219 protein-coding genes, 1 tRNA gene and 1 pseudogene (2 of these 221 running past the window's edge) are annotated in these 230,686 nt (G+C 62.4%); 92 read left to right on the top strand and 129 right to left on the bottom strand.

The genetic code is table 11. The features are described 5' to 3' along the window. On the bottom strand, nt 1-51 hold the 5' portion of the coding sequence (miaA, locus tag AC3WQS_RS09930; RefSeq protein WP_492712460.1) for a tRNA (adenosine(37)-N6)-dimethylallyltransferase MiaA. Its footprint begins 885 nt before the window's first position; the window shows 51 of its 936 coding nt (coding positions 1-51); its start codon is at nt 49-51; the stop codon falls past the left edge of the window. Next, nucleotides 39-800: a class III extradiol dioxygenase subunit B-like domain-containing protein gene (locus AC3WQS_RS09925; protein WP_492712461.1), complete on the bottom strand. Its 762-nt coding sequence runs from the start codon at nt 798-800 to the stop codon at nt 39-41. Before AC3WQS_RS09925 ends, miaA begins: the two co-directional genes overlap by 13 nt. Before the next feature lie 139 nt (nt 801-939). Here AC3WQS_RS09925 and AC3WQS_RS09920 point away from each other — a divergent pair, with 139 nt between their 5' ends. After that, a complete protein-coding gene (locus AC3WQS_RS09920; RefSeq protein ID WP_492712462.1) occupies nt 940-2,325 on the top strand; it encodes a DUF349 domain-containing protein in 1,386 nt (461 codons plus the stop codon). A gap of 92 nt (nt 2,326-2,417) precedes the next feature. Here the strand turns inward: AC3WQS_RS09920 and AC3WQS_RS09915 are convergent, their stop codons facing one another. Together AC3WQS_RS09915 and miaB are read right to left on the bottom strand one after the other, a co-directional pair. Then, entirely contained in the window at nt 2,418-3,008 is a 591-nt protein-coding gene (locus AC3WQS_RS09915) for an Rv2732c family membrane protein (protein ID WP_243617211.1), read from the bottom strand. Further along, nucleotides 3,005-4,552: a tRNA (N6-isopentenyl adenosine(37)-C2)-methylthiotransferase MiaB gene (gene miaB / locus AC3WQS_RS09910; RefSeq protein ID WP_020907524.1), complete on the bottom strand. Its 1,548-nt coding sequence runs from the start codon at nt 4,550-4,552 to the stop codon at nt 3,005-3,007. The genes AC3WQS_RS09915 and miaB overlap by 4 nt, the downstream gene beginning before the upstream one ends. Nucleotides 4,553-4,783: 231 nt before the next feature. Here miaB and gluA point away from each other — a divergent pair, with 231 nt between their 5' ends. From gluA to AC3WQS_RS09890, 4 genes are all read left to right on the top strand, one after another. Then, the gene (gluA, locus tag AC3WQS_RS09905) at nt 4,784-5,512 is read left to right on the top strand and encodes a glutamate ABC transporter ATP-binding protein GluA (RefSeq protein ID WP_007735175.1); all 729 of its coding nucleotides are present in this window, start codon (nt 4,784-4,786) and stop codon (nt 5,510-5,512) included. Nucleotides 5,513-5,638: 126 nt separating this feature from the next. Continuing rightward, on the top strand, nt 5,639-6,475 hold the full coding sequence (locus tag AC3WQS_RS09900) for a glutamate ABC transporter substrate-binding protein (protein ID WP_020907523.1): 837 nt from the start codon (nt 5,639-5,641) through the stop codon (nt 6,473-6,475). 99 nt (nt 6,476-6,574) lie between these two features. Then, the gene (locus tag AC3WQS_RS09895; protein ID WP_019748198.1) at nt 6,575-7,255 is read left to right on the top strand and encodes an amino acid ABC transporter permease; all 681 of its coding nucleotides are present in this window, start codon (nt 6,575-6,577) and stop codon (nt 7,253-7,255) included. Next, nucleotides 7,252-8,148 carry an amino acid ABC transporter permease gene (locus AC3WQS_RS09890; protein WP_007735172.1) on the top strand — a complete coding sequence of 299 codons (897 nt, stop codon included), beginning with the start codon at nt 7,252-7,254 and terminating at the stop codon, nt 8,146-8,148. Before AC3WQS_RS09895 ends, AC3WQS_RS09890 begins: the two co-directional genes overlap by 4 nt. Nucleotides 8,149-8,263: 115 nt before the next feature. On the opposite strand, the gene recX is transcribed toward AC3WQS_RS09890, so the two are convergent. The 8 genes from recX to AC3WQS_RS09850 form a co-directional block, all read right to left on the bottom strand. Continuing rightward, nucleotides 8,264-8,842 (bottom strand): recombination regulator RecX, encoded by a 579-nt coding sequence (recX, locus tag AC3WQS_RS09885; RefSeq protein ID WP_020907522.1) that lies wholly within the window; start codon nt 8,840-8,842, stop codon nt 8,264-8,266. An 8-nt stretch (nt 8,843-8,850) separates the two neighbouring features. Continuing rightward, nucleotides 8,851-9,888: a recombinase RecA gene (recA, locus tag AC3WQS_RS09880; protein ID WP_007735170.1), complete on the bottom strand. Its 1,038-nt coding sequence runs from the start codon at nt 9,886-9,888 to the stop codon at nt 8,851-8,853. A 305-nt stretch (nt 9,889-10,193) separates the two neighbouring features. Continuing rightward, complete coding sequence (locus AC3WQS_RS09875; protein ID WP_003942185.1) at nt 10,194-10,388, bottom strand: DUF3046 domain-containing protein; 195 nt, start codon at nt 10,386-10,388, stop codon at nt 10,194-10,196. Nucleotides 10,389-10,440: 52 nt separating this feature from the next. Then, on the bottom strand, nt 10,441-11,604 hold the full coding sequence (locus AC3WQS_RS09870; protein WP_141487358.1) for a glycosyltransferase: 1,164 nt from the start codon (nt 11,602-11,604) through the stop codon (nt 10,441-10,443). Between the two features lie 12 nt (nt 11,605-11,616). Next, on the bottom strand, nt 11,617-13,182 hold the full coding sequence (locus AC3WQS_RS09865; protein WP_492712463.1) for a glycerol-3-phosphate dehydrogenase/oxidase: 1,566 nt from the start codon (nt 13,180-13,182) through the stop codon (nt 11,617-11,619). 2 nt (nt 13,183-13,184) lie between these two features. After that, the gene (locus AC3WQS_RS09860) at nt 13,185-13,823 is read right to left on the bottom strand and encodes a TetR/AcrR family transcriptional regulator (protein ID WP_069146049.1); all 639 of its coding nucleotides are present in this window, start codon (nt 13,821-13,823) and stop codon (nt 13,185-13,187) included. 73 nt (nt 13,824-13,896) lie between these two features. Continuing rightward, nucleotides 13,897-14,610: a PIG-L deacetylase family protein gene (locus AC3WQS_RS09855; RefSeq protein WP_019748191.1), complete on the bottom strand. Its 714-nt coding sequence runs from the start codon at nt 14,608-14,610 to the stop codon at nt 13,897-13,899. 17 nt (nt 14,611-14,627) lie between these two features. Beyond that, the gene (locus tag AC3WQS_RS09850) at nt 14,628-14,804 is read right to left on the bottom strand and encodes a hypothetical protein (RefSeq protein ID WP_003942133.1); all 177 of its coding nucleotides are present in this window, start codon (nt 14,802-14,804) and stop codon (nt 14,628-14,630) included. 236 nt (nt 14,805-15,040) lie between these two features. On the opposite strand from AC3WQS_RS09850, the gene AC3WQS_RS09845 reads away from it, so the two are divergent. The 3 genes from AC3WQS_RS09845 to AC3WQS_RS09835 are packed head-to-tail and all read left to right on the top strand — an operon-like array spanning nt 15,041 to nt 16,926. Further along, on the top strand, nt 15,041-15,637 hold the full coding sequence (locus tag AC3WQS_RS09845) for a biotin transporter BioY (protein WP_492712464.1): 597 nt from the start codon (nt 15,041-15,043) through the stop codon (nt 15,635-15,637). Nucleotides 15,638-15,643: 6 nt separating this feature from the next. Beyond that, the gene (locus AC3WQS_RS09840) at nt 15,644-16,324 is read left to right on the top strand and encodes an energy-coupling factor ABC transporter ATP-binding protein (RefSeq protein ID WP_021333596.1); all 681 of its coding nucleotides are present in this window, start codon (nt 15,644-15,646) and stop codon (nt 16,322-16,324) included. Then, nucleotides 16,321-16,926, top strand: a complete 606-nt coding sequence (locus AC3WQS_RS09835; protein WP_020969466.1) for an energy-coupling factor transporter transmembrane component T family protein — start codon at nt 16,321-16,323, stop codon at nt 16,924-16,926. Before AC3WQS_RS09840 ends, AC3WQS_RS09835 begins: the two co-directional genes overlap by 4 nt. Before the next feature lie 39 nt (nt 16,927-16,965). On the opposite strand, the gene pspM is transcribed toward AC3WQS_RS09835, so the two are convergent. The 5 genes from pspM to pgsA form a co-directional block, all read right to left on the bottom strand. After that, complete coding sequence (pspM, locus tag AC3WQS_RS09830) at nt 16,966-17,811, bottom strand: phage shock envelope stress response protein PspM (protein ID WP_020907518.1); 846 nt, start codon at nt 17,809-17,811, stop codon at nt 16,966-16,968. A gap of 31 nt (nt 17,812-17,842) precedes the next feature. Then, complete coding sequence (gene pspA, locus AC3WQS_RS09825; RefSeq protein WP_003942098.1) at nt 17,843-18,655, bottom strand: phage shock protein PspA; 813 nt, start codon at nt 18,653-18,655, stop codon at nt 17,843-17,845. A gap of 156 nt (nt 18,656-18,811) precedes the next feature. Next, complete coding sequence (locus AC3WQS_RS09820; RefSeq protein ID WP_003942191.1) at nt 18,812-19,192, bottom strand: helix-turn-helix domain-containing protein; 381 nt, start codon at nt 19,190-19,192, stop codon at nt 18,812-18,814. Nucleotides 19,193-19,282: 90 nt separating this feature from the next. Then, entirely contained in the window at nt 19,283-19,780 is a 498-nt protein-coding gene (locus AC3WQS_RS09815; RefSeq protein ID WP_019748185.1) for a CinA family protein, read from the bottom strand. Further along, nucleotides 19,777-20,418: a CDP-diacylglycerol--glycerol-3-phosphate 3-phosphatidyltransferase gene (pgsA, locus tag AC3WQS_RS09810; protein WP_019748184.1), complete on the bottom strand. Its 642-nt coding sequence runs from the start codon at nt 20,416-20,418 to the stop codon at nt 19,777-19,779. Before pgsA ends, AC3WQS_RS09815 begins: the two co-directional genes overlap by 4 nt. 120 nt (nt 20,419-20,538) lie before the next feature. On the opposite strand from pgsA, the gene AC3WQS_RS09805 reads away from it, so the two are divergent. Both AC3WQS_RS09805 and AC3WQS_RS09800 read left to right on the top strand, forming a co-directional pair. Then, a complete protein-coding gene (locus AC3WQS_RS09805; RefSeq protein ID WP_019748183.1) occupies nt 20,539-21,063 on the top strand; it encodes an amino-acid N-acetyltransferase in 525 nt (174 codons plus the stop codon). 59 nt (nt 21,064-21,122) lie between these two features. Next, nucleotides 21,123-21,407, top strand: coding sequence for a YciI family protein (locus AC3WQS_RS09800; RefSeq protein ID WP_019748182.1), 285 nt, complete (start codon nt 21,123-21,125; stop codon nt 21,405-21,407). A 10-nt stretch (nt 21,408-21,417) separates the two neighbouring features. Here AC3WQS_RS09800 and AC3WQS_RS09795 read toward each other — a convergent pair whose 3' ends face one another. The 6 genes from AC3WQS_RS09795 to thyX all read right to left on the bottom strand — a co-directional run bounded on the left by AC3WQS_RS09795 (nt 21,418) and on the right by thyX (nt 29,734). Beyond that, nucleotides 21,418-22,398, bottom strand: coding sequence for a TerC family protein (locus AC3WQS_RS09795; RefSeq protein ID WP_069146046.1), 981 nt, complete (start codon nt 22,396-22,398; stop codon nt 21,418-21,420). A gap of 45 nt (nt 22,399-22,443) precedes the next feature. After that, on the bottom strand, nt 22,444-25,215 hold the full coding sequence (locus AC3WQS_RS09790; RefSeq protein ID WP_019748180.1) for a DNA translocase FtsK: 2,772 nt from the start codon (nt 25,213-25,215) through the stop codon (nt 22,444-22,446). Nucleotides 25,216-25,339: 124 nt separating this feature from the next. Beyond that, on the bottom strand, nt 25,340-25,963 hold the full coding sequence (locus AC3WQS_RS09785) for a TIGR03085 family metal-binding protein (RefSeq protein WP_003942175.1): 624 nt from the start codon (nt 25,961-25,963) through the stop codon (nt 25,340-25,342). A gap of 59 nt (nt 25,964-26,022) precedes the next feature. Continuing rightward, a complete protein-coding gene (locus AC3WQS_RS09780) occupies nt 26,023-28,032 on the bottom strand; it encodes a ribonuclease J (RefSeq protein ID WP_397510916.1) in 2,010 nt (669 codons plus the stop codon). Continuing rightward, nucleotides 28,033-28,938, bottom strand: a complete 906-nt coding sequence (gene dapA / locus AC3WQS_RS09775; protein WP_003942142.1) for a 4-hydroxy-tetrahydrodipicolinate synthase — start codon at nt 28,936-28,938, stop codon at nt 28,033-28,035. Nucleotides 28,939-28,981: 43 nt separating this feature from the next. Next, a complete protein-coding gene (gene thyX, locus AC3WQS_RS09770) occupies nt 28,982-29,734 on the bottom strand; it encodes an FAD-dependent thymidylate synthase (protein ID WP_492712465.1) in 753 nt (250 codons plus the stop codon). A 154-nt stretch (nt 29,735-29,888) separates the two neighbouring features. Between thyX and AC3WQS_RS09765 the strand changes: the two genes are divergently transcribed. Beyond that, a complete protein-coding gene (locus AC3WQS_RS09765) occupies nt 29,889-30,371 on the top strand; it encodes a toxin-antitoxin system HicB family antitoxin (RefSeq protein WP_492712466.1) in 483 nt (160 codons plus the stop codon). 59 nt (nt 30,372-30,430) lie between these two features. Here AC3WQS_RS09765 and AC3WQS_RS09760 read toward each other — a convergent pair whose 3' ends face one another. Beyond that, nucleotides 30,431-33,442, bottom strand: coding sequence for an NACHT domain-containing protein (locus tag AC3WQS_RS09760; protein WP_492712467.1), 3,012 nt, complete (start codon nt 33,440-33,442; stop codon nt 30,431-30,433). A gap of 489 nt (nt 33,443-33,931) precedes the next feature. On the opposite strand from AC3WQS_RS09760, the gene AC3WQS_RS09755 reads away from it, so the two are divergent. The 23 genes from AC3WQS_RS09755 (at nt 33,932) to AC3WQS_RS09645 (ending at nt 56,188) form a co-directional block, all read left to right on the top strand. Further along, complete coding sequence (locus AC3WQS_RS09755) at nt 33,932-34,366, top strand: SRPBCC family protein (protein WP_019748176.1); 435 nt, start codon at nt 33,932-33,934, stop codon at nt 34,364-34,366. A 180-nt stretch (nt 34,367-34,546) separates the two neighbouring features. Then, nucleotides 34,547-34,939: an Rv3143 family two-component system response regulator gene (locus tag AC3WQS_RS09750; RefSeq protein ID WP_044480360.1), complete on the top strand. Its 393-nt coding sequence runs from the start codon at nt 34,547-34,549 to the stop codon at nt 34,937-34,939. 245 nt (nt 34,940-35,184) lie between these two features. Then, complete coding sequence (locus AC3WQS_RS09745) at nt 35,185-35,544, top strand: NADH-quinone oxidoreductase subunit A (RefSeq protein WP_003942165.1); 360 nt, start codon at nt 35,185-35,187, stop codon at nt 35,542-35,544. 80 nt (nt 35,545-35,624) lie between these two features. Continuing rightward, on the top strand, nt 35,625-36,179 hold the full coding sequence (locus AC3WQS_RS09740; RefSeq protein WP_003942234.1) for a NuoB/complex I 20 kDa subunit family protein: 555 nt from the start codon (nt 35,625-35,627) through the stop codon (nt 36,177-36,179). Further along, a complete protein-coding gene (locus tag AC3WQS_RS09735; protein ID WP_019748174.1) occupies nt 36,176-36,838 on the top strand; it encodes an NADH-quinone oxidoreductase subunit C in 663 nt (220 codons plus the stop codon). Before AC3WQS_RS09740 ends, AC3WQS_RS09735 begins: the two co-directional genes overlap by 4 nt. Beyond that, a complete protein-coding gene (gene nuoD, locus AC3WQS_RS09730) occupies nt 36,838-38,169 on the top strand; it encodes an NADH dehydrogenase (quinone) subunit D (RefSeq protein ID WP_019748173.1) in 1,332 nt (443 codons plus the stop codon). The genes AC3WQS_RS09735 and nuoD overlap by 1 nt, the downstream gene beginning before the upstream one ends. Then, nucleotides 38,166-38,990, top strand: a complete 825-nt coding sequence (gene nuoE / locus AC3WQS_RS09725) for an NADH-quinone oxidoreductase subunit NuoE (protein WP_020969458.1) — start codon at nt 38,166-38,168, stop codon at nt 38,988-38,990. The genes nuoD and nuoE overlap by 4 nt, the downstream gene beginning before the upstream one ends. 1 nt (nt 38,991) lies before the next feature. Next, nucleotides 38,992-40,311 (top strand): NADH-quinone oxidoreductase subunit NuoF, encoded by a 1,320-nt coding sequence (gene nuoF / locus AC3WQS_RS09720; protein WP_019748171.1) that lies wholly within the window; start codon nt 38,992-38,994, stop codon nt 40,309-40,311. After that, nucleotides 40,308-42,725, top strand: a complete 2,418-nt coding sequence (locus AC3WQS_RS09715) for an NADH-quinone oxidoreductase subunit G (RefSeq protein ID WP_492712468.1) — start codon at nt 40,308-40,310, stop codon at nt 42,723-42,725. Before nuoF ends, AC3WQS_RS09715 begins: the two co-directional genes overlap by 4 nt. After that, complete coding sequence (gene nuoH / locus AC3WQS_RS09710; RefSeq protein ID WP_021333590.1) at nt 42,722-44,077, top strand: NADH-quinone oxidoreductase subunit NuoH; 1,356 nt, start codon at nt 42,722-42,724, stop codon at nt 44,075-44,077. The genes AC3WQS_RS09715 and nuoH overlap by 4 nt, the downstream gene beginning before the upstream one ends. Further along, complete coding sequence (gene nuoI / locus AC3WQS_RS09705; RefSeq protein ID WP_021333589.1) at nt 44,070-44,642, top strand: NADH-quinone oxidoreductase subunit NuoI; 573 nt, start codon at nt 44,070-44,072, stop codon at nt 44,640-44,642. The genes nuoH and nuoI overlap by 8 nt, the downstream gene beginning before the upstream one ends. After that, nucleotides 44,639-45,436, top strand: a complete 798-nt coding sequence (locus tag AC3WQS_RS09700; RefSeq protein ID WP_020907504.1) for an NADH-quinone oxidoreductase subunit J — start codon at nt 44,639-44,641, stop codon at nt 45,434-45,436. The genes nuoI and AC3WQS_RS09700 overlap by 4 nt, the downstream gene beginning before the upstream one ends. Then, entirely contained in the window at nt 45,433-45,732 is a 300-nt protein-coding gene (gene nuoK / locus AC3WQS_RS09695; protein WP_003942238.1) for an NADH-quinone oxidoreductase subunit NuoK, read from the top strand. Before AC3WQS_RS09700 ends, nuoK begins: the two co-directional genes overlap by 4 nt. Before the next feature lies 1 nt (nt 45,733). After that, nucleotides 45,734-47,626, top strand: a complete 1,893-nt coding sequence (gene nuoL, locus AC3WQS_RS09690; protein ID WP_492712469.1) for an NADH-quinone oxidoreductase subunit L — start codon at nt 45,734-45,736, stop codon at nt 47,624-47,626. Further along, nucleotides 47,620-49,224, top strand: coding sequence for an NADH-quinone oxidoreductase subunit M (locus tag AC3WQS_RS09685; RefSeq protein ID WP_084326611.1), 1,605 nt, complete (start codon nt 47,620-47,622; stop codon nt 49,222-49,224). Before nuoL ends, AC3WQS_RS09685 begins: the two co-directional genes overlap by 7 nt. Beyond that, complete coding sequence (gene nuoN, locus AC3WQS_RS09680; protein ID WP_492712470.1) at nt 49,221-50,816, top strand: NADH-quinone oxidoreductase subunit NuoN; 1,596 nt, start codon at nt 49,221-49,223, stop codon at nt 50,814-50,816. The genes AC3WQS_RS09685 and nuoN overlap by 4 nt, the downstream gene beginning before the upstream one ends. Before the next feature lie 4 nt (nt 50,817-50,820). Continuing rightward, entirely contained in the window at nt 50,821-51,504 is a 684-nt protein-coding gene (locus AC3WQS_RS09675; RefSeq protein WP_492712471.1) for a lysoplasmalogenase family protein, read from the top strand. Nucleotides 51,505-51,534: 30 nt separating this feature from the next. After that, entirely contained in the window at nt 51,535-52,119 is a 585-nt protein-coding gene (locus AC3WQS_RS09670) for an RNA polymerase sigma factor (RefSeq protein WP_070385273.1), read from the top strand. Then, on the top strand, nt 52,116-52,835 hold the full coding sequence (locus AC3WQS_RS09665) for a hypothetical protein (protein WP_492712472.1): 720 nt from the start codon (nt 52,116-52,118) through the stop codon (nt 52,833-52,835). Before AC3WQS_RS09670 ends, AC3WQS_RS09665 begins: the two co-directional genes overlap by 4 nt. A gap of 20 nt (nt 52,836-52,855) precedes the next feature. Next, nucleotides 52,856-53,482, top strand: a complete 627-nt coding sequence (locus AC3WQS_RS09660; RefSeq protein ID WP_279163919.1) for a class I SAM-dependent methyltransferase — start codon at nt 52,856-52,858, stop codon at nt 53,480-53,482. A 103-nt stretch (nt 53,483-53,585) separates the two neighbouring features. Beyond that, nucleotides 53,586-53,656: transfer RNA gene (locus tag AC3WQS_RS09655), tRNA-Cys, on the top strand. 121 nt (nt 53,657-53,777) lie between these two features. Further along, nucleotides 53,778-54,569, top strand: a complete 792-nt coding sequence (locus tag AC3WQS_RS09650; protein ID WP_019748159.1) for an ABC transporter ATP-binding protein — start codon at nt 53,778-53,780, stop codon at nt 54,567-54,569. Then, entirely contained in the window at nt 54,566-56,188 is a 1,623-nt protein-coding gene (locus tag AC3WQS_RS09645) for an ABC transporter permease (protein ID WP_492712473.1), read from the top strand. Before AC3WQS_RS09650 ends, AC3WQS_RS09645 begins: the two co-directional genes overlap by 4 nt. A gap of 109 nt (nt 56,189-56,297) precedes the next feature. Here the strand turns inward: AC3WQS_RS09645 and AC3WQS_RS09640 are convergent, their stop codons facing one another. Then, nucleotides 56,298-56,687, bottom strand: coding sequence for a hypothetical protein (locus AC3WQS_RS09640; protein ID WP_446695986.1), 390 nt, complete (start codon nt 56,685-56,687; stop codon nt 56,298-56,300). A 522-nt stretch (nt 56,688-57,209) separates the two neighbouring features. On the opposite strand from AC3WQS_RS09640, the gene AC3WQS_RS09635 reads away from it, so the two are divergent. Further along, nucleotides 57,210-58,658 (top strand): MFS transporter, encoded by a 1,449-nt coding sequence (locus AC3WQS_RS09635; protein ID WP_153211281.1) that lies wholly within the window; start codon nt 57,210-57,212, stop codon nt 58,656-58,658. Here the strand turns inward: AC3WQS_RS09635 and AC3WQS_RS09630 are convergent. The 9 genes from AC3WQS_RS09630 to AC3WQS_RS09590 form a co-directional block, all read right to left on the bottom strand. After that, the gene (locus AC3WQS_RS09630) at nt 58,607-59,452 is read right to left on the bottom strand and encodes a siderophore-interacting protein (RefSeq protein WP_462375467.1); all 846 of its coding nucleotides are present in this window, start codon (nt 59,450-59,452) and stop codon (nt 58,607-58,609) included. The genes AC3WQS_RS09635 and AC3WQS_RS09630 overlap by 52 nt on opposite strands. Further along, complete coding sequence (gene entS / locus AC3WQS_RS09625; protein WP_007735127.1) at nt 59,449-60,750, bottom strand: enterobactin transporter EntS; 1,302 nt, start codon at nt 60,748-60,750, stop codon at nt 59,449-59,451. Before entS ends, AC3WQS_RS09630 begins: the two co-directional genes overlap by 4 nt. Further along, the gene (locus AC3WQS_RS09620) at nt 60,747-61,760 is read right to left on the bottom strand and encodes a Fe2+-enterobactin ABC transporter substrate-binding protein (protein ID WP_029538034.1); all 1,014 of its coding nucleotides are present in this window, start codon (nt 61,758-61,760) and stop codon (nt 60,747-60,749) included. The genes entS and AC3WQS_RS09620 overlap by 4 nt, the downstream gene beginning before the upstream one ends. A 40-nt stretch (nt 61,761-61,800) precedes the next feature. Beyond that, on the bottom strand, nt 61,801-74,262 hold the full coding sequence (locus AC3WQS_RS09615; RefSeq protein WP_492712474.1) for an amino acid adenylation domain-containing protein: 12,462 nt from the start codon (nt 74,260-74,262) through the stop codon (nt 61,801-61,803). 207 nt (nt 74,263-74,469) lie between these two features. After that, nucleotides 74,470-74,922: a flavodoxin family protein gene (locus AC3WQS_RS09610; protein WP_019748153.1), complete on the bottom strand. Its 453-nt coding sequence runs from the start codon at nt 74,920-74,922 to the stop codon at nt 74,470-74,472. Between the two features lie 47 nt (nt 74,923-74,969). Then, nucleotides 74,970-75,617 (bottom strand): isochorismatase family protein, encoded by a 648-nt coding sequence (locus AC3WQS_RS09605; RefSeq protein ID WP_046378453.1) that lies wholly within the window; start codon nt 75,615-75,617, stop codon nt 74,970-74,972. 36 nt (nt 75,618-75,653) lie between these two features. Next, nucleotides 75,654-77,318, bottom strand: coding sequence for a (2,3-dihydroxybenzoyl)adenylate synthase (locus tag AC3WQS_RS09600; protein ID WP_492712475.1), 1,665 nt, complete (start codon nt 77,316-77,318; stop codon nt 75,654-75,656). 41 nt (nt 77,319-77,359) lie between these two features. Beyond that, a complete protein-coding gene (locus tag AC3WQS_RS09595) occupies nt 77,360-78,160 on the bottom strand; it encodes a 2,3-dihydro-2,3-dihydroxybenzoate dehydrogenase (RefSeq protein ID WP_492712476.1) in 801 nt (266 codons plus the stop codon). Next, nucleotides 78,148-78,378 (bottom strand): phosphopantetheine-binding protein, encoded by a 231-nt coding sequence (locus AC3WQS_RS09590; protein WP_003942230.1) that lies wholly within the window; start codon nt 78,376-78,378, stop codon nt 78,148-78,150. Before AC3WQS_RS09590 ends, AC3WQS_RS09595 begins: the two co-directional genes overlap by 13 nt. 201 nt (nt 78,379-78,579) lie before the next feature. On the opposite strand from AC3WQS_RS09590, the gene AC3WQS_RS09585 reads away from it, so the two are divergent. After that, a complete protein-coding gene (locus tag AC3WQS_RS09585; protein WP_080945662.1) occupies nt 78,580-79,737 on the top strand; it encodes an isochorismate synthase in 1,158 nt (385 codons plus the stop codon). Nucleotides 79,738-79,744: 7 nt separating this feature from the next. On the opposite strand, the gene AC3WQS_RS09580 is transcribed toward AC3WQS_RS09585, so the two are convergent. Next, on the bottom strand, nt 79,745-80,143 hold the full coding sequence (locus AC3WQS_RS09580; RefSeq protein ID WP_020907486.1) for a DUF1801 domain-containing protein: 399 nt from the start codon (nt 80,141-80,143) through the stop codon (nt 79,745-79,747). A 202-nt stretch (nt 80,144-80,345) separates the two neighbouring features. On the opposite strand from AC3WQS_RS09580, the gene AC3WQS_RS09575 reads away from it, so the two are divergent. Continuing rightward, complete coding sequence (locus AC3WQS_RS09575) at nt 80,346-81,293, top strand: hypothetical protein (RefSeq protein WP_492712508.1); 948 nt, start codon at nt 80,346-80,348, stop codon at nt 81,291-81,293. 47 nt (nt 81,294-81,340) lie between these two features. Further along, entirely contained in the window at nt 81,341-81,997 is a 657-nt protein-coding gene (locus AC3WQS_RS09570) for a thioredoxin-like domain-containing protein (RefSeq protein ID WP_019748146.1), read from the top strand. A 35-nt stretch (nt 81,998-82,032) separates the two neighbouring features. On the opposite strand, the gene AC3WQS_RS09565 is transcribed toward AC3WQS_RS09570, so the two are convergent. Beyond that, nucleotides 82,033-82,497 (bottom strand): hypothetical protein, encoded by a 465-nt coding sequence (locus tag AC3WQS_RS09565; RefSeq protein WP_020907483.1) that lies wholly within the window; start codon nt 82,495-82,497, stop codon nt 82,033-82,035. After that, nucleotides 82,494-83,258, bottom strand: a complete 765-nt coding sequence (dapB, locus tag AC3WQS_RS09560; RefSeq protein ID WP_019748144.1) for a 4-hydroxy-tetrahydrodipicolinate reductase — start codon at nt 83,256-83,258, stop codon at nt 82,494-82,496. The genes AC3WQS_RS09565 and dapB overlap by 4 nt, the downstream gene beginning before the upstream one ends. Before the next feature lie 102 nt (nt 83,259-83,360). On the opposite strand from dapB, the gene AC3WQS_RS09555 reads away from it, so the two are divergent. Further along, complete coding sequence (locus tag AC3WQS_RS09555; RefSeq protein WP_084326598.1) at nt 83,361-85,400, top strand: ATP-binding cassette domain-containing protein; 2,040 nt, start codon at nt 83,361-83,363, stop codon at nt 85,398-85,400. Further along, nucleotides 85,397-86,131 carry an energy-coupling factor transporter transmembrane component T family protein gene (locus AC3WQS_RS09550; RefSeq protein ID WP_046378447.1) on the top strand — a complete coding sequence of 245 codons (735 nt, stop codon included), beginning with the start codon at nt 85,397-85,399 and terminating at the stop codon, nt 86,129-86,131. Before AC3WQS_RS09555 ends, AC3WQS_RS09550 begins: the two co-directional genes overlap by 4 nt. On the opposite strand, the gene AC3WQS_RS09545 is transcribed toward AC3WQS_RS09550, so the two are convergent. Beyond that, a complete protein-coding gene (locus AC3WQS_RS09545; RefSeq protein WP_195791204.1) occupies nt 86,097-86,753 on the bottom strand; it encodes a TetR/AcrR family transcriptional regulator in 657 nt (218 codons plus the stop codon). The two genes, AC3WQS_RS09550 and AC3WQS_RS09545, sit on opposite strands and share 35 nt — an antisense overlap. A gap of 226 nt (nt 86,754-86,979) precedes the next feature. Between AC3WQS_RS09545 and AC3WQS_RS09540 the strand changes: the two genes are divergently transcribed. Both AC3WQS_RS09540 and AC3WQS_RS09535 read left to right on the top strand, forming a co-directional pair. After that, complete coding sequence (locus AC3WQS_RS09540) at nt 86,980-87,924, top strand: metal-dependent hydrolase (protein WP_029255210.1); 945 nt, start codon at nt 86,980-86,982, stop codon at nt 87,922-87,924. Further along, nucleotides 87,924-89,084 (top strand): DUF7802 domain-containing protein, encoded by a 1,161-nt coding sequence (locus tag AC3WQS_RS09535; RefSeq protein WP_021333568.1) that lies wholly within the window; start codon nt 87,924-87,926, stop codon nt 89,082-89,084. Before AC3WQS_RS09540 ends, AC3WQS_RS09535 begins: the two co-directional genes overlap by 1 nt. Nucleotides 89,085-89,146: 62 nt before the next feature. On the opposite strand, the gene lplAB is transcribed toward AC3WQS_RS09535, so the two are convergent. After that, on the bottom strand, nt 89,147-90,196 hold the full coding sequence (gene lplAB, locus AC3WQS_RS09530) for a lipoate-protein ligase LplAB (RefSeq protein ID WP_019748138.1): 1,050 nt from the start codon (nt 90,194-90,196) through the stop codon (nt 89,147-89,149). A gap of 245 nt (nt 90,197-90,441) precedes the next feature. On the opposite strand from lplAB, the gene AC3WQS_RS09525 reads away from it, so the two are divergent. Then, nucleotides 90,442-90,615 carry a hypothetical protein gene (locus tag AC3WQS_RS09525; RefSeq protein WP_155404261.1) on the top strand — a complete coding sequence of 58 codons (174 nt, stop codon included), beginning with the start codon at nt 90,442-90,444 and terminating at the stop codon, nt 90,613-90,615. Nucleotides 90,616-90,634: 19 nt separating this feature from the next. Here the strand turns inward: AC3WQS_RS09525 and AC3WQS_RS09520 are convergent, their stop codons facing one another. After that, the gene (locus AC3WQS_RS09520) at nt 90,635-91,465 is read right to left on the bottom strand and encodes a MerR family transcriptional regulator (RefSeq protein ID WP_070385307.1); all 831 of its coding nucleotides are present in this window, start codon (nt 91,463-91,465) and stop codon (nt 90,635-90,637) included. Between the two features lie 52 nt (nt 91,466-91,517). Further along, a complete protein-coding gene (locus AC3WQS_RS09515; protein WP_195791202.1) occupies nt 91,518-92,024 on the bottom strand; it encodes a VOC family protein in 507 nt (168 codons plus the stop codon). A 169-nt stretch (nt 92,025-92,193) separates the two neighbouring features. On the opposite strand from AC3WQS_RS09515, the gene AC3WQS_RS09510 reads away from it, so the two are divergent. Continuing rightward, nucleotides 92,194-92,682: a nitroreductase family deazaflavin-dependent oxidoreductase gene (locus AC3WQS_RS09510; RefSeq protein WP_492712477.1), complete on the top strand. Its 489-nt coding sequence runs from the start codon at nt 92,194-92,196 to the stop codon at nt 92,680-92,682. Nucleotides 92,683-92,725: 43 nt separating this feature from the next. On the opposite strand, the gene AC3WQS_RS09505 is transcribed toward AC3WQS_RS09510, so the two are convergent. Continuing rightward, complete coding sequence (locus AC3WQS_RS09505; protein ID WP_492712478.1) at nt 92,726-93,907, bottom strand: GDSL-type esterase/lipase family protein; 1,182 nt, start codon at nt 93,905-93,907, stop codon at nt 92,726-92,728. A gap of 106 nt (nt 93,908-94,013) precedes the next feature. Between AC3WQS_RS09505 and AC3WQS_RS09500 the strand changes: the two genes are divergently transcribed. Then, nucleotides 94,014-94,589, top strand: a complete 576-nt coding sequence (locus AC3WQS_RS09500; protein WP_446695991.1) for a TetR/AcrR family transcriptional regulator — start codon at nt 94,014-94,016, stop codon at nt 94,587-94,589. Nucleotides 94,590-94,763: 174 nt separating this feature from the next. Here AC3WQS_RS09500 and AC3WQS_RS09495 read toward each other — a convergent pair whose 3' ends face one another. The 4 genes from AC3WQS_RS09495 to AC3WQS_RS09480 form a co-directional block, all read right to left on the bottom strand. Continuing rightward, the gene (locus AC3WQS_RS09495) at nt 94,764-95,672 is read right to left on the bottom strand and encodes a tyrosine-protein phosphatase (protein WP_046378440.1); all 909 of its coding nucleotides are present in this window, start codon (nt 95,670-95,672) and stop codon (nt 94,764-94,766) included. Nucleotides 95,673-95,994: 322 nt separating this feature from the next. Continuing rightward, on the bottom strand, nt 95,995-97,584 hold the full coding sequence (locus tag AC3WQS_RS09490; RefSeq protein ID WP_046378439.1) for an amidohydrolase: 1,590 nt from the start codon (nt 97,582-97,584) through the stop codon (nt 95,995-95,997). After that, nucleotides 97,584-99,077, bottom strand: a complete 1,494-nt coding sequence (locus AC3WQS_RS09485) for a sodium:solute symporter family protein (RefSeq protein ID WP_021333546.1) — start codon at nt 99,075-99,077, stop codon at nt 97,584-97,586. The genes AC3WQS_RS09490 and AC3WQS_RS09485 overlap by 1 nt, the downstream gene beginning before the upstream one ends. Then, a complete protein-coding gene (locus tag AC3WQS_RS09480; RefSeq protein ID WP_019748101.1) occupies nt 99,074-99,331 on the bottom strand; it encodes a DUF3311 domain-containing protein in 258 nt (85 codons plus the stop codon). Before AC3WQS_RS09480 ends, AC3WQS_RS09485 begins: the two co-directional genes overlap by 4 nt. Before the next feature lie 196 nt (nt 99,332-99,527). On the opposite strand from AC3WQS_RS09480, the gene AC3WQS_RS09475 reads away from it, so the two are divergent. Further along, on the top strand, nt 99,528-100,694 hold the full coding sequence (locus AC3WQS_RS09475) for a PucR family transcriptional regulator (RefSeq protein ID WP_046379890.1): 1,167 nt from the start codon (nt 99,528-99,530) through the stop codon (nt 100,692-100,694). Between the two features lie 51 nt (nt 100,695-100,745). Here the strand turns inward: AC3WQS_RS09475 and AC3WQS_RS09470 are convergent, their stop codons facing one another. Further along, the gene (locus AC3WQS_RS09470) at nt 100,746-101,666 is read right to left on the bottom strand and encodes an alpha/beta hydrolase (protein ID WP_046379889.1); all 921 of its coding nucleotides are present in this window, start codon (nt 101,664-101,666) and stop codon (nt 100,746-100,748) included. Nucleotides 101,667-101,840: 174 nt separating this feature from the next. Here AC3WQS_RS09470 and AC3WQS_RS09465 point away from each other — a divergent pair, with 174 nt between their 5' ends. Then, on the top strand, nt 101,841-103,304 hold the full coding sequence (locus AC3WQS_RS09465; RefSeq protein WP_416315242.1) for a glycoside hydrolase family 5 protein: 1,464 nt from the start codon (nt 101,841-101,843) through the stop codon (nt 103,302-103,304). A gap of 51 nt (nt 103,305-103,355) precedes the next feature. Here the strand turns inward: AC3WQS_RS09465 and AC3WQS_RS09460 are convergent, their stop codons facing one another. Next, on the bottom strand, nt 103,356-104,018 hold the full coding sequence (locus AC3WQS_RS09460; protein WP_046378437.1) for a GAP family protein: 663 nt from the start codon (nt 104,016-104,018) through the stop codon (nt 103,356-103,358). Between the two features lie 132 nt (nt 104,019-104,150). Next, nucleotides 104,151-105,743, bottom strand: a complete 1,593-nt coding sequence (locus tag AC3WQS_RS09455) for a D-alanyl-D-alanine carboxypeptidase/D-alanyl-D-alanine-endopeptidase (RefSeq protein ID WP_492712479.1) — start codon at nt 105,741-105,743, stop codon at nt 104,151-104,153. Between the two features lie 86 nt (nt 105,744-105,829). Here AC3WQS_RS09455 and AC3WQS_RS09450 point away from each other — a divergent pair, with 86 nt between their 5' ends. After that, nucleotides 105,830-107,155 (top strand): serine hydrolase domain-containing protein, encoded by a 1,326-nt coding sequence (locus AC3WQS_RS09450; protein WP_046378435.1) that lies wholly within the window; start codon nt 105,830-105,832, stop codon nt 107,153-107,155. 42 nt (nt 107,156-107,197) lie between these two features. Beyond that, on the top strand, nt 107,198-107,836 hold the full coding sequence (locus tag AC3WQS_RS09445; protein ID WP_020969422.1) for a PadR family transcriptional regulator: 639 nt from the start codon (nt 107,198-107,200) through the stop codon (nt 107,834-107,836). Between the two features lie 240 nt (nt 107,837-108,076). On the opposite strand, the pseudogene AC3WQS_RS09440 reads toward AC3WQS_RS09445, so the two are convergent. Further along, nucleotides 108,077-108,436, bottom strand: a pseudogene (locus AC3WQS_RS09440) (VOC family protein); the annotation flags it as partial. A gap of 60 nt (nt 108,437-108,496) precedes the next feature. Between AC3WQS_RS09440 and AC3WQS_RS09435 the strand changes: the two are divergent. Next, nucleotides 108,497-108,904: a hypothetical protein gene (locus tag AC3WQS_RS09435; RefSeq protein WP_029255198.1), complete on the top strand. Its 408-nt coding sequence runs from the start codon at nt 108,497-108,499 to the stop codon at nt 108,902-108,904. Between the two features lie 46 nt (nt 108,905-108,950). Here AC3WQS_RS09435 and AC3WQS_RS09430 read toward each other — a convergent pair whose 3' ends face one another. From AC3WQS_RS09430 to AC3WQS_RS09325, 22 genes are all read right to left on the bottom strand, one after another. Continuing rightward, the gene (locus tag AC3WQS_RS09430; RefSeq protein WP_020969421.1) at nt 108,951-109,694 is read right to left on the bottom strand and encodes a DUF6390 family protein; all 744 of its coding nucleotides are present in this window, start codon (nt 109,692-109,694) and stop codon (nt 108,951-108,953) included. Next, on the bottom strand, nt 109,694-110,764 hold the full coding sequence (hypE, locus tag AC3WQS_RS09425) for a hydrogenase expression/formation protein HypE (protein ID WP_046378433.1): 1,071 nt from the start codon (nt 110,762-110,764) through the stop codon (nt 109,694-109,696). The genes AC3WQS_RS09430 and hypE overlap by 1 nt, the downstream gene beginning before the upstream one ends. Next, nucleotides 110,754-111,866 carry a hydrogenase formation protein HypD gene (hypD, locus tag AC3WQS_RS09420; RefSeq protein WP_020969419.1) on the bottom strand — a complete coding sequence of 371 codons (1,113 nt, stop codon included), beginning with the start codon at nt 111,864-111,866 and terminating at the stop codon, nt 110,754-110,756. The genes hypE and hypD overlap by 11 nt, the downstream gene beginning before the upstream one ends. Continuing rightward, on the bottom strand, nt 111,863-112,162 hold the full coding sequence (locus tag AC3WQS_RS09415) for a HypC/HybG/HupF family hydrogenase formation chaperone (protein ID WP_020907459.1): 300 nt from the start codon (nt 112,160-112,162) through the stop codon (nt 111,863-111,865). Before AC3WQS_RS09415 ends, hypD begins: the two co-directional genes overlap by 4 nt. Before the next feature lie 16 nt (nt 112,163-112,178). Continuing rightward, nucleotides 112,179-114,467 (bottom strand): carbamoyltransferase HypF, encoded by a 2,289-nt coding sequence (hypF, locus tag AC3WQS_RS09410; RefSeq protein ID WP_080910488.1) that lies wholly within the window; start codon nt 114,465-114,467, stop codon nt 112,179-112,181. Then, complete coding sequence (locus tag AC3WQS_RS09405; protein ID WP_019748086.1) at nt 114,464-114,748, bottom strand: HypC/HybG/HupF family hydrogenase formation chaperone; 285 nt, start codon at nt 114,746-114,748, stop codon at nt 114,464-114,466. Before AC3WQS_RS09405 ends, hypF begins: the two co-directional genes overlap by 4 nt. A gap of 3 nt (nt 114,749-114,751) precedes the next feature. Continuing rightward, a complete protein-coding gene (locus tag AC3WQS_RS09400) occupies nt 114,752-115,246 on the bottom strand; it encodes a hydrogenase maturation protease (RefSeq protein ID WP_069146018.1) in 495 nt (164 codons plus the stop codon). Nucleotides 115,247-115,252: 6 nt separating this feature from the next. Further along, the gene (locus AC3WQS_RS09395; protein ID WP_003942178.1) at nt 115,253-115,372 is read right to left on the bottom strand and encodes a DUF6893 family small protein; all 120 of its coding nucleotides are present in this window, start codon (nt 115,370-115,372) and stop codon (nt 115,253-115,255) included. A gap of 64 nt (nt 115,373-115,436) precedes the next feature. Further along, nucleotides 115,437-116,801, bottom strand: coding sequence for a hypothetical protein (locus tag AC3WQS_RS09390; protein ID WP_492712480.1), 1,365 nt, complete (start codon nt 116,799-116,801; stop codon nt 115,437-115,439). Beyond that, entirely contained in the window at nt 116,798-117,436 is a 639-nt protein-coding gene (locus tag AC3WQS_RS09385) for a DUF6084 family protein (RefSeq protein WP_021333535.1), read from the bottom strand. The genes AC3WQS_RS09390 and AC3WQS_RS09385 overlap by 4 nt, the downstream gene beginning before the upstream one ends. After that, nucleotides 117,433-118,053 (bottom strand): DUF5947 family protein, encoded by a 621-nt coding sequence (locus AC3WQS_RS09380; RefSeq protein ID WP_020907452.1) that lies wholly within the window; start codon nt 118,051-118,053, stop codon nt 117,433-117,435. The genes AC3WQS_RS09385 and AC3WQS_RS09380 overlap by 4 nt, the downstream gene beginning before the upstream one ends. A 19-nt stretch (nt 118,054-118,072) precedes the next feature. Continuing rightward, on the bottom strand, nt 118,073-118,975 hold the full coding sequence (locus tag AC3WQS_RS09375; protein ID WP_046378429.1) for a NifU family protein: 903 nt from the start codon (nt 118,973-118,975) through the stop codon (nt 118,073-118,075). Nucleotides 118,976-118,978: 3 nt separating this feature from the next. Next, nucleotides 118,979-120,772: a nickel-dependent hydrogenase large subunit gene (locus AC3WQS_RS09370; RefSeq protein ID WP_020907450.1), complete on the bottom strand. Its 1,794-nt coding sequence runs from the start codon at nt 120,770-120,772 to the stop codon at nt 118,979-118,981. Nucleotides 120,773-120,826: 54 nt separating this feature from the next. Beyond that, nucleotides 120,827-121,942: an NADH-quinone oxidoreductase subunit B family protein gene (locus AC3WQS_RS09365; RefSeq protein ID WP_020969412.1), complete on the bottom strand. Its 1,116-nt coding sequence runs from the start codon at nt 121,940-121,942 to the stop codon at nt 120,827-120,829. A gap of 163 nt (nt 121,943-122,105) precedes the next feature. Further along, nucleotides 122,106-122,921, bottom strand: a complete 816-nt coding sequence (gene hypB, locus AC3WQS_RS09360) for a hydrogenase nickel incorporation protein HypB (protein ID WP_069146016.1) — start codon at nt 122,919-122,921, stop codon at nt 122,106-122,108. Between the two features lie 2 nt (nt 122,922-122,923). After that, on the bottom strand, nt 122,924-123,253 hold the full coding sequence (locus tag AC3WQS_RS09355) for a hydrogenase maturation nickel metallochaperone HypA/HybF (protein ID WP_020907448.1): 330 nt from the start codon (nt 123,251-123,253) through the stop codon (nt 122,924-122,926). Between the two features lie 154 nt (nt 123,254-123,407). Continuing rightward, nucleotides 123,408-125,039 (bottom strand): cutinase family protein, encoded by a 1,632-nt coding sequence (locus AC3WQS_RS09350; RefSeq protein ID WP_492712481.1) that lies wholly within the window; start codon nt 125,037-125,039, stop codon nt 123,408-123,410. Between the two features lie 111 nt (nt 125,040-125,150). Then, nucleotides 125,151-126,257 (bottom strand): alcohol dehydrogenase catalytic domain-containing protein, encoded by a 1,107-nt coding sequence (locus AC3WQS_RS09345; protein WP_175470332.1) that lies wholly within the window; start codon nt 126,255-126,257, stop codon nt 125,151-125,153. 28 nt (nt 126,258-126,285) lie between these two features. Further along, nucleotides 126,286-127,644, bottom strand: a complete 1,359-nt coding sequence (locus tag AC3WQS_RS09340) for a M16 family metallopeptidase (protein WP_084326564.1) — start codon at nt 127,642-127,644, stop codon at nt 126,286-126,288. 126 nt (nt 127,645-127,770) lie between these two features. Beyond that, complete coding sequence (locus AC3WQS_RS09335) at nt 127,771-130,041, bottom strand: polyribonucleotide nucleotidyltransferase (protein WP_020907444.1); 2,271 nt, start codon at nt 130,039-130,041, stop codon at nt 127,771-127,773. A gap of 438 nt (nt 130,042-130,479) precedes the next feature. Continuing rightward, entirely contained in the window at nt 130,480-130,749 is a 270-nt protein-coding gene (rpsO, locus tag AC3WQS_RS09330) for a 30S ribosomal protein S15 (protein WP_003942254.1), read from the bottom strand. A 180-nt stretch (nt 130,750-130,929) separates the two neighbouring features. Then, nucleotides 130,930-131,910 carry a bifunctional riboflavin kinase/FAD synthetase gene (locus tag AC3WQS_RS09325; protein WP_019748071.1) on the bottom strand — a complete coding sequence of 327 codons (981 nt, stop codon included), beginning with the start codon at nt 131,908-131,910 and terminating at the stop codon, nt 130,930-130,932. A gap of 117 nt (nt 131,911-132,027) precedes the next feature. Here AC3WQS_RS09325 and AC3WQS_RS09320 point away from each other — a divergent pair, with 117 nt between their 5' ends. Further along, nucleotides 132,028-132,774 carry a metal-dependent transcriptional regulator gene (locus tag AC3WQS_RS09320; protein WP_019748070.1) on the top strand — a complete coding sequence of 249 codons (747 nt, stop codon included), beginning with the start codon at nt 132,028-132,030 and terminating at the stop codon, nt 132,772-132,774. Nucleotides 132,775-132,784: 10 nt separating this feature from the next. On the opposite strand, the gene AC3WQS_RS09315 is transcribed toward AC3WQS_RS09320, so the two are convergent. The 7 genes from AC3WQS_RS09315 to rbfA are packed head-to-tail and all read right to left on the bottom strand — an operon-like array spanning nt 132,785 to nt 138,682. Further along, nucleotides 132,785-133,261: a GNAT family N-acetyltransferase gene (locus AC3WQS_RS09315; RefSeq protein ID WP_070797173.1), complete on the bottom strand. Its 477-nt coding sequence runs from the start codon at nt 133,259-133,261 to the stop codon at nt 132,785-132,787. After that, nucleotides 133,258-134,178: a tRNA pseudouridine(55) synthase TruB gene (gene truB / locus AC3WQS_RS09310; protein WP_070797172.1), complete on the bottom strand. Its 921-nt coding sequence runs from the start codon at nt 134,176-134,178 to the stop codon at nt 133,258-133,260. Before truB ends, AC3WQS_RS09315 begins: the two co-directional genes overlap by 4 nt. Before the next feature lie 24 nt (nt 134,179-134,202). Continuing rightward, nucleotides 134,203-134,862: a 4'-phosphopantetheinyl transferase family protein gene (locus AC3WQS_RS09305; RefSeq protein ID WP_003942126.1), complete on the bottom strand. Its 660-nt coding sequence runs from the start codon at nt 134,860-134,862 to the stop codon at nt 134,203-134,205. A 13-nt stretch (nt 134,863-134,875) separates the two neighbouring features. Continuing rightward, nucleotides 134,876-135,799, bottom strand: coding sequence for a metallophosphoesterase family protein (locus AC3WQS_RS09300; protein ID WP_003942180.1), 924 nt, complete (start codon nt 135,797-135,799; stop codon nt 134,876-134,878). Continuing rightward, nucleotides 135,784-137,187, bottom strand: a complete 1,404-nt coding sequence (locus AC3WQS_RS09295; protein WP_241896121.1) for an MATE family efflux transporter — start codon at nt 137,185-137,187, stop codon at nt 135,784-135,786. Before AC3WQS_RS09295 ends, AC3WQS_RS09300 begins: the two co-directional genes overlap by 16 nt. 10 nt (nt 137,188-137,197) lie before the next feature. Beyond that, complete coding sequence (locus AC3WQS_RS09290; protein ID WP_080910482.1) at nt 137,198-138,190, bottom strand: DHH family phosphoesterase; 993 nt, start codon at nt 138,188-138,190, stop codon at nt 137,198-137,200. A 12-nt stretch (nt 138,191-138,202) separates the two neighbouring features. After that, nucleotides 138,203-138,682, bottom strand: a complete 480-nt coding sequence (gene rbfA, locus AC3WQS_RS09285; RefSeq protein WP_003942248.1) for a 30S ribosome-binding factor RbfA — start codon at nt 138,680-138,682, stop codon at nt 138,203-138,205. 829 nt (nt 138,683-139,511) lie between these two features. Between rbfA and AC3WQS_RS09280 the strand changes: the two genes are divergently transcribed. Further along, on the top strand, nt 139,512-139,820 hold the full coding sequence (locus AC3WQS_RS09280; protein WP_492712482.1) for a DUF8817 family protein: 309 nt from the start codon (nt 139,512-139,514) through the stop codon (nt 139,818-139,820). 3 nt (nt 139,821-139,823) lie between these two features. Here the strand turns inward: AC3WQS_RS09280 and AC3WQS_RS09275 are convergent, their stop codons facing one another. The 5 genes from AC3WQS_RS09275 to rimP form a co-directional block, all read right to left on the bottom strand. Then, complete coding sequence (locus AC3WQS_RS09275; RefSeq protein ID WP_003942205.1) at nt 139,824-140,114, bottom strand: DUF503 domain-containing protein; 291 nt, start codon at nt 140,112-140,114, stop codon at nt 139,824-139,826. A gap of 113 nt (nt 140,115-140,227) precedes the next feature. Then, complete coding sequence (gene infB / locus AC3WQS_RS09270) at nt 140,228-143,173, bottom strand: translation initiation factor IF-2 (protein ID WP_047890226.1); 2,946 nt, start codon at nt 143,171-143,173, stop codon at nt 140,228-140,230. Nucleotides 143,174-143,281: 108 nt separating this feature from the next. After that, nucleotides 143,282-143,632: a YlxR family protein gene (locus AC3WQS_RS09265; protein ID WP_019748063.1), complete on the bottom strand. Its 351-nt coding sequence runs from the start codon at nt 143,630-143,632 to the stop codon at nt 143,282-143,284. 44 nt (nt 143,633-143,676) lie between these two features. Next, nucleotides 143,677-144,708, bottom strand: a complete 1,032-nt coding sequence (gene nusA / locus AC3WQS_RS09260; RefSeq protein WP_003942738.1) for a transcription termination factor NusA — start codon at nt 144,706-144,708, stop codon at nt 143,677-143,679. After that, nucleotides 144,705-145,325 (bottom strand): ribosome maturation factor RimP, encoded by a 621-nt coding sequence (gene rimP, locus AC3WQS_RS09255; protein ID WP_182261064.1) that lies wholly within the window; start codon nt 145,323-145,325, stop codon nt 144,705-144,707. The genes nusA and rimP overlap by 4 nt, the downstream gene beginning before the upstream one ends. Before the next feature lie 271 nt (nt 145,326-145,596). On the opposite strand from rimP, the gene AC3WQS_RS09250 reads away from it, so the two are divergent. Both AC3WQS_RS09250 and AC3WQS_RS09245 read left to right on the top strand, forming a co-directional pair. Beyond that, complete coding sequence (locus AC3WQS_RS09250; RefSeq protein ID WP_492712509.1) at nt 145,597-146,046, top strand: hypothetical protein; 450 nt, start codon at nt 145,597-145,599, stop codon at nt 146,044-146,046. Continuing rightward, entirely contained in the window at nt 146,043-146,498 is a 456-nt protein-coding gene (locus AC3WQS_RS09245) for a ferritin-like domain-containing protein (RefSeq protein ID WP_080945658.1), read from the top strand. Before AC3WQS_RS09250 ends, AC3WQS_RS09245 begins: the two co-directional genes overlap by 4 nt. Nucleotides 146,499-146,552: 54 nt before the next feature. Here the strand turns inward: AC3WQS_RS09245 and AC3WQS_RS09240 are convergent, their stop codons facing one another. Beyond that, nucleotides 146,553-147,977, bottom strand: a complete 1,425-nt coding sequence (locus AC3WQS_RS09240; protein WP_492712483.1) for an MFS transporter — start codon at nt 147,975-147,977, stop codon at nt 146,553-146,555. A gap of 84 nt (nt 147,978-148,061) precedes the next feature. Here AC3WQS_RS09240 and AC3WQS_RS09235 point away from each other — a divergent pair, with 84 nt between their 5' ends. The 3 genes from AC3WQS_RS09235 to AC3WQS_RS09225 all read left to right on the top strand — a co-directional run bounded on the left by AC3WQS_RS09235 (nt 148,062) and on the right by AC3WQS_RS09225 (nt 150,124). Then, nucleotides 148,062-148,697: a TetR/AcrR family transcriptional regulator gene (locus tag AC3WQS_RS09235; protein ID WP_020969397.1), complete on the top strand. Its 636-nt coding sequence runs from the start codon at nt 148,062-148,064 to the stop codon at nt 148,695-148,697. A 93-nt stretch (nt 148,698-148,790) separates the two neighbouring features. After that, entirely contained in the window at nt 148,791-149,288 is a 498-nt protein-coding gene (locus AC3WQS_RS09230) for a nuclear transport factor 2 family protein (protein ID WP_029255178.1), read from the top strand. After that, nucleotides 149,285-150,124 carry an SDR family NAD(P)-dependent oxidoreductase gene (locus AC3WQS_RS09225; RefSeq protein ID WP_029255177.1) on the top strand — a complete coding sequence of 280 codons (840 nt, stop codon included), beginning with the start codon at nt 149,285-149,287 and terminating at the stop codon, nt 150,122-150,124. Before AC3WQS_RS09230 ends, AC3WQS_RS09225 begins: the two co-directional genes overlap by 4 nt. Here the strand turns inward: AC3WQS_RS09225 and AC3WQS_RS09220 are convergent. Further along, the gene (locus AC3WQS_RS09220; RefSeq protein WP_070386731.1) at nt 150,086-151,042 is read right to left on the bottom strand and encodes a DMT family transporter; all 957 of its coding nucleotides are present in this window, start codon (nt 151,040-151,042) and stop codon (nt 150,086-150,088) included. The genes AC3WQS_RS09225 and AC3WQS_RS09220 overlap by 39 nt on opposite strands. A gap of 91 nt (nt 151,043-151,133) precedes the next feature. Continuing rightward, nucleotides 151,134-152,429 carry an MFS transporter gene (locus AC3WQS_RS09215; protein WP_492712484.1) on the bottom strand — a complete coding sequence of 432 codons (1,296 nt, stop codon included), beginning with the start codon at nt 152,427-152,429 and terminating at the stop codon, nt 151,134-151,136. Nucleotides 152,430-152,588: 159 nt separating this feature from the next. Between AC3WQS_RS09215 and AC3WQS_RS09210 the strand changes: the two genes are divergently transcribed. Further along, the gene (locus tag AC3WQS_RS09210) at nt 152,589-153,014 is read left to right on the top strand and encodes a pyridoxamine 5'-phosphate oxidase family protein (RefSeq protein WP_020907428.1); all 426 of its coding nucleotides are present in this window, start codon (nt 152,589-152,591) and stop codon (nt 153,012-153,014) included. Nucleotides 153,015-153,091: 77 nt separating this feature from the next. Here the strand turns inward: AC3WQS_RS09210 and AC3WQS_RS09205 are convergent, their stop codons facing one another. From AC3WQS_RS09205 to AC3WQS_RS09185, 5 genes are all read right to left on the bottom strand, one after another. Beyond that, nucleotides 153,092-153,871, bottom strand: coding sequence for a nuclear transport factor 2 family protein (locus AC3WQS_RS09205; protein ID WP_492712485.1), 780 nt, complete (start codon nt 153,869-153,871; stop codon nt 153,092-153,094). After that, nucleotides 153,868-155,598, bottom strand: a complete 1,731-nt coding sequence (locus AC3WQS_RS09200) for an acyl-CoA dehydrogenase family protein (RefSeq protein ID WP_020907426.1) — start codon at nt 155,596-155,598, stop codon at nt 153,868-153,870. Before AC3WQS_RS09200 ends, AC3WQS_RS09205 begins: the two co-directional genes overlap by 4 nt. Nucleotides 155,599-155,656: 58 nt before the next feature. Then, nucleotides 155,657-156,316 carry a rhomboid-like protein gene (locus AC3WQS_RS09195; protein ID WP_020969393.1) on the bottom strand — a complete coding sequence of 220 codons (660 nt, stop codon included), beginning with the start codon at nt 156,314-156,316 and terminating at the stop codon, nt 155,657-155,659. Nucleotides 156,317-156,338: 22 nt separating this feature from the next. Then, entirely contained in the window at nt 156,339-157,010 is a 672-nt protein-coding gene (locus AC3WQS_RS09190; RefSeq protein WP_020969392.1) for an O-methyltransferase, read from the bottom strand. Nucleotides 157,011-157,089: 79 nt separating this feature from the next. Beyond that, on the bottom strand, nt 157,090-158,835 hold the full coding sequence (locus tag AC3WQS_RS09185) for a proline--tRNA ligase (protein WP_020969391.1): 1,746 nt from the start codon (nt 158,833-158,835) through the stop codon (nt 157,090-157,092). A gap of 55 nt (nt 158,836-158,890) precedes the next feature. Here AC3WQS_RS09185 and yaaA point away from each other — a divergent pair, with 55 nt between their 5' ends. Then, nucleotides 158,891-159,634, top strand: a complete 744-nt coding sequence (gene yaaA, locus AC3WQS_RS09180; RefSeq protein ID WP_007735009.1) for a peroxide stress protein YaaA — start codon at nt 158,891-158,893, stop codon at nt 159,632-159,634. A gap of 12 nt (nt 159,635-159,646) precedes the next feature. Here the strand turns inward: yaaA and AC3WQS_RS09175 are convergent, their stop codons facing one another. From AC3WQS_RS09175 to mqo, 10 genes are all read right to left on the bottom strand, one after another. Next, nucleotides 159,647-161,155, bottom strand: coding sequence for a protein adenylyltransferase SelO (locus AC3WQS_RS09175; protein ID WP_044479597.1), 1,509 nt, complete (start codon nt 161,153-161,155; stop codon nt 159,647-159,649). Nucleotides 161,156-161,190: 35 nt separating this feature from the next. Beyond that, nucleotides 161,191-161,619: a CBS domain-containing protein gene (locus AC3WQS_RS09170; RefSeq protein WP_007735005.1), complete on the bottom strand. Its 429-nt coding sequence runs from the start codon at nt 161,617-161,619 to the stop codon at nt 161,191-161,193. Between the two features lie 80 nt (nt 161,620-161,699). Next, on the bottom strand, nt 161,700-163,196 hold the full coding sequence (locus AC3WQS_RS09165; RefSeq protein WP_020969389.1) for an MFS transporter: 1,497 nt from the start codon (nt 163,194-163,196) through the stop codon (nt 161,700-161,702). An 11-nt stretch (nt 163,197-163,207) separates the two neighbouring features. Further along, nucleotides 163,208-164,434: a uroporphyrinogen-III C-methyltransferase gene (gene cobA / locus AC3WQS_RS09160; protein ID WP_007735001.1), complete on the bottom strand. Its 1,227-nt coding sequence runs from the start codon at nt 164,432-164,434 to the stop codon at nt 163,208-163,210. Beyond that, nucleotides 164,431-164,844, bottom strand: a complete 414-nt coding sequence (locus AC3WQS_RS09155) for a cobalamin biosynthesis protein (protein ID WP_020969388.1) — start codon at nt 164,842-164,844, stop codon at nt 164,431-164,433. Before AC3WQS_RS09155 ends, cobA begins: the two co-directional genes overlap by 4 nt. Next, the gene (locus tag AC3WQS_RS09150) at nt 164,828-166,204 is read right to left on the bottom strand and encodes a cobyrinic acid a,c-diamide synthase CobB (RefSeq protein WP_020969387.1); all 1,377 of its coding nucleotides are present in this window, start codon (nt 166,202-166,204) and stop codon (nt 164,828-164,830) included. The genes AC3WQS_RS09155 and AC3WQS_RS09150 overlap by 17 nt, the downstream gene beginning before the upstream one ends. Next, nucleotides 166,198-166,812 carry a cob(I)yrinic acid a,c-diamide adenosyltransferase gene (gene cobO / locus AC3WQS_RS09145; protein WP_019748043.1) on the bottom strand — a complete coding sequence of 205 codons (615 nt, stop codon included), beginning with the start codon at nt 166,810-166,812 and terminating at the stop codon, nt 166,198-166,200. Before cobO ends, AC3WQS_RS09150 begins: the two co-directional genes overlap by 7 nt. 21 nt (nt 166,813-166,833) lie before the next feature. Beyond that, nucleotides 166,834-168,798: a magnesium chelatase subunit D family protein gene (locus tag AC3WQS_RS09140; protein WP_492712486.1), complete on the bottom strand. Its 1,965-nt coding sequence runs from the start codon at nt 168,796-168,798 to the stop codon at nt 166,834-166,836. 224 nt (nt 168,799-169,022) lie between these two features. Beyond that, nucleotides 169,023-169,499, bottom strand: a complete 477-nt coding sequence (locus AC3WQS_RS09135) for a GNAT family N-acetyltransferase (protein WP_003942808.1) — start codon at nt 169,497-169,499, stop codon at nt 169,023-169,025. A gap of 11 nt (nt 169,500-169,510) precedes the next feature. Further along, complete coding sequence (gene mqo / locus AC3WQS_RS09130; protein ID WP_492712487.1) at nt 169,511-171,049, bottom strand: malate dehydrogenase (quinone); 1,539 nt, start codon at nt 171,047-171,049, stop codon at nt 169,511-169,513. A gap of 146 nt (nt 171,050-171,195) precedes the next feature. Between mqo and AC3WQS_RS09125 the strand changes: the two genes are divergently transcribed. Both AC3WQS_RS09125 and mtr read left to right on the top strand, forming a co-directional pair. Then, nucleotides 171,196-172,245, top strand: a complete 1,050-nt coding sequence (locus AC3WQS_RS09125) for an alpha/beta hydrolase (RefSeq protein ID WP_020907416.1) — start codon at nt 171,196-171,198, stop codon at nt 172,243-172,245. Next, a complete protein-coding gene (gene mtr / locus AC3WQS_RS09120; RefSeq protein WP_492712488.1) occupies nt 172,242-173,618 on the top strand; it encodes a mycothione reductase in 1,377 nt (458 codons plus the stop codon). The genes AC3WQS_RS09125 and mtr overlap by 4 nt, the downstream gene beginning before the upstream one ends. Before the next feature lie 77 nt (nt 173,619-173,695). On the opposite strand, the gene AC3WQS_RS09115 is transcribed toward mtr, so the two are convergent. Together AC3WQS_RS09115 and AC3WQS_RS09110 are read right to left on the bottom strand one after the other, a co-directional pair. Next, entirely contained in the window at nt 173,696-174,241 is a 546-nt protein-coding gene (locus tag AC3WQS_RS09115; RefSeq protein ID WP_003942671.1) for an alpha/beta fold hydrolase, read from the bottom strand. A gap of 249 nt (nt 174,242-174,490) precedes the next feature. Then, complete coding sequence (locus AC3WQS_RS09110) at nt 174,491-175,195, bottom strand: TetR/AcrR family transcriptional regulator (protein ID WP_223257887.1); 705 nt, start codon at nt 175,193-175,195, stop codon at nt 174,491-174,493. 27 nt (nt 175,196-175,222) lie between these two features. Between AC3WQS_RS09110 and AC3WQS_RS09105 the strand changes: the two genes are divergently transcribed. Both AC3WQS_RS09105 and AC3WQS_RS09100 read left to right on the top strand, forming a co-directional pair. Next, nucleotides 175,223-176,368 (top strand): Rv3169 family protein, encoded by a 1,146-nt coding sequence (locus AC3WQS_RS09105; protein WP_020969382.1) that lies wholly within the window; start codon nt 175,223-175,225, stop codon nt 176,366-176,368. Continuing rightward, nucleotides 176,361-177,392 (top strand): phosphotransferase family protein, encoded by a 1,032-nt coding sequence (locus tag AC3WQS_RS09100; RefSeq protein ID WP_492712489.1) that lies wholly within the window; start codon nt 176,361-176,363, stop codon nt 177,390-177,392. Before AC3WQS_RS09105 ends, AC3WQS_RS09100 begins: the two co-directional genes overlap by 8 nt. Before the next feature lie 34 nt (nt 177,393-177,426). On the opposite strand, the gene AC3WQS_RS09095 is transcribed toward AC3WQS_RS09100, so the two are convergent. The 3 genes from AC3WQS_RS09095 to AC3WQS_RS09085 are packed head-to-tail and all read right to left on the bottom strand — an operon-like array spanning nt 177,427 to nt 179,357. Further along, nucleotides 177,427-178,233 (bottom strand): enoyl-CoA hydratase/isomerase family protein, encoded by an 807-nt coding sequence (locus AC3WQS_RS09095; protein ID WP_492712490.1) that lies wholly within the window; start codon nt 178,231-178,233, stop codon nt 177,427-177,429. Beyond that, nucleotides 178,230-178,847: a TetR/AcrR family transcriptional regulator gene (locus tag AC3WQS_RS09090; RefSeq protein WP_492712491.1), complete on the bottom strand. Its 618-nt coding sequence runs from the start codon at nt 178,845-178,847 to the stop codon at nt 178,230-178,232. The genes AC3WQS_RS09095 and AC3WQS_RS09090 overlap by 4 nt, the downstream gene beginning before the upstream one ends. 48 nt (nt 178,848-178,895) lie before the next feature. Continuing rightward, nucleotides 178,896-179,357: a PPOX class F420-dependent oxidoreductase gene (locus AC3WQS_RS09085; RefSeq protein WP_492712492.1), complete on the bottom strand. Its 462-nt coding sequence runs from the start codon at nt 179,355-179,357 to the stop codon at nt 178,896-178,898. A 121-nt stretch (nt 179,358-179,478) separates the two neighbouring features. Here AC3WQS_RS09085 and AC3WQS_RS09080 point away from each other — a divergent pair, with 121 nt between their 5' ends. Next, nucleotides 179,479-180,387, top strand: a complete 909-nt coding sequence (locus tag AC3WQS_RS09080) for a PhzF family phenazine biosynthesis protein (protein ID WP_492712493.1) — start codon at nt 179,479-179,481, stop codon at nt 180,385-180,387. 88 nt (nt 180,388-180,475) lie between these two features. Then, nucleotides 180,476-180,901 carry a DUF6069 family protein gene (locus AC3WQS_RS09075; RefSeq protein WP_029255162.1) on the top strand — a complete coding sequence of 142 codons (426 nt, stop codon included), beginning with the start codon at nt 180,476-180,478 and terminating at the stop codon, nt 180,899-180,901. On the opposite strand, the gene AC3WQS_RS09070 is transcribed toward AC3WQS_RS09075, so the two are convergent. The 5 genes from AC3WQS_RS09070 to AC3WQS_RS09050 all read right to left on the bottom strand — a co-directional run bounded on the left by AC3WQS_RS09070 (nt 180,898) and on the right by AC3WQS_RS09050 (nt 185,588). Further along, on the bottom strand, nt 180,898-181,731 hold the full coding sequence (locus AC3WQS_RS09070) for a GAF and ANTAR domain-containing protein (RefSeq protein WP_019748033.1): 834 nt from the start codon (nt 181,729-181,731) through the stop codon (nt 180,898-180,900). The genes AC3WQS_RS09075 and AC3WQS_RS09070 overlap by 4 nt on opposite strands. Nucleotides 181,732-181,807: 76 nt before the next feature. Then, nucleotides 181,808-182,377, bottom strand: coding sequence for an RNA polymerase sigma factor (locus AC3WQS_RS09065; protein WP_020969378.1), 570 nt, complete (start codon nt 182,375-182,377; stop codon nt 181,808-181,810). An 84-nt stretch (nt 182,378-182,461) separates the two neighbouring features. Further along, the gene (locus tag AC3WQS_RS09060) at nt 182,462-183,973 is read right to left on the bottom strand and encodes a cobyric acid synthase (protein ID WP_060939577.1); all 1,512 of its coding nucleotides are present in this window, start codon (nt 183,971-183,973) and stop codon (nt 182,462-182,464) included. Nucleotides 183,974-183,981: 8 nt separating this feature from the next. Then, nucleotides 183,982-184,839: a type I methionyl aminopeptidase gene (gene map / locus AC3WQS_RS09055; RefSeq protein WP_492712494.1), complete on the bottom strand. Its 858-nt coding sequence runs from the start codon at nt 184,837-184,839 to the stop codon at nt 183,982-183,984. A 29-nt stretch (nt 184,840-184,868) separates the two neighbouring features. After that, nucleotides 184,869-185,588 (bottom strand): transglutaminase domain-containing protein, encoded by a 720-nt coding sequence (locus AC3WQS_RS09050; protein ID WP_046378409.1) that lies wholly within the window; start codon nt 185,586-185,588, stop codon nt 184,869-184,871. 53 nt (nt 185,589-185,641) lie between these two features. Between AC3WQS_RS09050 and AC3WQS_RS09045 the strand changes: the two genes are divergently transcribed. The 4 genes from AC3WQS_RS09045 to AC3WQS_RS09030 all read left to right on the top strand — a co-directional run bounded on the left by AC3WQS_RS09045 (nt 185,642) and on the right by AC3WQS_RS09030 (nt 188,407). Continuing rightward, nucleotides 185,642-185,992, top strand: coding sequence for a DMT family transporter (locus AC3WQS_RS09045; RefSeq protein WP_019748028.1), 351 nt, complete (start codon nt 185,642-185,644; stop codon nt 185,990-185,992). Then, nucleotides 185,989-186,315 carry a DMT family transporter gene (locus AC3WQS_RS09040; protein ID WP_019748027.1) on the top strand — a complete coding sequence of 109 codons (327 nt, stop codon included), beginning with the start codon at nt 185,989-185,991 and terminating at the stop codon, nt 186,313-186,315. The genes AC3WQS_RS09045 and AC3WQS_RS09040 overlap by 4 nt, the downstream gene beginning before the upstream one ends. Nucleotides 186,316-186,369: 54 nt before the next feature. Beyond that, the gene (locus AC3WQS_RS09035) at nt 186,370-187,188 is read left to right on the top strand and encodes a helix-turn-helix transcriptional regulator (protein WP_492712495.1); all 819 of its coding nucleotides are present in this window, start codon (nt 186,370-186,372) and stop codon (nt 187,186-187,188) included. A gap of 142 nt (nt 187,189-187,330) precedes the next feature. Continuing rightward, the gene (locus AC3WQS_RS09030) at nt 187,331-188,407 is read left to right on the top strand and encodes an ABC transporter substrate-binding protein (RefSeq protein ID WP_223257885.1); all 1,077 of its coding nucleotides are present in this window, start codon (nt 187,331-187,333) and stop codon (nt 188,405-188,407) included. Nucleotides 188,408-188,424: 17 nt separating this feature from the next. On the opposite strand, the gene AC3WQS_RS09025 is transcribed toward AC3WQS_RS09030, so the two are convergent. Then, a complete protein-coding gene (locus AC3WQS_RS09025) occupies nt 188,425-189,018 on the bottom strand; it encodes a GNAT family N-acetyltransferase (RefSeq protein ID WP_492712496.1) in 594 nt (197 codons plus the stop codon). Between the two features lie 163 nt (nt 189,019-189,181). On the opposite strand from AC3WQS_RS09025, the gene AC3WQS_RS09020 reads away from it, so the two are divergent. Further along, entirely contained in the window at nt 189,182-189,580 is a 399-nt protein-coding gene (locus AC3WQS_RS09020; protein ID WP_019748023.1) for a DUF7144 family membrane protein, read from the top strand. 78 nt (nt 189,581-189,658) lie between these two features. Next, nucleotides 189,659-191,104 carry a hypothetical protein gene (locus AC3WQS_RS09015; RefSeq protein WP_492712510.1) on the top strand — a complete coding sequence of 482 codons (1,446 nt, stop codon included), beginning with the start codon at nt 189,659-189,661 and terminating at the stop codon, nt 191,102-191,104. Here AC3WQS_RS09015 and AC3WQS_RS09010 read toward each other — a convergent pair. Together AC3WQS_RS09010 and AC3WQS_RS09005 are read right to left on the bottom strand one after the other, a co-directional pair. After that, nucleotides 191,082-191,459 carry an SHOCT domain-containing protein gene (locus AC3WQS_RS09010; RefSeq protein WP_020969370.1) on the bottom strand — a complete coding sequence of 126 codons (378 nt, stop codon included), beginning with the start codon at nt 191,457-191,459 and terminating at the stop codon, nt 191,082-191,084. The two genes, AC3WQS_RS09015 and AC3WQS_RS09010, sit on opposite strands and share 23 nt — an antisense overlap. 131 nt (nt 191,460-191,590) lie before the next feature. Continuing rightward, a complete protein-coding gene (locus tag AC3WQS_RS09005) occupies nt 191,591-191,842 on the bottom strand; it encodes a three-helix bundle dimerization domain-containing protein (protein ID WP_019748020.1) in 252 nt (83 codons plus the stop codon). A gap of 219 nt (nt 191,843-192,061) precedes the next feature. On the opposite strand from AC3WQS_RS09005, the gene ppk2 reads away from it, so the two are divergent. The 4 genes from ppk2 to AC3WQS_RS08985 are packed head-to-tail and all read left to right on the top strand — an operon-like array spanning nt 192,062 to nt 198,323. Next, nucleotides 192,062-192,829, top strand: coding sequence for a polyphosphate kinase 2 (gene ppk2 / locus AC3WQS_RS09000; RefSeq protein WP_153212522.1), 768 nt, complete (start codon nt 192,062-192,064; stop codon nt 192,827-192,829). 27 nt (nt 192,830-192,856) lie between these two features. Continuing rightward, a complete protein-coding gene (locus AC3WQS_RS08995; protein ID WP_097387477.1) occupies nt 192,857-195,619 on the top strand; it encodes a cation-translocating P-type ATPase in 2,763 nt (920 codons plus the stop codon). Beyond that, nucleotides 195,616-197,310: a SulP family inorganic anion transporter gene (locus tag AC3WQS_RS08990; protein ID WP_021343951.1), complete on the top strand. Its 1,695-nt coding sequence runs from the start codon at nt 195,616-195,618 to the stop codon at nt 197,308-197,310. The genes AC3WQS_RS08995 and AC3WQS_RS08990 overlap by 4 nt, the downstream gene beginning before the upstream one ends. A gap of 47 nt (nt 197,311-197,357) precedes the next feature. Beyond that, nucleotides 197,358-198,323, top strand: a complete 966-nt coding sequence (locus tag AC3WQS_RS08985) for an endonuclease/exonuclease/phosphatase family protein (RefSeq protein WP_492712497.1) — start codon at nt 197,358-197,360, stop codon at nt 198,321-198,323. A 36-nt stretch (nt 198,324-198,359) separates the two neighbouring features. On the opposite strand, the gene AC3WQS_RS08980 is transcribed toward AC3WQS_RS08985, so the two are convergent. Beyond that, nucleotides 198,360-199,358, bottom strand: coding sequence for an Lrp/AsnC ligand binding domain-containing protein (locus AC3WQS_RS08980; protein ID WP_492712498.1), 999 nt, complete (start codon nt 199,356-199,358; stop codon nt 198,360-198,362). Nucleotides 199,359-199,494: 136 nt separating this feature from the next. Between AC3WQS_RS08980 and AC3WQS_RS08975 the strand changes: the two genes are divergently transcribed. The 7 genes from AC3WQS_RS08975 (at nt 199,495) to AC3WQS_RS08945 (ending at nt 207,939) form a co-directional block, all read left to right on the top strand. After that, a complete protein-coding gene (locus AC3WQS_RS08975; protein ID WP_113683094.1) occupies nt 199,495-200,838 on the top strand; it encodes a DUF3100 domain-containing protein in 1,344 nt (447 codons plus the stop codon). 84 nt (nt 200,839-200,922) lie between these two features. After that, entirely contained in the window at nt 200,923-202,137 is a 1,215-nt protein-coding gene (locus tag AC3WQS_RS08970) for an amidohydrolase (RefSeq protein ID WP_020907392.1), read from the top strand. Beyond that, nucleotides 202,134-203,492, top strand: coding sequence for an L-serine ammonia-lyase (locus AC3WQS_RS08965; RefSeq protein ID WP_492712499.1), 1,359 nt, complete (start codon nt 202,134-202,136; stop codon nt 203,490-203,492). Before AC3WQS_RS08970 ends, AC3WQS_RS08965 begins: the two co-directional genes overlap by 4 nt. 125 nt (nt 203,493-203,617) lie before the next feature. After that, nucleotides 203,618-204,532, top strand: coding sequence for a hypothetical protein (locus AC3WQS_RS08960; RefSeq protein ID WP_492712500.1), 915 nt, complete (start codon nt 203,618-203,620; stop codon nt 204,530-204,532). Between the two features lie 126 nt (nt 204,533-204,658). Continuing rightward, nucleotides 204,659-205,819: a serine hydrolase domain-containing protein gene (locus AC3WQS_RS08955; RefSeq protein ID WP_492712501.1), complete on the top strand. Its 1,161-nt coding sequence runs from the start codon at nt 204,659-204,661 to the stop codon at nt 205,817-205,819. Between the two features lie 296 nt (nt 205,820-206,115). Beyond that, nucleotides 206,116-206,802, top strand: a complete 687-nt coding sequence (locus tag AC3WQS_RS08950; protein ID WP_020969360.1) for a TetR/AcrR family transcriptional regulator C-terminal domain-containing protein — start codon at nt 206,116-206,118, stop codon at nt 206,800-206,802. 9 nt (nt 206,803-206,811) lie between these two features. Continuing rightward, nucleotides 206,812-207,939, top strand: coding sequence for an FAD-dependent oxidoreductase (locus AC3WQS_RS08945; RefSeq protein WP_492712502.1), 1,128 nt, complete (start codon nt 206,812-206,814; stop codon nt 207,937-207,939). Between the two features lie 23 nt (nt 207,940-207,962). Here AC3WQS_RS08945 and AC3WQS_RS08940 read toward each other — a convergent pair whose 3' ends face one another. Then, nucleotides 207,963-208,805: an SDR family NAD(P)-dependent oxidoreductase gene (locus AC3WQS_RS08940; RefSeq protein ID WP_020969358.1), complete on the bottom strand. Its 843-nt coding sequence runs from the start codon at nt 208,803-208,805 to the stop codon at nt 207,963-207,965. A 102-nt stretch (nt 208,806-208,907) separates the two neighbouring features. Next, nucleotides 208,908-209,651, bottom strand: a complete 744-nt coding sequence (locus tag AC3WQS_RS08935) for a GntR family transcriptional regulator (protein WP_182261083.1) — start codon at nt 209,649-209,651, stop codon at nt 208,908-208,910. A 96-nt stretch (nt 209,652-209,747) separates the two neighbouring features. Here AC3WQS_RS08935 and AC3WQS_RS08930 point away from each other — a divergent pair, with 96 nt between their 5' ends. Genes AC3WQS_RS08930 through AC3WQS_RS08905 form a run of 6 tightly spaced genes read left to right on the top strand, consistent with a single transcriptional unit; the run spans nt 209,748 to nt 215,490 of the window. Next, complete coding sequence (locus AC3WQS_RS08930; RefSeq protein ID WP_070796234.1) at nt 209,748-210,875, top strand: TIGR03364 family FAD-dependent oxidoreductase; 1,128 nt, start codon at nt 209,748-209,750, stop codon at nt 210,873-210,875. 25 nt (nt 210,876-210,900) lie between these two features. Beyond that, nucleotides 210,901-211,578, top strand: a complete 678-nt coding sequence (locus AC3WQS_RS08925) for a phosphonatase-like hydrolase (protein ID WP_492712503.1) — start codon at nt 210,901-210,903, stop codon at nt 211,576-211,578. Nucleotides 211,579-211,603: 25 nt separating this feature from the next. Next, nucleotides 211,604-212,653, top strand: a complete 1,050-nt coding sequence (locus AC3WQS_RS08920) for a 2-aminoethylphosphonate ABC transporter substrate-binding protein (RefSeq protein ID WP_020969356.1) — start codon at nt 211,604-211,606, stop codon at nt 212,651-212,653. Between the two features lie 2 nt (nt 212,654-212,655). Next, a complete protein-coding gene (locus tag AC3WQS_RS08915) occupies nt 212,656-213,831 on the top strand; it encodes an ABC transporter ATP-binding protein (protein WP_492712504.1) in 1,176 nt (391 codons plus the stop codon). Further along, complete coding sequence (locus tag AC3WQS_RS08910) at nt 213,828-214,730, top strand: 2-aminoethylphosphonate ABC transporter permease subunit (protein ID WP_020907381.1); 903 nt, start codon at nt 213,828-213,830, stop codon at nt 214,728-214,730. Before AC3WQS_RS08915 ends, AC3WQS_RS08910 begins: the two co-directional genes overlap by 4 nt. Continuing rightward, entirely contained in the window at nt 214,705-215,490 is a 786-nt protein-coding gene (locus AC3WQS_RS08905; protein WP_029255145.1) for an ABC transporter permease, read from the top strand. The genes AC3WQS_RS08910 and AC3WQS_RS08905 overlap by 26 nt, the downstream gene beginning before the upstream one ends. 57 nt (nt 215,491-215,547) lie before the next feature. Here AC3WQS_RS08905 and AC3WQS_RS08900 read toward each other — a convergent pair whose 3' ends face one another. Then, on the bottom strand, nt 215,548-217,170 hold the full coding sequence (locus tag AC3WQS_RS08900) for an AMP-binding protein (RefSeq protein WP_492712505.1): 1,623 nt from the start codon (nt 217,168-217,170) through the stop codon (nt 215,548-215,550). Between the two features lie 178 nt (nt 217,171-217,348). Here AC3WQS_RS08900 and AC3WQS_RS08895 point away from each other — a divergent pair, with 178 nt between their 5' ends. After that, the gene (locus tag AC3WQS_RS08895) at nt 217,349-218,158 is read left to right on the top strand and encodes a LuxR C-terminal-related transcriptional regulator (RefSeq protein WP_060939588.1); all 810 of its coding nucleotides are present in this window, start codon (nt 217,349-217,351) and stop codon (nt 218,156-218,158) included. A gap of 4 nt (nt 218,159-218,162) precedes the next feature. On the opposite strand, the gene AC3WQS_RS08890 is transcribed toward AC3WQS_RS08895, so the two are convergent. The 5 genes from AC3WQS_RS08890 to dxr all read right to left on the bottom strand — a co-directional run bounded on the left by AC3WQS_RS08890 (nt 218,163) and on the right by dxr (nt 224,616). Beyond that, nucleotides 218,163-219,977 (bottom strand): penicillin-binding transpeptidase domain-containing protein, encoded by a 1,815-nt coding sequence (locus tag AC3WQS_RS08890; RefSeq protein ID WP_492712506.1) that lies wholly within the window; start codon nt 219,975-219,977, stop codon nt 218,163-218,165. 69 nt (nt 219,978-220,046) lie between these two features. Next, a complete protein-coding gene (locus tag AC3WQS_RS08885) occupies nt 220,047-220,883 on the bottom strand; it encodes a GNAT family N-acetyltransferase (RefSeq protein ID WP_029255142.1) in 837 nt (278 codons plus the stop codon). 111 nt (nt 220,884-220,994) lie between these two features. Further along, nucleotides 220,995-222,152 carry a flavodoxin-dependent (E)-4-hydroxy-3-methylbut-2-enyl-diphosphate synthase gene (ispG, locus tag AC3WQS_RS08880; protein ID WP_007734888.1) on the bottom strand — a complete coding sequence of 386 codons (1,158 nt, stop codon included), beginning with the start codon at nt 222,150-222,152 and terminating at the stop codon, nt 220,995-220,997. An 87-nt stretch (nt 222,153-222,239) separates the two neighbouring features. Continuing rightward, nucleotides 222,240-223,451, bottom strand: a complete 1,212-nt coding sequence (locus AC3WQS_RS08875) for a M50 family metallopeptidase (protein ID WP_141487410.1) — start codon at nt 223,449-223,451, stop codon at nt 222,240-222,242. Between the two features lie 7 nt (nt 223,452-223,458). After that, the gene (dxr, locus tag AC3WQS_RS08870) at nt 223,459-224,616 is read right to left on the bottom strand and encodes a 1-deoxy-D-xylulose-5-phosphate reductoisomerase (protein WP_492712507.1); all 1,158 of its coding nucleotides are present in this window, start codon (nt 224,614-224,616) and stop codon (nt 223,459-223,461) included. 120 nt (nt 224,617-224,736) lie between these two features. Here dxr and AC3WQS_RS08865 point away from each other — a divergent pair, with 120 nt between their 5' ends. Then, a complete protein-coding gene (locus tag AC3WQS_RS08865) occupies nt 224,737-225,006 on the top strand; it encodes a DUF2631 domain-containing protein (RefSeq protein ID WP_019747993.1) in 270 nt (89 codons plus the stop codon). An 80-nt stretch (nt 225,007-225,086) separates the two neighbouring features. Here AC3WQS_RS08865 and rlmN read toward each other — a convergent pair whose 3' ends face one another. After that, on the bottom strand, nt 225,087-226,196 hold the full coding sequence (gene rlmN, locus AC3WQS_RS08860) for a dual-specificity RNA methyltransferase RlmN (protein WP_019747992.1): 1,110 nt from the start codon (nt 226,194-226,196) through the stop codon (nt 225,087-225,089). A 102-nt stretch (nt 226,197-226,298) separates the two neighbouring features. Between rlmN and AC3WQS_RS08855 the strand changes: the two genes are divergently transcribed. Next, nucleotides 226,299-226,709 (top strand): LapA family protein, encoded by a 411-nt coding sequence (locus tag AC3WQS_RS08855; protein WP_019747991.1) that lies wholly within the window; start codon nt 226,299-226,301, stop codon nt 226,707-226,709. A 95-nt stretch (nt 226,710-226,804) separates the two neighbouring features. Then, a complete protein-coding gene (locus tag AC3WQS_RS08850; protein WP_030244636.1) occupies nt 226,805-227,647 on the top strand; it encodes an HpcH/HpaI aldolase/citrate lyase family protein in 843 nt (280 codons plus the stop codon). A 79-nt stretch (nt 227,648-227,726) separates the two neighbouring features. On the opposite strand, the gene AC3WQS_RS08845 is transcribed toward AC3WQS_RS08850, so the two are convergent. The 4 genes in view from AC3WQS_RS08845 to pyrH are tightly spaced (at most 48 nt apart) and all read right to left on the bottom strand, a layout consistent with a single transcriptional unit that may run on beyond the window. Then, nucleotides 227,727-228,455, bottom strand: a complete 729-nt coding sequence (locus AC3WQS_RS08845; RefSeq protein WP_019747989.1) for a class I SAM-dependent methyltransferase — start codon at nt 228,453-228,455, stop codon at nt 227,727-227,729. A 6-nt stretch (nt 228,456-228,461) separates the two neighbouring features. Next, nucleotides 228,462-229,358, bottom strand: coding sequence for a phosphatidate cytidylyltransferase (locus AC3WQS_RS08840; protein ID WP_003942673.1), 897 nt, complete (start codon nt 229,356-229,358; stop codon nt 228,462-228,464). Between the two features lie 48 nt (nt 229,359-229,406). After that, complete coding sequence (gene frr, locus AC3WQS_RS08835; protein WP_003942777.1) at nt 229,407-229,964, bottom strand: ribosome recycling factor; 558 nt, start codon at nt 229,962-229,964, stop codon at nt 229,407-229,409. Between the two features lie 43 nt (nt 229,965-230,007). Then, nucleotides 230,008-230,686, bottom strand: partial view of a UMP kinase gene (pyrH, locus tag AC3WQS_RS08830; RefSeq protein WP_019747988.1) — the 3' portion only. 50 nt of this gene lie beyond the right edge of the window; the window shows 679 of its 729 coding nt (coding positions 51-729); its start codon lies off the right edge, out of view; its stop codon occupies nt 230,008-230,010.

Here is a 230,686-nt window from a genome sequence, read left to right as displayed (position 1 = left end):
ACCGACAACTGCGATCGGGCGAAGTTCTTCAGGGACGTTCACCGCCGCCACGTCCCGACGTGGTAAGCGACGCCGAACGGCGCATCGCTGTAGTCGACCACCGAACGTGTCGTGGTTGACCGAGACGAGCCCATGAAGACACCGGCCAGGACCTGCCACGCCGCGCGCCCCTGGGCTCCGACACTCCGGCAGAGCTGCGGATCGAGAGCAAGAAGCGCCTCCGGGTCACCGGCGGACAGGGCATCGTCGATGGCCGATTGCACGCCCGCGGCGCGCTCGTCGAAGCTTCCGGGCGCCTTTGCCGTCAGCGTGGACGCACCGTCAGCCACGATCAGAAGCCCTTGCGGTCGGTTGTCGCTGTCGAGTTGCTTGCGCAGCTGCTGCCCGAATTCACGACATTCATTCGCCGACGCCTCTGCACTGACGACGTGCATGTCGACAGTGATCTCCACGTCCGCTCGGGCACGCAGCCAGCCGGCAACAAGGGCGCACAGTTCGAGAGATGGCACGGGTTGGCCTGCCGCATCCGCGTCCAGAGACGTCCGGACATCGGCGCCGAATCCCGCGAAAGTACCGATCTGCCCACGTCCGACGCCCGATCGCCAGAGTTCGCCTGCTGCATTCTCGGGTTCTGCATTCTCGGGGCCGACACCGACGCCCACCCAGTGAACCGCCTCGTGAGAGAGCCGGCGGACGGCGGCCGTCGCCGCGCCGCGCACCTGAGCGGACTCGGCCGAATCACCGGACAATTCCGGCACGAGTAACGGCGCCGAGGGGACGAGAACAGCGGAAGTCAACACAGTTGCCACGCTAGTCGACCCCGAGGTGGCGACCTCACACCCTCTTACCTGATTCAATAGTCGGAGAACGTGAGTACCGGGTTCAATGGAACCAGGAATGCGATCAGGCAGCCGTGACGCGCGGCAGAGACGAGGACCGATGACCGAGAACAGTGAACCCACCACCGGCGCCGACAGCAGTTCGGCCAGCCCGAGCCCGGCAGCACCCAAACCCGGTGCTCCCAAACCTGGTGGACCACGCTCCGGTGCGCCCCGCCCCGGAGCACCTCGCCCCGGCCCGGCAGCCTCGCATGCCGTCACCGCCGCGCCGGCCAGCGACCCGAGCAAGTTCGGCCGCGTCGAGGAAGACGGAACCGCCTGGGTGAAGACCGCTGACGGTGAACGCCAGATCGGTTCGTGGCAGGCCGGCGACGCCACCGAGGGCCTCGCCCATTTCGGTCGTCGCTACGACGACCTCGCGACCGAGGTCTCACTACTCGAGGCTCGACTGACGTCGGGCGCCGGAGACGCCAAGAAGACCAAGGCTGCCGCCATCGCTCTATCCGAATCCCTCTCCACCGCTGCCGTGATCGGTGACCTCGACGCTTTGGCCCGCCGACTCGACGTGATCGTTGCCGGGTCCGACGAGGCCGCAGCACACGCGAAGGAAGAGAAGGAACAGTCTCGCGCCGCGAGCACCGCCCGCAAGGAGGCCCTCGCAGTCGAGGCCGAACAGATCGGTTCGGAGTCGACCCAGTGGAAGACCGCGGGTGATCGACTGCGCGAGATTCTCGACGAGTGGAAGACCATTCGCGGAATCGACCGCAAAGTCGACGACGCACTGTGGAAGCGGTACTCCAAGGCTCGCGAGTCCTTCAACCGACGGCGTGGAGCGCATTTCGCCGAACTCGATCGTGATCGTGCGAGCGCACGTTCGACGAAGGAAGAACTGGTCGAGCGCGCCGAGAAGCTGTCGACCTCCACTGAATGGGGACAGACCGCTGGAGAATTCCGCGATCTGCTCAGCGAGTGGAAGGCTGCCGGCCGCGCACCGCGCGAGGCCGACGACAACCTGTGGAAGCGCTTCAAGGGCGCTCAGGACGTGTTCTTCGCCGCACGCAACGCTGCTGCATCCGAGCGCGACGCCGAATTCGAGCAGAACGCAGTCGCGAAGGAAGAGCTGCTCGCTGCGAACGCGAACATCGACCCGGCGCACGGACTCGAGAATGCTCGTGCAGCGCTGCGCGACCTGCAGGAGAAGTGGGACGCGATCGGCAAGGTGCCGCGCGACCGGATGCAGGAACTCGAAGCGAAGCTCCGGGCCATCGAAACCAAGGTGCGCGACGCCGTCGACGCCGAGTGGCGTCGTACCGATCCGGAAGCACTTGCCCGGGTCGCGCAGTTCAAGGAGCGGGTGAGCCAGTTCGAGGAGCAGGCCGCCAAGGCTCAGGCTGCCGGCAAGACGAAGGACGCCGAGAAGGCTCTCGCTCAGGCAAAGCAGTGGCGTGAGTGGGCCGAAGCAGCCGAGAGCGCTGTCAGCGAGTAGCAGACGACAAACGAGTACGACTACAACGCCGGCTGACTCCGAAAGGAGTCAGCCGGCGTTGTAGTGCGCTATTGGCTAAGAGAACTTCCGTGTCAGCCGACGTTCCATTCCTGATGCTTCTCGGCTTCAGCCGCAGCGATCCGGCGTTGCTCCTCGGCGGCGAGCTGAATGTTGGTTCGCGTCCAGACCACCTTGAGCCAATGGAACGTCAAGAACACGACGGCAAACCATCCGACGACCAGCCCGATCGACGGTCCTGCCACGTTGAATCCGGCGGGAATGGTCTGACGTGACCAGACGGCCATCATTCCCAGCGCACTCGCCACGGCACTACCGGCCAGCGCGACCCACGCCAGACTCCAGCGCCGCGTCACGAGCGCGAGCATCGAGAATCCGATGCCGAAGATGACAACGAACCACACGAACAAGCGTGAGAACAGTGCAATCCGTTCACTTTCGGCGTCCTGGTTGTACGCGAGCACATCCCAACCGTTCGCCACTCCCGCATGGGGCAGTGCAAGGGTGCCGACCAGCACAAGCACCGCAACCGCGACAACCATGGCGCGCGCACCCGGATCGATTTCTCCCGCGACCTTGCGTTCCGCGTCGTCGAGGTCCTTGCGGTAGCCCTCGAAGGCGTCGTCGCCCGGCTGAGGTGTCTTGTTCTCGTGTTGCGAGGTCATGCGTTGCATCCCATCTGGACGGGTTGTGGGGCTGGGGCACCGATCTTCGGTAGTCCGAGACCTACGCCGATGGGCGGGGTCTTGGGTGTGATGCCCTTTTCGAACGAATCACCGGCGCGGGTCCGACGGTGTGTGAGCACTCCGTCATCTGCCACGAGGTGATGGGGGGCTCCGTGGGTGACGACGACCGTCACCACGTCGCCGGGTCGGATTGTGCCGTCGAGGTTTCCCTCGGGTCGGAAATGCACCAGGCGGCCGTCTCGCGCGCGACCGCTGAGACGGTGAGTCGCTGCGTTCTTGCGGCCCTCACCCGCAGCCACCAGCAGTTCTACCTCGGTGCCGACGAGTTTGCGATTTTCCTCGATGTTCACTTCTTCCTGAACCGCGAGCAATCGCATGTAGCGTTCCTGGACAACCTCTTTGGGGAGTTGATCGGCCATCTCCGCCGCCGGCGTGCCCGGGCGCTTGGAGTACTGGAAGGTGTAGGCGTTGGAGAATCGCGCCTTACGCACGACGTCCAGCGTCTCCTGGAAATCCTCTTCCGTCTCCCCCGGGAACCCGACGATGATGTCCGTGGTGATGGCGGCGTGCGGCATTGCGGCGCGCACCTTCTCGATGATCCCGAGGTACTTCGACTTGCGGTACGAGCGCTTCATCGCCTTGAGAACCTTGTCCGAACCGGACTGCAACGGCATGTGCAGCTGCGGGCAGACGTTGGGAGTGGTTGCCATCGCTTCGATGACGTCATCGGTGAACTCTGCCGGGTGCGGCGATGTGAACCTGACCCGTTCGAGGCCGTCGATGTGTCCACACGCCTTCAAGAGGGAGGCGAAGGCTCCGCGATCGCGCGGTTGCTCCGGATCGGCGAACGACACGCCGTAGGCGTTGACGTTCTGTCCGAGCAGGGTCACTTCCGAGACACCCTCGTCGACGAGTGCCTGCACCTCGGCCAGAATGTCGCCGGGACGTCGATCCACTTCCTTGCCACGCAAGGCCGGAACGATGCAGAACGTGCACGTGTTGTTGCAGCCGACCGAGATGGAAACCCAACCTGCATAAGCAGATTCGCGCTTGGCTGGCAGTGTCGACGGAAACGCCTCGAGTGCGTCGAGGATTTCGACCTCGGCGCGCTGATTGTGGCGCGCGCGGTCGAGCAGCGCGGGCAGCGAGCCGATGTTGTGAGTGCCGAAGACGACATCGACGAACGGCGCCTTCTTGACGACGGTGTCACGATCCTTCTGCGCCAGGCACCCACCGACCGCGATCTGCATGTCGGGGTTCGCCTCCTTGTTGGGGGCGAGTTGGCTGAGGTTGCCGTACAACTTGTTGTCCGCGTTCTCGCGGACCGCACACGTATTGAAGACGACAAGATCAGGATCGGTTCCGGTCTCCGCCTTCGAATACCCGGCGTCCTCGAGCAGACCGGACAGTCGCTCGGAATCGTGGACGTTCATCTGACAGCCGTACGTCCGCACCTCGTAGGTGCGAACAGGCGTAGCAGTTGCCTCCGGAACTGCAGTCGGCTCCGGAAGTGCAGGGGACATTTCGTCGATCAGTGACACGCTTCAGCCTAGCTCACGTCCACTACGACGTGTAATAACGCCCTGATAAACAGCCGAAACGCGACATAAACGTCGTCACAGTAAAATTTCCATTACATATGGCAAGAACCATGGCGAAATCACGGGCGTCGACGCAAACTACGCCTAAGGTTCTCGTTTATGACCCAAGCCGACGATGCGACGACGCCGACCACCTCCGGCGATTCCACATCCATGATTTCGATGACCTCGGTGAACAAACACTTCGGGGAACTTCACGTCCTGCAAGAGGTCAATCTCGAGGTACCCAAGGGCCAAGTGGTGATCGTCCTCGGTCCGTCGGGCTCCGGTAAATCGACTCTGTGCCGCACCATCAATCGCCTCGAACCCATCGACTCCGGCACCATCGCCGTCGACGGCAAGACGCTCCCTGAAGAGGGCAAAGCACTTGCCGCGCTTCGTGCCGACGTCGGGATGGTCTTTCAGTCTTTCAACCTGTTCGCGCACAAGACGATCCTCGAGAACGTCATGCTCGCACCGATGAAGGTCCGCAAGGCAAAAAAGGACGAAGCCAAGAAGACCGCGCAGGCGTTGCTCGAACGTGTCGGTATCGCCAATCAGGCCGACAAGTACCCGGCGCAGCTTTCCGGCGGTCAGCAACAGCGTGTCGCCATTGCTCGCGCTCTTGCGATGCAGCCGAAAGTGATGTTGTTCGACGAGCCCACCTCCGCTCTCGACCCCGAGATGGTCAACGAAGTCCTCGACGTCATGACCTCCCTCGCGAAGGAAGGCATGACCATGCTCGTGGTCACGCACGAGATGGGCTTCGCGCGCAAAGCCGGCGATCGTGTGCTGTTCATGGCTGACGGCCAGGTCGTCGAAGACACCACGCCCGAAGAGTTCTTCACCCATCCCAAGTCGGATCGGGCCAAGGACTTCCTCGGCAAGATCCTCACGCACTGATTACAGTCTCCCCTCCGACAGTCCTGTCCTCGTCCACAAGACAACTTGCTCGACTGCACCGTTCACCTCGGCTGCACCGTTCATCTCGACTGCACTGTTCGTGTGTCGACAACTGAGAGGATCTTCATGAAGATCAATCGTTCCGTCCGTTTCGGAATCGGAATCATGGCCATCGCGTTCGCTGCCACGGCCTGTGGCGGCGGCGAGGAGAACAAGTCGATCACCGAGAGCGCTTCCGACGGCACTCTCACCGTCGGCATCAAGTTCGATCAGCCCGGCCTCGGTCAGCGCAACCCTGACGGCACCTTCTCCGGCTTCGACGTCGAGGTAGCCCGTTACATCGCAAACGAACTGGGCGTAAAGCCCGAAGGCATCACCTTCAAGGAATCTCCGTCAGCCCAGCGCGAGACCCTGATCCAGAACGGCGAGGTCGACTACATCGTCGCGACATACTCGATCACCGACACGCGCAAGGAAAAGGTCAGCTTCGGCGGCCCGTACTTCATCGCAGGCCAGTCGCTGCTCGTTCGCTCCGACAACACCGACATCACCGGCCCTGATTCCCTGACCGGCGGCAAGAAGCTCTGCTCGGTGTCGGGTTCGACTCCGGCGCAGAACATCCAGGACAACTACGCAAAGGACGTCCAGCTCCAGCCGCTCGACACCTACTCCGCGTGTGTCGAGGCTCTGCGCAACGGCGCTGTCGACGCTGTCACCACCGACGACATCATCCTCGCCGGCTACGCTGCCCAGTACCCGGGCGAGCTGAAGGTCGTCGGAGAACCGTTCACGACCGAAAAGTACGGTGTCGGCCTGGCCAAGGACGATTCCGAGGGTCGCGGCAAGATCAACGATGCCATCGAGAAGATGATCTCCACCGGCGCGTGGGAAGAAGCCTTCAACAACACCGTTGGTGCTTCGGGCTACCCGATCCCGGCCCCGCCCACCGTTGATCGTTACTGACCTGCTTTTTTCACCGTCAATCTCGCTGCGGCTCCCCACTTCGGGAGCCGCAGCGCGTGACGCCACCAACGGAGATCCCGTGATCTGGGGAGACGGCAAGTGAACCTTCTGAGCAAGTACGGCGACCAGATTCTGGAAGCCTTCTGGACCACGATCCAGCTGACGTTCTTCTCCGCGATCGGCGCCGTCATCATCGGTGTCCTGATCGCGGCCATGCGCGTGTCACCGGTTCCGGTCGCCCGATTCCTGGGTACCGCGTACGTGACCGTGTTCCGCAACACCCCCCTGACACTGATTCTGCTGTTCTGTCTGTTCGGTCTGTCGCAGACGCTCGGAGTCAATCTCGCCAAGTCGGACTCACCGACGTTCTTGACAGACAACAACTTCCGACTCGCAGTACTCGGCCTCAGTGTCTATACCGCCGCGTTCGTGTGTGAGTCACTTCGATCGGGAATCAATACCGTTCCGGTCGGCCAGGCCGAAGCGGGCCGATCACTCGGTCTGTCGTTTGCACAAAATCTTCGGCTGATCGTCCTGCCTCAGGCATTTCGCGCGGTCACAGCACCGCTGGGTAGCGTGCTGATCGCACTGACCAAGAACTCGACCATCGCCGCGGTGATCGGCGTATCCGAAGCGTCAGCGCTGATGAAGAAGATGATCGAAAACGAAGCGGCGATCTTCGTCGTCGGTGGAATCTTCGCTGTCGGTTTCGTGATCCTGACACTTCCCATGGGCTTGATCTTCGGCAAGCTGAGCAAGCGATTCGAGGTTTCACGATGAGCAACCGCGCAACAGTCCTCTACGACGCGCCAGGCCCCAGAGCGCGAAATCTCTACCGATTCGCATCCCTTGTCGTCGCTGCACTCATGGTCGCAATCGGTTACGTCATCTACCGCGCACTCGACGAAAAGGGCCAGCTGACAGCAGCGAAGTGGGATCCGTTCCTCGAATCCACGTCGTGGACAACGTATCTGATACCCGGCATCCGGGGAACGCTGATCGCGGCTGCGATGTCCATCGTCTTCGCGCTCATCCTCGGTTCTGCCCTGGGTATCGGCCGACTCTCCGAGCACAACATCATTCGGAAGATTTGCGGCGTCATCGTCGAATTGTTCCGAGCAGTACCGGTTCTGATTCTGATGATCTTCTCGTATCAGGTGTTCGCCGAATACGAGGTCTTCAAGTCCAAGTACCTCGCACTCGCGGCAGTCGTCGTGGGTCTGACTCTGTACAACGGGTCAGTGATCGCCGAGATCGTCCGTGCCGGAATCAACTCACTCCCACGAGGGCAAAGTGAGGCCGCCAAGGCACTGGGCATGCGCAAGACGCAGATCATGGTGACGATCCTGCTCCCCCAGGCGGTTACCGCCATGCTCCCGGCACTGATTTCACAGATGGTCGTGGCGTTGAAGGACTCCGCCCTCGGTTACCTGATCGGGTATGTCGAGCTGGTGCGTCAGGCCCAACAACTCGGCACCTTCTACGGAAACTTCCTGCCGGCGCTCATCGTGGTCGCCGCGATTATGATCGCTCTCAACTCGGCTCTGACCTTCCTGGCAACCAAGGTGGAGAAGCGCCTGCGTTCCGGAAAGCGAAAGGGTAAGGGCCCCATCGCGGCTCCGTCCGCCGACCCAGCCGTTTCGGTTCCGGGCATGGACCTGACCAAGCCGTGAATCAGATGGAGCCGTGAGTCGAATCCAGCCGCGTTAGCGCGAATACACAACAGGGCGGGGGTACCACCGAATTTCGGTGGTACCCCCGCCCTGTTGCTCTGAATGCTGCACTTCGCTACGAGTCGGTGACCGCCGCCATCTCGGCTTTGACCACCTCGTACGACATCCCAGCTGAATATCCCTTGCGTGCCAGCATCGAGACCAGTCGACGCGTGACCTTGTCACGATCATCGACGGGCTTGTTCTTCAGCTTCCGCCGAACCAGCTCCGCTGCTCGCTCGCGCTCATCTTCCGGATCGATCTGCGACAACGCTTCGGAAGCGACGTCCTGGTCGATTCCTTTGAGCCGCAACTCGACTGCAAGTGCACGCTTTCCCTTGCCCGAGTACGTATGCCGCGAATGAACCCATTGGTTCGCGAAGTCCGCGTCGTCGATCAACCCGATTTCCTGGAGTCGATCGAGGACCTTGGTAATGATCTCGGGTTCGAAGCCGCGTCCGCTCAGCTTGGTTTCCAGTTCGGAGCGGCTGCGCGCCCGGTCGGTCAGGAGGCGCAGGCAAGCATCTTTGGCCTGCGCCTCTGTCCCGCCTTCTGCGCGTTGCGACGGCTTCTCGGATCGTTGACGGGATCGACGCCGAGGAGCGCCGTACTCTTCACGAGCATTCTCGCCGTTGTCACCGTCGTCGAAGCTCATGACTGAACTCAGAAGTCGGCGGGAGCTTCGTCGGTTGCAGTGACGTCAGCACCGATACCGAGCTTTTCCTTGATCTTCTTCTCGATCTCGTCACGGATATCGGTGTTCTCCAGCAAGAACTTACGAGCATTTTCCTTGCCCTGACCCAACTGGTCACCTTCGTAGGTGTACCAGGAGCCGGACTTGCGGATGAACCCGTGCTCGACACCCATATCGATGAGCGAGCCTTCCTTGCTGATGCCCTGGCCGTAGAGAATATCGAACTCGGCCTGCTTGAACGGCGGCGCGACCTTGTTCTTGACGACCTTGACTCGGGTGCGGTTACCGACTGCGTCGGTACCGTCCTTGAGAGTTTCGATACGACGGATGTCGAGGCGGACCGAAGCGTAGAACTTCAGTGCCTTACCACCGGTGGTGGTTTCGGGAGAACCGAACATCACGCCGATCTTCTCGCGAAGCTGGTTGATGAAGATGACGGTGGTGCCCGAGTTGTTCATGGCACCGGTGATCTTGCGCAGTGCCTGGCTCATCAGTCGAGCCTGCAAACCGACGTGGCTGTCACCCATCTCGCCTTCGATCTCGGCGCGAGGAACAAGAGCGGCCACGGAGTCAATCACGACGATGTCGAGGGCGCCCGAACGGATCAACATGTCGGTGATTTCGAGGGCCTGCTCACCCGTATCGGGCTGCGAGACCAGGAGTGCATCGGTGTCGACGCCCAGCTTGGCTGCATAGTCGGGATCGAGTGCGTGCTCCGCGTCGATGAACGCCGCGATGCCGCCGTTGGCCTGAGCATTGGCAACTGCGTGCAGTGCCACGGTGGTCTTACCCGAAGATTCCGGGCCGTAGATCTCGATGACGCGGCCACGCGGCAGTCCGCCGATACCCAGCGCGACGTCGAGCGCGATGGAACCGGTGGGAATGACGGCGATGGGCTGACGAACACCCTCGCCCAGGCGCATCACCGAACCCTTGCCGAAGTTCTTGTCGATCTGCGCCAACGCGAGGTCGAGTGCCTTGTCCCGATCAGGTGCCTGTGGTGCCATCGTGATCCCCATCCTTGTTTCAGTCTTCAGTGCCTGCCTGAGCAGACTCCGTCTCTTCAGCGCCTGCCTGAGCCGACCCTGTTGGTGTGTTGCGATCAGAGTAGATCCGGCCACCGACAGACTTTTCGATCTTGCTTTCGCGCTTGTCGATCACTGTGCTTGTCGATCACTGTGCTTGTCGATAACCGTGCTTGTCGATAACCGAAAGTTCGCAGTTACGAAAGGAGCGTCACCACCGAACAGCTTCAGCATAGACGAACACGTGTTCGAACAGAAGATGGGAGACGTTCGACACGCCGAAAAAATCAGCGGCGGGCGGGCGGTACGTCGAACTCCACACAGAGCGCACGCCACACTTCGCGAGGCTCCCAACCTGCTTCGACGGCCTCCGCAGCAGTCATTCCGTCGAGACTCTGGAGTACATGGTCGATCAGCATCGAGTCGCCTCGTACCTGCCCGAACTCTTCGCGCACCATTTCATGAAATTCGGTCAACCGCACAGCCGCCACCGTAGTCCACAGAACGGTGCACCTGCATTCAGGCGCAACATGCTCACGCCGTCACACCGCCGTTGACCACCTGTCGGCACACCGCCACCGGATCGGTGACCTGCGACGCAGTCGCAGCAGCGGACATCGCAGCTTCCGCGAATCGTTTGTCGGAGAGCACCTGCAGTACGGCATCGCGAATCGAGCGGGCATCTGCGGGCCGCACGATCACCGACGTCCCTGCCCGCGCAGCGCGATTGGCCAACTCCCACTGGTCCCCACCCCCGGGAACGACGACCGTCGGCACGCCGGCCAGCAAGGCCTTCGCCAACATGCCGTGCCCGCCGCCGCACACCAACACCGACGCGTCACGCAGCATCGCGTCCTGGCGTCCGAGACCTGCACGAACCCAATCGGGATGCTCGCCTTCGGCTCCGTCGAGCATCGACGCGATCAGCCGCACACCGGCGCCGCCGAGTCCTTCGACCGTGCCCTCGAACATTCCCACTGCGCCGGTGTGCGCCGTGGACGGCGCCACCATGACCAGCGGTTCGTCACCTGGCGGTGGGTCCAGAATCACCTCGGTCGGCTCCCACAGAAGCGGGCCGACGACGTGTGCATGCTCCGGCCAGTCGGGGCGCGGCACTTCCAGTGCTGGAAGTGTTGCGATGAGGCGAGCATGCGGGCCTGGATCCAGGGCGGGTAGCCCGATGCCGACACGGGCCTGGGAGCGCTGGGCCAACCCTTGCTTGATCGAACGTCCTGTTGCGGCGCGCATCAGGGTGTCGCGAAGTCGACCACGAATTCCGATGCCGGGCGCGAGCCCACTGCCGATCGGCGGTAACCCCCGCGACGGTGAGTACAGCGGGTGAGGCGAAAGTTCCACCCAGGGGACGCCGAGCCGTTCGGCGGCCAATCCGCCTCCGGCAGTGAGGATGTCGGAGACGACGAGATCCGGGGAGACGGATTTCAGGTCGGGAAGCAGTTCGGTGGAAATATAGGCGGCGCGCGAATGAATCCGAGCGCCTGCATCAAGATCGTCGTCTCCCGGCCGCGGGGCCAAGCCCTTGAGAGGCTCGGCTTCCACGCCGGCCGCTCGCGCTGCCTCGACCCACCGGGTCCCCGTGTACAGAATCGGGTCGTCGCCGGCCTGGATCAACGCCAGCGACAACGCTATTGCGGGAAAAGCATGACCCGGGTCCGGCCCGGCAACAACGGCTACACGCACCGGATCAGAGTGTCACACCGAGTGAAAGGCCTGTTCCGCCGCACCCAGTGCGCGTTCGCGATCCGAAGCCACCAATCCGATTCTCGTCCTGCGATCAAGGACGTCGTCGACGTCGAGTGCGCCTTCATGCGATACCGCGAAATCGAACTCGGCGCCGCAGATCTCCAAGTCCGCAACCGATCGGAGTCGATCGCTGCTCGCCGCGGCCACGACCTCGGCCTCTGTGCCGTATCGCGCCACCAACGACGCCGGTGCCTTGATCTTTTTCAATTCCACCGGTGATGCAGCGCCTACCAGCGGCAACGCGCGTGTCCGACACGCCCCGGCGCTCAGCGATCCGACCTCGACCGCGGCGTCGACGGCGTCTTCGGCCATCTTGCGGTACGTCGTGAGTTTTCCGCCCACCACCGTGACCAAGCCCGAGTCCGAACGGACTACAGCGTGATTGCGCGAGAGGTCGGCCGTCGAGCCTTCACCGGTGTCCAGCAGCGGACGCAGACCCGCGAAGGTCCCCAAGACGTCCTCACGGGTCAGCGGAACTTCCAACGCCGTGTTCACGGTGTCGAGCAGGAAGTCGATCTCGTCCTCGGACGCCGTCGGTACGTCGGGCACCGGTCCCGGCGCTGCTTCGTCGGTCAACCCGAGGTAGATCCGGCCGAGCTGCGCGGGCAGCGCGAAGACGAAACGGTTGGTCTCGCCGGGAATCGGCACGGTCAGTGCTGCCGTGGGGTTCCCCAATCGCGCTGCATCGAGCACCAGGTGCGTCCCGCGGCTGGGGCGCAGGGTGATGCTGGAGTCGACCTGATCAGCCCAGACACCGGTCGCATTGACCACGACGCGGGCACGCATCAAGAACTCGGACCCGGTCAACTCGTCGCGCAAGGTGGCCGACGTTCCGGATACGTCGTATGCACCGACGCGGGTCAGGATTCGCGCGCCGTGGGACGCTGCGGTTCGGGCGATGCCGACGACGAGGCGGGCGTCGTCGATGAGCTGCCCGTCGAACGCGGTCAAGGCGCCGCGTAAGTTCTTTTGCTTGACCGCGGGAGCCAATTCGCGCGCTCGCGCAGCGCTGACCGTCCGTGATCTGGGTAAAACCGAAGCTGGGGTTCGCGCCGACATGCGCAGAGCGTCACCGGCCAGGAAACCGGTACGCACCAGGGCCTTCCCGAAGAACGACGTTTCGGGCAACAGCGGTACGAGTTGAGGCATGGCGCGAACGAGGTGCGGCGCGGTGCGCGTCATGAGAATGCCGCGCTCGACCGCACTTTCACGCGCTATACCGACATTGCCGGAAGCCAGGTACCGAAGGCCGCCGTGTGCCAGTTTCGAACTCCAGCGGCTGGTGCCGAACGCGAGGTCGTGCTTTTCGACCAGCGCAACACTGAGCCCACGAGTCACGGCGTCGAGAGCGACACCGACACCGGTGATTCCGCCGCCGATGACCAGGACGTCAACCGAATCGCCGTTCGCCAACTGCTCGAGCTCACGAGTACGCCTCTGTGCATTGAGAGCTGAATCGCCGCCTGCTGAATCACTGCCTGCTGAATCACTGCCTGCTGAATCTCGAGGGTCCACAGCTATTCTCCCGAATTCTTTGCAGGTGCCAGATACGCAGCGACCGCATGTCTGAGTTGCTCGACCGACGCGTCGGCGGAAAGTTCCGGCGCGAGAGTCGGTGCGGAGATGACGACGGACTGAGCCATCAGTAGAACCATCGCCGCAATCTCGTTGACGCTTCCCTCGCGAATCGAACCGTCTTGTTGACCGGCAGCTACGACGGAAGTGATCAGTTCGAGAATCGACTTCTGGCTCGCGCCGAGTCGGTCCACGATGTAGGTGGTGAGCAACTCTTGATCAGCGTGCCGAATCTTCACGAAGAGCGGATGGTCGCGAATCTGGCCGACGACGTCCCCGATCGCTTCCACGAGCAATGTGGCCGCAGACCCGGTGAAGGTCACCTCGGGCAGCACCGATCGAATCTCCCGGGTGAGCAGATCCGCGACGACGGCTCGCGTGTCCGGCCATCGCCGGTAGACGGTCGGCCGGCTCACGCCGGCGCGACGCGAGATCTCCGCAAGTGTGGTTCGCTGCATTCCGAAATCGAGGACACACGACCTTGCTGCGTCGAGAATCACGTCGTCGATCTCGCGGCTGGGGATGCGCTGACCGTCTGCCTTGCGAGGGACAATTGGGCCATCTGCGTTACGGATTACCATCGTGTGTAACACAATACCGGACAAGTCACCGGTAATCCCGTCGGGACTTGCGAGTTCTCTCGCTCAGAGATCATCAGAAATAGTACAACTCGAAACCAACTGCGCGCTCGGCGTCGAATCCAGGCTTCGGTCCGCTGACCATGTCGATCTGTGCGCGCGCCTGTTCCCGGATCGGCGTGGAACTCAACGCCGCCAGATATCGCGCATGTTCTGCGAGCGAATCCACGGCGCGATCGACCGTCGACGTCACGTCGACGCAGTGGGTAGGAGTCATCGTGTTGACCGCAACCCACCGCACACCGGACCACGGCGCCAGTCCCTGAGCCGTCAATGACGGAAAGATCCATTCGTTCGCCGCATCAGCGGTCGCGTCCAGGACGCTGATCCCGAGCGCTCGGTGATCCGCGCTGTTGAGGTAGCCGGGACCCCAGGTATGGGAGAAGTTCATCGTCACCACCAATTCCGGGCGGTGACGACGAATTGCTGCGGCGAGAGTCGAGCGCAACTCCAAGCCTTCCACGAGACGACCGTCGGGCAGGCCGAGGAACTCCACCTCACTGACACCGACGATCGCGGCCGAGCGACGCTCTTCTTCCTCGCGGACCGGGCCGGACTCCTCGGGCGACAGACCGGCAATTCCGGCCTCGCCGCGCGTGGCCAGGACATATCGCACGTCTTTGCCGCGATCGGTCCACTGCGCCACTGCTGCGGCTGCGCCGTATTCGATGTCATCGGGATGCGCCACGATGACAATCGCGCGCTGCCAGTCCTCGGGGAAGTTTTCCATAGGGCAGATCTTGCCCGTCAGAACCGCGAAGCGGGCGAATTGTCGTCACTTCCCGACATCGCCTTCACCAGGAAATAGATTCCGAAGCCGACGGCGCCGACCACCAGAACCCAGAAAAGGCCCTTGATCAGGGCACCGACCACCGCGAGTGCGACCCACACCAGTACGACGGCCAAAACGATCTTCCAAAACATGCTTACCTCCAACGTGCCGTTGAATATCAGTCGAATCGGACAGGTGCTGCGTCGTCCGTAGAACCAGCCTGACAGGTCTGGCGTGACAAAGCAGCAGCTCAGCGGCAAGTTCAGGTAAAGATCAGGGTTCACCCCGAGACCGGCCCTCACGCAGGTCAGGTGTCCAACCCATCGGAGCTTGCTCCTGGCGTAAACTCGCGAAGTTCGATCCCGTATGCCGAAGGAGCACGTCCGCAGTGTCTACGACCCGTTTCCCCGCTCGCGATCTCGCGCATGTAGCCGTCTTCGCCGCACTCATCATCGCGCTGGGCCTACCCGGGTCGATCAACATCGGCATTTCCGGCGTGCCGATCACACTTCAGTCCATGGGCGTCATGATGGCCGGCGCTCTACTCGGACCGCGCAAGGGTGTTCTCGCCGTCCTGACGGTCATTGCCCTGGGATTGGTCGGTCTACCGGTCCTTGCCGGCGGTCGCACCGCACTCGTGTCTCTCTCGAGCCCGACAGCCGGATTCCTCATCGGTTGGATCCCGACGGCGTTTGTCATCGGATGGCTGACTGCCAAGATGCTGCCCAAGTACCGGATCATCGCGGGCATCGGCATCAACCTTCTCGGCGGCGTGGTCATTCTCTACGCGTTCGGCATCGTCGGAATGATGGTCCGCGGACACATGAGCTTCGTTGCCGCATGGTCGGCCAACGCCGCCTTCATTCCTCTCGACGCCGCAAAAGCGGTCGTCACCGCGTTGGTCGCGTCCCAGGTTCATCGGGCATACCCAGCACTGCTGCGCGACTCGATGATCTCGTCGAACAAGACCGTGGTGGCGAATTAATCTCCGATGAGTGAGATCGTCTTCGAGAACGTCGGACACAGCTTCGGTGAACGAACGGTCCTGCAGCAGATAAATCTGCGACTGAGCGAGCAGCGAATCGGAATCGTGGGTGCGAACGGAAGCGGCAAGTCGACCCTCGCTCGCATGATCAACGGACTGGTCGTTCCAACGGAAGGACACGTCCACGTCAACGGCTTGGACACGGCGAAGAAGGGCCGCGACGTACGCAAGCAGGTCGGATTCGTCTTCACCGATCCCAACCACCAGATCGTGATGCCGACGGTTGCCGAGGACATCGAATTCTCGCTCCGCCGTAGCGGATTGGGCAAAGCCGAGCGTGCCGCAAAGGTGGCCTCGGTGCTCGAACGCTACGGCCTCGCCGGGCACGCCGACCATCCCACCCACCAGCTTTCGGGCGGGCAGAAACAGCTCCTCGCGCTCGCGGCCATCATGGTGACGGAACCGAACGTACTGGTCGCCGACGAACCCACTACGCTCCTCGACCTTCGCAACTCTCGGCTGATCAGCTCGGTATTCGCGTCACTCGATCAGCAACTGATCGTCGTGACCCACCAACTCGATCTCCTCGAATCCTTCGAACGGGTGTTGGTCGTCGACCAAGGCCGCGTCGTCGCTGACGGCTCCCCCGCCGACTCCATCGACCACTACCGGTCGTTGGTCTCGTGACCACTCTCGGCGTCTACCGTCCGGGCTGCTCACTCCTGCACCGGATGCCGACGGGGATCAAGCTCTTCGCCTTGGTCGTGGCCATCCTCGCCGTCTCGATCTTCGTGCGTGAGCCGTGGCAACTGGCAGCTCCCACGATCGTCGTTGTGGCCCTGTACGCGATTGCGCGCATTCCTCCGATGACTGCGATCCGGCAGCTGCGTCCGGCGCTGTGGATGTTGCTCTTCATCGGGGCGTTCCAGCTGATAGTCGCGGGATGGCAGCGAGCGGCCGTCGTTTGCGGGGTTCTGATCATTTCGATCGCCTTCGCGGCGATCATGGGTCTGACCACACGGATCTCCGAGATGCTCGACGCGATCACCAGATTTCTGACACCCTTGCGACGCTTCGGCGTCAATCCCGAACGGATTGCTTTGCTCCTCGCAATGACGATCCGGTGTATCCCGCTGATGTTCGAGGTCATCACACAGGTGTCCGAGGCACGCAAGGCGCGAGGGCTCGGATTCTCGCTGCGATCCTTCGCAGTGCCGGTCATCGTCGGCACCCTGATGACCGCGGACGCAATGGGTGAAGCATTGGCGGCCCGCGGCGCCGACGACTGAGATGTCGAACAGTCTGCATCGATCAGGCGCGAGAGCCGATCAGTTGTACTTGCGGGTGATGTCGTCCACCTCGCCGATGGCGTCGGCAAGCGCCGAGAGTCGCTCGGCGGCCGCGTGCAGCGCCGAGAGTTCTCGGTTGAACCCCACCAGCGCCGACGGGCTGTGAGGCGCTGTCAGAGCAGCTGCAGAGGTCACCAGATCCTCGTACTGATCCAGCCCCGACTGCAACTCACGGACTGCGCCGTCGATGGTGGGATCAAGAGGTTCGGTTACCTTCGGCGTCGCGGCCACGGCGCGTTCCATCGCGACGACATCCGAAGACACCGCGAACATCGCTCTCAGTGCCGAATCGGCGGTAACAGTGATTTCGTCCAACTCACCGGGGTCGATGGTGTCGGCGCGTCTGAGCACACTCAAGATCTCGAACAGCGAAGTCTCGGCGCCGATGAGGCGCGACATCGGGATGAACGCGCGAGACGACGACGGTGGCAACCGCCGGCGAATCGGCGCTGACGGCGGTGGGCCGGAACTCATCGAACGGTAGCGGCCGACCGCGATCACGGCGGGAACGGCGAACAGTGCCGCTCCCCCGCCTGCCACGACCACCGACCACTCGGGAGCCGACGCGACGGCGAGGCCGGCCGTGCCGACCACGGATCCGCCGGACATGAAACCCCAACGCTGAGCGCGTCGGCGCGCACGGGCACGCTTGCGCTCGAACTTGGCCCGCGGGTCCTGCCACCGCCGAGCGGCATCCGCCGCCGAAAGCCCGACCTCGCGCAATGTATCCGCGGTGCGTCCCAAGGCTCCGAAAGCGCCGGATACGGAAACGGGAACGGCCGACCGGGGCTCACGCCCAGATCGACCGTCTCGTGAAGAAAACATCAGAGCATCACTGCCGACATCGAGGATTCAGCTACTGCCCGGTCTGACCGGCAGCCGGGGGCTGCTTCTCGACGGACGGAGTCGCGGGAGTGGCTGCTGCGCCGCCGGACGGCAGCGCCTCGCCCTTCATGGATGCACGAATCTGCTCGAGGCGACTGTGCCCCGCCATCTGGACCGAGGCCTGCTGGACCTCCATCATGCGGCCCTGAACGGAGTTCTGGGCGAGCTCGGCAGAGCCGAGTGCGTCAGCGTAGCGACGTTCGATCTTGTCGCGCACAGCATCGAGGCTGGGTGTGTTGCCCGGAGCCGACAGCGTGCTGTCCATGGAACGAAGGGACTCGCTCACGCGCTCCTGCATCTTGGCCTGCTCGAGCTGGCTGAGCAGCTTGGTGCGCTCGGCAACCTTTGCCTGCAGAGTCATCGCGTTCTGCTCGACGGCCTTCTTGGCCTGAGCGGCTGCCTGCAAGGACTGGTCGTGCAGTGCCTTCAGATCCTCGACGCCCTGCTCGGCCGTCACCAACTGGGCCGCAAAAGCTTCTGCAGCGTTGGTGTACTGAATCGCCTTGTCGTTGTCGCCGGCAGCAGCGGCCTGATCGGCGAGGTTGACTGCCTGGCGCGCGTTGGCGTTGAGCTTTTCGACCTCGTCGAGTTGACGGCTGAGCTTCATCTCGAGTTGACGCTGATTACCGATCACCGACGCAGCCTGCTGGGACAACGCCTGATGCTGGCGCTGTGCGTCCTCGATCGCCTGCTGAATCTGAACCTTTGGATCTGCCTTCTCATCGATCTTCGAATTGAAGAGCGCCATCAGGTACTTCCAGCCCTTGACGAAAGGATTAGCCATTGGTTTGATCCTGCCTCCATCTGATGCGCCGCGCCGAACGCGACCCGGAGCGCGACCGTCGCGCACCGAAACAAGGGCTGCGCCCTATCTGCTCTGACCCCACCTGCTGGAAACCGGCGGTTACGTACAAAATCTATCGGTTACGGCCGGTAGTGGCTACGCCGCCGCCAACCTTCGAGCGTTCGGTGCCGGAATCACGACGCGGGTATCGCGTGCGATAGTCGGCGAACCGGAAGCCGAGACAGAGCCGGAAGCCGACACGGCAGGTTCGGCAACCTGCCGACCAGCTACCGGAGCGCTCTTCTTCGTGGCCAGGGTCTCGCTCACGTCGACCAGCACGTCGGACAGTGGGACTGCGAGCGCATCACAGATCGCCGCCAACAATTCGCTCGATGCTTCCTTACGTCCACGTTCCACTTCGGACAGATAGCCCAAGCTCACACGCGCGCTGTTCGACACCTCACGTAGCGTGCGGCTCTGCGAAACGCGCGTACGCCGGAGACTGTCACCGATTGCCTCACGCAATAGCAGCGCCATCTCGCTCCTCCTTCATCCGTGACCTCATCGTGCATGGTCGTACGTCTTCACAATCGTCAACGTCCGAACACATCCGATTGGTTCCCGAGCCTATCGTGCCGCACGCTCTACGACACGATCACGCAACCGCGACACGGCAGTCGCGACCGCGGTTGTCCGAATCTCCCACCGTTCGCCGCCGAGCGCGAGCGGTTCGCATTCGGTTCCGTCAGGGCCGGCGATACCGAGAAACACTGTTCCGACCGGGTGTCCGTCCTGCTCACTCGGACCGGCGACTCCGGTCAGACCGATACCCCAGTCCGCACCGCACTTCGTCCGGGCACCGAGCGCCAATGCCACCGCCGTGCTCTCGGACACGGGGCCGTCCGTTGCCAGGCGGCCTGGATCCACACCAGCCAGTGTTGCTTTCAGGTCGGTCGCGTACACGACCAGACCCCCACGCAGCACCGCGCTCGACCCCGGCACCGACGCGACTGCAGCCGTGAACAACCCTGCTGTCAGAGATTCGGCGGCGGCGACAGTCTGCTTCGCGGCGCCGAGGGCCTCGACAAGTTCGACCACTCCGAGTCCGAGCAGCGGGTCGGTCATGACTCGACTGCGCGAACTCCGGCGCGAAGCCTGATCGCCTGCACGATGTATTCGATTCCCGTCGCCACCGTCAGCACGACGGCAGCAGCCATCAGCAGCCCGCTGACGATGTCCCAACTGCTCGGCAGCGGGCAGAGGTAGAACCCGATCGCAACGGCCTGCACGAGGGTCTTGAGCTTGCCGCCCTTGCCCGCCGGGATGACCGCGTGCCGCAGAACCGCGAACCGCAGCAGCGTGATTCCGAGTTCCCTGGCGATGATCACTCCGGTCACCCACCACGACAGGTCACCGAGAACCGAGAGCCCGATCAGTGCGGCTCCGATCAGCGCCTTGTCCGCGATCGGGTCCATGAGTTTCCCGAAATCGGTGACCAGACCGTACTTCCGAGCCAATTGGCCGTCGATCCGATCCGTGATCGCGGCGACGATGAACACGCCCATCGCCCCGAGACGCCACCACGTCGAGTGTCCGCCGTCGACGAACAGAACAACGAGAAACACCGGAACGAGAACCATTCGGATCATCGTGAGAATGTTCGCGATGTTCAGCAACGGAACCGGGTTGTCCGCGACAGGTGTGCCGTCGGACGGGCCGACGGCGGCGCGATGGGCGTCGGTCTGATCGCGCGGGGTACTCATCGGATCACCGCACAGGCGGTGAGCCGAACCCGGGATACAGCCGAGCGGCGCGGGAATTGCGTGGGGCGGACAGGCACGCGACTTAGAATATCGGTAGGGCCATTGACTAATGTGCACCACATGACTTCGACCGCGCCGACCTATACCGAGAGCCAGTTGATCGTGCGTCGCGCGCGAACGTCGGACATCCCCGAAATCAAGCGTCTGATCGACATCTACGCCGGCAAGATCCTGCTCGAGAAGAATCTCGTGACGCTGTACGAGGCAGTCCAGGAGTTCTGGGTCGCCGAGCGGGGCGACCAGGTAATCGCTTGCGGCGCACTGCATGTGCTGTGGGCGGACCTGGGTGAGATCCGCACCGTCGCAGTCGATCCGACTGCGAAAGGGCAGGGCGCAGGTTTCCACGTCGTCGACAAACTCATCGAGGTCGCCAAGGAATTGGAGTTGGAACGGTTGTTCGTTTTGACGTTCGAGACCGAGTTCTTCCACCGTCACGGATTCGCGGAGATCGACGGCACTCCCGTCACCGCCGAGGTCTATGCGGAAATGTGTCGGTCCTACGACGCCGGCGTCGCCGAGTTCCTCGATCTGAGCTATGTGAAACCCAACACACTCGGCAATACTCGCATGCTCCTGACTCTCTGAACCGTTCAGACTCTTCAAACACACCTGTCTCGATCACCAGCCTCCGAAAGCGGTTCACGATGTCGTTGTTCCTCGTCGAATACACCTACGCACCCGAGAAGACCCCTCAGCGCGACGAAGTCCGCAGCGATCACCGCGCCTGGCTCGCGGATCTGGTTTCCCGCTCGATCGTTCTGTCATCTGGCCCGTTTGCAGATGGAAACGGCGCGCTGATCATCGTCGACGCCGCTGACGCCGACACCGTTTCACTCCTCTTCACCCACGACCCGTTCGCGATCGCCGATTTGATCGAGAAGGTCCGGATCACCGAGTGGGTTCCGGTGTTGGGTCAGTTCAGCGCCTGAGAGCGTCGGCCTACTCCCCGGCCCGGTCGCGAGTCTTCAACAGGCTCGCGACCGTCGTCACCGCCAATACTCCGATGATCACTCCGAGTGAGAGTGCCGTGGAGATTTCCGGCACGGAGACGTGTTCACCTCCGTTGACGAACGAGAGGGTGTTCTCGTGCAACGCGTGAAGTACCAGTTTCACACCGATGAACGCCAAGATTATCGAGAGCCCGTACGAGAGATAGACCAGCCGTTCGAGCAACCCGCCGATCAGGAAGTACAGCTGCCGTAGACCCATCAGCGCGAAGGCGTTGGCGGTGAAGACCAGATACGGTTCCTGAGTCAGACCGTAGATCGCCGGAATCGAATCGAGCGCGAAGAGCACGTCGGCAAAGCCGATTGCGATGAGCGCCAACAACAACGGAGTCACGACGCGCTTGCCGTCGATCCGGGTGATCAACTTGTCGCCGTCGTATTCCTCGGTAGTCGGCAGCACCCGTTTCACGAGCGAGATGATGCGACTGTCGCGCTTCTCCTCGGCTTCCTTCTCGTGCCCGTGATCGCGGATCAGGGTGTACGCGGTGTAGATCAAGAACGCACCGAAGAGGTAGAACACCCAGCTGTATGCGTTGATGGCGGCGGCACCGACACCGATGAAGATTCCGCGCATCACCAACGCGAGGACGATGCCGATCAGCAAAACCTTCTGCTGGAACTCTCGTGGTACCGCGAAGGTCGACATGATGATCACGAAGACGAACAGATTGTCGACCGAGAGCGCCTTTTCCGTGACATAGCCGGCGAAGTACTCACCGCCGTACGTGGTGCCCCAGATCCACATCACGACGAGGCCGAAGACGACGGCGATCGAAATGTAGACCGTCGACCAGAATGCGGACTCCCGGAAGGTCGGCGCATGCGGAGTGCGGACGTGGGCGAAGAAGTCGAAGACGAACAGGCCGAGGATCACCACGATCGTGATTCCCCAAGCCAACGGCGTCACATGCACGGGTTCCTCCGGTCGTCTGTCGACGGCTTGTCCGCCGAGGTGTCCCTACTCGTCTGCGGGTGCCTCATCCGGGTCGCCGCCGCGAATCGACCACAGCAGACCGTCGAGTTCCTCAGGCTTCATGAGTACCTCGCGGGCCTTCGAGCCCTCGCTGGGTCCGACGACGCCACGATTTTCCATGAGGTCCATCAGTCGGCCGGCCTTGGCGAACCCGACTCGCAGCTTGCGCTGAAGCATCGACGTCGAACCGAACTGGCTGGTGATCACCAATTCCACGGCCTGCAAGAGGACATCCATGTCGTCGCCGATGTCGGGGTCGACGTCTTTCTTCTCCCCGGCCTTCTGCGCGGTGACACCTTCGGTGTACTCGGGCTCCGCCTGGTTCTTCGCGAAGTCGACGACCGCCGAGATTTCTTCGTCGGTGATGAACGCGCCCTGCATACGGGTCGGCTTACCCGCACCCATGGGCAGGAAGAGGCCGTCACCCATACCGATGAGCTTCTCGGCGCCTGGCTGATCGAGGATGACTCGCGAGTCCGTCAGTGAAGACGTCGCGAACGCCAGACGAGACGGCACGTTGGTCTTGATCAGGCCGGTGACGACGTCGACGGACGGGCGCTGCGTTGCCAGCACCAGGTGGATACCGGCAGCACGGGCTTTCTGCGTGATGCGGACGATCGCTTCTTCGACGTCGCGCGGCGCGGTCATCATGAGGTCGGCCAGTTCGTCCACGATTGCCAGGATGTACGGGTACGGACGGTAGACGCGCTCGCTGCCCAGCGGGGCGGTGATTTCGCCGGACTTGACCTTGGAGTTGAAGTCGTCGATATGACGCACCCGGTTGGCCTGCATGTCCTGGTAACGCTGTTCCATCTCCTCGACCAACCAGGCCAGCGCTGCCGCGGCCTTCTTCGGCTGAGTGATGATCGGCGTGATCAGGTGCGGGATACCTTCGTACGGCGTGAGCTCGACCATCTTGGGGTCGATGAGGATCATCCGTACTTCTTCCGGCGTTGCTCGGGTGAGCAACGAGACGAGCATCGAGTTCACGAAGCTCGACTTACCCGAGCCGGTCGAACCTGCCACCAGGAGGTGGGGCATCTTCGCGAGGTTGGCACTGACGAAGTCACCTTCGATGTCCTTGCCCAGACCGATCACCAGTGGATGGTGATCGCGTCGGGTGCTCGGCGCGTTCAGCACGTCGGCGAGGCGAACCATTTCGCGGTCGGAGTTCGGTACCTCGATGCCCACGGCGGACTTACCCGGAATGGGGGCCAGGAGACGGACGTTGTCGGTAGCCACTGCATAGGCGATGTTGCGGGCGAGCGCGGTGATCTTCTCGACCTTCACGCCTGGGCCGAGTTCGACCTCGTACCGCGTCACTGTCGGGCCTCGGGTGAATCCGGTAACGGCGGCGTCGATCTTGAACTGTTCGAGGACCTCGCTGATCGCTTCGATCATCGCGTCGTTCGCAGAACTGCGGAGCTTGGGCGGGTCCCCTTCGATCAGCAACGTCGTCGGAGGGAGGTTGTAGTCGCCGTCGGTGACCCGATCGGTGACGAAGTGTTCCTTCTCCTCCGGCTCCGGTTCGGGTTTCGGCACAGGCTTGGCGATAGGGACGGAACGGGCCGGCACCTTGGGGCGCGGCGCCGGAGTCTCCACGACGGGCGCGGCAGCAGCCACGACGGGCTCGTCGGGTACTGCGGTGTCGTCGGCGTTCCACAGACCGAGTACTTCGGTCTTCTTGTCGCCGGATTCGAACTCGTCCGTCGGGTAGTTGTCGATCGGTGCGCGTCGGCTGGTCCGCTTGGCGGGCTTGAGCGGTGGCTCGGCGTAGGTGTCGACCGGGTAGCCGTCGGCGTCGAACAGTGAAGGATCGTAAGCAGATTCGCCGTAGTGGTGCTCGCCGTCCTCGTCGAATTCGGATCCGTAGTCGCCGTATTCGTCCGAGCGATACGAGGCACCGAAGAAGGACTGGAACTTGCTCGGCACCTCACGCAGCGTGGTTCCGGTCAGAAGGAGGATTCCGAATCCGGCGGCGATGACCAGCAGCGGCGCAGACAGCCAGACGGTGAGCCCATTGGTGAGCGGGCCGCCCACGACGTACCCGACGAACCCTGCACCGTTGGAGCGACCGGTGGAGTCTGTCGGTGAACCCGAGATGATGTGCCAGAGGCCGAGCGCCGGCAGACCGACCAGCAACGATCCCATGATCAGTCGGGGGCGGATCTCAGGTTTCGGTTCTGTGCGCATCAACAGGATCGCGAGGCCGACGCCGACGATGGGGAGCACGGCCGAGGCCGCGCCGAAGATAGCGCGCACAAGGGTGTCGATGCCGCCGCCGATCGGACCACCGGCCTTGAACCAGACGCCGCCGGCGATGACGACGCTGAATGCGATCAGGCCGAGCGCTATTCCGTCGCGGCGGTGGCCGGCTTCGATCTCGCCGACCTTACTGACGGTGCGTGTGGTGGCGCCGACGCCGCGGGCAGCCAGGGACCACCCGGCTCCGATTCCCTTGCCGACAGCCGCCAACGGACTGGCCCGCTGAGACGTTTTCGATACCGGGCGGCGCGCGGCCGACGACGTACCGGAGGCCTTCTTGGGCGCTGGCTTGGAGCCTTTGCCCGAGGCCGGGCGCCCACCAGCCCTGGCCGAAGTCGTGACGTTCCGAGGAGTCGACACGGTCCGTGTGGTGCGGGAGGTGCGAGGTTTTGCGGTCGTGCGCGCACTCGGAGTGGAGGCTGACGACCTGGTCGATGCCCTGGACGTGGACGTGCTTGTACTGGATCCCCGGGCGCTCGACTTACCTGCCATGGAGTTCAGGCTAGTCTGTGCGACCCCATCTGGACCATCCGCAACACCAGCAACACTGGTCGCGAGTGCGAAACGTGATCTTCGCAACCCGTCGTTCGAGCGCCACTCAGGTAGAAAAAGGCAATCAGAAACTGCGATCGAGCGCCATCACGGATTGGACGTCGGCCAGTTCACCTTTGGCTTCGATCTTCACTTCGTTGCGACCGAATGCGTGCAGCAGCAACTCGGCGGGTTCGCCCTGCAAGACAACACTGCGAGAGCCGGATTTATGGACGACCGCACTCTCGCCGGAGGGAAGTTCGAAAATTACCTCGACAGCAGCCTTGCGGTAGCCCATCTTGCCGATCTGGCGTGCGTACTTCCACAGCTGAGCCTGCCGACCCTCCGACAACGGACGCGGCGCCCAGTTCAGATGTGCGCGGCGTACGTCTTCGTGGTGAACGAACATCTCGGTGGTGTTGACCTGCGCGTCGAGCCAGTACATCGGCGACCATCGCGGCGGCCCGCTCCGAACGTCGTCGAGGATCTCCTCCCACGGACGCGCCGCTGCGGCCTTTCGAACGCTCTCGGTGTGACCGGCAAGAGGGCTCAACATGATTCCGGGAGCGGCGTCGAGACGCCGCTCCCGGACAATCAGATGTGCTGCCAGGTCACGATTGGTCCACTCCCCACACAGTGTCGGAGCATCGGGGCCGAACTCGACCATGCTGTCAACCAGGGCGAGTCGTTCGTCATGAGCGAAGGTCACCTTCGCCAAAGTACTCGAACCGGACCGGGTTCGAGCGGAAGCGACCTGCTGTGCCGAATCTACGGAACCGCGATGACCGTCGGAATGATCATCGGACGGCGGCGGTACTTGTCCGCGACCCAGCGTCCGACGACGCGGCGCACGGACTGCGCGATGCGATGAGCGTCGATGACGCCTTCGCTCGCCAACCGGGCCAGGTCCGATTCCACGAGATCCGCGGCGGCCTTGAGTGCCGTCGGATCGTCGGAGAAACCGCGACCGGACACCTCGGGAGTGCTGACTGCGCGTCCTGTCGACTCGTTGATGACGATGGTGATGGCGATGAAGCCGCCTTCACCGAGTACGAGGCGATCGGAGAGCGTCGGCTCGCCGACGTCACCGACGGACAGACCGTCGACGTAGACGTGTCCGACCGGTACGCGTCCCACGATCTCGGCGAGGCCGTCGACCATGTCGACCACGACGCCGTCCTCGGCCAGCACGATGCGCTCTTCCGGAACGCCGGTGGCCTTGGCCAGGGCGGCGTTGGCACGCAGGTGGCGCCATTCACCGTGGACGGGCATGGCGTTGGTGGGCCGAACCGCGTTGTACAGGTAGAGCAGCTCACCGGCGGACGCGTGGCCCGAGACGTGAACCTTGGCGCTCTGCTGGGTCACGACGGTGGCACCGCGCTTGGCCAAGCCGTTGACCACGGCGAAAACGGAGTTCTCGTTGCCCGGGATCAGGGAGGACGCGAGAACGACCAAGTCGTTGGCCCGGATGTTGATTTGGCGGTGCTCGCCGCGCGCCATCCTCGAGAGCGCTGCCAACGGCTCACCCTGCGAACCCGTCGAAATGAGCACCAGGCGATCGTCGGGAAGGGTGGCGGCGGTGTCGATGTCGACGACCAGTCCGTCTGGCACCGTGAGGTAGCCGAGATCCTGGGCGATCTGCATGTTGCGGACCATCGAGCGGCCGACGAAGACGATGCGACGGTTGTACCGAGCGGCAACGTCGACGACCTGCTGGATGCGGTGCACGTGGCTGGCGAACGATGCCACGATGACGCGCTGCTTCGCCTTGCCGATGACGTTGTCGAGCACTCCCCCGATTTCACGCTCGGGCGTGACGAATCCCGGGACCTCGGCGTTGGTCGAGTCCACGAGGAACAGGTCGACACCCTCGTCGCCCAGGCGGGAGAAACCGGCGAGGTCGGTCAGGCGGCCGTCGAGAGGCAGCTGATCGAGCTTGATGTCACCGGTGTGCAGTACAACTCCGGCGTCGGTGCGAATCGCGATCGCGAGCGCGTCGGGAATCGAGTGGTTGACGGCGAAGTACTCGCAGTCGAACGGGCCGTGAGTGGTGGTGTTTCCTTCGACGACCTCGACGAGGTTCGGTCGCAGGCGATGCTCGCGGCACTTGGCGGCAACGAGGGCGAGAGTGAACTTCGCGCCGATGACCGGAATGTCCGCGCGCAGGCGCAGCAAGAACGGTAGAGCACCGATGTGGTCCTCGTGGCCGTGAGTCAAGATGACGGCTTCGACGTCGTCCATACGGTCTTCGATGTAGCGGAAGTCCGGGAGGATCAGGTCGACGCCAGGCTGCTGGTCCTCGGGGAACAGCACACCGCAGTCGACGATCAGCAACTTGCCGCGGTGCTCGAACACCGTCATGTTGCGACCGATTTCGCCGATGCCACCGAGAGCGACGATGCGCAGACCTGATGCCGGCGCCTTCGGGGGTGTTCCGAGGCGACCGGTGGGATCGACGGCCGGACGGTTCTCGGGGCGCTTGTTTCCGCGCCCGTTGCCCGCCTTCGACGCTGCCGGACGGTTGCCGCCGGCAGATTTGCGTGGCGACCTGTCTTCGTTCGATTTCTTGGGTGCAGCAGATTTGGTGGCGGCGGACTTGGTCGCTGCAGATTTGGCTGCTGCGGCCTTCTTGGGCGGGGCGGCTGCGGCGGGGGCCGCTTCTGCCGCCGGCGCAGCTGGTGCCTCTACCGGTGCGGCCTTCGCGGCCGTTTCGGGAGCCGGAGGCGAAGGCGGACCGGCTTGACGACTGGCACTACGACGTCGGGGGGGACGGGTCATTTACAAAACTCCTGCCGCATGCAGATCGGCGGCAAGACCGTCGATCTGCTCTTTAGTGGGTGCAACCTGCGGAAGGCGTGGTTCTCCGACATCGATTCCGATGAGTCGCAGACCCGCCTTCGAAGCGCTGACACCGCCGAGGCGGGCAACGGAACGAATCACAGGGATCAAACTGAGGTTTATCTCGCGTGCGCGGGCGATGTCGCCGGACACGAACGCGGTGTGGAGGTCGCGGAGGCGACCTGGAACGAGATGGCCGATGACGCTGACGAAGCCGGTAGCACCGACAGCGAGCCACGGCAGGTTCAGCGGGTCGTCACCGGAGAAGAACTGAAGCTCGGTGGTGCCGATCAACTCTGCGCCGGCGTTGAGGTCGCCCTTGGCATCCTTGACGGCCTTGATCCGCGGGTGCTCGGCGAGTCGGCGGATCGTTTCGGTCTCGATGGGGACGACGGAGCGGGGCGGAATGTCGTACAACATGACGGGCAGGTCGGTCGCGTTGGCGACGGCGGTGAAGTGTGCAAAGAGTCCGGCCTGGGGCGGACGCGAGTAGTACGGGGTGACGACGAGCAGACCGTGCGCACCGGCGCGAGCCGCGTCACGGGCGAGTTCGACACTGTGGGCGGTGTCGTTGCTCCCGGCGCCTGCAACGATCTTCGCGCGGTTGCCGACGGCGTCGATCACTGCGCGGAGCAGGTCGAGCTTCTCGGACTCGGTGGTGGTGGGAGACTCACCGGTCGTGCCGGCAAGAACGAGGCCGTCGCAGCCGTTGTCGACGAGATGGGCTGCGAGGCGCACTCCCGCGTCGACGTCCAACTTCCCGTCGGCAGTGAACGGGGTCACCATCGCAACGGAAATGGTGCCGAACGGACGCTCGACAAGAGAAGCGGAATCACCGTAGGTCATGGTCAGAAGGTTACCCGGTTCAGCTCTTACTTCTGCACACGAGTCACGACTCGGCCGCAAATGCACTGACGGCGATTTCCGATCCGTCGCTTCCGCGGAGAATCTCGTAGTCCCCGAACACATTTGGGGCGACGTCACGAAGCTGACGTAGGCACTCGATCGCGACTCGCCGGATCTCGACGTCGGCATGTTCGGTGGCGCGCATCTCGACGAAGTGCCGCCAGGCCCGATAGTTCCCGGTCACGACCAAGCGCGTCTCGGTTGCGTTGGGCAGCACCGAGCGCGCAGCTTGCCTGGCTTGCTTCCCACGCATCGGGGCACCGGGCACTGATTGCAATTTCCCCTCGAGGGCGGTCAGCAGTTCGCCGTAAGCGCGACGGCTCTCGTCGGTGGCAGACAGAAACTGTGCTTCGAGCTCAGGATCACCTTCGACCGCGGGAGGCACGACAACGTTCGCATCATTCTCGCGAACGAATCGCTGCGAGAGTTGCGAGTACGAGAAGTGCCGGTGACGAATCAATTCGTGAGTGCACGAGCGCGAGATACCAGTGATGTAGAAGCTCACCGTCGCATGCTCGAGCACCGAAACGTGTCCGACCTCGAGCAGATGTCTCAGATAGCCGGCGTTGGTTGCGGTTCGCGGATTCGGCTTGGACCAACTCTGGTAACAGGCTCGGCCGGAGAACTCGACGAGCGCTTCGCCGCCATCCGCGTCCGTCTCCCACGGAATGTCCTCGGGCGGGAAGAACTCGGACTTCGCCACCAACTGCACTTTCAGCGACACCGTGTTCGGCACAACCCACTCCTCGACAAGCACGAAACGACCAGCACGAAACCCGGGCGCCGTTCGCCTCAGGTGCTGGGCAACTCTATAGCGGTCAACCACCCCCGAGATCGAGTGACGTCATCACATCCTTGACTGACGTCACTTTTGACGTCACTCTGGTGTCATGGACATTTCGGAGTACACCGCGAAGCTGCAGAATGACCTCGTCACCGCAGCCGAACTCGGCGACGATCACACGCGCCGGATTGCGGCGTCGTTGTCCGCCGCCATCGAACCCTCGGTCCGCCTGGTCTTGTTGGCCGCGGCGACGGAGTTGGCCAAGGAGATCGGGACCAAACTCGACGGCCGTGAGGTCAGGGTCAATCTCGACGGCAACGAGATCGTGACCGACGTCGTCCGCCCGACGAATTCGACCGGCGGCGAGGGCGGAAACGAGAAGGCAGACGATGAGAGAAAGGACTCCACTTACTCGTTCGACGACGTCAGCGGCGATATCAGCCGAGTGACGTTGAGGATGATGGAGCAGATCAAAGCCCGCGCCGAGGAGGCAGCCAATCAGAACGGAGTCTCCCTCAACTCGTGGGTTTCACAAGCCGTTCAGGGCGCATTGCGGGACCAGATGCGCAAGAGCCCCACTAGCGACTAAGACCTCAAGATCCGACACGAAGCCGGGGTCAATCGGTTTGGTGGCGTCTTGCAATAAGGTCACCTGCCGCTACGAACCTCAGCCCAAAATGAAGCAATACCCGCGACTGAATGATCAGAGCGGGCAACCCGCTCGGACAGGACTTTGAAAGTGACAACGCTCTTTGAAGCACCCGAGGCGGTTATTCCTTTGATCCCAGCCAGGTCATTGCTTCTTAATAATTCGGTCAGTTCGGCCCAATGGCCGTTTGTGGGTCGCGGCATCCAAGCGCTAGCCCCATCGCCGGGCACCTTAGTGCGAGAATCGATCACGTAGGAGTTTTCATTTCGCGCAGACATCTTCTCCAAAACATCGACACAGAAGAGCTCAAATTCGGATGGATCCCTCTGCTCAGCTTCGGCTATTCTTTCTTGCAATCCTTGAACGCCAAGGTTCTGCAAAGCACGGAGAATTTCAAGTCCACCAGTAAAGAACTTGGCAGCGCCACCATTTATCCATTGGATATGTAGTTCATTGATTCGACTTTGATCATCCAATTCCAAATCAAACTTGCGATCCTGAGACACTGCCTGCACTTCCAGTCGTCCAACTTTACTATTACGGACACTTAGAACCGATCCCGAATTCGCTGATACACGCAGATGGTCAATTTCACAGTTCTCTATCTTCACTCCACCTGGTATTGGAGTCGTTATTTCGAGTTCACTTAACCGAATAGACGATAGGTAATTTGCTGGAACGGATCCTATGGCCTGAATCAGCTTCGAAACTAAACCGGACACGTTGCTAGCCAGGATTGAACTTTGATCGTAGATCAGAGACATCGCATTTGGAAGCGCAGTCACGATCTCGTCCGCATTTCGATCGACTAACGATTGGAGAGTCGAATCGCCGAGGACCGACCTCTGAAGCAAGCCAACGAAGGCACCGTTCGCTCCGGATGATCTCAAATAGGTGTCGCTTAGGTATTCCGCAAGAAGAACTTCATAAAACAACTCGTGCTCAAAAGAAAATAAGATACCTCCCGTCTCTGAGATTGCAGTGGAGATTCCACACAGGACGAGCAGTCGATCTCCAAGAGCTTTGTATCTACCAGAAAATGCTTCCAGTCCAAGTGCACTCGCACAGACGAATTTGAAGTCATCGGAGTCAAGTGTCGACGATCCATCATCATGAAGCATTCCTGCTAAATCCCGAAAAATGGATCTCAACTGATTTCGTGAAACTTCACCACCCCCTCCCGCGCTTTGCAATTTAATTGTTTCTCGATCTAGATACGAATCAATAAGCACGGAACGTAGACCAGAGAAAATATTCTCCTCATTCGCGTCTGCAGCATAAGAATGAAATACATGCGAAAAGAAAGGTACACCCAGAAGGGCGCGATCCTGATCGCCCAATAGGTCACCATAACGACCCCACGAAGGGTTTGCTTGAAACATAGCCTCAACATCGACCTTACTCCATCGCTGCAACTCAAGGATCCGATGATGTGCTGGGATGTCTCCAGTCGCGAGGGCTGTATTCACACTCGATCGATACTGGTTTGCAAAATAAGAGGAACGGGCAGAAAGAACCAATGTCCCGCGCCCTCCGAGCTCACCCAAGATGGGGGACAAAAGCTGAAATGCGTCGGAGTAGCCGGCACCCCCTAGTAATTCATCAAAACCGTCGATCACAAGAACCATTAAACCGTTTCGGCAAAGCGATAGGACTGACTTATCATCCAAATTTCGAGTGTTGTTGACCGCCGAACGCAGAAGTTCCGGAATCTTCTTCAGTCCCACACCACTGCAACTAATATACAGATAGAAGGGAAGTCCCAATTGCGGATCTTGCGCTAAATCCAACGCTCTTTGCTTCGACTTAGTGAACAGATTGTGAGTCTTACCAACACCCGCTTCTCCCGTAATGAAGAAAACCTGAGGAACACCTGTCAAACTCTGAGCTGATGCATCAACGAGTTTTTCTAGTTCATTGTTCTCATTGCTGTGAGATTCGCCGAAACTCGATCCAATGTCCTCAACATTTACGTAGCGAGTGACAATACTTTCTGGAATTACCATTGATGCTTCATCTTCACTAACGCTGGCCGGAAGAACTATCGGTTCCTGTTCTTCAAGCTGCTCGCAAAGCCTCTTAACTACGACTTTCCAATTCGAGATGCTCAATAGAAAAACATCATAGCTTACCCACACTTCACCATCAAGCCACTGTCGAGCGTAATTCGATCCGATTCGGAACCTATCGATTCGCGCTTCCGGTCCGACACTCGTTTTCCAGACCCATTTCACTTCAAATGGCGAGTATCTTCCGACAACCTCAAAGGGACTTCGATACTCTCTATAACCTTCGAGATCTCGCCTCAGTGCTCGAGCAAAATCTGAGACTTCTCGAAATTTCTGTTCACCACTTTGTGAATTAACAATCTTGATCAAGGACTGATATAGATCACCCTGATTGGCGACAATTTTAAGTTCCGGCATGGCACGACTTAGCGTATTGTACGAAACCTCCACACTTCTCATGCACTGATATATTGCAAATGTTTCACGATGTTGAATGATTAGAGGATGCAAGCTCTCGCCGCTTCCTAAAATTAACCTATCGTCAATTAGATGGATACCTCCACGACCGGAAATGAACTTGGTAATAGCTTTTGCGTTCAAATCCTTTGCACGTTCAAGAGCGGAGTGCAGTTCCTTGCCTTCTGGTTCCAAACCACCATGGGCAAGAAAATCTCGGTACTTCTTCAAGCTGTCAAGGGAACTGGGTGCGTCGGAGTCTAGTGAATTCAAGATAGATTCATACATTGCAGAAATATCTGAGAATCTGGCTTCCACCGCCAGCCCCGCGATCGCACTTTGCAAATAATCCAAGTACCCACCTAAACCGGTAGATCGTGGCATTCGACCAGCGCGCTCGACATCATCCCAAGCAGCAGAAGCACCTAAGCAAGCCACGAACCGAACTTGCCGTTCAAGAAAAGCAGATAAGAAATGCACCCCCTTGTCCAGACTTGCCGCGAAGTAGGCACGATCAATACCTTCATACAAGTGAATCTCAGACATCGGAGTAACCCTATCCTTGAAATAGCGACAACATACGTGGCTCGTCTCGATTCATCGAAATCAAACTTAGACGAAGATAACCCATGCTGCCCGAGATTCATAGGCGATTCAATCGCAACATCAAAATTAACCTAGGTGGCCTCACGAAACCGTGTTCTGCGTCCAACCCGCCTCATCGTGAGGGCTCATCCACGAAGCCGCGCAAAGTTGGCGCATGTGACTACATAGGATCGTCAAATGCAAGAGCATGCAGTTGAAAGAGCGTCGTGTCAAGAATGGCGATTGCGCTTACCTGCACATCCTCGCTGCCCACCGCAGAACTTCACTGACGTCCTCTCTGATGGACCGCAAGCGTAAGCCTGCTGTCGATGATAGCTCATCGAGACTTACCCGAGGTCACAGTCGATTGGCACTAACGCTAAGCTCAGCCAGTTAGCAGTCGTCGGACTTTCGTGGTTACCGTCGTCAGACATTAAGGGGTTTTGCCGTATGGCCGTTTCGGGCGTCAAGGAATTCGAGATCAAGGCTGATCCGGCGACGGTGATGAAGGCCGTAGCTGCAGTCGATCGGCTGCCGGAGTGGTCGTCTGCGCACAAGAAGATCACCATCGAGAGCACCCACGACGACGGTCGCCCCCATCGCGTTCGCATGGCCGTGTCCATTCTGGGAATCAACGACGAGCAGGTAGTCGACTACACCTTCGAGGGCGACGACAAGGTGACCTGGACACTCGTCGAGAGCGGCCAGCAGAACCAGCAGGACGGCTCGTACGTCTTGACTCCCACCGACGGTGGAACCAAGGTCACCTTCGAACTGACCATCGATCCCAAGATCCCGCTGCCGGGCTTCCTGGTGAAGAAGGCGCAGAAGACGGCCCTGGAAACTGCAAGCAAGGGCCTGACGAAGTTCGTCGAAAACTTCTGAGCGCACACGCAATTCAGGCGGCCCTTACTTCGGCGTTCATCGCCGGGTAGGGGCCGTTTGCTGTGAAGCCCAGCTGCGATTTCTCGGAAGTTCTTGCCGATGTTGAACATTCGCCGGTAGCCGTGGACCGCCCGGAGTAACGTCGGCCGCGTGTCCGCCGAGACCGCAGAGCCCAACTCCATGGCACCCGTGCGCATCCTCGTCTACAGCGACGACGCACACACCCGCGAGCAAGTTCGGCTCGCTCTCGGAGAGCGCCCACATCCTTCGATGCCCACCATCGACTACGTCGAGGTCGCGACCGCGCCGATCGTCGTCGACAAGCTCGATGCCGGCGGAATCGATCTCGCCATCCTCGACGGCGAGGCGAGTCCGGCGGGCGGCATGGGCGTCGCGAAACAACTCAAGGACGAGATCGTCGACTGTCCGCCGATCCTCGTACTGACCGGTCGACCCGACGATGCGTGGCTGGCGTCGTGGTCGCGAGCGGAAGCCTCAGTGCCGCAGCCGATAGATCCGATGGAACTCTCTTCCACCGTCATCGCACTTCTGCGTCGGCAACTGAGCCGGTGAGCACCCGTTGCAGCGGTGATTCGTTGCGGCGCCGACTACTTCGGACTTTCGAGAGCGAAACTCGGCACCTCGAAAATCAACCCAATGTCGGAGGCCTCCCCTAGTGTGGGTGTCGCAGGTCACATAAGTGTCGAATTGCTGGCAGTATCGAAATCGAACGGCACCTTCGGGTTAACGGCACCTTCGGGTTAACGGCACCTTCGGGCTAGGCGGACATCCGCACAGCGGAGAGGAGTTCGGGTGAGATGAACGCTTACATCCCCATTCTCGTTCTCGGGGTCATCGCGATGGCCTTCGCTGTGGTGTCGGTTGTTCTCGCGTCCGTGGTCGGCCCGAAGCGGTACAACAGGGCGAAACTCGAAGCCTACGAATGCGGAATCGAACCGGCACCCCGTACCGCTGGTGGCGGACGGTTTCCCGTCAAGTTCTATCTGACGGCAATGCTGTTCATCATCTTCGACATCGAGATCGTTTTCCTCTATCCGTGGGCGGTGCATTTCGATTCGCTCGGTTTGTTCGGCCTCGCGGCGATGGGCCTTTTCATAGTCAACGTCTCGGTGGCATACGCATACGAATGGCGACGAGGCGGTCTCGGTTGGGACTAGCTCAGCGAACACAGGAACAGCACACACGAGTCAGACAAAACCGGTCACACCGCAGCTGTTACGACTGAAAAGAGTCGGATATGGGTCTCGAAGAAAAGCTCCCCAGCGGATTTCTACTGACCACGGTCGAGGGCCTGGCAGGTTATGCCCGCAAAGGATCACTGTGGCCTGCCACCTTCGGGCTCGCGTGCTGCGCCATCGAGATGATGGCAACCACGTCGGGTCGCTTCGACCTGGCGCGGTTCGGTATGGAGGCATTCCGCGCGTCGCCGCGACAGGCAGACCTTCTGATCGTGGCCGGGCGGGTCAGTCAAAAGATGGGCCCGGTACTTCGTCAGGTCTACGACCAGATGGCCGAGCCGAAATGGGTTCTGGCCATGGGTGTATGCGCGTCGTCCGGCGGAATGTTCAACAACTACGCAGTGGTTCAGGGCGTCGACCACATCGTGCCGGTCGACATCTACTTGCCCGGCTGTCCGCCGCGGCCGGAGATGCTCCTGAACGCGATCATCGAACTGCACCGAAAGATCCAGGAAATGCCCCTCGGCGTGAACCGCGAAGAGGCACGCGCGGCAGCCGAGCGCGCCGCACTGGCATCCACCCCCACCATCGACATGAAGGGGCTGCTGCGATGACCTCGGGTAACACCGGCGCGAGAGGGATGTTCGGGGTCCGCGGCACTGGCGACACCTCGGGCTACAGCAGGCTTGCCCCTCCGATCTCTCTAGAGGACAAGGCTTCTCGACCCTTCGGCGGTTATTTCGATGCAGTCGCGGATTCGTTGGACGCGGCATTGAGCAGCGCGGGTGGCACTTTCACCGCTGCAGTAGAGCGTGTGGTGATCTTTCGAGACGAGATGACGCTGCACGTCGAACGCTCCCACTTGCCGCAGGTTGCGCGAAGACTGCGCGACGAACCGGACCTTCGCTTCGAGCTCTGCCTGGGTGTCGACGGAGTGCACTACCCGCAGGACACCGGTCGTGAACTGCACGCCGTGTATCCACTTGCCTCGATTACGCACAACCGCCGAATCAGGCTGGAAGTATCTGTGCCGGATTCCGATCCGCATATTCCGTCGATCGTCGGGATCTACCCGACCAATGACTGGCATGAACGCGAGACGTACGACTTCTTCGGGATCGTCTTCGACGGTCATCCGGCCCTGACCCGCATCGAGATGCCCGACGACTGGAAAGGCCACCCCCAGCGGAAGGACTATCCGCTCGGCGGTATCCCGGTCGAGTACAAGGGCGCCCAGACTCCGCCTCCCGACGAGCGTAGGTCGTACAACTGATGAACGAGACGACAGGAAGCAACTCCGGTGCCACGACGGAAACCGTCGTCACGGCATCGGGTCAGGACTGGGACGACATCGTCACCGCGGCCGCCCGCCAGCGAACCGGCGAGGCGGAACGGATCGTGGTCAACATGGGCCCGCAGCATCCGTCCACTCACGGGGTCTTGCGCCTCATTCTCGAGATCGAGGGTGAGACGGTCGTGGAAGCTCGATGTGGAATCGGCTACCTGCACACCGGAATCGAGAAGAATCTCGAATTCCGGAACTGGACGCAAGGCGTCACTTTCGTTACTCGAATGGACTACCTGTCACCGTTCTTCAACGAAACCGCGTACTGCCTCGGAGTCGAGAAACTTCTCGACATCACCGACGACATTCCTGAGCGAGCCACCGTCATTCGCGTGATGATGATGGAACTCAATCGGATCTCCTCACATCTCGTGGCCCTGGCGACCGGCGGAATGGAACTGGGCGCCGTAACGGCGATGCTGTTCGGATTCCGCGAACGCGAATTGATTCTGGACGTGTTCGAGACGATCACCGGACTGCGGATGAATCACGCCTACATCAGGCCTGGTGGTCTCGCTCAGGATCTACCCGACGGGTCGGTCGCGAAGGTTCGGGAATTGTTGAAGGTCCTACCGAAACGGTTACGTGACGTCGAACTGATGCTCAGCGACAACTCCATCTGGAAAGCACGTACCCAGGGAATCGGATATCTCGATCTCACCGGCTGTATGGCGCTCGGGGTGACGGGTCCGGTCCTTCGCGCCACAGGTCTCCCCCACGATCAGCGTCGAGCGCAGCCGTACTGCGGCTACGAGAACTACGAGTTCGACGTAGTGACACACGACGGATCCGATTGCTACGGAAGGTACGTCATCCGCGTCGAGGAGATGAAGGAGTCCCTCAAGATCGTGGAGCAGTGCCTCGACAAGCTACAACCGGGCCCGGTCATGGTGGACGACAAGAAGATCGCCTGGCCTGCCGATCTCGCTGTGGGACCGGATGGCCTCGGCAACTCGCAGAAGCACATCGCCAAGATCATGGAGTCCTCCATGGAAGGTCTGATTCACCATTTCAAACTGGTCACCGAGGGTATCCGCGTGCCGCCAGGTCAGGTGTACGTCGCCGTCGAGTCTCCGCGTGGCGAACTGGGGGTGCACATGGTCAGCGACGGGGGAACCCGGCCGTACCGCGTCCATTTCCGGGACCCGTCGTTCACCAACCTTCAGGCAGTAGCCGCGATGTGTGAGGGAGGCATGGTGTCCGACGTGATCGCTTCGGTTGCCAGTATCGATCCCGTCATGGGCGGAGTGGACCGATGACCGGCCCGAACGGCTCGTCACGCGTGTTCATCGAACTCGGGCCGCGCCCGGAGGAGCCCACGCAATTGGTACGCCCTGGCGCACGATCGAGCTATCCACCCGACGTACTGGCCCGACTCGACGCCGACGCCGAAACCGTCATCGCTCGCTACCGTGAGCCTGACGCCGCCGCGACCACCAGTCGATCCGCCCTCTTGCCGCTCCTTCATCTCGTGCAATCCGAGGACGGGTACATCACCCCGGCCGGGATCGATTTCTGCAGTGCCAAGCTGGGTTTGACGGGCGCCGAGGTCGCCGCAGTTTCCACCTTCTACTCCATGTATCGCCGGGGGCCGACGGGTGAGTATCTGGTCGGAGTCTGCACCAACACGCTGTGCGCGATCATGGGCGGCGACGACATCCTCGCGGCACTCGAAGAGCACCTGGGCTCGACAGGCTCCAGAGATGAAGGTGGACACTCCATCTCGACGTCCGACGGTAAGATCACCCTCGAACACATCGAGTGCAATGCGGCGTGCGACTACGCCCCCGTCATGATGATCAACTGGGAGTTCTTCGACAATCAGACCCCGGAATCGGCGCGCTCACTCGTCGATGCGCTCCGCGCCGGAGAGCGCGTGACACCCGATCGCGGTGCCACGCTGTGCTCGTTCCGGCAGACTGCGCGCACTCTGGCTGGTTTTCCGGATACGCGAATCGAGGCAGCCGAAGCACAGACCGTCGGCGATGCAACTCTTGCCGGACTACGTATCAGCCGATCTCTCGACGACAATCCACCCGGCTCGGCTTCCGCGGCCGACGCTCCCGGCGAAGGGAAGTGACATGACACTCGCCCCCGTCCTGAGTCGATACTGGGATCAACCGAATTCATGGACCCTCGACAGCTACCTTCGCCGCGACGGCTACCAGGCGCTGCGCAAAGCGCTGGCCACGCCCCCCGACGCCGTGATCGAAACCGTCAAGGACGCGGGCCTGCGCGGACGTGGCGGCGCGGGCTTCCCGACAGGCCTCAAGTGGAGCTTCATCCCCCAGGTCTCCGAAGACAAGCCAGGAGACGGCAAGCCTCACTACCTCGTCGTCAATGCCGACGAGTCCGAACCGGGCACATGCAAGGACATGCCGTTGATGATGGCGACCCCACACACGTTGGTGGAGGGAGTGATCATCGCGGCGTACGCAATTCGAGCAGCGAAGGCGTTCATCTACGTCAGAGGTGAGGTTGTCCCGGTTCTGCGACGCCTGCAGACCGCTGTCGCCGAGGCTTACGCGGCCGGATATCTGGGCCGCAACGTCCTCGGTTCGGGTTTCGATCTGGATCTCGTCGTCCATGCCGGAGCCGGCGCCTATATCTGTGGGGAAGAGACGGCCCTCCTCGATTCGTTGGAGGGACGACGCGGTCAGCCTCGACTGCGGCCGCCGTTCCCCGCTGTCGCCGGTCTCTATGCCTGCCCGACCGTCGTCAACAACGTCGAGTCCATCGCGAGTGTTCCGTCGATCGTCCTGGGCGGCCCGGAGTGGTTCCGGTCGATGGGAAGTGAGAAGTCACCGGGATTCACGCTGTATTCGCTCTCGGGTCATGTCACCACCCCCGGCCAGTACGAGGCTGAACTCGGGATCACCTTGCGCGAGCTGCTCGAATACGCAGGCGGGGTCCGCGCTGGACACACCCTCAAATTCTGGACTCCCGGCGGATCCTCGACACCGATCTTCACCGACGAACATCTCGATGTCCCACTCGACTACGAGGGCGTCGGCGCCGCGGGATCCATGCTCGGTACCAAGGCCTTGCAGATATTCGACGAGACAACCTGCATCGTGCGTGCGGTGTTGCGATGGACCGAGTTCTACGCTCACGAATCCTGCGGTAAATGCACGCCGTGCCGCGAGGGCACGTACTGGCTGGTGCAGATCCTGCGTCGGCTCGAAGGGGGAACAGGAACCGAGGCCGATCTCACCAAACTTCTCGATATCTCGGACACGATCCTCGGAAAGTCCTTCTGCGCGTTGGGTGATGGAGCGACCAGCCCGATCATGTCTTCCTTGAAGTACTTCCGCGAGGAATACGTAGCGCATTTCGACGGGAACGGATGCCCGTTCGATCCTCACCGGTCCGTTCTCGCGACAGGAGCGTTCGTCTCATGACTGCAGCCGACGCCACCACTGGAACCGATGCGGCACCGCCGATTGATCTCGTCACCCTCACCATCGACGGCCGGGAACTCCAGGTCCCCCAGGGCACGTTGATCATTCGCGCTGCGGAGATGATCGGCACCCAGATTCCGCGGTTCTGCGATCATCCTCTATTGGACCCGGTCGGTGCTTGCCGCCAGTGCATCGTGGAAGTCGAAGGTCAACGCAAGCCGGTGGCGTCCTGCACGACACCGGTTGCGGACGGAATGGTCGTCACCACACAGCTCACGTCGCCTGTGGCCGAGAAGGCGCAACGCGGGGTGATGGAACTCCTGCTCATCAACCACCCTCTGGACTGCCCCGTGTGCGACAAGGGCGGCGAGTGTCCGCTCCAGAACCAGGCGATGTCGACCGGTCGCACCGAATCCCGGTTCGGTGAGGAGAAAAGGACCTACCCCAAGCCGATCCCCCTCTCGTCCGAGATCCTCCTCGACCGCGAGCGTTGTGTCCTCTGCGCCAGGTGCACGCGATTCTCGAGTCAGATCGCCGGCGACCCGTTCATCGATCTCCTCGAGCGCGGCGCGCTTCAACAGGTCGGGATCTACGCCAACGAGCCCTTCGAGTCCTACTTCTCGGGCAACACCATCCAGGTTTGCCCGGTCGGCGCGCTCACCAGTACGGCATACCGATTCCGGGCGCGACCGTTCGATCTGGTGTCCAGCCCCAGCGTGTGTGAACACTGCGCCGACGGATGTGCTCAGCGCACCGACCACCGTCGCGGAAAGGTTCTCCGTCGTCTCGCCGGGGACGACCCCGACGTCAACGAGGAATGGAACTGCGACAAGGGGCGCTTCGCTCTCACGTACACGACCCAAGGTGATCGGATCACCACTCCCCTGATCCGCAATGCTGACGGCGAATTGATTCCGGCGTCGTGGCCCATGGCACTCGACCTCGTTGCGCGATCCTTCGCGCAGGCCCGCGGTGACGCAGGCGTACTCGTCGGCGGACGCTCTACCTTGGAGGACGCCTACGCCTACGGTAAGTTCGCGCGAGTTGCTCTCGCTACCAACAACATCGACTTCCGAATCCGCGCTCACTCAGCCGAAGAGGAAGATTTCCTCTCAGCTCACGTCGCGGGCCGCACACTTGAAGGGTCGGTGACGTACCAGGACCTCGAATCTGCCCCGACCGCGTTGCTGGTAGCTCTCGAGCCCGAGGAAGAGTCACCGATCATCTTCCTGCGACTGCGCAAGGCCGCACGTTTCGGCAAGACGACGGTGCTCTCCAGCGCGCCATTCGCTACGCGCGGCCTGCAGAAGATGGGCGGTGGTCTACTTCGGACCGTTCCCGGAAGTGAAGCAGCTCTGATGGATTCGTTGTCCCACCCCGGCAGTGAGGAGGGTCAGCTCCTCCGGCAGCCCGGTGCTGTGATCCTGCTGGGTGAGCGACTGAGTGCGGTAGCAGGCGGCTTCGCCGCGGCGCTGCGACTCGCCGAATCGACGGGAGCTTCTTTGGCCTGGGTACCACGCCGCGCTGGTGATCGCGGCGCCGTCGAGGCCGGCGCGCTACCGGGATTGCTTCCCGGCGGACGCCCCGTTGCGGACCCGGCAGCACGTCAGGAGGTGGAATCAGTGTGGGGGGCCTCCATCCCGGCATCCGACGGTCGCGACGCCGCGAGTCTGCTGGATCCGGGGCAGACGACTGCTGCGCTTCTTGTCGGCGGCGTCGAGTTGAGTGATCTCCCGAACCCGGCGAGGGCAAGGGCCGCGATCGAAGCCGCAGGGTTCGTTGTGAGTTTGGAGATCCGTCACAGCGGAGTCACCGAACTCGCCGACGTCGTCTTCCCGGTGGCACCGGTCGCCGAGAAGCCCGGAACCTTCCTCGACTGGGAAGGCCGCGAGCGCGTGTTCGACACCGCGTTGAGAACGACAGGAGTAATGCCGGATCAGCGCGTTCTCCACGCGATCGCAGCCGAGATGGGCATCGATCTGGGCCTACCCGACGCAGATTCCGCACGCTCGGAGATACACCGCCTCGGCGCTTGGTCCGGATCGCGCCCCACCTCGCCTCAGGTCCCGTCAGGCACCATGCCCACACCGGCACTGGGCGAGGCAGTGTTGTCGAGTTGGCGAATGTTGCTCGACAACGGCCGATTGCAAGACGGCGAGCCCAACCTGGCGGGTACGGCACGGCCGTCGCTCGTGCGTTTGTCGGCCGAGACCGCTGCCGAGATCGGCGCCGACAACGGCGATCACGTTGCGGTGTCGACTGAATCCGGTTCCATCACATTACCGTTGGAGATCACCGACCTCCCGCCTCGAACAGTCTGGCTCCCGCTCAATTCACCGGGTAGCACGATCTACGAAACGCTCTGCGTCACCGCGGGGTCCGTGGTGAAGATTGCGAAGGCGGGAGCGCAATGAACACCCACGAGTACGGGACGGTCGCAGCTCCGGTCGACCTGTCGGCGTTCGGGCACGACCCGTGGTGGTTGGTGATCGGCAAGGCTCTCGCAATCTTCGTGTTCCTCGTACTCACCCCGCTGGTGGCGATCTACGCGGAACGAAAGGTCATGGCACGCATGCAGATGCGTGTCGGACCGAACCGGGTCGGCCCCCGTGGAATGCTCCAGAGCCTCGCTGACGGAATCAAGCTCGCCCTCAAGGAGGGCATCACACCGACCGGCGCCGACAAACCGATTTACCTCCTCGCGCCCGTCATCGCGGTCGTGCCCGCCTTCATGGCGTTTGCTGTCATCCCGTTCGGTCCACAGGTGTCGATTTTCGGAACCCGGTCACCCCTGCAACTGACCGATCTACCGGTCGGCGTTCTGTACATCCTGGCCGTCACTTCTATCGGTGTGTACGGGATCGTCCTTGCCGGCTGGTCTTCGGGATCGACGTATCCCCTACTGGGCGCACTTCGATCGACCGCTCAGGTCATCTCGTACGAGGTAGCGATGGGCCTGTCTTTCGCTGCCGTTTTCCTCTACGCCGGCACGATGTCCACGTCCGGCATCGTCGACGCCCAACAGGGAGCCTGGTACGTCTTTCTCCTCCTGCCGTCCTTCCTGATCTACGTGACAGCCATGGTCGGCGAAACCAACAGGGCTCCCTTCGACCTTCCCGAGGCCGAGGGTGAGCTGGTAGGTGGGTTCCACACCGAGTACTCCTCCCTCAAGTTCGCGATGTTCATGCTGGCCGAGTACGTGAACATGGTGACGGTGTCCGCTCTGGCCACCACGCTGTTTCTGGGCGGGTGGCACGCACCGTTCCCGTTCAATCTTTGGGACGGCGCCAATTCCGGTTGGTGGCCGGTGCTGTGGTTTGTCGCGAAAGTGTGGGGCTTCCTCTTCGTCTTCATCTGGTTGCGCAGCACGCTTCCTCGATTGCGCTACGACCAGTTCATGAATCTCGGCTGGAAGGTTTTGATCCCAGCAGCTTTGGTATGGGTGATGGTGATCGCGACCGTTCGTGCGTTCCGCAACGAGGGCTACAACACCTGGGTCGTACTTCTCTGCGTCGCACTGGTTCTCGGAGCTGCGCTCCTGATCGTGTTGGCCGGGACCTACCGCGGCCGACGCCGAACTGCCGCGTTGGTCACCGCTTCGGGGACCTTGCCTTTCGATCCAATGTCGGGCGGCTTCCCGGTTCCACCGCTGCCTGGTCAAAAACTGCCTGGTCAAAAACTGCCTGGTCAAAAACTGCCTGGTCAGAACGTGCCACCGCCGCGACGCACAGATGTTTCCGACACATCGGAGGACTCCCATGCCTGAATTCCTCGGACCTATCGCGGGTTTCGGAGTGACGCTCTCGACCATGTTCAAGAAACCCGAGACCGAGTTCTATCCGGAGGAGAAGCGCCCCACCGCGCCCGGATACCACGGTCGCCATCAACTCAACCGGTATGCGGACGGACTCGAGAAGTGCATCGGTTGCGAACTGTGTGCCTGGGCCTGCCCCGCCGACGCGATCTATGTCGAGGGTGCTGACAACACCGAAGAAGAACGGTTCTCCCCCGGTGAGCGCTACGGGCAGGTATATCAGATCAACTACCTGCGGTGCATCGGCTGCGGCCTCTGCGTCGAGGCCTGCCCCACTCGGGCCCTCACGATGACCAACGAGTACGAGATGGTCGACGACAATCGAGCTGGATTGATCTACGAGAAGGACCGACTGCTCGCGCCCCTGAAACCCGACATGACAGCGCCACCACACGCGCTGCGTCCCGGCACAACTCAGGACGACTACTACCGCGGCGACATCACAGCAGTACCCGAACAAGCAGCACCCGAACAAGCAGTATCCGAGCGAGAGCCGAACCCGGAGACCGAGAAATGATCGCGGCGGTCACGACCACGATCCTGGCGGAGGGAACGATGACATCGACCTCCACCGGCGAGGCGGTGCAGTTCTGGATCCTCGGAACCCTTGCGGTGATCAGCGCTTTGGGTGTCGTCGCCGCGCCCAAGGCCGTCTACTCTGCACTCTTCCTTGCGATGACGATGATCATCCTGGCCGTGTTCTACATCGTCCAGGGCGCACTGTTCCTGGGTGTCGTCCAGATCGTCGTCTATACCGGCGCGGTGATGATGTTGTTCTTGTTCGTCCTGATGCTGGTGGGCGTGGATTCTTCGGACTCCCTGGTCGAAACGCTACGCGGACAACGAGTCAGCGCGATCGTGATCGGCGTGGGATTCGGGCTACTCCTTATCGGCGGCCTCGGAAATGCGTCGATCTCGGGCTTCACCGGATTCACCGGACTCGACCAGGGCAACATCGACGCACTCGCCGATCTCATCTTCATCCGCTACGTCTGGGCCTTCGAACTGACCGGTGCACTGCTGATCACGGCGACACTCGGCGCAATGATGCTCGCACACCGGGAGAAGATCGGAGCCACACTCAGCCAACGCGAACTCTCGCAGCAACGATTCGCGTACCTGGGCAGCGATGAAGACAATCCCGAAAAGGGCTCGGCCACTCCACTCCCCAGTCCCGGCGTGTACGCACGTCACAACGCAGTGGACATGCCGGCCTTGTTGCCGGACGGAACGTTCTCGACGCTCTCTGTCAGCAGCGCGCTCACTCCACGTTCCCCGGATCCGAGCACCGGTGAGGAGACTCAGCGATGAATCCCGAGAACTATCTGTATCTGTCCGTCCTGTTGTTCACGATCGGAGCTGCAGGAGTCCTCCTGCGCCGCAACGCCATCGTGGTGTTCATGTGTATCGAATTGATGCTCAACGCAGCCAACCTGGCGTTCGTGACCTTCGCGCGCATGCACGGCAATCTGGACGGCCAGATCTTCGCCTTCTTCACGATGGTGGTCGCTGCGGCCGAAGTTGTCGTCGGCCTGGCAATCATCATGATCATCTTCCGATCTCGGCGTTCTGTATCCGTCGACGACGCAGACCTGCTGAAGTACTGATATGTCAGGAGGAATCACGTCCGCCATCTGGTTGCTCCCCGCCCTGCCGCTGTGCGGCGCCGCTGTTCTTTTGCTGGCCGGTCGTCGCACGAACGCGTGGGGTCACCTGCTTGCCTGCGTCATGGCTATCGCGTCGTTTGTCGTCGCAGTGGTGTTTTTCATCGCCATGCTCGGCCGCGACACCGCCAACCGCACCGTCACCGAGCACCTGTTCAGTTGGGTCCCGGTCGACAGTCTTCAGGTCGAGTTCGGACTGCAACTGGACCAACTGTCGATGTGTTTCGTTCTGCTCATCACCGGTGTAGGTTCGCTGATCCACATCTACTCGGTCGGATACATGGCGCACGACCCCGAGCGTCGTAAGTTCTTCGCGTACCTCAATCTTTTCCTCGCTGCAATGCTGCTTCTGGTGCTCGCCGACAACTTCCTCGGACTCTACGTCGGCTGGGAAGGCGTCGGTTTGGCGTCATACCTGCTGATCGGCTTCTGGCAGCACAAGCCGTCGGCGGCGACTGCCGCCAAGAAGGCTTTTGTCGTCAATCGGGTGGGCGACATCGGATTGATGATCGCAATGATGTTGATGTTCAGCACATTCGGCTCGCTCTCGTTCAGCAATGTGTTCGGCGACGCGTCCGGCGCAAGCGAAGGTGTCCTGACGGCGATCGGTCTGATGCTCCTCCTCGCTGCGTGCGCGAAGTCGGCGCAAGTGCCGCTGCAGTCGTGGCTCGGCGACGCGATGGAGGGCCCCACCCCCGTTTCGGCTCTGATTCACGCGGCCACGATGGTCACCGCCGGCGTCTACCTGATCGTGCGCTCCAATCCGATCTTCGATCTCGCGCCCGACGCTCAACTCGTGGTTGTCATCGTCGGTGCCGTGACGCTCCTGTTCGGTGCGATCATCGGCTGTGCGAAGGACGACATCAAGAAAGCGCTCGCCGCATCGACCATGAGTCAGATCGGATACATGGTCCTGGCCGCGGGTCTCGGACCAGCCGGATACGCCTTCGCAATCCTTCATCTGATCACCCACGGATTCTTCAAGGCGGGCCTGTTCCTCGGCGCCGGCTCCGTGATGCACGCGATGAACGACGAAACCGACATGCGGCGCTACGGCGGACTCCGGGCGTTCATGCCACTGACTTTTGTCACGTTCGGGCTCGGATATCTTGCCATCATCGGTGTTCCGCCATTTGCCGGGTTCTTCTCCAAGGACAAGATCATCGAGGTTGCAATCGGCGAGGGCGGCGTCAAGGGTGTTGTGCTTGGCATCGTCACGCTCTTGGGTGCGGCGCTCACTGCCTTCTACATGAGCCGCGTGATGCTGATGACCTTCTTCGGGAAGGCCCGCTGGGAGAACCAGAAACCTCACGAATCTCCGGCGGTGATGACGTCTCCGATGATCATTCTGGCGGTGGGATCCGTCGGGGCCGGCATGCTCCTGACCATCGGGTCCAGCTTGCAGAACTGGCTGGAACCGGTTGTCGGCTCCCATCACGTCGAACCGCCGATACCCGCATGGTCGATCACCGCGCTGGCGCTGCTCGCAGTTGCCGCCGGCGTCGCGATTGCTTATCGCGAGTACGCCACACGGGAGATTCCCGTGGTGGCACCGACTCCGGTTTCTCCGTTGACCGTTGCGGCTCGCCGTGATCTGTACGGTGACGCCTTCAACGAGGCGGTGTTCATGAAGCCGGGACAACAACTCACCAAGTCGCTGGAAGTGGTCGACACCAAGGGAATAGGCGGCGTCGTGGGTAGCTTTGCGGTGGTCGTCACCGGCTTGTCCACGCTCACGCGGAAGCTGCAGACCGGGTTCGTTCGTTCGTACGCGCTGGTGATGTTTGTCGGAGCAACACTCGTGGTCGCGACAATGATGGCGGTGACACTGTGGTGATCGAAGCGGCGGTGAGCGACTCTGTGACCAATGCCGGCTTCCCTGCGCTGACGGCGCTCTGGCTGCTTCCGCTCATCGGAGCGGGTGTTGTCCTCGCTCTGCCTGCACGGTCGTACCAATTTGCCAAATCTCTCGCGCTGGCAGTGTCCGTGGCAGTCCTGGTGATCGCCGGCGGTCTCGGAGTTGCGTTCGACCGCGGCGGCGAGCAGTTTCAGTTCGTCGAAAGCCACAACTGGATACCGGCTTTCGGTACCAGCTACACACTCGGACTTGACGGCATCGCACTCGTTCTGGTTCTTCTCACCGCAGTGCTGGTGCCATTACTACTGATCGCGGGCTGGAACGACGTCCCCGCGGACCCGGCATCACCCAAGCGGATGCCGCACACCTATTTCGCGCTGATCCTTGTTGTCGAGTCCATGGTGATGATTTCGTTCAGCGCCTTGGATATTCTCCTGTTCTATATTTTCTTCGAGGCAATGCTGATACCGATGTATTTCCTCATCGGCGGGTTCGGTGGAGTTGGCCGATCGCGGGCCGCCGTGAAGTTTCTGCTCTACAACCTCCTCGGCGGCCTGGTTATGCTCGCTGCGGTCATCGGCCTGTACGTGGTCACCACGCGCGACGAGAGTCCCTTCACCAGCGGCACTTTCGACTTCCGAGCGATCGCGTCCGCGGCGAGCAGCGGTGAACTCGGCGTCGGACCCGGGGTGCTCAACGCCTTGTTCCTCGGATTCATGTTCGCGTTCGCGGTCAAGGCACCGCTCTGGCCGCTGCACAGTTGGTTGCCGGACTCCGCGGTGGAATCGACTCCGTCGACAGCAGTGTTGATGATGGCGGTCGTGGACAAGGTAGGCACCTTCGCGATGATTCGCTACTGCCTGCAACTGTTCCCCGAGTCGTCGTCGACTTTTGCACCGTGGATCATCACGCTCGCCGTGATCGGAATCGTCTACGGCGCAATACTGGCGATCGCGCAGACAGACGTCATGCGACTGATCGCCTACACGTCGATTTCACACTTCGGCTTCATCATTCTCGGAATCTTCGCGATGACCAGCCAGAGCCAGGCAGGTTCCGCGCTGTACATGGTCAATCACGGAATCTCCACCGCCGCGCTGTTCTTGATTGCGGGCTTCCTGGTCTCGCAGCGAGGTACACGATCGATCGCAGCGTACGGCGGCGTCCAGAAAGTCGCACCCGTCCTGGCCGGCACATTCCTCGTTGCGGGGTTGGCAACCCTGTCGCTGCCGGGTCTCGCGCCGTTCGTCAGTGAGTTCCTGGTGCTGATCGGAACGTACTCGCGCTACCACGTGGCCGCTATCGCGGCGACTGTCGCGCTTGTACTGTCCGCGATCTACATACTCTGGCTCTATCAGCGCATGATGGGCGGACCGGTGAAGGAAGGGCAGGGAACGATCCGCGACCTCGCGCGACGCGAACTCGTGGTGGTCGCCCCACTGATCGCACTCCTCCTGCTCCTCGGCATCTACCCCAAGCCTGCCTTGGACGTCATCACTCCTGCAGTGAGCCACACCGTCGTCTACGAGGCACCGACGCCGCTCGTCGCCGACCACGAAGGAGGTGCCCACAAATGAGTTCCTTCAACGACGTGACCATCCTCGGTTCGGCCGATGCGGCATCACCCAGTATCGAATACAGCCTGCTCGCGCCGATGTCGATCGTGTTCGGTGTTGCGGTGGTCGGGGTACTCATCGAAGCCTTTGCACCCCGGCGTATTCGGTACCCAGTGCAACTCGTCCTCGGTGTCGGAGGTTTGGCGGCTGCGTTCGTGGCAGTGCTTCTGCTCGCCGGCACGCGGTCGACGGCGATGATGGGTTCTGTTGCTGTCGACGGACCGACGCTGTTCTTGCAGGCCACGATCCTTCTTGTGTCGATCCCCGCGGTACTGCTGATTGCCGAGCGAGGCTCGGGCAACACCGCCGAAGTGATTGCGCAACATGACGCGCTCGGCAGTTTCACCCCTCAAGCGTCGAGCGTCCCGGGAAGTGTTGCGGAGCAAGAAGCAGTGAAGGTCGGTGTCGCCCAGACCGAAGTCTTTCCGCTCACGCTCTTTGCGGTCGGCGGTATGTTGTTGTTTCCGGCTTCGAACGATCTACTGACGATGTTCGTTGCGCTCGAAGTGTTCTCACTGCCTCTGTATCTCCTGTGCGGTCTGGCACGCAGACGTCGCCTGCTCTCCCAGGAAGCTGCGCTCAAGTACTTTCTGCTCGGGGCATTTTCGTCGGCGTTCTTCGTTTTCGGAGTTGCGTTGCTGTACGGCTATGCCGGGACGGTCACGCTCTCCGGTATCGCCGACGCAGCACGCATCGGGTCGGGCACCGACGCCTTCCTCTGGCTCGGAACGGCCCTGGTGGCAGTGGGGTTGCTGTTCAAAGTCGGTGCAGTGCCGTTTCATTCGTGGATTCCCGACGTCTATCAAGGGGCGCCGACGCCGATCACCAGTTTCATGGCGACTGCGACCAAGATTGCCGCGTTCGGCGCCATCCTTCGCGTCTTCTACGTGGCCCTGCCCAATGAATACGTGAACTGGCGCCCGCTGATGTGGGCGGTCGCGATTCTCACGATGGTTGTCGGATCGATCGTTGCAGTGACGCAGACCGATATGAAGCGAATGCTGGCCTATTCGGCTATCGCGCACACCGGATTCATTCTGACCGCCGTGGTGGCGGACTCGGATGCCGGCCTCGCCTCGGCGATGTTCTATCTTCTGGCTTACGGATTCAGCACCGTGGGTGCGTTCGCCGTCGTCAGTGTGGTCCGGGACGCTGACGGTGAGGTCGCTGCGCTGTCGCGCTGGGCCGGATTGGGCAGACGCTCACCATTGGTCGGCGTTGTGTTTGCACTGTTCCTGTTGGCTTTCGCCGGGATTCCGTTGACCAGTGGGTTCATCGGAAAGTTCGCGGTGTTCAGCGCGGCCGCCGAGGGTGGGGCCGCGCCTCTCGTGATCGTCGGCGTCCTGTGCAGCGCGATCGCCGCCTACTTCTACGTGCGAGTGATCGTGTTGATGTTCTTCACCGAATTGGCGGAAGACGCACCGACCGTCGTGGTGCCGAGTGCACTGACCAGCAGTGTGATCGGCCTCGGCGCCGGTGTAACGCTCATCCTCGGCATACTCCCCCAGCCGGCGCTCGATCTCGCCGAGCGTGCAGCGGACTTCGTGCACTGAGCCGATGAGTGAATCTGTTCGCGACGCCGGACTGCCGAGTACCTTGCGGTCGCCATGGTTTGTCGGGTTTTCCGCGGTGGCGATTCTTCATCTGATCCTGAATGCCGCTGATGCTGTGCCCTGGGACGGGATCACCAAGGTCATGCTCGCGCCGATTCTGGCTGCCTGGGTTGTCGACCAAGGCGGACCGAGGATTGTTGCTGCTGCGCTGATTGCCTGCGCTTTCGGAGACCTGTTCCTGATCTGGGACTCCACGTTTGTCATCGGGATGGCCGCCTTCGCGATCGGTCACGTCTGTTTCATCCGATTCTTTCTCTCGCACGGCGCTCTTCGGGAGATACGAAGGCGGCCATGGTTTTTGTGCGCGTACGCCGTTGCCGGAATTGCCCTTGTGTCGTACGCCTGGACCGGTCTCGAACCGGCACTTCGGATTGCCGTCCCTGTGTACGCCGCAATCCTGGTGGGAACCGCGTCCACCGCACTGGCCTACAACACGATCACCGGTATCGGCGGCGCACTGTTCCTCACCTCTGACGCCCTGATCCTGCTCGGTCAGGCGAACAAGTGGCAGCCTGCCGCTGCCGGCATCTGGATCATGACGCTGTACATCCTTGCGTTGTTGCTCCTGACCGTCGGAATCCTCGGCCGGAGTAACACGGCATACCGTCCATTGGCGCCCACGCTGTAAGGATCAGCAACCAGCCGGACATCTCTTCTTATGACGCCGAAATCCGAGGACGGGCCACCACCGAGCGACGAAGAGCGTTTCACCGTCCTGTGGGACGCCTACGCCGGTCGGGTGTTCGCCTATACCTGCCGCCACGTCGATCATCACAGCGCACAGGAAGTTGTCTCCGAGACGTTCCTCGTTGCCTGGCGACGCTTGGACGACGTGCCCGAACAGGCACTTCCATGGCTGTTGGTGGTGGCTCGAAACACCGTGAACAACAACCGTCGAAGCGTTCGGCGCCATGATGCGTTGACCGAGAAGATGCGACGCATCGAACAGATCGCGGCATCGACGCCGGGCGCCGACGTTACTGTCACCGACCGCACGGAACTGCTCGAAGCACTGGCAACACTCACCGTCACCGAGCGTGAAGCCCTACTCCTGACTGCCTGGGACGGATTGACCGCCACCGAAGCAGCGCGGGTCGCCGGGTGTTCGGTTCCAGCCATGCATGTTCGACTCTTTCGCGCTCGGCGTCGATTGAGCACCGGGTTGGCTTCAGAACCTGACACCGCGATCCCGATGAACACCGCCCGACCTTGCGCTGCCGCCGAACACGGGAGTACTCCATGAGCAAAGATTTGCTGACCACCCTCGAGAAGCTGCGGCCGACCGATTCTCTTTCCGCCGAACTCTGGCCCGAGAACGTCCAGGTTGCCGCTCGCATCCGAATCATCGCTGACGAAAACAACATTGGAACACCCAGAGTTCCACGCCGCCGGGTAGGCGCCGTAGCTCTCGTCGCGATGCTCTGTGCAGCGGGAATGGTGGGCTGCGCCGCTGCCACGGCGATGATGCCTAAACCGTTTACGGATATGTACTCGGGTTGGCAGACCATGCCGGGAACCAACGGCGGAATAGATCCGTCCACCGCCGAGCGGGTCGGGTCCATCCCCGGACCTGACGGAACCGTGTTCAGCGTCTTCGTTGCCCACGGCGCTGATGGCTGGAGGTGCGTCGCCCCGGTTTTCGAGACGTCATCCGAGACCGACAAGGTTGGTCCGTCGAAATTCATCAGCCTCGGACACGGCTGCAGATCGAACGACGACTTGTACGGCGCAGATTCATTCGGGGGCGGCGCCGGGTACGAGGCCGGTTCGCACGAGGCGACCTACGACGCAGGGGCGGGAGGTGCCGTTCGGGCCGAACTTCACACCGCAGACGGCCAAATCTATCCGACAGTTCTTGCCGAAGACCGCTTCTACGGATGGATTCCCCTCTCGCTCATCTCCCCTCGTCCAACCCTCGTCGGATATGCCGCAGACGGGACGGTCGTCGGCACCCGGTGAGCTGTCGGTACCCTCGAAAGATGACTGCACAGGCCCCGAACGAGCGCATCCCCAGCCAGTGGGAAGAGATCACTGCAGCCGACTCGACGCATTCCACACGATATGTCGAGCGTTTCCGTTCCATGAGAGCGGACGGCAAGGACATTGTCGGGGAAGCACGTTTGATCGACGCGATGCTCGGACGCGGTGGCCGGGTTCTCGATGCAGGGTGCGGGCCGGGCCGACTCGGCGGTTATCTGCACGACGTCGGGCATGTGGTTGTCGGAGTCGACGTTGACCCGGTTCTCATCGCTGCCGCGGAGGAGGACCACCCAGGCCCGACGTGGCTTGTCGGCGATCTCTCCGAGCTCGATCTACCGGCCCGCGGTGTCGAGGCGAATTTCGACGTCATCGTGTCGGCAGGCAACGTGATGGCGTTTCTCGCTCCGTCAACCAGGCAAGCAGTATTGTCAGGATTTGCTCGTCATCTCACTCCGAGCGGCCGAGTGGTCATCGGATTCGGTGCCGGCCGTGGCTACGAGTTCCCCGAGTTTCTCGCCGATGCGGCCGCGAGTGGCCTCGAGGCTGATCTGCTGCTGTCCACGTGGGACCTGCGCCCGTTCAAGGACAATTCCGAATTCCTGGTCGCGGTGTTCTCCCGCGCCTAGCCCGCCAGTTCACCGCCTTCCCCACAATCCGTCACATGGCGATCAATTCACCCTGATCACAATCCTGGCGACTGTTGTTCACTACGAACATAATTGGATCAATGCGGGTGTGGCCGAGCGGCAAGGCAGCGGTCTGCAAAACCGTCCACGCAGGTTCGACTCCTGCCATCCGCTCAGCTTGCGAACCAGCGACTCATGCCGCGACCAACCACCTACCAAAGACATTCGGTGCACGCAGCCTGCATCGCTCCGCTCTGTCTCCGCGCACAGGGCTCCGGACAGTTACCCTCGATCGATGCACCCTCTCCCCGAGACAGGCCAGTTGCCTCCCGGACCGATGGCCTTACAGGTGGAACACCTCTGCATGGCGTTCGGCGCGAAAGTTGCTGTGAACGACCTTTCCCTCGCGGTGCCCTCAGGTTCGTTGTTCGGCCTGGTGGGCCCTAACGGTGCGGGAAAAACGACCACACTGTCGATGGCTGTCGGATTGCTTCGCCCGCACTACGGTCGCAGCCTGGTGTACGGCTACGACGTGTGGAACGACCCTGTGGCAGCGAAGAGTCTGCTCGGCGTTCTACCCGACGGTCTGGCGCTACCCGCCCAGTTCACCGGTCATGAACTACTCACCTATTTCGGGCGACTGCGCGGCATGCCAGAGGACGTCATCGCGTCACGACGCGACGAACTGTTGGCCGCGCTCGATCTCGCCGATGCAGGTGGAACGGTCATCGCCGACTATTCAGCGGGTATGACGAAGAAAATCGGGTTGGCCTCCGCCTTGTTGCACGGCCCTCGCTTACTGGTACTGGATGAGCCGTTCGAAGCTGTCGACCCCATTTCTTCGGCCGGAATTCGGAGCATTCTGCTCTCGTTCGTCCACTCAGGTGGCTCGGTCATTCTTTCCAGTCACGTGATGGCCCTTGTCGAACAACTGTGTACTCACATCGGAGTCATCGCAGACGGGCGCGTCGTGGCTTCAGGAACGGTCGACGAGGTGCGCGCAGGCAACACACTCGACGAGGCATTCGTTCGCCTTGTCGGCAGCCGCAGTCCCAATCCCGACGGACTGTCATGGATGCGCGCATGAGCATTACGAGCTTGCCGACGACGCGCAGCGCCCCAACCTCACTGTGGCGCACTGTTCTCCGCATGCGCGTGACCCTCTACAAACGTCAATTCACCGGCGGCAGAGCCGTCATCAAGGTCGTTGCAGCACTCTTCGGCGTTCTGGGGGCAGCTCTACTGTGCCTACGAACTTCGGGAACAAACGGCGTTTCTCCCGAACTCGTCAGCGGCACAACCAGTCTCGCACTGTCGGCTATCGGCGTGATGTGGATCCTGATGCCGATCATGTCTGGTCTGTCAGATGACAATCTTCACCCCAGACAGTTCCAACTACTCCCCCTGGAACCCGTCCGACTCGCCAGAGCACTGTTCTCGACGTCGCTGGTCGGTATGACCGTGCCGATTACCGCGTTGGCTGCAGCAGCGATTCCAATTTATGCCGCTACACACCACCCTGCCGCACTGCCATTGGCCATTATCGCTTGGCCCGCAACGGTCCTGCTCATTGTCGGCACCTCACGGGTCGCGATGCTGGCGATGTCGCAGCTCCTGCGGAGTCGTCGCAGCCGCGAACTGGGACTGTTGGCATTCGGCACGTTCTTCGGCGGACTGTATCTGCTGCAATTTCCGCTGCAGAGTCGCCTCGGCACGGTCGTGGACGGCAACGTCACGTGGCCGCTCACGGTCGCGCATTCGATACCGTTCGCGTGGGGAATCACCAGTGTCGACGCAGCAGCAGGAGGCGCCTGGCTCCTCGCCGCCGGAGCAGTCCTCGCCCTGGTGCTGGTCGATCTCGCACTGCTGTGGTCATGGCAACGCCTGGTCGTTCGCTACTTCAACGGGAAGGTCGCAGAATCAGCGGGCGCCACTTCCGTGCAATTGAAGAACCAGGGCCGCGACATTCGAACCGGTTGGCGCGCATCCCGACTGGGCACCGTCATCTCTCGCGAGCTTTCGCTCTGGCACGGAGACATGCGCCGACGAACACAACTGCTCTCCGTTGCCATCATGACCTTGGTCTCCGGCTTCGGACCGCTGATCTCGTCATCGATCCCCTTCTCCGCCGCATGGGGTGCCTGGTTCCTGATCTACCTGGCAATGGCAGCCGGATCGAATCTGTACGGATTCGACGGCGCATCGATCTGGCATCTGGTGATGATCCCCGAAGCCGCTGCCGCTGACGTCCGGGGCCGACAAATCGCGTGGGCAATCGTGATGACACCCTTCGTGGTCGTCGCAACAGCTGCTGCACGGATCTTCGGGGACCTCGGGACCGACCGACTGGCCGTGCCGATCGCCGTCGGCATTTCGATGATGGGAGTCGGTGCAGGATTGGTAGTGGCGATATCCGCCAAAGCGCCCTACCCGGTTCCGGAGATGAAGAAGACGTTCTCCTTGAACACCCGCGGGTCCTTCAACGGCTCGTCCTTCGGACTGATCATCCTCGCCATCGTCATCTTCGCCGCGACAACGGCGCCCGGCGTTCTACTCGGGGCGCTGCTACCGAACCCGGTGAACTATTTCGCCATCCCTGTCGCTGTTGCGATTGGTGCACTTGGTGCTTGGATCGGGGGCCGCGTCGCGATCACCCGTATGCAACGCGAGCCGGATCGGATTCTGTTCGCGGTTACCACCACATGATCGTTGCCCAGATAGTCCGAGAATTTCTGGGCGTCAGCGCAGTAGCCGCAGCTTGCACCAAAAAACTCAGTCTGGGCAATCGGATTATCAGGGAGCCAGGTAGCCAGCCTCAACGCGTTCGGTCCTCGCATATCGCCGCCGGCGCTTTCGTGACATAGCTTCCGCTCGAGCCGAACCATTGCCCTGGAATCATCGCACCACCAAGATGTTTGGCATGCCCCCGGAGCAACACGGTTCCGTACGTGTCGCCGAACGTCCCGGCCGATGCGGGAACTGCGCGCACCCGGCCCCTTCGCTCGAGCGCGGCTGGATCGAGCGCTGCCTCAGGTTCGCGCCCCAACCCGCTCGGTGCGCAGAAATCCTGGTGATGGACCACTACACCGGAGCGATGGAATTCTGCCGGTGCCGACATCCGTTCCACGGGTCCTGATCGCGCCGGATCCTCGAGATCCGCTGCCGAGCCGAGTCCCTCGGCGCCCCGGCTCGACAGCGAAATCACACCTGAATCAGCTCAGCGAACTCAGGAGCGGCTCGAGCAGCTTGTAGAGCTCGAAGATGCCGATGATCGTTGAAATAGAACCCATGATGATCCTCCGTGATTCGTGAACTTTCCGTGACGTCGCGTCACAGGCAGAAAGCTAGCAAACCCGGCATTCAAACGGGGACCTTGGATGTGTCCGGCAGATGAACTCCCTGCTGGCAGAGCCCTTTTGGTGACCAGCGTCATGTTGGACGAGAAAAAAGCCCTATTGTCACATCACCTGACCCTGACCGACGGCAACAGCGAAAGTCTGCCGGTTGCGGTCTCGCGATACTTCGCGTCAATTCCGCCCCATCCGACTCTTGCTTTGTGCGCTGAATCCGATTACATTTCTCCACAATAACGGTACGCGTAACGAAATAACAAGACGCTCTACTGCACTGACCTATATACCCAGTGCCACAACCCTTCCGGACTCTTCCTGGGGCGGCGCTTCGTCGTGTCCAGAAGCTCCTCACTCCCCGATCGAAAGAGAGCACGATGACCACAGAGAGCATCTCCGGAAATCAGCCGCGACCGGTAGCAACTATCGCAAGCCTGACCCTGCTGATCGCTGCCGTGGCCGCGCTCGAAAGCATCATCGTCCCCGCACTCCCCCTGATACAGAGAGACTTCGGAGTGACGGCCGACGTCGGAGCGCTCGCATCCGTCGCTCTGACGTTGAGCACTGTTCTCGTCACGCCGATGGCCGGGCGAATAGCCGACGTGTACGGCGCCCGCCCCACCTTGCTCGCGATCACGACAATCGTCGTCCTGGGCGGCAGCGTGTCCGCTCTTGCAACGATCTTCCCGCTGTTCGTCCTCGGCCAGTTTCTCCAGGGATTCGGGCTCGGGTTGTTGCCCGTGAGCTTCGTGGTCCTACGACGCACTTTGTCCTCGGACCGACTCAAGACGGCCACGGGTTTGCTCGGGGCTGTCGTCGTGGCCGGCGGCGCTCTGGGAGTCGTATTGGCCGGGCCTGTCGCGGAAAACGTCTCACGCACCGCGATGTATGCAGTTCCGACCGCGTTCGTTTTGCTCGGCGCAATTGCTTTTGCCGTGAGCACACCACGAGATCACATGTCGAACGTCGGCGGCCGACTCGATTGGCTGGGAGCTGCTGGATTGGCTCTGGGGTTGTTGACGCTGACGGCGTGGCTGGCGAGCGCATCGAGCAACGGGTGGGGCGCACCGACGTCGATGCTGCTGCTTCTCGCTTCCGCTGCCGTGTTCACGATCTGGGCCAGGTATCAGAGCCGGACAACCGAGCCGATGGTCGACCTGACGATGATGCGGCATCGTTCGATGTGGAGCGCCGTGGTCGTCGGCGTGGTTTTCGGGTTCACCTACGGCGCTGTTGTCTATCTACTTCCGCAGCAACTCGCCGTGCCGGCAGAGAGCGGATTCGGCCGCGGTGCGTCGACCAGCGCCATCGGCTTCCTGCTGTGCGTCGGCTACGGCGCAGCGGTGATCGCGTCGGTGATCTCCGGAAAGCTCGCACAACGGGTCGGCACGAAAGCCATTGCGGTAGCGGGGGTTGCCTTTCTCGGCCTGAGCGGCGCCGTCGGGGTCTTTGCAACCACGATGTGGCAGATCGTTGTGGTGCTGATCCTTGCGGGTACCGGCGTTGCCGCCGCGTCGACGGCAGTGTTCGTCATCTCCGCCGACAGCGCACCGGCAGACCGCGTAGGTGTCACGACGGCAATAGTCACGATCGCCAGATCGCTGGGTTCTGCTGTGGGAACCCAAATTGCCGCCGGGATCATCGCGAGCGCGACTTCATCCGGCGGCCTTCCCCAGCACTCGGCATTCGCCACGGCTTTCGGAGTAGCGGCAATCGTTGCGATTGTCGGACTCGTTGTCGCGGTGACGATGCCGAAACCGGCGTCAACCGATGTTCAGTGGTCGTCGTCGTCCTCGTCGAAGTCTGCGACTCCGCGCTTCCAGTAGCCCGTGATCAGGTGGTCGCCCGAACTCAGGCCGAGTTCGTCGCGTACGAATCTGCGAATCGGCTTGAGACTGGTGGCCTCACCGGAGATCCAGGCGTAGAGGCGCTCACCTTCGGGCACGGTGACCGTCCGGACTGCCTGCTCGAGTAGATCCGAGTGACCGGCTGGGACGCCACCGCGGTGCAGCCATCGCACCTCGACGCCTTCCGGAACAGTGAGTTCGATTTCCTGTGAAGGGTCGGTGATCTCGACGAACACCCACCCGGCGGCAGCAGCGGGCATCATCTCGAGCCAACGAGCAATGGCAGGAAGGGCGGTGATGTCACCGGCTAGCAGATAGCGGTCGTACGTCCATGGAACTACGACGCCGCCGGGTGGACCTGCCACGTGCACCCGAGTGCCGACGGTGGCCGCCTGAGCCCAATCAGAGGCGTACCCACCTTCGTGGAGCGCGAAGTCGAGGTCCAGCTCCTCCGCCTCGGCGTCGTATCGACGGACGGTGTACTCACGCGAGATCGGCAATGGACGAGGCCACTTCAGGCTGAATCCGTCGCGTTCGGGTAGACGCAAAGTTCCGTCTGCATCCGGGTACACCAGGCGGACATGCTCGTCGGGAGCGTGCGATTCGAAGCCCGCCAACTCCGGTCCACCCAAGGTCAGACGCAACAGTCCGGTCCCGACCATTTCGCTGCGAACAACTTCGAGTTCGCGAATGCCGATGGGGTACGGCACTTTTGCGCCGGTGGTTCCCGCCAGAACTTCGGCGATGGTCGCGAGGTGGTCTCCTCGGTTCATGAACTACCTTCCTTTTCCGGCGGAGCATTCCCCACCGGCACAGTGTTTTCGGAGAGATCGACTTCGTTGATCTCCGAAGTTACCCGGCGCACCGAACCCAATGCTGCCAGGAGCACCAGGCCCAGTGTCACACCGGCGAGCCCCAAGACCAGTAGCGCGGCGCCAGGCTCGAGCCACTGCCCGAGGAACCCGGCTGCCATCGAACCGATCGCCGTACCCGTGACGGCTTGCACCATCCACAGACTGGACACGCGTCCGCGCAATTCGTCCGGCGTGTTCTGTTGAAGGACTGCAAATCTCAGAATGTCGTTGAGTGCGCGGCCGAGGCCGAATCCGGCCAGGCCCAGGAACGCGACAATCGCTGCTCCCGACGCACCCAGTACCACCAGGCCGAGAGGCATCAGCGCAACAGAGATCAACATCGCGGCGCCGTTGCGGTGGACTCGTCCCGTCCACCCGCTGGTGAGGGAACCGACCACAGCGCCGACAGCGGGGGCGCCGTAGAGCAGACCGAGCATGGTGGGTCCGCCGCCGAGAACCTGGTCGACGAAGGCAGGCAGCAACACCATAGGCCCGCTGACGAACATGACCAACAGTCCGCTGATCAGGATGCCGCGAATGACTGTGTGCGTGCCGGCGAATTTCACGCCGGTCACAAGCGCGCGCATCGGGCTTTCGTGATTCGTGCCCGGTGCAGGGGAAGGGCCGATGGCTTGGAACAACGTGACAGTTGCTGCGGTGGCCACCGCAGCAACAAAGTATGTCGCGGGGATGCCGCCGGAGGCGATGATCACGCCGGCGATTGCCGGCGAGATCATCGTCCCGATGTCGGTGGTCAGCGCTACCAAAGCGCCGGCCGCAGCCATCTTGTTGCGCGGCAACAACGTCGGCATCAAAGCCATCAAGGCCGAGCTGCTGACACCGCCGGCCAAGCCGTCGACGGCTGCCGCGACGTAGATGACCCACATCGACGGGTGTGGCAAGAGCGCATTGCACCCGAGAATGACAAAGCCGAGACCCGCAGCACTGCGGGCCAACTGGATGGTGCGTCGCCGGTCGTAACGATCAGCGAGCACACCGCCGAACAGGCTGCCGAAGAACATGGCGATGGCCATCGCCGTGGACACTCCGGCAACCTGCAAGGTCGAGCCGGTGAGCTGGTACGTCTGCGCGGGAACGGCTACGACGAGCAGTCCGATCCCGAGCAGCGAGATCAATCGCGCGGAAAACGCGTACCTGAATGGACGGCTGGTCCGCAACGGTGAAACATCGATCACCAGCCCACCGAATCGAGTCATGCGAAGGTCTGGCCGATCAGGTCGAGCGTAGCCATTGCGCCGTCGTAGTCAGGACGGTAGCTGGTGGCGGGGAGCTCGAACGTCGTGCCTGCCTTGAAGGACGGCAGCTGCGAGTAGAGCGGATCGGTGGCGAGTTCGGCCATCGGGCGACCGGACACCGGAATCACAAAGGCGACAGGAGCATCGGCGACCTGCGAGAGCAGTTCCGGGCTGACCTCGAACGAGTCACCCGAGCCGAAGAGCTGCGGGTTGCCGGCCTTGGCCATGACGTCGTCGGCCTTGAAACCGAGCTCGGCGAGCATTGCGGGGAGCGCTGCCGTCGGCGGCACGAGGTACGGCTTGTTGTTGGCGAGCGAGAGAATGTAGACGACGTTGCCCTCGGGAACCTTGATCTTGCCCTTGACCTCTTTGACCTTGTCGTCGTACGCGCTGATCAGTGCCGGAACCTTGTCCGAACGACCTGCGGCATCGGCGACGATCTCGAGCTGCTTGTCCCAGTTGGCAACCGTCTTGGGGACCAACACGGTGGGTGCGATAGCAGTCAGCTGGTCGTAGAGTTCCTCGGCCTGAACCGAGGTGATGCCCTGTCCACCGCCGATGATCAGGTCGGGTTCAGCCGCCGCGACGGCTTCGATGTTGAGCTGTTCGCCGGCCGGCAATTCCTTGGTGCCCTGCGCCTTTGCGGCATCCGACCATGCCGGCGGGAATCCACCGTCGAGGTTCGTGACACCGAGGACGCGGGTATCGGTGGCAACCACCGGTGCGTCCAGGGCGTACAGGTATCCGGCGAGACCGCCGCTCAGAACCACGATGCGCTCCGCCGACGCGGGCACGGTGACCGAGCCCTTTTCGGTTTCGATCACGCGCGTCGTGGGCTCTGCAGCCTTGGTCGGTTCGTCGTTCGAATCGCTACTGCAACCGATCATCGCCACGAGTGCGACGATCAGCAACCCTGCGATGGCGACGAATCGTCGCCAACTCCGTATCGCGAGGGGCGGTGTGGACTTCATCATTGAGCTCCCATTGTGTTTCAACTGTGTGGTTTTCAAACTATGTGGCCGTGCGTTTCGACAAATGGCTGTCGAGCAGCGGGGCAATTGCCGCCCACCCGGCTGGGGTCACCAATCCGGCGTGGTCGTACGGCAGATGGTGTACTGCCATGTCCCGGTCCCCGCGGACTCTGCGCCAGCGATCGGCCAGCAGCTGTCCGGACGCCTCGGCGTCGGCGGTGATCAGAGTAACCGGTCCGTCGTAGGTTGTGTCAGTCGAGCGGGCCACGAGCAAACGAGTGGCATCAAAACCCGCCCGAACATCCTCGACCAGTCCCGTTGCCTGAGTGAGGATCTCGGGTGGCAGGGCGGCGGCCAGATCTCGGTCGTCGGCATCGTCGCGACCGCGATCGTCACGATCTCCCAGTGGATGAGTATCGATCAGACCGGCGAACTCCACCCTCTCGCCGATACCGACCAGCTGAGCCGCCATCGCGGCAACGACGTTGCCACCGAACGAGTAGCCGAGCAGGTGGTACGGCCCGCTCGGCTGAACGCCCCGAATCGTGTCGACGTACATCGCTGCCAGTTGGTCCACGTTCGTCGGTTCGAGTGGCTCACCGGCAACTGTGGGAAGTTGCAGGCCGAACAGTGGACGGTCAGCCTCGAGGACACCGATCAAAGGTGCAAAGGGCCAAGCGAATCCACCGGCCGGATGCACGCAGAACAGTGGTTCTTCGCTGCCTTCGGCTCGGAGTGTCAGAAGGCGATCGCGACTTAAATCGATTTCGGACGCCGACTCGCCAAGGTGTGCTGCAAGTTCTGCAACTGTCGGACGGGCCATCAGCGTTCCCACACCGACGCTCACCGACAGGTCGTGCTCCATCTCCCCCACCAGTCGCATGGCTCGAAGCGAGTCGCCGCCGAGATCGAAGAAGCTCTCGTCGGGATCGACGGCCTCGACGCCGAGTACCCGCGCAAAGACCTGGCACAGTTGCCTTTCCATCTCGGTTCGCGGTGCTCGGGCCGCTGCTCGGGCGGGGGGTGTCGGCAACGCACCGCGGTCCAGTTTTCCGTTGGGCGTCAGCGGAATCGAATCCACGACGACGATGTCCGACGGAACCAGGTGTGCCGGTACGCGTTCCCGCAACGCAGCTCGCAGATCGGTTGAATCAGCGCCGGGTTCTTCGATGACGTACCCGACCAGTCGCGGCGGCCCACCGCCTTCGCTACGGACTGACGCTGCCGCTCTCAACACTCCCGGCAACGACGCCAGCGCGGATTCCACTTCACCCAATTCGATCCGAATGCCTCGGATCTTGACCTGATGGTCTGCGCGACCCAGATATTCGAGTTCGCCGTCGCGGCGACGCAGAACGACGTCACCCGTGCGGTACATGCGGTGACCGACCGAGTAGGGATCAGCGACGAATACGGAAGATGTCAGCGCGGTCCGGTGAAGGTAACCCATCGCCGTTCCGTCACCGGACATGTACAGCTCGCCCGCCGCTCCGATCGGAACCTCCCGCAGCCCCGAATCGAGTACCCGCGCGGACGCGTTCAGAATCGGACGACCCAAGCACGGTGTCTCGCTCCCCTGAACCGGGGATCCCATCGCGTTGATCGTGAACTCCGTCGGCCCGTAAAGGTCGTACCCGTCGACACCGTCCTGATCGCGCAATCGCGACCACAGTTCGGCAGGTACAGCTTCTCCTCCGAGCATCACCAACACAGGCGTCCGCTCCCCGTCGAGGAGACCGGCGGCCATCAGTTCCCGTGCATACGAGGGGGTTACATTCACGACGTCGATACCGACTTCGCGGTAATGCTTCACCAGAGACGCGGGGTCCAGTCGCGCCTGCTCGTCGATCACGTGAACTTCATGCCCCGCGAGCAACCAGAACAGTTCCTCCCACGACATGTCGAACGAGAACGAGACTGTGTGCGCGATGCGCAAACGTCGGCCACCCACACTGTTTTCGGTCGGAGTGAAGATCTCGGCCTTGTGATTGTGATACATCGTCGTCAACCCGCGGTGACCCACCACGACGCCCTTGGGTTTTCCGGTACTGCCCGAGGTGTAGATGACGTAGGCAGGCTGGTCCGGTGAGGTCGGCCCGCACACCGCGGCCTCGTCGACTACAGGTGCCGGGGACTGCCCGTCGAGTACCCCGGTTACGTCCGGGTCGTCGAGGACCAGACATACCTGTCCGTCCGGAACAACAAGGTCACGCGTCTGAGTCGTGGTGATCACCAGCGCCGCATCGCTGTCGAGGATCAGTTCGCGCAGGCGTGCAGGCGGGTGAGCCAGATCCAAGGGAAGGTATGCCGCTCCGGTTCTCATGACCGCGAAGATCGCTACGACGTGATCGGCGGTACGCGGAAGTGCGAGCGCCACAACACGGGTCGATCCCGCGCCTGGCACCGACTGCCCCAGCGCCGAAGCGAGTATCCGTGCCAGCCTGTCCACTCGAGTGTTCATCTCGGCTGCGCTCAGTGTGACGTCTCCGAAGACCAGCGCCGTCTCGTCCGGAGTTGCCGCTGCCCTTTCGCGGAGCAAGGCGTCCACGCTACCGCCGGCCTGGTCCGGCCGCGGCATCACAATGTGCTCCGAAACGAATTCCGCGGGGGTGCGCGAAAGCGGAACCGCCGTGTCCGCCACCGTGGCGGTATCGGAATTCGCCATCACTTCGAGGATCGTGATGGTGCGTGAAAGAACGTCCCGAGCCACGTCGTGGGGAATCAGGTCGGGACGATTTTCGAGAGTGAGCGCCATCGGCGCATCCCCGGCACCCGGATCCACGTCGAGCGTGAGCGCATAGTGGGTGCCGTCCACTGCGTCGAACCCGACGATTCCACTGCGCCCGAACGTGTCTCGACGTGCCTGTTCGTCACGAGGCGTGTTGCGGAAGACGTATAACGTGTCGAACAGTGTTGCGAACCCAGCGCTTCGCTGCACGTCGCCGAGCCCGAGATGGTGATGCCCCAGCAGCGAACCCTGTTCACGGAACAGGCGTCCGAGCAACGCCGAGATCTCCTCGCCTGGCCGGACCCGGACACGCACGGGAATGGTGTTGAGCGCCAAGCCCACCATGCGGTCGGCGCCCTCGACCTCGGGTGAACGTCCCGAAACCGTCGATCCGAAGACCACGTCGTCACGCCCCGTCACGGCGCGCAATGCCAGGCCCCACGCCGCAGAAACGACGGTGGACAGCGTCACTCCGCTACGTCTGGCCAGCTCGCGAACGTGCTCGGTGATGCTCTGTTCGAGCTGAACCCGGGTGAACACCGGCAACGGAGCACGTCCGCCTGATCCCGTACCACCCACGAGTGTGGGTTGCTCGAGATCCGCGAGGTAGTCCTTCCAGGACGAGAGGGCGTCCGTGCGATCCGCTTCGGCGATCCATCGCAGGTGATCACGGAAGTCCGCAGGCTTGTCGAGCGCGCCGTCGAGTCCAACCGGGTCCGTGCCGTGAGTGCGAGCAAACTCGTAGAGCGCAAACAACTCCGCGTACATCAAGGTCTGCGACCAACCGTCGGTCAGCAGGTGGTGCTGAGTGAAGACGAGATGCGCTCCCCCACCCGGTAACCAGACCAGCACCATTCGAATGAGTGGTGGTGCACTCAAGTCGAAGAGCGTGCCGAATTCGGCCTCGTCGACGGCGCGAACCTCGCGATCGATGTCCTCGGTCGCAACTGCGCTCAGATCGATCTCGCGGAAAGGCATTTCGGCTGCCCTGGGCACGAACTGCACCGGAGCGTCGAAACCGGCGTGTGTGAAGCCGGCCCGCAGGTTCGGATAGCGCCGCAAGAGCGCATCCCCCGCTGCTCGGAGTGAGCGAACATCGACGGCAGCATCGGCGGAGAACTCGAATCGCGGCTGCATGTGATAGACATCCGTACCGCCGGCGCCGTCGAGAACCGACTGGAAGTACATGCCTTCCTGCAAGGGACCGAGTGGCAGCACGTCCTGCCAGCCCGGGCTCAGCGACTCGAGCCGTGCCCGACGATCCGCATCGACGGCTACGAGTGGGCTCGGCACACGATCCGGCGCGGTGTCGGGCAATGCCTTTCGGTCCACCTTGCCGTTGAGGGTGAGCGGGAGTGCTTCGAGCACCGTGATGCTCTGCGGCACCATGTGCTCGGGGAGCAGCCGCGCAATCTCCTTGCGCACCAGAACCGAATCGAGCGTGGTTCCACCTTCGGGAACCACATATCCGTGCAGACTTCCGGTGCCCGCCGCATCGACACGGACGGTGGCTGCCGCGCGGAACACACCGGCCACCGATCCGAGCGCGCCTTCGACCTCGCCGAGCTCGATGCGGAAACCGCGAACCTTCACCTGATCGTCCGCACGACGAAGGAACTGCAAAACCCCTCGCCTGCGTCGGACCAGATCACCGGTGCGGTAGAGGCGTGCCCCCGGCAGAGAAGGATCGGCAACGAACCGAGCTACGGTCAGATCGGGGCGATTCAGGTATCCGCGGACCACCTGCGCACCGCCCAGATACAGCTCGCCCGCAACGCCTTCCGGAACCTCACGCAGGTCGTCGTCGAGGATTCGCACGTGCACGTCGGTCCAGGGCTGACCGATCGTGACTCGGTCGCCGGTCGTGATGACCGAAGATGTCGCCCACACCGTGGCCTCGGTGGGTCCGTAGACATTCCGGACCGAAGCAGCGTTGGCCACCAGATCGTCAGCCAGATCCTGCGGGAGGGCTTCCCCTCCCACCAGGGCTCGCACCATGGCGAGCCCGACTGCGTTCTCGTGTTCGGTGACCACTCGCCACAGCGCCGGCGTTGCCTGCATCACTGTCGCATCGCTTGCGATGATCAACGCCGACAACGCATCCGGATCGCGAACCGTCCTGCGGTCTGCGATCACGACAGTCGCGCCCGCTGCGAGCGGGCACAGCAACTCGAGTGCGGCGATGTCGAACGACACCGTTGTCACCGCGACGATGCGATCGCCCGGCCTGATCCAGCAATCCTCGAGTACCGTGTCCGCGAAGGCCGCGAGGTTGCCCGTCGAGACCATCACGCCCTTGGGGCGACCCGTCGAACCGGAGGTGTGGATCATGTAGGCGAGGTGATCACCCGCCGCGGGCGGTGAAGGAAGCACAACACCCGAGTTGGTGACCTCACCGTCCACGAAGACACTCGTGGCGACCGTCGACGGAAGTTGCCCGGCGCTGTCGATACTGGTCAGGACACACACCGGAGCCGCGTCCTCGATCATGAACTCGAGCCGCTCACTCGGGTAGTCGACGTCGAGTGGCAGGTACGCCGCACCAATACGCAGTACCGCGAGCAGTCCGGCCACCAGATCCGCATCTCGATCGAGCGCGACGGCGACTACCTTCTCGGGTCCGGCGCCGGCCGCGAGAAGTTCGCGGGCCAGCTCGTCGACGCGCGCCGACAGTTCCCCGTAGGTAATTCCGACCTCACCGGAGACCACCGCGACGTCGTCGGGGTGACGGCTGACGTGTCGAGCGAACAACTGCGAGATCCCCGACGGCGGCGTCGCGCGTCGGCCCGGATCGCGATCCGACTTGTTTTCCGACAATCGCAGATCCGCGACGACAGTGCTGTTTTCGTGACCGAGGACCGCGATCACACCGTCGAGCAATGCGTCCGCAGTCGCGGCGTCGAACAGCCCGGCATCAACCGTCAATCGAAGTTCTGTTGCGGTTCGGACGAATTCGAGGTCGACGCTATTTCCGGGCGAGTGACCGACACGGGCAGCGAACAGACTACTCGTCGGACGCCCGAGTAGATCGGCGATTCGGTCGAGGCTGACTTCGGAATGCGCAAGTGACTCAGAGACAGCGTTTTCGACTCGTCGAACGACATCGGCAATTCTCGGCCGACCGGACAGATCGACCCGAATCAGGCTGTCAGTCCCTTCCGAGAAGAGTCCGACCGCAAGGTCCCGACCGCCACCGAAGCCGTTCAGCGTCGCCGCCACTGCGGCCAACAGCACCGCGTCGAATCCTGATCCGTCACCGAACCGAGCATCGCGTAGCTGACGAACGTAGGTGTGCGGGCGGTACTCTTCGCCGCGCGGGCGATCGTAGGGAAGGTCCGTTTCGAGGGGCAAGCCCGCGAGCGTGCGAACCCAATACCGCTCGTGATCAGGATTTCCCGCCACTGCCGGGGCGCGGAACGTCGCCACGGTCACAGCGGGTCGATCGACGACAGCAACCGAATCCGGCGAGAACTTCTTCTGATCGACGCGTGCGGCCATTGCAAGACCGAGGGGGGTCGGGGTGTCGAAGACATCGGAGACGACGACGCGTATTCCCAGCTTCCGCAGACTTCCCACCAACCGCATCGCTGTGAGCGAGTGACCGCCGAGAGTGAAGAAATTGTCACCCGGATCGACGTCGGGAATCTCCAACACCGTTGCGACACAGGCGCACACTGCATCGACGACCGCTGGATCGACATCGATCGCTTGATCAGACGCGGCCGCCTTTTTCGTGACAGCCACCATTTTTGTGACAGCCACCGCATCGGCAACGCGGCGGGTCTGTCGGACAACCGAGAGCACCGCGGATGCGGGGGCTGTCGGCTCGGTCAGCAACCCACGCAGGATCTCCGCGAGCCGTGTGACCATTCGCTGCGCCGTGGCTTCGGAGACAACTGCCGGATCGTGGTACAGGACCAGATCCAGACCGGTGCTCGGCGGCGCCATCAACGTCATCGGATAGTGCGTGACTCCGCGGTTGGTGAATCCCTCGACTCGAAGTGTGTGCGATGCAGGCTGTCCCGCACCGGAGTTCGGGAAGTTCTCGAACACCAGGAGCGTGTCGAACAGTTGACCGATCCCGGCGATGCGTTCGATCTCGGCCAAACTGGTGTGCTCGACGTCCACGATGTCGAACTGCGCGTTCTGCAGACCGACGAACTGATCCAGCAAGGGCTGATCCGCGACGATGTCGAGGCGGGCCGGAATCGTGTTGCTGAACAACCCGACCATTCCCTCCACCCCGGAGAGTTCGGCAGGTCGGCCGGACACCGTGGCCCCGAACACGACGTCCCACTGTCCCGTCGCTTCGGCGAGCGCCGCTGCCCACGCACCCTGAACCAGGGTGTTGACCGTCAGCGCTCGCGCACGACCGAGTTCGATCAGCGCTTCGGCGTCCGATGTCGCGAGAGGAACCTCGAGCGCGACGGGCACACTTCGCGGCGCCCCTGCGTCGGCAACGAGAGTCGGCGCGGTGAGCCCACGCAGACGCTCACTCCACACTGCGCGGGCAGAGTCCTGATCACGGCCGGCGATCCATGCCAAGTAGTCGCGATACGGCGTCGGCGCAGGAAGGTGCGCATCGCCGTCGTGGTAGACGTTCATCAGCTCGCGCAGGACGATCGGAGTCGACCACCCGTCGGTGAGCAGGTGATGCGCATTGAGGACCAAACGGTGCACCCCGCCGGGCAGCCGAATCAGCAGCGCACGCAGCAGAGGCGGTGTACTGACATCGAAGACGTAATCGGCGGCCTCGTCCTCGAGCTGATCTGCAGAGCGGAATGCAGTGTCAGCTGGAACGGAGGTCAGGTCGACCGAACGCCACTCGACTTTTGCACCGCGCGGAATGATCTGAACGGGCCGTTCGAACTGCTCGTAGTGGAAAGCTGCGCGTAGGTTCGGGTGCCTGTCGATCACGGTCTCGAACGCGTCGGCCAACTTCACCTCGTCCAACGGGCCGGAGAGGTCGAAGCGTGCAGTAAGTGTGTAGACGTCTGCTTCGCCGTCACGGACCGCGTGGAACAGGAGGCCTTCTTGTAGCGGCGAGAGCGGAAGTACATCGGCAAGCGGTCCGTGGACGGCTTCGAGTTCGTTGATCCCGGCTTGATCGACCACCGCGCCCTGGCCGAAGATCGTCGCCGAGCAATCGGAAGGCGTCAAACCACCCTCGAAGAGCGCGGCATGCGCGGTCAGTGCAGCGAGCGCACGTTCCCAATGCTCTTGCAGCTCGACGATCGTCGCGGCGTCGAGCACTGAACCCGCCGCAGTCCATTCGACTGCCAGCATCGTCGAGTCGTCCTCTCGGACAAATGCGTTGAGCGCCAGCACTTCCGACATTGCCTTGCTCGCCGGTTCGATGACCGCGAATGGATCCTGCTCCGGCAATCGCCATCCGGTTCCGGGTAGGGACGGGAAGCGGCCGAGATAGTTGAGCAGCAGTTCGGGTGTAGAGCACGCGGAAAGGTCAGGTGCGGTGTCGCGATCCAGATGCCGCAGAACTCCGTAGCCGACTCCACCTCCGGGTACGGCGCGTTTTGCTTCCTTCACCGCACGAAGCAGATGCCCGGCAGCTGCTCCGCCGCTCAGTGCGTCGGCAAGATCGTCTGCGGTGAGCAGTGCATCGGTGGGAACCCGGACGGGGAACTCACTGGTGAACCACCCGATGGTTCCGGCGAAGTCGGTGTCGCTGGTGAGCGCGTCGCGGCCATGGCCTTCGACGGTGACTGTCTGCGCGGGCAGGCCGATGAGGCCGCGGCCGTGCTGCCATGAGCGCAAGGCAAGCATCAAACCCGCGAGAAGCACTTCGTCGGCCTTGGCTCGATACGCCGTCGGAAGCGTGGTCAACAGCGCGTCGGTGACAGCCGGGGGTGCAACAGTTGTCGTGCGAGAGGCGGTTGCGGTGAGGTCGACTTTCGGGTCGAGACGACGACTGCCGATCGGCTCGTCGTCCGCCTGTACCGACGCGGACTTCCAGTACTCGAGCTCCGATGCCATGCTGCCCGAGGTCCCGAATTCTGCGAGCAACCCCGCGTATCGGCGCCACGAACTTCCGCCAGCACCCAGCCGGGCCGACCTACGCTCGCGCGCTGCATCGGTAGCTTCGTGGAGGTCTGGAAGCAGAATTCGCCAGGACACACCGTCGACGATCAAATGGTGAGCCACGACGATCAATTGGTCGGGTCGACCGGCCTCGGTATTGACCAGTACGACTCGCAGGAGTTCACCGGCGCGTGGGTCGAGACTCGCCGCCGACGCCTCCGCGAGCTCTCTGATCCGGGACGGCTCGGAGGTGTCGGACACCTCGTGAACGAGCCCCTCGCTGCGCACCGCGCCGACGTCTCGGACGATCAATTCGGTAGTGCCGCTGTCATTGTCACGGCGCAGGAGCAGACGTAGAGCGTCATGGTGATCGAGGATCGTCTGCACGCCGGACTGCAGGTCGCCCAGCGAGAGGCCGTCGTCGATGCGCACTGCGGTCCACTGCGTGTAGCCCGCAATTGCCTCGTCTGTCGGATTCTTGTCGATCAGTGCCCGAACGATCGGCGGAGCGATCACGGTGCCGGTCGCCACGTCCGCAACCGAGGCTACGGCGTCGGCGTCATCGGCAATCTCACGCGCCGCAGCGGCGATGGTTCCCAGATCTCGCTGTGCCAGTAGCTCTTTCGGAGCGACGACCAGTCCGCGCACCCGCAGGCGACTGCTGACACTGATTGCCGTGATGCTGTCACCACCGAGGCCGAAGAAATCCTCGTCCACACCGACGCGCTCGCGGCCTAGCACCTCGGCCACCACGTCACAGAGGATTTCCTCGTGTGGTGTGGATGCAGCGCGACCTTCCGATTCGGTGGCCGGGGCTGGTAGTGCCGCACGATCGAGCTTTCCGTTCACCGTGACGGGTAGTTCGTCCAGAACGACGATTGCGGCGGGAACCAGATGATCCGGTACGCGACCGGCGAGGTCTCGGCGCAATTCTTCCTGCGGCGGAAGCGTCGTACCGGCGGCGGCTACAACGTAGCCGACCAGGCTGGGCCGTCCTCCATCCGTACGGATCAGCGCGGCGGCCGCGCCGATTCCGGGCACCGATCCGAGAACAGCCTCGACCTCGCTCAACTCGACGCGATGTCCGCGGATCTTCACCTGCTTGTCGCTACGACCGATGAAGTCGTATCCCCGCCCGGGTACCCAGCGCGCGACGTCCCCGGCGCGGTACATCAAATCTCCCGGAGCCCCGAAGGGATCTGCGACAAAACGCTCGGAGGTCGCGCCGGCGCGACCGAGGTATCCCCTGGCCAATTGCGGTCCGGCCAGATAGAGCTCACCTCGTTCACCGTCGGCGACTGGCGCGAGCGCGCTGTCGAGCAGGTACGCACGGGTTCCCGCGAGCGGGTACCCGATACGCGGTCCGGCACCTTCGACCGTGGTCGCGATCGCGTCGACCGTCGTTTCGGTGGGGCCGTACAGGTTTCGAGCGGGAACACCGGATTCGATGATCGCGTCCCACAGTGCGGGCGGTGCCGCCTCGCCGCCCACGACGAGGAGCTGCAACCGCTGCGTACGCAGCAATCCGTTGTCCACCATCGCTGCCGCCATCGACGGCGTCGTGTCGACCACGTCGACGCAATCTCGCTCGAACGCCGCGACCAGGGCAACGGCGTCCTTCTGCAGTTCTTCGTCGTATACGTGCACCCGATGACCACACAGCAGCCACAGCAGTTGATCGAGAGACGCGTCGAAGGCGAACGACGCCGTATGCGCGGTGTGCAGTTGGCGGTTTCCGACGCGCTCGGCGGTGTCCCGGTAGATGGTGGCGCGGTGGTGGTGAAGCAGGTGCGCCAATCCACCGCTTCTGACCAGCACTCCCTTGGGCTTGCCTGTCGATCCCGAGGTGTAGATGACGTACGCCAGGTGATCGCCATGCCGCGCCGTCGCCAGTTCACCGAGTTCGAGTGGAAACTCGGAATGGGCACGGAGTTCTTCGCGCACTTCGTCGGAATCGAGTACGAGCGGGTCGGGTCGAGAATCTCCGACGAGTTGCTCGGCCAGCGCGGAAGTGGTGAGCACCACCTTCGGTTGCGCGTCGTCGATCAGATCCCGCAACCGCTCGGCCGGGTGCTGCGGATCCAGGGCCACGTACGCTGCGCCCGCGTTCAGTGTCGCGAGCAGAGCCACCACCATCTCGGAGGTACGCGGAAGTGCAAGTCCGACAATGTCGTCCGGGCCGACATTGCGAGCCCGAAGCAACCGGGCGAGTTTGTGGACGCGGCCACCGAGTTCTGCGCCTGTCAGACGTTCCTCACCGCACACCAGGACCGTGTCATCCGCATGATCGGCGACGATGCGGTCGAAGACGTCCGGGACGAGGGCGACGGAGCCAGGCACAGGTTCAATCTCGCGGCGGGTGAGAATCCGCGCAGCTTCGGGTGCCGGCATCATCTGCACCTGTCCGACGGCAGGATCTCCCTCCCCCACCATCGCGTTGACGATGCTCACCAAACCAGCGAGGCGACGCTGAACCGAATCCCGAGTGTTGGTGCGCGCGTCCACTTCGAACCCGAGGAGAACTTCGCCGTCCGCGATGGGGGTGACCGTCAAACCCAGGTCCTCGGGCGGACCTCCGGCAACGTTACGTAGTACACCCACAGCGCCGGCGAAATCGAGGGCGAAGTCGAAAGCCTTGAGATTGATTCCGATCCCGTGAAGCAGTGCGCCGGTGCCGGCGACGCCCAGGTCCCGAGCAAGATTCTCACCGCGGTAGCGCTGGTGTGCGCGCAGGCTTTTCATCGTGGCGGCCACCTGCTTGCTCAGGTCACCGAGTCGATCGTGGCTGCGAATCGTCAACCGGAGAGGCAGAACGTTGACTGCCATGGCCGGGGTCTTGAGTGCCGTGCGCCCCACGCGTGCCATGAGTGGCATCGCGATGACAACATCCGTCTCGCCGAGCAACCGGTGGAGAAACGCGCCGTAGCAGGCGATCAGTGCCTCGGCCCACGTTGTTCCCGTCGCGTCTGCCACCTCTTTGAGGCGGCCGAGGGCGTCGGCACTGATGACCTCGCGAACCTGGATCGTTCGTTCCGCTGGACCGGTGACCTGCTGGCCCCGTCCGTCCAACGCGGGCAAAGGCGTCAGGACATCACGCCAGTAGTCACGATCTTCGACGAACTGGTTGCCCGCCCGGTACGCCTCGTCCTCGGCGACCAACGCACTCATCGAACCGAATCGCGTTGGTGCGACGTCGGTTCCCTTCTTCGCCGCCGTGTAGTGCGCGGCGACACGACGCGAAATCATGGCTGCGCTGTATCCGTCGACGATCAAGTGGTGATAGAGCTGGATGCACCAGATCTCGCGATCGGACAGCCTGATCAGCGAGTACGTGTAAAGCGGGCGCTCCACCATCAGGCGGCAGTACTCGGACGCCCGGCTGCGCTCGGCGTCGACCAATGCGTGCGCCACGGCTACGGGATCGCGCTCGTCACGGACGTCGGTGATCGGGATGACACCAACCGGCTCGTCGGAGATGTACTGACGCGGGCCGTCCGCCGTCTCGATCATCCGCAGCCGCATGGTTTCGGCTTCGCCGATCGTCGCCCTGATGGCGGCCGTCAGAACTTCGGTGTCGATCGGTTCGTCGCCCGAGATTTCGAGCACCTCACCGACGAGATAGCTCCGAGATTCGGGATCAAGCCTCTGTGCGTTCCAAATCCCGAGTTGAGCTCCTGTGAGAGCAAACGTAGCTTCGTTTGCCGCTCCGGAGTTCGAACCTGGAAGAACGCTCACACTGATCCCCTCGTCTGTGGACACACGTCACCCAAGGGTGACCTAACGTCGTTTTGGGTAGCCTAAACTAAATGTCGATGAATCGGGGAATCCGCCTCGCCGGTGACCCGAGAACCGACGGCTCCCGACGCGTTCACCAGAGGACACGCGCTTCTACAACCGCTTGCGGGACAGTCTCTTTCGTGAACCGAAACGAGAAAGTGAAGGCTAGTCCATCAGCGTTGCTGCGACGGTTCCGCCCAGTTCATAACAACCATCGCGGACAGATTTGTCCACGCTCACAGTCACTTCGAGCGGATCCGCCACCGCGACCAACCCGAGCCCTGTCGCGAGTTTGCGCACCGACGACACGGCACCAGCAGTGTCGTTGTTGCCGTGAACCCACAGGCCGTACGGCCGATCCGACACCGCACCGAGGCATTGGTAGTACGTGGTGTCGAAGAAGTACTTGAGCGCGCCCGACATGTAACCGAAATTGGCGGTGGTACCGAAAAGATAGCCGTCAGCAGCGAGGACGTCGGGCACCGTCGCCGCCAACGCCGGCACCACCTTCACCTCGACGCCCTCGATCTCGGGATCGCGAGCCCCGGCCAGGACTGCATCCAACAATTCGTGGGTTGTCGGCGAGGGCGAGTGGTGAACCACCAACAAAGTCTTCACACACCTGACAATACGGCGACGGGTGGCGCACCCGTCGCCGTTCACGCCTACGCCGAAACCGTTTCCGCGCTCATCGCCTTGACCAGGTCATCGGTTCGGGTGACCGAGGCGCAGCGCCCGGCCGCGTACTCGAGGGCGCCGACATGCTCGCCCAGGGAGAAGTCGGCCACCGCGTCGCCCACGAAGAAGATCTGCACGTCTTGCATGAACCCGTCCAAAGCGGTAGTCAGGCAACCGATGTGGGCATAGATTCCGGTGATGATCAGCTGGTCACGCCCACTCTCGCGCAGCCGCTCACGCAGATCCGTTTTGATGAAGGCGCTGTAGCGCCATTTTGTGAGCATCACGTCGTCCGGATGCGGAGCCAACTCGGCGATCACGTCGGTGTGAGCGGGATCTGCCTTCAGTCCCGGTCCCCAGAAATCCGACAGCAACGCACGCTCCTCGGGATCCTGATCTCCGGGTTGCGCGGTGTAGACGATCGGGATTCCGACAGCTCGCGCCGACGAACGAAGCCGGTCGATGTTCGGAACCACGGTTTGGAGCGGGTCGACGCTTCGGTCGTACGCGTTCACGAAATATTCCTGCATGTCGTGCAGAAGCAGCACCGCTCGGGAAGGATCGAGAGTCCAGTCGACCCGATTCTGCGGAAACTCGGTGGGCATCTCGTATCGCACTGCTGTGGGTAGCGCCATGATGAATCTCCTCGAAAATGTGGGGGTGGGAACCGATCAACTCGACAGAGTCTGTGCGGCAATCGATTCGCTGAGAACACGGCGCAAGGCCGCCTTGCTGGTCTTTCCGACGCCGGTGACGGGGAACTCGGTCACGAACTCCACTCGATCCGGAACCTTGTACGCCGCAACGCCTCGGCCTCGTATGTATCGCTTGATCTCGCCGACGGTCGGTGCATCTCCGGAAATCACCAGAACGGCGCAGGTTCGCTCGCCCAGGTACTCGTCGGGAACAGCGACGACGGCCGCATCGTGGACAGCAGGATGCGAGAGCAGGTGGTTCTCGATCTCCTCGGCGGCCACCTTCTCGCCGCCGCGGTTGATCTGGTCCTTTGCGCGGCCCTCGACAATCAGGTGTCCCGTATCGGTGACGCTGACCAGATCGCCGGTGCGATAGAAACCTTCGGCGTCGAAGACCTCGACGTTGTGCGCATCCGCCCGGTAATAGCCACGGATCGTGTACGGCCCCCGAGTCAGTAAGTGCCCCGTGGTTCCGGGCTCGACGAGCGCGCCCTCGTCATCGACTACACGAACCTCGTCGTCCGGTGAAATGGGCCGGCCCTGCGTGCTGACTATCAAATCTTCCGTATCGTCGAGGCGGGTGTAGTTGACCAGACCCTCAGCCATGCTGAACACCTGCTGAAGGGTGCAGCCCAGCTCCGTGGGTACGCGTGCGGCAGCTTCGGCGCTGAACTTCGCTCCGCCGACGCCGAGAACCCGCAAGCTCGACAGGTCGTGATCTGCCTTGCTGGGGGCGGCCATCCAAGCCAATGCGATCGGTGGAACCAACGACGCGTGCGTGACTCGCTCTGATTCGATCAGACCGAAAGCTGTGGACGGCATGGTGTCCGGCGCCAGAACCACGGTGCCGCCCGCGTGGAAGACACCGAGAATGCCCGGCGAACTCATCGGAAAATTGTGCGCAGCAGGGAGAACCACCAACATGCGCGTCGAATCGTCGACGCCGCAGATCGGGTTGGATGCCCGCACCGAGTAGAGATAGTCGGCGTGCGTTCGCGGAATCAGCTTCGGAACACCGGTCGTGCCACCGGAAAGCTGAAGAAAGGCGACCGACAACGGATCGACGTCGGCAAGAACGGGAATCGCGTATCCGCGTAGCGAATCGAAACCGACAAACTCTTCGGGGTCGCCGGCCACGATCACAACAGGCGGAGTCTCGAGGCCTTCGTTCACCTCACGCGCCAGTGCGCGGTAGTCGAACCCGCCATGACGGTCGGCGACGATATAGGCAGCGACATCAGCGAACTGGCAGAAGTATCCGATTTCGGTTCGGCGATGCGCCGGCAACCCGAATACCGGCAGGGCGCCGAGCTTCAACACACCGAACAATGCTTCGACGTATTCCACGATGTTCGGTAGCTGCAGAAGCACACGGTCACCGGCGCGAACACCCAACCCGGACAGGCCTCCGGCCACTGCCGAGCTGCGACGATCGAGGTCGAAATACGTCAGCCGTGTTTGTGCCCCAGTGGCATCGCTGCCTACCACCGCTTCGTTGTCGGGATGCCGTGCGGCCGCGGCCGTGATGAATCCGGCCAGCGTCTCGTCAGTCCAGTAGCCTCGTTCCCGATAAAGCGTCACCACTTCGGGTGGATACTGTGCGACGGGCGCCAAGGGCTCGCGAGCGATCCTAGATGTCATGCAAGTGACTCCTCTTCGAAAGTACTGTCAGCAAATACATCTCACGCTTTGAGCGTCGCTCCGCCATCGACGTACAGCGCCTGCATGGTGATGTGGGCCGCCCGGTCGGACAGCAGGAAGTGCACCGAGTCCGCGATATCGTCTGCGGTGGCAAGTTTTCCGAGCGGAATGCCCAGGCGATAGCCCGCCAGATTGCCCTCGATGACCGCATCGGCACCCGAATCGTCGGAAGGGTCCGACCACAAAGACCGCTGCATCGCTGTGTCTGTGGAACCCGGAGCGACAACGTTGACGCGAATCCCGTCGACAGCCAACTCCAGGCCCGCGGTTCGAACCAACATGGTGGCAGCAGCTTTGGACGAACCGTAAGCACCCATCCCGATACGTGGGACACCGGCCGCGTTGGACGAGACCACCACGATCGACCCGGCCCGACGGCGACGCATTTCCAGTCCCACACTTTGCAGAACGTTGAGCAATCCGAAGACGTTGACGCCGAATATCTTCCGCCACTGGTCTGGATCGGAGTCCAGCACCGATCCGGTGTCGAGAATTCCGGCGACGTGCGCGAGCGCGTCGATCCGGCCGAACGTGTCCATCGTGGAGGCCACTGCAGCGTCGACTGCCTGCCGATCGGTCACGTCCACGACGTGACTCTCGATATCGGTGCCTTCGACGATTGTTTCTGCCAATTCCGCAGTTACCCGCCTCAATTCGACGTCGTCGCGATCGAGAAGCGCCAGCGAATACCCGTCGCGCGCAAGAGTCCGGGCCACTGCGGCGCCGATCCCCGCCGCCGCACCGGTGACTACGGCAATTCGGCGATCGCTCACTGCGGGCACAGCACCTGAACCCAGGCATTGATGGTCGGTTCTTCTGCCAACTCCGCGAAGTCGGCATCCGCGCCCGCTCCTCGCCAGCGTTCGACAAGCGTCATCAAGCGAACCGAGTCCAGGCCTTCGTCACCCAGGTCCGCGTCGTCGCCGAGTTGTTCTGCCCTCATCGACAGAACCTCGGCGACGTCGCGCACGATCTGGTCACGGTCCACGGTGTTGCTCATCGGTCTCCTCGAGTAGTGGTCGACGCGCTCAGATCGAGCCAACCCACCCCTCGTGTCGACCCCGTCCGCACGCCTTTACTTTAGGCCAGCCTAACCATAACGGTACGGAAGTACACAACCCGGATGCTCAGGACACAAATTCACCCAAACTAAGGCTAGCCTCAACATAGCAAGTAATCCTGTCGAACTGGAAGGGTGTCCATGTCAGCACTCGCCGAAGTCTCCGAATTCCCGTTGCGCAACAACCGGACTGACGATGAAACGGACTCCGTTTTCCTGCTCTCACGTAGGCAAACGTCGATCCGTACTTCGGGAGTAGTCGAAGAATTCGACTCGGCCTTCGACGCCGCTGAAGCCCTCAAAACGGGGCGCATCGACTCGGTCGTCGGAGCCCTGCCGTTCTCACCGGAGACGGCGTCCGCCCTCACCGCGCCACTGAGTTTCACACGAGTCCGCGGTGATCTATATCACTCGAACGTACCGACGCTACCCACTTCGCGGGTAGCCGGATTCGAACCCAGCGCGCAGATCCACACCGACAGAGTCCGCGGCGCCATCGAACGTCTTCGAGCAGGCGAACTCGACAAAGTTGTCCTCGCACGCTCCCTGACCATCGAGGCCGAGTCCACGATCTTTCCCGCCGCTCTGGCCGAGAAACTGATTGCACTCGATCACGCGCACAACGGTTTCTGCGTCGACTTGTCCCCCGCCGGAGGAAAGTACCGCGGGCGTTCGCTGGTCGGCTCGACGCCCGAGGTTCTGATCGAACGGCGAGGCGACGTCGTCACCTGCCACCCGTTGGCGGGCTCGATTGCACGGCACCCGAATTCGGATCAGGACGAGGCGAATGCCGAGCAACTTCGCGCGTCGACCAAAGATCTCGCCGAACACGCGTTTGTCGTCGACTCCATCAGCGCGATACTCGGACCACTGTGCACATCATTCAATGCACCCAGCGCACCGGAACTCCTTCGCACACCGCAACTGTGGCACCTCGGGACCAAGATCGAAGGTGTCCTGGCCGATCCGAGCCTGACCTCGCTCGAGCTGGCAATGGCGCTGCACCCGACCCCCGCCATCTGCGGAACACCGACGGGCGCCGCACGCGAGCACATCACCGCGACCGAAGGGGACCGCGGGTTCTACGCCGGTGCCGTGGGCTGGTGCGACCGAACCGGAGACGGCGAGTGGATGGTGGCTATTCGTTGCGCCGAGATTGCAGCAGACGGCCTCTCGGCGCGGGCGTACGCCGGCGGCGGAATCGTCGCTTCCTCCGATCCGGAAATCGAGCTGATAGAGACCAGTACGAAATTCCGCACGTTACTCAGTGCGTTCGACCTCGCTGAACATCAGCTCTGACCAGGCATCACTTCTTCGAGGTGTTCAGGGCAATCGCGGCGTGAACGAGTGCCTTGAACGCCTTTTCGTCGACGGCTTCACCTTCGTGAAAATCGATCGCCCGTCTCGTATTGCCCTCGAGGCTGGAGTTGAAGAGACCTGAGGCGTCGTCGAGTGATGCGCCTTTGGCAAAAGTCACCTTCACTGCACTCTTGTAAGTCTCACCGGTACAGATCATTCCGGCGTGGTACCACACGGGAACTCCTCGCCACTTCCATTCCTCCACCACATCCGGATCCACCTCTTTGATCAGAGTTCGTATCCGGGAGAGCATCTCGCCCCGCCAGTCTCCGAGTTCCTCGATTCGCTGGTCGATCAACTGAGACGGGGAATCTGCGCCTTGCTTTTCGGAATCACGCTTCGCCATCGCTTCGTCACTTCCTGCTCGTTGCCGCCGATCTCCGGTGAGTCGAGTATCCCCTCCTGCACCAACATTCACTCAGCGAACCACTGACGCATCACGACGTCTCGGCAAGCGCGATTTCTTGAAATTCGGACAAAGTGAGACGGACGTCCAGTATTCTCTGGGTACTAAGTCCCGATTCTTCGGCCCGGAGGACTGCATCGTGATGTGGAATCGCCCGCTCGCCCATTCAGTCGCTGCGGCTGCCGGATCGGTTCTTCTCGCCGCCGCAGTCGTCGGCGTTCACACTGTTCCGGCGGCGGCGCAACAGGCCCCGCGCGTCTTCGACGTACTGTGCACACCCACCGATGAAGGCCTTTCCGAGCTGTCCGGACTCACCGTCACCGCGGCCGGGATATACGCAATCGGCGACAGCGGCTCCGATGATCGAGTCGCCGAACTCGATTCGAACTGCCACGTTCAGCGCTGGATCAACGTGGGCACCCCTCGTGTCGATGTCGAGGATCTCTCGTCGACTCCCGACGGCCACCTGTGGCTGGCAGACATCGGCGACAACAACGCGGTACGAACGTCGATCGGGCTGATCGAACTCGATCCGACTTCAGGTGCCGCGACCTCCTACCCCCTGGTTTATCCGGACGGGGCGCACGATGCCGAGACACTGCTGATCCAGAGCAACGGGCTTCCCGTCATCGTCACCAAGGATTACCTGGGCGCAAGCGTGGTCTACACAACCGCTGAACGACAGCAGGTTCAGGATCTGAGTACGGCGTCGCCGACCATGTTGGCCAAGGTAGGTCAGCTCAGATTTACTCCCACCCTCACTTCCGGTGGACCGGTCCCCCATGCCGGAACGATGGCTGTCACCGGAGGCGCCGTGAGCAAAGACGGCACGGTGGTAGCGCTGCGCACCTACACCGATGTCTACCTCTACACAGCGCCCGACGGTGATGTCGCGAAAGCCTTGACCACCACGCCGATTCGTGTGCCCCTTCCCGACGAGCCACAAGGTGAAGCGATCGCGTTCGACGCGGCCGGTGATCTGATCAGTGGCTCCGAGGCATACCAAGGGCCGCTGCCTCCGCTCCGAATTCTTCGAGGCGCCAGTGACATCGCGCTCTCGGGCGGAACCGCAAGCTCACTCGGGTCGTAGTCGATTCACGTCTCGGGAAAGCGGACAGGCGCCGCTATCATGGCCGAGTGAACAAACAACTTCGAGCAACAGTGGCGATCTCGACAGTTCTCGCGCTGGCTTCGTGCGCGAATTCTCTCGAAGGAACACCTCGACCGGATGCGTTTGTTCCGAGCGTCGACAATCCGGATCCGTCCGAATCCATCGACGGAGTTGTCACGGTCGACTACCCGGCAGCTCAACACGTACGGCCGAACGAACGTGTGGCGTACACACATTCACCGCCCTTCGGTGGTCGCCATGATTCGGTCTGGGCAAACTGCACCGGAGTTGTCTACCCGCAAGCCATTCGAACCGAGAATGCGGTCCATTCCCTCGAGCACGGGGCAGTGTGGATCACGTACAACCCCGACCTGGTCTCGAGTGAGGATCAGGCGCGCTTGGCACAGCGAGTCGAAGGCATGAGCTACACCTTGATGTCGCCGTATCCGACCCTGGATTCGCCGATCTCGCTGCAGTCCTGGGGCCGTCAACTCAAACTCGACAACGCTGAGGACGCTCGCATCGATCAATTCGTCTCGGCGCTACGAGTCAACCCGAACACGTATCCCGAAGTGGGCGCGACGTGTTCGGTGCCGATGACTAGCTTCGACCCGAACAACCCGCCGCCATTCGACCCCACCACTCCGGATCCGTCTTCTCCCGCAACAGTTCCGGAGCGGTAGCATCCCAGCAGACCCCTGTTCACAGCAGGGAGAAACTACTTGCCTCGCGACCGACGTTCCAGTTCCACTGCGCGGCGCATGGTTTCCCGCGCCCGGCTTCGGTCACCGGCATAGTCGTAGGCGCGAGCGAGTCGGAAGTTCTGCTTCCAGTTGTCCGGGTCTGCTTCCCAGTCGACCTTGATCTGAGCGAACAACTCGTCGGCAGCCGCCCGCTCGATCCGGCCCGAAGGCAATTTCGGAAGTGAAGACGCATCGACAGCGAGGCCCTCGTCGTGAATCTGCTGCGCGAGGCGTTGGTGTGTGAAGCCGGCACGAAGGGTGGCGATGACGAGCCACAGCCCCAGGAACGGCAGGATCAGCACGCCGATCCCGAGACCGATCGCGGCGCCGCCTCCGTCTTGGATGAGCTGGATTCCGCGCTGGCCGAGCAATACGAAGTACACCGCGAGCGCGATACAGATCGCAACGATCAGCGCGAGGGTGCGGGTGGTCTTGTTCATAGATCGAGGAAGGAATCGATACCGACCGTCAGGCCCGGACGTGACCCGATCTGGCGGACACCGAGCAGAACGCCCGGCGCGAACGAATTCCGGTCGATCGAGTCGTGGCGAATGGTCAGCGTCTCGCCCTGAGTTCCGAGAATCACTTCCTGATGCGCGACCAGTCCGGCCATCCGCACGGAGTGAACCCGGACTCCGTCGACGTCGGCTCCGCGCGCACCCTCGAGCTCGGTCGTGGTGGCGTCTGGGCTGCGTCCGACGCCTGCTTCCGCGCGAGCCTCGGCGATCATGGCGGCCGTTCGGTACGCGGTGCCCGAGGGAGCATCTGCCTTGTTGGGGTGGTGAAGTTCGATGACCTCGACGGAATCGAAGAAGCGCGCCGCGGCAGCCGAGAAGCGCATCAACAACACAGCACCGATGGCGAAGTTCGGGGCGATCAGAACACCCGTTGCAGGCTGCTCGTCGAGCCAGGACTGCACAGTCGCAAGCCTGGACTCGTCGAAACCGGTGGTGCCGATTACGGCGTGAATTCCGTTGGCCACGAGGAATTCCAGATTTCCCATGACGACGTCGGGGTGCGTGAAATCGACGACTACCTGAGTGCGGGTGTCGACGAACGTCTCGATGCGATCACCGGTATCGACCTGAGCGACAAGTTCCAGATCGGGAGCAGCTTCCACTGCCTCGCAGATCGCTCGACCGACCTTGCCCTTGGCTCCCAGAACCCCGACCCTGATGGGTGCTGCACTCACGTCTTCCACGCTCCGTCCGATGCATTGTTTGAGGTGAAGCCTACGCAATCGTGCCGATGCGCTCACCATCAGTCGGGCAGGAGTTATGTCACCACTGGCACACTGGACGTAGTGAGCAACCGTCCGCAAGTCCGCGAAACCGGCAACCTTCGACCACTCGAGTTGGCAACGGGTGCCGTCATGGCCGGATTCACGGTCGCGTTGTCCGTCATTGCCACGGTCATCCCCATGGCCAGCGCCCTCAACCTCGTGGCCGCCGTTCCGATGGGAATTGTTGCCCAGCGCTTTCGAGTCCGCGCCGTGATGACGGCCGGCGTCTCGGCTACTGCGGTCGCTTTCGTCGCAGCGGGTTCGGGATCTGCGGCGGCGGTCGCGCTGAGCGCTCTCCTCGGCGGAATCATCGGTACGGTCAAGCGGCGCGGTCTCGGCTTCGTCTCCGCGTTGCTGTCGTCCCTTGTCATCGGACCCGCGCTGGCGTTGTTCTCCATAGTCCTGTTGCTTGTTCTCGCGCCCCTGCGCACCTTGTTGTTGACCTCGCTGGAGAACACCGCGCTTGGCGTGGCCGCAATCTTGAAGCGTGCCCCGACGCTGGTCGGCGCAGCCGAATGGATCGAGAACAGCATCGGCTCGATCATCGACTACTGGTGGTTGTGGATCGGCGTGTCGATCATCTCCGGAATCGTCCTCAGCACCGTCGTCTCCTATTTTGTCCTCGGTGCCGTCCTCGATCGATTGGCTGCACTCCCCTCGGCCGACCCGCTCCAGACAGCACCCGACGACCGTCCGATCGATCCGCTACCGGTCACTTTCGATCACGTGGGCTTCACCTATCCGGGCGCATCGACGCCGGCGCTCGTCGACGTCAACTTCACGGTTCGACGAGGAGAGTTCGTCACCGTCGTCGGCCACAACGGCTCGGGCAAGTCCACACTCACCCGGTTGCTCGCCGGTCGCGCACCGACCGTTGGGACCCTGACGAGGCCCGGGTCCGCCGGTCTCGGTCGACACGGCGGAACCGCCGTCGTCCTCCAACGTCCCGAGAGCCAGATCCTCGGAACCCGCGTCGCCGATGACGTCGTCTGGGGGCTTCCGCCCGAGTCGCATCCCGACGTCGATGCACTGCTGGCCGAGGTGGGACTCGCGGGCATGGGCATGCGCGAGACCTCAGGGCTGTCCGGCGGCGAGATGCAACGTCTGGCGGTTGCTGCCGCGCTGGCGCGGCGCCCCGCTCTGCTGATCGCGGACGAAGCCACCGCGATGGTCGATCAGGCCGGCCGGGAGGAATTGGTCTCGCTCCTCGCCGAACTGCCCCGGCGCCATCCGATGGCCGTGGTTCTGGTCACCCATCACCACGCCGACACCCGCAACGCAGATCGGGTGATTCAACTACAACGCGGACGGCAAATCGATCACCAACCCGGTTGGATGACGTCGACGTTCGCGGGTCCGCCGTCTGCGCCGTGGCCGGCCGGCACTCGAACTGTCCTCCAACTCACCGATGTCACCCACACCTACAACGACCGGACTCCGTGGTCGCGGCGCGCACTCTCGGACGTGAATCTGACCATCGGCGACGGGGACGGGCTACTGGTCCTGGGCGGCAACGGTTCCGGTAAATCGACCCTGGCCTGGATCATGGCGGGCTTGATCGCACCGAGCCGGGGAACCGCGGTCTTCGACGGCAAACCCGTCTCGCGTCAGCTCGGCACTGTCGGTCTGACGTTCCAACACTCGAGGCTGCAGCTGCAACGCCGAACCGTCGCCGAAGACATCGAGGCCGCCGGTGGTCCGGAGATCGGATCGGTGCAAGTCTCCTGGGCGCTCGACGCCGTCGGACTCGACCGTCACATCGCCGGCCGCAGTATCGACGAGTTGAGCGGCGGACAGATGCGACGCGTCGTACTGGCCGGTCTCCTCGTCCGCCAACCCCGCGTACTCATCCTCGACGAACCATTGGCCGGTCTCGATCCACCCGGCCGACACGAAATCCTGAACGTACTCAGGTGGATTCGTCGGAACGGAACCGCAGTAGTAGTCATCTCCCACGATGTCGACGGCATGGACGCCGTCTGCAGCAGAACAATTCGACTGTCGCAGGGTCGCATCCTCGACCCTGCCGCCAGCAGCGCCTTGGAAGGATCGACGACGTGACAACACTTCTGCGCGAAGTCCCAACTTCATCGCCGATCCACCGATTGTGGGCCGGAACGAAGATCGTTGCCGTCGTTCTCGTCAGCATCGTGGTCGTGGCCGCGCCGTCCTGGCCGGCGATCGGCGTCGTACTCGGATTGTTGTTGCTGACCGCGGTGATCGGACGTATCCCCCCGACTGCAGTTCCCCGACCTCCGTGGTGGTTGTGGGCGCTGATCCTGCTCGGCGCGTTGATCAACCTTCCGATCGGCCTCGACGCGGTGTTCATCTACCTGCAAGCTGTGACGTTCGGTCTTGTATTACTCTGCGTCTCACTGATGTTGGCGTGGACCACGTCGATGAGCGACGTGGCGCCGGCACTGGCAACGCTCGGTAGACCGCTGCGAATATTCAAGATCCCGGTCGACGAGTGGGCCATCGCGACCGCCCTCTGCATTCGTTCACTTCCGCTGTTGATCGACGAGATGCTCACCCTGGTAGCGGCGCGACGACTGCGCCCGAAAGCTGTGGTGAACAGCGCGGCCGACAATTCGATAGTCGACCTGATCACCACCACCATGTCCGTGGCAATTCGGCGGTCTGCCGAAATGGGCGAAGCAATCTCCGCTCGCGGGGGCACTGGACTGATTGCGGCGTACCCCAAGCGCCCTCAGCTCGCCGACCTGTTCGCACTGACCGTCGTCATCGCCGCGTGCGTCAGTGCCGTTGCTTTGACGATAGTTCTGCGCTGATCGAGTCATCGCTGACAGAATTTGCCTGGGCGATGATCGCAGAACCCATCCAGCGCCGTAGGTATCGCCGCAGTTCCTCATCGCTCCGCGGTGGGTCGCCAGGCGCGAGGAAAAACGACTGCATCGTCCGCAGGACGTATTCGACCAGTTCCTGAAGTGACGCGTCGTCGTAGCCGTAATGCACCCAGTCCACGTCGAAGCGGTTGATCATCGCCATTCCGAAGGCTTGCGCCTCCTGAGAGGTCAGACCCTCCGGGTGCAGACTCGTATTCGTGCTTGTGAGAAGGATGCCGAGATGCGGTGTTCGGTGGACCTGAGTCAGTGTGTAGAGAACACCCTCGGTCATCGCCTCGACGGGATCTTCGATGCCGCTCACGTGTGTGGTGAGTCGATCGAGGTAACCGTCCACCGACGCGATCGCCGCTGCCCGCATCAGAGCGTCGGCGCTGGGGAAGTATCGATACACGGTCTGCCGGATCACGCCCAGTGACTCCGCGACGTCGCCGATGCTGATTTCCGAACTCGTCCGTCCGATCAGCTCGACCGCGGCCTCGACAATTCGACGAGACGCATCTTCGTCGTTGTCCGGTGGATTGCCGCCCCACCCACGCCTTCGTGCCACTGCCCACTTCCTCGCTCGAACGAGGCTCGAACCATGTCTTTGCGCTCGAAGTCCAAGAGCCACAGGCTAACACAGGCAGGTTTTACATCTGCGTCCCTCGAATTCACGTTCGTCATCGAAAAGTGAACATACAACTGCACACCAATATGTATGATTACTGCCACACGTGGCTTCGAGTGCCAGAGCGGCCACCTGACCAGCCCCTCCGAAAGACGAGGTTCGACAAGTGACCAACCTTCAGCCCCGAAAGATGGATTTCGGATTCGAGGATCATGACGTTCCCTTCCTGTGGAACCCGGAGAATCCGGCCTGGTCGAGCATGTCCAACGCGGTCTCGTTCCTGGCCATCGGTTTCGAAAAGATGATCGTGAAGATGATCATGCAAACCAAGTCGCGGATCAGCGATCCGGAGGTCGCCGAGGAAGCCGTGGCATTCATGCGTCAAGAAGGCCACCACTCGACCGCCCACCGCCAACATGTGAAAGCTCTGATCAGGCGATACCCCGGACTGCAGAACACACTCGACGCCGTGATCGGTGAATTCGATCTACTCACCGAGGCGACCTCGTTGAACTACCGGCTCGCGTACACCGCAGATCTGGAGGCGACCTTCACACCGGTGTTCAAACTGATGCTCGACAACGAGGCGACCTTGTTCCGTCCGGGAGACGACCGCGTCGCGTCGCTGTTCATCTGGCACTTCGTCGAGGAGGTCGAGCATCGCAGCTCGGCACTGATCATCTTCAATTCCGTTGTCGGAAGCGAGCTTTACCGGATGCGAATGGCGCCGTCGATCTTCGCGCACGTCATGAAGGTGATTCGCATCGCCTGTGCAGGGTTCAACCAGCACGTTCCACTCTCCGAACGGCAAGTCGACTCACTGTCGATGTTCGCCATGCACCGCACCAAGCAGAAGATTCTGACGTCGTTTGCGCCCTACCTGACCAAGGGCACCATGCCCCGCGCCTTCGATCACCTACAACTCGGCGAACAACTCGTCGCGCTCGGCGGTGTCTTCCGCAGCCAGATGCCCAATCACAACCCGGACCACGAGAAGCTCCCCGCACTGGCCGACCAGTGGTTCAAGCGTTACGACGACGGCTACGACTGCACACGCTGGTACACCGCCGAATCTCAGGCACAAGAGTCAATCACGTCAGGGGCCAACTGATGGCAGAGCACTGCTCCCCCACGTTTGCCCAACTGGCAACAGAACTCGGTTTCTCCTGTCAGGAAGCAGGTGGACTCGTCGAGTTCCGTAACCCGGCGGCCCTCGAGAACTGGACCCTGCCCGTACTCGAATGGACGATCATCGTCGGCTCGGTACTCGCACTGGTCTTGGCGATCGTGCGACTGCGCCGCAACGGCGACCCCACCAACCTGGTCCTTTGGTTCGGCGCCACCGCCTACCTGTTCATCATCGAGCCTCCGCTGTACTTCCCGGCAGCGTTCGGCATCGAAGAACAAGTGGACACGATGTTCGCGCACAACGTGTTCACCGTCGACTTCATGTGGGGTCGACTGCCGCTGTACATCATTGCCATCTACCCGCTCATGGCGACGTTGGCCTTCGAAATAGTCAGAATGCTCGGCGTTTTCCGCAAATACGGTCCCCTGCTGGGTGCAGTCTGCGTCGGCTTCGTCCACCATGCGTTCTACGAAATCTTCGATCACCTCGGACCCCAGTTGCGGTGGTGGGAGTGGTCGACGTCGAACCCGATCAACCAACCCATGTTCGACGCGGTTCCACTCCCCAGCGTGGTCGTCTTCGCCGCTCTGTGGCCGATGTCGTTGGCATTCTGCGTCCAGTACTTCGTCGGACGGCACGTCGATGCCGGCAAGCACTTCTCCGGGCTTCAGTTGGTTTGGCGCACCATCGTGATCGGCCTGCTGGCCTCGCTGGGTACGTTCATTCTCCCGCTCCCGGCGACGGTCTTCGGGATGGGCAGTGACACCGTTCGTGGGTTCCTCTATGCGGCGGAACTCGCCGTCCTCACAGTGGTCGCGATCGTGGTTCTCGTCCGCCAGTGGAGAAACCTGCGCACGGCAGAATCGAACGCTCCTGCACACACCAACAGGTTCGTCCAGATTTACAGCGTGGTGTACCTGGTTGTCATGGCCGTACTGTGGGCGAGTGCGCTTCCGGACTTCTTCGACGCAGTCGACGGTTCCACCAGCGCTGGAGATCCCATCGGGAACCTGTGGTACACACTGGCGTGCTTCGTCATCGCAATCCTGTGTGTGAGCGCAACTTTCACCATTCCGAAGAGGAACTCCGTCGTCGACGACGCTGAACTTCTCGGGGCAAACTCAACGACTCCGGCCAGCTAGGTCGACCGGGACGAGACCTCTCGGGTCTCGTCCCGGTTTGTCGGTGTCTCGAGACAACGGCGTCACGGGACGCGGTGAGTCCACGCTTCGGTGCTGAACTTCGTGTCCACCAGCTTGCGCGCCTGCTCCAACTCCGAGTCCGTGTAGTCGCTGTCACGGGTGTCGTACTGGCCGCGGAAGTGCTGCGCAAACGACTCCAGGATCGCTGCACGCGTCATTCCGGTTTGAGAACGCAGCGGATCGACCCGCTTGGCTGCGCTCTTGGTTCCCTTGTCCGACATCTTCTCTCGCCCGATTCGCAGCACCTGCGTCATCTTCTCCGCATCGATGTCGTAGGCCATGGTCACGTGATGGAGCACGGTGCCGGACGCGAATCGCTTCTGAGCGGCGCCGGCTATCTTGCCCTTGTCCGAGGCGATGTCGTTGAGCGGCACGTACCGAGCGTTGATACCCACCTCGGCCAGCGCTCCCATCACCCACTGATCGAGAAACGCGTAGGACTGCTCGAAACTCAAACCTTCGACCAACGACGCCGGTACTGCCAACGAGTACGTGATGCAGTTGCCAGGTTCCATGAACATCGCGCCGCCACCGGAGATTCGGCGCACCACGCCGATGCCGTGCCGCGCAGCAGCCTCGGAGTCGACCTCGTTACGCACGGATTGGAACGATCCGATCACCACCAAGGGCGAGTCCCAGTCCCAGAATCGCAGTGTCGGCGGACGCTCACCCGATGCCACCTCACGCGCGATGACCTCGTCCAGCGCGACGTGCATCGCTGGGTCCAGAACCACCGGTGGGATGAGGTCGAACGTGTGATCCGCCCAACTCGTGGCGTGACCGAGTGCGCGCCGGATCGCAATACCGACCGACTGCGGCGTGAAGCCGATCATCGAGACGGACTCGTCGAGCGCACTGGAGATAGCTTGTGCCAACTGTTCTGCATCCGAGTCGGCGGGCATTCCGCGCAACGCCGCGTTGATGTCGTCGAGCGCACTGTCGGGCTCGAGGAAGAAGTCCCCCGAGACTGCGACTTCGGCCAGCCGACCGTCCGCCACCTCGACGTCGACCGCGACCAGTTTTCCACCAGGAACCTTGTACTCTCCACGCATTCGTCCAGCCTATCCCTGTGCGATTCTCTGCGGTGAGCGCCGTCGAAGATCACACCGCGCGCGCAGTGCGCATCGGTTCGGCCGGAAGGGTGATCAGGCTCTCACACCTGTAAACCGCTGTGCGGCTCCATGATCGCGCGGCGAGGACAGCCCGTGTCGGCCCCTGCCTGGACTCCTAATTCTTCCGACAGGCGAGATGATCGCTGGGGTGGGAGGATTACCGCAACGAGCCAACTCTCTGGCGAGTGACAACGGAGGTAGACATGAAGGTCCCGGCGTTCCACTCGACGGAACCTTCGGACCTCGACGTCTATCACGACAACGAAAGCTGCATCTTGGCCGCGCGCATCGCAGTACCCCATCGTGCCCCCGGGGTCGACGGCCGACCGTGGTGCACTGCCTGCGCGTCTTTGGACTGACGAGCGACCACCAGCTCACTCACACCCATGTCGCCGATTCGGGGACAACTCCATGGGCCAGAGCGTTCGCATCGATGACAGCGCGGAGCCACGCGGTCAGACCGGCCTCGACCGTCTCGTAGAACAGCGCATCGTAGAACTCGGAGAATCCCGGATCGGCCACGTACATCCGTCCCAGACACACCTGCATCGAATGTGTGCAGTCGAAATAGACCCCGATCGACGCTCGGTGGCGTTCTGCCAGCGAATTCGCCTCGGCGCTTCCCGGTTCGACACCCGCGCGGCACGCCAGCGCCAGATGTTCGTTGAGCGTCTCGACGCAGTCGGCGATCTTCTGCCAATCCTCAGCGGTCCTACCTGCCGACCGTTCCGCGTGCTGCGCCCACTGCGCACTGTCACCCCAACGCTCGTGCGCCTCCGGTCCCCATGACGGCTGCCAGTGACGGCCGAAGATCGACACCTGCTCGTCTGCCGGCAACAGCACACCGAACTTCCTGGCATCGATGATGCGATCCAAGGACTCGCCCCGTTGCTCCAAGTCGGCAATCCGTTGTCGCAACTCGGCGCGCTGCCCGCGCAGTGTTTCGTCCACGTGGGCTGCCGGCGATTCGAGCAGTATCCCGATCTCGTCGAGCGACAAGCCCACGTCGCGGTAGACAAGTACGCGACCAATTCGGCCGAGGTCGGCGTCGGTGTACAGCCGGTAGCCACCGTCACTGCGCCCGGACGGGCACACCAAACCGATTGCGTCCCAATGATGAAGGGTACGTACAGTTATGCCCAGCCGAGATGCGGCAGCACCGACGGTAAGAGCACTGTCTGCCTCGCCTCCGAAGAGTTGGTCCGTCACGGCATCCAGTTTGACAGACGCGGCGCGCGAGACCACCGCGTCAGACTTCTGTTCAGTCGTCGGGTCCGTCAATTCCCATACCTCGCAGATGCTCGGCCTCGGCACTGTTCGGGTCGTACGGACGAGCGGCCGTCATGATCACACGCGCGTTCTCCGGTGTCACGATCTCCAACTCCAGTGAATTCCACGGCTTCAGGTCTGGACCGCTGGTGCATCCGGGCCGCAATTCCTCACACGCCTTTGCTATCTGGTCGATCTGACTCAGCACACACGCAAAGCTCACGCTGATGGACGGTGGTGAATCTGCTCGCTCGCCGGGCACGAGCAGAACGTCTTGAAATGCCCAGCGCCGCAGATGCGTCAGTCGATCAGGCACCGAAAAGAAGTCGAAGAAACCGAGCCCGCGGATCCAGAAGTCTGCCGATTCGGCCAGATCCGAAGTCGGAACAGACACGAACATCGGCATACCGTAGAGACCTCGGAACTGTTCCGGAGGCACGGCATCGGTCGCAGGGACAGGGACTGGGCTGATGTCGAATGCAGGGTAGGTGTCGGTCATGAAGTCATCGTGAGCCCTCACGCTACGTCAGGGTCAAATCGTGTGAACTCCGATCAGAAAACACAGTGACCGGAAAACACAGTGATCAGAAATCGAGAAGCACCGAGCCCGGAAGCCTCATAGGTTTGTCGAAACGACGCTCACGCCGACAAACTGGAGGTAGCCGACCATGGCACAGACGGATCCAACACCGAGAGATCCCACCGGGAATCACTGCGAACCGAAGTCCGGCGGTCCCGGCGCACTGTCACGGTGGATGCAGCGGAACGCGAACGCCCGCACGAATCGCAAGATTCGGCGCGGGAAAGGCACATTCATGGGAATGGACGTCCTCATCTTGCACACGGTAGGCCGACGCAGCGGGCAACCCCGAGAGACTCCGCTGATGCACCTGTCCGACGGCAGGGGCGGTCTGTTGATCGTGGCTTCGGGCGGCGGCGGTCGAAACCCGGACTGGCACTCGAATGTGGTGGCGCATCCCGATCGAGTGTCTATCGAGATGCCCGGCCGAAATGCCGTACCAGTCACAGCTCACGAACTCGAAGGCGACGATCGCGAGCAAGCGTGGCACCAAGTGGCCACCGCCCAGCCCCGAATCGCCAAGTACCAGAGTAAGTCCGATCGCAAGTACCCGCTGAATCGGCTCACCGTGATGTGAGTGGTGGTGTGAGTGGTGGTGTGAGCCGAATCAGATTGCGCGATTACACCTCGCCGGCGAATACACCGCCGTCTGCGAATACACGTTGGGCAAAGCGTTCGCCGATGAGACGATGCGTTGCAGCGTCCGGATGGAGCTGATCGGGAAGCGGCAACTCTTCGTTCTCCGCGGCACCGTAGAGATCACACCCGTCGACGTAATGCAGATTGGGATCATCGACTGACCGCTGGGTTACGATGCGCGCCAACTCTTCCCGAATCGAGCGCAGCGTCAGCTTCCCGGATGCCCGCTCGGCGGGATCTCCGGTGGCAACGAATCGCATTTCGCCTCTGGCAAGAGCGTCGAAGTCGAAGGCACCAGGCCCCGGTGTGTCCTCGTGGATCGGGCAATAGACGGGCGAAACGACCAACAGCGGAGCCACTGGATGCCCGTCGCGAACCGTGTCGAGGAAGCCGTGCATTGCAGATGTGAAGGCCCGTAGGCGCATCACGTCGGAGTTGACCAGATTGATGCCCATCTTGATGCTGATCAGGTCAGCAGAAGTGTCGCGCATCGCGCGGGCGGTGTACTGGTCCAGCAGAGCACTGCCACTGAACCCGAGGTTGATCAGATCCACGCCGCCGACGGAGGCTGCAAGAGCAGGCCAAGTGCCGGAGGGACTTTCAGCGCCGGATCCTTGACTGATCGAGCTTCCGTGATGGAGCCACACGCGGCGCTTCGTATCAACCGCGAGTTCGAGTGGCGCGTCGGTTCGCAATGCGACAAGTTCGGTGGTCTCGTTGTGTGGCAACCAGATCTCGACGGTCTTGGATCGCGCGGGCAGCTCCGCGAAACGGATGATACTGACAGGTCCGGACTGCCTCTGAGCGGTACCGGTAGCCATGTCGATCGTCACCGTATTGCCGCCCGTAGCGCTTGCTTGCCCGGCCAGTTCGCCGTCGACGAGCAGGTCGTACACCCCTTGCGGCCTCGGCGGCGCGCCGGTGTAGATCATTTTCGTGGGCAGAGTATCGAGTTCGATGCTCGTGGCGCTGGTTCGGAATACTAGCCGCACTCCGGACGGTTGTGATTGCGCCATTGCCATCTGCCCGTCAGCGCATTGCGTGCGAGCCTTGGCAGGTAGGCGGTGCGTCAGCACACCGCGTTTGGTCCGTTCGATTTCGAGGGCTCCGCGCACGATGTCGTCGGAAATTTCGGTAGTAATCCAGCTGCTCTGGCTGTGCATTTCATTCACCTGAAAATCGTTTACGGAAGTTTGCTACTGCTGATAGTAATTTGCCTATACTCTTTAGGCAAGTGGTTTACCCTCCCAACGAACAGGACCGATTGACATGCCTCGCGCAGGACTCACAGCCGACCGCCTCGCGATGGCGGGCGCGGAATTGGCCGACGAGGTCGGCTTCGAGCAGGTGACCGTATCGGCAGTCGCCAGACAGTTCGACGTCAAGGTCGCAAGCCTGTACTCCCACGTGAAAAGTTCGAACGACCTCAAAACCAGAATCGCGTTGCTCGCTTTGGAAGAGATGGCCGGCCAGGCTGCCGACGCCGTGGCCGGTCGGTCCGGCCGCGACGCTTTGACCGCCTTCGCGAACGTCTATCGCGACTACGCGAAGGCACACCCCGGCCGGTACGCCGCGTCACAGATGCGCCTCACCCCGGAGGACGCAGCAGCGAGCGCGGGCTTCAGACACTCGCAGATGATGCGATCGATTCTGCGCGGGTACAACCTCACCGATCTCGATCAGACCCACGCAGTTCGGTTGCTCGGCAGCGTTTTTCATGGGTACGCCAGCCTCGAGCTGGGTGGATCGTTCAGCCACAGTGCACCGGACAGCGCCGAAAGCTGGGCAAGAATCCTCGAGGCTCTCGATTCGATGCTGACCAATTGGCCAGCGTCGAGTCCATGACCAGGCGTGATTCTTGCGAGCCAAGTTCTTGCGCCACTTGGTGATCGCACACGGCCAAGAAACCTCGGGCCCACCCCAGGAGCGGCGCCACACAATCGCGCGCTCCCGCAACCACAGGTCGCACTGGGACAGAAGAGGGTCCGAGTAGGCAAGAAGCCGGGCGTGGAGCTCCGCTTAGAGGAGAAGCTTGGCGCGCAGAGAGTCGACAGTGCCCTGGTCGACGCCGAGGCCCTCCCGTACGTAAGTATCCATACCGCCGTAGAGCCGGTCCACCTGTGCATACGCCGCATCGAGCCACGACAGGTCCACCGCGTCGTCCCGGCCCAGGTACGTGTTCGACGCCATGAAGTCGGCACTGATGACCTCACGCGGGACACCGAGGATGGTCAGCAGGATCGCGGTACCCCAACCGGTGCGGTCCTTCCCGGCGCTGCAGTGGTAGACGGTTGCGCCGTCGGAGTTGTTCGCGATCGCCGTCAGCAGATCATGGAAGGCGACATCGGAGCCACGGTAGTTGACCATGAACGGGTAGCCGATGCTCTGGCCGATGTTCGAGGTTCCGTTGACCGCGCCGTCGATCAACGCGCGACCGAGGGTCAGGGGAACGAACTCGTGGAACGCGATGCCATGGTCGATGCTGACGACGTCGGCGACCTGGTAGGTGACCCCGGCGGGGATCCGATCGGGATCCTCCGTGCGTTCGGAGGTGTTACGCAGATCGACGTCGAGGGTCAGGTTCGCGGCGGTGAGTTTGGCCAGATCAGTCTCATTGAGCGAGCTGAGCTTGTTGGAACGGAACACCAGGCCTGTCCGGACGGTCCTGCCGTCGGTAGTCCGATAGCCGCCGATGTCGCGGAAGTTCCGCGCCTCGTCGAGCCTGATCTCGGCCGCGGACGGCGGTGGGATCTCCGGCAGCGGCGGTTGCTCCCCGGACGATCCGAACTGGCTCGAACCCGATTGCGGGTCGCCGCTCGAGGCGGAGGCGAGTGCGGGACCGGTCAAGGCCGCCACCACGGTAAACAGCGCAGTGAGGGCGATTCCGAAAGAATGCGCCCCTCGGCGGCGCGTGTAAGCAGTCGTCATCGTCGTCCTCTTCACTCGCTGTGCTGGACGACCCCGCGCCCCCGCAAACTCACGTGCGAGATTACAAGGGTGGCGCGCTCCTCGTCCCGACTTTGCCTCAGAAACCGGACATTTGTTCAGGTGCCCGAATTGCCGCCGTCATGCGGGAAGAAACTCTTGCCCGTCACTCCAGTGCCATCGACCACGCCGGACCCGATCGAACGACAGACCGCGGCCGCGGCGCCACCCGCAACTGCCCATCACTGAACCACTTCACTGTCGAGCAACTGCACAAATCTCGACATCGAGCTGGTATCCGTTGGGACGAAATCAATCTCACGAGCTACCGGCCGTCGATCATGACCAGTGCAGGCTGGGGTATTTCGGACGAAGCATCTGCGAGAGCAGCAAGAGTGCCATCGAGCGCGACAAGGTCCGCACGACGACCCGGCGCCAATATCCCCACCCGCCCTTCGTCATGGACTAAGTACGCACTGTCCACAGTCATGGCCTGCACTGCACGCTGCACTCCGATCCGTTGGTGGGAGCCAAGCACGGCACCGCCCATGGTCAGCCGATTCACAGCAGTCCGAATCGTCTGGAGGGGATCCATCGGCGTTATCGGGCAATCCGAGTGCAGCCCGAACTTCAATCCGATGTCATCGGCGCACGCCAGCGGGTCCAGGTTGCCGGCTCTCTCAGGACCGAGGAAACGGTCACGGTGACGATCGCCCCAATGAAAGACATGGTTGACGAAAAAGCTCACCCCGATCTCCGCATCACGTATCGCCTCGAGATCCGCAGGCCCACTCACCTGGCAATGCTCGATACGGTGCCGCGCTCGACGTCCGTCACTGCGATGCGCCTTGCGCAGCGCCGCGATGGCGGCGGCTACGGCCGCGTCGCCGTTGGCGTGCACCGCGACCTGACCTCCCTCGCGGTGCACCTGGAGAACCATGTCGTCGAGTTGCTCCTGCGGATAGAGCAAATCACCGTGATGGTTCGGGCTGCAGGTATACGGGGTCCGCAAGGCTGCTGACAACCCTTGAATGGACCCATCCGCCCAGAATTTGGCGCCGGCCAAGCGGAAGCGTGACCCTGGGGCCGGTACAGCCGTGAAAGCAATGTTCCCTTCCTCCAGTTCTGCGATCGCGAGATCACCCCGAAGGAAGCCAACCGTGTGCACAGGTATCTCGCCCGTAATATCCAGGGCACGATAGGCGGCCAGCTCCTGCATACCCGCCGACAGGCCGACCCCTAGATCGTGCACAGTCGTGATTCCTCGCGAACGCGCCAGTGTCAAGCTACGCAGCAACGCGGTCTGCACCTCTACCTGTGTCAGGTCGGGTATCGCGGCGCTCAACCGCGCTACGGCATCGATTTCCCAGGCCATCCCTGTGAGCCTCCCGTCCGCCCCGCGCGGAAACTGCGAGTCCCCGGGATCCACCGTCGATTCGTCGATGCCTGCAGTTGCAAGCGCAGCAGTGTTTGCCACCGCAAAGTGCCCCGAGATGTGCAGAACGATGATCGGGCGGTCAGTACAGACTGCGTCGAGGTCATCGCGTGTGAGATGGCGACCTTCTCGAATTTGTGTGTCGTCATACCCCCATCCGCGTATCCAGCCGTGAGTGGGAGTGGAGTTCCGCAGAGCCCCTTGGATATCCGTGATCGAGGCGCACGGTGGCGTCCGGCAATCAGCCCATCCGTCAGTCAAGCCGGCGTAGGTCGGGTGAATGTGCGACTCGATCAGCCCCGGGATCACAGTTGCGCCAGCCAGATCGAGCCGACGAGTTTCCGGTCCGGCGTGCTCCACCATGTCCTTTCGACTTCCGGTGGCGACAACCAGGCCTCCGTCAAGGACGAGCGCCTCTACCTGGGGTGACGCCATGTCTTGGGTGAGGATTGCATCTGCGGTGAGTAGTGTCCGGGTCATCAGATATCCGCCTTCGCGGTCGGGGCTGCGGGGTAAGGCACTGGTGCCGATCGATTTTCTGCACGGAGGCCCGAAACCGCTTCGACAGGAGGCCACATCACCCGTGTAGCGGACACGAACACCACGTTCAGAACGAGGGCTGCGGCACCGATGTTTATGCCTTGATCCGCCAACCACATCGATACCGTGCCGTGTGTGTCGAGGTAAAGCCAGAGCACCACCACGTCGCCGAGCACCACGCCCATCGCGAGCGCTGCCGGTCGCAGCTTCCATCCGAAGATCATCGTCGCGAATACCACCACGGCCTGGGTCACCCCGTAATACGCGGTATTCACCAGCGTCAGCAGCAATTGGGGTGCGGCGAGGGTGAGGATCAGCGAGAGGCCGAGGTAGGCGACGATGACCCCGCGCACCCACACTCTCTGACGTGATTCGGGTATTCCCGGAACGATGTTTCGCGAGACGATCGAGCCGATTCCCAGCGCCGAACCACACAGAACAACGATCGCGCACAGTGCCGCACCACCCGCCACCACTCCGGTCAGCCAGTCCGGGAGCACGAGACGGGACAGTTGCAGGAGCACCTCATTGGACTCTGCGCCCTCGAGTTTGTTGGGCAGCAATGAAATTGCGCCGAAGGCAGCAGCGACGAGGAAGGGATACATGAGCATGTACAGCGGGTTGAATCGGGCGACTCGCTTGAGGGTTGCCTCGGACTTCGCCGATAGCACCGCTTGCACGATGAAGGGGAAAACGAAAAAACCGAGTGACTGGAACACAATTGTGGTGAGAACGAAGGTCAGCGACGAACCGGTGACGGTGGATTGCGAGGCCTGCCCGGCCCCATGGGATGCCGCATCGGCAAAGAGCTTCGTGATACCGCCCGATTTGGCCGTGGCGGCCAGTCCGATCAGGATCGCTCCCAACAGCAGAGCTGCGTCCTTGACGTAAGACACGAACGCCGGTGCACGCACACCCGAAAGCAGGAGGAAGAGCAGAGCAAGCGCAGCGCCGACAAAAACCGCCACCGTCGGGTTGATGGTGATGCCAAGTCCGCTCAGTGCGACCTGGAGGCCGGCAAGCTGCAACTGCCCCCAGGGAATGAGGAAGACTACCGAGGCAATCGCGATTGTCAGTTCCAACCCGCGCGACCGAAAGTGCCGCCCTGCCACATCGGGCAGAGTCATCGCGTTATACCGCTTGCCTGCCCGCCAGAGATAGGGCGCAAAGAAGTATCCGATCGGGTAGGCAAGCAAGATGTATCCGATGAACCAGACGCCGTAGCTTGCCCCGTGGGCGTACACACCCCCGGGAAATCCGATGAGCGTGCCGATGCTGTAGGCCTCACCTGCTCCCAGGATGAAAACCAGCACGGGACCGAAAGATCGCCCGCCCACCAGGTAGTCGGAGATCTCTTTTTTGCTTCCACGGCGTGAAAGCACTCCGGCGCCGAGCGCGAGGAGTAGCACGAGCGTAAATGTTGCAGCGATCATGTCGGATCCCCGATCTCGGTCTTGGCCTGAGCCAGTTCGTTTCGTTCCGCTTCCTCGAAGTCCTTGCGGTCAAAGAACTTCCATGCCAAGTGGAGACACAACGAGGTCAGCGGCATCCACAGGAAAAGCCACGCGAACAAAATGGGAAATCCGAGAACAGTCAGTTCGGATCCGGAGAGCGCAACTATCCCGCCCAGCACCCCGACGAACGGAACTCCGATTGCGAGCAAGGCACTCTTCGCCTCGTTGGACATGATTGTGGCTCCTTAGCCGTTGATCGATCCGGAGCAGATGAGGCGAGGGGCGTTTTGCCGTCGAATCGTCGTCCGGTCTAGCGTTGAGTGTGCCTCCCGTCACTATGGCGGGACCATGGGTGAACCCCGGAATCCACGACGCTCGTTCGTGAAATTCACGGGACGCAAGACCAAGCACGCACAAAGGAGTAACCCCGTGGACGTAATCGACGTCGAAGAAGAAGACACGATCCGACGGTTGTGTCGCGAGGTTTCCGACGAACTCGAAGCGCTCACCGAGCGCGCGGTACAACAGATTCGCAGCGAACTCCCGGCCTACTCCGCGGTACCAGTGGCCGAGCAAGGCAACTACATCCGCAAACAGTTGTCCGCAATGCTGTGTGCCGTCGCCGAGAACGAAACGATCACCACAGAAGACACCGACCGAAACCGCGAACTCGGGCGCCGTCGCGCGATGCAAGGGCTCCCCCTCTCCGATGTCATCGAGACCTATCACATTGCATCTCGTGAGCTCTGGGACACGATGGTCCAGCGGTCCACGAAACCAACACACGAGCTGCTGCAAGCAGGCGGCAAACTCTGGGACCTCGTTCACGCCGCGACGAGCGCAGTCGCAGTCGGACACTCCGAGGCAACGCGCAGCGAGCAGGCCATCCGCGCCGGCGTTCGATACCGATTCTTCGAAACACTGCACAGTGCAACGGATATGGAACTGAGCAACGCCCGAGAGCTGGCACAAACCCTCGGATTCGATACACAGAAATCGTTCCAAGCACTGTCGGCCGTCGAGGACGAATGGTCAGAAGCACAAGTCGAACACCTGCAACGAACCCTGGATTCCGTGCATGTTGTCGCGCATTGCAGTCGACATGGCTCCCGAGTAATCGTGATGTGTCAGGGCGAACCAACCGAAGTCATCCACGCAATCATGCGAGATCATCCACGAACGTCACTAGGTATCGGGATGCCCCGGGGCGGGCTCGTCGGCGCAGCTCAAAGCATCACCGACGCCGAGCGCACATTGCAGTTGGCGACAGCGCCGGGCACGACGGTCAGTTTTGCCGACGAATGGCTCATCGCCACTCTTGCCACCCACCAGGACGAGCTGCTGCCGCTTCTACAGGCCGGGGCATCTGTGGCCGAAGAGCACTCACATCTGATGGACGCCGTCCGCGCCTTCGCGCGAAGCGGGTTCTCTGTCAGCGCCGCCGCCCGTGACATCCACCTACATGCGAACTCTGTCACCTATCGACTCGACCGCTGGCAGCATCTGACTGGATGGGATGCGCGAACCCTCGACGGCCTGATGAAATCCATGGTGAGCCTCGAATTGTTTCATCGTAAAACGCTCGCCAAGATCTGACACCGAACACAGTCCGCTTTTCCTCGGCACACTGAACCGCGCCCGTGCTTGTCACGCGGGGTTGGAGTCGAGTCGATTCCGAAGCCAAGCACCCATATCGAGCGCAGCGCGCCGGGCAACAGGCGTTGGATGGTTTGTAAATCCATGCGGGACAACAGGATAGAGACGCAAGTCGACGTCGTTACCGGCCGCCGACAGCCGCGCCACCATGGAGAGGTTCTCAGCCAGAACCACGTCTTCTGACCCGACCACCACGAGGGTAGGCGGCAGGCCGCTGAGGTCGCCGAATGTCGGAGAAATATCCGGGAGAGTGCGATCATCGACATGCCCGACATAGGCTTCGATGAAGTATTCGTCGCTGATGGTGCGGCCCGCGGGAGTCTGAGCACTGACGTCGTACGTGCCCGCTTCCAACACGGCACCGGAAAACGAGTGGGCCAGACCTCGATCACGAAGGCGCAGCAATGTCGTCGTCACCAAGGTTGCTCCCGCCGACATGCCACCGATGGCGAGCCTGGTTGTCCCGAACCGTTCGGCAGCGACATCAAGTAGCCACAAAGCGACTGCCTCGCAATCGTCCGGCGCTGCCGGCCAAGGGAATTCCGGTGCAAGCCGGTAATCGACGGTAACCACTACCACCCCGACCGCGTCGGCAAGTCTCGTACTTCGGGCGTCAGCGCTGGCCGCTGAACTCATGTAGAAACCACCACCCGGAAGATACAGATAGACCCCGTTGACAACGCCGTCTTTCGGCGTGACTACGCGCACTGAAACGGATCGACCCTCGATGTCGAGTGTGTGTTCAACAGCCCGGGTCGCCGTGGGCTCAACCACCCTGGATGCTCGCGCCACAAGCAGTTCCTGCAGCGAACTCGGACCGACACCGGCAAGCCGCGACGCATAGAACGCTCGCGTGATCGTCACATCGTCGCCGGGTAGTTGTTCGACCAGATCAGTCAGTGCAAGCTTCACAAATGCTCCCTCGGGTCGCGACTTGTCGACAATTCTCGCACCCCGTACAGCAGCCTCGAGCCGGGGCATTCCAGGCAGTGAAGACGTGACGGGTATGTGCGAATCGCGCCGCAATAAGGCGTTCTCACGCTACCCTCATCTCCGAATTGGACGTTTGTCTAGAAAGGTCGACGGATGCGTGCGCTGTTGCTTGCCACCCTTGCAATCCTGGCTATCCAGATTGCAGCCCCGGCGGCAAACGCTTCACCTCCGGATCCGGGCTGGACTCTCCCCCAACTGACCGTCGCAGATCGAACGATCAAGGACGTCGACGGACGAACGGTGTTGCTCCGCGGCGTGAACGCCAACGGTCTCAATGACTACGCAACCAACGGCACCGGTCTACCCACCGTTACGCCGCTGGGAAGAACGGACTTCGCACAGATGGCCGCGCTGGGCTTCAACGTTGTCCGACTCAACGTCGCGTGGTCCCTCCTCGAACCGACCCGCGGTGCATTCGACACTGCGTATGTCGACCGGATTCGAGGCGCAGTCCAGAACGCGAAAGACCACGGCATCTACACCGTTCTCGACATGCATCAGGACGCATGGGGCCCGTACGTCGGCACCCCGAGTGACCAGTCGTGCCCGTCTTTCATGGAGCCGGGAGTCGGCTGGGACGGCGCACCGGAGTGGGCAACCCTGACCGGCGGATGGACGACCTGCAACATCGGTGGACTCCGGGAAGCCGCACCGGCGATCGCCCATGCCTTCCAGGCGTTTTACGACGACGAGCAAGGAATCCAGAGTCGCCTCGTGGCTACGTGGGCGCGGTTGGCCGCCGAGTTCAAAGACGAACCAGCGGTGGCAGGATACGACCTTTTGAACGAACCGAATCCCGGCCTGCGCGATCCATTCACCGCCGCTGATCAGATCGGGCAGTTCTACAAGCGGGCCACCGACGCCATCAGACAGGCCGAATCAGGCGGATTTCCGCACCTCGTGTTCTTCGAGCCCAGCGCGATCTGGTCGGCATTCGGCTTCGACGCGCTGCCCCCACGCCAGTACCTGACCGATCCTCTGGTGGTCTTCTCGCCGCATCTCTACAGCGAATCGATAACAGTCAGTAGCGAATTCCCCGGAATCGAAGACGGGTTCAAGATCGCCGACCGCGCTGCCGCCTGGTACGACGCCCCGTTGTGGACGGGTGAATGGGGTTGGTTCGGGGATGCCGGCGAGCAGGGAGCAGACGTCGACCGCTTCGTCGACGCCACCGACAACTACCGGATAGGCGGCGCGTGGTGGTCGTGGACACAAGCGTGCGGTGACCCCCACCCGGTTCGGGACGGCAACACCCACCAGCCGCAAGGAAATTTGAATCGCATCGACTGCCCTTCCGGCGAATCACTCGGGCTCGTAGAGGGATTTGCCGGGCCTCTCTCGCGTGCTTATCCCCGAGCCGCGCCCGGCACACTGACGGAGTTGTCGCGCAACGGGTTTACCGGGACCGGTACCGGACAGGTCGAAGCCTGGTACCCCGGCACCGACCGGCCACAGCTCGAGATTGCGAATCTCGCTGACGTCCGACTGTCCCCGATAGAAGGCGGCTGGCAACTGATCGGCCACGCCGATGGCGACTACGCGGTGAACTTGGCCTGATAGGACACCCACCTCGGCGGTCCGCGTTCACACCACCTGAAAGAGGGTTTATCAGAAGATTCCGCCGATTCCTTTGCCGATCAGAACAACTCCGACGACCAAGATCAACACGCTCATCACCGTGGTGTTGTTGTCTTGGAGCCAGACCTTGAGCTTGGCCAACGGCTCGCGCAGACGATCGGCAGCCACCAGGTATCCGATGACCGGGATCGCGACCGTTGAACTGGCGATGATCGTGAAGACAAGGACAGAGGCGATCACTCCACTGGTCGCCAGCGACGCCGAGCCGATCGACACTCCCGCCGCAATGCACATCAGCAGATTCTTCGGGTTGATCGCGGCGAGCGCGAATCCTAGGCCCAGCCCCTTGACCGCGGTCATCTCGTCGACGGCTTGCATCCACTTCGGTGTTTCGTGTTCGCCGCTGCGCCCCCGCCACTGCTTGACCCCGAAGGCCAACAGGAGGACACCGAGAGCGAGTTTGATCCACGATACCGTGGCGGACGGTCCATTGTCCGAGGTGCTGAGGGCACTGGACAGGGTGACGAAAAGAACTGTGGCAATGAAGATTCCGAGCAGCCAACCCAACGCGAACCCGATGCTGGTGCTACCCGCGCGCTTGGAGAGCAACATCAAGATCGTGGCGATGACGGCTACCGGAGACACGGCGACACCGACAGCTATGGGGAGGAGATCTCCGATAACGGAACCCATGTCAAAACTCGTTTCTCATCGGGACGCAGTCGATACCGCTGCGCGCCAATGCTGACACTCTGTGCGCCTACATCGTTCGTGCCTCATTCGAAAGGGATGAGCGCCCGAACGCCGGACCTCCGTCTCGCCCCGTCAATTCGTCTGTGCTTGTTGGAATGCAGCGGCAACACCACCGACGTCTCCCCCGACTTGGAACACGCCCCTAGGCAGGTCGGGAAACACTGCATCGCTGACGGCGACGACAAACAGAAGTCGGCGATCGTCGGGGGTGATCATGTAACCCGACAACGCTTGAAGAGTGACTATCAACCTGCCGGTGTCAGATTCGACGTCGGCGGATGTTCCCGTCTTACCGATGACCTTCCCCTTTGCCGGACTGTCGGTTCCCACGCCCGACAACGAGCCTCGCTCACCGAGTACGGGTTGACCTGCCCAGAACGTATCGGCCCATGGCTGCTGGTCCACCCAGTCGAGCCACTGGAGGACGGCTGCGGGCGTCGATTGTGACGGGTCTCCGCCCTGACCGTCCATGACCACCAGGTCGGATGCTGCAATACCTGCCTTCTCGGCGAGTGCCCGCACGCTGGGCAGACCGTCGCTGCACGACGACGATCCTGTCGCTACTGCCAACAGACACAAGAAAGTGTTCGCGCCCGTGTTGTAGCTTGTCGCGAGAATCATCCCTCCCGACTCCGAAATTGGTGCCGATTGCAGGCTCGCAACTTGTCGACTTCCTGAATATGTCCGATCGACAGGCAGGGCAGCCGTGCTGTTCGTACGAGATACCGATGCAACCTCGATGCCATTGCGTCGCAGCGCTTCTACGAACAGCTGACGCGCCCACGTCGGCGCGTCGGTAATGCGATAGACAGTCAGTGATGTCTTTCCAGCCGGTACCGACCCGGTTACGTTGATCTGGGTGGGATCGGACGGATCGGCCGCAACCTTCAGAGTCGAGTCGCTACCTTCCTCACCCGTGGTGACCTGAGCATCGACGCGGAACAGGCCGTTACCGGGAAGCATGTCGATGGCGGCGGGCTCACCTACCGCACCCGGACTCGCCTGGATATCGACGAGGTTGTCGTTGACGAAAATCGACGGGACCAGGCCTTCGACTGTCGAGTATGTGTCCCACAGACGAGGGTCCACCAGAACGTCGCCGTTTACCCGAGTGATGCCGGCGTCGGCTACTTGTCGTGCGAGATCGTTCAGGCCTGCCAGCGGATCACCGGGCGCGAGAACGGCTCCTGGCAGGGCATCGGCGTAGACGTGGTCGATGCCGTCGGTGGCGAAATCGAATCGGCCTTGTGCGGCGTTGCGCCCACCGAGCGCGAGGTCACCGGAGCCGACCAGCACCAGATCACCGGTAAGGGTGCCCTCGACAGGGAGAGAAGTGGCATAAACGGGGGTGGTGACAGTGTGGTCTACACCAAGGGTGTCGTAGGCGGTGCCGACGGTGAAATGTTTGGTCTGGGAAGCCAAAAACATAGAGCTATCAGCATTGTTGCTGTAAATCACCTCGTCGGTGGCGGGGTCGACCAAGAGATAGGACCACCGAGCCATGGCGTACGGATAGGTGGCCATGATGCGGGCTGCCTCCTCGGGAACCTGTTGCGCCGGAGCCGATGCGGAATCGGAATTCGACGGCTTCGCCGAACATGCGGTGAGGACTACTCCGACGCTGATCAACGCAGCGACGGCGCGAACTGATGTGGTGTGCGGCATGGACGCTCCTGAGGATGCATGACTGATTTGTCGTAATTTACTGCAAAGTGCAGCATGCAGAGTGCAGTATCGCTTAAAGTCCCTCTATGAACCCTTTTGGGAAGTCGACGTCCTTTCACAACGTCAAGACCCGCAAAGTGGCTGTGGCCTGCATCGCTACGGCATTGCTGCTCTCAGCCTGTTCGTCCGCAACCGATCCCGAGTCCCCCTCATCGTCCCCGCCGACCTCCGCCGGGTCTGCGGACAGCGCCGTCTTGTCTTTCGACAGCGCCGCAATGGATTCCGTCGTCTCCGAGAAGGCAGAAGAGTTCCGTGAGATCGCAATGGTGGTCATGGTCACGACGCCGACGCAGAAGTACGTCAACACATGGGGTTCGGTCAAGGAAGGCGTGAACGAGCCTCCCACTCTGGACACCAAGGTTCGCGTGGGCTCGAACACCAAGACCTGGACCGGTACGGCCATCCTGCAGTTGGTCGACGAAGGCAAGGTTGCGGTAACCGATCCGGTCAGCAAGTTCCGCCCCGATGTCCCCAACGGCGACAACATCACCATCGGCGACCTGCTCGACATGCGTAGCGGCCTGTACAACTACACCGAAACCCTCGAACTCAACCGGGCGCTCGACGAGCAACCGGAGCGAGTGTGGACACCCGAGGAACTGCTGGCAATGGGGCTGAGCCAGCCGCCGTATTTCGCGCCCGACACCGGTTATCACTACTCCAACACCAATACCGTTCTCCTCGGCTTGATCGCCGAGCAGTTGGACGGCAAGCCGATTCAGCAGATCTTCGCGGACCGATTCTTCGGGCCACTCGCACTGGCAGGGACGTCGTTTCCTGCGAACACCGACACCAGCATCCCGACTCCGTTTGCAGACGGCTACACCTACAGTGGCAACGTCGAAACGCTCGGCGAAGGCAAAGAGGCCCTCCCACAATCTCGCCTCGACGCGATCGCCGCAGGCACCGAAAAACCGACCAACACCACTAGGCACAATCCCTCGTGGACATGGTCTGCAGGTCAGGGAATTTCGACTGCAAACGACATGGCGACATGGGTCAAAGCTCTGGGAACCGGTTCGCTCCTGAGTCCCGCCACACAAGAGTTGCGTTTGAACAGTGTGCAACCCACAGATGGCGAAGGATCCGCAGGATACGGATACGGTATCGCTCAAATGGGTCCGATGTACGGCCACATCGGCGAACTGCCCGGCTACAACTCGTTCATGGGGTACGACCCGGTCAACGACGTGACCTTGGTGGTGTGGGGAAATCTGGCACCCACGGCCGATGGTTTCGCCCCGGCCTCTGCCGTCGCTGCAGCGCTCGTCCCCTTCATCTACGGCAAGCCCGCTCAGGACACATCCGACGACATCGCCGACACCGAGGATGCAAACGGTGAAGGGAAGTAGCACTTGTAGGCTCGGATGTAACCGCGGAACGAAGGGAGCCATGTGGCTCAGCGTGATCTCACACCTACCTCGTACATGATCCTGGGACTGCTGACGGTCAAGGACTGGTCGGCATACGAGATCGCCGAACAGGTCGGACGCGGGGTCGCCGAGTTGTGGCCCAGCGCAGACCGACAGCGATACAACGCCCCCAAAATTCTGCTTGAACGCGGTCTGGTCACGGCGAGCACGGTAACGAAAGGCACTCAGCGCTCGCGCACGGTCTACTCCATCACCGACGAAGGTCGCACAGCGCTGAGTGACTGGCTCGCCACCCAGGCCACACCCCCCGCCTTGCAGTTCGAAGGCATGATCCGCGTGATCTTCGCCAACCAAGGCACGATCGCCGACCTGCGGACCAACCTGACCACCATGCGCGAACAGGCAACTCGGTCCCGAAGTCTGTTCGTCTCACACGCACAACGGATTTCGGCCCCCGAAGCCGGCACACTCCCCCAGCAGAATCATCTGATGGCACTGGCCAACCGGTTCATGATCGGCCACTTCAACCACATCGCAGAATGGGCCGACTGGGCGCTGGAAGAAACTGCTGACTGGCCCGACACAGTGCAACCGGCAACAACCCACCGAAAGCGCACCGTCTCCACCCTCGCTCACTCGATAGACGATGGAAGTAGCTAGATCCCCCTCGAAAGCCATCGGACGCCGGTCCGACACCTTCTCGAAACCAGTTCGATCAGCGATCTGGAAGAGAACAGTCCGACGGACGCGGACCGCGGACGAACGATCAGAGAAGCGGGACCCGCAAGTCCGGTGACGAACGAGGATTCCAAGTGCACGGCCGGGAAAGATGTCGACAGCCGGCGGAGGCAGCACTGAACGACATTGAATCTGGAGTAATTTCTCCTCGGAGTGGTTGGTTCACGGGTAGACGGCGATCTCGATGAGGCTTCCGTCGGGTTCGCGACAATAGTGCGAGACCATCTCGCCGAGGGCACCCAGTTTGGTCACGGGCCCGTCGAGCACCTCGACCCCACAGTTCTCCAGGTGCTCACGGACAGTTCCGGGTGACGCAAGAGTGATGAAGCACAAATCCTCGGAACCTGCCGTCTCGACGACGCCGGTGGTCCAGGCCGGGTCTTGCTCCGCCGATCCGAGAGGCCTCGGATTGATCTTCTGATCTCCGAACTTCAGTGCAGTGCGTGCCGTGGGGCCGAATATCTCGATCGTCATTCCGAGTACCTTCGCGTACCACTGGGCGGTGGCGTCGACGTCACCCCGCCACCGATTGAAACGCGAAACGGCACCGAATCGCCGGACAAGCGACTAGCGTCGAATCGTATGACTGCACTCAACGCTTTTGCACGTACCGGTGCCGCGGTCTTTGCGGCCCTTGCGATCTCCGGCGTGATGATGCCGGGTACCGCGGCAGCGGCGCCGAGCACGGTTCCGTTCCAGGTCGACCCTTACGTCCCGCTCGTCGACTTGCCCACTCCCCACCTTGCAGCGATCGTCGGCGAAGAACCTGGCGTCGCCGTGCTGCACGTGCGACGCGCACCCGGAGACGGAAACCCCCACTCCGCGGTCGTCCACTGGCTCAGTCTCGGAACCGGAGCGTACGGATCCGCATCATTTCCGACACTGGATGCACAACCCGTCACCATTCGTCCGGGCTCGGGTCAGGTCGTCGCATACGTCGATCCCCAGGCGATCGGAACACCGGGCCTCGGAACCTTTTTCGTGCCCTGACACCTGCGTATCCTCCAGACAGTGGTCCCTGCTCTGACAGGGCCTGTCACGTCGACAGCATCCGGGTCGCGATCCGCAATGCCGAGTCTTCCGCGGCATCCAATGCCCGTGATTGCTCTGACGTGATGTTGTCACACAGCCAATCCCAGTGCATCGTCACCAAGGCGCCCTGGACGGGCGTCGGTGCGAGTGAGCGGCCGTCAACGCTCCATCGCACTCGCTGCGTCACCGGCGTGCCGCGTACGAGTTGCTCACCGTCGAACTCGAGCGGGGACGAAACCACCAACGCGTGCTCCTCACTCACGTCCTCGACCACTCCCCATCTGATCCGGCAGTTCTGGAGGACGGACAGTGGGACCGCACCGCGCTTCCGAAGAAGCTTGACCCACGGATACACCAGAAATACGTGAAAACTGTGGTGCGCGAGCGCGCGGTCCCGATCCCCGAGGGCAGGGAGAAACCCGGTGTTCTCGCGTTCACCGAATGCCGCCCTCAAGTGCTGCAACAACGCCCCCGAATCAAGCGAGTCGAGGAGATCACCTCCTACCCAATAGGCTTCGATCACTCGCGGATCGAGAGGATCGTCGATGCCCGCACTTGCGGCCAATGCCTCGAGGTACGGCCACGCACCGTCGAATTGACGAGCGCGATCACGGTCGCCGCTGCCCGAGTTGCCGCTGGCCAGACGAAGCAGCACTGAAGGATCGTCGGGTCCGCAGTAACCCAACTCGTTCGGCGGATACGCGTAGCGGGCAAACAATGCCGGCCCGTTCATACCGACGGCAGTCATCAGCAGATCCGCGGAAGTTGTTCACCTGCCGGCAAATCCACTACCCGATTGCCTCCCAATCCCGTACGCGCCACCACCATTCCGCGATGTTCGGCCACGCACTCCCCGATCACGGCAGCTCCCGCACTCAGCGGATTACCGCGCATCGCTTCCAGAATTCGGTCGGAGTCTTCTCGCGGAACGAAGGCGATCAACTTACCCTCGTTGGCGACGTACAAAGGATCCAAACCGAGTAGCCCACAGGCGTCGCGCACGTCAGCGGGAATCGGCAGATCTCGTTCCACCAGCGCAACACCGATGTTCGACGCTTGAGCGATCTCGTTGAGGGTGGCGGCAACTCCGCCCCGGGTAGGGTCGCGCAAGACATGGATGTCGACGCCGGTGGCAATCATGTCGGCGACCACGCCGTTGAGCGACGCGCAATCACTGCGCACCTCGGTCCCGAATTCGAGACCTTCGCGACAACTCATCACGGCCACCCCGTGAACACCGATGTCGCCGCTGACGATCACGACGTCACCCACTTGTGCGCGAGTGGGGTTGATGTCCACCCCGTCGGCGACAATCCCGATTCCCGCGGTGTTGATGAAGACTCCGTCGCCGTGACCGGCATCGACAACTTTGGTGTCACCCGTCACCAGTCGAACGCCGGCAACGTGCGCAGCCCGCCCGAGCGCCTTCGCGATCGCCGCGATGTCGGTCAACGCGGTCCCTTCTTCGAGGATGAATGCCGTCGACATCACCAAGGGTTGTGCTCCCGCCATCGCCAGGTCGTTCACCGTTCCGTTGACCGCAAGATCGCCGATCGTTCCGCCGGGAAACACCATGGGTTTCACGACGTACGAGTCCGTTGAGAAGGCGAACCGCACCCCGCCGATGTCGAATACAGCCGAGTCGCCGAGCTCGGCATCGGCAGCGCTTCCGAACGAGGGCAGGAACAGATGCTCGATGAGCTCGGCGGACATCGCTCCCCCACCGCCGTGTCCCATGACGATGTTCGGCGAATCACGCAGCGGCAGTGGGCACACCCATGCCGACAGGTCCACGACCGCAGTCTCCTCAGCCGGCATGACCCGCCTCCTGCAGTTCCAGGCGTCGGTACAGGTAGTACGCAGCGCACGCCCCCTCGGACGACACCATCGTGGCACCGAGTGGATTCCGCGGAGTACATTCCTTCCCGAAGGCACTGCACTCGTGTGGCTTGATCAAGCCTTGCAATACTTCACCGGACCGGCAGACACTCGACTCGTCGGTGTGGATATCGGTCACCGAAAAACGTTCTTCCGCATCAAAATACGCATACTTCGGCGCCAGCTGCCAACCACTGTCCGGGATCGATCCGATGCCGCGCCACGTCCGGTCCGACACCGCGAACACATCCTCGAGCATCGCTTTCGCTGCGGTGTTGCCCTCCGCCGTGACAGCACGGGCGTAGGCATTTTCGACCTCGTGTCGACCCGATTCCAACTGCAGCACAGTCTTTCTGATGCCTTCCAGGAGATCCAGCGGCTCGAATCCGGTGACGACTATCGGGACCTTGTACTTCTCGGCGAGGGCCGGGTACTCCGACGTTCCCATCACACTGCACACATGCCCGGCCGCCAGAAATGCCTGCACGCGGCACTCTGGCGAGTCCATTATCGCGGCCATTGCCGGCGGGACCAGAACGTGCGAGACGAGCAGCGAGAAGTTCTTGATACCCAGGCGATTGGCCTGATAGACGGTCATGGCGTTGGCCGGCGCTGTGGTCTCGAATCCGATCCCGAAGAACACCACTTGCCGGTCCGGATTCTCCTTGGCAATAGTCAGTGCATCCAACGGTGAGTACACCACGCGAACGTCGCCGCCGGCGCTCTTGATCCGGAACAGATCCGACGAACTCCCCGGAACTCGCAACATGTCCCCGAATGAACAGAAAATGACATCGGGCTTTGCCGCGATTTCGAGAGCTTTGTCGATGATCTCGAGCGGCGTGACGCAGACCGGGCAACCAGGTCCGTGAATCATCTCGATCTGCTCTGGGAGTAGTTGATCGATGCCGTGCCTGATGATCGAATGTGTCTGACCACCACACACTTCCATGATCGCCCATCGGCGCGTGGCCAGCGCGCGGATCTGATCCAGCAGTTTGCCGGCCAGTTCCGGATCGGAGAACTCGTCCAGATACTTCATGATTCCGTCTCCTTCGGTTCGATCCCGGCGGCCCGGGCAGCCCTGGCGAACCCGTCACCGAATTCCTCTTCGAGTACGCCGAGGTGTTCGAATTCCGCCAGCGTGCTGCGCGCGGATTCCTCGTCGAGTCGTTGGATGGCGAATCCGACGTGCACCACGACGTACTCGCCGACTCGGGCGCCCGGAATGTATTCGAGGCACACTTCTTTTCGGACGCCTCCGAAGTTCACCACCGACATCGTCGTTCCGTCGCGTTCCTCCAAGGACTCGATACGTCCTGGTACGGCTAGGCACATGGCACAACTCCTGACCTCATGACGAACTCCCGACCAGCACTTGGCCGTAGGCGAGACCACCGTCGTTCGGTGGTAACTGCAGTCCTGTCAACGGCGTGAATCCGGCTTCTCCGAGCAGGGCACACGCCCGGACGAGCAGGAGAGGGTTCTGAAACACACCTCCGGTGAGAACTACCTCGTCCACTCCCGCCAGTTCCCGGCCACGGATTGCCCACTCGAGTACGAGGTGCGCGACGGATTCGTGGAAGCGCGCGCCGATCACGTCGGCGGGCACCTTCGCTCGGAGATCACGGACAACGGCCCGAATGACCGACCGCGGATCAGCTGTCCAGGAATCGTCGTCCGACTGCACCCAGTCGAAGGTGTACCGCGACGGGGCGCAGTCGACTCCCCTCGAAATACCCTCCAGTTCGATGGCGGCCTGCGCTTCGTAGTCGACGCTCTGACGAACCCCGGTCAGCGAGGAGACTGCGTCGAACAACCGCCCCATGCTGGAGGTGTCCACACACCCGAAACCGGTTGCCAACTGGTGAAGTAGGACCGACTGCTCTCGCGGCGGACAGGCTGCCACCGGCGCGAGGTCGGTTTCCCAGTCCAACCCGGCATGCCAGAGGTGGGCGAGCGCCATTCGGTACGGTCGTTCCACTCCGGCATCGCCCCCTGGCAGCGGTACGTATCCCAGATGCGCGAGACGGCGATAACCCTTGTACGTCGCCAGCAGCAATTCCCCTCCCCACACTGCGCCGTCCGCCCCGTAACCGGTGCCGTCGAACGCTATTCCGAGAACCGGTTCGCTCCCGTCCCGGCCGTTCTCCCCCATCACGGAAGCCACATGTGCGTGGTGATGCCCGACGACGCGCACCGGTCGGTCGCCACTACGACTGCGAGCCCACGAGGACGAGCGATACCGAGGATGCTCGTCACAGGCAATCTGGTGCGGCACTACTCCGGTGATCGACTCGAAGTGACTCTCCGAGGCAGCAAAACTGTCGAGGACAGCGAGGTCGCCCATGTCTCCGATGTGCTGACTCGGCCAGACATACGCACCCTCGGCAAGACAGAAGGTGTTCTTCAGATCGGCCCCGACCGCCAAGGTGGGCGGTAGATCGAACGGCGCCGCAACGGGCAGCGGTGCATATCCGCGCGAGCGACGAAGCAACTGTCGTCCACTGCCGACTATTCGCATCACCGAGTCGTCACACGGCATCAAGATCGGACGGTTGTGGGTCAACACCCCGTCGGCCAGGTCACCCACCCGTTCGAGATCGTCGTCGGAGTACAGAATTGGCTCGCCACCGATGTTCGCCGACGTCATCACCAACGCCGCGGGGCCCGCAGCGTCTCCCGCCAACCCGAGAAGAAGATGCTGAATCGGATTGTAGGCCAGCATGATTCCGATGTCCGGAATGCCTGGGGCAATCGAGGGAGACGGCGTGTATCCAGACGCTTTGGCAACCAGCACTATGGGACGCTCGCGCGAGGACATGGCATCGGCCTCGGCATCCCCGACCACACCCAGCGCTCTGGCTTCTCTCACATCGCGCACCATCACCGCCAACGGCTTGCTCGGTCGATGCTTGCGGTCACGCAATTCGTGAACCACGCGATCATCACGCGCATCGCAGGCCAAGTGGAATCCTCCAATTCCCTTGACAGCAAGAATCTTCCCGTCTCGTAGCAGCGATCGGGCTCGTAGCAGTGCACCCTCGCCGGTCTCCGTGGGCGCGTCGCCTTCCACGAACGAAAGCGTTGGACCGCACTCCGGGCAGGCAATCGGTTGCGCATGAAACCGGCGGTCGGAGGGATCCACGTACTCCGCCGCACAGTTCGCGCACAACGGGAACCGCTTCATCGTCGTAGCGGCCCGGTCGTAGGGCATCGACTCGATGATCGTGAATCGTGGACCACAATTGGTGCAGGTGATGAAGGGATGACGATATCGCCGATCGCTCGGATCAGTCAGCTCCCGCAGGCAGTCGTCGCAGATCCCGACATCGGCCGGCGCCAAGGTTCGCCCGACCGCCCCCGCATCCGTCTCGATGATGCAAAACCCCTGACGACCTAGCGGCGGCGAGTCCTCGCGCTCTATCGACTCCACTCGTGCCAGCGGTGGGGGGCGGTTTCGCACCCGAGCGACAAACGCATCGATTGCCTCTCCGTCGCCTTCGATGTCGATCACGACCCCGAGAGCAGAATTTCCCACCGAACCCGACAGTCCCAGTTCGGTCGCAGTCGCGTGAACGAACGGCCGGAATCCCACACCCTGGACTACGCCACGAACGATGACACGGCTGGCGACCATCATGTCCCGACCTCGCCGGTACGAGTACCGGACTCGTCGATCTCACCGTCTTGACCACGGCCCATCAGTTCGAGGCCGGCCCGGGCGCGCTGTGCTCCCTGTTCGTCGACCTTCTCGACTGCAAAGCCCATGTGGATCACCACCCAGTCACCTGCCGTGACGGTGCCTTCGTCGAGCATCCCGATGTTGACCTTGCGCGGTGCACCTTCCACGTCGACGAGGGCGAGTTGACCGCCGTATCCGTCCAGTAGTTCGCGTACCCGTCCCGGAATCCCCAGACACATGACTCACACCTCCGGCCCCAAAGTGGTGGCATCACAATCCACGTCGATCGACCGGACGAGTGCCATCACCGCAGAGGCGGCTTGCCCTACCGAATCACGCATCTCTGTGCTCAATCCGATTCCGTCGCCAATCGATTTCGCGTGTGCCCCCACCACGAACGTCCGCGGGAGTGCTCCGCCGAGGGCCTGCAGGCTGGCAAACACCGAACTCGGATGCATCGAGTGTGCGTCGAAACCTCCTTGCGAGCCTTCACTTTCGGGATCCACTTCGATGATCGCAAGCTTCCCCGGAACTCCGGTCACCGGTAATGCGTCGATCAGCACCAGCGCGTCCCACGACTCCAACAAGTCGTATGCGAGATGCACACCACGAATCCCGTAGTCGACCAGGCGAACCCCCGTCGGGAGATTCTCATGCTGCAACGCTCGAACAACTTCGGGGCCGAATCCGTCGTCTTCGAGAAATATGTTTCCGACGCCTGCAATCAGCACGCGCACAGTGCTTTACATCTTTCGCATTCGCAGATAGCGCTGGATGTCCGGCATCGACACCACCAGAACGATCGCGGCTGCGATCGCGGTGGCGCCGAGAAGTGCCGTCGACAGCAATCCCATGCTCCTCATGGCGGGTTCTCCTCTCGATAGCAGTGAAGTCCGACAGCTGTGAAGTCCGACAGCGTGAAGTACGTCAACTCGCGCCGTCTCGCGGCACCGGCTCTATCTCGTCCGGCGCGAAGTACAGGTAGCGGCCGTACCAGTTATGCAGATCGGCGGCCGGGTCGTCCAAGAGCGTCACCCCAACATGAATGTCGCCGTCCACGTCTTCATGAATGGTGGCGACGTGGGCGATCCGGCCGTCGAAGAACAGGTCCTGAGCATCAGCGCGATGTGAGGGGTGAAGCCGAACCGTACTTCCACCGCAGACGCGGACGCCGTTGATCAAAACTGCGTCGGTGCGTGGTTGAACGCTGGTGTCGGCTTCCGGCGTCCACCAGTCCACGCCGTCAGGCACCTCGGGTATCAGATCAGAACCGGCAATCGAATCTCGCAGCACGCCGTGCAGGCCGGCTAGATCGTCGGCCGTCAAGCTCTCACATCGATCGATGATGTCGGCAGCTTTCGAGTCGGTAGCCCGCGCCCGCGCCTTTTCCTCTTCGGTCATGGCCAGAATTCTCAGCGTGAGAATTTCGTCGATCTCCGTCGAGTCGAACAGGGATCCTTCGCTCTGCGGCGCAATCTCGGGAAAGTCGTACAGGATGATCGGTGATACCAGAACGGTGGGCGATGTACCGGGGTGAGTCGGATCCTCGGTCCCCGCAAGCACGGGATAACAGCGATTTTGCCGCAGCGGCTCCGAGTGATCTGGTTCGTCGAACAACGACACGAACCTCGAGCCTGCGCAGGTCAAAATGACGTGAGTGCCGAGCATCGACTGCGCCGTGGCCGTGCCCTTGTCCCTCATGTCGACGCTCGTGTCGTTCATGATGCTCACGGAGATCACCCTGCGTCTGTCCCCTGCGGAGGCGTTCAATTCCAAGCAGCCAGTCACCGGAAGCCGTGTCCGAACGACCCGTCCGACTACCCGGCCCCGAGAATCCGCCAGAGTCTCGCCGTCGACAACTCCCGCCGCACAGAAGGATTCTTCGACTCCGGCCTCGAGTTCGTCCAGACCCCACGGACCCAAGACGATCTCGGATTCGGTGGCTTCGTCCCACGAGATCGCCTCGTGCCCGTCGACGGCCAACCGATCCACCGGAATCCACGCGCCGCCGGCGCCGAGTCGTTCAACCGTCCGCGACTGGTGGTGCAAAAATCTCACCGTCGCCGTTACTTCGGCGCCGCTCCGCTCGAGTTCGCCGAGCAGACATTGGGCGGACATCGACGGTTCCTCGCCGACTCCGTCACCGGCGGCGCCGGGCGGTCCGAGAACCCCGAACTGCCAACGGGATTGATTCTTCGCCGAGCCGGCCCGGTAAGGATAGAGAAGATATCCCTCGTACAGGACAGCGTCGGCCACGGCCCGAACGTCGTGATCCATCTCAGTTCGGGTCATCGGGGCACCTCGCTCGCCGTCAGCAACTGCCGCACGGCTGAATCGAGGTCCGTGAGGCCGTGCGCTGCCTTGAATCGCACGAGATCGGCAATCGTCTCATGGTCGAGGCGTACCCACCCAGAGGCCGGATAATGCGTGGCCATCAGCTGTTTCCACACGTCGACCGGCAATTCGTAGGCAGCAGATCTGTCCCACGGGATCTGCTGTACCGAGAAACCGCGCTGCCCGTCGGTGAATACGGTTCCGCTCAGTAGAACCACGATCGGAATCGTTCCGTCACGGAGTGCGTGCATGTACTTCGACGCCGTCACCGAGAAGTCGTACGTACACGCCATGGGTAAGGCCGCGACCGTTGTTCCCGTGAATCCCTGAACGACCGTGGAACACTCCATCCACAAGAAGGTTCGCAGCGTACTCGACCAACGCTCCCGCGGACCGAACAAATCGCGCAGGGCGTCGCCTTCCTCGTCGGAGTACGGCCGGCGGTGCGGTTCGATTCGAACCTGTGCGCGTAGAGCGACTGCTCGGACGGTCGCGCCGGTAGTCTCCGACATCCTCAATCTCACCGTCAGATTTGGTGTAACCGCATACGGTTCCACCTCCACGTTGTCGACCGAGAAGTCGAGGACGGTCATGCCGACCTGCTTCGCGCCTCGACGCGCCCGAAGAACTCGTCCACCGCGCGTGCGGCATCCTGGCCACCGTCGAATCCGCGCCACACGGTGCGCAGCCTGCCCACCAGCTCGTAGCAGGCGTCGATGGGAACAACGAAGCATCTCGGCGATTGTCCTGACGTGGGCACCGAGACAATCAACGCCTCGACGTCGGCCCGCATCTGCGAGAGCCCCGGATTCTCCGCGAGCACAGTCTCGAACGAGTCGATGGGCAGCTCGGATTCGGTAGCTCCGGCAGGTCCCGGATAGAAGACTATGTACTTGTCGAGGAGTGAGTTCCGAAAGAAGAATGCCAGGCCGACAGGAATTTCCAGGGACTCCCACCGGCCAGGGGCGAGTTCGAAGCCCGGAAATTCGAGATACCGATCGGGAACCGCTTTGTATCGGAGATCCGCGTCGACCGGCGCAAAGAGCAGATAGCAGGGACGGCACACGCACATCAGGCTCCGGACCTGTACGTCCACGACGTGTTGGTGTTCGTCACCTATGCCCGCCGCGCACATCTCACACAGCGGCCCGGTCGGAACGGCGCGCGTCGAGGCGATTCGCGTGAGTACCTCTCCCACAGTGGTTTTCATGACCAGGCTTCGTCCACGGCTAGGTCACCGGCAACACGGAATCGTCGGCGAGCGCGACCGAGAGCACACCGTCGCGAATAAGCACCGGCAGAGGCGCCAGGTGCTCGGAGCCGGTGCCGACCCGCGCACCCGCTCCGTACACGCTGAAGTGGGCAGAGCACGTCGGACAGGTAAGGACAGCGGCGTCTCGGACAGGAAGGCCCATCATGCGTTCGAGCACAGCCCCCGCCATCGAATGGTCACATACGGGGCAATGGTCGCGATACGCGTACAGATCGTCACCGGAGCGGCAGACCAACAGATCGGTATCCGATACCCGGAAACCCGCGACCTCACCCGCGTCGACTTCGGCAAATTCGGGGACCTCCACCCAGTGCGCGCCTCCCCCTTCGGCGTGTACGTGCGAGAACAGGGACTCGACCGAGATCACACCCGACTTCAGCTCGTGCGAATCCGGTGTTTCGACGTCGATTCCGGTGGTCTCGGGTGCCGCCGCCTGCACCGCGTCCTGGACCGCGGTTTCGAGGGTCACCGACGACGAAGGGCAACTGTTACAGCTTCCGAGAAGCCGTAGCCGCACCACGCCGTCCGCCACCTCGATCAGTTCGACGTCCCCGCCGTGCGAGCCGAGGTACGGACGCACGCTGTCGAGCGCAGTGCGTACGCGGGTCTCGACGTCGTGCGGGTGAAGTCCGTGCACCAGTAGGAGGCTCGACACCAGATCGTCGCGAACCATCGCATCCATCATGGCCGGATCCGCCAGCGCGACGGTGCGTTCGAGTGCGGCGCCGTACAACTGCACGACCTCGCGCACCAGTTGCTCGGCGCGATCCCTGGCCACCGGGCCTGCACCGGCATTGGCCTGCAACAACGTCTCGATGCGCTCCCCTGCTCCGCGCCAGTAGTCGGCCGAATGCTCCATCGATCACTCCCCGGTCACGGACTGCGTCGGTGAGTGCAACTTCTCCAGGGTCTTACCGCCGCCGAGATACATGTGAACACCACACGGCAGACAGGGATCGAAACTACGCACGGTCCGCATGATGTCGATGCCCTTGAAGTGGTCTCGATCGTTCTCCTCGAAGATCGGCTGACCCTGCACGGCATCCTCATACGGACCGGGGGTTCCGTAGCTGTCGCGCGGGCTCGCATTCCACGGGGTCGGTGGGTACGGGTGATAGTTCGCGATCTTGCCGTCACGAATCACCATGTGATGTGAGAGAACTCCGCGGACGGCTTCGGTGAATCCGCAACCGATTCCCTCGTCCGGAACCTCGAACGACTCCCACGTCTTGGTACGGCCTGCCCGGATCTCGACAAGCGCCTTCTCTGCGAAGTGAAGGGCAGCCGCTGCTGCGTATGCCTGGAAATACGTTCGCGCACGGTTCCTTTCGAGAGTATTGCTGCCATGCTCTGGAATCTTCCACTCGAGCGAGACAGGACCCTTCAGTGCTGTTTTCGGAAGATTGATCTTCACACTGTGTCCGGTCGACTCCAGGTATCCGATGTCGACCAGGCCGGCAAGAGCGGTGCTCCACAGACGAGCCAATGCTCCCCCGCCGGTATCCAGAGCGAGGTTGTCTTTTCCGTCGAACCATCGCGGTGACATGACCCAGCTGTACTTGTCCTCGAGGTTCCGCTTCTGCGGGTGAGGGTTGGTGTGTTGATTCCACGGGTGCCGGCGATCGACCGGGTTACCCAGCGGATCGGTCTTGACGAACATCTCCTGATCACTCCAGTCCTCGTAATACGAGGACCCCAGCATGATTCGGATACCGAGGTTGATGTCCACCAGATCCGTGGTGACCAACTTTCCGTCGACAACCACACCGGGAGTGACAAACATCTTCCGGCCCCAGTCGGTCATGTCCTTGTACGAGAAATTGCAGTACTCGGGGTCTTGGAACGATCCCCAACAACCCAGCAGGGTCCGCCGCAGGCCAACCTTTTCGTAACCGGGCAGCGCCTCGTAGAAGAAGTCGAACAGGTCGTCGTGCATCGGCACGACCTTCTTCATGAATTCGACGTACCGCATCAGCCGCGACATGTAGTCCGTCATCAGTTCGATCGTCGCGACGGTGCCGACGCCGCCGGGATAGAGCGTCGACGGGTGGACGTGCCTACCCTCCATCAAGCAGAACATTTCGCGAGTCGAACGCGAGACTTGCAACGCTTCGCGATAGAACTCACCCGTGAACGGATTGAGAGTCCGCATGATGTCCGCGATCGTGCGATACCCGTGCTGCTCCTCGTGCGGGCAGCGCGTGTTCTCTGCCTGCGCCAGCACACCGGGATTCGTCTCGGAGACCATCTTCTCGCAGTAGTCGACTGCGACCAGATTCTCTTGAAAAATGTTGTGGTCGAACATGTACTCGGCGGCCTCGCCGAGATTGACGATCCACTCGCCTAGATGCGGCGGCTTGACGCCGTACGCCATGTTTTGTGCGTAGCACGAGCATGTGGCGTGATTGTCACCGCAGATGCCGCAGATACGACTGGTGATGAAATGCGCGTCGCGCGGGTCCTTCCCCTTCATGAACAGGGAATACCCACGAAAGATCGACGACGTGCTGTGGCACTCCACCACTTCGCGATTGGCGAAGTCGATCTTGGTGTAGATACCCAGACTGCCGACGATTCGGGTGATGGGGTCCCACGCCATCTCGACAAGACCGTCGCGGTCCGCAGTCGAGGTGGGTTCGGGAACGATGGCCGTCATTGCAGTGCCTCCCAGAGACGTTGCTCACGAACTGATTTGAAGGTATCCGGTCGGTCACCACGTACGCGTCGCACCGGTGAGCAACTTCGACCCGCGCTCGCGCCAGTGCGGTTCCTTGTCCAACGTGTGACCGGTGATCCGGCGCAGACTGTGGATCACGGACCCGTACATTCCCACCGCATTGGTGGAGAGTTTGCCGCCAGGTGGTTCATCCATGAACGGCATGAATTTGTCCGGGAATCCCGGCATCGTGCAGCCGATGCAGATCCCGCCGACATTAGGGCACCCGCCGACTCCGTTTATCCAACCGCGTTTGGGGACATTGCATTTCACGACCGGTCCCCAACACCCCAGCTTGACGATGCACTTCGGCGACCCGTACTCCGTCGCGAACTCGCCCTGCTCGTAGTACCCGCCACGGTCACAGCCCTCGTGAACGGTGGCACCGAAAAGCCACTGCGGGCGGAGGGATTCGTCCAAGGGAATCATCGGCGCCTGATCAGTGGCCATGTACAGAAGATAGGTCAGGGTCTCGGAGAGGTTGTCCGGCTGAATGGGACACCCGGGAACGCACACGATCGGGATGCCCGCCTTCGATTTCCAGGTCCACCCGAGATAGTCCGGCACGCCCATCGCACCGGTCGGATTGCCGGCCATCGCATGTATGCCGCCGTAGGTTGCGCACGTGCCGACCGCAACTACCGCAGTGGCTTTCGGTGCCAGCTTGTCGAGCCATTCGCTCGTGGTGACCGGTTGGCCGGTTTCGCGATTGTTCCCGAAACCACACCAGTACCCTTCGTCGTGAAGTTTCTCGTTCGGTATAGATCCTTCGACAACAAGAACAAAGGGTTCCAATTCTCCCCGGTCGGCTTTCCAGAACCATTCCAGGAAATCGTCAGCGCCACCCTGCGGTCCACATTCGAAGTCGATGAGCGGCCAATGAACCGCCACCTGAGGCAGGCCGGGCAACGCACCGAGCGCGATCTCCTCGATACTGGGTTGCGTGGCCGCGGTGAGCGCCACCGAATCACCGTCGCAACTGAGACCGGCATTGATCCACAGCACGTGGATCAGAGTTTCTTCCGCTTTGGCCGCTGCACTTTCCGGGGTAGCTGCGCTTTCGGAGGCAGGTTCCGCCGTGGTGCCAGCAGTCGATTTTTGTGTGTCCATGTCAGCCGCTTTCACGGGTGCACTTGCGCCTGATTCTCGGCGCCGCTACTGCCTGACACGCTATGGCCTCAAATTGCTGCGGCACCGAAACGCTGACGCCACCGGAGTCGAACCTCGGCCCACTTGCGTGGCACCCACTCATTTCATTAACTACCCGAGCAGATCAGTTGTCAACGGCCACCGGAGAAATCGCCGAACGACTACCGATCCACTCGTACCACTCGTCCATGCCCTCACCTGTCGTGGCCGATAAAACAACAACGCGCACAGCAGGATTGAGGATTTTCGCTTGCGCGACACAGGCATCGACGTCGAACTCGACGTACGGGAGCAAGTCGATCTTGTTGATCACCACGAGGTCCGCGACGGCAAAGATGTGCGGGTATTTTTTCGGCTTGTCGACCCCCTCCGGCGTCGAAATTAGGACAACCTTGCCTTCCTCGCCCAGGTCGAAGAGCGCGGGGCACACCAGGTTTCCTACGTTTTCGATCAGAAGCAGCGACTCGTCCGCGGGGTCCAAGGCGCGCAGCGCGCGATCGATCATCTCGGCATCGAGGTGACAGCCCGCCCCCGTGTTGACCTGGACCACTGACGCGCCGGCCTCACGAATCCGCTCGGCGTCGAGCCGGGTTTCCTGGTCACCTTCGATCACGGCAATCGGTCGTTGTCGTCCTAGTTCCCGGATCGTTCGCGCCAGCAATGTGGTCTTACCCGCGCCGGGCGAACTCATGATGTTGAGCGCCGTGATTCCGCGGCCCCGCATCCACTCACGATTGTGAACCGCAATGCGGTCGTTCTTGGCAAGCACCTGCTGCTCGAGAATTACAGTGTGGTCGGAGTGACCGTGCCCATGGTCATGGTCGTGGTCGTGGTCGTGGTGGTGACCGTGCCCATGGCTGTCGTCCTGCTCGTGTTCTCCGCCGGCGACGACCGACACCCGAGGTCCCGTGGCGTCCCCGCACCCACACGTCGCGCACATGCTCAGCTCACTTCCATCGACAGGATCCGCAACTCGCGGCCGGCAAGCACCTCGACATCAGCACTGCCGCACCCACACAACAAGAACATGTCGGGCGGCGAGAAAGTCACGCCACAGCTATTGCATCGCGCGCTGGTTGCAATCTGATCGATGTGCAAGCTGGCACCCTCGGCGTGAGTACCCGCCGTGACAACGTCGAAGCAGAACAGCAGAGAGTGTGGAACCACTGCGCAGAGTTGCCCTACTTCCAGCCGCACACTCGATACTCGTCGCTCGCCGGCACGCTCGCACACGGCTTCGACCACACTCTGCGCAATAGACAGCTCGTGCACGGTGAAACCCACGATTCGTGATCCGGAAACTCCCTTCCACCATAAGCACCAACCGCCGCTGTACGTAACCCGTACATACAAAACAGGCTGCGATCCGCAACTACTTGCGGATCGCAGCCCGTGACAGCGTTTTTGACGAACGGAAACGTCTCGGCTAGCCGGCCGCAGCCTGTGTCGTTGTTGTTGTTGATGTTGTCGTTGTCGTGGTCGCGGCGGGCGGTTCACTCGACTCGACTGAAGTCGACGGCGCCACGGTTGAAGTCACACTCGGCGTCGCGGCCGGCGCAACGGATGTCGTCGTCGGAGCCGCGGGTGCCGGTGCTGCAGATTCCGAACCTGCGGGTGCGGGTTGTACCGCTTCGCCCGTGGTTGTGGTGGGCTTGGCCGAGTCGGTAACCGAAGGCGAAGCAGCCAAGGCGTCGATGGCATCCGCCATCTCTTCGGCGGTCGGCTTCGCCGACGAATCGACCGGCTTGCCGTCCTGCGCCTGCTTGGCCAGATAGGTCAGCCACGCCGCTGCGTACTCCGCTGATGTCAGGGGCTTGCCGTTTGCAGCATCCGAATCGCGCCAGTAGTCGAAGTGGTGACCGACATCCGGGCCCAAGGTCAGGCCGTACGGATCGTTCATGACTACGGGAATGGTGTTCTGGTTCGTGGCGATGAGGCCGACGATTTCCTTGAACAGCTTCTGCGGCAGGTACGCCAACGGCGACACTTCCTCAGTGGAAACCGAGTCCTTTGCGACCGGCGTCGTGGTGGCCTCGCTCGGCCTGTACGCCGGGTCGGAGACCTTCAGCAAGACATCGAGGAAGGTTTCGTCGCTCTGCATCCAGGTGGGATTGCTCGAGATGTCGTTGAAGGCGTCGAACATCACGCGTCCCATCACGACCGCGATGTCCATGCCGGTGGCGGGCGTCAGATTCTGCGCTTGCAACTGGTCGACGTTGAGCTGCCGACCGACGTTTGCCGCCAGAATCAGGAGTGAAATGTTCTCGGGAGCTGCGCAGGTGAGGTCGCCGTCAGAGCAGAACGACGCAATCTTGCCGTTCAGGGCCCCGAAATCTCCGCTGGTGCCTGGAAGTGCCCCGGATCCGGAAGCGGTGTTCTTTCCGTTCTGATATTGCTGGTTGAAACCGTTCGGGTTCGCGTACGGGTTCTCGGCGCCGGGGAACGGCCCCTCGCCCGCGAGTCGACCAGCGTCGGCGAAGATGACCACACCGACGACGTTGTCCGGATTGATGCCGGAGGTGCTCGACTCCGAGCCGATGTCCATCGCGACGCGGCGCACTACGTCAGCGCCTTCGCTGTATCCGACAATCGAGAACTTCGTGTTCGGGCAGGCCGCGCTGATTGCCTTCATCACAGCGCGGGTGTTGTCGGCGCCCGTCGTCACGGCCTCTTCGTAACTGTCCATGTTTGCGGGATACGCGATGTAGACGGAGGCGTACGAGCCGTCCTTGACCGAACCGGCGGGCGCCTTGAGTACCGGGTCGACCCAGTAACTGCTGTAGTCGTCTGTGAGCGCCGCCGGGAGGAGTGTCGTTCCATCCGCACCGACGAGCATCTTCGTTGTGCCCTCGACCGGCGTGTCTCCGCGACCGGCAACACCGATCCCGACCGTGTCGTGGCACTCGGTGACAGACGCGGTCAACTCGGTCTCGATCGTCTGCGATTGCGGAGAATCCACGGCAACTGCGACCGCCACCAACGCGGCCACGCCGAGCGCTGCGGGCGCTACCGCACCCGCCAGTATTCGATGTCGCGAAAAGAACCCACGAACCGGCATATCTTCTCCCCAATCAACTTTTGGAAAACGTACGACCGACCCCCGGGGCGTCACGCAACGTCATTCGAGTAGTCGTCCAGTATGAGAGAAGCGTTACAGGAGGTAACGATTTCAGTCGAAAATAATGACCTGTCGGATTGCTTTTCCGTCCGCAAGTTCGTCCATGCCGGAATTGATGTCGTCCAACTCGATTCGCGAGGAGATGAGCTTCTCGACCGGCAGCTTCCCGTCCCGCCACAATTGCGCGTAGATCGGGATGTCGCGGGCGGGGACCGCGGATCCGAGGTAACTGCCGATGATGGTCCGCGCTTCGGCCACCAGCCCGAGCGGCGAGATCGACGAGCGCGCATCAGGCGCAGGCAACCCGACCGTGACGGTCGTGCCACCAGCTGCCGTCGCGGCCACGGCTGTCTCGAACGCCCGAGCATTTCCCGCAGCTTCGACGACGATGTCTGCGCGAACGCCACTCTCGGACAGGCCGGACGGTGTGAAAACCTCGGTCGCGCCCAGTTCCAGCGCCTGAGCCAGCTTGGACTCCAGTGCGTCGACGCCGATGACGTTCTCGACCCCGAGTGCCCGCGCCGTCAGGATTGCGGCCATCCCGACGCCGCCCAAGCCGACCACCATCACAGTGTCCGCCGGGCGAGGCTTGGCCGCGTTGAGTAGCGCTCCCCCGCCGGTCAACACCGCGCAACCGAGTACGGCTGCAATCTCGGCCGGAATATCGTCTTCGACGGCAACTACGGACTTGGCGTTGACCACCGCATGCGTCGCGAAACCCGAAACGCCGAGATGATGTTTGACGCTCTCGCCGGAGCGCCGCAGTCGTTGCGCGCCACCGAGCAAACTGCCGTCGTTGTTGGCGGCGCTACCCACCGTGCACGGCATCCGGCCGTCAGTGGCGCATCCCGCGCACTCGCCACACCGCGGAAGAAAAGTCATCACGACGCGGGTGCCCACCGACAACGAATCAACGCCGTCGCCGAGTTCGACGATTCGACCAGCTGCCTCGTGGCCCAGCAACATCGGCACGGGGCGAACGCGATTCCCGTCGACCACGGAGAGGTCGGAGTGACAAAGCCCGGCAGCTTCGATCTTGACGAGGATCTCACCCGGGCCCGGGGATTCGAGGTCGAGTTCCGAAATCGAAATCGGAGTCGACTCCGCAAAGGGACGCTCCCGGCCGATCTCTTCGAGCACTGCACCACGGATCTTCAACTGCACACCCCGATTTCGATAGTTCGAACTACTTGCCCACGATCCCGCGTACCGACGCAGGGAGGTCACGAACCCGCTTGTACGGGCCGACGACGGCGGCCGCAAACGGCCTGGTCAAGAGCACCTGCGCCACCTCGAGAACTTCTTCGGAGGTGACTGCGTCGATGGTCGCGAGCGTCTGCGCAACACTGCGATGGTTGCCGTAATTCAGTTCACTGCGACCGATACGGTTCATGCGTGAACCTGAATCTTCCAGTGCCAGAACCAATCCGCCGCGCAGCGATCCCTTGGCGCGGGCGATCTCGGCATCGGTGATTCCGTCCGTCGCCACGTTCGCAAGTACCTCGCGGATCACTGTGGCAACCTCCCCGAGGTTCTCCGGCTGGCAACCCGCGTACACGGAGAACGCTCCGGTGTCCGCGAAGGTGTCTACGCCGGAATAGACGGAGTACGCAAGCCCACGCTTCTCGCGAATCTCTTGGAACAGACGAGAACTCAGCCCGCCGCCCACTGCGGCGTTGAGAACCGACAGAGCCCAGCGATGACCCTCGTGCCGACCGAACGCGCGTACCCCGAGCGCAAGGTGGACCTGCTCGCTGTCGCGGTGGGTCAAGCTCAGTTCAGGCATCGTTCGCAACCGCAGAATGCCTTCTCGCCGTGGCGCCGGCTTGACCCCACGCTCGAGATGCCCGGCGAAGGCGCGGCGAGCGAGCGTCACAACCTGCTTGTGGTCGACGTTCCCCGCTACTGCCAGCACCATCCGCTGCGGCGTGTAACGCCGAACATGGAAGGAATGCAACTGATTGCGCGACATCGACTCGATCGATTCGACGCTACCGATGATGGGACGACCGACAGGGTGATCTCCGAACAACGCGGTCAGGAAGGCGTCGCCGAGCAGGTCTTCCGGATCGTCGTCTCGCATCGCGATCTCTTCGAGCACTACTTGCCGCTCGACGTCGACATCCGCAGTTCTGCAGCGCCCACGCAGTACGACGTCGGCAACAAGGTCCACCGCCATCGGGAGGTCCTCGTCGATTACGTGCGCGTAGAAACAGGTGTGTTCCTTCGACGTGAATGCATTGAGTTCGCCGCCCACACCATCCATGACCTGCGCGATGTCCAACGCGGTCCGTGACGGCGTCGACTTGAACAGCAGGTGCTCGAGAAAATGCGCGGCACCGGCCACACTCGGCTGCTCGTCGCGGGAACCGACTCCGACCCACACGCCGACGGAGGCGGAACGCACACCGGGGATGAATTCGGTGACGACGCGCAGGCCGCCGGGCAGGACCGTGCGCTGCACTCCCGATTCAGGAGTCGCATCGATCGGCGATTTCAGCACAGCGCTGCGGCTGCGCGTGGTGTTGGGAGTGGTCTTTGCCATGAAAAGGTTCAGCAGTCCTCGGTGCAAGTGTTGAATCAGGTATCTACAGGCTCGTGTCTACAGACAGTACAGATGCGGCCCCGCACGGAAATCCGCGCGGGGCCGCATCAGAGTACGAAGTGAGATCTACTCGGAAGCAGCCTCGTCGGCGGCCGGAGCGGCAGCCTCGTCGTTGCCCTCTTCGACCGGGATCAGCGAGATCTTGCCACGTGCATCGATGTCGGCGATCTCGACGCGGATCTTGGATCCGACGTTGACCACGTCTTCGACCTTGGCAATGCGCTTACCGCTGCCCAGCTTCGAGATGTGCACCAGTCCGTCGCGTCCCGGCAGGAGCGAAACGAAGGCACCGAAGGCGGTGGTCTTGACGACCGTGCCCAGGAACCGTTCGCCGACCTTGGGGAGCTGCGGGTTGGCAATGGCGTTGATCATGTCGATCGCGGCCTGTGCAGACGGTCCATCGGTGGCGCCGACGAACACGGTGCCGTCGTCTTCGATGGAGATGTTGGCACCGGTCTGCTCGGTGATGGAGTTGATCATCTTGCCCTTGGGGCCGATGACCTCACCGATCTTGTCGACGGGGACCTTGATGGCCGTCACGCGGGGAGCGAACGGGCTCATCTCGTCCGGGGTGTCGATGGCTTCCGCCATGACCTCGAGGATCGTGGTCCGTGCATCCTTCGCCTGCGAGAGTGCACCGGCAAGAACCTGCGACGGGATGCCGTCGAGCTTCGTGTCCAGCTGCAGGGCCGTGACGAAGTCCTTGGTGCCTGCGACCTTGAAGTCCATGTCGCCGAAGGCGTCTTCGGCGCCGAGGATGTCGGTCAGAGCGACGTAGCGGGTTTCACCGTCGACCTGGTCGGAGACCAGACCCATGGCGATACCGGCAACCGGAGCGCGAAGCGGCACACCGGCGTTGAGCAGTGCGAGCGTGGACGCGCACACCGAGCCCATCGAGGTGGAACCGTTGGAGCTCAGAGCCTCGGAGACCTGGCGAATCGCGTAAGGGAACTCTTCGACGCTGGGCAGAACCGGCATGAGAGCGCGCTCGGCGAGTGCGCCGTGACCGATTTCGCGGCGCTTCGGCGAACCGACGCGACCCGTCTCACCGGTGGAGTACGGCGGGAAGTTGTAATGATGCATGTAGCGCTTGGTGGTCTCGGGACCGAGCGAGTCGACCTGCTGAGCCATCTTGACCATGTCGAGAGTGGTAACACCCAGGATCTGGGTCTCGCCGCGCTCGAACAGTGCGGAGCCGTGTGCGCGCGGGATGATCGCGACCTCGGCGGACAGCGAACGGATGTCCGTGACGCCGCGGCCGTCGATGCGGAACTGATCGCGCAGGATGCGCTGGCGAACCAGCTTCTTGGTGAGCGAGCGGAACGCTGCTCCCAGTTCCTTCTCGCGGCCTTCGAAGTTGGGTGCAACCTGCTCGAGAACCTCGACCTTGACCTCGTCGGTCTTGTCGTCGCGTTCCTGCTTGCCGGCGATTGTCAGTGCGGCATTGAGCTTTTCGGACGCAGCAGCCTCGACGGCAGCAAAAACGTCGTCCTGGTACGCCGGGAAGACCGGGTAGTCACCCGTGGGCTTTGCAGCCTTGGATGCCAGTGCTGCCTGAGCAGCGCACAGGCGTGCGATGAACGGCTTGGCGGCCTCGAGGCCTTCGGCAACGATGGCCTCGGTCGGTGCCTGAGCGCCGTCGGCGATCTTCGCGATGACGTTGTCGGTGGCCTCGGCCTCGACCATCATGATCGCTACGTCGGCGTTGTCACCGCTGCCGGACACGACGCGGCCGGCTACGACCATGTCGAAGACGGCGTTCTCGAGCTGATCGACCGTCGGGAATGCAACCCACTGGCCGGCCTTGTTGTCCTCGGAGACGATGAGTGCAACACGCACGCCACCGACGGGTCCGGAGAACGGCAGGCCCGCGATCTGCGTCGACGCGGAAGCGGCGTTGATGGCCACGACGTCGTACAGATCCTGCGGGTTGAGGCTCATGACCGTGACGACGACCTGGATCTCGTTACGGAGACCGTCGACGAAGGACGGGCGCAGCGGCCGGTCGATGAGGCGGCAGGTCAGGATCGCGTCGGTGGAGGGGCGTCCCTCACGACGGAAGAACGAACCGGGGATGCGGCCCGCTGCGTACATACGCTCTTCGACGTCCACCGTCAGGGGGAAGAAGTCGAAGTGCTCCTTGGGGTGCTTGCTGGCGCTCGTGGCGGACAGCAGCATGGTCTCGTCGTCCAGGTAAGCAACGACGGCGCCGGCGGCCTGCTGAGCAAGGCGTCCGGTCTCGAAACGGATGGTGCGGGTACCGAAGGACCCGTTGTCGATCACGGCGGTGGATTCGAACACGCCTTCGTCGACCTCTACTACGGAATTCTCTGTCATTCTTTTCTCTTCACTTCCCTCTCGTCTTCGCCGTACCCGCGCGGGCGTTTCCACCCTCCTGGTGGAAACTGCGCACCGAGGGACGTCCCCCTCTTGAATTGCAGACGCTCCTTGCGATGCGAGCGATTTCTGCTTCGGGACGTCACGACGTTCGGGCGGCCGTCGATCGAAGTCCGCCGGAGCTTTCGGGCACTTGCCCGGTCCGGAGAACCACTACCGACAACCGACACCACGTTCTCTGGTGCATACGGTGTGCTGGCTGCGCACTGCACAACTGTGCGTAGACAACTGTGCATAGCGCCGACAGCGGAAACTGCCTTGCGGCAGCTAACGCCGAAAGCCAGCGAAGCCCAGTATATGCGTGGCTTCGCCGGCTAACGGAGTGTTCGGCAAACCGAAGCGTGCCGTGTTGCTTTCGATCAGCGTCGTGAGAAAAATCTAGCGACGCAGGCCGAGACGCTCGATGAGCGTGCGGTAGCGAGCGACGTCAGTCTTTGCCACGTACTTCAGCAGACGACGACGGCGACCGACCATCAAGAGCAGTCCACGACGCGAGTGGTGGTCATGCTTGTGGGTCTTGAGGTGCTCGGTGAGATCGGTGATGCGCTTGGTGAGCATTGCCACCTGAGCTTCGGGCGATCCCGTGTCGGTCTCGTGCAAGCCGTACTCGCCGAGAACGACCTTCTTTTCTTCCGTGGTCAATGCCACTTGATTCACTCCTGTGATGACGTTTGCGTGAAAGGAACTAGATCGGTGCGGCCACCGCAAACCGCAGCACGCACCGAGAGAAGATCCTACCAGCAGCAATGAGGCGCTTTCGCCCACCTGGAGCGAATGTGGCCGCCGCCACTAGTGCAGGACGAGCTCAACCCACGCTGCGCGCCGCGCTCAACCCACGCTGCGCTCTGCATCCTCACTCAGGATTTGGCGTGCGCGTTCGACGTCTCGGTTCATCGCCGTGATGAGCGACTCGATCGAGTCGAACTTCTCCATGCCCCGAATCCGCGAAACCAGGTCGACAGCGACGTGTTGTCCGTACAGGTCTGCTTCGGTGTCGAGAACGTACGCCTCGACGGTTCGGGTCCGGCCGGAGAAGGTCGGGTTGGTCCCCACAGACACTGCGGCTTGGTATCGACGACCGGGAACGACAGTTCCGAGTTCCTCGCCGGCGCCGAGCACCGTGAACCACGCTGCGTAGACGCCGTCGGCCGGAATCGCCGAAAACATCGGCGGTGCAACATTGGCCGTCGGGAATCCCAACTCGCGTCCACGCTTGTCACCGTGGACGACTACACCTTCGACACGATGTGGACGGCCGAGAGCTTCGGTGGCGGCTTCCATGTCGCCTGCGTCGACGCACGAGCGGATGTAGGTCGACGAGAACGTCACCGCGTGCTCGGCGAGCAGCTGGACGCCGTCGACGGCAAAGCCGAAGCGAGCGCCCATCTCACGAAGAAGATCGACATTGCCGAGCGCCTTCTTGCCGAAGGTGAAGTTGTCCCCCACCACCACCTCGGCGACATGCAGACGTTCGACGAGAATTTCGTGGACGTAGCGCTCCGGCGTCAGCTTCATGAAATCAGCGGTGAACGGCATCACGCAGAACACGTCGATGCCCAGATCCTGAGCCAATTCCGCACGCCGTTGCAGCGTCGTCAACTGGGCTGGATGACTACCCGGCCGCACAACCTCCATGGGATGCGGGTCGAACGTCATCAACACGCTCGGAACACCACGTTTGCGCGCAGCGGTAACCGCTCTCGCTATCAATTGGGCATGCCCACGATGCACACCGTCGAACACACCGATAGTGAGCACACAACGACCCCAATCGGCCGGAACTTCGTCGAGACCACGCCATCTCAGCACGATTGGCAGCCTACGGGTCCACCGGCGGCGGGTCACGTTCGGACCCGCCCAGCGAATCACCGCTGTGCTGCCGCTCACGTACGGAAGTTCCGGATTTCGTAGCCTAAGCTAAGCGTTGTGGCAGCTCACAAGACCGGAACCTCGGAAGCATCATCGACGTCGGATGGCGACAGCACTTCGGCGCACGGCGCGGCAATCGACACGCTCGCACTCTCGTCGGTGGCTCAGGACTACCTCAAGGTCATTTGGACGATCCAGGAGTGGTCCCACGAGCGGGTATCCACCAAGCTCCTGTCCGAGAAGATGAACGTCTCGGCTTCGACGGTGTCCGAGGCGATCCGCAAACTCTCGGACCAGGGCCTCGTCGATCACGCCCGCTACGGTTCCATCGCTCTGACGGACAGTGGCCGCGCGGCTGCTGTGTCCATGGTCCGGCGCCACCGGTTGATCGAGACCTATCTGGTTCAGGAACTCGGCTACGGCTGGGACGAAGTCCACGACGAAGCCGAAGTCCTCGAACACGCCGTTTCCGATCTGATGATCTCGCGGATGGACGCCAAACTGGGCTTCCCCGAACGTGACCCGCACGGCGATCCCATTCCCGCCACAGATGGTTCGGTGCCGACTCCCCCGGCCCGTCAGCTCAGCGACTTCGCCAACGGCGAGCGGGGCCGCGTTGCCCGGATCTCCGATTCCGATCCCGAAATGCTTCGGTACTTCGATTCCGTCGGCGTCAGTCTCGATGTCGACATCACTGTCGAAGAACGCCGTGATTTCGCCGGAACAGTGTCCGTTCGACTCGGCGACAGCCCCGACACCATCGACCTGGGAAGCCCAGTCGCTCAAGCAATTTGGCTCGTGTAGTCGAGGCCGCTCAGCGCGGCAGACGGTATCGCCGTTCCACGGGCCGGACGCCGTCGGTCCGGGTCCAGTCGGCGAGCCTCTCGTCGACGTACACCCAACCTCGACGCTCGTACAGCGCGATCGCCGGCAAAGCGTCCTCGACGACGTCGAGCACCAGTTCCAACTGACTTTCGGCTGCGAAATCCGTGACAGCGTCGAGTAGCGCACCGCTGAGGCCGTTTCCGCGCGCATGGGGATGAACGAACAATCGCGACACGGCTATCGATCCCGCGGTGGTGGGCGCGCCTGCAACCTCGCGGTCGACGGCCACATGACCGACAACACGCCCGTCGCTCTCACCGACCCACGCCTTCACCACCGTGGGCGAACTGAGCCAGCGGTGCGGGTTCTGCGGCCACGTGTTCGGATATCCGTCGCACTCGTGGACCTGTGCCAGCGCATCGACGCAACCGTCGAGGTCGCCGTCGACACGCTCGCGGACGATCACTCGCGAAGCGTCGCCGGTCGCACGACCATCACCGAACTGGCGCGTCGACCCTTCTCCTGCAGAAGCGCAATCGTGTGACCGGTGGGATCGATCGCCGCACAGATCCCCTTCATCCCGATCGGCTCGAGCCAGCGCCCCTGGCTGATCGCCTCGGCTTCCTCCGCCGTGATCTGCCGATGCGGAAAAGCCGTCTGCGCAGCCTGATCGATGTCGAGGCTCACACCCGGCTGTTCCGCGAGATCTTCGAGCGTGCGCGCATGTTCGAGAGTGAACGGCCCGACGCGGGTGCGGCGCAATGCCGTCAAATGACCGCCGACGCCCAATTCACGACCGAGGTCGCGTGCAAGCGAGCGGATGTATGTTCCGGAAGAGCACTCAACGTCTACATCCAGATCGACGAAGCCACCCGGGACATCTCGCCGAGCCAGAACTTCGAAAGTCGACACCGTTACCGGGCGCGGCGCCAGTTCGACGGTTTCTCCCGCACGCACCAGGGCATGTGCGCGTTGACCGTCGACCTTGATAGCGCTCACGCTTGCCGGGATCTGCTTGATGTCTCCGGTCAGCGTTGCCACGATGGCAGCGATCTCCGCGTCCGTCACCTGCGAAGCGTCTGCGGAAGTCAGGACCTCCCCTTCGGCATCGTCCGTGTCCGTCGCTGCACCGAGGCGAATGGTCGCCGAGTACGCCTTGGTTGTCAGTGCCAGGAGTCCGAGCAACTTGGTCGCACGCTCGACGCCGAGAACGAGGACGCCGGTCGCCATGGGATCAAGAGTCCCGGCATGTCCCACCTTGCGGGTGTTCAACAATTTGCGGCACCGAGCGACCACGTCGTGGCTGGTGATGCCCGCCTCTTTGTCGACAATCAGGATTCCGGCGCCGACAAGACCGGAGGAAGGCTTTTCACGAGCTGACACGTGTGCCGATTCTGCCAGTCGCGCTCACTGCACCGAAATTGCCGTCAGAATGAGCCCGTCCGACACCAACCACCTGCCGTCGAAAGAGGTGAGCGGCGGACCAGACGTCGCCTCACCGGGGACCAGCAGACGCGAGTTGAAAGTTCCGGAAGTTTCCGACTCCGCCTCGAATGTGATGTGGGCGTCCTCGAAACCCAACCAGCGCCCGGTGAGCGGAAACCACGCCTTGTACGTGGCTTCCTTCGCGCAGAAGAGCACTCGATCCCAGTGCACCGGACCGCCGGTTTCCTGAGTGTCCAGCCACGTTCGTTCCGCTTCGATGCTGACCGCGGGCAATACCCCGTCCGGCAGCGGGCCGTGCGGCTCGGCGTCGATACCGAGTGAGCGGACCTGCATGGAGTACGCCAGGACAGCGCCGCGGTAGCCGTCGCAATGGGCGAGGCTTCCGACTACTCCCTGCGGCCAGAGTGGGGCACCACGCTCGCCGCGCATGACAGCGGCAGACGGAACACCGAGCTTGCCCATCGCCTGACGCGCGAGGTGCCGGGTAGTCACGAACTCGCGACGGCGCTTCTCGACCGCGCGGCCGATCAACGCCTCCTCACTGGGGTGCGGAACCAGACCGGGCGGATCCACGAAGGCCTCGGCCGTCGCAACTCCACCGGGAAGAATCTGTTCGATCACGTAGCGATACCTCTCAGCGTCCGGCGCGCATGCGCTCGACTTCGGCTTCCTGCTCCGGCGTGACCTTGAAGTGGCCACCCCACTTGTTGAGCGTTCCCGGCGGGTACTCCGGAACGGGAAGAATCTGACGCAACAACTTCTCCGGCAGTCCACGCCGACGCCATTCGCGCGGGTATCCGAGTGAGACTTCCTCGAAGCGGACGCCGTCGTAGTACGTGGTTCGAGGAATGTGCAGGTGCCCGTACACCGAGCACACCGCGTTGTACTTCACATGCCAGTCGGCGGTCGCGGTGGTTCCGCACCACAACGCGAACTCCGGATACATGAGCACGTCCGTGGGCTGCCGGACCATCGGGAAATGGTTCACCAGAACGGTTTTTGTGCCTTCGGGGAGCGCGTCCAACCGTGCCTGGGTGTATTCGATTCTCGCCCGGCACCACGCGTCGCGCGTTGCATACGGCTGCGGCGAGAGCAGGAACTCGTCGGTGGCGACGACGTTCTTGTCCCGCGCGATCTCGAGCCCGTGTTCCTTGTCTCGCGCGCCTTCCGGCAGGAAGGAGTAGTCGTAGAGAAGGAACATCGGGACGACCGTGACCGGGCCCTCGTCTCCCTCCCACACCGGGAACGGGTCCTCGGGCGTGATGACGTCAAGTTCGCGGCACATGTTGACCAGGTACTCGTACCGCGGCGCTCCGTGAATCTGAACCGGATCCTTGGCGGTCGTCCACAGTTCGTGGTTGCCCGGAATCCAGATGACCTTTGCGAATCGGCTGCGAAGGAGCTTCAACGCCCACCGAATGTCGTCAGTTTTCTCGGAAACATCTCCGGCGAGAATGAGCCAGTCGTCAGGCGAATCCGGGAACAGTTCCTCCGTCATCGGCTTGTTGCCGTTGTGACCGACATGAATGTCGCTCACCGCCATCAGCTTTGCTGCCACGATCCCTCTGCTTCCTCAGTTGAACTTCCGCGCTTCGCCGTCGCCGGACCTGTCACTGCCCACTTGCCGGAAAACGCTCGCCACGACACCGCGACCATCCGAAGTACTACGAACACGGTAAGCCCTGCCCAAATTCCGGCCAGCCCCCAGTCGTAGGCGAGGGAGAGCCAGATCGCGGGCAGAAATCCGAGAACTGCGCAGAGCATGGTCGCGTTGCGCAGAAACACCACGTCCCCGGCGCCGAGCAGAACACCGTCGAGTGCAAACACGATTCCCGCTACCGGCATGATCGCGACGAAGAACCACCAGGCGATCGACATTTGACCGAGGACCTCGGCGTCGGACGTGAAAAGTCCGGGGATCACGGAGTGGCCCGCGGCGAAGAAGATCGCGAGTACCACGGCAAATACCGTCGACCAGGCAGTGATCCGCCAGGTCATCCTCTTCGCGGCGGCTGCGAATCCACCGCCGAGGGCAGCTCCGATGAGCGTTTGGGCGGCGATCGCCAAGGAATCGAGAAGGAGCGAAACCAGGTTCCACAGTTGGAGGACAACTTGGTGTGCACCGACTACGGCTGCACCGAACCTCGACGCCACCGCGGCCGCCGAGACGAAACACGCTTGGAATGCGAGGCTGCGCAGGATCAGGTCACGGCCCATCAGCATCTGCGCCCGCATGATTGCAAGATGCGGTCGAGCCGAGACCGGTTCACGAAAGAGTGCCCAAGCGAACAGGACACCCGAAACGCTCTGGCCGACCAGATTCGCGACAGCTGATCCTTCGAGTTCCATCCGGGGAGCACCGAGCAAACCGTGCACGAGAATCGGGCACAACACCGCTGAAATACCCAGGCCGACAAGGACGAACCGAAGCGGTCGCACCGTGTTCTGAACCCCGCGCATCCAGCCGTTGCCGGCCAGAGCCACCAGGATGAGTGGAACACCCAATACCGCTATCCGAAGCCAACTTTCCGCAGCCGCCGCAATGTCGGGAGTCCCGGCCACCGCCGAAGTCAGCGGGCCCGCGATCACCTGCACGATCACTACCAAGGCCAAGCCGATCGCGGCCGCCAGCCAGGTCGCCTGAACACCCTCGCCCACCGCGTCGCGCTCGCGGCCCGCCCCGTGCAGCCGTGCGGCGCGCGCCGTCGTGCCGTACGACAAGAAGGTCAGCTGCGTACTCACCAACGACAGGATCAGACCACCGACTGCCAATCCGGCCAGCGGAAGCGCCCCGAGTCGGCCGACCACGGCGATGTCGAACAACAGATAGAGGGGTTCGGCCGCCAGTACCCCGAGTGCCGGAAACGCCAGGGAAAAGATTCGACGCCCAGTGACGTCGAAATCAGCTGCCGAAGATCCCGCCGAGGCGGCGTCAGATTCGCTCAATGCCGCGGATTCAGCCGAGTGCCGCGACGAGCGCGACAACAATCTCGTCGCTGGAAGTGGTCGACGTATATCCGGCCGACAGCCGGTGCCCGCCGCCACCAAGACTTTCAGCGACCGCCGACACGTCGATCGCCGACTTTGCACGCAACGAGATCGACCAGCTTCCGGAAACCGACTCTTTGAGTACTGCGGCAACTTCGGCTTCCGAAGTAGTTCGCACGATATCGACGACGCTCTCGATCTCCTCGGAGCGAAGATCGCCGATGTCACTGCGTCGGATCACCGCGTACACCAGCCCACGGCCGTCCGCGGCTTCCGGGACCAGCACCGCGGACCCGAGTACCGAAGCCAGCATCGGCAACCACCCGAACGGATGGGTGTCGAGCAGCTTTCGCGCAATCGCGTCGCCGTCGATGCCGGTCGCCAGCAAACGCGCCGCGAGCACGTGCGGAAGCGGACCTCCCCACCGGAAGGAACCGGTGTCGGTGACCAGTCCGGCATAGAGACAGTGCGCGATATCGCGATCGATCGCGACTCCCCACGCATCGAAGAATCGTGCGATGAGCGCCGTCGTCGAAGCCGCGGTTTCGTCGACGACGTTGATGGTTCCGAATTCGGAATTGGAGCGATGGTGATCAAGGACGATTGTGCGATGCGCGCCGGCGAGTCGACTCGCCAACTCACCGAGGCGGCCCTCGCTGCCGACATCCACGGTCACCAGAACATCGACGCTTTCCCGAACATCGGCGGGCGCCGTGAGCAAGTGAACACCAGGGAAATCACACATCGACTCGGGCAGCGCCGACGGCCGACTGAACGCGACCTGCACCGAAATGCCCCGACGCTCGAGAACGAGACCGAGCGCAAGTCCGCTGCCGATCGTGTCCGCATCCGGCTGCACATGGCAGAGAATTGTCACCGTGTGCGCCGATTCGAGAACCTCGGCCACCTGAGCGAACTTCGCCTCGCAGGGGTCGACGTCCGAAAGTGCGGTGATCGTCATTCTCGGTGCGCGTCAGTCGGCTTCACGAACATCTGGCGACGCCTCGTCTTCGTCCGAAGCCACTCGCGGCTCCTTGTACGGATCTGCATCTCCGGCCGGCTGTGCATTCTCACGCGCCTTGGCGACCTCGTCGTCGGCGGCCTTGGCACGGGCCAGCAGTTCTTCCATATGACGCGCGGTGTCGGGAACGGTATCGGCGACAAACGTCAGAGTCGGTGTGAAGCGAACGCCGGTTCCGGCACCGACCTTCGAGCGGAGAACACCCTTGGCCTTCTCGAGTCCTGCGGCGGCGGCTTCCACATCGGGTGCGGAATCGACCTTCTCGCCCATGACTGTGTAGTACACCGTCGCGTCGTGCAGATCGTTGGTGACCTTGGTGTCCGTGATGGTCACAAATGCGAGTCGCGGATCCTTGATCTCGTGATCGATCGCGGTCGCGACGATGGTTCCGATACGCTTTGCCAACTTGCGTGCCCGGGCTGGATCTACCATGACTGTCAGTCTCCTCTACCTGGCCACTCGAATCGAGGTGACTCGATCGATCAAAGTTCTGGTTAACAAGAATTATTACCGACAACAGTCTCGTCCATCGGCTACCCGGCAACCAAATCACCATCCACCCGCGCCTGCCGGACCCAGAGCACAGACCGATCGCCCTTTTATTGGTAACGTTCGGTCGATGACGCGATCAAGAATCACCGCATCGATAATTTCCGGAGGACTCGTTGCGACTGCACTACTTTGCTCGCCGGCAATCGCGTCGGCCGACCACAGCGAGTTCACACCGCTTCCATTGACATATTCGTTGGGAAGGAACAACACCCTTCCTTGTAGCGGACAACTCACGGGCTACGTCCAAACCCCGCACGACCGTCCAGGCATTGCAGTCGTTTCAGTCTCCTGGACTTCCTTTTTCGACAGCCCGTGTTCGATCACCGCCTACGTCAATTATTCGAACCGCGACACTCGCACCGGTGGAACCAGAGCAATCGACTTGACGCACATCTCTGACGGATCCGGTTCGCTGCGGGGCGAATCGAGCCGCCAGATATCCATTGAGGTCGGGTCGGGAAACGCGGGCCTCAATCTGACCAGCGAATCGCTCACATCAACCTTGATCGATCCGGGCGCGTCTACCGTGCGCTTCGTCGTGGCATGAAGTAGCGCGCCGCCTACCGGGAGGCCCTCGCCAAGGGCGCCCCGCGAATCACGCGCTTCCGGACCGGATCTGAGTCGGCTCACCCGTCGTCGATCCCTCGGGCAACAACGTCATCTTCATTCAGCGTGACGAACCCGAAGACGTCGAATACGGCGATCGAAGTTGCTGAGAGGGCTGGTGAGGGTTGTCGACGACGCCCAGATTCTTCGGGAATTCAGAAGCGACGATCACACCGCCGCTTGGGTTTTGGACGTTGGTCTACTTCGATTCCCGGACGCAGGCGCGGACCGGGTGAAAGCGCTGACCGCTTCTGTCGGGATCACCAGTGCACAGAGTGAAACCGAGATTGCGCGGAAAATGCGTGACGCGGTCGACACAGTCGCACTCGGTTGTGAGGACGCCGAATCCCTTGCCGACCAACTCGATTCGGTACGCCGTCTGGGCGCGTGGCTCGCTGACACCGATCGGTGACGCTCAGTCTTCCGGGCCGAAGATTCGCCTTCGCACAGCCAGCAACTGAATCTCCGGACGCTCGGCGACCGCTCGCTCACAATGATCGAGAACATCGTGCAGGTGATCGACGGACGAACTGACCACACCGACGCCCACGAGCGCACGACGCAGGCGTCCCTGCTCCCCCGCCTCCGCTGCACTCACGCCGAATCGACGGAGTTCCGTCAGGATCGGCGACAGCATCGAACGCTTTTCCTTGAGTGAGTGGACATCGCCGAAAAGAATGTCGAACTCCAGTGCCCCTACAAACATTTTCCCCCTAGACAGAGCCGAATGGACTCTTCCGGACTTGTATGTTCAAGTCCGGAAGAGTCCATGTCAGCTAGTACTCACGTGCGTCCGCCCCAACGCCCGTGTCGACATAATCAGTCGCGCGGCTTCTCGCGAAGCTCGTAGCACTCGAGAACGTCACCGATCTTGATATCGGAATAGGTGACGGTCAAACCACATTCGTAGCCTTCGCGAACCTCGGTAGCGTCTTCCTTCTCCCGCTTGAGCGAGGAGATGGTGACCGTCTCGGCGATGACCTTGCTGTCGCGGATGAGACGTGCCTTGGCGTTGCGACGGATGCTGCCCGACGTGACCAAGCAACCGGCAATGTTGCCGATCTTGGACGAACGGAACATGGCGCGGATCTCTGCCTTGCCCAGCTCGACCTCTTCGTACACCGGCTTGAGCAGACCCTTGAGTGCCTTTTCGACCTCATCGATGGCCTGGTAGATCACCGAGTAGTAGCGAATGTCGACGCCCTCGCGGTTCGCCAGCTCCGTTGCCTTGCCTTCGGCGCGGACGTTGAAGCCGATGATGATCGCGTTGGACGCAGCAGCCAGGTTGACGTTGGTCTCCGTGATGCCACCGACACCGCGGTCGATGACGCGCAACTGCACCTCGTCGTCGATCGGAATTCCGAGGAGAGCCTCTTCGAGGGCCTCCACGGTTCCCGAGTTGTCACCCTTGAGGATCAAGTTCAGCTGTGAATGTTCCTTCAGAGCTGCATCGAGATCGTCGAGGCTGATGCGCTTACGACTCTTCGCTGCAAGCGCGTTGCGCTTACGTGCGTTGCGACGGTCCGCGATCTGACGAGCGATACGGTCCTCGTCGACCACGAGCAGGTTGTCGCCTGCACCGGGGACCGACGTGAAGCCGATGACCTGGACCGGACGTGAAGGCAGTGCCTCGTGGACGTCCTGACCGTGCTCGTCCACCATGCGGCGGACGCGGCCGTAAGCATCGCCGGCAACGATCGAGTCGCCGACCCGCAGCGTTCCGCGCTGGATGAGCACGGTAGCGACGGGGCCGCGGCCACGGTCGAGGTGCGCCTCGATGGCAACACCCTGAGCATCCATGTCCGGGTTGGCGCGCAGATCCAGGGAAGCGTCCGCCGTCAACAGCACTGCTTCGAGCAGTGCGTCGATGTTGAGACCCTGCTTCGCCGAGATGTCGACGAACATGGTGTCTCCGCCGTATTCCTCGGCCACCAGTCCGTACTCGGTGAGCTGCTGCCGGATCTTGTCCGGGTTCGCGCCTTCCTTGTCGATCTTGTTCACCGCGACCACGATCGGCACGTCGGCCGCCTGGGCGTGGTTGATCGCTTCCACCGTCTGCGGCATGACGCCGTCGTCGGCTGCGACAACAAGGATCGCGAGGTCGGTGGCCTTGGCACCACGAGCACGCATGGCCGTGAAGGCCTCGTGACCCGGGGTGTCGATGAACGTCACGAGACGCTCGTTGCCCTCGAGCTCGGTCAGCACCTGGTAGGCACCGATGTGCTGCGTGATGCCGCCGGCTTCGCCCTCACGGACATTCGCCTTACGGATCACGTCGAGCAGACGGGTCTTACCGTGGTCGACGTGGCCCATGACGGTGACCACAGGCGGACGGGACTCGAGGTCCTCTTCTCCGCCGGCGTCCTCGCCGTAGGTGAGGTCGAAGCTGTCGAGCAGCTCGCGGTCCTCGTCCTCCGGGCTGACGACCTGCACGACGTAGTTCATTTCGCCGCCGAGCAGCTCCAGCGTCTCGTCGTTGACCGACTGAGTTGCCGTGACCATCTCACCGAGGTTGAACAACGCCTGCACGAGTGCTGCGGGGTTCGCATCGATCTTGTCCGCGAAGTCCGACAGCGATGCGCCGCGAGCGAGACGGATGGTCTCACCGTTGCCGCGTGGCAGCCTGACGCCGCCGACTGCGGGAGCCTGCATGCTTTCGTACTCGGCGCGCTTCGCCCGCTTCGACTTACGTCCACGGCGAACTGCTCCGCCGGGACGACCGAATGCACCTGCCGCTGCGCCGCGCTGACCGGGACGGCCACCGCCGCCGGGACGACCGCGGAATCCACCGGCCGGAGCTGCTCCACCGGGAGCACCTGCACCAGCACCGGCGCCGGGTGCGCCGCCGCCGCGGTATCCACCGCCGCCGCCGCCCGGACGACCACCGGGAGCGCCACCGGGACGACCCGGACGTCCGCCGCCACCGGGCGCGGGACGAGCGGAACGAGCAGGCATTGCACCCGGGTTCGGGCGAGGAGGCATGGAGCCGGGGCTGGGACGGGGTCCGCCCTGACCTGCAGGCGGACGAGGTCCACCCTGGCCGGGAGCCGGACGGGGACCGCCCTGACCCGGAGCCGGACGAGGTCCACCCTGGCCGGGAGCCGGACGGGGACCGCCCTGACCCGGAGCCGGACGAGAACCGCCCTGGCCTGCACCCGGACGCGGTGCGCCGGGAGCCGGACGAGGTGCCGGACGCTCGGCGGGTGCCGAGGAGTACGGGTTGTTACCGACGCGAGGTGCCTTCGGTCCCGGACGCGGTCCGCCGGGCTTTGCGCCGGTAGACGGTGCCGCCGGAGCCGCGGGGGCTGCCGGTGCCGATGCTGCGGGAGCAGCCGGAGCCGGGCGTGCCGGCTGTGCCGGCTTCGGAGCGTTGAACGTCGGGGTGGGGACCGGCGCCGACGGTGCTGCCGGAGCAGCGGCTGCGGGAGCCGCGGGGGCTGCCGGTGCCGGAGCTGCGGGAGCAGCCGGTGCGGGTGCGGCCGGCTTGGGGCCGGGACGCGGGCCACCGGGCTTTGCAGCTGACGGCGACGGTGCGCCGGGCTTTGCCGCGGGGCGAGCCGCCGGAGCGGCTTCGCCGGTCTCGGACTTGGTTTCTGCTCCGCCTGCCGACGGGAATGACTCCCGCAGACGACGGGCGACGGGCGCCTCCACTGTGGATGACGCAGACTTCACGAACTCGCCTTGCTCCTTGAGCGTTGCGAGTAGTTCCTTGCTGGTGACACCGAGTTCTTTAGCCAACTCGTGCACGCGGGCCTTGCCTGCCACTGCTCTCCTCACTGATGAGGTCGAGCAGGAGGCATCCCACAGATGTGGGTCCCGCACGACCTCGGGTTATCGCCGATGGACGTTCATCGTTGGTGCTTCACGGTGTGCTCATGAGTGCTTGTGCCTGTTCTTCTCGAGAGGTACTGCTTTTGTGTGAACTGCGTCGACCAGCTGGTCGACAGCGGACGTGTCCAGATTTCCGGACACTCGCAGTGCTCTGCTGAATGCTCGGCGCCGCTCTGCCAGGCTCAGACAACTCGGATCCAGGTGCAGCCATGCACCTCGACCGGGGAGTCTTCGCGATACGTCGGGGACGAGCGGGGAACCCTCCGGCCCCTGCTCACCAACCACGACCCTCAACAGATCGACAGCCGACCCTTGTTCCCTGCACCCCACACACGTTCTGACCGGCGAACCGGGTTTCACGCGCGCAGAATCCGAGGACTCACGTCGAACCATTGTCCACTCTACCGCCGAACCGTCTCGATCACTGCATTCCACCGTTATCCGTTGGACGTGGCGGGCCGGTCGGACGCGTCGCCAACGGGTGCCGCATCGCTCCGAATGTCGATACGCCAACCCGTCAACCGTGCAGCCAGGCGGGCATTTTGACCCTCTTTTCCGATGGCCAACGAAAGCTGAAAATCGGGCACGATGACACGGGCCGCACGAGCCTCGGGATCGACGACAGTGACGGAGACCACTTTCGACGGGGAAAGTGCGTTGCCCACAAACGTCGCGGGATCTTCGTCGAAGTCGATGATGTCGATCTTCTCCCCCGCAAGTTCGCTCATGACGTTGCGGACGCGCTGACCCATCGGGCCGATGCATGCACCCTTTGCGTTCAGCCCCTGCACGCGTGAGGCAACGGCGATCTTGGAACGGTGTCCCGCTTCGCGCGCGACGTTGATGATCTCGACGCTGCCGTCCGCGATCTCCGGAACCTCGAGTGCGAACAACTTGCGAACCAGGTTCGGATGGGTCCGTGAGAGGGTGATCTGGGGGCCACGGGCGCCGCGAGCAACCCCGACGACGTAGCACTTGATGCGCTCGCCGTGTTCGTAGTTCTCGCCGGGAACCTGTTCTGCGGGCGGCAACAATCCTTCGGCGCCATTGGATTCGCTGCCGATTCGAACGACGACCATCCCGCGAGAGTTTGCACGCGTGTCGCGCTGAATGACACCGCCGACGATTTCACCCTCATGGGTGGAGAACTCACCGAAACTGCGCTCGTGCTCGGCGTCGCGCAAACGCTGCAGGATGACCTGGCGTGCGGTGGTCGCCGCGATTCGACCGAATCCTTCGGGAGTGTCGTCCCACTCCTCGCCGATCATGTTGCCGTCGGCATCGGTGTCGTGTGCCATCACTCGCACCGAACCGGTCTTGATGTTGACATCGATCCGAGCGTTCTGCTTGTGCCCCTCGGTGTGGCGGTACGCCGTCAGCAGCGCGGTCTGGATCGTGGCGATCACAGTTTCGATCGAAACGCCCTTTTCGGCTTCGATCGCTCGCAACGCTGCAATGTCGATATTCACTTGTCGAACCCTTCTTCGTTTTCTACGTCTTCTAATTCTGCTTCGTCGTCTTCGACACTGTCCACGCCCGAGTCGTCGGTGAGGTCAACCGCATCCGAGGGAACTGCGCGCCCGTCCGGGATGCCGCCCGCGAGTTCCAACTCCGCCTCACTGGGCTTCGAGAACTCCACCTGAACTACGGCCTTCTGAACGTCGCCCAGTGCAATCTCTCGCACGGTCAGTCCGCCACGGCCACCGATGACAACCGCCACGGAATCGTCGTTCAACGTTCCGATACGGCCGACCACGGTCTCGCCGGCCAGATCGATACGCGCTTTGCGTCCACGAGCTCGACGCCAGTGACGCTCGAGCGTCAGTGGACGATCGATTCCCGGGGAGGTCACCTCGAGGGTGTACGGCGTTTCACCGATTTCCTCGAGGCTGTCGAAAAGTTCCGAAACGAGTCTGCTGATCTCTGCGGCGGCATCGAGTTCGATCCCGGCATCGCTGTCGACCATGATGCGCACCGCGCTGTGCTTGCCCGCACTGGTCACGACAACGTCTTCGACGTCGTAACCCTGGGCGTGCACGAGTTCGGAGATCAGCTCGATCACCCTCTCCCTGGATGGCACCGGCATCTCGCGAACTCCTCATTTCAGTTGTCGTCGATTGTCCGACTTGTGTCGACTGTCGACGTGGGCGGCTGCGAGCATGAAAAGACACCAGGTGCCTCATGCTGCAAGCATCCAAGAGTACCGCTCATTACGCGTCTCCGTGACCAGAGTGCCCGACGCACGTCACACTTGAACACGTGCCGCGGATTCGAACGATCGGCCGACCACCTGGCACGATGGACTGGTGCTGACGCCCATGACTACTACCCCACTCTCCCGGCGGAGTGCGCTCAAGATGACGGGAACCGCAGCAGCGTTGGGCGCTGCAGCCTTCTCGTTGTCCGCCTGCACCGACAACGGCACAGCGGAGGCGGCTGCAGAAGTCGACCAGTTGACGGCCCAGGCCGAGCGAGCTCGCTCCGACGCGGCAGCCGCAACCGCCGCCATCGCTCTTGCGCCGGACAAGTCGGCATCACTGACCACGATCAGCGCCGAACGCACAGCGCATGCACTCGAACTCGACGCCGAGATTGCGCGAGCAGCGGGCGGCGGCGCTACGACCACTGCGCCCCCGTCGACCTCGGTCGCGAACACTCCGACGGGCGTTGACACCTTGAGGACCTCGCTTAACGATTCGGCGCGCAGTGCCGCGGATCTCGCTCGCACGATGTCCGGCTATCGCGCGGGCTTGCTCGGTTCGATCAGCGCGTCGTGCTCGACCCAGGTTGCGGTGTTGCTTCCATGATCACTTCGCACACCCGTCGAACCGAGAGTTCTGCCTTGCTGACCGCAATCGAATCAGAGAATGCCGCGATCTTCGCTTACGGAGTGGTTGCCGCGTTTTCGAATCCTGCCCGTGTCAACGAAGTTGCCACACATACAGCCGCGCACCGCGCGCGACGTGATGCGCTGGTTGCCCTGTCGACCGACGCGGGCGAGACCCCGCCGACAGCCGCGGCAGCCTACGAGATCCCGTTCCCGGTGACGGACGCCGTTACCGCGGCACAACTGGCAGCACAGATCGAATCCGACACCGCCGTGACCTACCGGGCATTCGTCGAACAGGTCGATACCGACCAACTCCGCACGTTCGGAATCGACGGCCTGACCGATGCGGCAATCCGCGGCGCCGGATGGCGGTCCGCGCTGGGAACCGCTCCGTCCACATCAGCGTTCCCAGGGGACCCGGCTTCGTAAACTGCTGTGCGCCTTTATTAACCGCCGGCGGTTAATAAAGGCGCACAGCAGTGCTCAGCTCTTGCGATGCGAGGGCACGAACCAAGCCGCGACAACCGCAACCAACACGAAGCAACCGCCGACGCGCAGGGCAGGTGTCAGCGCATCTCCGTAGCCCAGCGGCGTGAGCGCGCCACCAGCGGCAAGGAAGACTGCGGTGAGAACCGCGATTCCCAGCGCAACACCGATCTCGCGAAGCGTCGAGTTGGTCGAACTGGCCGTTCCGTGATCAGGCTCATCCATGTCGACGAGGACAGCCGTGGAACTCGGCGCGAAGGTCAGGCCCATGCCGATGCCCGCCATCAGGAGCGCCGGAACCAGTGAACCGTACGTCACGTCGGGACCGATCAACGCGGCCAACCAGAACAATGCTCCGGCCTGGAGCAGCAGACCGGTCAGCAGAAGTGAACGGAGCCCGACCTTCGGCGCCAGAAAACCGGCGAGAGGAGCGAAGATCATCGGCGCTGCCGTCCACGGAAGCGTCCGCAGGCCTGCTTGGAACGGGCTGTAGCCCATCACGATCTGGAGGTACTGCGACAGCAGGAACACCGCTCCGAAGATCCCGATCGAGAAGGTCAAGCCGATGACGTTCGCCATCGAGAAGCTGCGCGAACGGAACAGACGTAGGGGCATGACCGGATGTGACGTCTTCATCTCGCGAAGAACGAACAGCGCCAACGCGACTGCGGAACCGGCCAACGACGCAACCACTCCAAGCGATCCCCAGCCGTCGTCGTTGCCGTGAACGATCCCCCACACCGCCAGAAACACACCGAGTCCGGCGAGTGCGACACCGGGAAGGTCGAGAGGTTGTGTGCGACCGGTCGATTCACGCAACGCATACATCGCGAGAGGAACGGCAACGATCGCAACCGGCACATTGATCCAGAAGATCCCCTGCCACGAGAACCCGTCGACTACCGCTCCACCGACCACGGGACCCATCGCGATTCCCAGTCCGGAGACGCCACCCCAGACACCGATTGCCATGGCGCGCTTGGCTTCCGGTACGGCTGCGACGAGGAGGGTCAGCGAGAGCGGCATGATCGCGGCTGCGCCCGCGCCTTGAAATGCCCGGGCCGCAATCAGCAGGCCGGGAGTTGTCGACAGCGCCGAAGCGATCGATGCAGCCGTGAACAGCCCGATTCCGAACACGAACATCCGGCGGCGTCCCCACCGATCGCCGAGCGTCGTCGCCGAAAGCATCAGCGTCGCAAAGCAGAGCGTGTACGCATTCATGAACCATTGGAGCTGCCCGACGGACGCGTTCAGTTCCTTCTCGATCACCGGCAGCGCGCTCGTCATCACGAGGTTGTCGAGGGTAGCCATGAACATGGGCAGAGAAGCAGCAACCATCGCTATCGCGATCGGAACCTTACGTCCTCCACTGTTTTCCGACCCGGATGCGGCGTCCGATCCGGACTTCGTCAAAACGGTCATCGTGATTCCTCGATGTGAAGGTGCCTTAAGGCATCGATTGATTACTTAAGTCGAAACTAAGCTATCCGGTGATAACGTGTCAATATGTCGATCGGTGCAGCTGAACCACGTACCCGCAGGATGAGCGCACCGGAACGTCGCGCACTGGTCCTTGCCGCGGCAACGCGGGCATTTGCAAAGGGCGGATACTCCGGCACCAGCACGGACGCCGTCGCCAAGGAAGCCGGCGTCTCGCAGCCCTACGTCGTGCGCATGTTCGGAACCAAGGCAGATTTGTTCCACGCGGTGTTCACGCGTGCGCTCGACGAAATCGTCCGCACCTTCAACGACAAATTGGACACCGTCACAATCGATCCGAGCAATCCGCAGTTCTGGGCCGAACTCGGATCCGCCTACGGCGAGCTGGTCCTCGATCGAGATCTGCTGCTCGTCATGTTGCACGGCTTCGCAACCAGCACCGACGACGTCGCCGCCGTGTCCCGGACCGCCATGTCCGGCATCTACACCTTGCTGCGCGAGCGCACCGGTTGCACGCCCGAGCAAGCACGCTTGTTCATCGCGAACGGCATGCTGATCAACAATCTGCTCGCAATGATGGCACCCGAACACGCCGAAGAAGATCCGGCCCTCGGCGAACTCTGGGGCAGCGTCTTCAGCGACTCGACTGCAATCACTCTCACCGGCGACGAATCCTCGAGCGAAACCGACACCGTTTCCTGACCGGTCACTGGGAAAAACTACACACATGTGACTGAGGACACCCTACAGTCGATCCGACATGTCTCCGGGAAACCCAGACGAAAAGGACCGACGGTGGATCTCGCACAACGCCTCGACGCGCTCGAACAGATCGAGGAAATCAAGAAGCTCAAACATGGCTACTGGCGAGCATGTGACGCCAAGGATCCGGTTCGGTTCCGCAGCAGCTTCATCCGTTCAGGAGCGTCGATCGACTACGGACGTCTCGGCGCGTTCGACGACGCCGGGCCGATGGCGGACATCTTCGAGAAGATCGCTCTTCGCAAGGTCGACGGCCGGTACGCGGTACTCGACATGCATCACGGATTGCATCCCGACATCACACTGACCTCGGAGACGTCGGCGGTGGGGCGATGGACTCTGCAGTTCCGCCAGGTCGACACTGTCGGACGCACCGAGAAGTTGATGACCGGCGAATACGACGACAAATACGTGATCGAGGACGGTGTGTGGAAAATGAGTCAATGCCACTTCACGGAGACGTGGTCGATCACCACTCCCCTGTCCCCCGACACTGATATCGCCGAGGGTTCGTTGGGAGGCCCCCGGTGACCACGTCGACAAACGGCAAAGTAGCGCTCGTGACCGGCGCGAGTAGGAGCGTCGGTAAAGGCATTGCCCTCGCACTGGGAAGCGACGGCTGGACGGTGTACGTGACGGCCCGAGGCACCGTCGGCGCCGACAGCCCACTCGATCGCACCGCGGCGGAGATCACCGAGCGCGGCGGTCACGGCATTGCCGTGCAGTGCGATCACGCCGACGATCAACAGATCGTCGACCTGTTTGCACGCATTGCCGAGGAACAGTCAGGCCGCCTCGATCTTCTGGTCAACAACGTCTGGGCCAACCCGGCGGGCTATGCCGGCTTCGCCGATCCGTTCTGGAAGAGGCCGATCGACGATTGGGATTCGCTGATCGGAATCGGACTGCGCGCCCACTACGTTGCTTCGGTAGAAGCGGCGAAGTTGATGGTCCCCCGGGGCAGTGGAGTGATCGGCAATATCTCGTCATTCGGCACCCGCGGGTACCTGCACTCTGTCCTGTACGGGATGTCAAAAGCAGGTTTGGACAAGATGGCCGCCGACATGGCTGTCGAATTGAAGGGAACCGGCGTCACCGCACTTTCCTTCTGGCTCGGGTTGATCCGCAACGAGCGGATGGAGGCGAGTGGGATCGAGAGCTTCGAAGGCTTCTCACTGGCCGAGGCCGAAACCCCGGAATTCGTCGGCCAGGTCATCACTGCATTGGCCAACGATCCAGAAGTGAACGCGCGCAGCGGTCACACACTGATCACCGCCGAGACGGCCGTCGAGTACGGAATCACCGACGCCAACGGGAAACAACCTGCGTCACACCGCAGTGCCTTCGGTGGCGGCCCGCTTTTCTGAATCATCGGTCGCAGTGGTCGCGTCGCGTGCCGGCACAGCACGCGGCGCTGCCACTCGCGCCTTCAGGGCAAGCCAGGCACACCCGATGACGACGACGCCGCCGGCCACGATCGAGGGTGACAACGCCTCACCGAGTATCAGCGCCGACCAGGCAATGCTGAGCACCGGTTGAACCAACTGTGTTTGGCTCACGGTGGAAATGGGACCGATCGCCAGACCCCGGTACCAGGGAAAGAACCCGAGAAACATACTCACGCATCCCAGGTAGGCAAACGAAAGCCACGAATTCACATCGGCAGAAACCGGAGCCTGGGCCATGGACGCCACCGTCAACGCAATCGTGACCGGCAGTCCGAGAATCAATGCCCAGGCAATCGTCTGCCACGACCCGATCTCGCGGGCCAGCAACGCACCTTCCGAATATGCCAGCGCTGCACACACAACCGCGGCGAACAGAAGAAGATCAGCGAGATGAAACGAGCCGAGTCCGCCGTTTGCGACGGCCACGAACCCTACGACCGATACCGCGCCGGCGGCGCTTGCCCACCAGAATCCCTTACTGGGACGCTCTTTTCCTCGGACGACGGCAAATACCGCGGTCGCAGCGGGAAGTAGTCCGATCACGACTGCCGCGTGACTCGCCGGCGATGTCTGCAACGCAAACGTGGTGAACAGTGAAAACCCCAGTACCGCGCCAACGGTCACGAGTGCGATGCGCAACCACTGCCGAAGCGTCGGAAGCGTCGCGCGAGTAACCGACAGCATCACAATCGCAAGGGCCCCGGCAACGACGGCGCGGCCCGCGCCGACGAACAGGGGGTCGAGATCCGCGACGGCGACCCTCGTGAGCGGAACGGTGAACGAGAACGCCAGAACACCGAGCAAGCCCCACCACAAACCGGATCGAGACGATGGCATCGGTAGCGGTGCCCGTGACGTGACGATAGCGCTACTCTTCATACTCATATTCAACGATAGCAGTAGCGCACCAACCTGCGAAACTGGAATTTCAGGTGCGAACCCGTGTGCAGGAGATCGAAATTGCACCGAGCAGTCCGACGAGCGCGAAAGCGTAGAAGCCCCACGGCACGGCGTAACCCGCACCCAGGAGAACTCCGCCCAGAATCGGGCCACAGATCGCACCGACCCGGCCGACACCCGCCGACCATCCGAGCGCTGTCGCGCGAATCTGCGGTGGGTGATTGGCGCTCGTGAAGGCGTAGACCAGTACCTGTGCACTGAAAACGAAGCATCCGGCGAGGAAGACCATCACGTAGATTCCGAACGACACCTTCACACTCAGAAGCGCCAGGAACAACGCTGCTCCCGTGAACCACACGATTGCTGCGGTCCGCGGGCCGATCTTGTTCGCGACGCCCCCGGCGATCAACAGCCCGACGACGGCTCCGGCATTGAGGATCAGAAGGAACGTCAACGAGGCTCCGAGGTTGTAACCGGCCTCGCGCATGATCGTCGGAAGCCACGTGTTCAATCCGTAGACGAGCAGCAAGCCCATGAAACTGGTGATCCAGATGGCGATGCTGTTGCGCAGGAACTTCGAAGAGAACAGTGCGCGAACGGGGTTGGCGGCTTCGGCGCGCCCAGCTTCGGACGTAGGCGCAGCCTCGAGCTCGACACCGTAGCGGGCAGCGATTTCCTCGGCCTCGGCACGCTTTCCGTGAGCGAGAAGGTACGACGGGGATTCCGGCAGATACCGCAACATGAGTGGAATCAGGACGACGGCAGGAAGTGCGCCGACAACGAACATCGCTCGCCAACCGAAAGGTTCGATCACGACGAGCGCCAGCGCGGCGGTGGCAACGGCGCCGACGTGATAGCCGGTCATCAGCATGGTCGACGCAGATCCACCGCCTTGTTTCTTCGAGAATTCGTTGACCAGAGCCAATGCCGTCGGAAGGGCGCCACCCAGTCCCACCCCGGCGAGGAAGCGCAGCAGACCGAAGATGAACGGATTGGGCGCAATTGCGCACAATAGAGTCAGAATCGAGAATGCGACAACGGCGTACAGCAGCGCGCGGCGTCGACCGATGACGTCAGTGAGAGTGCCGATGACGAGGGCGCCGATGGTCATGCCGATGAGCCCGAAGGTCGAGATCATCGTGATCGTGCCGGTACTCAATCCCCACGCGTCGTAGTCGAGAAGTGAAGGAATGACCGCACCGAGTACGACCAGATCGAATCCGTCCAGAAGCACAGCTATCCAACACAACGGTGCTACCCACATTGCGGCACGCGCCCCAGGCAAACCGGTGATTGAACTCGATTGCGTATGCGGTGCGGTCATCGGATCCTCGACATTCACTGCTTGTGGGCGTTCGCTACCGGTTCAGATCCAGTAGTTCAGATCGAGATCTGTTCGCATTGCGAACGCATGTTCATAATGAGCACAACGATTGTGTACGGAGTCACAACGCCATGTCAAACGTCGCGGTAATCTCGAGGAATGGCACTCTCCGAAAATGAGCGTGAACAGTTTCTGGCCGAACCCCACATCGGGGCGCTGTCCGTAGCGGACGGCACCGAACGCGGTCCGTTGACCGTCCCGATCTGGTACCTGTACTCGCCCGGTGGCAAACCATGGATCCTCACCGGCAAGGATTCACGAAAGGCTCGACTCATCGAGTCGGCCGGGCATTTCTCGTTGATGGCCGAAAGGCTCGATCCGACAATCCGTTACGTCAGCGTCAGCGGATCCGTCGACAAGATCGTTCCGGGCACCGACGAGATGCTGGTCGAAGTCTCGCGGCGATACCTGACCCCGGACAAGGTCGACGGATATCTCGAATTCGCGCGATCGCAGTTGGGCGAGCAGGTAGCGATCTACATGAATCCGCAGCACTGGCTGTCTGCGGATCTCGGGGCGATCTGACACTTCACCGAAAAGCGAAGGCTCGGGGGGACGGGGGGGGCCCCCCGAGCCTGACCTGCGTTCGAGTGTTCTCGGTATCAGCTCTCGGTGAAGAAGCGCACCCGATTGAGGCGATGACCGCTCGCCTCGAAGCCGAACAGGGCGATGGCCGGTTCCCCGCACACGATTACGCTCGCCGTCACAGTTCGACCGGCAACCAGCATCTTGCTCTTCGTCACGCCGGTGAGCAGAGCGTTGACGTCGGCTTTGGACAACTGCGTTCCCGCCGGAAGCTCGACGGGTACCGGCGGCGTTCGACCGACAGCGGCCGCATCGAGGAACCGCGAAGCCGCCTTCTTGCCTTTGTCTCCGACTCCGAAGATGCCGCGCGAGAATCCGAGCGCTCCGCCGATCCCCTGGTTCGAGAGCAGCTGCGGGGTCAACTTCGCGGCAGCCTTCATCCCGGCAACGCCGGCGGTAGCGAGCTGGCTCAGCATCGTTGCCAATTCCCAATGCGCATAGAGGGTTCCGATCCGCAAGGAATCGGGCTCCCCCACCAAGTCGTAGCGCAAATGCATCGGCACGTCGAGGACGACTCCGGTCGACATCTCGGTAGCGAGGCTCAGATCGCGCCACACTGTGCGGCCGCACACGATATCGCGCTCGACGTGGAAGGTGATCGAATTGGGGGCGATGAACGTGTCGTAAAAACTCTCGATCGCCGCCTGTCCGTTATGCGGACGTGAACCTACAGGGTCGTTGATCTGGCCGTCTTCGGCAAACAGCGCAACCCAGGTCGAGCGATCATGCGCGCCGACGGCTTTCGGGGATCCCTCCACGACGGCCATCAACTGCTCACGTACCACCGGCGCGGTCATGCGCGCATCTCGTATGCACCGTCGTACGCCTTGACCTGCTGCCACACCCGGTCGAAGCGTTCACTGTCCACAACAGGCTTCCGCACTGCGGCCAAGGCCCACTTCTGCTGCTCCGGCGTCGACGACGGCTTTCCGTGCAGTGCGATCGCGTATCCCGAGAAGTCGCGAATCTGGAAGTCGAAGATCTGATCGACAACGTCGGCGTCGAGTCCGCTGATCTCGGCCTGCTCGAGAATCAGATGACCGTAGACGACGAGGGAGAACAGGTGCCCGACATTGAGCATGAAATCGAGATCCTTCTGCTGCTGCGCGTCCGGCGCTGCGGCAGTGAGCAATTCGGTGAGTGCGATCGCCTGCTCGTAGAAACGAGCGACGTTCGGGATCGAAGAGTGCTTCTCGTAGACGGGCTTCCACTCGTGGAACTGGATCTTCGCAGCGCCGCGGGTCGGTCCCTGATTCCAGAAGAACTCGTCGTCGGCTGCGTCGTCGCGCGTGACGATCTCCGGGAACTCCGCGGGGTTGAACAGGTAGTTCGGCAAGAACTTGAGGATCAGGCCGACGTTGACGTGGACGGTGCCCTCGAGCTTGGGCAGCGTGCCGATCATCTGCGCTGCTTCACGGAAGTACGTGGACTTCTCGTACCCCTTTGCCGCGATCACGTCGTGCAGCAACCCGACGACCTTTTCACCTTCCGAGGTGACCTTGGCCTTGGTCATGGGATTGAACAGCAGGTAGCGACGGTCTTCGAGGCTGGCGCTGCGGAAGTAGTCGACCGCCCGCGCGCTGAACTGTTTCATCGCGATCAGACGTGAGTACGCGTCGACGAAGGCGGCGCGTACATGGGCGAAGTCGGTGACCGGATTACCGTAGAGAATTCGATTCTGCGCGTGAGTGATTGCTTCGAAGAACGCATGTTCGGTGATCCCGATGGAGCCGGTGCACAGGTTGAACTTTCCGACGTTGACCGTGTTGAGCGCGGCCTCGAATGCGGCGACGCCGGTGTGCAGAATGTCTTCCTCGCGCACCGGGTAGTCGTCGAGGCGGAAATTGCTGACGTACATTTGCCCGCGCAGGACATTGTCCACAAGCTGATAGTTCGGATGTGCACTGTCGGCGACGAAGAACACGTAGCCTTCGGGACCCTCGACGTCGGTACGCCGCCCGAACACAGACACCATTCCGGCTACGTTGCCGTTTCCGATGTAGTACTTCTCGCCGCTCGCGCGGAAGGCGACGTCGCCGTCGGTGGGAGTGAGAAGCATGTCGGTGGAATACACGTCGGCGCCGTGATCACGCTCGGACAGGCCGAACGCCATGACACCACCGTCGACGAGTTCCTGCGCTGCACGCTTCTTCGCTGCATCGTTGTCACTCATCCAGATCGGTCCGAGTCCGAGGATCGTGACCTGCCAGGCGTACCAGTAAGCGAGTCCGTAGAAACCGAAGATCTCACTCAAGGCCGCGTTGCGGGCACCGTCCCACCGACGGTTCTCGTCACCGTCGGCGAATGCCGCCGGAGTCTGGAACGTCGCGAACAACTTCTCCTTGCCGACGAACTCGAGAAAGTCGGAGACCCACACGGCGTCGAGGTCGTCCTGAAGCAGTTGCTTCTTGCCGCGGCTCTCGAACCATTCGATGGTGGCTCGCAGCAAACGGCGGGTCTCCGGATCGAACTGAGCGGGGTCGTAAGTATGGGGGTTGAAGAGCAATCCATCGGTGCCAGACACGTCATTACCTTTCGTCGATGACGCTAAACTACCAGCGGGTAACTTTCCGCGGTGCGATTCATGGAAGACCTGCGATTCTTCGCGAATGCCACAGGTCCATCGGATTCCACGTGCCCGCCCGAGCACGCGTGATCGGATAGCACGCCAATCCCAGCAACAACGCAGACATGTGGCCGATGGCGGTGAAATTGGTGGCGAAAATCAGAGGCACACCGTAGAAGAGCAACAGGCCCGCGAGATAGACGAATCGCCACGGATCGACGATGCGGTACACCAGAATCCCCATGATGCCGGCCAGACCGTAGCTCACACCCACGTCGAGAGTGTTGACCGCCGACTCCGCCACGTATCCGTGCCGAATACCTTCGTACAGAACACCTTCGCTGATGTACGTGGCTCCGACGTGGGCGATGACGACAACACACAGCCACCGCCACGTCCCGAGCCAACGCTCAGCCGTTGCATGAAAGATGGTGAAGAGAACCAGGTATCCCAACCAACCGCCACCTTCGAGCCAGAAGGCACTCGAGAACAGGACTCGTAGCGGGTCTTCGGCCAGGTGATGCAGATTGGTCGAGCGCTTGCCGAGAAAACGCTCCTCGACATTGTCAGGCAGATGCCGCAGGAACAGCGTGGTGAACAGCAGGGCAAGCAACCAGACATAGGTACCGGGAGCACTGCGCACCCATCGCCATGCCGCCTTTGCTGCCCCCAGCATCCTCACCGCTTCGAGTCTGCGCTCACTCGTTCACTACTGCAACGGCAAACCCGTCCCACCCCTTCGAACCCACGGTTTGAATGGCGGTGCCGTCGAGTTTCGGCTCGGCCGCGATCATCTCCAACACCGCTCGACTCGCTTTGACGCGCTCGTCGTCGATATCCGGGTTGGACACATGTCCCCCACGCACCACGTTGTCCACGATGATGACGGTTCCGGGATGCGAAAGGGCCAACGCCCACCGCACGTACTCGGTGTTGTTCTCCTTGTCGGCGTCGATGAAGACCAAGTCGAAAGGTCCCAACTCTTCCTTCGCGATCGACGGGAGGCTGTCGAGCGCGGCCCCGACGCGGACGTCGACACGGTCAGCCAAGCCGGCGCGCTCGATATTCGCCCGAGCGACATCCGCATGAGTGGGATCGAATTCCAGCGTGATGACCTGGCCCGAGGGGCCGACCGCGCGAGCGAGCCAGATCGTGCTGTATCCGCCGAGCGTTCCGATCTCGAGGACATTGCGCGCCAAGCACATTCGCGCCAGAAGGTTGAGGAGCTTGCCCTGGTTCGGCGCCACGTCGATGGGCGGGAGACCGGCCTCGGAGTTGGCGGCGAGTGCCGCGTCGAGAACCGGATCTTCACCTACCAACGTGGAAACGAGATAGCCGTCGACTTCTGCCCAATCCGGTTCGCGTTCCATAGCCACGATTGTGGCAGAAAAGAAGGGCCGCCGCAGACACCTCGGAAGGTGGCTGCGGCGGCCCTGACGACTATTCGAATCAGCCGCGAACTGCGCTGATGATCTCCTCGATCGCCGAGTCGGCGTCGATCTCACGGCTCTCGCCGGTGAAGCGGTCGCGAATCTCGACCTTGCCGTCGGCCCAACCACGGCCGACGACAACGATCAGCGGAACACCGATCAGCTCGGAGTCCTTGAACTTCACGCCAGGCGACGCCTTACGGTCGTCGAGAATCACTTCGAGTCCGGCACGGTCGAGTTGCGCGGCGAGGCCTTCGGCGCCTTCGCGCGCGGTCTCGTCCTTGTTCGCGATGACGAGGTAGACGTCGGCCGGTGAAACCTCGGCAGGCCAGCGCAGACCCTTCTCGTCATGGTGCTGCTCGGCAATGACGGCCACCAGACGCGAGACGCCGACGCCGTACGAACCCATGGTCGGGCGGACGGGCTTGCCGTTCTCGGCGAGGACGTCGACGGTGAAGACGTCGGTGTACTTGCGGCCGAGCTGGAAGACGTGCCCGATCTCGATACCGCGAGCCGAGACCAGCGTGCCGGCTCCGTCGGGCGAGGCGTCGCCGTCACGAACCTCGGCGGCTTCGATGGTTCCGTCAGGGGTGAAGTCGCGACCGGCAACGAGGCCGACCACGTGCTTGCCGTCTTCGTCGGCGCCGGTGATCCAGCTGGTGCCGTCGACGACGCGCGGGTCGACAAGGTAGCGAACACCGTTGGCCTGCAGAGCCTTCGGGCCGATGTAACCCTTGGCCAGGAACGGGTTGTTCTTGAAGTCGGTCTCGGTGATCATCACGAACTCGGCCGGCTCCAGTGAAGCTTCGAGGCGCTTTTCGTCGACCTCACGGTCGCCGGGGATGCCGATACCGAGCAGTTCCCACTCGCCGCCGGGCAGGCGGGTCTTGACCATGATGTTCTTGAGAGTGTCGGCAGCGGTGATGGTGCGGCCGAGGTCGGCACCGTTCGCCCAGTCCACGAGGGTGTCGATGGTGGGTGTGTTCGCGGTGTCGTACACCTTCGCTTCGGGCAGCCCGTCGAACGGAATCGAGTCGGGAACAACAGTCTTGACGGCCTCGACGTTGGCGGCGTAGCCGGATTCGAGGCAGCGCACGTACGTGTCTTCGCCGATCTCGCTCTCGGCAAGGAACTCCTCGGACGCGCTGCCGCCCATCGCACCGGAGGTCGCGGAGACGATGACGTACTTGACGCCCAGACGCGTGAAGATCTTCTCGTAGGCACCGCGGTGCGCCTGGTACGACTCCGTCAGGCCTTCGTCGCTGAGGTCGAAGGAGTACGAATCCTTCATGAGGAACTCGCGACCACGCAGAATGCCCGCACGCGGACGCTCTTCGTCGCGGTACTTGGTCTGCACCTGGTACAGGGTGACCGGGAAGTCCTTGTACGAGTTGTACTCACCCTTGACCGTCAGAGCAAAGAGCTCCTCGTGGGTCGGGCCGAGCATGTAGTCGTTGCCCTTGCGGTCCTTGAGGCGGAACAGGTTGGGGCCGTACTCGGTCCAGCGGTTCGACGCCTCGTAGGGATCGCGCGGGAGCAGAGCAGGCAGCAGAATTTCCTGCCCACCAATGGCATTCATTTCTTCGCGGACAACACGCTCAACCTCGCGCAGCACCCGCAATCCCAGCGGCAACCACGAGTAGACGCCTGGAGCGATACGACGCACGTAGCCGGCACGAACCAGCAATTTGTGGCTGGCAACTTCGGCGTCCGAGGGATCGTCACGCAGGGTACGCAGGAACAGGTGGGACAGACGGGTAATCACGAGGTGTAAGGATAGTCGCCGCAGTCGGCCGAGCGGGCCTCGGTACGGTTACAGCGTGCTTGTACTGCTGCCTCCCTCAGAAACCAAGTCCGACGGCGGCAAGGATGCGCCCCTCGATCTGGCCGAACTGTCGATGCCACAGTTGACCGAAACGCGCGAATTGCTGGTTCAGACGCTGGTCGATCTGGCCGCTGACGTCGAGGCGTCGTGCGAAGCGCTCGGGCTCGGGCCGACGCAAGCAGACGAAGTGGAACGCAACGCCAAGCTGTGGGTGTCCGCGACGCGGCCCGCACTGCAGCGCTACACCGGGGTGCTCTTCGACGCCCTCGACGCCAAGTCGTTCACCCGTGCCCAGAAGGCCAAGGCTCTCGATCGGATCGCGATCGGCTCCGCTCTGTTCGGTGCAGTCCGTGCGGGAGATCTGATCCCCGCCTACCGCCTTTCCGGCGGGTCCAAGCTGCCCGGGATGGGCACGCTCCGCTCACTGTGGAAGCCGGAGTTGCCGAAGGCCTTGGCGGCCGAAGCCGACGGCCTTGTCATCGATCTACGGTCCGGCACCTACCAAGACCTCGGACCGGTTCCGGACGCACTGATCGCAACGGTCCTCACCGAGAAGCCGGACGGCACCCGCACTGTCGTCAGTCACTTCAACAAGCACCACAAAGGTCTGCTCGCCCGTGCGCTGGTGGTCTCGCGTGCCGAACCGACCGACATCAAGGGTGTTGCGCGGGTGGCGTCGAAGGCGGGCTTGCGCGTCGAAATCGCGTCGGAGCGCGAATTGATCATCCTGACGGATTGATGGCGTCGTCTGTCAAGTGCCACAGAAGGTTTGGAACGTCTCGCTGAAAGACTGCGGAGCCGCCTCGGTGTAGTCAGCCCACTCGTCGCGTCGGTCGAACGGGTGCGTGACCACTTCCAACAGCTTCTCGAAGGGAGCGAGGTCACCGTCGGTCGCGGCGCGCAAGGCCGCATCGAGCCGATGATTACGCGGAATGTACAGCGGGTTGACGCGATCCATCGCGCTCGCGGTCTCCGCGGCCCCGTGTCCGTTTTCGGTCAGGGCTCCCTGCCACCGCTGCAACCAGGGCGCGATGTGCTCCCGTGGCACGAGGTTGTCGAGAGGCACCGAATTTCCGCGCAATTCGTCGGCGAGAGCGCGGAAACTGCCCGTCCAATCAGCACCGTGTTCCGCCAACAACGTCAGCAGATCGTCGACAAGCGCTGGATCGACAGTCGGATGGGCCAGACCGAGCTTTGCCGCGAGACCGGCCGCGTAGTGACCCTCGTAACGCTCGTCGAAGGTCTCGAGAACTGCTGACGCCGCGGAAATTGCTTCGTCGGGTGTGGAATCGATCAGTGGCAACAGTGTTTCTGCCAAGCGCGCCAGGTTCCACTTCAGTACAGCGGGCTGATTGCCGAATGCATAGCGCCCCCCGTGGTCGATCGAGCTGAACACTGCCGCCGGATCGAACGCGTCGAGGAAGGCGCACGGACCGTAATCGATGGTCTCCCCCGAAATTGTCGTGTTGTCGGTGTTCATGACCCCGTGCACGAAACCGATGAGCATCCACCTCGCCACCAGTGATGCCTGCGCCTCGACCACCGCCTCGAGGAACTTCAGGTAGCGATTGCGTGTACCCGTTGCCGGAAGTTCGGTCAGCTCCGGGTAGTGCCGGGCAATCGCGTAATCGGTGAGCGGCTGCAATACCTCGCCCTGCCGGGCCGCGAACTCGAAGGTCCCAACGCGTAGGTGACTCGACGCGATCCGTGCAAGCACGGCACCGGGTTCTGCGCCGTTGCGGCGAACGTCTCGGCCCGTCGCTACCACCGACAGCGCGCGCGTAGTGGGGACACCGAGGGCATTCATCGCCTCACTGACGAGATATTCGCGCAGCATCGGCCCTACGACCGCATACCCGTCGCCGCCCCGAGAGAACGGCGTGCGCCCGGAGCCCTTCAGATGCAAGTCCACTCGCTGCCCGTCACTGCTGACGAGTTCGCCGAGTAACAAAGCCCGACCGTCCCCGAGAATTGGTGCGTACCCACCGAACTGATGACCCGCATATGCCATCGCCACCGGTGTGGCCCCGACCGGCACCGTCGACCCGGACAGGACGCCGATCCCGTCCACACTTCGCAGCGCTGCTACGTCCAATCTCAACGACGCAGCCAACTGCTCGTTCAGCACGAGCAACTGCGGGTCGGGCGCGGCAGCACCTTGCCACGGCACCGTCAGAGCGCCGAGTTCGTCGGCGAAGGTGCTCTCGAGGCCGGCCACGATGGTGACCGTGTCTGCTGTGGATTCCTGGAATGCGGCCATCACACGAGAGTAGTCACCGTGCGACAACCTATCGATCAGCCCTGATCGATGTACGACTCGAGCTGATCGCGTTCGCTCTTGAGCTCGTCGATGCGGCTCTTCACCACGTCACCGATACTGACGATGCCGAGGAGGTTGCCGTCCTCGATCACCGGCAGATGCCGGATTCGACGCTCGGTCATGATCGCGGCAATGCTGTCCACTGCGTCTGCCGGAACGCACGTGTACATCAGAGCGGTCATGACCTCAGACACCTGGATCCCGAGAAGGTCCGGGCCACGCTCGTGCAGGCGTCGAACGACATCGCGTTCGGAGATGATGCCGACCACCGCGTCGTCGTCGACCACCACCATGGCTCCGATGTTGTGGCGGGCAAGATCGCACAGCAACCCGTTGACCGTCGTGTGGGCGTCGATCGTGACGATGCTGTTGCCCTTGTTTCGCAATATGTCCGCGATCCGCATCACGGCACCCCGATTCGTCGAGACTCTCGGCACGTCCTGCAACGATCGTATCGGCTAGCGAAGCGGAAAAACAGGACTGATCAGGCGATTCCCTGAGCTGCCTTCTCCGCAGCCTGTGCCTGGGCTACCTGCGAAGGTGTGAACCTGATGCACAGCGCCGCGATACCGGCGAACACCGCGCAGACCGCGCAGCCCACGAGCGCGAAGGTGTATCCCTCTCCGAGTGCGATCAATTGCGCCGGATTCATGTCCGCTGCCTTACCCGAAGTACCGCCGAGCGAGAGCGTCTTCGACGTCGCCATCGCACCGATCACCGACAGCGCCAGAGGTCCACCGAGCGTCTGGGCAACCTGAGCGATGGCCGTCAGCGGGCCGATCTCGGTCTCCGGCACACCGGCGATCGCGCACAGTGGCAAGGGCACCATCGCGAGGCCGATACCGAATCCGATCCCGATCACGGGCACGAACAAGTTGGCGAGGTAGGTGGAATCGGAATCGAGAGTAGATCCGTAGAGGAGTCCGACGATCATGATCACGACGCCGGTGAGGACCAGCCAACGGGGTTGAACCTTCACGGCGAGCTTGGAAGCAACCGACGCGGCGGCGCCCAATCCGAACGCGAACGGAATGAACGCGATACCGGCACGCAACGGCGAATACTGCATGATGTCCTGCACGAACAGTGCGACGAAGGCCGTCATGCTGAACATCGCGCCACCGACGAAGAAGATGGCGAGGAACGTCGCGACACGGTTGCGATCGGCGAACAACGAGAAGGGCAAGAGCGGGTTGTCCGCAGTTCGCTCGACGAAGAGGAAGGCGGCGAGGGCGACCAATCCGGCCGCCAATGCACCGATGACGGCGATACTCCCCCATCCCATTTCCGGGCCTTCGGTGAGAGCAAAAACAACACCGGTACAACCGAGGGTCGCGAGGATCGCGCCGGGGACATCCAAAGCCAGACGCGTCTGATTCGTCTCTCGAAGGGCGCGGAACGCCATGCCGACGAGCGCGATGCCGATCGGGACGTTGATGAGGAAGATCAGACGCCACGACACCTCGGTCAATGCGCCGCCGATGATCAGACCGGCGATCGATCCGACGCCCGTCATGGCGGCAAAAATCGCGATGGCCTGATTACGAGCCGGACCCGCGGCGAAAGTCGTGGCAACAAGGGCGAAGGCGGTGGGCGACGCCACGGCTGCGCCGACACCTTGAAGCGCCCGCGCCGCGATCAACATGCCCTCGTTCAGGGCGAGACCACAGAGCAACGACGCCACCGTGAACAGCGAGACTCCCGCGATGAACATCTTCTTGCGCCCGTACGCGTCACCGAGGCGACCACCGAGGAGCATGAGACCTCCATACGCCAGCGCGTAGGAGGTCAAGACCCAGTTACGGCCACTGTCGCTCAATCCGAGATCAGACTGCAACGGCGCCAGCGCGAGGTTCGCGACAGTGCCGTCGAGCACCACCATCATCTGCAAACCACTCAGGACGATGATGGCGAGCCCGATGACTCGAGTGGCTACCGGGGCATTCGCCGAAGCGGTTTCAGATGTTGGGGAATCAGACACAAGACTTCACGTTACCCAGCGTCGACGGAAAAGCCCGCGACCGGCCCGATCACGATGATCGCCGGAGGCTTGATCTCCTCGTCTTTGACGCGCTGAGCAACGGTCGCCAGATCGGCCCGAAGTTCACGCTGAGTGCGCAGCGTGCCCTCTTGGATGACGGTGACCGGCGTGGTTGCCGGGCGCCCACCGTCGACGAGTGCCTTCGCGAACTGATCGATGCGCTCGACCGCCATGAGCAGCACGATCGTGCCGCGCAACTTGGCCAGTGCCGACCAGTCGACCAGCGAATCCGGATGATCCGGAGCCACGTGCCCACTGACGACGACGAACTCGTGGGTGACGCCGCGGTGGGTCACCGGGATGCCTGCGGCCGACGGGACCGAGATCGCGCTCGTGATTCCGGGCACTACGGTCACCGGAACGCCGGCAGCGGCACACGCTTCGAGTTCTTCGTATCCCCGCCCGAAGACGTACGGGTCCCCGCCCTTGAGGCGGACCACGAACTTGCCTGCCTTCGCGTTGTCGATCAGCGCGGCGTTGATGGCCTCCTGAGCCATGGCACGGCCGTACGGGATCTTCGCGGCGTCGATCACCTCGACGTCGGGACCCAGTTCGGCGAGCAACTCCGGCGGAGCCAATCTGTCGGCCACGACGACGTCAGCGCGTGCGAGCAAACGGCGTCCGCGCACGGTGATCAGGTCGGGGTCACCGGGGCCACCACCGACGAGAGCAACGCCCGCAGCGGCCGGCTCGGCCGTATCGGCGAGCACGCCCGACTGAAGACCTTCGACGACCGCGGTGCGGACTGCTGCCGAACGACGGTGATCGCCGCCGGCAAGAATTCCGATACTCATACCGTCGTACTCGGCGCTGGCGGGAGTTACCGCGGTGCCGTGCTTCGCGTTGTCGGCGCGCACGCAGAAGATGTGGCGACGCTCCGCTTCGGCGACGATCGCTGCATTGGTTTCCGGCTCGTCGGTCGAGGCGATGGCATACCACGCACCTTCGAGGTCGCCGTCGGCGTACGGGCGCTCTTCGACCGTGATCTGCCCGGCCGTGGCCATACCTTCGACGGCTGGAGTGAACGCGCGACTGATGACGTGAACACGGGCACCAGAGGCGACCAGCAGTCCGAGTCGGCGCTGAGCCACAGTGCCGCCACCGAACACGACCACGCGTCGATCGGTCAGGTTGAGGCCGACCAAGTAGTTGGTCTCGTCTGCGGTGGACTCGCTCACTCGCACTCCGTTTCGTCGTCAGAATTGTTCAAGCTGGAGGGAACTTTACGGGCCGCCGCCACGGTCACTCCATCCCTGGCAGTCTTGGCCACTAGGAGCGGGCCGCCCCCGGAGGCGAGGATCGCCGCCGCTTCCGCGACGCTTGCCGTCCCGATCGCGTGCTCGACGCGAGTCGACGGTGACGGAACCTGAACTCGCCCAAGTACGTCCGGTTCGAAACCCACAATCGGGACGTTCAGTTCATCGGCGGCAGCGAGCAGAGCTGCAGACGCCGCCTTGCCGGTCGCAGTGGCGAGGACCACGATCCTCGCTCGCTCCTGCAGCACCGCGTTCACCGCAGCGACGATGTCCTTCGCGGTGGCGCTCGACGTGAATCCAACGCCTATGCAGAGGTCATCCCCGTGCGGCATCGACGAACTTCGCGATCGATTCGGGCTGCCCCACCGGATGAGTGTGGAGATACGACGCGTGGACCCCGCCGCGAACAAATCCTTCGCGGACACTACCGCCGTCCCAGGGCCGCCACCCCCACGCACTTCCGCAACCGTCCGCGTCTGCCGAGACGAGAGACGTTCGGTGGAACTCGTGACCGGTGACGCGGGAGCCTGCGTCGAAGAGGGTGGAGTCGCTGATCGCCACTGCTTCGCGGTACCCGAGGGTCAGGCGTTTCCCGAATGTGGCATCCACCCCGACAACACCGGCCATGCTGTGACCGTCCAAGCTGCGAGCGAGGTAGAGCAGACCGGCACACTCGGCGTGGATCGGTGCGCCGCCGTCCGCCAGGTCACGAACCTGCTGCAGCAGAACGGTATTGGCCGCGAGGTCCACCGCATGCTCTTCCGGGAACCCGCCAGGAAGGACAAGAGCAGCAGTTCCCGCGGGAAGCTCGTCCCGCAACGGGTCGAACACCTGCACGTCCGCGCCGGCAGCAGTCAGGAGTTCACGGTGCTCGGCATAGCCGAAGGTGAAGGCAGGGCCGCCCGCCATGGCAACCACGGGACGAGACTCGGCATGTGCGCCGACCTCGGCAACCGGATCCCATGCAGCTGCACCCACGTTCGAGGCGGCCAGTGCACGAACAGCATCCAGTTCGACGTGCGAGGCAATCAAGTCGGACATCGCGTCCACTGCGGCCACAGCGGCGGCGCCGTGCTCGGCCGCCGGAATCAGACCGAGGTGCCGGGAGGGAACTTCTAGTTCCGTCAACCGTGGCACAACTCCGAGCACTGCGACGCCGACCTTGTCGCACGCATGACGCAACACCTGCTCGTGACGAGCGCTCCCGACGCGATTGAGAATGACGCCGCCGATGCGCACACCTGCGTCGTAGGTCGCGAAGCCGTGGAGTACGGCGGCCAGACTCTGACTGTGCCCACGGGCGTCGATCACGAGGATTACCGGCGAACCGAGGATCGACGCTACCTGCGCCGTCGACCCCTCCGCCGACGGCTGCGAGTTGGCCTCGTCGATCTTTCCGTCGAACAGACCCATGACACCTTCGACCACGGCGATGTCGCAGCCGGCGGTTCCATGCCGGTAGAGCGGTCCGATGCGATCCGGGCCGACCAGGACAGTGTCGAGGTTGCGTCCGGGCCGCCCTGCCGCGAGTCCGTGATAACCCGGGTCGATGTAGTCCGGCCCCACTTTGAAGGGTGCAACGCTGCTTCCGGACCGTCGCAGCGCGCCGATCAATCCCGTTGCCACCGTGGTCTTTCCGCTACCCGAGGCAGGAGCGGCGATCACCACGGCCGGAGTGGAAGGACTTACCATTCGATGCCCCGTTGACCCTTTCGGCCGGCATCCATCGGGTGCTTGATCTTCGTCATTTCGGTCACGAGGTCGGCGGCGTCGATCAGCGCCTGCGGGGCATCACGCCCCGTGATGACGACGTGCTGGTTGCCTGGGCGATCGCGCAGTGTCTGCACTACCTCGTCCACGTCCACCCAACCCCACTTGAGCGGGTACGTGAACTCGTCGAGGACATAGAATCGATGCTCTTCGCCTGCAAGCCTTCTCGCGATCTCCTGCCAACCCTCCGCAGCGGCAGCAGCATGATCTTCCTCGCTACCGGCCTTGCGTGTCCATGACCAACCTTCGCCCATCTTGTGCCACTGCACCGGCCCACCGACGCCGGTTTCGTCATGCAGGTTTCCGAGCGCGCGGAACGCGGCTTCCTCGCCGACCTTCCACTTGGCACTCTTCACGAACTGGAACACGCCGATGTCGAACCCTTGATTCCAGGCACGCAGCGCCATGCCGAAAGCTGCGGTGGACTTACCCTTTCCCGGGCCGGTGTGCACGGCAAGTACCGGCGCGTTACGACGCTGACGCGTGGTCAGACCGTCGTCGGGAACTGTCTCGGGAACACCCTTGGGCATCGTGAACTCCTGAGCTGGGATCTAGGCTGCGGCGCGGACGACACCCGCGACCTGCTGCGCTGACAATTCGGCAAGGCGGACGTAACCGCCACGTAGTTCTCGGGCCAACTCGGCTGCCAGCCCCAGACGCACGAGGCCGGTCTCGCAGTCGACGACGATGGAAGCGACGGACGCGTCGGCAAGAAGATGCGCGGCGACGCGGGCGCGGTGCAGCGCGTCCTTGCCCCCGGTAGCCCGGCCGTCGGTGAGCGTGACGACGAGGGCGCGGCGCTGCGGGTCACGAAGCCGTTCACGCAGAACCACTTCGCGAGCACGCAGGAATCCCTCTGCGAGTGGGGATTTGCCGCCGGTCCGCATCGACTGCAGGCGACGGACGGCGATGTCCACCGAAGAGGTCGGCGGCAGTACGAGCTCTGCTTCACGACCACGGACAGTGATGACCGCGACCTTGTCGCGGCGCTGATAGGCGTCGCGGAGCAACGAGACAACCGCACCGGTGACCGCGGAGAGGCGGTCGCGTGCTGCCATCGACCCCGACGCGTCGACAACGAAGACGATCAGATTGCCTTCTCGCCCTTCACGAATCGCGCCGCGGAGATCAGCAGGTGCCAGCCGCAGCCGTCCAGCAGTGCGGCCGCGCGCAACTTGAGACTCGGCTGCGGCGAAGACCGTGCTCGTCAGATGCAATCCGTGGCCACGTTCCCGCGTGGACCGCACGACTCGTCCACGGGACGACATGGACCGCGAGCGGCGTCCCGGTGCACCTTCGCCGACACCAGGAACCTCGAGGAGCTTGGCCTTGAATTCGCCGGCCGGTGGCGCCGAGGGGCGATCGGTAGCGCGTACTCCCCCACCAGGTCCGTCAGGGTCTTCCGGGCCGTCGTCGTCCGGACCCTCGTCTTCAGGACCGCCGTCTTCGGGGCCACCATCTTCCTGGCCACGGTCTTCGTCAGGGCCACGGTCTTCGGGATTCTCGGGAGGTTCGGGCTCTCCGTCGCGCGCGTCGTCCTCTACCTGCGACTGGGCGTCCTGATCGGCCTGCTCGAGTGCATCGTCCAACTGCTGCTGATCCAAGCCGGGCTCGTCGAACGGATCGCGGCGGCGGCGGTGCGGCAGCGTCAGTTCCGCAGCCACTCGCACGTCCTCCGCAGTGACCTCACTGTCGCCTCGCCAGGCAGCGTGGGCAGTCGCGGTGCGCGCCAGCACCAGGTCCGCGCGCATACCGTCGACGTCGAACGACGCACACAGTGAGGCGATTCGACGCAGCTCGCGGTTGCTCAGCTCGACCGAGTCCAGTTTCTCACGCGCCGTGAGGATTTCGGCCGCGAGCTCCTCATCGGCGGATTCGTACCGAGCGACAAACGCCTCGGGGTCGCGCTCGTAGTCGAGCCGGCGACGCACCACTTCCATGCGTACGTCGACGTCGCGGGAAGCTGCGACATCGACCGCCAGTCCGAAACGGTCCAACAACTGTGGACGCAGTTCTCCCTCTTCGGGATTCATCGTGCCGACGAGTACGAATTTGGCCGGGTGCGAATGGGAGATTCCGTCACGCTCGATGTGAACGCGACCCATCGCCGCGGCGTCGAGAAGCACGTCGACCAGGTGGTCGTGAAGCAGATTCACCTCGTCGACGTACAGAACTCCCTGGTGAGCGGCGGCGAGCAGTCCAGGTTGGAAAGCGCGCTCACCGTCGCGGAGAACCTTCTCGAGGTCGATGGACCCGATCACTCGGTCCTCGGTGGCGCCGACGGGCAGTTCCACCAAGCGGGCCGGTCGTGTCGTTCCGGGGTCGTCGACCGCGGGCAGCAGCGCAGTCAGCGCGCGCACGACAGTCGACTTGGCAGTTCCCTTCTCACCGCGGACCAGGACTCCACCGATCCCCGGATGCACAGCACACAGAATCAGCGCCAACCGCAATTGATCCTGGCCGACCACAGCACTGAACGGGAAGCCCGCCACTGGTCGATCTTCTTCACTTCGCACGTCGATATCCCTCCACCTCTCGGTTTCCTCGCCGAGAATTTGGCTGCACTCGAATGTCGCGGCAACCTGGCTGAGATCTCCCGGTCAGTCGGTAGAGGAGAGATCTTTCACAGTGGCGGGACCGCGCCTGGATCGAACAGGACTTCCCCGCGAACATTCGGTATCGAAAAAACCCTAGTCGGCTCGCTTTTCCACGAGCCGACCAGGGTCAAATCTCCGACAAACTAGCTGACAGCCACGAAAGGCTCTCCCCCGCCACGGCGCATCGGGGTGTGCGGGATGCCGTCTTCGATGAACTCTTCGCCGTCAGCCTTGAATCCGTGCTTGGCGTACATCTCGACCAGGTAGGTCTGGGCGTTGATCCGACACGGCGCTTCGCCGACCTCGGCCAGTGCGGCCTGCAGGAGGCGGGTCGTGTGGCCCTGGCCGCGAGCCTGACGCGACGTGCAGAGGCGTCCGATTCGGAAGCTCTTGTTTCCGTCGTCGTGCTCTTCGAGCAGACGGAGTGTGCACACCACCTGGCCGTCCTGCTCGAGCCAGAAGTGGCGTGTTTCCGTCAGCAGGTCCCGCCCGTCCAACTCGGGATACGGGCAGGCCTGCTCGACGACAAAGACCTCCACTCGAAGCTTCAACAACTCGTAGAACGTCTTGTTGTCGAGGTCGAGTGCCCATGAACGCTTCAAAGCTGCTGTTGCCGTCATGGGTTGGACTATCACACAGTCGCGACGGTATCCGCGACCGGAGCCGATTCGGAAGCACCAGCGGAATCGAGCTCGAGAACCTTCGAGGACCAATCCCAGACCTGGTTGAACAGGCCTTCGTTGTCGGTGAGTTTGACGCCGATGGACGGAACCATCTCGCGAAGCTTGCCCTTCCAACCCTGGAACTCGGTCGGGAAGCAGCGCTCGAGTACGTCCAGCATCGCCGGGACGGCCGTGGACGCACCGGGCGAAGCGCCGAGCAGGCCGGCGATGGAGCCGTCCTCAGCGGCGACCACAGCGGTACCGAATTCGAGGACGCCGCCCTTGCCCTTGGCACGGCGGATCACCTGGACGCGCTGGCCCGCGGTGATGAGCTCCCAGTCCTGAGCCTGCGCCTTGGGCGCGAATTCACGCAGATCCCAGATGCGACCGGCTTCGTTCTTGGCGAGTTCGCTGACCAGGTACTTGACCAGGCCGAGCTCGCTGACGCCGACGCCGAGCATCGAGAGGATGTTGTTCGGCTTGACCGAGCCGGGCAGGTCCGTGACGCGACCCTGCTTGAGGAACTTCGGCGACCATCCGGCGTACGGGCCGAACAGCAGTCCCGGCTTGTTGCCCATGACGCGGGTGTCGAGGTGCGGCACCGACATGGGCGGGGCGCCGACGGCAGCCTTGCCGTAGACCTTGGCGCTGTGCTGGTCGATGAGTTCGGGGTTGGTGCATCGCAGGAAAGCACCGCTGACCGGGAAGCCACCGAAGCCCTTGGCTTCCTTGATGCCGGACTTCTGCAGCAGGTGCAGGGCGCCGCCACCGGCACCGACGAACACGAAGCGCGAGCGAACGGTGCGCTTTTCACCGGTGCGACGGTTGGTGACCTTGACGGTCCAGGACTTGTCCGAGTTCTGGGTCAGGTTGGTGACCTCGTGGCCGAAGTACATCTTGCCGCCGGTCTTACCGATGTAGCCGATGAGCTGCTTGGTGAGCGCTCCGAAATCGACGTCGGTGCCGTCCTGGCTCCAGTTCAGGGCGATGGGATCGGAGAAGTCGCGTCCCTTGGCCATGAGCGGCAAACGCTCGCTGAACTCGGCCGGATCGTCGATGTACTCCATGCCGCGGAAGAGCGTGTGGCCGGCAAGTGCATCGTAGCGAGCACGCAGGTACTTGGCGTTGGCCTCACCGTGAACGAAGCTCACGTGTGGGATGGGGTTGATGAATTCCTTGGGCTGGGTCAGGACGCCCTGCTCGACCGCATGTGCCCAGAACTGGCGGGACACCTGGAACTGCTCGTTGACGTTGACGGCCTTCTTGATGTCGACCGTGCCGTCGGAGTTCTCCGGGGTGTAATTGAGCTCACACAGGGCGGAGTGACCGGTTCCCGCGTTGTTCCAGGGGTCGCTGCTCTCGGCTGCAACGGCATCGAGCCGCTCGAAGGTCGAGATCGACCAATCGGGCTGCAGCTGGCGCAGCAATGCACCCAGCGTGGCGCTCATGATGCCTGCGCCCACGAGCACTACATCCGTCTTCGTCTCTACCGCGTTCTGATTCGACACTGGAGAATCGACTTCCTTGTCATTAGCCGTGCGCGCATCCGCCTGCTGTGTTACGCCGAATAGGTTACCCGTGCGTACTCGCGCGGTTCACCACCCCCAATTGTGCTCTACAACGCGCACCCGAAACGACGATTAGATTGTGATTTGTGACTACTTGGGTTCCAGACGTCCTCGGTGACGGATATCAGCAGCTGACGATCCCGCTCGGAACGGATCCGGACGGCGAAGGCGAGGTGGACGCAACACTGGTCCGCTACCAACCGCGGAAGGAGGCGGTGAAGACACGTCGTGCCGTCTTGTACGTGCACGGATTCACCGACTACTTCTTCCAGAAGCACCTGGCCGAGCATTTTGCCGAGCAGGGCTACGCATTCTTCGCACTCGACTTGCGCAAGTGCGGGCGATCCCTCAAGCCGGGACACACGGCGCACTACGTCTCCGACCTTGCGCTCTACGACGCCGAACTGAACGAGGCGCTGCGCATCGTCCGCAGCGAGACCGACGGGAGCGAGGTGCTGCTCATGGCGCACTCGACCGGAGGTCTGATCGTTCCGCTGTGGCTGAACCGTTTGCAGCGCAAGCCCGGTGGCAGCGACGGCGCCGGAATCTGCGGGCTGGTGCTCAACAGTCCCTGGTTCGATCTTCAGGGCCCCTCGGTGGTTCGTAACGTGGGAACCACCGCGATCGACGCCCTCGGACGGGTATCGGCGAAGACGGTGATCCCGGGAACCGGACTACCGACTTACGGTTCCAGCCTTCATGTTTCGGCAAACGGAGTGTGGGACTACAACCTCGACTGGAAGCCTCTGGCCGGCTGCCCCGTCACCTTCGGCTGGATGCGGGCCGTCCGAGCGGGTCACGCGAAACTTCACCGCGGCCTCGACATCGGAGTGCCTGCGCTGATTCTGCGCTCGAAGAAGTCGCAGTTCGCCAAGGCGTACAACCCGAGCGTCGACCTCGCCGATTCCGTTCTCGACGTCAAGCAGATCGCACGCTGGGCGGGTTGCCTCGGCGATCGCACCACCATCGTCCCGATCGACGGCGCCCGTCACGACGTGTTTCTTTCGACCGAGAAGCCCTTGGCCACAGCCTTTTCCGAACTCGACCTGTGGCTGGAGTGGCTCGACGGCCACCTCACTCCGGCCGCAGAAAGTTCGGCAAGCACAGCAAGCAACACACAGGAGATCGCGCAGTGACGCACTACGACCTTGCAATCATCGGCAGCGGATCCGGAAACTCGCTGCCCGACGAGCGGTTCGACGGCAAGAAGATCGCAATCCTCGAAGAGGGCACCTTCGGCGGAACGTGTCTCAATGTCGGGTGTATCCCGACCAAGATGTTCGTCTACGCCGCCGAGGTGGCACGCACCATCACCACTGCCGAGAAGTACGGCGTCGACGCCACGCTCGACGGCGTCCGTTGGTCCGACATCGTCAAGCGCGTATTCGGCCGCATCGATCCCATTTCCGCAGGTGGTGAGCGGTACCGCAGCGAAGACAGTCCCAACACCACCGTCTACCGCGGCCACGCCACGTTCACCGGCGACAAGACGATCGACACCGGAACCGGCGAGACGATCACCGCCGACCAGGTGGTCATCGCTGCCGGTTCGCGTCCGATCATCCCGGAAGAGATCGCGTCGAGCGGTGTGAAGTACTACACCAACGAAGACATCATGCGACTGCCCGAACTTCCCGAGCACCTGGTGATCGTCGGCTCAGGATTCATTGCCACCGAGTTCGCACACGTGTTCTCCGCGTTGGGTTCTCGCGTGTCGATCATCGGTCGCAGCCAGAGACTGCTGCGGCACCTCGACGACGAGATCTCCGAGCGTTTCACCGAGTTGGCCGAACAGAAGTGGGACGTCCATCTGGGCTCCCCCCTCACGTCGGTACGCGGCGACGGCGACAACATCGCCGTCGAACTGGCAAACGGCACAGTCGTTTCCGGTGACATCCTTCTCGTAGCAGTGGGCCGCCAGCCCAACGGCGATCTACTCGGTCTCGACAAGGCCGGCGTCGAACTCGACGACAAGGGCTCGATCGTGGTCGACGAATACCAACGCACCACCGCCGAGGGCGTCTTCGCACTCGGTGACGTCTCGTCGCCGTACCAGCTCAAGCACGTCGCCAACCATGAAGCGCGCGTTGTTCAGCACAACCTGCTTCAGGACGCTTGGAAGGACACGTCCGGGCTTCGCAGCACCGATCACCGCTTCGTGCCGGCAGCCGTGTTCACCGACCCGCAGATCGCCGACGTCGGAATGACGGAGAAGCAGGCTCGCGACGCCGGACTCGACATCACCGTCAAGGTGCAGGCTTACGGCGACGTCGCGTACGGCTGGGCGATGGAGGATCAGGAGGGTATCTGCAAGGTGATCGCCGAGCGCGGCACCGGACGCATCCTCGGTGCCCACGTCATGGGCACTCAGGCTCCGACCGTCATCCAGCCCCTCATCCAGGCGATGAGCTTCGGTTTGTCAGCTCAGGACATGGCGCGTGGCCAGTACTGGATCCACCCGGCCCTGGCCGAAGTGGTCGAGAACGCACTGCTCGGCCTCGACATCTGAGCCCCGCAGCCCTTATGACGCCGAAAAGTCGGGCACTCCGCGCAGTGGGAGTGCCCGCCTTTTCGTAGGTCAGAGTTTCACCAGGGGCTGGTACGCAGCACGATCTCGGTTGCGAGTTCGGCCGGTGCCGACTTGACGACGTCGTCGACACCCGGAAGTTCCGTCACGCGGAAGTCGGAGTACACGAAACGACCACTGGCGTCGGCGATGGCCCGACCTCCACTGCCCACGACGACGGTGGTCGGAACCTCGACCGGCGGTACGCCGGCAATATCGCTCGCCGAAGGATGGCCACGGTCCACGGCGATCAAACTCGCGAAGCGGCCGAACTGACGTGCAGCCAACAGCCACGCGAGATCGGCGCCCTCCCGGTGACCGACCAGATTCACCCAGGCGATGTTCAACTCGTCCAGAAGTACCACTGCCGAGGTCTCGTCGAGATTCTCGATCGATTCCACCGCGACGGTCCGCAGGTCCGAATGATGCAGTCGCTCACACACATCGTCGTACAAGTCGACGGGGTCGCCCTTGCCGGGGAGCAGGAGTACCGCATGCTTGCTGACCGGCCCGTCGATCCGAACGGTGCACGAACCACTGCCCACCGCTACTCGAGTCAATTCCATGTCTGGAAACGGTACGCGATCCACACTGTGGAGGACCCTGGAGTCGACAGAAGTATGACCACTCATACATTCTCACCACCGCCGGCGAGTCCGATTTGTTCGCTCTGCACCGCCTCTCCCCTGAGCGAAAGTGGCTTTCGGCGCATCTGAGGCGACGGAAGTACCGTTCGCTCGAGGTGGGGGGTGGGCGAAGCACCGAGCGCCTGACCGGAGGAAGCGCCTCGGTCAGCCCCTCATTGCCGGCTGATCTCATTGCCGGCTGATCTCGGTTCCCGTCGACGTAACCAGCAGAACCAGTGCGTCCGCAGTGCGCGCGCAGAACGCGTCACCGTCGGCGAGGCCACTCGTAAGGCCCCGCACGATGGTGGTTGCAACGAGAATGTCGAAGGCCACATCGGCGGTCGACACGATTTCCGCGTCGGACCGCTCGGGAAATTCGACACGCACTCGCTCGGCGAGTGCGAGCCGGGCCGGGTCTTCCGATCTCCGAACCAGTTGTTCGTAGGCGCCGTCTTCTTGATGGTAGGCCGACAGCAGGCCGGGAATCGCTGCGCGCGTTGCCGGTTCGGCAACTCTCGCGAGGAACCATCTCGTCCAGGCCTGCATGTCGTCACGCAAATTCGACGTGGTCACCGGTAGCGCAGCATCCTGCATTCCGAAGACCGCATCCTCGATGATGGATTCCTTGGTCGCCCAGCGCCGATAAATTGCGGCAGTGCCCAGTTCGGCCCTTCGCGCGATGGCTGTGATCGTGGTCTTCTGGTAACCCTGCTCCGCCAGCAACTCGCGGGCGGCGGTGAGGATGGCGTCGTCCACCTGCGGATCTCGAGGGCGCCCGACTCCGACGGTGCCGATGCGTCGATCTTTGCGTTCGTCCACAACTGCGGACAGTACCCGACCGGTTTCGCCGAAAACCATTACGTTGCGTAGCGCTCCGTAATAGATTGTGAACACCCCACTCCGTCGACACAAGGACCGACTGTGATCACACCGCACGACGAACTACTCATTCATCAACTCTCGACGACACTCGACCACGTCTCCCAAAGTGACCTGCGCTGGACCGAACGCATCGTGATGTACGGCTTCGACAAAACGGGCGAGATCAGCATCATGACGGGACTGGCCAAATACCCGAACCGCAACGTCCTCGACGCCTACGCGATGGTGACGCGCAAGGGTGAGGAAGCCCGCGTGGTGCGCCTGTCCACCGAGTTGAACCCTCAGACCGGAGGACTGGCAGCGTGGAGTGTAGGGCCGTACACCTATGAAATCGTCGAACCACTCCGCCAGGTACGTTCCACGGTCGACGCAAACGAACACGGATTGAGCCTGCAACTCGACTTCCACGGCGACTTCCCGGTGTACGAGCAGACGGCAGCGTTCCATCGCACGCGCGGCCGCGTTCGCGAAGACGCCCGACGCTTCTACCAGAACGGCACCATCACGGGTTGGATCGAAATCGACGGCACCCGCATCGACATCGATCCGGACAACTGGTGGTTCGGCCGCGATCACTCGTGGGGCGTACGACACGGCGGTGGCGGCGGCAGTCTGTCCGAGGGCGCGAACCTGCAGCCGTCCGAGGTTCCGGACGGAGTCCTCTATTACATGGGGATATTCCAATTCGACGACGAGGTAGTGCATTTCGCGCAGCGCGAAACCAGTACCGGCGCGCGCTGGCAGTTCGAGGGCGAGGTGCTCTTCCCGATCGGTTCCGGCAAGGACGCGCTACCGATCATCGACGTCGAGCACGACCTGAAATTCCGTGACGACATGCGGGTGGTCGAATCCGGCACTTTCACCGTGCACCGCGCGGACCGGACCACCGACGTGATCGAGGTGAATCCAGTGTGCGATTTCTGGCCCGGACTGGCCGGTTACGACGAGTACCGGGGGTACGCCTCCGGCATGTACCGCGGCAAGGACTTCAGCGACAGCTTCACCGTCGACATCACGAACCTCGATGAAATCCGGCAGGTGAGCATGCTCAGCGAGACGCTGTGCGAGGTCCGCATGGGAGACAAAGTCGGATACGGGCTCGTGGAAATGGTCTTCATGGGCGTGAATCCCCGCTACGGGTACACCGATTGGAGCAACACACGGACAGGTACGAACAATGACTGACCGAACAGCCACAGAAGACATCGCACCCGCCCTTGAACCACTTGTCCGGGAGCACATTCCGGGTACTCGAGACGCCAAGATCGTCAACTTCAAGCGCACCGAGCGCGGATTCTCGACGGAGACATACCTGTTCGACCTCGATGACGCCACTGGCGAGTCGAGTGGTTTTGTTTTCCGACGTCCACCGGAAGTTTCGCTGTTCCCCGACTACGACCTCCGCCGCCAGTTCCTCGTGACACAAAGGCTCGCGAAGACCGACCTCGCAGTCCCCCACGTTCGGTGGATCGACAGCGGTGACAACCCACTCGGCAGCCCCTATTACGTCATGGACCGCATCGGTAATGCCGAGGCGCCCAGCGACTTTCCGTCGTATCACAGTGCCGGGACCTACTTCGAAGCCGACGAGGCAGGCCGAGCGAAGATGTGGTGGGGATGCGTCGAGACGATTGCGCAGATTCATCGCTTGGACCTGGACAAGCTCGAGCTCGGATTCCTCTCCTACCCCAAGTTCGGCACCCATCCGGTCGAACAGGCGGTGAACTACCTCGACTGGGCCGTTCGTTGGGCATCGCCGGACCTACCGCCGATATTCGACAAAGCATTGGCCTGGCTGAGGGAGAACATCTACCAACCCGAACATGTGACACTGTGCTGGGGCGATGCCCGGATGTCGAACATCCTCTACGGCCCGGACCAGTCGATCGCCGGGGTTCTCGACTGGGAGATGGCCTACCTCGGCGATCACGAGGCCGACCTCGCCTGGCTGTTGTTTCTCGATTGGGCGTGTAGCGAATTCGAGGGACACACACCTTTGCCAGGCACTCCCAGCCGAGAAGAGACCATTGCCCGCTACGAGGAACTGACCGGCTGGAGGGTCGAGAACCTTTTGTTCAACGAGGTACTCGCTGCGGTTCTGCTCGCTGTTCCGCTCCTGCGCCTGTCCACACATCTCCAACTCGGCGAACATACGGATATCACCGCGTTCTGCAAACATCGTCTCGAACAGTTGCTGCGAGACGCGTAGTCGTCCGCGTGTGATTTTCCGCAAGGCTCCCGAATCATTCCGACGGGATTTCCTGCCACTCGGCGGACAAGCGCGAAACCCACACAGGCGTGCGCCGTTCCATGAATGCACGAACACCTTCCACCGCGTCCGGCTTCCCCATGACGCGTAGATGCAGGTCCGTTTCGATGGCCGCCACCGTCTCCGGTCGACAGCTGCTGCTCTGGCTCTGCCAGAGCAGTCGCTTCGAGAGTGCCACCGACATCGGTGCAGTGTTCGTCGCAATGTCTCGGGCGATCACCAACGCCGCCGAAAGCACTTCGCCGGCGGGCAGGCAACGGCTACCCAACCCGAGCGCGATTGCCTCGGCTCCGTCGAACGTCCTTCCAGTCAAAAGAATGTCGGCGGCCACAGCCATTCCGGCGATGCGCGGAACCGTCCAATGCGCCATCGCATCCGGCAACACACCGAGGCGAACCTGCGGAATTGCATACTTGGCGTCAGCTGCAAAGATTCTGATATCGGCCTGCATCGCGATGGTGAGGCCGATTCCGATCGCATGTCCGTTCACCGCCGCGATGACCGGCTTTCGCAACTCGAACGCCGGCGGATCCACCGGTGATGACGAAAACTGCTCGCCGTCAGGTGAATCGAAGCTGCCGGCGCCGTCGCCAAGATCTGCACCCGCGCAGAATGCTGGTGGCGCACCGGTCAGCACGATCACGCGAACGGAATCGTCTTCGTCGAGCTTTCGGTACGCCTGCCCCAAGTCTCGACCCATGTGCTTGTTGAAGGCATTCCGTTTGTCAGGCCTGTCGAGGGTCACGACGGCAACGCCGCCGTCCACCGAAACCGAGATCATTGCCCCACCGCTTCCGTCCCGACGGCATCGGCCGGATGCGCAGCCAGGACGTACAGAGATCGTGCGAGGGCATCTACAAAGCCGTCCTGACCCTCGAGCCCACGGGTCAGCCCCTGCATTGTCGTCGTTCCGGCCAGCAGATCGAACAAGAACATCGCGTCTGCACCTGCCGGGATCTCACCACGCCTCACCGCGTCGTCCAGCAGATCCTGAAACGCTGCACGAACCGGCGCACCGATAGCCAACAGACGTTGTCGCGCCTCCACCGTCCGCGAATCGGCAAGCAGGCCAGGAACTCCGGCCCGCGCCGCGGGTCGGGCAGCGCGGACCAGGAAGATGTGCACCCACGTCGTCAGATCCACCCGCAAATCACCGGTCGACCGAGGCAACGGATGTCCGCCCGGTCCATGCACTGCTTCTTCGATCAGGGCTTCCCGTGACGGCCAGCGACGGTAGATGGCCGGCGTATTGACACCGGCAGTCCTGGCAATCGCCGAAATGGTCGTCTGCTGATACCCGACTTCGGCCAGCAGTGTGCGAGCTGCAAGCAGCACAGCCGCGTCCTTGCCTGGGTCGCGTGGTCGTCCGATACGGGCGGGAGACTCGGTTTTCACCATTACATATTAACTCGTAACGTTATCTCCTACCTGAACGAACGCAGTTCAGGTGCCGGACGGCTTGGGGAGCCTCGTCATTCCGTAGACGTGATCAGCGCGCACCGTGAGGATCTGTCGACGCTCCGCAACCATTGCTTCGCGGTACTCCTCCCAATCAGGATGCTCCTGGCCGCTGATGTCCCGGTACAGCTCGACCAGTGCGTCAGACACTTCGTCGTGAGGATCGGCCGCGACGGGTGTCACCACGGCAAGTCCTTCGATCACGGCGTAGCTCCAGAAGTCGGGCGCGCTGACGTGAAGGGAAACCCGCGGATCGCGGATCGCATTTTTACTCTTGGCGCGATCGGCTGTGATGGACACGGAAGCCGTCTTCGACTCGACGTCCCAGCGGTAAATGATGTTGGACAACTGTGGGCGGCCGTCACGCTTGACGGTTGCCAGCACGCCTTGTTTTCCCAGGGCCACGAGTGCGAACAACGCTTCGGCGATGTCTGTGTCATTGCTCATATCTGCACCAACCACGCCGTGCGGCCGGTTTGTTCCGGAGGCAGTCCAGTTCGAAGATCGCGGACCGCAATCGCGCGATGTCTCTTCCCCCGATGGACGACAGCGGACAAAGATGGTCGGCATGGCAACTTCTCACGACATCCTCCGACTGACTGCGTTCAGTTCGGATCCGGCCGGCGGTAATCCCGCCGGCGTGCTGCTCGACGCCCGCGGGCTCGACGACCCCGAATTACAATCCGTTGCAGCCGAAGTCGGGTATGCCGAGACGGCGTTCCTCATCGAACCGGAACTCGGAGGCAACCCGCGCCACAGCCGGATCCGGTACTTCTCCCCTATCGCCGAAGTACCGTTCTGCGGTCATGCCACTATTGCGACGGCCATCGCTCTCACCGAACGAGACGGCGACGGAACCTTCACATTCGAAACACCGATCGGACCGGTATCCATCGACACGGCGACCGACGAGGACGGAAGGTCGACCGCGACCTTCACCAGCGTCGAACCGTCGGTCTCGCCGATCGATCACGCCGTGCTGACAGCGCTGCTCGGGCTCATCGGCGTCGATTCGTCTGCGCTCGACGCGCGGTATCCCGCAATGCTCTCGTACGCCGGCAACACTCACCCGATCGTCGTACTTCGTGATCAGTCGACATTCGACGAGTTCACCTTCGATCCATCCGCAATGCGAATTCTGATGGACGCGCAGGGGTGGGCCGGCACGGTGACAATCCTGCACCCCCTCGACGACAACACCTTCGAAGCCCGAAATCTGTTTCCGGTGGGAAACATCGTCGAGGATCCCGCAACCGGGTCCGCAGCGGCGTCGACCGGCGGTTACCTGCGCAAACTCGAACCCGCGGCCACTCCGCGGCGGATCACCATCCACCTCGAACCCGCGGCCACTCCGCGGCGGATCACCATCCACCAGGGCCGACACGTCGGGCGTCCCAGTGTGCTCGAGGTCGACATCCCAGTCGACGGCGGTATCTCGGTCACCGGCACCGCAGTGCCCGTCATCGACGGGCAATAGTCAACCTCAGCGATGAGTTTCTCCCAGCCGGCGGGTCTATTCACCAGAGCGACGTCACAAGACCATCGCATCGAGCCGGGAGAACACCATGTCTGCAATCACGTCAACCGCACACAACCTCCACGTCACCAAGCCACGTGCCGTACTCGGCGCCACGGTAATTGCTCTCGTCGTCAATCTGATCCTGTGGTTGATCGGCCTCGCATTGGGCGGATCATTCGAGATGACAGATCAGGGAAAGCCGGCGAGCGTCGCGCCTGGTGGGGTCATCACATTGACGGTGGTGCCACTGCTGGTCGGTTTGTCGGTCGCAATGTTGATCTCACTGAAGTGGGAGCCGATCATCCGCATCGCCCAGATCGTGGGTGCAGTCGTGGCGCTCGGCACCATCGCTTTGACCATTGCCGCGGACTTCGACGCCGCCAGCACGGTCATGCTCGCGCTGATGCACGTGGTTGTCGCCGCGGGCGTCGTCGTCGCGCTCGAGGCTGTACGTCGGTCCCCCTCGAACTAGACAGCGGTAGGCGGCGCCGAATACGTCTCGACGATCTCGGCTGCCACGTCGCGCAACCGGGTATTCGTCGTCTGAGACTGCTTGCGCAGCATGTGAAATGCGGTGTCGGCGTCGATCCGATGGATGGCCATCAGCATGCCTTTGGCCTGTTCGATCGGCGCCCGGGTCTCGAGCGCACGTTGCAAGGCATCAGCCACCGCCTTGGCGGACTTGAAACGAGAGAAGTCGCCGATCGCGCGTGAGACCGTTGTCGTGAGAATCTCCATGACATCCGCGTCGACGCGGTCGAATGCCGCTGAGGCGCGTCCGTACAGGTTGAACGAACCCAGTCGCTGATCCGGCGTGAAAAGCGGCGCCGCGAGAAAGGACTTGATCCCTTCGTCCTTCGCCGCCGCCGCGAACCGCGGCCAGCGTTCCGCGCTGGTCTCGGCATCGACGACAACGGTTTCACCGGTTCGAGCGGCGTGCAGACATGGTCCGTCGCCGGCGTCGTATTGCTCGATGTCGACACGCAGAGTCCGCGAATCGGTATGAACGGCGGTGTAGGTCTGCCCGGCCAGATCGATGGTGACGCCGATGCTGTCGGCGCCCTCGATGGCGTCGTTCGCGATTTCGACGGCGCGCTGGAGCAAAACCACGAGTTCGTCCTCGTCGCCGATACTTCCTCCGAGCGCTGCCAGCAACTCCCGGACCGCGCTTGCAGTCAGCCGAGTTTCCGCAGCCTCGACGGCGACGTCAGCACCCGTTGCCGTCGCATCGTCCGGCATTACCGACGGCACCGAATCCTCGGTTCTCGGGTCGAAGCCTCTGGGGTCGAAAGCGGTATCCACGACGAAGCATTCTTCCAGCTACCCGGGCCGTCAGGAGAGTGAGTTCGGTGACAGAACCCGGCAAACCGCCGAGTCGTCATCGCCATCGGTCGAGCGCGAGACCCAGATTCCGCCTCGCCCGAGTGTGTTGGCCACGAACCGCGTCCGGACTCAGTTCCAGGACAACTGCGATCTGTGGATACGTCATGCCCTCCACTTCCCGCAAGACCCAGGCGGCGCGCTGACGCAGCGGTAGACGATCGAGTTCGGCTTCAAGAGCGTCGAGAAATGCTGTGCCGCATACTTCCTCGCTCGGATCGCGCAATCGAGTATCGACTTCGTCCCGAAGTCCGTCCACATCGGCGGCGCAGGAGCCGACTTTTCGATGGACATCCGCGATCTTGCGAGAGCAGATCGCGAACAACCAGGTCTTGATGCTCGAGCGCCGCTGAAACCCCGGAAGTTGGCGCCAGGCGGCAACGCAGGTTTCCTGGACGATGTCGTCGACGTCACTCTCACTGGTGACGAGTCGACGGGCAAATCGATACAAGTGCGGGCCGTATCGGCGAACGATGACGTCGAAGGCCGCATGATCGCCGAGCATTGCCGAGTCGACCAGCACCTCGTCACTGAAGTCGGTAAGCAAGCCGTCGAATTGATCTGTCACCGCGCACACTCCTACTAGGGAGCCGTCGCGGGAGTGAGGCCTGGCTATTCTACCGCGTCCACGTCGACGCCCGCGGGAGCGCTCTCAGGCTTCGAGTGCGGAGGCAATGACGGGAAGCCCGATCGGCGCCCCACCGTTGATCAGTTTCTCGAGTAGATCCTGATCGAGGTGCTGCTCGACGAGATCAGCGAGAAGGTCGAGTTGTTGTTCTCGCACCGCGGCAACCGAGGTGTCGGGTGCAGCAACAAAACCGGGAACCGCGATCTCACGCAGAAGGCTGCGCCGAAAGTCGTCACTTTCCAGGAGACCATGCCAGTGTGTCCCTCGAACAGACCCTCGCACACTGCCTTCCGGCACACCGCCCGAGTCCGCCAGCAATGGACGGTCCCCGTTGTGCACGACGCGTCCGTGATGAATCTCGTACCCCGACACCGAGATACCGTCGGCGGAACCGGTTACCTGCGCCAGCACTTTGTCCGAAGCGAATTCGATGTCGAGGTCCAGCAGACCGAGTCCTGCGGTGGTCCCTGATCCTGATTCGACCTCGTCGACGATCGAATTACCCAGCATCTGGTATCCGCCGCAGACTCCCAGCACCGCCTGCCCGCGGCCCGCTCGGGCGATGATCTCGTCAGCCAGGCCGGTACTCCGCAACCACTCGAGGTCACTCACGGTGGACTTACTACCGGGGATCACCACGAGGTCTGCGTCGCGGATCCGCGACGGATCGGTCACCCACGAAACTGCCACGCCCGGTTCACATGCCAGCGCCTCGACATCCGTCGAGTTGGAGATGCGGGGGAGCCGAACCGCAGCAACGGTGAGCCAGGCCGAACCGACGGGTGGGCCAGGGCGCCCTACCGGGGCGTTGCCGGTGACGCCAAGCGAATCCTCGGCGTCGAGCCAAAGATCGTCGGCAAACGGGATCACTCCGAGAGTGGGTCGACCGGTGAGGCTGCGCAGTTGATCCAGTCCGGGTTCCAACAGTGCAACGTCACCGCGGAATTTGTTGATCACAAATCCCGCGATCAATGCCTGGTCGCTCGGCGAGAGCACAGCAACGGTCCCGAACAGATGGGCCAGGACGCCGCCGCGATCGATGTCACCGACGACGACGACCGGAATCTGCGCAGCCTCAGCCAATCCCATGTTGGCAAGATCCGTTGCGCGCAAGTTGATTTCGGCCGGTGAACCGGCGCCTTCACAGATCACGACGTCGAACTCGGATCGAAGCGATTCGAGATCTTCGGCCACGACGGCGCGAAGCCACTGCCGATGCTGCATGTAATCGCGAGCACCCACCGTGGTCATCGCCTTGCCCCGAACGACCAGTTGCGAAGTGCGATCACTCCCCGGCTTGAGCAGCACGGGATTGAATCGAACACTCGGCTCCAGACCGCATGCCCGCGCCTGAAGTGCCTGCGCACGGCCGATCTCTCCGCCGTCCAGCGTGACCACGGAGTTGTTCGACATGTTCTGTGCCTTGAACGGCGCCACTCGGACGCCTCGACGCGCCAACATGCGACACAATCCGGCTACCAGAACGCTCTTGCCTGCGTCGGAAGTAGTGCCGGCTACCAGCAGAGCGCCGCGCATCGCCGAACTCAAGGCAGGGTGAGAATCTCTGCACCGGTCTCGGTGACCACCAAGGTGTGCTCGAACTGCGCCGTCCACTTACGGTCCTTGGTGACGACGGTCCAGCCGTCCTCCCAGATCTCGTAGTCGATACCACCGAGGTTGATCATCGGTTCGATCGTGAAGACCATGCCCGGTTCGATGATCGTCTCAACCGCGGGCTCGTCGTAGTGCAGGATCACGAGGCCGTTGTGGAAGGTCTCGCCGATTCCGTGTCCGGTGAAGTCCCGGACGACGCCGTACCCGAACCGATGGGCGTAGGACTCGATGACGCGTCCGATCACGTTGAGCGCGCGGCCGGGCTTGACGGCTTTGATGGCCCGCATCGTTGCCTCGTGTGTGCGCTCGACGAGCAAGCGGTTCTCTTCGGACACGTCACCGGCGAGGAACGTCGCATTGGTGTCCCCGTGCACTCCGTTGATGTACGCGGTGACGTCGATATTGACTATGTCTCCGTCCTGGATCACGGTCGAGTCGGGGATTCCGTGGCAGATCACCTCGTTGAGAGACGTGCAGCACGACTTCGGAAAGCTCTTGTAGCCCAACGTCGACGGGTATGCGCCGTGGTCGAGCATGAACTCGTGTGCGATGCGGTCGAGCTCGTCGGTCGTGACACCGGGAGCGACAGCCTTGCCGGCTTCCTGCAGCGCGCCGGCAGCGATCTTGCTGGCGATGCGCATCGCCTCGATCGTCTCCGGCGTCTGAACCCAGGGCTCGTTGCCCTCTTTGGCGGTCGGCTTCCACGCGTACTCGGGCCGCTCGATCTTCGAGGGCACAGCGAGGACGGGAGAGACGGTTCCAGGGATCAATGGGGTACGCACAGACATGCAGAACAGCCTAGACCTCGCGTCGCGCGTCAGCCGGATGCACTCCAGTTCCGGAAAACCGGATCGACGAGAATTCTGATGGGGGTCGACATCGTCTGTCCGAATTCCTCGAAGAGCTTGTCGCGAGATTCGAAGGTGCCCAGATCACGGTCGACGAATTCGGAGAAGTCCAAGCAATCGCACGAAATTGATTTGCCCCAACTGATCGGAGCGCGTCCGATCGCGTCGAACAGTGTCTCCTCGCCGGTGTTCGTGAACGGTTCGAGCGCTGAGACCACCGCAGGTGAAACGATCTCGGAGATGTCCTGCCAGCGTCCGTCGACCAGAAATTCCGGCCACGCCAGCAGCACTGACTTCGGAATCACCGCATGTAGACGCCGAAATCTCGGGTACCAGAACTCCCCACGAAGTACGAGACCGCGAACTCGGGTGGCGATACCTCGGCGGCGAGCCAACGCTTCGACGATAGCCAGTCTCTGACTGCAGGATCCGCGTCCTCGGCTCAATGTCACCGAGACGGGTTGCCGGTCGTCGAGGCCGTACACCGGCCGAATATTTGCAGCGACGCTGCGATGCGCCGACACCAGGAACTCCTGCGCCGACTGGATCGCACCTTCTGCAATGTCCTCGTAGAGGCGAGCCACGTCATCGTGGCCCCAGTCGAGAATCGGCGTCGCGGTTATATCGCCACCGGACACATCGTGGCGGATGTCACCTTCGCGGATTCCGCCGAGCAGCACGCACGTCATGTCTCGACCGTAGTGCGCGACCGGAATCGGTGGAGCCTGACAGAATCCGAACCGTGAAGAAATGGCTGCTGTTGATCACCGCGATCCTGACCGAGGTGTCTGCGACTCTGTCTCTGCGCGCGGCCCTCGATCACCCCGCCTGGTACGTCGTGGTCGTCGGCGGATATCTCGCAGCATTCACCGCGTTGTCGTTCGTCCTGCGGGAGGGCATGGGACTCGGTGTTGCATACGGAATCTGGGGCGCAACCGGAGTTGTCCTGACCGCGGTGTTCGCGACTTTCCTTTTCGGCGACCCCCTGACAGCCACCATGGGCGTCGGCATTGCCCTGGTCATCGGCGGAGTCCTCTGCGTTGAACTCGGTTCCCAGGTTGCTGCCGACAGCGGGCCGGCGGACCCGGCATGACCTTCGTATTTCTGATCGCTGCAATTATTTCCGAGGTCACCGCGACGTTGTCACTACGGATGGCGTCGCAGGACGGCAGCGACAAACGATGGCTCGCGGTTGTCACCGTGGGGTACCTCGCCGCTTTCGCTTTCCTCACGCTCGCACTCGACGCGGGCCTGACGATCGGCGTTGCGTACGGCATCTGGACTGCTTGCGGGGTGGCGCTGACGGCAATCGCATCCCGCATTCTCTTTCGCGAACCGCTGACCAAGCTCATGATCGTGGGGATCGGCCTTATCGCGGCAGGCGTGCTTCTCATCGAACTCGGTGCGGGCCACTGAGCCCAGCAAACAGGGTGTAAGGTTTACCTAACTTTGCTTTGGAGGTAGTCCGCGGTGCCGATCCCTGCCCTTCGTGAAATCGACGGTGGCCTCCACCTGTCGGATTCCGACCGCCACACTCCGATGGCGCGCGCCGTCCCGGCGCCGTTCCAACTGACGACGTACATCGTCGAGACCGACCACATCATCCAGTGGCCACAGCACGCTCATGCCGAGCACGAACTCATCTGGTCCGACCGCGGCGTCGTCAACATGATCATCGACAATCAACTCTGGACCGTCACGCCCGGCGTCGGCCTGTGGATCCCTCGCGGGGTCCTCCACGAAGGTCAGGCCAATCCGCACGTCGCATTCCGCGCCACTCTCTTCACCCCCGAGTTGTGGACTCCCGCCTGGAACGAACCGTGCATCGTGACCTTGAGTGAGGCAGCCCGGGTACTGCTGATACACCTCGCCCATACCGGAATGCCTGCAGAACAACGCCTTCGGGCACAGCAGGTCTGTGTCGATCTCCTCACCCCGGCATCGGCACCTCACTTCGACGTACCGATCCCCCGCGATCCCCGGCTTCGACAACTCGTCGACAAAGTGTTGTCGGATCCCGCCGACGATCGGTCACTCGACCAGTGGGCGCACGTTCTCAACCTCAGCCGACGCACGGTCACCCGGATTTTTGCCGCGGAACTTGCGCTGAGTTTTGCGCAATGGCGCACTCTGGTTCGCATGAGTACAGCGCTGGGCATGCTGGGGACCGGGATGAGTGTGAACGCCGTCAGCCGTCGAGTCGGGTACGGGACGTCGAGCTCGTTCATCGCTGCTTTTCGTAAGACGGTCGGCTACACCCCTGGCAATGCGCTCGCCGCTGTCAACTGACTCGAGCCTGACCTGTTGTCGACATCTGCTGGCCCCTTCGCTACACGCACGCGCCCTAGATTCACTTAGGTAAGCCTGCTCTCATGTGCGTACCGCGCTGAGTCGTGCAAGCACTTCCCCGATCTATCCCGAGGAGTTTCGCGTGTTCAGATCTGCCCGTCAGAGAATTCGTCCCCAACGGAAGAGGCGAATTGTCGTTGCGCTGATGGTGGCGGCCGCACTGCCTCTGACCGCCTGCACGCAGTCGTCATCGGACGCCCAGGAAAATAGTTCGTCGGCATCTGCTGTCGAGGACGGCGCATACCCCGTCACGATCGAGCACGCATTCGGCGGCACCACCATCGACAAGGAACCGACCAGGATCCTCACCCTCGATTCCGCAGCGGCCGACACTGTCATCGCCCTCGGCGTCACTCCGATTGCAATGCAGAAGGACTCGTGGGCCGGCGACGCCGACGGCTTCCTCCCGTGGACGCGCGCGGAACTCGAGAAGTCGGGCCAGCCGCTGCCCACACCGGCGCCGTACTACTCCGACAGCGGTGAGCTTCTGTTCGAGCAGATCCTCAATGCCGCACCCGACCTGATTCTGGCCCCGTACTCCGGTTTCTCCGAGCAGGACTATCAGCGCCTGAGCTCGATCGCCCCGACACTCCCCTACGACACCAAGCCGTACCAGCCGAGTTCGTGGCAAAACCTCGCCACCGATGTCGGCAAGGCCTTGGGGCGCCCGGCCCAGACCGCGGATTTGATCAAGTCCGTCGAGAATACGGTGGAAGAGTCGAAGACCAGCCATCCTGAATTCAATGGAGTCACGTTCGCCTTCGGGTCTTACATCCGCGAAGGCGAAACCGAAACGGCCATCTACGGCCCGGACGATCCGCGCGTGAAGTTCGTCGAAAACCTCGGACTCACAGTCGCTCCCGACGTGGTCAACGGTGCCAAGAACTTTGCAGGCGACTCGTTCCTGTTCGGCATCAGCATGGAAAAGCTCGACACGATCAACACCGACGTATATCTCGGATGGGCAAGCGATCAGTCGGAAGTCGACAGCACGTTGGCCAACACCCTGTTCGCACGGTGGCCGGTTATCGCCAACGGGAAGGACTTGTGGATCACCGACAATCGCCTGACAGCCGCCACCATGTACGTCAGCGTTTTGAGCGTTCCATGGGCAACTGACGAGCTGGTCCCCCAGTTGACCGAACTGGTTGCGAAGTAGCAGCTCGGCCCTCCTGATCAGAGACTTGTAGGCCACTCACTGCGCAGCGTTGCAAAAACCACAGTGTCGGTCCACTCGTTCTTGATCCACGCGTTCTGCCGAAAATGCGCCTCTCGCCGCAACCCGATTCGCCGCGCGAGTCGCGCCGAGGATTCGTTTCTCGCATCCATCTGCGCGACCACGCGGCGCAATCGGGGTGTTGCGAACACCAGGTCGATCAGAGCGGTCACAGCTTCCGTCGCGAATCCTCGGCCGCCGAACTCGGGCGAGAATGCCCACCCGACTTCTGCCGTGTGCGCGGTTTCGGCTGTGCAACCCGATTCCTCGACTAGCCAGGCGCTCACGCTTCCGACAACCCGGCCCTCGTATCCGACAACAAGAGCCACCGCGCCCGCTGCCAGGTCGCGGCGAGACATTCTGGTCTGCACTGCCTCTCGCGCATCGTCCGGGCTCCAGGGTTCGTTGGACAAATACCGGCACACGTCGCTACGCCCGTAGAAGGTGAGAAGGTCCTGATGATCGCCGGGAAGGTAGGAACGAAGCACCAGTCGATCCGTCCGAATTGTTACCGGCGCAGTCGTCGGCGTCATGCCTGCGTCCTCCACATCCATGCCGTCACGGTAGATCCTCTCGGATTCGTGGGCGAGCGAATATCGCGAGGATGTCCAGCGCTGAAATGTTTGATTTGCCCCGTGGCGGGATACTTCACCACCGTAAATGGTCGCAATACGGAGTTACGCCAGGCAATTTCGCACTTGATACCAAGGGGCGGTCATGGCCGAGGAATCACTGGTCAAGCAAGGTGTGGCAAAAGGAAGCGCGCTGGGCGGAGCCGTTCTTCTCGTCACCGTCGGCGTGCTCGAAATTCTCCAAGGCATCTCGGCGATATCCAAGGACGATGTGACCGTTGTCGGCCCTGAATACGCGTACCAATTCGACCTCACCTCCTGGGGATGGATTCACCTCGTACTCGGCGTGCTCGTCACCGCTGTCGGAATCATGCTCTTCACCGGCGCGACGTGGGCACGGGTAGGCGCGATAATCTTCTGTTCGCTCTCGATCCTCGCGAATTTCCTGTGGCTACCCCACTCTCCGTGGTGGTCGATCACCATCATCGCGCTCGACGTATTCGTCATCTGGGCTGTCGCGACATGGAATCCCGACGTGATCTGAGGTCTCGACTTCGGATACACCCATCGAATTCAGCGTTTTCATCTGTGCGGCAGTAGTTTCCCTCCGGAGAGGAACATGATGGCAAACGGCACGAACGACGGCCCACTCCAGGAGGACGAACGTGCCGAACTAGCCAGGTTGCGGCAAGAGGTTGCAACACTTCGAGAGCAGACTCCCAGAGCCCGCGAAACGACCGTCGAGCAAGTCTCCCGGCCACCTCGACACGGACTGCGGTGGACTGCCGTGGCGATACTGCTGGTGTTGGTCGCGCTCCTTGCCGTCTTGTCCGTGACCACCCGCTTCACCCGTAGTCAGATACTCGACACGGACCGCTACGTCAGTACGGTCGCGCCACTGGGCGAGAACCCCGCCGTTCAGGCCGAGATCACGAATCAGATCACCGACGAGATCTTCGATCGTGTCGACGTCGAGGGGCTCACCACCGACGCACTCACCGCACTGACCGACGTGTCGAATCTTGCGGCCAACGCGCCGCGTCTGGATCAAGCCGTAGTGGGGTTGGCACCGGTGATCGCCGGCCAGGCAAAGAGCTTTGTTCATGACACGGTGGGCTCGCTCGTTCGGTCACAACAGTTCGAGGACTTGTGGATTCAAGCGAACCGATCGGCGCACAACGCACTGGTCTCGGTCATGACCGGAGATTACGGCCCCAATTCCGTCGAAGTCGATCAGAGCGGAACCGTCAGCATTTCGCTCAGTACGATCATCGACAGGGTCAAAGCAGCTTTGATCGACCGCGGCTTCGCCTTCGCAGACAAAATCCCCTCCGTGGACAAGGAATTTGTTCTCTTCCAGTCCCCCGAACTGGTGAAGGCTCAGCGAGCCGTCTCGGCACTCGACAAGGTCTCAGCGGTGCTGCCGTGGTTGGGAATCGCTTGCGCGGCAGCCGCTGTCGCCGTTGCGCCAACCGGTCGCAGGCTCCGCGCACTGTCCCTGGTCGGCCTGTCGATTGCGTTGGGAATGCTGGTTCTCGCGATCGGAATTCTCATCGGACGCGCAATCTACCTCGACAGTGTGCCCACCGATATCCTCTCGCCAGACGCCGCGACTGCCGTCATCGACACAGTTCTGGTACCACTGCGCACGAGCCTGCGAGCGGTTGCGGTCCTCGGCGTGGTGGTCGGGCTCGGCGCCTACCTGGTCGGTGGGTCGTCGTCGGCGATCGCCGTTCGACGAGGCTACGGGCAGGCATTGGACTTCGTCCGGCATTCTTCAAGCGGCCGTACGCCAAATCAGGTGGAGCGGTGGGCCAATCAGCTTCGTGTTCCGCTGCGCTGCGCCATCATCGGCATCGCCGCATTGTTGCTGCTCTTCTGGCGCTACCCCACCGGTTTGGTCGTGGGTTGGATCGTCGTCATTGCGCTGGTTGCACTCGTAGCTCTCGAAGTGCTGGTTCGTCCGGCACGCGCCGCCGCGCAGGACGCCCGGCCTGACGACGCCGGAACCGACGACGCCAGGCCTGGGGCAGAAGATACAAAAACTACGCCAGCGCCTTTGCCTTGATTGCCTGGAATTCCTCTTCGTTGATCGCGCCGGAGTCGAGAAGCTCTCTGGCGTCGGCAATCTGCTGAGTCGGAGACCTGCCGGCGACGGTTCGAATGTAGTCACTCTGCGCGTGTATGTGCTGTTGAGCGGCCTCCATCGACCGCCGAGTCATTCCGTCATTCTTGACAACCACGTAGATCATCGCGGACAAGAATGGAATGACGAAGAGGAAAATCATCCACAACGCCTTGGCCCAACCCGAAGTCTCGTGATCACGGAACAAGTCGGTGATGATCGAGAACAACACGCTCAAATACGCCACAAAGGCAAAGCAGACGAAGATGAACCAGAAGAATTCCCAGAAACCTTCCATGTCAACGCTCCCTGTACTCGGTTTACACATAAGGAGTTCGGGAGGCTGACATTCCGCGCCTGAAATCTGCAGTCGGCCAAAACTCCCTGGTCCAAGGTCATTTCAGTATGCGCCGACGACGTCCGTTCCGGCTACAGTTCGAGAGGGTTCAGCACTGCGGACCGTTCATCCATTATCGGAATCACGATCATCCGGTTCGAGATCTCGTGTCTGGCCGCCTTTTCGACAAGGAGAGGCACGAAATCACGTATCCGACACCCCGCAAAACGTTGGTGAATTGTTCGCACTCTGTTTTCGATCTCCGGTGGAGGAACATTCGGATACCGGGAAATCAGGCGAGTGATCACCCGCTCGACGTGGAGCAACTCTTCGTCGCCAGTCATCAATTAATACTCGCGCCGATCGCTGACACCGTCAAGACTCGAAACGGGCTCGAAAACAACACGATTCGAGTCGCGATCCCGGAGAGAATAGGTTGACCGAATACGGGGCATACACATACGAGCGGACGATGCCCCGCGCGCTCACGTCTCCAAGGAGTGGAAGTGGGAAAGAACGCTCGGATTCTTCACGACGACGCGGCACTCGTCGCAGAAAAACCGATGAAGAACAAGGTATACCGCCACGAACTCAAGCCGATGCACGGTGAGCTCGTGGCTTTGCAGGAGTGGGTCAAATCGTCTGGCGCCAAGGTCTGCATCGTGTTCGAAGGCCGAGATACCGCGGGGAAGGGCGGAGTAATCAAAGCCATCACCGAACGCGTGAGTCCACGAGTGTTCCGGGTGGTTGCTCTACCAGCGCCGACCGAGCGAGAGCACTCGCAGATGTATGTCCAGCGTTACGTCCCACATCTCCCGGCGGCGGGCGAGATCGTCATCTTCGACCGAAGTTGGTACAACCGTGCCGGAGTCGAACGAGTGATGGGCTTTTGCACCGAAGAACAGGCTCATCAATTTCTCCAGCTCATTCCGACCGTCGAACGCGCGATCGTGGAATCGGGAGTCATTCTGCTCAAGTACTGGCTCGAGGTCAGCGAAGAACAGCAGCTCTTACGTCTGCAGAGCCGGATCGACGACCCTCGAAAGATCTGGAAGCTGTCGAATCTCGATCTGAAGTCGTTCAGTCATTGGTACGACTACTCGCGTGCCCGCGACGAGATGTTTCGCTTCACCGACACCGGCTGGGCGCCCTGGTATGTCGCGAACAACGACGACAAGAAACGCGGACGACTCAACATCATCAGTCACATTTTGAGTCAGATCCCCTACGAGCCCGTGCAATCCACTGACATCACCCTGCCGAAACGGCAGAAGGCCCACGGCTACCAGACGCCCAAACAACCGCTTCACTGGATTCCGACCCGGTATTGACGATCGCCAAGGAAAGGACGTGCGGTCATGAGCCCCACGCCGTGGCATGCGCAGAGTGGCGAATCAGTCGTGTCCGTACTGCAGTCGGACCAGCAGCGCGGACTGCAATCGAGTGAGGCCGACCAACGTCGACAACGCTACGGGTCGAACGAAATCACCTCGACGCCACCGCCGTCGACGTGGTCGATCGCACTGTTGCAACTGAAAGATCCGATGAACTTGATGCTCGTCGCCGTGGCCGCGGTCAGCATCGCCATCGGTGAAGTGCCGACAGCGATCGTGGTGGCGGTGCTCGTCGTGCTCAACATCGTCCTCGGAACTCGACAGGAGTTGAAGGCACGGGCCAGCGTCGACGCGCTCGCCAAGATGCAGACACCCCAAGCGCGGGTCATTCGTGACGGGAACCTGATTCAGCTCGACGCTACCGAACTGGTGCCGGGTGACGTCGTCCAAGTCGAGGCCGGAGACATCATCGCTGCCGACGGGCGGTTGCTCGCCTCGACCACCCTGGAGACACAGGAAGCCGCATTGACCGGGGAAAGCGCGCCGATCCCGAAGGACCCGAAAACGCTGAGCAATGAGGATATTCCACTCGGAGACCGCAGCAATCTGGTGTTCCAGAACACCTCGGTCACCCGCGGCACAGCGACCATGGTGGTCACCGAGACCGGAATGCAGACGCAGATCGGCCAGATCGCGTCGATGTTGTCGGCCGTCGCCCCTGGCAAGTCGCCACTGCAACGAGAATTGGACTCTCTCACCAAACTTCTCGGCATCATCGCGTGGACAGCCGTGATCGTCATCGTCGTCATCGGACTCATTCGTGGTCAGGACCTGACAACGCTTCTGCTCCTTGGTATCGCGATGGGAGTGTCCGCGATTCCGACCGGCCTGCCAACCTTCGTCCAGGCAATGCTGGCCTACGGGGCCCGTCAACTGGCCGACGCCAAGGCCGTCGTGAAGAACCTGACCGACGTCGAAACTCTCGGCGCGACCAGTGCAATCAACTCGGACAAGACCGGCACGCTGACCATGAACCAGATGACCGTCCGATCGCTGTACGTCCACGGCCGTTGGTACACAGTCGACGGCGAAGGCTACGCCAAAGCGGGAAGGATCACGCAGGTTGCCGGCGAGGCACCGCCCGACTTCACCCTTCTCGCATACGGACTGTGTCTCGACAGCGATGCAACGGTTTCCGATTCCGGGGAAGTTGTCGGCGACCCGACCGAGGCCGCACTCGTGGTGCTCGCGGCAAAGATCGGTGCCGACGCCCCACTCACCAGACGGACCTACCCGCGGGTGGCGACGGTTCCGTTCGATTCCGCGTACAAGTTCATGGCCACGTACCACCATCTCGAAGTCGACGGTTCAAGTCAGTTCGTCGGATTGGTCAAGGGCGGACCCGATGTCGTCCTCGCTCGTTGTTCTTCGGCCTTTCTCCCCGGCCGCCGGCAGGTACCGATCGAGGAAGTCCGAGACGAACTCACGGCAGCAAATCAGTCCATGTCCGAGAAGGGTCTTCGGGTGCTGGCATTCGCGGTCAGACGACTCGACGGACGGGAAGACGCTGTCGTGGCGGACCCTATGTCCTTTGTCGAGGACCTGACGTTTGTCGGTATGGCAGGCATCATCGACCCGCTGCGTCCGGAGGCGGTCGATTCGGTGCGAACCGCACACCGGGCCGGCATCGAGGTCCGCATGATCACCGGCGACCATGCCATCACCGCCGCCGCGATCGGTGCCGAACTCGGACTCGGCCCGGGCGCGGTCGGCGGAGCCGAATTGCAAGCGATGACCGATGACGAACTCTCGGCCGCGTTGCCGAACCTGCACGTGTTCGGCCGAGTCACTCCGCAGGACAAACTTCGCTTGGTCGATGTCATGCAGAGCGGTGGCGCCGTGGTCGCGATGACCGGAGATGCTGTCAACGACGCCGCCGCGTTGAAGAAGGCCGATATCGGCGTCGCCATGGGCTCGGGCAGTGAGGTAACCAAACAGGCGGGCAAGATGGTGCTCACCGACGACAACTTCGGAACCCTCATCACCGCGATCACCCTGGGCCGCAACATCTACGGGAAGATCGTCTCGTACATCCGCTACCAGATGTCGAAACTCTTCTCGTTGGTTCTCCTCTTCCTCGCCGCGAGCATCTTCAACATCAACGAGGGTGTGGCACTGACACCGCTGATGGTGCTGTTCCAGCACTTCTTCATCACACTGTTCCCCGTCGCCGTGATCATGCTCGACCCGCCGCCACCGGATCTGATGAACAAGCCGCCACGCGATCCCAAGATGCCGATCGCACATCGAAGCGCAGTCGCTCAGTGGCTCGCGTACGGCGTCTTGCAATTTGCCGTGACACTCGCAGCGATGCTTCTCGCACCCGGCGAAATGAGCACTACTGAGGCGAATGTCCCCATGACCACCGCATTCGTAGTGCTCTCTCTCGGTTCGATATTCGCTGGGTTGACCATGCGGCGTGATCCCGAGTCCGGCCTTGTTCCGCCGGTTCTCGGTGCCATCAAGATCTTGACCATCCCCACGGTCGTGACCGTATTTGCCGTCGAGGCGGGTGTTCTCCAGGATCTCCTCATGACAACCTCACTGACCGGCGCCCAGTGGCTCGTCTGCCTAGGCTGGTCGCTGATCATCCCGGTTGTCGTCGAGTTGGAAAAGGCGATCCGACGCCGCCGCCTCTCACCGACACCTGTCGCCATCACCGCGACCACTGCAGTTGCCCCCGAGCGCGCCCGTCACTCCGCTGAGGGAGGGACAATCACACGATGACGTGGACGGAGGGTCTAGGTCGGCTACCGGGGATCGCGACTGCCCGCGGGTACCGCCGCGAATGGCTGCGAACCGACATCACAGCAGGGCTCGTCTTGACGGCCCTGCTGATCCCGGCGGGGATGGGCTACGCCGAGGCCGCCGGATTGCCCGCGTACGCCGGTCTGTACGCAACCATCGTGCCGTTGCTCGCGTACGCGGTAGTCGGACCGTCGAAGATTCTTGTACTCGGGCCTGATTCGTCGCTGGCACCGCTCATCGCCGCCGCAGTCATACCGCTGGCGGTGGTCGGCGATTCGGAGAACGCGCTTGCACTCGCCGGGGTTCTCGCCGTCCTTGTCGGGCTCATCCTGGTGATCGGCGGATTCCTGCGTCTGGGTTTCGTGACCGAACTCCTCTCGAAACCGATCCGCCTCGGCTACCTCAACGCCATCGCGCTCGTCGTCGTAATCGGTCAGATTCCCAAGCTGCTCGGTTTCTCCGTCGACGCGTCCGGCCTCCTCGGTGAAATCGGTGAGATCGGAAAGGCTCTGGCCGGTGGAGATGTCGATCCCCTCGCTGCCGTCGTCGGCGTGGGTTCACTCATTGTCATTGTGGTCTTCCGGCTCTGGGTACCTGTTGTACCCGGTGTGCTGGTCGCCGTCGTCGCGGCAATAGTCTTGTCCGCCGCCGCCGGTCTCACCGATGACATCGGCATGGTCGGCGCACTGCCGGAAGGACTTCCCCTCCCCTCTCTCGGTGGAGTCACCTGGCAGGACGTCGGGCACCTGATCGGACCGGCGGCCGGTATCGCGCTGATTGCCTTCGCCGACACCGGCGTTCTCTCGCGCACCTTCGCCGCCCGACACGGCGAGGACGTGAACGGCAGTACCGAGATGAAGGCGATCGGTGTCGCGAACGTGGCCGGCGGACTGTTCGGCGGATTTCCGATATCGGCGAGCGGATCACGGACGCCGGTAGCCGAACAGAGTGGGGCGCATACACAATTGGCCGGTGTCGTCGGAGCACTCGCCGTCCTGGTGTTTGTCCTCGTCGCTCCCGGACTGACGGCATATCTGCCCGATGCAACACTGGCCGCCGTCGTCATCGTCGCCGCGTGTGCACTGATCGACGTGGGCGGCATGGTCCGCATGTGGCGCATGAGCACCGTGGAATTCGGCCTCGCCGTCGCGGCGTTTCTGGGCGTTGCCCTGGTCGGGGTGCTTCAAGGCATCCTTGTTGCGATCGGACTCTCCTTCGTAGCGGTCATCGCGCAGGTATGGCAGCCACATCGAACCGAACTCGTCGAGACGGGCGAACCCGCGGGATTCCACGACGTCGAACGCCACCCGGACGGACATCGCATCCCCGGCCTCGTGTTGGTGAGATTTGACGCACCACTGTTTTTCGCGAACGGCGAGATCTTCGACGAGTACGTTCGCTCCGTCGTCGCCAAGGCACCCGACCCGGTCGAATGGGTGGTCATTGCCGCCGAGCCGATCACCGGACTCGACACGACCGCCGTCGACGAACTCGTCGATCTGGATACATTTTTGGAGGGCAAAGGAATTCGATTGGCATTCGCGGAGATGAAAGGTCCGATCAAGGATCGACTCATCCGATTCGGGGTCGGCGACAGGTTCGATTCGACGCACTTCTACCCGACCATCGAAGCGGCCGTGAACGCATTCCGCACCCGAACCGGCGACTGACAACGCCAGGCAATCGGGGGCCTAAGCTGCATTAGGTACCGTTTGGTATGGGATTCACGACGGACAACGTTCCGGCTCGCCGTATCGCTCAGGTCGCCGGGGTGGGTGGGATTGCCGTCGGTGTCATTGCGCTGATCTCGTTGTACTCCACCAAGCCGATCAACCCGTTGATCGCCGTGGCCTCCTTTGTCCCGATGCTGCTTGCAGTCACACTCGCAGCGTCCCTGATATGCCTGGTTTTTCGCCGCTGGATCCTGCTGGCGATTTCGGTGGTACTGATAGCGGTGGGCGCGTCGGTGATCAGTCCATTGTATGTAGCAAACAGTTCCGAAATCGACGGGCCGTCTCTGCGTGTAATGCAAGCGAACCTTCTCTTCGGGCAGGCAGACCCCGTCAGTTTGACTGCGACGGTGCGTGAGAAGGCAGTCTATGTCCTGACGGTTCAGGAACTGACCACATCACTCGAAGGCTCTCTGAGAGATCAAGGGCTCGAGCAACTGCTGCCGCATCACTACTTGGTACCGGACGAGGCCGGCGGGGGTGGCGCAGGTATTTACAGTCGTTATCCGCTGACGGAAACTCGGGAATTGAACGGCTTCGGACCTACCAATCTTGTTGCCGAAGTGGGATTCTCAACCCCGTTCACCCTTCTGGCGGTTCACCCCGGACCGGCGTACGTGACCCCGCCCGACGTGTGGACTGCCGAGCTGAGCACTTTGCGAAACGCGCTCGACGCCGCTGCCGCGGAGGGAACCGTCGTCGTCAGTGGCGATTTCAACACGACCTTCACGCACAAGCAATTCCGTGACCTTCTCGACGTCGGCTACTCCGATACCGCAGACCAATTGGGAGTCGGCATCGTTCGCACCTACCCGGCGGACAAAAAATTTCCCGCGATCGTCGGCATCGACCATGTACTTCTGCGGGGTGCACAGGCGAAGACTCTCGAGCGCATCGAGATCGAAGGTTCCGATCACTACGGCTTGATCGTCGACGTGGCGATCCCCCAGTAGTCGGAGAGCACCCGATCCGCGCGAACGCGTTACGGATCACCCGTGCTTCGGCATGCTTCGACCCGACACATCGATTGTTCGATGTAGATGATGCGGCGTACGCAGGACGATCGACCGGTCCACCACGGATACGCCCGGAAACTGCTCGGCGAGATAACCTTCCAAACGCTGCACGTCGTCGATCGAGCGCAGCCACACCGCCAATGCGATGTCGTAGCTGCCGATCGTCGAAGCAACAAGCCTCGCCTCACGCAGGAGGGAAAGGCGCTGAGCAATGGCTTCCTTTCGCCCCTCGAGACGTAAGAAATACCAGGCGTAGACCGGCCAGCCGGAGTAGGGCCGAGCAATCTCCGTGCGGACGACCAGGCGCCCCGTCGACAGCTCGTGAGAAAGGAGCGCCCCGGCGCGAGCCGACGTGACGCCGAGGGCTGCAGCGAGGGCCGAGACGGTAATTCGTGGTTCGCGAGAAAGGATGTCGAACAGCTTCGACTGTTCCTCTTCGCTGGCGCGTACCCCACGACTCTTCGCCGCCGGGGCCGACTCGAGCGCGGCAATTTCTTCCGCATCGAGAGCACGTAGACGCCAGTTTCGTGCGTCGGAATTCGCCGAGGACACGATCTGAGTTCGCATCGCAGTGACCATCGGCAGCGATCGTGTTCGTTCCAAGACATACCAGGACAATTGATCGAGGTCAGTGCAGGTGAGCGTGACGAGTAGATCCCGATTGCCGGTTGTGAGATCGACTGTGAGAACTTCGGGATCGTGCGCGATCTGTTCGGCCACGCTCAAGGTCTGTGCCGGTGCGCATTCGATCTCGAGCAGTGCGGTCGCCGACACGATGGGACCCCCACGGTACGCAGCGATCCACGCTATCCCTTGCGAGTGCAGACGCTCCCAACGCCTGGTCAGGGTGACCGGGTCGGAACCGATCGCGCGTGAAAGCTCGGACCACGAGGCTCGCGGCCTGATCTGCAGTGCGTTCAACAGCCGAAGATCTTCGTCCTTGAGCACCTGATCCTGCACCGAGGACCTCACTTTCAAAAGAATGCTGCACCGAAACAGGATCGAAACGCATCGATCCTAACTTCATCACATCAATAGTCCACCAAATCCTGAACCTCGAGAACGCTTGCTTCTTGCGTTCGTTCGCCCCCTCGAGAAAGACACCGACATGACCGAAGCATTCCCTGTCTCGCATGACGATTCTCCGGTCAGCGATCAAACCCCGACGCAAAAGATCGTTTTCGCCTTGAGGTCGCCACGGCTGTGGATCGTGGCGATTCTGCTCCTCGCGCTTGCGGCAGGCGCCCAACTGATCGGCCCCGCAGTGATTCCTGTCGGCGCTGCCGCCATCACGATCTTGCCCATGGTGTGGGGACTGATTGCCGGCGGTGCCGTCTCGAGTCAGAAGTGGAAACCTCTCGGCCTCGATCTTCAGGCCGCAGCCTCGGCAATCATGGGGCTGGCTGTTCTCTTGCTTTGCGCGAGACTGTCTTTCACCATCGGCCCGAACATCCAACTGTTGTTCGAGGCGGGCCCCGCCCTGCTACTGCAGGAACTGGGGCACTTGTTCGGCACTATCGCTCTCGCACTCCCGCTGGCGGTACTCCTTCGGATGGGACCGGCCACCGTCGGAGCCACCTTCTCCATCGACCGCGAGGGGTCCTTCGCGATGGTCAGTGAACGCTACGGTCCCGATTCCGACCAGTACCGTGGTGTCCTGTCGATGTACGTCTTCGGCACTCTGTTCGGTGCCGTGCTGATCAGCCTGATTGCGTCGCTGGCGACATCCTTCAACATCTTCGACCCCCTTGCATTGGCGATGGGTGCTGGGGTCGGATCCGGCTCGATGATGGCTGCCGCTGCCGCCAGCGTCGTTTCGGCGCACCCCGAGATGGCCGACCAGGTACTCGCCGTAGCGGCAACATCCAACATCATCACCGGCCTCCTCGGCGTGTATGTCGGCATGTATGTCGCACTCCCCCTTGCCGATCGAATCTACGGCGCACTCACCAAGCACTCGAAGACGACCAGCGAACGGAAAGCCGACACTGCCCCACGAGCGGTTGCGCCGAGCGTCACCGTGCCGCTGACCACCATCGTTCCGATTCTGTTCGTCGGTGGGGTCATCGTCTCCTCGATCGCAGCGGGTGGCGTATCTCGATCGATCATCGTCGGTTACCTGATCCTCACCGGATTGTTGCTCCTGGGCGTCGGCGTGGCCCGCCTGACGCGCGGCAAGATCGCGGCGATGATCGCAATCATCACCATCGGCGCCTTGGCGACAACACCGTGGTCCCCCATCGGTGATTTCGTCTCGAGCACCGTCGGGACTGTCGACTTTCTCTCGATCTGCACCCTCACCTTGACTGTCGCAGGTCTCAGCCTCGGCAAGGACCTTCCCTTGCTCAAGACGATCGGCTGGAAGATCGTGCCCGTCGGAATCGTCGCGATCCTCGCCTCTTACCTACTTTCCGTGGTCGTCGCGGAGTTCGCGCTGGGCCTCTGGCACTAGAACTGCACCCGAAGACGCTGAGAACCGAAGACACCGCGATCCGAAGACACAGAGAACCAAAGATGTTGAAAGGAAGCAATACCCATGTCCATCGCTGACACCCTCACCCACACAGACTCGGTTTCGAGCACGATCGAGAAGTGGGCATCACGCCTCATCGATGTCAGCCACACGATCCATGCTCACCCAGAGCTGGCATTCGAAGAGCATCGGGCGTCCGCCCTCTTGGCGGACGCCGCACAGGAAGCCGGCTTCACGGTTACTCGCGCCGCCTACGGCCTCGAGACGGCATTCGAAGCTGTGCGAGGCTGTGGCCCCTTCCGCGTCGTAGTCTGCGCTGAGTACGACGCCCTTCCCGACATCGGTCATGCGTGTGGACACAATGTCATCGCCGCTGCCGGACTGGGAGCAGCGATCGCGCTCGGAGAGGTCGCGGAGGAACACGGCCTGACCGTCGTCCTTCTCGGTACGCCGGCCGAAGAACATGGCGGCGGGAAAGTCTTGCTGCTCGAACGTGGCGCATGGGAGGGCGCGGCGATGTCGATCATGGTCCACGGCGCTGCAGGTGAAGACGTCAGTTGCACGGTCACCGGAACGCAGGCAGTCGACCGGTTCGACGTGACCTACACCGGACGAGCCGCACACGCGGCCGCTGCGCCACACAAGGGCATCAACGCAGGTGACGCCGCCACGATCGCCTTGGTCGCCATCGGACTTCTCCGTCAACAACTTCCGTCCGACGTCAGGCTCAACGCCTATGTCGAGCACGGCGGCGAAGCAACAAACATCATTCCGGCCTCGACGTTGGTGCGAGCGGAAGTTCGGGCCGCAGAACTCGACGTGCTGTTGGACGCCAAGCGTCGCATGCTCTCCTGCTTCGAGGGCGCAGCTGTGGCCAGCGACTGCTCCTGGTCGACCGAACGCGCCGAACCGCGCTACGAGGAGCTTGTTCAACATCGCGTGCTGGCGACGATCTGGGACGAGGAGATCGCGAGCCTGGGCCGCACCGCGGCCGCCCGAACTCCCCTGACCGGCGGCTCGACGGACATGGGCAACGTGTCGAAGGTGGTCCCCTCGATCCACCCGATGATCGCGTTGCGCGGCGTCACCGGAGTTCCTCACACTATCGAGTTTGCCGCTGATGCCCGCTCCGCAGCGGGCGACGAAGCTGTTCTGCACGGAGCAATCGCAATGGCGCGCACAGTGATCCGAGCCGCAACCGGGGACTCGCGCTCCAACCTCCTGACGATTGCGGCCCAGCGCGAGTCAGGAGCGACCACCGTCACGAGCGCCGAATGAGCACCACCGGCGTCTACGTTTCCGCTCTCGAATTCTTCTCCATCGGCATCGGACCCTCCAGTTCACACACGGTCGGTCCGATGCGCGCCGCCCACACTTTCGGCGGCGAGCTCTCCGCCGCCGGCTTGACCGCGTCGGTCGACCGAATTCGCTGCTACCTGCACGGCTCTCTCGCCGCCACCGGAATAGGTCACTGCACTCCCGACGCGGTGATTGCGGGACTTCGTGGGTTGGATCCTGAAACGTGCGAGCCGACCGACGTTCACGGGCGCTGGGCCGAACTGTCGGACGGCGGATCGGTGATGCTCGTCGGTGGCTCACTCGAACACGTAGTGTTCACTCGCGAGGACATGGTGTTCGAGCCACTCGTTCGCCGTCACGGGCACCCCAACTCGATGACCCTGACAGCCTTCAAGGGTAACGAAATCGTCTGTACGAGTACATATCTGTCGATCGGTGGCGGATTCGTACTGCGCGCCGGAACGGAGACGCAAGCAAGCGCGCATTCGATCAACTCACGCTATCGAACCGCGAAAGAGCTACTGGCGGAATGCGGCTCCGGAACCATCGCCGAGCTGGCACTGTCGGACGAAATCGCGATGCATGGCCAGGATCGAGCATTCACCGGCATCGACGCGATCTGGTCCGCGATGCGCGCATGCATCGAACGCGGCACCCAGACCGAAGGTGTATTGCCCGGGCGTCTCGGAGTTCGCCGACGAGCACGGTCTGCGAACACTCAACTGGAACAACGTAACTGCGACCCCTCCTCACGCGAGTGGCTGACCGTCTACGCCATGGCGGTCAACGAAGAAAATGCAGCAGGTGGCCGCGTGGTAACGGCTCCGACGAACGGCGCTGCGGGCATCGTGCCGGCGGTGCTCTACCACCACATACGTGCGACGGGCGCCGGCGCTCGAGACGTTCGAACCTTTCTCCTCACCGCAGCCGCAATCGGATCGATCATCAAGGCGAATGCCTCGATCTCGGGAGCGGAGGCGGGGTGCCAGGGTGAAGTCGGAGCTGCCTGCGCGATGGCGGCAGCCGGCTTGTGCGCTGTCATGGGCGGATCACCACGACAAATCGAGAATGCAGCTGAGATTGCCATGGAACACCATCTGGGGCTGACCTGCGATCCGGTTGGTGGCCTGGTCCAAATCCCCTGCATCGAACGAAATGCCGTAGCCGCCTCGACTGCAGTCACCGCAGCTCAGCTCGCATACCTGGGTGACGGGACGCATGTGGTGAGCCTCGATACCGTCATCGAAACCATGCGCCAAACCGGAAACGACATGTCCGTGCGTTACAAGGAAACCAGTGAAGGCGGACTCGCCGTCAATGTCGTCGAGTGCTGAGGGGATGTCGACGGCAGCGGCGACGGCGGGCGGACGCCATCACCGGAAATATCATCCTCTCGAACGATGAAGTCCGGTGTACCGATTTCTACACTCGTTGACATGACCTTGTGGACGGTGACCAGATGATCGCTCATCACGCTGGAGGAATCCCACTGCACAACTCTCCACTGCACAACACTGCGGGGCCGACGCGCTCGACGCAGTCCTCCGGTCGCAAGATCGCCGCGTTGATCGCGTTGATCGCGTTGGTCGCCGGTTTCTCCGCTGCCTTCGTTCTCGCCCCGGGCATGCTGACGAGTAGGCCGGGCGATGGGTACGCAGGCGAGGGGGAACTCGTCGAGACGGTCCGCGCCGCGTTCGTCGAATACTGGAGTTCCGGTGTCCAAGCCTTCTCTCCGAGCTTGGAGTCCGCTGTCGACTACTGGCTGCGTTACCACGTGGCCAAGGCTGTGATCGCGGTAATCCTGCTGACGGTTCTGCTCGCACTCGGCCGCATGGTCAAGGCGTCGTTCGTGAACGCCGGCTCTCTGACGGTTGTAAAGAAACTCGCATTCGTCTCGGCGGGAGGCCTGGTCACGCTCCTCGCGCTGTTCTCTTCGGTACTCGTGATGGCAAATGTCCAAGGTGTTGTCGCACCCTTCTCTTCGCTGATCTCGATGTTGCCCGTGGCCCAGACGGATGGGGCACTCTCCGAAACCGTCGGGCAGGTCCGACAACAGCTCGCTCAGTCGACGGCCACCGGAAATCAGCAAAGTCCCGCCCTCGAACTGATGATCAGCGACTTCGCGCGGTATCACTTGGCCATGGCGGTGATCGCGCTGATCGCGGCAGCAATATCACTGGCCGTGACTGTGGTCGTGTGGGCACGCTTCGCGAGAACGGCGCGATCCGAGCGACGGACGAGATTCATGTCGGGGTCGATAGGCCTTCTCACTGCACTGTTCACGCTGGGATTGATCGTTGTCGGCGTAGCAAATATGGGCACCGCGGCAGACCCCGCACCGGCGCTGGCGGCGTTCTTCGACGGCGGGCTCTGACCCAAGTCAAGGGTTCAGGCCAGGGTTCCGTAGTCCCCCGGTACCGGTTGAGGAGGTACCTGGGGACTGCGTCTGCCGTACCCGGGGTCGATGTGTGAGTGCCCTCGGACAGGCAGAGTTCGACTCATGAAAACCGGAGCAAGACGCATCATGCTTGTCGGCCTGTGCAGCGCCATGGTTGCCGGCGCTGTAATCAGCTGCAGCACGGACAAATCCACAGACAATCCCACATCCACCACTGACAAGGTCATGGACTCTGCCATCACCGGCCAGCTCGATTCGATCATCGACGCTGCGGTGAATTCGACGGGGATTCCCGGTGCGATGGTGGGCATTTGGGGACCCGACGGCAACTATGTGAAGGTTGCCGGAGTCGCCGACACTGCAACCAAGGCACCGATGGAGACCGACTTCTACCACCGGATCGGTAGCGTCACCAAGACATTTACCGTCACCGCCCTGCTGCAATTGGTCGACGAGGGAAAGATCGGTCTCGACGATCCGATCTCCCAGTACGTCGACGGGGTCATGGAAGGTGATGCGATCAGCTTGCGTCATCTGGCAGGGATGCGCAGCGGCCTCGTGGACTACACGACGTCTGAACAGTTTGTGATGGAATATCTTTCGGATCCTCGCCGAGCTTTCACACCGGAGGAACTCGTCGGATACGTCAAGGACCTCCCACTCCAACTTCGACCAGGGACCACCGTCGACTACTCGAACACCAACACTATTCTGCTGGGAATGGTGATCGAAAAGGTCTCCGGCTCAAAACTGTCGGACGTCATCGACACCAAGATCACGACACCACTCGGCATGGAGCACACCAGCTTTCCCACGACCAACGCGTTCCCGACACCACACGCACAGGGTTACACCAACCAAACGCTCGACGAATCCGTGACCGCGGCGACGGACTGGAATCCGTCGTGGGGCGGCGCCGCGGGTGCAATGATCTCGTCGTTGGACGACATGCGCATCTGGGTTCCGGCGCTGGCCAAGGGCGATCTCCTCACCGACGACACTCAGAAGCAGCGCCTGCAGACCGTGAAGTTGAGCGAAGGGGACGACAGCTCCGGCTACGGACTCGGATTGTTCAACAGCGGTGGCTGGATCGGTCACAACGGAAGCCTGCCCGGCTACAAGACAGTCTCGGTCTACTTGCCCGAGAAGGACACCACCCTGGTTGTCTTCATCAACACCGACATCGACGGCGAGACTGATCTGACCAGCGCGTTGATGGTACCGATCACCAAGTTGATCAGCCCCGACAACGTCTACGGCTGATCACCTCAGGTCCGATCGACAATTCAGACAACAGTGACATATCGGGTTCGATCTGTCGATAAGCTCGACCGTCGGCAGATCGAAACCCGAAAGAGGCGCTCATGGGATCGTTGAACGACTGGCTACTCAACAGCGACAGCCCGCTCGTGGGCATAGTCGGCGGCATCCTGCTGACGATCGCAATGCTCTCCGGCGGTACGGGCATGTAGCCCATTAACATCAGCATGTGATTCGTGACATCTTCACGTGACTCGACGAACATGTTCGTTACGAACATGTTCGTGTACGGTGAAAGCATGCCCAACCAGCCAGCAAGTCCATCGAGCCGACGCAATCGTCCGGCCAAACCCGCTCTGACACGCGAGGGCATCGTCAGTACCGCGGTGGAAATCTTGCGGTCGGAGGGGTTGCAGAAGTTGACCATGCGTCGACTCGCCCTCGAACTCGACACCGGGCCGGCGTCGCTGTACGTGTACGTTCAAAATACCGCCGAATTGCACGCCGCCGTTCTGGACGAACTGCTCGGAGTCGTGGACCTCGCCGAAAATTCCTCCGGCACTTGGCAAGCGCGCCTCGAACGGGTGCTGACGTCCTACACGGCCATACTGTTCGATCATCCCGGACTTGCCCAGTCGGCTCTCGTTTCCCGGCCCAGCGGAGTTCACTACGTACGCCTGCTCGAGCGCCTGCTGGCATTGCTCGACGAAGGCGAAGTCCCTTCGGGTCAAGCCGCGTGGGGCGTGGACTTGCTGCTGCAGTACGCGACGTCCACTGCTGCCGAACACTCGGCGCCGAACAATTCCGCCGACTCGGATGCCCAATGGAGCGCGTTGACCGACGCAATCCGGAACGCAAACCCGCAGACGCACCCACTCGTCGCAGGCCATGCAACAGCTCTACTTGCCGGTGAACCCACCGCGCGCCTCTCCTGGGGATTCCGCACGCTCATCACGGGCATCGAGAACACCCCACTCACTTCTTAGGAACCCACCATGAACCACTACCCCATCGCAATCATCGGCGCCGTCCTCGGCGGCCTCACCCTCGCCCGAGTCCTCCATCTCCGCGGAATCGATTCGGCGGTATTCGATTTCGAATCCGGACCAACAGCTCGGACCCAAGGCGGGATGCTCGACATCCACGAAGACTCGGGCCAGATCGCGCTTCGTGCCGCAGGCCTCTACGACGAGTTCCGCGCACTCGTTCATCAAGGCGGCGAAGAGACACGCGTCCTCGATCGAAATGCCGTCGTACACCTGAGCGAGCAGGACACCGGAGACGGCGACCGCCCGGAAATCGACCGCGGCCAGCTGCGTGACCTACTGCTCAGCTCAATTCCGAAAGAAACAATCCACTGGGGAGCAACGGCCCGCAGTGCCCATCCGTTGCCGGACGGTCGGCATGAAGTCCACCTCGTGGATGGCACCCACTTCACCACCGATCTCCTGGTCGGCGCCGACGGCGCGTGGTCGAAAATTCGCCCACTGGTTTCAAACGCCACTCCTGCCTATACCGGAGTATCTTTCGTGGAGTTCGACCTTCACGACGCCGACAACCAGCACGCGAAGGCCGCTGAAACAGTCGGCGGCGGAATGATGTTCGCGCTCAGTGCCGACAAGGGCTTCCTTGCCCACCGTGAGACCGACAACAGTCTGCACATATATGCCGCCCTGCGAGTTCCCGAGAACTGGTCAGCGAGTGTCGACTTCTCCGACGATCATATTGCGAAGAAGATTCTGCTGGAACACTTCTCGGACTGGGACGAGTCGCTGCGGTCACTGATCGTCGAAGCGGACAGCTCGCTGACCCCTCGCCCCATCCATGCTCTTCCCATCGGGCACAGTTGGAGCCGTACTCCCGGGGTCACTCTGCTCGGGGACGCAGCGCATGTCATGTCGCCGTTTGCCGGAGAGGGCGCGAACCTGGCAATGCTCGACGGCGCCGAACTCGGCCAGGCGATCGCGTCACATAGCGGCACGGAGGAAGGACTTGCTGCCTACGAAGAACGACTCTTCCCACGCAGCGCCGCATCGGCACAACAGTCGGCTGACGGTCTGGACATGTGCTTCGGCGAGAACGCACCCCAGGGGCTCCTGGACATGTTCAACTCACAACCGTGACCTGACGAATTCGGATCAGGCCGTCATGCCTCGAGGGCAAGCGACGAAGACAAACCACGGTGGGCTTCGACTTCATCGAGCAGTTGGTGGGCTTTCTGCTCGACCACGGACAGTGCATCGGCGCCGGCGACCCACCGACGCGGGGGTAGCGGCGAATCGACAAGTGCCACAAGTGCCGCTGCAAGTTTCACCGGATCCCCACCCTGGGCACCGTTCATGCTCTTCCACGCTTCGACGGTCTTGCCAGTCCGAGCGTCGTAGTCGTCTATCGACAATTCAGGCCAGATCGACGACGCACCCTCGACAAGCAGTTCGGTCCGGAAGAATCCCGGCTCCACGATCGTCGTCCCGATTCCGTACGGTTCGACGTCGAATCGCAATGATTCCATCCAGCCCTCCAGCGCAAATTTCGACGCGGCGTAGGCTGCGCAAAACTCCTGACCAACCAGGCCCGCAAGCGAACTGACAGTCACGACATGTCCACTCCGTTGCCTACGCATCACCGGCAACACCGCCCGTGTCACATTGATCGGCCCGAAAAAGTTGGTCTCCATCTGAGCGCGAAGTTGCGCCGGACTGACAACCTCGAAGAACCCGGCGTAGAAGTTTCCGGCGTTGTTCACCAGCACATCGATTCCACCGAATCGCGCAACTGCCGTGTCCACCGCAGCATATGCGGCTTGTTCGTCGGTGATGTCCAAGGCAATCACCAACAGGTCGTCATGCTCACCGATCGCTGCAGAAACACGGTCCGCATCACGCCCCGTTGCCACCACCGCGTGCCCGCCGGCAAGAGCCGCCTGAGCAATGTCGACTCCCATGCCCCGGCCTGCGCCGGTTACGAACCAGACCTTCTTGTCACCCATGTTCACTGTCCTCCCGTTTGATGGAGTCCAGTACAGAACAGATTCCACGGGCCTGGGAGTGCCTATCGTTCCCGGTAACAGCAGACCCCCTCGACGCCCCTCCTACTCGCGAAGAGTCGTCAAGAAGGCAATACGGTCACCACGGTAGAGCGAACGAACGCGCTCGATCGGCACACCCTCCGGATCGACGGAGGTCCGGTGCAGCAGAAGCATCGGCATCGAGGTCGTGGACTCGACGAGCGTTGCCTCACGCGGTGACGCGAGCACCGTCTCGATCCGTTCGGTTGCGGAGGCGAAGACCACGCCGATCGAGCGAATGGCCGCGTAGAGCGATGTCGTCGCGTCGAAAGCGTCGAGCATCTCACCGAACCTGCTGTCCGGCAGGAAGGTTGACTCGAGTCCGATCTTCTCACCGTCGGCGAAGAGGACACGCTCGAGATGAACGACGCTGTCGCCCAACTCGATACCCAACTCCGTGGCGAGACCGTCGTCGGCTGACATTCGTTCGAACGTCACAACCTTACGACTGGGCACTCGCCCAGCACTCAGCGCGCCTTCGGTATACGAACGAATCGAGAGAGGCTGAACCAACTTCGGACTCGCGACGACAGTGCCCCGCCCCCGCCGCTCGATCCGTCCTTCGACAAGCAGATCACGAAGCGCTTGACGGACCGTCTCGCGAGCGACAGTGAACCGTGCCGCCAATTCCCGCTCGGACGGGACTGCGTCGCCCTCCTCGAGCCCACTGAGAATGGTCTCGATCTCGGTGCGCACCCGGTAGTACTTCAGCTCCGGTTCGATCACGACGCTCGAGGTCCCCGGCCCGGTGGACGTCTGCTGATTCATGGCGCAAGCGTACAAGAATTCGGTCTATACCAATTGTTAACCTGGAGTTCGTCTCGATTCCCCCTATTGGTCTAGACCAAACGTCACTATCTCTACATGCGAATTTTGATTGTGGGCGGAGGAATCCTCGGAACGGCGCACGCCGACGAGGCAATCCGCCGGGGACACGACGTCATCCATCTCGAACGCGAGCCCGAAGCCCGCGGTGCAACGGTACGGAACTTCGGATTGGTCTGGGTATCCGGGCGCGCTCCGCACGAACTCGAAGCCGCGCTGCGTTCGCGCGAGCTGTGGGCGGACCTTGCCGCCCGTGTCCCCGGCGTCGGATACCGCCCGGCCGGCTCCATCACCCTCATGCGCACCGAGGAGGAGGTCGCGGTCGCGCAGGAAGCATTCGCTCGGCCGGACGCCGACAACCGAGGGTTCGCACTTCTCGATCCCGACGCCGTTCGCGTCGTCAACCCCGCGCTCCGGGGCAAGTTTCTCGGCGGACTGCACTGCACCCTGGACGCCGCTGTCGAGTCACGGCAAGCGCTCCCCGCCATCCGTTCTTACCTCGAATCCACCGGCCGTTACACCTTCCACGCCGGAACGGAAGCCCGCGAGATCACGACGAACACCCCCGGCGTACACATCCGCGACGACCACGGTCGCAACTTCGACGCCGATCTCGTGATCGTCTGCCCCGGAGCAACACTCGGCGGATTGGCCCGCGATCTCGCCGGCGATCTCCCGTTGCGACGTGTGCGCCTGCAGATGATGCAGACCGCCCCACTCGGCGAAAAGCTCACCACCGCAATCGCTGACGGTGACAGCTTCCGCTACTACCCCGGTTTCGCCGGATCTGCCCTCGATCACCTTCGCACGGTGCAGCCACAGGAACCGACTGCCGAGGAGCACCGCATGCAACTCCTGTGCGTGCAGCGCTTGCACGGCGGTCTGACCATCGGTGACACCCACGAATACGAGGAGCCCTTCGACTTCGACGTCGACGAGGCGCCCTATCGCCATCTGTCCGGAGTGGTGGAAACACTTCTGGGGCGCGATCTTCCGCCCATCGTCAAGCGATGGGCGGGCGTCTACAGCCAGTGCCTCGACCCCTCACAACTTGTTCACCGCGCACAAGCCGCCGACAACGTCTGGGTGGTTGCCGGTCCCGGTGGTCGCGGCATGACGCTCGGCCCGGCACTGGCGGAACAAACCGCCGACCAGCTCGGTCTCTGAATCCTTCCGACAAGAAAGACTTCTCATGTCTCCCATCACCCTTGCCGTTCTCGACATGGCCGGCACCACCGTCGCCGACGACGGACTGGTTCTTCGCGCGTTCGCCGCCGCTGCCGAAGCCGGCGGACTGCCTGCCGAAGGCCCGGAAGCCGACGCCGCTCGCCAGTACGTCCTCGACACCATGGGCCAGTCGAAGATCGTCGTGTTCCGGGCGATCTTCGGTGACGAAGACCGTGCCCAGGCCGCGAACGCCGCCTTCGAAACCACTTACGATTCCCTCATCGACCAGGGCCTGGCCGAGCCGATCCCTGGCGCGGAGAAGGCGATCACCACACTGCGCGAGGCCGGCATCAAAGTTGCCTTGACCACCGGATTCAGCCGATCGACACAGGACAAACTCCTCGTCGCGCTCGGCTGGGAAACCCTCGCCGATCTCACCCTCTCCCCCGCCGAGGCCGGTCGCGGTCGACCGTACCCGGACCTGATTCTGACTGCCCTGCTCAAACTTTCGATCGACGACGTCCACCAGATCGCCGTACTCGGCGACACGTCCAACGACGTGCTCAGCGGCGTTCGCTCCGGCGCATCCATCGTCGCCGGAACTCTGACCGGCGCACACGACGAGCAACAGCTTCGCGACGCCGGAGCCACCCGCATCGTCCCGTCCGTGACGGAGTTCGCCGAACTCCTCACCCACTCCTGATCTCACCTCCGAAAAAGGAATCGTCATGCGTCTACGCCCGAGCATCGCTGCGGCCGCTCTCGCCGTGTCCGTCCTTTCGTTCACCACTGCCTGCGGTGGCACCGGCACTGCTGCCGGATCAGACACCGAAACCGTCACCGTCTACAGCGCCGACGGTCTGTCCGGTTGGTACAAGGGAAGATTCGACGCCTTCACCGCGCAGACCGGTATCGCCGTCAACCTCGTGGAAGCCGGATCCGGCGAGGTCGTCTCGCGGGTCGAGAAGGAACAGTCCAACCCACAGGCAGACGTGATCATCACGCTGCCGCCGTTCATCCAGAAGGCCGACGCCCAAGGTCTGCTCGAGCCCAGCGGAATCGACACCTCCGCCGTTCCTGCAGACGAGAAGGACGACGCCGGCAAATACGTACCCGTCGTCGAGAATTACCTCTCGTTCATCGCCAATCCGACTGCATCACCCGCCCCACAATCTTGGGACGATCTGCTCACTGACCAGTTCAAGGGCAAGTTGCAGTACTCCACGCCCGGCCAGGCCGGCGACGGTACCGCGGTGTTGTTGCTGCTCCAGCATCTGATGGGCAAGGAGGGCGCACTCGACTACCTCGGAAAGCTCCAGGCCAACAACGTCGGTCCCTCGTCCTCCACCGGAAAGCTCCAGCCCAAGGTCAGCAACGGAGAACTCCTGGTCGCCAACGGTGACGTCCAGATGAACCTCGCCTCCATCGCCGACGACGGCTCGAAGTTCGACATCTTCTTCCCCGCGGGAGCCGACGGCACTCGCACCACCATCGCACTGCCCTACGTGATGGGCCTCGCCAAGAGCGCACCGAGCAGCGAACAAGCCAAGAAGTTGATGGAGTTCCTGCTCTCCGAAGAATCCCAGAAGACCGTCGCCACCGATGCACTCGGCGTATCGGTCCGCGAGGACGTCCGAAGCAGTGCCGGTGAATCGACCGACAAGAACACGCCTTCGGGAGTTCTGCAGGGCGTCAACGTGTGGACCCCGAACTGGAACGACGTCCTCAGCTCGCTCGACGCCGACATCGCCGCTTACCAGAAAGCCACCGGGAGCTGATCATGGCAAGAACCAGACTGGGGCGGACGCTCCCCGAGACCGTCGGTGTTCACGGAGCGATCGAACATTCCGCTCCGGCCATCACCTTCGATCGCGTCAACGTCGCCTACGGCCGCGGGAAGACCGCAACCCATGCACTCGTCGATTTCAATCTGCGAGTGGCACCGGGTGAAACTGTGGCACTGCTGGGGCCCAGTGGATCCGGCAAGTCGACCGCCCTGAAGGCCCTCGCGGGATTTGTCCGCCCCACGTCCGGTTCCGTCAAGCTCGGCACCCGAGACGTCACCAATCTGCCTCCCGCACAACGCGGTATCGGCGTCGTCGTTCAGTCGTACGCTCTTTTCCCGCACATGCGAGTTTCCGAGAACGTAGCCTTCGGACTCCGAGCCCATCGCGTGCCGCGCTCGGAGATCGGCCCTCGCGTAGCCGAAGCCCTCGACATGGTCGGGATGTCGGCGTACGGAAAGCGCCTTCCCCGTGAGCTTTCCGGCGGTCAACAGCAGCGAATCGCAATCGCCCGAGCCTTGGCAATTCGCCCTGGAGTACTCCTCCTCGACGAACCACTGGCCGCCCTGGATGCGCAACTTCGCGAGAGCATGCTCGGCGAACTGTCGAGACTGCGCGCCGCACTACCTGACACAGCCATGCTCTATGTGACGCACGATCAGAGTGAAGCCCTGGCGCTCGCAGACCGAATCGCAGTGATGCGCAACGCCAGACTCGCGGACATCGACACCGCCGAGGCCTTGTGGAAACGCCCGCCGTCCAGCTTCACCGCGGCCTTCCTCGGGGGTGCGAACCTGCTGCCCTGCACCGTCACACGCGTCATCGGCACCTCCGCACTGGTCTCGATCGGTGGCACGCCGTTCACCGCTCACGCCCCGCAGCCCGAGATCGGGCACATCGAATGGGAGTCCGACATGGACGCCTACCTGTGTGTTCGTCCACACGCGGTAGGCGTAACCGGCGTCGGCGCACGAGGATCATTCCCGGCGCGCATCGTCTCGAGCGTCTGGCGCGGTTCCACGACGCGTCTGACGCTGGCTGTCCGTGGCCTCGACGACGTCCGCGTCGACGCGGATGTTCCAGGGCACGACGAACGACCGGTCGACACCGAAGTGGGCGTCGTCTTGCCCACGGACGGCAGTGTCCTGGTTCCGGCGGATCGCCACCCATGACGACAACCTTGGAACGCCCCGAAACCGCTGTGCCCCAGCACAAAGACCCCATCCCGTGGCGCCGGATCGGGTGGACGCTACCGCCACTGCTTCTTGTCCTCGTGTTTGCTGTCTATCCCACTGCGCGTGTCCTCACGGAATCGCTGAGCACCGGAAGCGGCACCGGGTTGTCCACGTGGTCCTCCGTGCTCGGTTCGGAACTGTTCAGGACCGCACTGTGGCGGACCATCCAGATCGCCGTTGCGTCGACCCTGGGGTGCCTGATCCTGGGAACCTTCCTCGCCTTGGTGCTTGCCTTCGTTCCATTCGCCGGATCCAAGGTGGTGGGGCGATTGATCGACACGGTGCTCGCCCTGCCGTCATTCCTGATCACGCTGGCGTTCACGTTTCTGTACGGCACGGCCGGCGCCGTCAACGCCTTGATCATCCGCATCACCGGCGACGCGAGCGGCCCGCTGAACTTCCTGAACACTCCGTTCGGAGTCATCGCGGCCGAAATCACCTTCTTCACACCCTTTGTCGTGCGTCCGCTGTTGGCCGCGTTCACCCAGATTCCGCGTGAACAGCTCGACGTTGCAGCCAGTCTCGGCGCGTCACCCGTCCGAGTTCTGCGGCAGGTGGTGATGCCGGAAGCGTGGCCAGCCCTCCTGGCCGGTGGATCACTCGTACTTCTGATGACACTGAATGAATTCGGCATCGTGCTCTTCACCGGAGCAAAAGACGTCGTAACTCTTCCGGTCCTCATCTACACCCGCGGCATTGTCACCTTCGACTTGCCCGGCGCGGCAGTGATCGCGACGGTCCAGGTCGCACTCTCACTCGGCCTGTACTGCCTCTACCGATTCACCTTCAACAGATTGATGGGAGGCAGCCGTGCTGCTGTGGACACGAAGCTCTAGGGCTCTCGTACTCGGATTCTTCACCCTGGTCGTCGCGGTGGTTTTTGTCGCGCCCATCGCCACCGTCGTCGCGGCTGCCTTGGCCGGATCGTGGACCGGTCCACTTCCGTCGAATCTCGGCGGCAAGAACTTCTCCACGGCGCTGTCCGACGAGAACTTCGCCAGCCTGATCGTCAGTTTGCAGACTGCATTCATCGCGGGGGCATTGGCATTGATCGTCGGAACGTGGGCCGCGCTGGCCTCTCGTGAGGCACCGATGTGGCTGCGGCGCATCACCGATGCCGTATTCCATTTACCGATTGCGGTTCCGTCGGTCGCGATCGGCCTGGGTCTGCTCATCACTTTCAACGAGCGCCCACTACTGCTCGGCGGCACCAAATGGATCGTGATTCTCGCTCACACGGTTTTGGTGCTTGCCTTTGCCTTCAGTTCCGTATCGGCCGCGCTCGAACGGCTCGATCCCGCCTACCGTCAAGCTGCCGAATCACTCGGCGCCGGCCCAGTGCGGGTGCTGACGCGGGTGACGCTACCGCTGCTGCTCCCGGCGTTGGGTGCGGCCGCCGGGCTTTCCATCGCACTGTCGATGGGTGAGCTGGGCGCAACGGTCATGGTCTACCCGGCGACATGGAAGACCTTGCCGGTCAGCATCTTCGGACTCACCGACCGCGGCCAGGTATTTCTTGCCGCAGCAAATACGACACTGCTGCTTGCAGTTACCCTGATCGCCCTCATGGTGGTCGGCAGAATCCGTCGGCGCTGACCTTGCTGTGCGCCTTTATTAACCGCCCGCGGTTAATAAAGGCGCACAGCAAGGGGTTTATCCCTTCCGCAAGATGTACCGCTGAACCTTGCCGCTCGGGGTCTTGGGCAGATTCGGAACAAAGTGCACTGTGCGCGGGTACGCGTGCGCTGCAAACTTCTTCTTCACCAGGGTTTGCAGTTCCTTCTCGAGTTCGTCGTCGCCGTCGACACCTTCGCGAAGTACGACGAACGCTTCGAGGACCTCACCGCGCAACTCGTCGGGCATGCCCACCACTGCCGCCTCGATGACGTGCTCGTGCATGACCAGCACGCTCTCGACGTCGAAGGGACCGATGCGGTAGCCCGCCATGATGATGACGTCGTCGTCGCGCGAGGAGAAGAAGAAGAATCCGTCCTCGTCCGTCATTCCGGCGTCACCGGTGATGTACCAGCGACCGTCTTCGCTGAATCGCTGCTTCGTCTTCTCCGGCGCATCGACGTACCCGGTGAACCACATCAACGGACTGTTGTGAGTATCGATCGCCACGCGTCCCTGAGTGCGAGCCGGTGCGATGTCATCCGAATTGTCCTCCAGCACAGCGGCAGACCAGCCCGGCAACGGACGACCCATCGATCCGGGGCGGACGTCCTCGCGGAGTCCGTCGGCCCAGGCGTTGACGATGAACATGCCGTGCTCGGTCTGGCCGTAGTGATCACGAACCTCGACGCCCAACGAGTTCTTCGACCACGCAACAACATCCGGAGTCAAGGGCTCACCGGCCGAGGACGCGCGGCGCAGCGAGATGCCTTCCGGAACGGGCGCCTTGTCGGCACGCAGACTGCGGTACACGGTCGGAGCAGCGGCAAAATTGGTGACACCGAACTTCTCGATGATCTGCCACGTCAGCGGCGCGGAGAATCCGGCGTGCAGCAGAATGCTTCGCGTTCCCGCGGCAAGCGGACCGAGCAACGCGTAGTACAGCCCGTACGCCCAGCCCGGGTCTGCGGCGTTCCAGAACACGTCGTCCTGACGGACGTCGAGGCCGAACTCCTGGTAGGCGTGGAACGACGCGAGCGCGCGCACCGGAACCGGCACGCCCTTGGGTGTTCCCGTGGTGCCACTGGTGAACAACTGCACCATCGGTGCGTTGCCGCCGACTGCCTGAGCAGCGCCCCTCGGGTCTTCGGCATCCTGAGCTGCGACAAGTGCATCGAAGCCCAACTCGTCACCGGCCGCGCCGCCCGCGACGATGACCTGCCACGCTGCGTTGGCGGGGATGTCCTCACCCGGCGCGAGCTTGTCGAGCTGATTGGCGTCGGAAATGACCACCTTCGCGCCACTGGCCGTCAAGCGGAAAGCGATGGCCGGCGAAGCGAACGCCGTGAACAAGGGCACGTGGACCGCGCCGCGGCGCCAGATTCCGAGGAGTGCGACCACGAGGTCCGCAGACTTGCCCATCAAGGTCGCGACGTTGTCACCCGGCTCGACTCCGAGGTCGGCCAGAGCTGCCGCGAAACGCGCGGACTGCTCACGTAGATGACCGTAAGTGAGGTCCACCGAGCTAAGGTCTGCCTCGACGACGGTGAATGCAACGCCATCCGCGGGATGCCGATCGCAGAGCAATTCTGCGGCGTTGGCATGCGGGGTGTCGTACTGGTCCAGCAGCTCGCGCACCCGTGCGGTGGGATCGGTGCTCATCAACTTGCTCCTTATCGATCGTCGTATGGTTGGCCCGACCGGTTACGTTGGCGGCTCGTCATACGTACTGTTCACCCCCTATGATCTAGCTCACAAGAGAACTTCACTACCCCCAGAAAGGGGTACCTGCGTGAATCGACATGCTTCGTCACTTCTGCGTCCCCGCGACGGGGACGCTATGCGAGGTGAACTCCGAACAATTGCAGCTCAGGGCGTTGTTCCCGTGCTGTTCGGAGGCGAGGTCCAGGACGGAACCCTGCACCTGAGCGAATTCGTCGGCACCCGCACCAACAATCTCAAGGGCTTGGCCATCCCGCCGCGCTCGGGCATGGGCGGACGCGTCGTCGCCCAGGGTTCACCGATCACCGTCAACGATTACGGCAATTCGCAGTCCATCACTCATCACTTCGACCGGCCTGTTCTGAGCGAGGGCCTGCATTCGATCATCGCCGTTCCGGTCATGGTGTCCGGCAAATCGCGCGCGGTCCTCTACGCCGCGATCCGCGACTCCGCTCCCCTCGGCGATCGCACAGCAGACGTCATGGTCAGCGCATCCCGGCGTCTCGGGATGGAGTTCGCCATCCGCGACGAGGTCGATCGTCGCCTGCAACTACTTCAGGCCGCCGCCGCGACCACCGCCGACGGTATGTCTTCGGAAGAGATCCGCGGAGTCCACGCCGAACTACGCAGTGTCGCCCAGACCGTGACCGACACCGACTTGCAGACCAAGCTCCGCGGACTTTCCCAGCGTTTGGCCAACCTGCTGCGCCCTACCGCCGACGCCGAATCCGCCGTCGCACTCACCCCACGTGAAGTGGATGTTCTCTCGCAAGTCGCACTCGGCTGCACCAACATCGAAGCCGGCCAAAGGCTTTCCCTTCGACCTGAAACAGTCAAGAGCTATCTGCGAAGCGCGATGGGAAAGCTGGACGCGAGCTCACGCCACGAAGCCGTGGTGACCGCCCGCAGGTTGGGACTGCTCCCCTGACGGGTCAGTAGCCCTCCGGCAGAGCGGTGAGCATGTCGCGGGTGACTGCGACGGCGTTGTCCGAACTTCCGCCCCGCACAACCAGAGTGGCGAAGGCCAGGTTGCCGCGATAGCCGACGAACCACGCATGCGATCCCCCGTCGACCTCGGCTTCACCGGTCTTGCCGTACACCTCACCCTGATCTTCGACGCGTTCTGCAGTACCGCTCGTGACCACGAGTCGCATCATGCCGCGCAGACCGTCGACCATGGCCGGCGTGATCGCCGGGCGCTCACCGTCGATGGTGGTTTCGCGCCCCGAAATAAGTTGCGGCACCGGAGTCGAACCGTTCGCGACCGTCGCAGCTGCCATCGCCATTCCGAACGGACTGACCACGACCTTGCCCTGACCGAACCCGTCTTCCGTCCGCTGGACCAGGTCCGACGCCGGCGGCACCGAACCGGAATCGATCGGCAATCCCACCACGTTGTAGTCCTGGCCGATGCCGAACTGCGCTGCGGCAGTGGTCAACGTGTCTGCCTGCATCTCGCTGGCCAACTTGGCGAAGGACGTGTTGCACGAACGCGCGAAGGCCGTTGCCATCGGCACCGTGCCGAGTGCGAACTCGTTGTAGTTGGGCACGCTGCGCTCGCCGATCTCGATTCGGCCCGGGCATGGCACCATCGTGTCGGGGGTCGCCTGACCGGTCGAAATTGCCGCACCTGCCGTGATGATCTTGAAGGTCGAACCAGGCGGGTACTGACCCATCGTCGCGACCGGCCCGTCGCGGTCAGCTGCCTTGTTCTGCGCGACGGCCAGGATCGCGCCACTCGACGGTTCGATCACCACCATCATCGCCTGATCCTTGTTCACGTTCACCGCGCGCTGAGCAGCGATCTGGATGTTGCGGTCCAGACTGATACTGAACGACGGAACCGGTTGTGGCGCAGTCTCGGTCAACACGTCGGTGTCGACGCCGTTCTGGTTGACCGTGACGACACTCCAGCCGGCTTTGCCGTCGACCTCGTCGATGATCGTCTTCTTGATCTGCCCGAGAAGGTCAGGCGCGAACTCCGGGTCGGTCGACACGAGATCCGATTCGTCCGATACCGATACTCCCGATATCGCACCCAACTGCGCCGAAACTTGGTCGTAGTCATCACTGCGCAGCCGCGTCACGAGATAGTCACCCTTGACGGCCGTCGAGGATTCGGCGATCGACTGACCGGTCAGCGACGGATCGAACCGCCCGAGAACACTTGCGAGACTGTTCGCGGAACCTATGATGTCGTTGCTCTTGGAGCGATCGAACTTCACTCGGTAGACGATTCCCGGCACCAGGACGTCGGTCCCCGAATGCTCGTTGACCCGCGCTCGCGGCGCCGCGGTTGCCCGCAACGACATCGTCTGCTTGTCACCGAGGCGCGGATGAACGTCCGTCGAACTCCAACGGACGGACCAGTCGCCGTCCTTGCGTCCCATCTGCAGCTCGCCGTCGTACGTCCAGACGCGGTCTTTCGGCAGGTGCCACTCGTAGGTGTAGCCGACCGTCGCAGTGTCACCGTTCATCTTCACCGACGTGGTCTCGGCAGTCATCGACTCCGCCTGAAGCGCATCCCAGGTGTCACTCAATACAGGACCCGCGGAATCAGGCCGGTCCGTCATTTTTGCTGCCTCGTCGATGTCCCTGTCACCGAACGCACTCAGGAACTGCTGCGCGACGGGCTCGGGGCCGGCGGGTTTCGGAGTACACGAACTGATCCCCACCGCCAAAAAGACCACGGTGCAGGAGGCCAACAGTTGGGCCGAGCGACTACGAGAGAAATGCCGAGTGTTCATCGAGCCCCATAGTAGGGCGACAAATGCTCCACCCAGCGTAGGCGCGACCATTGCACGCAGCTTGGACGCTCAGTCGAGCAGCACCGTCGAGAAGGTCGCGACCTGCCGGAACCCCACCCGCGAATAGGTCGACCGCGCAATCGTATTGAAGCTGTTGACGTACAGGCTCGCAATGCGACCGGTCGCCATGATCGACTCCGCTACAGCCGCTGTACCGGTCACGCCGAAGCCCTGCCCACGAAATTCCGGGTTGACCCACACGCCCTGAATCTGGCCACAGCGAGCAGACATCGAGCCGACCTCAGCCTTGAAAACGACCTGGCCTTCCTCGATATGCGCCCACGCTCGACCAGCGGCGATCAGGCTTGCCACACGATGTCGATATCCGCGCCCACCGTCGTTTGCACGCGGATCGACGCCAACCTCTTCGATGAACATCGCGATCGCGGCAGGCAGATAGATCTCGAGTTCGTCCGAGCGAACCTGCCGGACCAGTGGGTCCGACGGGCATGCCAGCGGCTCGGATACCGCGAGCAACGGCTGTTCGGGGCGAACCTCCCGCGCAGTTCCCCAATCGAGCTCGAGCATCTCCCACAGCGGCAACGCCAATTCGGCGCGACCGACCACCGACGAGCACATGCGCGGAATCCGACAGGCGCGGTCAGCGAATGCCCGAATGTCATCCGGATCGCCTCGAAGTGGAACCAGATTTGCCCCGGCAAAGCACAGCGAGGACAACGGCCCGCCTCGACTCCACAGCTCGCCGTGAATCATTCGTGGGTCGACACCGCATTCTTCGACGCGCGCGGCAATCATGCATGCGGCCACCGGATCGGCGTCGAGTACCCGTCGGACGTCTTCGAGATCTCGACTTCCGACCTGCTTGGCTCCGAGGAGTTTGAGCATCCGTCAACCCCCTCGACTCGACTGCGCGTCCACGAATATCACTACCCGATCATGATGCACTCAGATTGCCACGAACCTGACACCGACGGGGAAGATTCATCCGGCAATCACTCAACTCACGGTGACGACCGGCGCACCCTCCGAAGCGTCACCCTCCATGCTTTCGGCGATTTTCATCGCTTCTTCGATCAAAGTCTCGACGATCTGCGCCTCGGGCACCGTCTTGATGACCTTGCCCTTGACGAAGATCTGGCCCTTGCCGTTGCCGGACGCCACACCGAGGTCAGCCTCACGTGCTTCACCCGGTCCGTTCACGACGCAACCCATGACTGCCACGCGCAGCGGGATCTCCATGCCTTCGAGGCCGGCAGAGACCTCGTCGGCAAGTGTGTAGACATCGACCTGTGCACGGCCACACGAGGGGCATGACACGATCTCGAGCTTGCGGGGACGCAGGTTCAGAGACTGCAGAATCTGGTTACCGACCTTGATTTCTTCGGCCGGCGGGGCCGAGAGCGAAACCCGGATGGTGTCGCCGATACCCTCCGCGAGCAGCGCACCGAAGGCGACCGCGGACTTGATCGTGCCCTGAAACGCCGGCCCTGCCTCCGTGACGCCGAGGTGCAACGGGTAGTCGCACTTGGCGGCGAGTTGGCGGTAAGCCTCGACCATGATCACCGGATCGTTGTGCTTGACGGAGATCTTGATGTCACCGAAGCCGTGCTCTTCGAACAACCCGGCCTCCCACAGCGCGGACTCGACCAACGCTTCGGGCGTCGCCTTGCCGTACTTCTCCATCAACCGAGGATCGAGCGATCCCGCGTTGACACCGATACGGATCGGAATGCCTGCATCACCGGCAGCCTTGGCCACCTCTTTGACACGGCCGTCGAATTCCTTGATGTTGCCCGGATTGACGCGCACCGCAGCGCATCCCGCATCGATTGCCGCGAAGATGTAGCGCGGCTGGAAGTGGATGTCGGCGATAACCGGGATCTGGCTCTTCTTCGCAATGATCGACAACGCGTCCGCGTCTTCCTGACGTGGGCAGGCGACACGGACGATGTCGCAACCGGACGCGGTCAGTTCCGCGATCTGCTGGAGCGTTGCATTGACATCGTGCGTCTTCGTGGTGCACATGGACTGCACCGAGATGGGGAAATCGCTGCCCACACCTACCGTGCCGACCTGCAGCTGCCGTGTCTTGCGTCGAGGAGCAAGAATCGCTGCGGGTGCCGAGGGCATTCCCAGTCCGATAGGGATGGTCACGTCTGTGCCTTCTTTCATAGCTTCACTGCAAGTTTAGCCGGGCGATCGCCGCACTACCGCGCGGCAACCGTCGCCATGCTCACACGGTCAGAAGATCTTGATCGGATTGACGATGTCAGCCGTGAGTGTCAGCAACATGAACGCGCCACCGATCACGATGAATACGTAAGTAATCGGAAGGAGTCTCGTGTAGTCGACGGGACCGCCCGGAATCAAGCCGCGGCGAGCGCGGAACCAATCGCGGATCTTCTCGTAGAAGACCACCGCGATGTGACCGCCGTCTAGCGGCAACAGCGGCAGGATGTTGAAAACGCCGAGGAAGAAGTTGATCGATGCGAGCAGTCCGACGAACATCGGCCACTCGGCTCGATCAGCGGCCTCGCCACCGATCACGCTGGCGCCGACCACGCTGATAGGTGTGTCCAGCGCCCGCTCGCCGCCCGTGATCGACTCCCACAGAGCCCCCACCTTCGACGGAATGTCAGCCAACGCCTTCACCGAGTCGACCATGATCTGTCCGGTGTAGTCGAAGGCTGCCGGAACAGCAGAGAGCGCGTTGTACTCGACCAGCGCCGAGCCCGGACCACCGATTCCGACAGCGGATACTTCCTGCTTCACGGGAACGCCACTGGCCGAGTTCACATATCGCTGGACTCGTTCGGGGACGACCGTGATCGACAACGCCTCTCCGTCGCGATCAACCGACAACACGATCGGGCCATCCACACCTCGAATAGCAGCTGCCACCTCGGGGAAGGTGCTCGTCGACTTTCCATCGACTGCGGTGATCCGATCCCCCGATTTCAGGCCCGCATCTCCTGCGGGGCCTCCACCCGAGCACTCTGTCAGCTCGAAGTTGCCGTCCTGGCCCAGCTGATCGGGGGCTACACATGTGACCTCTTGGACCACTGGCTGAGCGGGTTCAGTTCGGCCCCAACCGAGGAGCAACGCGTAGATCAGGAGGAACCCGAGAATGAAGTTCATCGCGATACCGCCGGACATGACGACGACACGCTTCCACGCCGCCTTCTTGTACATCGCATGCGGCTCTTCTTCGGGCGTCATCTCGTCGAGAGCCGTCATACCGGCGATGTCGCAGAATCCACCGAGCGGCAGCGCCTTGAGGCCGTACTCGGTCTCACCTCGACGGAACGAGAAGATCTTCGGTCCGAAGCCGATGTAGTAGCGGCGAACCTTCATTCCCAAAGCCTTGGCCGTCCACATGTGGCCGGCTTCGTGCAGGGCGATGGACACGCCGATGCCGAGGGCAAACAGCACTACGCCCAGTGCAAAAACCATGAAAGCTCTAGCCCTCCTGCTTCACGAGCTGACGCGCTCGTGTGCGTGCCCAGCCGTCCGCGGCCAGAACGTCGTCCACGGTAGCCGGTTCCGCGGACCATTGACCTGCATCGTCGAGAACAGCGGCCACCGTGCGGACGATCGCCGGGAAGGAAATGACACCGTCGAGGAATGCCTGAGCCGCCACTTCGTTGGCCGCGTTGTAGATCGCGGTGAAACAACCGCCGGATTTGCCCGCGCTTCGCGCCAGATCGACGGCGGGGAACACCGACGAATCGAGCGGCTCGAATTCCCAGGTGGAGGCGGTGGTGAAGTCGCATGCCGACGCAGCACCTTCGATGCGGTCCGGCCAGCCTAGAGCGAGAGCGATCGGGAGCTTCATGTCCGGCGGGCTTGCCTGCGCCAGCGTCGACCCGTCGAAGAAGGTGACCATGGAATGCACGATCGACTGCGGGTGCACGGTGACGTCGATGCGGTCGTAGTCGATCCCGAACAGCAGGTTCGTCTCGATCAGCTCGAGGCCCTTGTTGACCAGAGTTGCCGAATTGAGTGTGTTCATGGGCCCCATCGACCAGGTGGGGTGCGCTTTTGCCTGAGCTGGATTCACACTTTCGAGATCCTCGGCGCTCCAGCCACGGAACGGTCCACCCGAAGCGGTGAGAACCAACCGAGCCACTTCGTCGCCTGTTCCACCACGTAGACACTGGGCAAGCGCCGAATGCTCCGAGTCGACCGGCACGATCTGACCGGGTGCGGCGGCTTTGGTCACCAGCGCTCCGCCGGCGACAAGCGATTCCTTGTTCGCCAGCGCCAGGCGCGCTCCCGAGTTCAGCGCCGCCAGAGTCGGTTCGAGTCCCAACGAACCGACGAGTGCATTGAGGACAACATCGGCAACGCTGTCCCGAACCAGTTCCGTCACGGCGCTCGGTCCCGAACGGGCGGTTACCGATTCCAGCGCCGATGCCGCTGCAGGATCGGCGACGGCGACGTCCGTGACGCCGGTTGCACGAATCTGTTCGCCCAACAACTCGACGTTGTTGCCGCCCGCTGCGAGACCGACTACTTCGAAACGATCGGGGTTGGCTGCGATGACCTCCAGCGCTTGGGTACCGATCGAACCGGTACTGCCGAGGAGGAGGACGCGGGTACGTGTGGTTTCCTGCACTCGCCCATTGTTCCTGATAACACCTGAGAACAACCTTATCGACGCCCAACTACGTACGACAGGCAGTCGTATGTCACCATATTGGGCAGTAGTGCAACCGAATGAGCAGGAGGATCGACCGTGGCCGATACCCAGTTGGACGTCAAGTCCAGCGCCCCCGTCGTGGTCTCGCACGTCGATGAGGCCGAGGTCCCCTCTGCCGCATGGGGGTGGAGTGGTGAAGGACTCAAGTTTTTCCGTTTCCTCGGATGGTTCTTCGCAATATTCCTGCTTCTGATGATGATCGGAAACCATCACGGCAAGGTCGAGGATCTGTGGCTCATCGGCACCGCCGGATTGATGATCTTCGTTCTGGTCCGCGACATCGTCATCCGTCGCCGCCCGCGCTAGAGACCTGACAAAGAGAAGGCCTCCACGAACGAAAGTTCGTGGAGGCCTTCTCTTTATGTGTTTTTCAGGCCTGGAGGGTTTCAGTTCTCGGCTGCCAGCTGGCCACAGGCTGCGGCGATTTCCTGACCGCGCGTATCGCGCACAGTGCACGAGACACCCTGGGCGATGACCCGACGCACGAACTCACGCTCGACGTCCTTGGGGCTCGCGTCCCACTCGCTACCCGGAGTCGGGTTGAGCGGAATCAGGTTGACGTGCACCAACCCGCCGAGTGCTTTCTTCAGCTTCTTGCCCAGCATGTCCGCGCGCCACGGCTGATCGTTGACGTTCTTGATCATCGCGTACTCGATGGACACACGCCGACCGGTCTTGTCTGCGTAGTACCGGGCAGCCTGAAGTACTTCCGACACCGACCAGCGATTGTTGACCGGCACAAGTGTGTCGCGCAGTTCGTCGTCCGGTGTGTGCAGCGATACCGCCAGCGTGACGCTCAGGCCTTCGTCAGCGAGCTTGCGGATAGCGGGAGCGAGGCCGACGGTCGAGACCGTTACGGACCGCTGAGAGAGGCCGAGGCCGTCGGGTGCGGGCGAAGTGATCCGTCGTACCGCTGCCACCACGCGCTTGTAGTTCGCCAATGGCTCGCCCATACCCATGAACACGACGTTCGAGAGGCGTCCGGGTCCGCCGGCAACATCACCGTCGCGCATTGCGGCCGCTGCCTCGCGAACCTGATCGACGATCTCGGCGGTCGAAAGGTTGCGGTCGAGGCCGCCCTGACCCGTCGCACAGAACGGGCAGGCCATTCCGCAACCTGCCTGACTCGAGATACAGAGCGTCGCCCGATCGGGATAGCGCATCAGGACGCTTTCGAGCAGCGTTCCGTCATGCGCCTTCCACAGGGTCTTGCGAGTGTCGCCCGAATCGCACGCGAGGTGCTTGATCGGGGTCAACAAGGTCGGGAACAGCGACTCCCCCACCTTCTCGCGCACCGATGCGGGGAGATCGGTCATCTTCTCCGGATCGGCTTCGAGCCGCGCGTAGTACTGACGCGCGAGCTGATCGGCCCGGAAAGCCGGAAGGCCGAGCTCTTTCACCGCTTCTTTGCGCTCGGCGGAATCGAGATCGGCGAGGTGCCGTGGAGGCATTCCGCGCTTGGGTGCAGTGAAAACGAGGGGAAGAGAGGCAGCCATAGTTACACCATTGTCCCATTGTTTTGGGGTGCTACCCCACTGCCACCCGATTGTGGCCGGATTACCCGTGCAACTTTGCGCAGGTTGCGTGATGATCATGTCATGTCAACCACACCAGAGGATCCGTCGAACTCCCCCGTGTACGGCCCCGCCGACGGTTTCGGTCCCGATCCGGAACTTCCGAAGGTGGGCGAGGACAAGGCAGTGGAAAAACACGATCCGGAACCGACACCGACGCCTGAACCGGTGCCGACCGGAACGTCGGTCACCGACCGAACCAGGGCTGCGACGACGTGGGTTGGCCTGGTCATAGGCGCAATTGTGCTGATCATGCTGCTGGTGTTCATCTTGCAGAACCTCGAGAGCGTCTCCGTCAAGATCCTCGCCTGGCAGATCGACTTTCCGCTCGGAATCACGATCCTGCTCTCCGCGATCGCGGGCGCATTGATCATGGCGTTGGCAGGCGGGGTTCGCATCATTCAGATCCGGCGCGCAGCGAAGCGGCAGATGTGACTGAAATCTAGTTACGCAATTGGGTCGATCGATGGGCCAGCAGGCATCATTGATGTCGTGGAAATCACCGGAAAGGCCCTGATGTGACTACTCACATGGAGAGACCTGTGACCTCGCGAATTGCCCCACAGCAGGCAAGATCCTGGCTCCTCGTCCCCGCGTCCAAACCGGACACCTTCGACGCCGCACTCGCGAGTGCGGCCGACGCCGTCATTCTCGACCTCGAGGATGCCGTCACCGCACCCAACAAACCGGCGGCCCGCCGCGACGTCGCCGCATTCCTGAGCGAACACAATCACGCCTGGGTTCGGATCAACGACGCCACGACACCGTTCTGGGAAGAGGATCTGGCCGCACTCGCGGGCCTCCCCGGACTCGAGGGTGTCATGCTCGCAAAGACCGAAAGCGGTCAGCAGGCCGACGCCACGGCCGAGCGACTTCCCGAAGGCACCAAGATTCTTGCTCTCGTCGAATCCGCGGTAGGACTCGAGGCTGCGCCCGAGATCGCACGCACTGACGGCATCTTCCGTCTCGCATTCGGCAGCGGCGACTTCCGGCGCGACACTGGGATGGACGACTCCCCCACGTCGATGTCGTACCCGCGTTCGCGGCTCACCATCGCCAGCCGCGCGGCACGCATCGCTCCGCCGATCGACGGTCCCACGCTCGGCCCCGATCTGGATCTGCTCGCCCGAGACTGTGCGATCACCTTGTCACTCGGTATGGCCGGCAAACTCTGCATGACCACCGCGCAGACTGCCCCCGTCAACGCGGGACTGAGTCCATCCGTGGCCGACGCGATCTGGGCTCAGAATGTCATCGACGATCTCGGCGAAGACGGCTCACGCGTGCGCGACGGCAGCGACCTGCCCAAGCTCGCCAAGGCGAAGAAGATTCACAAGCTCGCCACCCTGTTCCACATCCCCACCGATCACTGATTTTTTTACTACTGAATCGGTGCAGAAAACGTCAGGCGCTCAAGTCGGAGCGCCTGACGTTCGTCTTTTGAGCCCGCTTTCACGCAAGTTCGAGTGATCGTGGTTTGGACCGAACATGGATCCGGTATCGCACCGTGAAGCCCAATCCCGTTACTTGCGAGAACGCACGCTCGGCAGTCTTCTCGGTGAACTCGATCCCGAGTACTCGCCGCAAGTCGTCTCGATTCTCGAACTCCCACCGGGCGTCGACACGGGTAAGCGAGAAACCTTGAGCCTCGAAGAATCCTTCGACCGCCGCGGGATCGTATTTGGGCAGATCCGCCCTCATCCACTCTCCGTACGGGCCGGCGCTCACATCGAGATCCACGATCAGCAGGGCTCCCCCGGGCCTCAGGATGCGCATGGCTTCACGAATTCCCGGGCCGCAGCCTTTGCCGAAAAAGTACGCCGTACGGGCATGAACGAGATCGACTGAAGCATCCACCAGACCCGTGGACTCTGCTGAACCCTGGACTACGTCGATCGACGCCGAATCGCGGGTTCGTTCCCGCGCGGCCTTCACCAGCGGCGCGTGCGGCTCCACTCCGACAACACGACGGGCAGTACGAGCGAACTCCGGTAGATGGAACCCCGCCCCACAGCCGACGTCGACGACGTCGCGTCCAGACCAGTCGACCTGGGCTCGCATCGCGGCCCAGATGGAACCGTCGACGTCCTGCGCGCGGTTCTCGATTTCGTACACGTCCGGCCAATGCCAGATGTTCGGGCTGGGGATCGGCTTGGAACGGCCGGAGAAGAAATCACGCACGCGAAATCAGACGAGTGCGTACAGAATCAGCCAGGTGACAAATGCCGACGGCAGGAGTGAATCCAGGCGATCCATGATTCCGCCGTGGCCGGGAAGCAGGGTTCCCATGTCCTTGATGCCGAGTTCACGCTTGATCTGCGATTCGATCAGGTCTCCGACCGTCGCGACTACCACCAGGACGACACCGAGCAGGACGCCGATCATCGAATTCGCGTCGAGGATCAACGTCACCGAAAGCAGGCTGCCGATGACGCAGAAAATGAGGGAGCCGACAAATCCTTCCCAGGACTTCTTCGGGCTCACAGCGGGCACCATCGGGTGCTTCCCGAACAGCACTCCGGCCGCGTAACCGCCGATGTCGGAGCACACGACACCGATCATCAGGACGAAGACGCGCCCCGGGCCGTCGTCTTCGAGCACCATCAATGCACCGAATGACGCCAACAGCGGGATCCACGCCAGAACGAACACCGTGATCGAGGTGTCTCTCAGGAAGTTCTTCGGGGTCGCCTTGAGCCCGTGGTCGAACAACCGCCACACCATGCACACCAGGACGGTTGCGGTGAATCCGCTGAGCACCCCGACCGGTCCCCACGGCCAGCCGAGCCAGATCGTGGCTTGCCCTCCGACGAGAAGGGGAATTCGCGGCACCTCGATGTCGGCTTCACGAAGCCGCGTTGTGACCTCCCACGTCGCGATGAACATCGCGATCGCGACGACAGCGATCCATCCCGGGGGCAGGAAGATCAAAGTGCCGATGACCAAGGCTCCGAGACCAGCTCCGACGCCGATGGCGGCAGGTAGGTTCCTGCCCGCCTTCGACTTCGGCGGTTGCGCGCCCTCAGCGCCGCCCGTAGGCCCGTCCGTGACGGGACCACCGGCGGTTCCCTCTTGTGCGTGCACCCAAACTCCCTGATCTACTCCCGACGACAAACACTGCAAATGAGGAGGCTATACCTCCATCAACTCTGCTTCCTTGTGCTTGACGAGTTCCTCGACCGTGTGCACGTACTTCGCCGTGGTCTTGTCGAGTTCTTTCTCTGCGCGACCGACCTCGTCCTCGCCGGCTTCACCGTCCTTCTGGATCCGGCCGAGTTCGTCCATCGCCTTGCGGCGGATGTTGCGCAGCGTGACCTTCGAGTCCTCGCCCTTGGACTTGGCCTGCTTCACCAGTTCACGACGACGCTCTTCAGTGAGCTGCGGAACCGAGATGCGGATGATGCTGCCGTCGTTGGACGGGTTCACACCGAGATCCGAGTTGCGGATCGCCGTCTCGATCGCGTTGAGCTGCGAAGCCTCGTACGGCTTGACGATGACCATGCGGGCCTCGGGGACGTTGATGCTCGCGAGCTGCGTGATCGGCGTGATCGAACCGTAGTAGTCGATCACGATGCGCGAGAACATACCGGGGTTCGCGCGTCCGGTGCGAACCGAGCCGAGATCGTCCTTGGCTACCGTGACAGCCTTTTCCATCTTCTCTTCTGCCTCGAAGAGCGCTTCATCGATCACGGCTGTTCCTCCATGTTGTTCTGCATCATTTTTTGGGTGTCACTCACGACTTGATCAGGGTGCCGATCTTCTCACCGGACACCGCGCGAGCGATGTTTCCTTCGGTGAGGAGGTTGAACACCATCATCGGCATCGAGTTGTCCATGCACAGGCTGAACGCCGTCGCGTCCGCGACCTTGAGTTCACGTTCGATGACCTCGCGGTGCGTGATCTGTTCGTACATCGTCGCGTCCGGGTCGATACGCGGGTCGGCCGAGTAGACGCCGTCGACGGCCTTGGCCATCAGCACTACCTCGGCACCGATCTCCAGCGCGCGCTGCGCAGCAGTGGTGTCGGTGGAGAAGTAGGGCATACCCATCCCGGCACCGAAGATGACTACGCGCCCCTTCTCGAGGTGCCTACGTGCGCGAAGCGGAAGGTACGGCTCGGCGACCTGTCCCATGGTGATTGCCGTCTGCACTCGAGAATCGACGCCGGCCTTCTCCAGGAAATCCTGCAGAGCGAGGCAGTTCATGACGGTGCCGAGCATGCCCATGTAGTCGGAGCGCGCGCGATCGAGGCCACGCTGCTGCAGTTCCGCTCCGCGGAAGAAGTTTCCGCCGCCGATGACCACTGCAACCTGCACGCCCGATCGAACGACCTCTGCGATCTGCTCAGCCACCTTGGTGACCACGTCGGGATCGAGACCGACTTTGCCGCCTCCGAACATTTCGCCGCCGAGT

The sequence above is a fragment of the Rhodococcus sp. FW305-130 genome (assembly GCF_058788335.1).
This window is presented reverse-complemented; position numbering and strand designations above follow the sequence as displayed.

What these genes read in the sequence shown, in the direction of transcription:
- AC3WQS_RS09385 (WP_021333535.1), bottom strand. Translation starts at nt 117,436, where the DNA reads ATGACCGTCCTCGACTTCTCGGTCGACAACGTGGAGGTGGAACCGTAT.
- AC3WQS_RS08895 (WP_060939588.1), top strand. Translation starts at nt 217,349, where the DNA reads ATGCGAGGTGAACTCCGAACAATTGCAGCTCAGGGCGTTGTTCCCGTG.
- AC3WQS_RS09575 (WP_492712508.1), top strand. Translation starts at nt 80,346, where the DNA reads ATGTGGAATCGCCCGCTCGCCCATTCAGTCGCTGCGGCTGCCGGATCG.
- AC3WQS_RS08975 (WP_113683094.1), top strand. Translation starts at nt 199,495, where the DNA reads ATGACCGAAGCATTCCCTGTCTCGCATGACGATTCTCCGGTCAGCGAT.
- AC3WQS_RS09365 (WP_020969412.1), bottom strand. Translation starts at nt 121,942, where the DNA reads ATGGACACACAAAAATCGACTGCTGGCACCACGGCGGAACCTGCCTCC.
- AC3WQS_RS08910 (WP_020907381.1), top strand. Translation starts at nt 213,828, where the DNA reads ATGACGACAACCTTGGAACGCCCCGAAACCGCTGTGCCCCAGCACAAA.
- AC3WQS_RS09085 (WP_492712492.1), bottom strand. Translation starts at nt 179,357, where the DNA reads ATGAGCAATGACACAGACATCGCCGAAGCGTTGTTCGCACTCGTGGCC.
- AC3WQS_RS09790 (WP_019748180.1), bottom strand. Translation starts at nt 25,215, where the DNA reads ATGGCAGGTAAGTCGAGCGCCCGGGGATCCAGTACAAGCACGTCCACG.
- AC3WQS_RS08990 (WP_021343951.1), top strand. Translation starts at nt 195,616, where the DNA reads ATGACGTGGACGGAGGGTCTAGGTCGGCTACCGGGGATCGCGACTGCC.
- AC3WQS_RS09740 (WP_003942234.1), top strand. Translation starts at nt 35,625, where the DNA reads ATGGGTCTCGAAGAAAAGCTCCCCAGCGGATTTCTACTGACCACGGTC.
- AC3WQS_RS09220 (WP_070386731.1), bottom strand. Translation starts at nt 151,042, where the DNA reads ATGCCATCGTCTCGATCCGGTTTGTGGTGGGGCTTGCTCGGTGTTCTG.
- pgsA (WP_019748184.1), bottom strand. Translation starts at nt 20,418, where the DNA reads ATGAGTACCCCGCGCGATCAGACCGACGCCCATCGCGCCGCCGTCGGC.
- AC3WQS_RS08945 (WP_492712502.1), top strand. Translation starts at nt 206,812, where the DNA reads ATGAACCACTACCCCATCGCAATCATCGGCGCCGTCCTCGGCGGCCTC.
- AC3WQS_RS09800 (WP_019748182.1), top strand. Translation starts at nt 21,123, where the DNA reads ATGTCGTTGTTCCTCGTCGAATACACCTACGCACCCGAGAAGACCCCT.
- AC3WQS_RS09380 (WP_020907452.1), bottom strand. Translation starts at nt 118,053, where the DNA reads ATGAAAACCACTGTGGGAGAGGTACTCACGCGAATCGCCTCGACGCGC.
- AC3WQS_RS09780 (WP_397510916.1), bottom strand. Translation starts at nt 28,032, where the DNA reads ATGACCCGTCCCCCCCGACGTCGTAGTGCCAGTCGTCAAGCCGGTCCG.
- AC3WQS_RS09505 (WP_492712478.1), bottom strand. Translation starts at nt 93,907, where the DNA reads ATGCACAGCCAGAGCAGCTGGATTACTACCGAAATTTCCGACGACATC.
- AC3WQS_RS09660 (WP_279163919.1), top strand. Translation starts at nt 52,856, where the DNA reads ATGACTGCACAGGCCCCGAACGAGCGCATCCCCAGCCAGTGGGAAGAG.
- AC3WQS_RS09805 (WP_019748183.1), top strand. Translation starts at nt 20,539, where the DNA reads ATGACTTCGACCGCGCCGACCTATACCGAGAGCCAGTTGATCGTGCGT.
- AC3WQS_RS09265 (WP_019748063.1), bottom strand. Translation starts at nt 143,632, where the DNA reads ATGGTTCGACGTGAGTCCTCGGATTCTGCGCGCGTGAAACCCGGTTCG.
- AC3WQS_RS09850 (WP_003942133.1), bottom strand. Translation starts at nt 14,804, where the DNA reads ATGTTTTGGAAGATCGTTTTGGCCGTCGTACTGGTGTGGGTCGCACTC.
- AC3WQS_RS09135 (WP_003942808.1), bottom strand. Translation starts at nt 169,499, where the DNA reads ATGACGGCAACAGCAGCTTTGAAGCGTTCATGGGCACTCGACCTCGAC.
- AC3WQS_RS09715 (WP_492712468.1), top strand. Translation starts at nt 40,308, where the DNA reads ATGACTGCAGCCGACGCCACCACTGGAACCGATGCGGCACCGCCGATT.
- AC3WQS_RS09015 (WP_492712510.1), top strand. Translation starts at nt 189,659, where the DNA reads ATGGCAAACGGCACGAACGACGGCCCACTCCAGGAGGACGAACGTGCC.
- AC3WQS_RS09900 (WP_020907523.1), top strand. Translation starts at nt 5,639, where the DNA reads ATGAAGATCAATCGTTCCGTCCGTTTCGGAATCGGAATCATGGCCATC.
- AC3WQS_RS09565 (WP_020907483.1), bottom strand. Translation starts at nt 82,497, where the DNA reads ATGAACAAGACCACCCGCACCCTCGCGCTGATCGTTGCGATCTGTATC.
- AC3WQS_RS08960 (WP_492712500.1), top strand. Translation starts at nt 203,618, where the DNA reads ATGATCGCTCATCACGCTGGAGGAATCCCACTGCACAACTCTCCACTG.
- AC3WQS_RS09755 (WP_019748176.1), top strand. Translation starts at nt 33,932, where the DNA reads ATGGCCGTTTCGGGCGTCAAGGAATTCGAGATCAAGGCTGATCCGGCG.
- AC3WQS_RS09500 (WP_446695991.1), top strand. Translation starts at nt 94,014, where the DNA reads ATGCCTCGCGCAGGACTCACAGCCGACCGCCTCGCGATGGCGGGCGCG.
- AC3WQS_RS09250 (WP_492712509.1), top strand. Translation starts at nt 145,597, where the DNA reads ATGACGGGAACCGCAGCAGCGTTGGGCGCTGCAGCCTTCTCGTTGTCC.
- AC3WQS_RS09245 (WP_080945658.1), top strand. Translation starts at nt 146,043, where the DNA reads ATGATCACTTCGCACACCCGTCGAACCGAGAGTTCTGCCTTGCTGACC.
- AC3WQS_RS08855 (WP_019747991.1), top strand. Translation starts at nt 226,299, where the DNA reads ATGTCAACCACACCAGAGGATCCGTCGAACTCCCCCGTGTACGGCCCC.
- rimP (WP_182261064.1), bottom strand. Translation starts at nt 145,325, where the DNA reads ATGCCGGTGCCATCCAGGGAGAGGGTGATCGAGCTGATCTCCGAACTC.
- miaB (WP_020907524.1), bottom strand. Translation starts at nt 4,552, where the DNA reads ATGTCCCCTGCACTTCCGGAGCCGACTGCAGTTCCGGAGGCAACTGCT.
- AC3WQS_RS09915 (WP_243617211.1), bottom strand. Translation starts at nt 3,008, where the DNA reads ATGACCTCGCAACACGAGAACAAGACACCTCAGCCGGGCGACGACGCC.
- AC3WQS_RS09010 (WP_020969370.1), bottom strand. Translation starts at nt 191,459, where the DNA reads ATGGAAGGTTTCTGGGAATTCTTCTGGTTCATCTTCGTCTGCTTTGCC.
- nuoF (WP_019748171.1), top strand. Translation starts at nt 38,992, where the DNA reads ATGACACTCGCCCCCGTCCTGAGTCGATACTGGGATCAACCGAATTCA.
- recA (WP_007735170.1), bottom strand. Translation starts at nt 9,888, where the DNA reads ATGGCACCACAGGCACCTGATCGGGACAAGGCACTCGACCTCGCGTTG.
- AC3WQS_RS09350 (WP_492712481.1), bottom strand. Translation starts at nt 125,039, where the DNA reads ATGCCGGTTCGTGGGTTCTTTTCGCGACATCGAATACTGGCGGGTGCG.
- entS (WP_007735127.1), bottom strand. Translation starts at nt 60,750, where the DNA reads ATGACTCGATTCGGTGGGCTGGTGATCGATGTTTCACCGTTGCGGACC.
- AC3WQS_RS09095 (WP_492712490.1), bottom strand. Translation starts at nt 178,233, where the DNA reads ATGATCTCGGTTTCGGTGGACGGCGGCGTTGCCGTCGTGACCCTCGAC.
- AC3WQS_RS09175 (WP_044479597.1), bottom strand. Translation starts at nt 161,155, where the DNA reads ATGGCCGCATTCCAGGAATCCACAGCAGACACGGTCACCATCGTGGCC.
- AC3WQS_RS09075 (WP_029255162.1), top strand. Translation starts at nt 180,476, where the DNA reads ATGTCTGCAATCACGTCAACCGCACACAACCTCCACGTCACCAAGCCA.
- AC3WQS_RS09150 (WP_020969387.1), bottom strand. Translation starts at nt 166,204, where the DNA reads ATGGTAAGTCCTTCCACTCCGGCCGTGGTGATCGCCGCTCCTGCCTCG.
- nuoN (WP_492712470.1), top strand. Translation starts at nt 49,221, where the DNA reads ATGAGTTCCTTCAACGACGTGACCATCCTCGGTTCGGCCGATGCGGCA.
- AC3WQS_RS09920 (WP_492712462.1), top strand. Translation starts at nt 940, where the DNA reads ATGACCGAGAACAGTGAACCCACCACCGGCGCCGACAGCAGTTCGGCC.
- gluA (WP_007735175.1), top strand. Translation starts at nt 4,784, where the DNA reads ATGATTTCGATGACCTCGGTGAACAAACACTTCGGGGAACTTCACGTC.
- AC3WQS_RS09195 (WP_020969393.1), bottom strand. Translation starts at nt 156,316, where the DNA reads ATGCTGGGGGCAGCAAAGGCGGCATGGCGATGGGTGCGCAGTGCTCCC.
- recX (WP_020907522.1), bottom strand. Translation starts at nt 8,842, where the DNA reads ATGAGCTTCGACGACGGTGACAACGGCGAGAATGCTCGTGAAGAGTAC.
- AC3WQS_RS09465 (WP_416315242.1), top strand. Translation starts at nt 101,841, where the DNA reads ATGCGTGCGCTGTTGCTTGCCACCCTTGCAATCCTGGCTATCCAGATT.
- AC3WQS_RS09395 (WP_003942178.1), bottom strand. Translation starts at nt 115,372, where the DNA reads ATGAGGAGCATGGGATTGCTGTCGACGGCACTTCTCGGCGCCACCGCG.
- map (WP_492712494.1), bottom strand. Translation starts at nt 184,839, where the DNA reads ATGTCTGTGCGTACCCCATTGATCCCTGGAACCGTCTCTCCCGTCCTC.
- AC3WQS_RS09650 (WP_019748159.1), top strand. Translation starts at nt 53,778, where the DNA reads ATGCACCCTCTCCCCGAGACAGGCCAGTTGCCTCCCGGACCGATGGCC.
- AC3WQS_RS09205 (WP_492712485.1), bottom strand. Translation starts at nt 153,871, where the DNA reads ATGACCGCGCCGGTGGTACGTGAGCAGTTGATGGCCGTCGTGGAGGGA.
- AC3WQS_RS08920 (WP_020969356.1), top strand. Translation starts at nt 211,604, where the DNA reads ATGCGTCTACGCCCGAGCATCGCTGCGGCCGCTCTCGCCGTGTCCGTC.
- AC3WQS_RS08900 (WP_492712505.1), bottom strand. Translation starts at nt 217,170, where the DNA reads ATGAGCACCGATCCCACCGCACGGGTGCGCGAGCTGCTGGACCAGTAC.
- AC3WQS_RS09290 (WP_080910482.1), bottom strand. Translation starts at nt 138,190, where the DNA reads ATGACGATCACCGCACTTTCGGACGTCGACCCCTGCGAGGCGAAGTTC.
- AC3WQS_RS09840 (WP_021333596.1), top strand. Translation starts at nt 15,644, where the DNA reads ATGAGTGAGATCGTCTTCGAGAACGTCGGACACAGCTTCGGTGAACGA.
- AC3WQS_RS09435 (WP_029255198.1), top strand. Translation starts at nt 108,497, where the DNA reads ATGACTGCACTCAACGCTTTTGCACGTACCGGTGCCGCGGTCTTTGCG.
- AC3WQS_RS09370 (WP_020907450.1), bottom strand. Translation starts at nt 120,772, where the DNA reads ATGACGGCCATCGTTCCCGAACCCACCTCGACTGCGGACCGCGACGGT.
- AC3WQS_RS09415 (WP_020907459.1), bottom strand. Translation starts at nt 112,162, where the DNA reads ATGTGCCTAGCCGTACCAGGACGTATCGAGTCCTTGGAGGAACGCGAC.
- AC3WQS_RS09860 (WP_069146049.1), bottom strand. Translation starts at nt 13,823, where the DNA reads ATGGTAATCCGTAACGCAGATGGCCCAATTGTCCCTCGCAAGGCAGAC.
- nuoD (WP_019748173.1), top strand. Translation starts at nt 36,838, where the DNA reads ATGAACGAGACGACAGGAAGCAACTCCGGTGCCACGACGGAAACCGTC.
- AC3WQS_RS09765 (WP_492712466.1), top strand. Translation starts at nt 29,889, where the DNA reads ATGGACATTTCGGAGTACACCGCGAAGCTGCAGAATGACCTCGTCACC.
- AC3WQS_RS08875 (WP_141487410.1), bottom strand. Translation starts at nt 223,451, where the DNA reads ATGGTTTTTGCACTGGGCGTAGTGCTGTTTGCCCTCGGCATCGGCGTG.
- AC3WQS_RS08985 (WP_492712497.1), top strand. Translation starts at nt 197,358, where the DNA reads ATGGGATTCACGACGGACAACGTTCCGGCTCGCCGTATCGCTCAGGTC.
- pspM (WP_020907518.1), bottom strand. Translation starts at nt 17,811, where the DNA reads ATGTTTTCTTCACGAGACGGTCGATCTGGGCGTGAGCCCCGGTCGGCC.
- AC3WQS_RS09855 (WP_019748191.1), bottom strand. Translation starts at nt 14,610, where the DNA reads ATGGAAAACTTCCCCGAGGACTGGCAGCGCGCGATTGTCATCGTGGCG.
- AC3WQS_RS09080 (WP_492712493.1), top strand. Translation starts at nt 179,479, where the DNA reads ATGGCAACTTCTCACGACATCCTCCGACTGACTGCGTTCAGTTCGGAT.
- AC3WQS_RS08915 (WP_492712504.1), top strand. Translation starts at nt 212,656, where the DNA reads ATGGCAAGAACCAGACTGGGGCGGACGCTCCCCGAGACCGTCGGTGTT.
- hypB (WP_069146016.1), bottom strand. Translation starts at nt 122,921, where the DNA reads ATGTGCGCGACGTGTGGGTGCGGGGACGCCACGGGACCTCGGGTGTCG.
- AC3WQS_RS09670 (WP_070385273.1), top strand. Translation starts at nt 51,535, where the DNA reads ATGACGCCGAAATCCGAGGACGGGCCACCACCGAGCGACGAAGAGCGT.
- AC3WQS_RS09580 (WP_020907486.1), bottom strand. Translation starts at nt 80,143, where the DNA reads ATGGCGAAGCGTGATTCCGAAAAGCAAGGCGCAGATTCCCCGTCTCAG.
- AC3WQS_RS09510 (WP_492712477.1), top strand. Translation starts at nt 92,194, where the DNA reads ATGGCACAGACGGATCCAACACCGAGAGATCCCACCGGGAATCACTGC.
- hypF (WP_080910488.1), bottom strand. Translation starts at nt 114,467, where the DNA reads ATGATGGTCGCCAGCCGTGTCATCGTTCGTGGCGTAGTCCAGGGTGTG.
- AC3WQS_RS09535 (WP_021333568.1), top strand. Translation starts at nt 87,924, where the DNA reads ATGGCAGAGCACTGCTCCCCCACGTTTGCCCAACTGGCAACAGAACTC.
- AC3WQS_RS09275 (WP_003942205.1), bottom strand. Translation starts at nt 140,114, where the DNA reads ATGTTTGTAGGGGCACTGGAGTTCGACATTCTTTTCGGCGATGTCCAC.
- AC3WQS_RS09375 (WP_046378429.1), bottom strand. Translation starts at nt 118,975, where the DNA reads ATGGAGCATTCGGCCGACTACTGGCGCGGAGCAGGGGAGCGCATCGAG.
- AC3WQS_RS09390 (WP_492712480.1), bottom strand. Translation starts at nt 116,801, where the DNA reads ATGACCCGAACTGAGATGGATCACGACGTTCGGGCCGTGGCCGACGCT.
- ppk2 (WP_153212522.1), top strand. Translation starts at nt 192,062, where the DNA reads ATGAAGAACAAGGTATACCGCCACGAACTCAAGCCGATGCACGGTGAG.
- AC3WQS_RS09745 (WP_003942165.1), top strand. Translation starts at nt 35,185, where the DNA reads ATGAACGCTTACATCCCCATTCTCGTTCTCGGGGTCATCGCGATGGCC.
- pspA (WP_003942098.1), bottom strand. Translation starts at nt 18,655, where the DNA reads ATGGCTAATCCTTTCGTCAAGGGCTGGAAGTACCTGATGGCGCTCTTC.
- AC3WQS_RS08940 (WP_020969358.1), bottom strand. Translation starts at nt 208,805, where the DNA reads ATGGGTGACAAGAAGGTCTGGTTCGTAACCGGCGCAGGCCGGGGCATG.
- AC3WQS_RS08925 (WP_492712503.1), top strand. Translation starts at nt 210,901, where the DNA reads ATGTCTCCCATCACCCTTGCCGTTCTCGACATGGCCGGCACCACCGTC.
- AC3WQS_RS09170 (WP_007735005.1), bottom strand. Translation starts at nt 161,619, where the DNA reads ATGCGGATCGCGGACATATTGCGAAACAAGGGCAACAGCATCGTCACG.
- AC3WQS_RS09590 (WP_003942230.1), bottom strand. Translation starts at nt 78,378, where the DNA reads ATGAGCAACACCGTGGACCGTGACCAGATCGTGCGCGACGTCGCCGAG.
- AC3WQS_RS09605 (WP_046378453.1), bottom strand. Translation starts at nt 75,617, where the DNA reads ATGGCGCTACCCACAGCAGTGCGATACGAGATGCCCACCGAGTTTCCG.
- AC3WQS_RS08970 (WP_020907392.1), top strand. Translation starts at nt 200,923, where the DNA reads ATGTCCATCGCTGACACCCTCACCCACACAGACTCGGTTTCGAGCACG.
- AC3WQS_RS09815 (WP_019748185.1), bottom strand. Translation starts at nt 19,780, where the DNA reads ATGACCGACCCGCTGCTCGGACTCGGAGTGGTCGAACTTGTCGAGGCC.
- AC3WQS_RS09050 (WP_046378409.1), bottom strand. Translation starts at nt 185,588, where the DNA reads ATGACGTGCGTGCTGCTCGGCGGAATCCGCGAAGGTGACATCCGCCAC.
- AC3WQS_RS09455 (WP_492712479.1), bottom strand. Translation starts at nt 105,743, where the DNA reads ATGCCGCACACCACATCAGTTCGCGCCGTCGCTGCGTTGATCAGCGTC.
- AC3WQS_RS09750 (WP_044480360.1), top strand. Translation starts at nt 34,547, where the DNA reads ATGGCACCCGTGCGCATCCTCGTCTACAGCGACGACGCACACACCCGC.
- AC3WQS_RS09620 (WP_029538034.1), bottom strand. Translation starts at nt 61,760, where the DNA reads ATGAAGTCCACACCGCCCCTCGCGATACGGAGTTGGCGACGATTCGTC.
- AC3WQS_RS09700 (WP_020907504.1), top strand. Translation starts at nt 44,639, where the DNA reads ATGATCGCGGCGGTCACGACCACGATCCTGGCGGAGGGAACGATGACA.
- AC3WQS_RS09060 (WP_060939577.1), bottom strand. Translation starts at nt 183,973, where the DNA reads ATGCGCGGCGCTCTGCTGGTAGCCGGCACTACTTCCGACGCAGGCAAG.
- AC3WQS_RS09430 (WP_020969421.1), bottom strand. Translation starts at nt 109,694, where the DNA reads ATGACTGCCGTCGGTATGAACGGGCCGGCATTGTTTGCCCGCTACGCG.
- AC3WQS_RS08850 (WP_030244636.1), top strand. Translation starts at nt 226,805, where the DNA reads ATGGAGAGACCTGTGACCTCGCGAATTGCCCCACAGCAGGCAAGATCC.
- AC3WQS_RS09600 (WP_492712475.1), bottom strand. Translation starts at nt 77,318, where the DNA reads ATGACATCTAGGATCGCTCGCGAGCCCTTGGCGCCCGTCGCACAGTAT.
- AC3WQS_RS09340 (WP_084326564.1), bottom strand. Translation starts at nt 127,644, where the DNA reads ATGGCAAAGACCACTCCCAACACCACGCGCAGCCGCAGCGCTGTGCTG.
- AC3WQS_RS08930 (WP_070796234.1), top strand. Translation starts at nt 209,748, where the DNA reads ATGCGAATTTTGATTGTGGGCGGAGGAATCCTCGGAACGGCGCACGCC.
- AC3WQS_RS09645 (WP_492712473.1), top strand. Translation starts at nt 54,566, where the DNA reads ATGAGCATTACGAGCTTGCCGACGACGCGCAGCGCCCCAACCTCACTG.
- AC3WQS_RS09155 (WP_020969388.1), bottom strand. Translation starts at nt 164,844, where the DNA reads ATGCCGCACGGGGATGACCTCTGCATAGGCGTTGGATTCACGTCGAGC.
- lplAB (WP_019748138.1), bottom strand. Translation starts at nt 90,196, where the DNA reads ATGCGTGGAGAGTACAAGGTTCCTGGTGGAAAACTGGTCGCGGTCGAC.
- AC3WQS_RS09450 (WP_046378435.1), top strand. Translation starts at nt 105,830, where the DNA reads ATGAACCCTTTTGGGAAGTCGACGTCCTTTCACAACGTCAAGACCCGC.
- AC3WQS_RS09025 (WP_492712496.1), bottom strand. Translation starts at nt 189,018, where the DNA reads ATGGATGTGGAGGACGCAGGCATGACGCCGACGACTGCGCCGGTAACA.
- AC3WQS_RS09665 (WP_492712472.1), top strand. Translation starts at nt 52,116, where the DNA reads ATGAGCAAAGATTTGCTGACCACCCTCGAGAAGCTGCGGCCGACCGAT.
- AC3WQS_RS09190 (WP_020969392.1), bottom strand. Translation starts at nt 157,010, where the DNA reads ATGGAACGCGAACCGGATTGGGCAGAAGTCGACGGCTATCTCGTTTCC.
- AC3WQS_RS09515 (WP_195791202.1), bottom strand. Translation starts at nt 92,024, where the DNA reads ATGACCGACACCTACCCTGCATTCGACATCAGCCCAGTCCCTGTCCCT.
- AC3WQS_RS09215 (WP_492712484.1), bottom strand. Translation starts at nt 152,429, where the DNA reads ATGACCGCACCGCATACGCAATCGAGTTCAATCACCGGTTTGCCTGGG.
- AC3WQS_RS09485 (WP_021333546.1), bottom strand. Translation starts at nt 99,077, where the DNA reads ATGATCGCTGCAACATTTACGCTCGTGCTACTCCTCGCGCTCGGCGCC.
- AC3WQS_RS09585 (WP_080945662.1), top strand. Translation starts at nt 78,580, where the DNA reads ATGTCAGCACTCGCCGAAGTCTCCGAATTCCCGTTGCGCAACAACCGG.
- AC3WQS_RS09480 (WP_019748101.1), bottom strand. Translation starts at nt 99,331, where the DNA reads ATGTCCAACGAGGCGAAGAGTGCCTTGCTCGCAATCGGAGTTCCGTTC.
- AC3WQS_RS09675 (WP_492712471.1), top strand. Translation starts at nt 50,821, where the DNA reads ATGAGTGAATCTGTTCGCGACGCCGGACTGCCGAGTACCTTGCGGTCG.
- AC3WQS_RS09210 (WP_020907428.1), top strand. Translation starts at nt 152,589, where the DNA reads ATGGCACTCTCCGAAAATGAGCGTGAACAGTTTCTGGCCGAACCCCAC.
- AC3WQS_RS09890 (WP_007735172.1), top strand. Translation starts at nt 7,252, where the DNA reads ATGAGCAACCGCGCAACAGTCCTCTACGACGCGCCAGGCCCCAGAGCG.
- AC3WQS_RS09115 (WP_003942671.1), bottom strand. Translation starts at nt 174,241, where the DNA reads ATGGAATTGACTCGAGTAGCGGTGGGCAGTGGTTCGTGCACCGTTCGG.
- hypE (WP_046378433.1), bottom strand. Translation starts at nt 110,764, where the DNA reads ATGCCGGCTGAGGAGACTGCGGTCGTGGACCTGTCGGCATGGGTGTGC.
- AC3WQS_RS09335 (WP_020907444.1), bottom strand. Translation starts at nt 130,041, where the DNA reads ATGACAGAGAATTCCGTAGTAGAGGTCGACGAAGGCGTGTTCGAATCC.
- AC3WQS_RS09240 (WP_492712483.1), bottom strand. Translation starts at nt 147,977, where the DNA reads ATGACCGTTTTGACGAAGTCCGGATCGGACGCCGCATCCGGGTCGGAA.
- AC3WQS_RS09100 (WP_492712489.1), top strand. Translation starts at nt 176,361, where the DNA reads ATGACTGACCGAACAGCCACAGAAGACATCGCACCCGCCCTTGAACCA.
- AC3WQS_RS09040 (WP_019748027.1), top strand. Translation starts at nt 185,989, where the DNA reads ATGACCTTCGTATTTCTGATCGCTGCAATTATTTCCGAGGTCACCGCG.
- AC3WQS_RS08995 (WP_097387477.1), top strand. Translation starts at nt 192,857, where the DNA reads ATGAGCCCCACGCCGTGGCATGCGCAGAGTGGCGAATCAGTCGTGTCC.
- AC3WQS_RS08890 (WP_492712506.1), bottom strand. Translation starts at nt 219,977, where the DNA reads ATGAACACTCGGCATTTCTCTCGTAGTCGCTCGGCCCAACTGTTGGCC.
- cobO (WP_019748043.1), bottom strand. Translation starts at nt 166,812, where the DNA reads ATGCCCAAGGGTGTTCCCGAGACAGTTCCCGACGACGGTCTGACCACG.
- nuoI (WP_021333589.1), top strand. Translation starts at nt 44,070, where the DNA reads ATGCCTGAATTCCTCGGACCTATCGCGGGTTTCGGAGTGACGCTCTCG.
- AC3WQS_RS09490 (WP_046378439.1), bottom strand. Translation starts at nt 97,584, where the DNA reads ATGACCCGGACACTACTCACCGCAGATGCAATCCTCACCCAAGACATG.
- nuoL (WP_492712469.1), top strand. Translation starts at nt 45,734, where the DNA reads ATGTCAGGAGGAATCACGTCCGCCATCTGGTTGCTCCCCGCCCTGCCG.
- AC3WQS_RS09635 (WP_153211281.1), top strand. Translation starts at nt 57,210, where the DNA reads ATGACCACAGAGAGCATCTCCGGAAATCAGCCGCGACCGGTAGCAACT.
- AC3WQS_RS09760 (WP_492712467.1), bottom strand. Translation starts at nt 33,442, where the DNA reads ATGTCTGAGATTCACTTGTATGAAGGTATTGATCGTGCCTACTTCGCG.
- nuoE (WP_020969458.1), top strand. Translation starts at nt 38,166, where the DNA reads ATGACCGGCCCGAACGGCTCGTCACGCGTGTTCATCGAACTCGGGCCG.
- rlmN (WP_019747992.1), bottom strand. Translation starts at nt 226,196, where the DNA reads ATGGCTGCCTCTCTTCCCCTCGTTTTCACTGCACCCAAGCGCGGAATG.
- AC3WQS_RS09460 (WP_046378437.1), bottom strand. Translation starts at nt 104,018, where the DNA reads ATGGGTTCCGTTATCGGAGATCTCCTCCCCATAGCTGTCGGTGTCGCC.
- AC3WQS_RS09020 (WP_019748023.1), top strand. Translation starts at nt 189,182, where the DNA reads ATGGCCGAGGAATCACTGGTCAAGCAAGGTGTGGCAAAAGGAAGCGCG.
- rbfA (WP_003942248.1), bottom strand. Translation starts at nt 138,682, where the DNA reads ATGGTAGATCCAGCCCGGGCACGCAAGTTGGCAAAGCGTATCGGAACC.
- AC3WQS_RS08950 (WP_020969360.1), top strand. Translation starts at nt 206,116, where the DNA reads ATGCCCAACCAGCCAGCAAGTCCATCGAGCCGACGCAATCGTCCGGCC.
- AC3WQS_RS09820 (WP_003942191.1), bottom strand. Translation starts at nt 19,192, where the DNA reads ATGGCGCTGCTATTGCGTGAGGCAATCGGTGACAGTCTCCGGCGTACG.
- AC3WQS_RS09630 (WP_462375467.1), bottom strand. Translation starts at nt 59,452, where the DNA reads ATGAACCGAGGAGACCACCTCGCGACCATCGCCGAAGTTCTGGCGGGA.
- AC3WQS_RS09235 (WP_020969397.1), top strand. Translation starts at nt 148,062, where the DNA reads ATGTCGATCGGTGCAGCTGAACCACGTACCCGCAGGATGAGCGCACCG.
- AC3WQS_RS08965 (WP_492712499.1), top strand. Translation starts at nt 202,134, where the DNA reads ATGAGCACCACCGGCGTCTACGTTTCCGCTCTCGAATTCTTCTCCATC.
- dapA (WP_003942142.1), bottom strand. Translation starts at nt 28,938, where the DNA reads ATGACCTACGGTGATTCCGCTTCTCTTGTCGAGCGTCCGTTCGGCACC.
- AC3WQS_RS08885 (WP_029255142.1), bottom strand. Translation starts at nt 220,883, where the DNA reads ATGCTCAAACTCCTCGGAGCCAAGCAGGTCGGAAGTCGAGATCTCGAA.
- hypD (WP_020969419.1), bottom strand. Translation starts at nt 111,866, where the DNA reads ATGAAGTATCTGGACGAGTTCTCCGATCCGGAACTGGCCGGCAAACTG.
- AC3WQS_RS09735 (WP_019748174.1), top strand. Translation starts at nt 36,176, where the DNA reads ATGACCTCGGGTAACACCGGCGCGAGAGGGATGTTCGGGGTCCGCGGC.
- AC3WQS_RS08935 (WP_182261083.1), bottom strand. Translation starts at nt 209,651, where the DNA reads ATGAATCAGCAGACGTCCACCGGGCCGGGGACCTCGAGCGTCGTGATC.
- AC3WQS_RS09495 (WP_046378440.1), bottom strand. Translation starts at nt 95,672, where the DNA reads ATGACGACTGCTTACACGCGCCGCCGAGGGGCGCATTCTTTCGGAATC.
- AC3WQS_RS09005 (WP_019748020.1), bottom strand. Translation starts at nt 191,842, where the DNA reads ATGACTGGCGACGAAGAGTTGCTCCACGTCGAGCGGGTGATCACTCGC.
- AC3WQS_RS08955 (WP_492712501.1), top strand. Translation starts at nt 204,659, where the DNA reads ATGAAAACCGGAGCAAGACGCATCATGCTTGTCGGCCTGTGCAGCGCC.
- nuoK (WP_003942238.1), top strand. Translation starts at nt 45,433, where the DNA reads ATGAATCCCGAGAACTATCTGTATCTGTCCGTCCTGTTGTTCACGATC.
- nuoH (WP_021333590.1), top strand. Translation starts at nt 42,722, where the DNA reads ATGAACACCCACGAGTACGGGACGGTCGCAGCTCCGGTCGACCTGTCG.
- AC3WQS_RS09405 (WP_019748086.1), bottom strand. Translation starts at nt 114,748, where the DNA reads ATGTGTCTGGGGATTCCGGGACGGGTACGCGAACTACTGGACGGATAC.